Origin of the sequence: Saccharothrix sp. HUAS TT1, assembly GCF_040744945.1 — a bacterium.
Classification (GTDB): Bacteria; Actinomycetota; Actinomycetes; order Mycobacteriales; family Pseudonocardiaceae; genus Actinosynnema.
Genome location: NZ_CP160453.1, coordinates 6,832,513 through 7,063,198, shown reverse-complemented (window position 1 = coordinate 7,063,198; position 230,686 = coordinate 6,832,513). Strand labels below are relative to the sequence as shown.

126 protein-coding genes and 2 pseudogenes (2 of these 128 running past the window's edge) are annotated in these 230,686 nt (G+C 72.4%); 88 read left to right on the top strand and 40 right to left on the bottom strand.

Annotated features, from left to right (window positions below):
• The 4 genes from AB0F89_RS31205 to AB0F89_RS31190 all read left to right on the top strand — a co-directional run.
• Window positions 1-21,252, top strand: partial view of a hypothetical protein gene (locus tag AB0F89_RS31205; protein ID WP_367129238.1) — the 3' portion only. The gene continues 2,805 nt to the left of window position 1, outside the view; only the last 21,252 of its 24,057 coding nucleotides appear in the window; the start codon falls outside the window, past its left edge; it ends in the stop codon at window positions 21,250-21,252.
• Between the two features lie 1,307 nt (window positions 21,253-22,559).
• Window positions 22,560-70,721 carry a hypothetical protein gene (locus tag AB0F89_RS31200; protein ID WP_367129237.1) on the top strand — a complete coding sequence of 16,054 codons (48,162 nt, stop codon included), beginning with the start codon at window positions 22,560-22,562 and terminating at the stop codon, window positions 70,719-70,721.
• Between the two features lie 145 nt (window positions 70,722-70,866).
• Entirely contained in the window at window positions 70,867-71,604 is a 738-nt protein-coding gene (locus AB0F89_RS31195; protein ID WP_367129236.1) for a type VII secretion system-associated protein, read from the top strand.
• 169 nt (window positions 71,605-71,773) lie between these two features.
• Window positions 71,774-72,400: a LuxR C-terminal-related transcriptional regulator gene (locus AB0F89_RS31190; RefSeq protein ID WP_367129235.1), complete on the top strand. Its 627-nt coding sequence runs from the start codon at window positions 71,774-71,776 to the stop codon at window positions 72,398-72,400.
• Window positions 72,401-72,567: 167 nt separating this feature from the next.
• Here AB0F89_RS31190 and AB0F89_RS31185 read toward each other — a convergent pair whose 3' ends face one another.
• Entirely contained in the window at window positions 72,568-75,939 is a 3,372-nt protein-coding gene (locus AB0F89_RS31185) for a BTAD domain-containing putative transcriptional regulator (protein WP_367129234.1), read from the bottom strand.
• Window positions 75,940-76,471: 532 nt separating this feature from the next.
• On the opposite strand from AB0F89_RS31185, the gene AB0F89_RS31180 reads away from it, so the two are divergent.
• The 3 genes from AB0F89_RS31180 (at window position 76,472) to AB0F89_RS31170 (ending at window position 78,813) form a co-directional block, all read left to right on the top strand.
• Complete coding sequence (locus AB0F89_RS31180) at window positions 76,472-77,317, top strand: sugar phosphate isomerase/epimerase family protein (RefSeq protein WP_367129233.1); 846 nt, start codon at window positions 76,472-76,474, stop codon at window positions 77,315-77,317.
• Between the two features lie 136 nt (window positions 77,318-77,453).
• On the top strand, window positions 77,454-77,813 hold the full coding sequence (locus AB0F89_RS31175; protein ID WP_367129232.1) for a hypothetical protein: 360 nt from the start codon (window positions 77,454-77,456) through the stop codon (window positions 77,811-77,813).
• A gap of 109 nt (window positions 77,814-77,922) precedes the next feature.
• Window positions 77,923-78,813 (top strand): hypothetical protein, encoded by an 891-nt coding sequence (locus tag AB0F89_RS31170; protein ID WP_367129231.1) that lies wholly within the window; start codon window positions 77,923-77,925, stop codon window positions 78,811-78,813.
• A 14-nt stretch (window positions 78,814-78,827) separates the two neighbouring features.
• Here the strand turns inward: AB0F89_RS31170 and AB0F89_RS31165 are convergent, their stop codons facing one another.
• On the bottom strand, window positions 78,828-79,235 hold the full coding sequence (locus AB0F89_RS31165) for a CAP domain-containing protein (RefSeq protein ID WP_367129230.1): 408 nt from the start codon (window positions 79,233-79,235) through the stop codon (window positions 78,828-78,830).
• Between the two features lie 452 nt (window positions 79,236-79,687).
• Here AB0F89_RS31165 and AB0F89_RS31160 point away from each other — a divergent pair, with 452 nt between their 5' ends.
• From AB0F89_RS31160 to AB0F89_RS31140, 5 genes are all read left to right on the top strand, one after another.
• Window positions 79,688-80,917 carry a hypothetical protein gene (locus AB0F89_RS31160; RefSeq protein WP_367129229.1) on the top strand — a complete coding sequence of 410 codons (1,230 nt, stop codon included), beginning with the start codon at window positions 79,688-79,690 and terminating at the stop codon, window positions 80,915-80,917.
• A 227-nt stretch (window positions 80,918-81,144) separates the two neighbouring features.
• On the top strand, window positions 81,145-81,612 hold the full coding sequence (locus tag AB0F89_RS31155) for a hypothetical protein (protein ID WP_367129228.1): 468 nt from the start codon (window positions 81,145-81,147) through the stop codon (window positions 81,610-81,612).
• 450 nt (window positions 81,613-82,062) lie between these two features.
• On the top strand, window positions 82,063-82,446 hold the full coding sequence (locus AB0F89_RS31150) for a hypothetical protein (protein WP_367129227.1): 384 nt from the start codon (window positions 82,063-82,065) through the stop codon (window positions 82,444-82,446).
• 135 nt (window positions 82,447-82,581) lie between these two features.
• On the top strand, window positions 82,582-83,322 hold the full coding sequence (locus AB0F89_RS31145; RefSeq protein WP_367129226.1) for an SDR family NAD(P)-dependent oxidoreductase: 741 nt from the start codon (window positions 82,582-82,584) through the stop codon (window positions 83,320-83,322).
• A 288-nt stretch (window positions 83,323-83,610) separates the two neighbouring features.
• On the top strand, window positions 83,611-84,690 hold the full coding sequence (locus AB0F89_RS31140; protein WP_367129225.1) for an NAD-dependent epimerase/dehydratase family protein: 1,080 nt from the start codon (window positions 83,611-83,613) through the stop codon (window positions 84,688-84,690).
• 198 nt (window positions 84,691-84,888) lie between these two features.
• Here the strand turns inward: AB0F89_RS31140 and AB0F89_RS31135 are convergent, their stop codons facing one another.
• Window positions 84,889-86,892 (bottom strand): Hsp70 family protein, encoded by a 2,004-nt coding sequence (locus tag AB0F89_RS31135; protein WP_367129224.1) that lies wholly within the window; start codon window positions 86,890-86,892, stop codon window positions 84,889-84,891.
• A 276-nt stretch (window positions 86,893-87,168) separates the two neighbouring features.
• Between AB0F89_RS31135 and AB0F89_RS31130 the strand changes: the two genes are divergently transcribed.
• The 5 genes from AB0F89_RS31130 to AB0F89_RS31110 all read left to right on the top strand — a co-directional run bounded on the left by AB0F89_RS31130 (window position 87,169) and on the right by AB0F89_RS31110 (window position 89,976).
• Window positions 87,169-87,558 carry an HPF/RaiA family ribosome-associated protein gene (locus AB0F89_RS31130; protein WP_367129223.1) on the top strand — a complete coding sequence of 130 codons (390 nt, stop codon included), beginning with the start codon at window positions 87,169-87,171 and terminating at the stop codon, window positions 87,556-87,558.
• Window positions 87,559-87,824: 266 nt separating this feature from the next.
• On the top strand, window positions 87,825-88,103 hold the full coding sequence (locus AB0F89_RS31125) for a DUF4342 domain-containing protein (protein ID WP_367129222.1): 279 nt from the start codon (window positions 87,825-87,827) through the stop codon (window positions 88,101-88,103).
• A gap of 178 nt (window positions 88,104-88,281) precedes the next feature.
• Entirely contained in the window at window positions 88,282-88,818 is a 537-nt protein-coding gene (locus AB0F89_RS31120; RefSeq protein ID WP_367129221.1) for an EF-hand domain-containing protein, read from the top strand.
• Window positions 88,815-89,138 carry a hypothetical protein gene (locus AB0F89_RS31115; RefSeq protein WP_367129220.1) on the top strand — a complete coding sequence of 108 codons (324 nt, stop codon included), beginning with the start codon at window positions 88,815-88,817 and terminating at the stop codon, window positions 89,136-89,138. The genes AB0F89_RS31120 and AB0F89_RS31115 overlap by 4 nt, the downstream gene beginning before the upstream one ends.
• The gene (locus AB0F89_RS31110; RefSeq protein ID WP_367129219.1) at window positions 89,128-89,976 is read left to right on the top strand and encodes an SAM-dependent methyltransferase; all 849 of its coding nucleotides are present in this window, start codon (window positions 89,128-89,130) and stop codon (window positions 89,974-89,976) included. The genes AB0F89_RS31115 and AB0F89_RS31110 overlap by 11 nt, the downstream gene beginning before the upstream one ends.
• 359 nt (window positions 89,977-90,335) lie before the next feature.
• Here the strand turns inward: AB0F89_RS31110 and AB0F89_RS31105 are convergent, their stop codons facing one another.
• Window positions 90,336-90,797 carry a ricin-type beta-trefoil lectin domain protein gene (locus AB0F89_RS31105; protein ID WP_367129218.1) on the bottom strand — a complete coding sequence of 154 codons (462 nt, stop codon included), beginning with the start codon at window positions 90,795-90,797 and terminating at the stop codon, window positions 90,336-90,338.
• Window positions 90,686-91,245 (bottom strand): annotated as a pseudogene (locus tag AB0F89_RS31100) (hypothetical protein). The gene AB0F89_RS31105 and the pseudogene AB0F89_RS31100 overlap by 112 nt, the downstream one beginning before the upstream one ends.
• A 675-nt stretch (window positions 91,246-91,920) precedes the next feature.
• Here AB0F89_RS31100 and AB0F89_RS31095 point away from each other — a divergent pair.
• From AB0F89_RS31095 to AB0F89_RS31020, 16 genes are all read left to right on the top strand, one after another.
• On the top strand, window positions 91,921-93,645 hold the full coding sequence (locus AB0F89_RS31095) for an alpha-galactosidase (protein WP_367129217.1): 1,725 nt from the start codon (window positions 91,921-91,923) through the stop codon (window positions 93,643-93,645).
• Between the two features lie 198 nt (window positions 93,646-93,843).
• The gene (locus AB0F89_RS31090) at window positions 93,844-95,184 is read left to right on the top strand and encodes a PHB depolymerase family esterase (protein ID WP_367129216.1); all 1,341 of its coding nucleotides are present in this window, start codon (window positions 93,844-93,846) and stop codon (window positions 95,182-95,184) included.
• Window positions 95,185-95,939: 755 nt separating this feature from the next.
• Entirely contained in the window at window positions 95,940-109,334 is a 13,395-nt protein-coding gene (locus tag AB0F89_RS31085; RefSeq protein ID WP_367129215.1) for a hemopexin repeat-containing protein, read from the top strand.
• A 19-nt stretch (window positions 109,335-109,353) separates the two neighbouring features.
• Complete coding sequence (locus AB0F89_RS31080) at window positions 109,354-110,835, top strand: ribonuclease domain-containing protein (RefSeq protein WP_367129214.1); 1,482 nt, start codon at window positions 109,354-109,356, stop codon at window positions 110,833-110,835.
• The gene (locus AB0F89_RS31075; protein ID WP_367129213.1) at window positions 110,832-111,308 is read left to right on the top strand and encodes a barstar family protein; all 477 of its coding nucleotides are present in this window, start codon (window positions 110,832-110,834) and stop codon (window positions 111,306-111,308) included. The genes AB0F89_RS31080 and AB0F89_RS31075 overlap by 4 nt, the downstream gene beginning before the upstream one ends.
• A gap of 1,339 nt (window positions 111,309-112,647) precedes the next feature.
• Window positions 112,648-116,265 (top strand): AAA family ATPase, encoded by a 3,618-nt coding sequence (locus AB0F89_RS31070; RefSeq protein ID WP_367129212.1) that lies wholly within the window; start codon window positions 112,648-112,650, stop codon window positions 116,263-116,265.
• 1 nt (window position 116,266) lies between these two features.
• Window positions 116,267-117,748: a hypothetical protein gene (locus AB0F89_RS31065; protein ID WP_367129211.1), complete on the top strand. Its 1,482-nt coding sequence runs from the start codon at window positions 116,267-116,269 to the stop codon at window positions 117,746-117,748.
• Window positions 117,745-119,118 (top strand): hypothetical protein, encoded by a 1,374-nt coding sequence (locus AB0F89_RS31060; protein WP_367129210.1) that lies wholly within the window; start codon window positions 117,745-117,747, stop codon window positions 119,116-119,118. Before AB0F89_RS31065 ends, AB0F89_RS31060 begins: the two co-directional genes overlap by 4 nt.
• Window positions 119,119-119,180: 62 nt before the next feature.
• Complete coding sequence (locus AB0F89_RS31055) at window positions 119,181-119,312, top strand: hypothetical protein (protein WP_367129209.1); 132 nt, start codon at window positions 119,181-119,183, stop codon at window positions 119,310-119,312.
• Between the two features lie 46 nt (window positions 119,313-119,358).
• Window positions 119,359-120,165, top strand: coding sequence for an N-acetylmuramic acid 6-phosphate etherase (locus tag AB0F89_RS31050; RefSeq protein ID WP_367129208.1), 807 nt, complete (start codon window positions 119,359-119,361; stop codon window positions 120,163-120,165).
• 687 nt (window positions 120,166-120,852) lie between these two features.
• Window positions 120,853-122,277, top strand: a complete 1,425-nt coding sequence (locus AB0F89_RS31045) for a cellulose binding domain-containing protein (RefSeq protein ID WP_367129207.1) — start codon at window positions 120,853-120,855, stop codon at window positions 122,275-122,277.
• Between the two features lie 769 nt (window positions 122,278-123,046).
• Window positions 123,047-125,770 carry an AAA family ATPase gene (locus AB0F89_RS31040; protein ID WP_367129206.1) on the top strand — a complete coding sequence of 908 codons (2,724 nt, stop codon included), beginning with the start codon at window positions 123,047-123,049 and terminating at the stop codon, window positions 125,768-125,770.
• 32 nt (window positions 125,771-125,802) lie between these two features.
• On the top strand, window positions 125,803-127,029 hold the full coding sequence (locus tag AB0F89_RS31035; RefSeq protein WP_367129205.1) for a methyltransferase domain-containing protein: 1,227 nt from the start codon (window positions 125,803-125,805) through the stop codon (window positions 127,027-127,029).
• A 2-nt stretch (window positions 127,030-127,031) separates the two neighbouring features.
• Complete coding sequence (locus AB0F89_RS31030) at window positions 127,032-128,003, top strand: NAD-dependent epimerase/dehydratase family protein (RefSeq protein ID WP_367129204.1); 972 nt, start codon at window positions 127,032-127,034, stop codon at window positions 128,001-128,003.
• Window positions 128,004-128,078: 75 nt separating this feature from the next.
• Window positions 128,079-128,645 carry a dTDP-4-dehydrorhamnose 3,5-epimerase family protein gene (locus tag AB0F89_RS31025; protein ID WP_367129203.1) on the top strand — a complete coding sequence of 189 codons (567 nt, stop codon included), beginning with the start codon at window positions 128,079-128,081 and terminating at the stop codon, window positions 128,643-128,645.
• 19 nt (window positions 128,646-128,664) lie between these two features.
• Window positions 128,665-130,059, top strand: coding sequence for an NDP-hexose 2,3-dehydratase family protein (locus tag AB0F89_RS31020; RefSeq protein WP_367129202.1), 1,395 nt, complete (start codon window positions 128,665-128,667; stop codon window positions 130,057-130,059).
• 45 nt (window positions 130,060-130,104) lie between these two features.
• Here the strand turns inward: AB0F89_RS31020 and AB0F89_RS31015 are convergent, their stop codons facing one another.
• A complete protein-coding gene (locus AB0F89_RS31015; RefSeq protein WP_367129201.1) occupies window positions 130,105-131,214 on the bottom strand; it encodes a DegT/DnrJ/EryC1/StrS family aminotransferase in 1,110 nt (369 codons plus the stop codon).
• A gap of 259 nt (window positions 131,215-131,473) precedes the next feature.
• Between AB0F89_RS31015 and AB0F89_RS31010 the strand changes: the two genes are divergently transcribed.
• Together AB0F89_RS31010 and AB0F89_RS31005 are read left to right on the top strand one after the other, a co-directional pair.
• Window positions 131,474-132,694, top strand: coding sequence for a macrolide family glycosyltransferase (locus AB0F89_RS31010; protein ID WP_367129200.1), 1,221 nt, complete (start codon window positions 131,474-131,476; stop codon window positions 132,692-132,694).
• Window positions 132,691-134,169, top strand: a complete 1,479-nt coding sequence (locus AB0F89_RS31005; RefSeq protein WP_367129199.1) for a BTAD domain-containing putative transcriptional regulator — start codon at window positions 132,691-132,693, stop codon at window positions 134,167-134,169. The genes AB0F89_RS31010 and AB0F89_RS31005 overlap by 4 nt, the downstream gene beginning before the upstream one ends.
• Before the next feature lie 87 nt (window positions 134,170-134,256).
• On the opposite strand, the gene AB0F89_RS31000 is transcribed toward AB0F89_RS31005, so the two are convergent.
• Entirely contained in the window at window positions 134,257-135,867 is a 1,611-nt protein-coding gene (locus tag AB0F89_RS31000; RefSeq protein ID WP_367129198.1) for an FAD-dependent monooxygenase, read from the bottom strand.
• A 142-nt stretch (window positions 135,868-136,009) separates the two neighbouring features.
• Here AB0F89_RS31000 and AB0F89_RS30995 point away from each other — a divergent pair, with 142 nt between their 5' ends.
• Genes AB0F89_RS30995 through AB0F89_RS30915 form a run of 17 tightly spaced genes read left to right on the top strand, consistent with a single transcriptional unit; the run spans window position 136,010 to window position 151,715 of the window.
• On the top strand, window positions 136,010-136,756 hold the full coding sequence (locus AB0F89_RS30995; RefSeq protein WP_367129197.1) for a 3-oxoacyl-ACP reductase family protein: 747 nt from the start codon (window positions 136,010-136,012) through the stop codon (window positions 136,754-136,756).
• A gap of 53 nt (window positions 136,757-136,809) precedes the next feature.
• A complete protein-coding gene (locus tag AB0F89_RS30990) occupies window positions 136,810-137,115 on the top strand; it encodes an acyl carrier protein (RefSeq protein ID WP_053732927.1) in 306 nt (101 codons plus the stop codon).
• On the top strand, window positions 137,112-137,591 hold the full coding sequence (gene fabZ / locus AB0F89_RS30985; protein ID WP_367129196.1) for a 3-hydroxyacyl-ACP dehydratase FabZ: 480 nt from the start codon (window positions 137,112-137,114) through the stop codon (window positions 137,589-137,591). Before AB0F89_RS30990 ends, fabZ begins: the two co-directional genes overlap by 4 nt.
• Before the next feature lie 16 nt (window positions 137,592-137,607).
• Window positions 137,608-138,672 carry an aminomethyltransferase family protein gene (locus AB0F89_RS30980; protein ID WP_367129195.1) on the top strand — a complete coding sequence of 355 codons (1,065 nt, stop codon included), beginning with the start codon at window positions 137,608-137,610 and terminating at the stop codon, window positions 138,670-138,672.
• Window positions 138,673-138,717: 45 nt separating this feature from the next.
• Complete coding sequence (locus tag AB0F89_RS30975; RefSeq protein WP_367129194.1) at window positions 138,718-140,979, top strand: beta-ketoacyl synthase N-terminal-like domain-containing protein; 2,262 nt, start codon at window positions 138,718-138,720, stop codon at window positions 140,977-140,979.
• Window positions 140,976-141,704: a nitroreductase family protein gene (locus tag AB0F89_RS30970; protein WP_367129193.1), complete on the top strand. Its 729-nt coding sequence runs from the start codon at window positions 140,976-140,978 to the stop codon at window positions 141,702-141,704. Before AB0F89_RS30975 ends, AB0F89_RS30970 begins: the two co-directional genes overlap by 4 nt.
• Window positions 141,701-142,951: an NAD(P)/FAD-dependent oxidoreductase gene (locus AB0F89_RS30965; RefSeq protein WP_367129192.1), complete on the top strand. Its 1,251-nt coding sequence runs from the start codon at window positions 141,701-141,703 to the stop codon at window positions 142,949-142,951. Before AB0F89_RS30970 ends, AB0F89_RS30965 begins: the two co-directional genes overlap by 4 nt.
• Window positions 142,948-143,829, top strand: a complete 882-nt coding sequence (locus AB0F89_RS30960) for an alpha/beta fold hydrolase (protein WP_367129191.1) — start codon at window positions 142,948-142,950, stop codon at window positions 143,827-143,829. Before AB0F89_RS30965 ends, AB0F89_RS30960 begins: the two co-directional genes overlap by 4 nt.
• A 50-nt stretch (window positions 143,830-143,879) precedes the next feature.
• Window positions 143,880-144,794 carry an ACP S-malonyltransferase gene (locus tag AB0F89_RS30955; protein ID WP_367129190.1) on the top strand — a complete coding sequence of 305 codons (915 nt, stop codon included), beginning with the start codon at window positions 143,880-143,882 and terminating at the stop codon, window positions 144,792-144,794.
• Window positions 144,791-145,234, top strand: a complete 444-nt coding sequence (locus tag AB0F89_RS30950) for a phosphopantetheinyl transferase (protein WP_367129189.1) — start codon at window positions 144,791-144,793, stop codon at window positions 145,232-145,234. The genes AB0F89_RS30955 and AB0F89_RS30950 overlap by 4 nt, the downstream gene beginning before the upstream one ends.
• Window positions 145,225-146,073 (top strand): ester cyclase, encoded by an 849-nt coding sequence (locus AB0F89_RS30945; protein ID WP_367129187.1) that lies wholly within the window; start codon window positions 145,225-145,227, stop codon window positions 146,071-146,073. Before AB0F89_RS30950 ends, AB0F89_RS30945 begins: the two co-directional genes overlap by 10 nt.
• A gap of 19 nt (window positions 146,074-146,092) precedes the next feature.
• Window positions 146,093-146,866, top strand: coding sequence for an alpha/beta fold hydrolase (locus AB0F89_RS30940; protein ID WP_367129186.1), 774 nt, complete (start codon window positions 146,093-146,095; stop codon window positions 146,864-146,866).
• Window positions 146,863-147,378, top strand: a complete 516-nt coding sequence (locus AB0F89_RS30935) for a phosphopantetheinyl transferase (protein WP_367129185.1) — start codon at window positions 146,863-146,865, stop codon at window positions 147,376-147,378. Before AB0F89_RS30940 ends, AB0F89_RS30935 begins: the two co-directional genes overlap by 4 nt.
• Window positions 147,369-148,397 carry a nitrous oxide reductase family maturation protein NosD gene (locus AB0F89_RS30930; RefSeq protein WP_367129184.1) on the top strand — a complete coding sequence of 343 codons (1,029 nt, stop codon included), beginning with the start codon at window positions 147,369-147,371 and terminating at the stop codon, window positions 148,395-148,397. Before AB0F89_RS30935 ends, AB0F89_RS30930 begins: the two co-directional genes overlap by 10 nt.
• Window positions 148,398-148,410: 13 nt before the next feature.
• A complete protein-coding gene (locus tag AB0F89_RS30925; protein ID WP_367129183.1) occupies window positions 148,411-149,349 on the top strand; it encodes an ABC transporter ATP-binding protein in 939 nt (312 codons plus the stop codon).
• A gap of 30 nt (window positions 149,350-149,379) precedes the next feature.
• A complete protein-coding gene (locus AB0F89_RS30920) occupies window positions 149,380-150,573 on the top strand; it encodes an ABC transporter permease (RefSeq protein ID WP_367129182.1) in 1,194 nt (397 codons plus the stop codon).
• On the top strand, window positions 150,570-151,715 hold the full coding sequence (locus tag AB0F89_RS30915) for an ABC transporter permease (protein ID WP_367129181.1): 1,146 nt from the start codon (window positions 150,570-150,572) through the stop codon (window positions 151,713-151,715). The genes AB0F89_RS30920 and AB0F89_RS30915 overlap by 4 nt, the downstream gene beginning before the upstream one ends.
• Before the next feature lie 133 nt (window positions 151,716-151,848).
• On the opposite strand, the gene AB0F89_RS30910 is transcribed toward AB0F89_RS30915, so the two are convergent.
• Window positions 151,849-152,274 carry a PRC-barrel domain containing protein gene (locus AB0F89_RS30910; RefSeq protein ID WP_367129180.1) on the bottom strand — a complete coding sequence of 142 codons (426 nt, stop codon included), beginning with the start codon at window positions 152,272-152,274 and terminating at the stop codon, window positions 151,849-151,851.
• 171 nt (window positions 152,275-152,445) lie between these two features.
• Here AB0F89_RS30910 and AB0F89_RS30905 point away from each other — a divergent pair, with 171 nt between their 5' ends.
• On the top strand, window positions 152,446-153,681 hold the full coding sequence (locus AB0F89_RS30905; protein WP_367129179.1) for a sorbosone dehydrogenase family protein: 1,236 nt from the start codon (window positions 152,446-152,448) through the stop codon (window positions 153,679-153,681).
• A gap of 60 nt (window positions 153,682-153,741) precedes the next feature.
• Here the strand turns inward: AB0F89_RS30905 and AB0F89_RS30900 are convergent, their stop codons facing one another.
• Window positions 153,742-154,497 carry a cyclopropane-fatty-acyl-phospholipid synthase family protein gene (locus tag AB0F89_RS30900; RefSeq protein WP_367129178.1) on the bottom strand — a complete coding sequence of 252 codons (756 nt, stop codon included), beginning with the start codon at window positions 154,495-154,497 and terminating at the stop codon, window positions 153,742-153,744.
• Between the two features lie 335 nt (window positions 154,498-154,832).
• Between AB0F89_RS30900 and AB0F89_RS30895 the strand changes: the two genes are divergently transcribed.
• A complete protein-coding gene (locus tag AB0F89_RS30895) occupies window positions 154,833-155,729 on the top strand; it encodes a DUF6801 domain-containing protein (RefSeq protein WP_367129177.1) in 897 nt (298 codons plus the stop codon).
• Between the two features lie 7 nt (window positions 155,730-155,736).
• Here the strand turns inward: AB0F89_RS30895 and AB0F89_RS30890 are convergent, their stop codons facing one another.
• Complete coding sequence (locus AB0F89_RS30890; RefSeq protein WP_367129176.1) at window positions 155,737-156,792, bottom strand: LacI family DNA-binding transcriptional regulator; 1,056 nt, start codon at window positions 156,790-156,792, stop codon at window positions 155,737-155,739.
• Window positions 156,793-156,896: 104 nt separating this feature from the next.
• On the opposite strand from AB0F89_RS30890, the gene AB0F89_RS30885 reads away from it, so the two are divergent.
• The 4 genes from AB0F89_RS30885 (at window position 156,897) to AB0F89_RS30870 (ending at window position 160,968) form a co-directional block, all read left to right on the top strand.
• Window positions 156,897-157,511: a DUF1989 domain-containing protein gene (locus AB0F89_RS30885; RefSeq protein WP_367129175.1), complete on the top strand. Its 615-nt coding sequence runs from the start codon at window positions 156,897-156,899 to the stop codon at window positions 157,509-157,511.
• On the top strand, window positions 157,508-158,119 hold the full coding sequence (locus AB0F89_RS30880; protein WP_367129174.1) for a flavin reductase family protein: 612 nt from the start codon (window positions 157,508-157,510) through the stop codon (window positions 158,117-158,119). The genes AB0F89_RS30885 and AB0F89_RS30880 overlap by 4 nt, the downstream gene beginning before the upstream one ends.
• 75 nt (window positions 158,120-158,194) lie before the next feature.
• Complete coding sequence (locus AB0F89_RS30875) at window positions 158,195-159,538, top strand: MFS transporter (RefSeq protein WP_367129173.1); 1,344 nt, start codon at window positions 158,195-158,197, stop codon at window positions 159,536-159,538.
• Window positions 159,535-160,968: an amidase family protein gene (locus AB0F89_RS30870; protein WP_367129172.1), complete on the top strand. Its 1,434-nt coding sequence runs from the start codon at window positions 159,535-159,537 to the stop codon at window positions 160,966-160,968. Before AB0F89_RS30875 ends, AB0F89_RS30870 begins: the two co-directional genes overlap by 4 nt.
• A gap of 16 nt (window positions 160,969-160,984) precedes the next feature.
• Here AB0F89_RS30870 and AB0F89_RS30865 read toward each other — a convergent pair whose 3' ends face one another.
• The 4 genes from AB0F89_RS30865 to AB0F89_RS30850 all read right to left on the bottom strand — a co-directional run bounded on the left by AB0F89_RS30865 (window position 160,985) and on the right by AB0F89_RS30850 (window position 163,041).
• Entirely contained in the window at window positions 160,985-161,563 is a 579-nt protein-coding gene (locus tag AB0F89_RS30865; RefSeq protein WP_367129171.1) for a TetR/AcrR family transcriptional regulator, read from the bottom strand.
• A complete protein-coding gene (locus tag AB0F89_RS30860) occupies window positions 161,560-162,066 on the bottom strand; it encodes a nitroreductase/quinone reductase family protein (RefSeq protein WP_367129170.1) in 507 nt (168 codons plus the stop codon). The genes AB0F89_RS30865 and AB0F89_RS30860 overlap by 4 nt, the downstream gene beginning before the upstream one ends.
• A gap of 73 nt (window positions 162,067-162,139) precedes the next feature.
• Window positions 162,140-162,595, bottom strand: a complete 456-nt coding sequence (locus AB0F89_RS30855) for a hypothetical protein (protein ID WP_367129169.1) — start codon at window positions 162,593-162,595, stop codon at window positions 162,140-162,142.
• 14 nt (window positions 162,596-162,609) lie between these two features.
• Complete coding sequence (locus tag AB0F89_RS30850; RefSeq protein WP_367139057.1) at window positions 162,610-163,041, bottom strand: DUF6301 family protein; 432 nt, start codon at window positions 163,039-163,041, stop codon at window positions 162,610-162,612.
• A 439-nt stretch (window positions 163,042-163,480) separates the two neighbouring features.
• Between AB0F89_RS30850 and AB0F89_RS30845 the strand changes: the two are divergent.
• Window positions 163,481-163,699, top strand: a pseudogene (locus tag AB0F89_RS30845) (WHG domain-containing protein); the annotation flags it as partial.
• A 29-nt stretch (window positions 163,700-163,728) separates the two neighbouring features.
• On the opposite strand, the gene AB0F89_RS30840 reads toward AB0F89_RS30845, so the two are convergent.
• The gene (locus AB0F89_RS30840; protein WP_367129168.1) at window positions 163,729-164,160 is read right to left on the bottom strand and encodes a hypothetical protein; all 432 of its coding nucleotides are present in this window, start codon (window positions 164,158-164,160) and stop codon (window positions 163,729-163,731) included.
• Between the two features lie 282 nt (window positions 164,161-164,442).
• Between AB0F89_RS30840 and AB0F89_RS30835 the strand changes: the two genes are divergently transcribed.
• Window positions 164,443-164,865 carry a hypothetical protein gene (locus AB0F89_RS30835; RefSeq protein WP_367129167.1) on the top strand — a complete coding sequence of 141 codons (423 nt, stop codon included), beginning with the start codon at window positions 164,443-164,445 and terminating at the stop codon, window positions 164,863-164,865.
• Window positions 164,866-165,368: 503 nt separating this feature from the next.
• Here AB0F89_RS30835 and AB0F89_RS30830 read toward each other — a convergent pair.
• From AB0F89_RS30830 to AB0F89_RS30820, 3 genes are all read right to left on the bottom strand, one after another.
• Window positions 165,369-166,049 carry a hypothetical protein gene (locus tag AB0F89_RS30830; protein WP_367129166.1) on the bottom strand — a complete coding sequence of 227 codons (681 nt, stop codon included), beginning with the start codon at window positions 166,047-166,049 and terminating at the stop codon, window positions 165,369-165,371.
• 332 nt (window positions 166,050-166,381) lie between these two features.
• Complete coding sequence (locus AB0F89_RS30825; protein ID WP_367129165.1) at window positions 166,382-169,198, bottom strand: S8 family serine peptidase; 2,817 nt, start codon at window positions 169,196-169,198, stop codon at window positions 166,382-166,384.
• Window positions 169,199-169,374: 176 nt separating this feature from the next.
• Window positions 169,375-170,277 carry an XRE family transcriptional regulator gene (locus AB0F89_RS30820; protein ID WP_367129164.1) on the bottom strand — a complete coding sequence of 301 codons (903 nt, stop codon included), beginning with the start codon at window positions 170,275-170,277 and terminating at the stop codon, window positions 169,375-169,377.
• A gap of 117 nt (window positions 170,278-170,394) precedes the next feature.
• On the opposite strand from AB0F89_RS30820, the gene AB0F89_RS30815 reads away from it, so the two are divergent.
• Window positions 170,395-171,360 (top strand): helix-turn-helix domain-containing protein, encoded by a 966-nt coding sequence (locus AB0F89_RS30815; RefSeq protein ID WP_367129163.1) that lies wholly within the window; start codon window positions 170,395-170,397, stop codon window positions 171,358-171,360.
• Between the two features lie 65 nt (window positions 171,361-171,425).
• Here AB0F89_RS30815 and AB0F89_RS30810 read toward each other — a convergent pair whose 3' ends face one another.
• The 6 genes from AB0F89_RS30810 to AB0F89_RS30785 form a co-directional block, all read right to left on the bottom strand.
• Entirely contained in the window at window positions 171,426-172,652 is a 1,227-nt protein-coding gene (locus AB0F89_RS30810) for a M23 family metallopeptidase (RefSeq protein ID WP_367129162.1), read from the bottom strand.
• A 213-nt stretch (window positions 172,653-172,865) separates the two neighbouring features.
• Complete coding sequence (locus AB0F89_RS30805; RefSeq protein WP_367129161.1) at window positions 172,866-173,408, bottom strand: potassium-transporting ATPase subunit C; 543 nt, start codon at window positions 173,406-173,408, stop codon at window positions 172,866-172,868.
• Window positions 173,405-175,468 (bottom strand): potassium-transporting ATPase subunit KdpB, encoded by a 2,064-nt coding sequence (gene kdpB / locus AB0F89_RS30800; protein ID WP_367129160.1) that lies wholly within the window; start codon window positions 175,466-175,468, stop codon window positions 173,405-173,407. The genes AB0F89_RS30805 and kdpB overlap by 4 nt, the downstream gene beginning before the upstream one ends.
• A complete protein-coding gene (kdpA, locus tag AB0F89_RS30795) occupies window positions 175,465-177,087 on the bottom strand; it encodes a potassium-transporting ATPase subunit KdpA (RefSeq protein WP_367129159.1) in 1,623 nt (540 codons plus the stop codon). Before kdpA ends, kdpB begins: the two co-directional genes overlap by 4 nt.
• The gene (gene kdpF / locus AB0F89_RS30790) at window positions 177,087-177,188 is read right to left on the bottom strand and encodes a K(+)-transporting ATPase subunit F (RefSeq protein ID WP_367129158.1); all 102 of its coding nucleotides are present in this window, start codon (window positions 177,186-177,188) and stop codon (window positions 177,087-177,089) included. Before kdpF ends, kdpA begins: the two co-directional genes overlap by 1 nt.
• 306 nt (window positions 177,189-177,494) lie before the next feature.
• A complete protein-coding gene (locus tag AB0F89_RS30785; protein ID WP_367129157.1) occupies window positions 177,495-179,192 on the bottom strand; it encodes a S8 family serine peptidase in 1,698 nt (565 codons plus the stop codon).
• A 448-nt stretch (window positions 179,193-179,640) separates the two neighbouring features.
• Here AB0F89_RS30785 and AB0F89_RS30780 point away from each other — a divergent pair, with 448 nt between their 5' ends.
• The 8 genes from AB0F89_RS30780 to AB0F89_RS30745 are packed head-to-tail and all read left to right on the top strand — an operon-like array spanning window position 179,641 to window position 191,621.
• Window positions 179,641-183,186: a penicillin-binding transpeptidase domain-containing protein gene (locus tag AB0F89_RS30780; protein ID WP_367129156.1), complete on the top strand. Its 3,546-nt coding sequence runs from the start codon at window positions 179,641-179,643 to the stop codon at window positions 183,184-183,186.
• Entirely contained in the window at window positions 183,183-185,249 is a 2,067-nt protein-coding gene (locus AB0F89_RS30775; protein WP_367129155.1) for a hypothetical protein, read from the top strand. Before AB0F89_RS30780 ends, AB0F89_RS30775 begins: the two co-directional genes overlap by 4 nt.
• Window positions 185,249-185,530 (top strand): hypothetical protein, encoded by a 282-nt coding sequence (locus AB0F89_RS30770; protein ID WP_367129154.1) that lies wholly within the window; start codon window positions 185,249-185,251, stop codon window positions 185,528-185,530. The genes AB0F89_RS30775 and AB0F89_RS30770 overlap by 1 nt, the downstream gene beginning before the upstream one ends.
• A gap of 23 nt (window positions 185,531-185,553) precedes the next feature.
• Window positions 185,554-187,290: a hypothetical protein gene (locus AB0F89_RS30765; protein WP_367129153.1), complete on the top strand. Its 1,737-nt coding sequence runs from the start codon at window positions 185,554-185,556 to the stop codon at window positions 187,288-187,290.
• Window positions 187,287-189,287: a hypothetical protein gene (locus AB0F89_RS30760; RefSeq protein ID WP_367129152.1), complete on the top strand. Its 2,001-nt coding sequence runs from the start codon at window positions 187,287-187,289 to the stop codon at window positions 189,285-189,287. Before AB0F89_RS30765 ends, AB0F89_RS30760 begins: the two co-directional genes overlap by 4 nt.
• Window positions 189,284-190,450 carry a hypothetical protein gene (locus AB0F89_RS30755; RefSeq protein WP_367129151.1) on the top strand — a complete coding sequence of 389 codons (1,167 nt, stop codon included), beginning with the start codon at window positions 189,284-189,286 and terminating at the stop codon, window positions 190,448-190,450. The genes AB0F89_RS30760 and AB0F89_RS30755 overlap by 4 nt, the downstream gene beginning before the upstream one ends.
• Entirely contained in the window at window positions 190,450-190,947 is a 498-nt protein-coding gene (locus tag AB0F89_RS30750) for a hypothetical protein (RefSeq protein WP_367129150.1), read from the top strand. The genes AB0F89_RS30755 and AB0F89_RS30750 overlap by 1 nt, the downstream gene beginning before the upstream one ends.
• On the top strand, window positions 190,944-191,621 hold the full coding sequence (locus AB0F89_RS30745) for a hypothetical protein (RefSeq protein ID WP_367129149.1): 678 nt from the start codon (window positions 190,944-190,946) through the stop codon (window positions 191,619-191,621). Before AB0F89_RS30750 ends, AB0F89_RS30745 begins: the two co-directional genes overlap by 4 nt.
• 21 nt (window positions 191,622-191,642) lie before the next feature.
• Here the strand turns inward: AB0F89_RS30745 and AB0F89_RS30740 are convergent, their stop codons facing one another.
• Window positions 191,643-194,849, bottom strand: coding sequence for a CHAT domain-containing protein (locus AB0F89_RS30740; protein WP_367129148.1), 3,207 nt, complete (start codon window positions 194,847-194,849; stop codon window positions 191,643-191,645).
• A 163-nt stretch (window positions 194,850-195,012) separates the two neighbouring features.
• Between AB0F89_RS30740 and AB0F89_RS30735 the strand changes: the two genes are divergently transcribed.
• From AB0F89_RS30735 to AB0F89_RS30715, 5 genes are all read left to right on the top strand, one after another.
• A complete protein-coding gene (locus AB0F89_RS30735) occupies window positions 195,013-195,684 on the top strand; it encodes an AIM24 family protein (RefSeq protein WP_367129147.1) in 672 nt (223 codons plus the stop codon).
• Window positions 195,685-195,819: 135 nt separating this feature from the next.
• Entirely contained in the window at window positions 195,820-196,263 is a 444-nt protein-coding gene (locus AB0F89_RS30730; RefSeq protein WP_367129145.1) for a hypothetical protein, read from the top strand.
• A complete protein-coding gene (locus tag AB0F89_RS30725) occupies window positions 196,260-197,432 on the top strand; it encodes a 26S protease regulatory subunit (protein ID WP_367129144.1) in 1,173 nt (390 codons plus the stop codon). The genes AB0F89_RS30730 and AB0F89_RS30725 overlap by 4 nt, the downstream gene beginning before the upstream one ends.
• Window positions 197,429-199,210 (top strand): tetratricopeptide repeat protein, encoded by a 1,782-nt coding sequence (locus tag AB0F89_RS30720; RefSeq protein ID WP_367129143.1) that lies wholly within the window; start codon window positions 197,429-197,431, stop codon window positions 199,208-199,210. Before AB0F89_RS30725 ends, AB0F89_RS30720 begins: the two co-directional genes overlap by 4 nt.
• A gap of 47 nt (window positions 199,211-199,257) precedes the next feature.
• The gene (locus AB0F89_RS30715) at window positions 199,258-200,265 is read left to right on the top strand and encodes a DUF2399 domain-containing protein (protein WP_367129142.1); all 1,008 of its coding nucleotides are present in this window, start codon (window positions 199,258-199,260) and stop codon (window positions 200,263-200,265) included.
• On the opposite strand, the gene AB0F89_RS30710 is transcribed toward AB0F89_RS30715, so the two are convergent.
• The 9 genes from AB0F89_RS30710 to AB0F89_RS30670 all read right to left on the bottom strand — a co-directional run bounded on the left by AB0F89_RS30710 (window position 200,254) and on the right by AB0F89_RS30670 (window position 208,598).
• The gene (locus AB0F89_RS30710) at window positions 200,254-200,550 is read right to left on the bottom strand and encodes a hypothetical protein (RefSeq protein WP_367129141.1); all 297 of its coding nucleotides are present in this window, start codon (window positions 200,548-200,550) and stop codon (window positions 200,254-200,256) included. The genes AB0F89_RS30715 and AB0F89_RS30710 overlap by 12 nt on opposite strands.
• 164 nt (window positions 200,551-200,714) lie before the next feature.
• A complete protein-coding gene (locus tag AB0F89_RS30705; RefSeq protein WP_367129140.1) occupies window positions 200,715-201,437 on the bottom strand; it encodes an ABC transporter permease subunit in 723 nt (240 codons plus the stop codon).
• Window positions 201,434-202,345 (bottom strand): ABC transporter ATP-binding protein, encoded by a 912-nt coding sequence (locus AB0F89_RS30700; protein WP_367129139.1) that lies wholly within the window; start codon window positions 202,343-202,345, stop codon window positions 201,434-201,436. Before AB0F89_RS30700 ends, AB0F89_RS30705 begins: the two co-directional genes overlap by 4 nt.
• Entirely contained in the window at window positions 202,342-203,202 is an 861-nt protein-coding gene (locus AB0F89_RS30695) for a hypothetical protein (RefSeq protein WP_367129138.1), read from the bottom strand. Before AB0F89_RS30695 ends, AB0F89_RS30700 begins: the two co-directional genes overlap by 4 nt.
• Window positions 203,195-204,124 carry an ABC transporter ATP-binding protein gene (locus tag AB0F89_RS30690; protein WP_367129137.1) on the bottom strand — a complete coding sequence of 310 codons (930 nt, stop codon included), beginning with the start codon at window positions 204,122-204,124 and terminating at the stop codon, window positions 203,195-203,197. Before AB0F89_RS30690 ends, AB0F89_RS30695 begins: the two co-directional genes overlap by 8 nt.
• Window positions 204,125-204,269: 145 nt before the next feature.
• On the bottom strand, window positions 204,270-205,241 hold the full coding sequence (locus AB0F89_RS30685; protein WP_367139055.1) for an NB-ARC domain-containing protein: 972 nt from the start codon (window positions 205,239-205,241) through the stop codon (window positions 204,270-204,272).
• Between the two features lie 27 nt (window positions 205,242-205,268).
• Window positions 205,269-205,715 carry a hypothetical protein gene (locus tag AB0F89_RS30680; RefSeq protein ID WP_367129136.1) on the bottom strand — a complete coding sequence of 149 codons (447 nt, stop codon included), beginning with the start codon at window positions 205,713-205,715 and terminating at the stop codon, window positions 205,269-205,271.
• 443 nt (window positions 205,716-206,158) lie between these two features.
• Entirely contained in the window at window positions 206,159-207,655 is a 1,497-nt protein-coding gene (locus AB0F89_RS30675) for an NB-ARC domain-containing protein (protein WP_367129135.1), read from the bottom strand.
• Between the two features lie 646 nt (window positions 207,656-208,301).
• A complete protein-coding gene (locus tag AB0F89_RS30670; RefSeq protein WP_367129134.1) occupies window positions 208,302-208,598 on the bottom strand; it encodes a putative quinol monooxygenase in 297 nt (98 codons plus the stop codon).
• A 142-nt stretch (window positions 208,599-208,740) separates the two neighbouring features.
• On the opposite strand from AB0F89_RS30670, the gene AB0F89_RS30665 reads away from it, so the two are divergent.
• From AB0F89_RS30665 to AB0F89_RS30620, 10 genes are all read left to right on the top strand, one after another.
• Complete coding sequence (locus AB0F89_RS30665) at window positions 208,741-210,120, top strand: AlkA N-terminal domain-containing protein (protein ID WP_367129132.1); 1,380 nt, start codon at window positions 208,741-208,743, stop codon at window positions 210,118-210,120.
• A 141-nt stretch (window positions 210,121-210,261) separates the two neighbouring features.
• Entirely contained in the window at window positions 210,262-211,506 is a 1,245-nt protein-coding gene (locus AB0F89_RS30660; RefSeq protein WP_367129131.1) for an acyl-CoA dehydrogenase family protein, read from the top strand.
• Between the two features lie 242 nt (window positions 211,507-211,748).
• The gene (locus tag AB0F89_RS30655) at window positions 211,749-213,038 is read left to right on the top strand and encodes a lysine N(6)-hydroxylase/L-ornithine N(5)-oxygenase family protein (RefSeq protein ID WP_367129130.1); all 1,290 of its coding nucleotides are present in this window, start codon (window positions 211,749-211,751) and stop codon (window positions 213,036-213,038) included.
• Window positions 213,039-213,042: 4 nt separating this feature from the next.
• Complete coding sequence (locus tag AB0F89_RS30650) at window positions 213,043-213,414, top strand: cupin domain-containing protein (RefSeq protein ID WP_367129129.1); 372 nt, start codon at window positions 213,043-213,045, stop codon at window positions 213,412-213,414.
• The gene (locus AB0F89_RS30645; protein WP_367129128.1) at window positions 213,411-214,952 is read left to right on the top strand and encodes a class I tRNA ligase family protein; all 1,542 of its coding nucleotides are present in this window, start codon (window positions 213,411-213,413) and stop codon (window positions 214,950-214,952) included. Before AB0F89_RS30650 ends, AB0F89_RS30645 begins: the two co-directional genes overlap by 4 nt.
• A gap of 1 nt (window position 214,953) precedes the next feature.
• Complete coding sequence (locus AB0F89_RS30640; RefSeq protein ID WP_367129127.1) at window positions 214,954-216,054, top strand: FAD-dependent oxidoreductase; 1,101 nt, start codon at window positions 214,954-214,956, stop codon at window positions 216,052-216,054.
• 40 nt (window positions 216,055-216,094) lie between these two features.
• Window positions 216,095-217,393, top strand: coding sequence for an ATP-grasp domain-containing protein (locus tag AB0F89_RS30635; RefSeq protein WP_367129126.1), 1,299 nt, complete (start codon window positions 216,095-216,097; stop codon window positions 217,391-217,393).
• Window positions 217,390-219,105 carry an FAD-binding oxidoreductase gene (locus AB0F89_RS30630; protein ID WP_367129125.1) on the top strand — a complete coding sequence of 572 codons (1,716 nt, stop codon included), beginning with the start codon at window positions 217,390-217,392 and terminating at the stop codon, window positions 219,103-219,105. The genes AB0F89_RS30635 and AB0F89_RS30630 overlap by 4 nt, the downstream gene beginning before the upstream one ends.
• 45 nt (window positions 219,106-219,150) lie before the next feature.
• Window positions 219,151-219,645, top strand: a complete 495-nt coding sequence (locus AB0F89_RS30625) for a flavin reductase family protein (RefSeq protein ID WP_367129124.1) — start codon at window positions 219,151-219,153, stop codon at window positions 219,643-219,645.
• A gap of 28 nt (window positions 219,646-219,673) precedes the next feature.
• Complete coding sequence (locus AB0F89_RS30620; protein WP_367129122.1) at window positions 219,674-221,230, top strand: ABC transporter substrate-binding protein; 1,557 nt, start codon at window positions 219,674-219,676, stop codon at window positions 221,228-221,230.
• Window positions 221,231-221,309: 79 nt separating this feature from the next.
• On the opposite strand, the gene AB0F89_RS30615 is transcribed toward AB0F89_RS30620, so the two are convergent.
• Window positions 221,310-222,284, bottom strand: coding sequence for a GlxA family transcriptional regulator (locus tag AB0F89_RS30615; RefSeq protein ID WP_367129121.1), 975 nt, complete (start codon window positions 222,282-222,284; stop codon window positions 221,310-221,312).
• 72 nt (window positions 222,285-222,356) lie between these two features.
• Between AB0F89_RS30615 and AB0F89_RS30610 the strand changes: the two genes are divergently transcribed.
• Together AB0F89_RS30610 and AB0F89_RS30605 are read left to right on the top strand one after the other, a co-directional pair.
• Window positions 222,357-223,628, top strand: coding sequence for an MFS transporter (locus AB0F89_RS30610; protein WP_367129120.1), 1,272 nt, complete (start codon window positions 222,357-222,359; stop codon window positions 223,626-223,628).
• Window positions 223,629-224,017: 389 nt separating this feature from the next.
• A complete protein-coding gene (locus AB0F89_RS30605; RefSeq protein WP_367129119.1) occupies window positions 224,018-225,490 on the top strand; it encodes an RICIN domain-containing protein in 1,473 nt (490 codons plus the stop codon).
• Between the two features lie 92 nt (window positions 225,491-225,582).
• On the opposite strand, the gene AB0F89_RS30600 is transcribed toward AB0F89_RS30605, so the two are convergent.
• Window positions 225,583-226,026: a peptidase inhibitor family I36 protein gene (locus AB0F89_RS30600; RefSeq protein WP_367129118.1), complete on the bottom strand. Its 444-nt coding sequence runs from the start codon at window positions 226,024-226,026 to the stop codon at window positions 225,583-225,585.
• A gap of 254 nt (window positions 226,027-226,280) precedes the next feature.
• On the opposite strand from AB0F89_RS30600, the gene AB0F89_RS30595 reads away from it, so the two are divergent.
• Together AB0F89_RS30595 and AB0F89_RS30590 are read left to right on the top strand one after the other, a co-directional pair.
• Window positions 226,281-226,595, top strand: a complete 315-nt coding sequence (locus AB0F89_RS30595) for a hypothetical protein (protein ID WP_367129117.1) — start codon at window positions 226,281-226,283, stop codon at window positions 226,593-226,595.
• Complete coding sequence (locus AB0F89_RS30590; RefSeq protein ID WP_367129116.1) at window positions 226,588-227,193, top strand: hypothetical protein; 606 nt, start codon at window positions 226,588-226,590, stop codon at window positions 227,191-227,193. The genes AB0F89_RS30595 and AB0F89_RS30590 overlap by 8 nt, the downstream gene beginning before the upstream one ends.
• Before the next feature lie 15 nt (window positions 227,194-227,208).
• Here AB0F89_RS30590 and AB0F89_RS30585 read toward each other — a convergent pair whose 3' ends face one another.
• The 4 genes in view from AB0F89_RS30585 to AB0F89_RS30570 are tightly spaced (at most 10 nt apart) and all read right to left on the bottom strand, a layout consistent with a single transcriptional unit that may run on beyond the window.
• Entirely contained in the window at window positions 227,209-227,838 is a 630-nt protein-coding gene (locus AB0F89_RS30585; protein ID WP_367129115.1) for a response regulator, read from the bottom strand.
• The gene (locus AB0F89_RS30580) at window positions 227,835-229,112 is read right to left on the bottom strand and encodes a sensor histidine kinase (RefSeq protein ID WP_367129114.1); all 1,278 of its coding nucleotides are present in this window, start codon (window positions 229,110-229,112) and stop codon (window positions 227,835-227,837) included. Before AB0F89_RS30580 ends, AB0F89_RS30585 begins: the two co-directional genes overlap by 4 nt.
• A gap of 3 nt (window positions 229,113-229,115) precedes the next feature.
• Window positions 229,116-229,856, bottom strand: a complete 741-nt coding sequence (locus AB0F89_RS30575) for an ABC transporter permease (RefSeq protein ID WP_367129113.1) — start codon at window positions 229,854-229,856, stop codon at window positions 229,116-229,118.
• Window positions 229,857-229,866: 10 nt separating this feature from the next.
• Window positions 229,867-230,686 carry the 3' portion of an ABC transporter ATP-binding protein gene (locus AB0F89_RS30570; RefSeq protein ID WP_367129112.1) on the bottom strand. 89 nt of this gene lie beyond the right edge of the window, so the window shows 820 of its 909 coding nt (coding positions 90-909); the start codon falls outside the window, past its right edge — the gene reads right to left on this strand; the stop codon is at window positions 229,867-229,869.

Sequence of the window (230,686 nt, the reverse complement as noted above, 5' to 3'; positions counted from 1 at the left end):
CCTCGGCACAGCACCGCCCTGGCCTACGGCCTCGCCGAAGACCTCGGCATCGCGCCCGGGACGCCGCCGTCGCTCGCCGTCGCGGACCTGTGGTTCCCCCACGTGCCGGGCGCCCCCGACCTCACGGCAGGCGGGCGGGCGCTGGTGCGGGCGTCCGCGCTCGACCTGCTGGCCGCCCGGGAGAAGGCCGGACGGCCCCTCCCCGCCCCGGTGGTCGAGATCTCCGGACCCGCGGCGAGCGCCGCAGCGGTGCGCGACGCGTTCACCGCCGTCCTCGGCGAGCGGGGCGGTGTCGACCTCCGGCTGACCGGCGGCGAGCCGGGCGACGCCGTCGAGGTCCGGGTGCAGCGGGACGCGCGCCGCCAGGGCGCGAGCCCGGGCGTCGCGCCGCGAGTCGACGTCGCCGAACCGGCTCGGGGTGGCACCGACCGCGCGGTCCGCGAGACCGGCTCGGCGCTGTCGGTGGTGGACGCGCGGGACCTGCTGGGCGACTTCTTCGCCGACCGGGACCGACTGCGCGCGGCCTACCCCGAGGACCTGGGCGACGCCGAGGTGGCGGTCACGCCGCTGGGGACCGGTGTCCGGTCAGTGATCACCCGTCCGAGGTCCGGCCAGTCGCTCACCGTGGAGGTGGAACTCGGCGGCACCCCGGGCGAGCCCTCGGTCACGGTCACCCTGCGGCGCAGCGACGCACCGGGGGTCCACCGGCACACTTACGACTCCGACAACCTCGACTGGATCGCCCAAGACCTCCTGGACGGCACGCCGCAGCACAACCAGGCATTCGAGAGCCTGCCGCACCCGGACGATTGGCACGGGCCGCTGGACGACGCGGCGCCGCAGGGCGTCCCGTGGACCGAGGACACCGTCAAGGCCGAGGGCTCGGCGGCCGGGCAGTGGATGCGCGGCCGGCCCGACTGGACCCACGCCCTGGTGTACCCGAGGGCCCGGTGGGTCGTCGAGCAGACCCACGACCCCGCACTGCTCCCGCCCGACACCCGCCCCGCGCTCGTCAACGTCGTCGCGAAGGCCCTGGAGCAGTACCAGGACTTCACCGCGGTGGTGGACCTGGCTCGCGGCATCGCCCGCGACCTGGGCACCGCGCGGATCGGGGAGCACGGCGGCGCCCAGGTCCTCGAACTCGACGCCTCGGACCCCGTGGACGCCGACCTCGGTCCCGCGAGGGGGCCGGTGGCGCCGGCCTGGACGCCCGCGAGGCTGCGCGCGAAGGTCGCCGCGTCGCTGGAGGTGCTGGAGAACGCCGACCACCGGGTGCGGGCGACCGCCCTGCGGCGGGCTCGCGGCATCGTCGCGTTCACCACCGAGGTCGACCCGACCTCCGACGAGGACCTGCTGGTGGACCTCACCAGCGCGATCGCGATCGACCTGGCGTCGCACTCGGGGGTCGAGGGCTACTACCGGGGCGCGGTGGCGCTCGCCTACGAGATCGCCCGGGACCTCGGGTTCGCCGCGTCGCCCTTCGCGATGTCCCAGCCGGACCGCGAGGCGTCGAACCCGGCCCCCGAGTGGTTCTTCGACGTGGCGCCCGACGTCGCCGGGCTGACCGAGTGGCAGCGGTACGACCTGCTGGTGATGGCCGGGGACATCGCCGACGCGGCCTTCGCCCGCGAAGCGCTGGGCTACCTGCCACCGGCGGTGGTGGTCTCCGGGGTGCGGGCCGAGGACGCCGCGGAAGTGCTGCGCAGCGTGCCGCTCGTGACCGCCGAGGTGAAGGGCGGCGGTCCCGTCGACGGCACCGCCGTGTTCGTCGACTGGACCCTCAGGCGCAGGACGCCGAGGGAACTCCAGGGCGTCGCGCCCGTGCTGGAACTCGGAGGCGCGGCCCTCGAACCGGAGCTGCGGGAGCCCGCCTCCCCGGCGGAGGGCGAGGAGGACGCGCCCCTTCCCCGGTTCGAGCACCCGATCCTCGACGACCCGAGCTGGCGCCACCGGACCGACCCCAGCGCGCCCTGGTTCGCGCCGAGGGACCCGGTCTCCGCGGAACGCATCCGCGCCGCGCGCCCCAAGGTCGTCACGGGCACCGTGCGCGGCTTGGACTTCAGCGTGATGAACAGCGGCGAGGTCTCCCGCGGGCGGGCCCGCCTGACGCCCGTCACCACGACCGTCGCCTACGACGTCCGCGACTTCGTGGTGGACGGCGTGCCGGTGCGCGAGTTCACCGTGCGGCTGTTCCTGGACCCGGTCGACCCGTGGGGCGGCGCCACGACCAACGCCTCGGAGGCCGAGCTGGCGGCGCTGAAGCAGCGCGTCCGCCAGGGCGTCGACGAGGCGTTCAACCGCGGTTACCGCCTCCCCGACGGGAGCCAGTTCCACGCCCGCGTCCAGTTCACCGCCCGGCGCGAGAACGCGCACGGCCACATCCTCGTCGGGGCTCCCGGGACGCGCACCTTCCAGCACAATTGGCCCGTCACGATCACGCCCGGGCAGGCGGCCCACGAGTTCTTCCACTTCCTCGGCGCGAGGGACGAGTACCGCGACAGGGGTGAGCACCAGCGGGACCCCCGCGCGCAGGCCGGGCCCAGGACCATCTTCATGGAGCACCCGGGCCGGGGACGGGTCGTTCGCGACGGCAGCATCATGTCCCCCCGGAAGGGCGCCGGGCACGCGCCGGTCAGGCCGCGTCACCTGGTGCTGGTCGAGAACGTCAGGAGGGCGCTGGAGAGCCCGGCCCCGACATCCGAGGCGGCCCTCCGGCTGCTGGGGGAGCACGACCCGAGCTGGGTCCTGAAGAGCGCCGGGTTGTACCCCGCCGGGGACGTCGGCGCGAGGACCACCCAGGCCGCCTACCAGGCGGAGACGACCGACGCGCCGGAGTCGACCTACGCGCCGGGGCACGCCGGGGCCGCCTACCAGGCGAGGGCCGCCGGCGAGCAGGGATTCGCGGACGCGTGGGGAAGCGTGGACGCGTGGGGGGCCACCGACGAACCGGAGACCCCGCCGTGGACGCCGGCGCTCCTGCGGGAGCGGGCCGCCGAAGCGCGGTCGCGGCTGTTCGACACCTCCCGGCGCACGCAGGAAGTCCTGTACCTGCGGGCCCAAGCGCTGGTCACCGAGGTCGTCGGGAAGGAAGGGCTCGCGGGACTGCGCGCCGACCTGGTCGACATCGCCGCCGACGAGTTGGACACGCGAGCCGGCGTCACCGCGACGTGGTCGCTGGTGCGGTCGGCCCGGGACGACCTGGCCGGCGCCGTCGCCGCGTCCGACGCGCAGCCGTGGACCGAGCCGGAGTTGCGCCGCCGCGCCGACGAGGCCCGGCGGGAGGCGGAGGACTTCGGTTGGCGGACGAGGGAGGCCGCGCTCCGGCGGGCGGGTGCGGTCGTCGGGTTCCGCGGTTCCTACGGCCGGCTGGCCCCGGACGTCGCCCAGGACGCCACCGCGGTGGTCGCCGGGTCGCTGGCCCGGGACGCGGTCCGCCGGGCGGAGGAGCTGCTGGAGAACGGGTCCGGGCACGTCGACGCCGCGCCGGCGATGATGGAACGCCTGGTGGTGGCCGTCGTGGGCGACCTGGTCGAGCGGATCACCCTCGACCGGTCCGGTCTCGGCCGCGGCGACTGGCGGTCGCTGGTGCACCGGGTGGAGTTCCCCCTCGGCAGCGGCAGCGGAGCGCCGCCCTGGACGCCCGAGGAGCTGGCGGACGCGGTCGCCGCGGTGGGGAGCGCCTTGGACGACGTGGACACCAGGACGCGGAACACGGCGACGCGGCGGGCGTGGGACTTCCTCGGGTCCGCCACCGCCTACCAGGACGTGCCGGCGGCGGTCCTGGAGGACGTGGCCGCGGTGGTCGCGGCCGAACTGGTCGCGGCCGCGCGCCTGACCGCGAGGAACGTCCTGGTGTCCGGGGCCGCCAAGGTCGACCTGCCGGCCGACCTCCGGCGATCCGCGACCGACGCGGTCGCCGCGGTGCTGGTGGTCGTGGCCCCCGACCGGGGCGCCGAGTCGCTGGCGCACCGCGTGGTGCTCGACCTGGGCGCGGGCGCCGGTGTGCCGGACCGGGTGGCGCGGGGCTTGGCGGACAGCGTCACGGCGGCGCTCGCCACGCTGGCCGCCCACGCCGAGACGTGGAAGTCCGAGGTGGAAGCGGCGAACGCCTTCGCCCTGGACGTGGCGGAACTGCGCACCGTGAACTCGGACGTCCCCGAACCGGTGCTGGCGGACTTCACCGCGGTCGTCGCGGCCGACGTGCTCACCAGGGAGGTCGAGCGCCGTCGCGTGCGGAACAGGGCGCTGCTCCGCGGCAGCGGCACGGCGCACCGCTGGGGCGACCGCATCAGGACCGCCGTGCGCCCGCCCCGCGACGAACCCCGGTTCACCGCACCCCGGGGAGCCTTGGACGTGGGGCTCGGCGCCGAGATGCGACCGTGGACCCAGGAGTCGCTGGCGCGGGCCGCCGAGATCGCGCGCCGCTTCGCGGGCGCCGGTACCCGGCTGCACGGCGACGAGGCCGCGACCAATGGCTGGAGCCCTTCCTACGCGCGGCAGCAGGCGCGCGGCGCAGTGGCGTTCATGACGGCGGGCACCGACGTCGACGACGCCGTGCTGGCGCAGGTCGTGGACGTCGCCACGGCCGAGCTGGTGGTGAACCGGGCCGTCGGCGGCCACAACCGGGACGTGGAGTTCCTCGTCCACCGGATCGTGGTCGACCTCGGCCTCACCGGCGCCCCGCCCGCGCTGCCGCCCGCGCCCCTCCCGGAGCAGGCGGAGGAGCGGTTCACCCTGGAGGTGTCGTTCCGCCGGTCGGGTGCGCCGGAGTCGGACCGGTCGGGCCTGGACCACCTGGAGAACTCGATCGAGCGCATCCTGCGCTCGCAGGCCGGTCGACGGCTGCTCGGCTACGCCGAGGCCCCGGTCCGGATCTCGGGGTCGGAGGCGGACCGCGTCCGCGACCGCTTCCGCGACGCCGGGTCCACCGGGGTCGAAGTGGTCGAGGGCGGTCCGCGCGACGGCGTGGACGTGCACGTGGACTGGACCGCGGAAGCCGGGCTCCCCGCGCGCGGCGGCGAGGACCGCTCGGCCTTCCCGCCGCTGCGGCGCCCCGTGCTGGAGGACCCCTCGTGGCGGCACAGCGAGGCGACCACCGCGGACTGGTTCGACCGCCTCCCGAACGCCGTCAGCTCCGCGGACGTCCGCCAGGCGCGGCGCCGGGCGCCGATCGTCGGCACGGTGCGCGGCGAGCACCACCAGGTGCTCGACACCAGCAGCGTCGACCGCGGCTGGCCCCTCCTCTGGGGCGTGGAGACCTTCATCGCCTACGACGTGCGCGCGTTCACCGTCGGCGGCGTCCCCGTGCGGGACTACACCGTCAAGCTGCGCCTCGACCGGCCGGGCGGGGTCGGGCCGCTGTACCGGACGGGGGTCCGCCACGCGGTCGACGCGATCTTCAACCGCGGCTACCGGCTGCCCAGCGGCGAGCAGTTCCACGTCACCGTCGAGTTCGTCTCCGACCCCTTGGCAGCGCACGCCGACGTCCGGGTCGGGGGAGTCCGGAGGGCCACCCAGGACCACTGGCCGGAGCACATCAACCCGGTCACCGCGGCGCACGAGTTGCTCCACTACCTCGGCGTCGACGACGACCACGACCAGGGCCGCCCCCAGCCGTCGTCCCCGGAGGATCTCAGGCTCCCACCGGGGGACCTCGCCCGCCCCGTCCTCACGGGCCGGCCGGGCCAGGGGCAGGCGGTCGGCGACGGCGGGATCATGGGCACCCCGGCGGGTCGACTGCTCCAAGCCGTGCTGGGCTCCGCGCTCAGGCCGCGCCACCTGTGGCAGGTGCAGAACCGCGAGAACGCGCTGACCAACCTGCGCGACCGGCCCCTCCTGCCGGGGCCCCGGCAGGCCACTCGCTGGTTCGTCCGTCCGCACGAGCCCGCGGACGACACCCCGCCGCCGGTCTACGCGGTGCGCGAGCAGGCGTGGCGGTTGCTGGAGGACGTGCTGTCCGACCCCTCCACCGAGTGGACGCACGAGTTGCTGAGCCGGCAGGCGGTGCTCGCGCGGGAGTGGGTGTTCAGCGGTTCGCGGTCCCTCCAGGAGGCCGTGTACCTGAGGGCGCCCCGGATGGTGCAGTGGGCCCGTCCGCTGACCGACATCCGGGTGTGGTCGGACGTGGTGGACCTCGCCGCCGCGGCACTGGCCGGGTACGGCGACCTGAGGACGGCCGAGGCGGCGCTGCTGCGGGTCGAGCCCGCCCTGCGGACCGCCGTGCCGCCGGACCTGGTCGCGGGCCGGGAGGTGTGGACGTTCGACCTCTTCACACGGGAGGGGGACCGCATCCGGCGGGAGCTCGCTTCGATGGATGTGCCGGTACGCATCGAGGACGCCACGGCACGTCGGGCGCGGGCGGTCGTCGCGTCCCGCACCTCCTACGGCTCCCTCGGCCCCGACCGCGCGGCGGACGCGGCCGAGATGCTCACCCACATGCTGCTGCGCGACGCGATCGAGCGGGCGGCACGCGTGGTGGCCTCGGGCGAGGCCCACGAGAAGGTGCCTTCGCGGTTGGCCGCCCACCTGATCGAGGGCATCGCCCCCGCGGTGCTCAACTGGATCTTCGTCACCCACCCCGGCGAGCAGGCGGGGGTCGTCTTCCACGTCGACGACCAACCGGAGTTCTTCGCCCGCCTCGGCGACGACGAGGGGTTCTTCGACCACCCGCTGCCCTTCGACGTGCGATCCGGGACGTGGGCGCCGACACCCGGCTCCACCGCCATGCCGGAGGCCGCGAACGAGCGGATGAGGGCGACCGCGATGCGGCGCGCACGATTCATCGTGGCCTCCACCTCCAAGTGGGGTGCGCCGCCCCCCGGGCAGACCGCCGCGGGCGGGGAGCCGGCCCCCCGGGAGGTGTCCGAGGACGTCGTGCGGGCGGTGGCGGCGGAACTGGTGAAAGCCGCGTTCCACCGGGCGTGGCTCATCGTCGAGTCCGGCGTGCCCGAGCGGGACCTGTCGGAAGACGTGGCCCTGAGCTTGCAGGCGGTCATCGCCGCCAGGCTGGCGACCAAGGCTCCGATCGAACGGGGCTTCGAGGTCTGGGCCCACCGGCTGGCGCTCCAGCTCGGCCGCTTGACCTTCCCGTACCTCATGAGCGCGGACAACCTGACTTGGGCGAGGCGCGTGGTGAGCACCTTCGACGCCCAGTCGAACGGCAACCTGCGCCAGGTGACGGCGGCTCAAGCCGGGTTGATCGCCAGGTTCCGACTGTCCCTCCTCGGGTTCGCCAACAACAGCACCTGGGTCAATTCGTTGTCCGATGCCATCCAGGCGGAGTTGCTGAAGCGCCGGCACGACCCGCGCGTGCTGCGCGACATCGAGCAGTACGCCGCGCCGCTCCCCCGCGAGGTGCTCGACATCGGCTTCGGCTCGGGGGCGCCGCCGTGGACGATCGAGGCGCTGGAACGGACCGACAACCCCGCGCACAGCCTCCTGACGGCCGTGGAGCGGCGGCTGTCCGACATGGCGCGGCGACGGGGGCGCAGCACCGTGCTGTCCGTGATCGGCGGGACCAGGGTGTCGCCGGCGGTGCCCGAGCACCTCGCCGAGCGGGTGTTCGACTTGTACGTCAAGGTCGTCGCGGCCGAGACCGTCGTCCACACGCTGCTCGGCGGGAGGGGCACCGGACCGGAGTTCCTGGCCACCCTGATCGCGTTCGACCTGGGCCTCGCCGGCCCCGCCAGTCCTCGTCTCCTGGAGTCCCCGGACGCCCCGGAGCCGGAGCACTTCGTCGCCGAGAGCTTCCACCGCGCCGAGTACGCGTCGGACGAGCCGCTGGACCCGGGGGAAGAGGCGGCCTTGGTGTCGGTGGCCCGGGAGGTGAGCCGGGCGTCGGAGGCGCGCTCGCGACAGGGCTACCAGCCGCCGCGCGTGCGGATCACGGGCATGGCCGCGTCCCGGGTGACCGAGATCTTCCACGACCACGAGGTGTTCGACGTGGACGTCAGGGACGAGTTCGGGACCGCGGGGCACGTGGAGGTGCTGGTCGACTGGGCCCTCCGGCCGCGTCCGATGAGCTACGCGCTGGCCAACCCGCGGCCCGTGGAGCCGGGTAGGTCCCTGGAGCGGGAGCCGGTGGAGCGGTTGGCGGCCAGGGCGGCGCGGCGGGCGATCCTGGACGACCCGTCGTGGCGGCACAGCCCGGCCCCCGGCGCGGACTGGTTCGACCCGCTCCCGAATGCGGTGCACCCGGAGCGCATCCGGGAGGTCGGCGAGTCCGCCCCGTTGCTCGGCACGGTGCGCAGCGAGCGCTTCGAGGCGTTCCGGCAGGGCGTCTCCGTGCTGGGGCGCCCCTACCCGGTCGGGCCGCGGATACCCGTCGTCTACGACGTCCGGGACTTCGAGGTCGACGGCGTCCGCGTCCGCGACTTCCTCCTCAAGCTGCACGTGACCGCCTCCGACGCGTCCTCGGAAGACGTCCGCGAGGTGGTGGACGAGGTGTTCAACAGGGGCTACCGACTCCCGGGCGGTGAGCAGTTCAACCTCACCGTCGAATTCGTCTACGAGGCCGAAGCGCACGCCGTCACCAATTTCGCGGGGATGGGCCGGGATCGGCTCGCGATCGCGGACCGGATCGTCGTGAGCCTGGGCGTTCCCCCTCGGTCGCCGGTGCTGGGGAGACCCCTGCTGGGGCCGGTTCGCCCCCAGGACCGCCGGTTCCCGGTCGGGGACCTGGTCGGACCGCGCGACCTGTGGTGGGTCGACCGCACCACCGATCAACTGCTGCAACCCGCACCGCCGCCCGGACTCCCGCCGGAGCCCGGGGACGTCGACCTGCCGGAGGACGCGGGGGTCGGGGCGCCCGCCTCCGACGTGGACCTCCAGGGCTCGGACGCGAGGTCGGACTCGGGCTTCGGGGACTCGGTCGCGGATGATCCGGTCGCGGGTGATCCAGGCGTGGGCGATCCGGGTGTGGGCGATCCGGGCGCCGGGGGCGCGGGCGCGGAGTTCGAGCCGATGGAGGACGAGGAAGTCCGGCCGATCAGCCCGGGGTCGTCGTGGGAATCGGAACAGGACCCGGTTCACTCCTCGGTTGAGAACATCACCCGGTGGACGATCGAAGACCTGTCGGAGCGGTCGGCGACCGCACTGGCGAACCTGTTCGCGCTGCCGCTGCCCTTGCAGGACGTCCTCTTCCGGCGGGCCATCCGGGTGGTCCAGGACGCCGACGGCTCGGCCGACGTGGTGGGCCACGAGGCGTGGAGCTACCTCGTGGACATCGCCGCCGACGTGATCCTGGAGGTCGGCGACCCCAGCAGCGCGATGGTGCCGATGTGGCACGTCGTGAACAACCTGTACCCCGACCGCCAGACGTTGCGCGCCGGCAGGGAGCGGCCCCCGAACGCGGGGGTGCTGAGGAACTTCCGCCGCGATCAGGAAGGCCGCTACCGGACGTACCCCCAGTGGGAGGCGGCGCACCGGCGGGCACGGGCCATCGTGGCGTTCCGGACTTCCTACAGCCCCCTCCTCCCGGAGGTGGCCGACGACCTGGCTGTGATGATCGGAACGATGATCTGGGACGCCCTCGACGAGCAGGCGGTCGCGATCGTCTCGTCCGGCATCGACAGCACGTTCCCACCGCGGAAGCGGGAACGCCTCGTCGAGGCCGTCGCCGCGGGCGTGGTCGACCGCATGGTCCTGGACCGCGACGACTACGGCGACGACGGCGACGGTGACGGCAACGGCGACGTGCCACGGGTTCTGGCGGAATGGCTGCCACCCTTCCCCGACGACCCCGCCGAGATGAAGGCCCTGACCGACAACGCCGTCGCGTTACTGAAGAACATGTCCGTGCACCTCCAGGAGGCCGCGCGGAAGCGGGTCGCGGAGTCGCTGGAGGTGGTGGGCGCGACGCCGGAGGGCGCGGCCGCGGTGCTCGCCGCGAGCGTGGCGGGGTCCGCGATCGAGCAGGCCCGGGACATCGTGGACACCGGCACGCCCGACCAGTTCCAGGACGACCCCCTGGCCCGACCGCCGGTGGACGACGAGGAGTTCTGGGACCTGGTCAACGACGTCCGGACCGGACTGGCGGCCGGGTTGGCCACCGAGGACTTCACGAACGACACGTACCTGCCCATCGAGATGATGGCGCACAGGGTGGTGCTCCACGAGGGCTTGTCGGTGTTCGCGCTGCCGAGCTTCCCACCTGACGAGGTCGATCGGGCCGTGGACCTCTTGCGCGGCGTGCCGGCCAGGTGGCGGGAGCTGAGCAGGGCCAACGCGATCCTCGAGTTCCGGATGGGGAACGCCGAGGCGTCGTGGCCGAGTCGCTGGAACGCCGCCACGATCCTGGCGGCCCGGCGGGTGAGCGGTCTGCCGGCCGGAGAAACGTTCTCGGACCTGCTCCTGCACGGTGTCAGGGTGGGGCAGAGGCCGTGGTCGTCGAGGTCGTTGCGCGACGCGGCCGAGCGGTTCCCGGACATGTGGGCCGCCCTGGGTGGCCGGGGCCCGACCCTCGCCTCCGCCGCGGCCCGGGCGGACAGCATGGTGAGGGCGCTCACGGGTGGGGCCCGGACCTCACCGGTCGTGCCGACCTACGCGGCCGACGACGTGCTGCACGACTTCCGCCAGGTGGTCCTGACCGGGTTGCTGGTCGACGCCGCCACCGGCGGGGGCGGCGGCGGGCCGGAGTCCCTGGCGCGTCGGATCGCGCTCGACCTCGGCCTCCTCGCCGAGGTGCACCGCCACAACGGCGCCCACCGCCGGGCGGCGTCGGACTTCACGCTGGAGAGGGCGTACCACGACCTCAACCCCCGGGGTTCGTTGCCGGAGGAGCGGCAGGCGGAGATCCGGGCGTTCGTGGCGGAGCTGGAGCGGCAGCAGGCCGCCCGCCAGGCGTCGGGGTACCTGCGGGCGCCGGTCCGGGTGGTCGGGGAGGCCGCGGACCAGGTAGCCGAAATCTTCGCGGAGTTCGGCGTCGACGTCCGGTCGAGGGACGACTTGGGCGCGCCCGACCGGGTGGACGTGCTGGTGGACTGGACCCTCCGACGGGCGGTGCCACCCGCGCGGGCGGAGCGCCTGCGGGCGATGGAGTTGACGGAGGTCCCCGCGGTCGCGCCCGCCCGCCCGGCCGATCCGGGCGACGCCTGGTTCGCACCGCCGAGCCCGGTCGACCCGGCGCGCGTCCGCGAGGCCCGCGAGTCCGCGCCGGTGGTCGGCACGGTGCGCGGGGAGCACTTCCACGTGCTCGACACCAGCACGGTCGCGTACGAGGGGACCCGGCTCTCGGGAGTGCGGACCCTGATCGCCTACGACGTGCGGGAGTTCGAGGTCGACGGCGTCGAGGTGCGCGACTTCACCGTCAAGGTCTTCCTGACGGAGGAGTTCACGCCCGAGGAACGCGCCCGCATCGCCGACAGCGCCGCGCGGGGCGCCGACGAGGTCTTCAACCAGGGCTACGGCCTGCCGGACGGCAGGCAGTTCCACGTCACCGTCGAGTTCACCGACGAGCGGGACGCGCACGTCCGCGTGTCACCCACGCACGCCCGCACCGACCAGTTGAGGTGGCGGGCCGACAGCTCCCCGGTCGTCACGGCCCACGAGACCGGGCACCTGCTCGGGCTCGACGACGAGACCCGTCCCGACCAGACCGGCCCCGACGAGGACCCGCGTGCCTTCCCCCGCCACCGGGCTCCCGTGGCCGGTCTCATGGACGGCGGCTCGCAGCACCTCCAGCCCCACCACCTGACCCGGATCCACGAGCGCATGCAGGCCATGCTGCGGCGCGGCCACCAGCCCGCCGAGACCGGGCCGATGGAGCGCGAGGAGCGCTTCGCCAGCCCGCACGCCCCGCGCTTCCCGGTGTCCGTCGCGCTCGACCCCGTGGTCGAGGAGGACCCCGACGTGTCCTGGCTGGCGCCCGCCAGCCAGGCGGGTCCTGCGGCGTCGACCGACCACGACGAGCCCGGGCGATCCTGGCTGGCGCTGTTCGACGCGGCGGACCCGGACGACGGCGACGGCGGGACCGATCAGCCGGCCCGGGACGGCGAACCCGACACCGGGACGGCCGAACCGCCGGTCCCGGTCGACGGCGCCGCGCCGGAGGGCCCCACCACGTCGGTGGCCCGGTTCTGGCGGACGCTGCCCGACTACTTCCGGGAGGGCCGCGCGCTCGGCACGATCAGGCCGATCGACGCCCGCGGCCGCGAACTGGTCCTGCCCGCGGTCAGGGCGCTGCTGCCCGCCACCGGGGAGCCCGACCCGCAGCACCTCGATCGCCTGGAGCGCGCTGTGCGCACCGAGTTCGAGTCCCTCATGGGTGGCGGGCGCACGTTCCAGGTGCCCGTCGGCGGCTCCTGGTTCGAGGTGCGGGTCACGGCGACCCCGCTGCGGGTCGACGACGAGGCCGCCCTCGTCGAGCCCGCCGACCGGGCGGTCACCGATGTGCGCACCGGCGCCACCGTCACCTCGACGGCGGTGGTCGACGGCACCGGGGCGAACGACCTGACGGCGGCCGCGTTGGTCACCATGGGGACCGGTCCCTACGGCATGGCGATCGCCCGCGTGCCGCGCTCCCACCCGCACACCTACTCCACCGTCACGACGAGCCTCACGCACCAGGGCATCCTGCGCTCCGGGGACTCGACCCACCTGGTCCTGCCGGTGCGCTACACCGTCTCCCTGCTGGACGTCGACGGCCGGGCCGTCCGCACCGAGGAGGTGCGCAGCGGTCCGACCGGCGCCGTGGACGTCACCTTCCAGGTGCCGGACGACCTGCACGACTACTTCGCCCCGGGCGGGGTCCCCGCCCCGGCGAGCCCCCTCGACCGGGGCTGGGGCAGGAGGTTGGACCACCCGTTCGCGGAAGCCGTGGTCGGCTTCGACGAGGACAAGGCGTTCGAGCTGGTCGCGGGCAGGATGCACCCGTCGATCACCAGGTCGGGCGCCGACGGGCGCACCAAGCTGCGCGACTTCCTGCGCCACACGACCATCACGAACAACCTGGTGCCGATGATCAGCGGTTGGGTCACCTCGCCCGACCTGACCGGATCGGACGGCGCGCGCGCCGCCGCGGTGCGCGCGCGGGTGGTGCTGCACGACGCCGTGCTGGTGGGGGTGAACCGGAAGAAGGACCGGCTGCGCGACCGCGAGCAGCACGCCGACGCCAACGTCGCGAACGCCTCCATCACCACCGGGTTCACGCTGCGCGGGTCCGCCGGCGGCGGCCTCGGCCTGCCCCTGCTGGTGTTCGGCGGCACCGGCCTCACCGGCGGGTACTCCGCGCGCTTGGTGGACGAGTCCTACGCGGGCACCACGAGCACCACCCGGCTGGGCGTCGAGATCAAGGACGGCGTCGCCCTCCACCGGGTCGGCATGAGCGTCGAGGTGCGCACCCCCACCGGCGAGGACATCGTCCTGCCCGCCACGGCGTACCTGCGGACGGGCGTCGCGGAGGCTGCCGCGCAGGGGCTGCCGCTGCCGCTCGACACCGACGCGGCGCTCGTGGAACCCGTCGACGCGGGCACCCGCTTCGAACCGCCGTACCTCGCCGCCGGCCTGGCCCCCGGCAACGCCAGGATCAGCGGGTTCGCCGTCGCCGCGGAGGTGCAGCCGCAGGTCGAGGCGGCGCTGAACGCGCTGCCCGGGTTCGAGGACTTCCTCCCCGCCTGGAACCAGCGGGGTGTGCACCCCTACAAGAGCGGACTGTCGCCCGCCAAGGCGGCCGAGCAGCTCAACAGGGTGCGCGCGTTGACCGCGAAGCTGTCCGCGTCCGCGCTGCGCACGAACCTGGCGGAGCTGCTGGGACCGGGTGTGGCGGTCCAGCTCCACCGCCACGACCGGTTCCGCACCCACTACGTCGACATAGTGGTGAAGGCGAAGCTCGGTCCCGGTGACCACCAGGGCGGGCTGGGCGGGCGGCGCGTGCGCCACTACGCCGCCGGCGGTCCCAAGCTGGGCAGCGCGACCACCACCACGAAGACGTGGACCGGTGGGGTCGAGGGGCGCGTGGGCGTGGTCCGGCGGTCCCTCGCCAGCGTCACCACGGTGCTCCAGGCCGCGATCAGGTTCCACCGGGCGAAGACGAAGCGGACCGGCGCCGGCCCGGTGGTGGAGACCAGTTCGCTGGACATCGGCAGCCCCACCGCGCAGAAGTTCCGGCACGACGTGGAGTTCCACGTCGAGATCACGACGTTCAGCCGCCCGGCCCGCTGGCTCCGCGGCTGGACGCTCGGCTCCTACCGCCTCCAGGTCCCCGAGCCCAGGGTCCTGGCCCGGACGGTCGAACCGAATCAGCGGATGGACCCGACGAGCCCCGGAACCCCGCTCGTCCTGGAGCTGATCCGCGGTCCGGTCGACGTGTGGCTGGGCCACGGGTCCACGACGACCGAGCCGGCCGCCGCGCCGCCCGAGCACCGGGTCGCCGAGCTGCCGTCCACGACGATCGCCTCGATGCTCACGGGCGCGGCCGAGCGCCCGCCCGCGCCCCACTGGCTGCACGTGGAGGCGACGCCGCGCACGGAGGTGGTGCTGGCCGAGGCGCTGCGGCTGATCGACGACGCGGCGGACAGCGACACGTCGCTGACGGCGCGCGGCACCGAGTCCCACCACCAGGTCCGCCGACTGCTCAGCCCGACGAACATCGCGGCCAACCTGGACCGGTTGACCTCCAGGGCGCTGGTGGACAACGGCCTGCGGTACGACCGCCGGATCACCGACCGGGTCGGCGCGCTGGGCGTCTCCGTCGAGCTGGTGGCGCCCCGCCTGGTGACGCTGTCCGACGACTCCGAGGCGGAGAACTCGCTGACCGGCGGCTCCTACAGCGTGGGCCTCGACGCGACGAGCCACGCGGTGGACCTCATCGTCAACACCGGCGCCAACGCGCGACCCAGCGGCACCGAACCGCGGGGTCTCGGCGGCGCGAACGCGCTCGTCCAGTGGGCGCCGTGGCAGCGGATGTGGATCGACGCCAACCTGGTCGTCGGCCTGGTGGACCGCAACCGCATCACGCCGCCCGACAAGCGCTCCGCGCTGGTGGCGTTCGAGGCCCGCTACCGCCTCGTCGCGGAGAGCCGCAACAGCAACACCCTGCACGACGGCGCGCTGGGCCGGGCGGGCGCGGTCGTCGAGCTGCCCGACGGCGTGTTCCTCCGGGTCGAGGAGCGGGTGGCGGTGCAGCTCGGCCTGCTGGAGGCCGTGGAGGGCGGACCGGCCGCGCCGAGCGGCGCCCACGCCCTCCGACCGCCCCGGATGCTGCACCCGGGCAGCCCGGGCACACCGGCGCTGGGACTGGTCGAGCCCGGTGTGCAACCGGAGCTGTCCGGCGCGGTGTGGGACCTGGTCGAGGAGGTCGACCGGCGCACGAGGACGGTCATGGGCCACCGCCTGCTGCCCGAGTCGGTGCTGGACGACCTGATGAACAACCTCCAGCGCCTGACGCAGTTCTCCTCCCCGAACAGCGTGCTCGCCCTGCTCGACACCGCGCTGGACGGCGGTGTGCCGCTGCTCCTGCACCAGCCGGGGCGCGCCGTGGGCAAGAAGACCTACCAGGTGACGCTGCACGCCCACCTCGACGAAGAGCCGCGGTTCGTCGACGTGGTCAACGACGGGGTCAGCATCGAGCACGCGCTCGTCGACATCCGCAGGCGCGTCAAGGCCGAGGGCCGGGGCAGCAGTTGGAACGCGCTGCTGCGCGCGCCCGTCGCCCACGCCTTCGACACCGAGGAGGGCCGCCCGGCCGACCTGGTGGGTGTGATGCCCACCGCGGGGATCGGCGGCGCCACCCGGAACGTGACCGCGGACACCACGTCCGACGAGGTCATCCGCCTGCGCGGGGTGGGCGGCGTGATGGCCCTCTACGAGCTGCCCGTGCGGTTCGAGCTGGTGGTGGAGAAGGGCGACGACGTCGTCAGCCGGGTCAGCGGTCCGCCGCGCGACCTCGTGCTGCGCACCCAGGCCGACGCCGTGACGAGCACCGCCGACGACCGGGCGCCGTTCCACTCCGGGATCGACGTCCGGCCGGCCGCCGAGGCCGAGCCCGACGCCATCCTGCGGTGGCGGTCCTCCGGTGTGCCGGGCCTGCCCGCCCGGTCGTCGGTCGAAGGGGTGCGCGGCGTGGTGGACCTCCGGCGGGCCGCGATCGACGCGCTGCGCGCGGCGGGCGCGCCCGCCAGGGCGCTGCCGTGGTCGTCACCGGACCTGCCCGACATGACGGGCAAGGGCACCGGACCGCTCAACGCGCTCCTGTCCACGCTGAGCGTCCCGCTGCTGGAAGCCGTCCTGCCGTCCGTGGTCGGCGGCCGGGCGCTGGAGGTGCCGGGCCTGCACGAGTCGGTCGCGGGGATCTCCGCCGACGCGCGCCTGGAGGTCCACGCCAAGCTGCTCGCCCCCAGGCTCGGCAGCCTGACCGACAGCCGGTTCGACATCGACATGGGCAACGCGGCGGTCGAGGCGTCCGGCACGGTGACGCGCGCGAACGCGGGCGAGGCGTCGGTCGGCCTCGGCTTCGGCAGCCACAACCACGTCGAGGAGAACCCCGACGGCACCCTGAACCCGGTGGAGTCGGTCAACTTCATCACCAACGGCCTGGACCTGCGCCAGGTCGCCGAGGACGTCCGCGCCTCGTCGGGTGGTTCGAGCGCTTCCAAGCAGCCGGACCTGTTCGTGTTCGGCCGCATGGGAGTGGTCGAGTTCGACGTGGAGTACCGGGTCGTGGTGGACCTGGGCGGCGGCCGGGTCGCGGTCCGCGACGTCACCGTTCCCGGGGGCGTGGACCTGAGCGTGCCCCAGGCGGGCGTCGAGGTGTTGCTGGGCAAGCGGATCGACGGTGGGCTGGCCGCGGCGCAGGACGCCGTCCACGCCGCGGGGCAGGACTGGCGCAAGGCCGAGATCGCCGTGGACAAGGCCCGGCACGAGGTCCAGGACCTGCACCTGGAGCTGGAGCGGGCCATCCGGGAGGTGTCCCGGCACGAGGCGCCGCCGGAGGACTCGGCGACCCTCGCCGCGGCGGAGGCCGCCGCGGCCGCCGCGCTGGCCGAGGCGGTGCGTCGCCACGACCTGGCCACCTCCAGGCTGGCCGAGGAACGGGTGTTCGCGCGGTCCCACGAGGAGACCGAGCGGCACGCCTCGGAGGCGGAGCTGGCCGCCCGCCGAGGGCTGGAGGCGGCCGACGACGAGATCTCCGACCTGGCACCGCGGCTCGCCGACGCGCGCAGGCGCTCCGCCCATGCCGATCACAAGGTGGCGGAGACCGAGCACGCGCTGGTCGTCGCGGACTCGGAGCTGATCCGGCAGGTGCTGCTGGAGGAGTTGGGGCTGCACCGGGAGACGGCGGTTCGCCGGCGGGTCGAGGTCCGGTCGTTGGCCGCGGCCGCGGACGCCCGGCGACGCGAGGCCGAGGCCGCGCACGCCTTCGCGGACCGAGGGCTCGGGCTCGCGCGTCGTGCCGCGGCCTTCGCGCGGCGCGGCATCGCCGACGCGGAGCGGGCCGTGCGCGAGACCGGGGCGGCGGTGGAGGCCGCCGAGGCGGTGGCGGTCGCCGCCCGCGCCCGCGCCGCGGAGGACGAGGAGAAGCGCGCCGAGGCACGCGCGGCCGCCGAGGCGCGCGTCCGCGGACTGCGGGAGCGGATCGCCACCGGAACGAACGCGGTGTGGAAGGCCCGGGCCGACGCCGACGCCGGGAAGCAGGCGTGGTGGGCAGCGAAGGGGGCGGTGGACCGCGAGATCGCCGCGTACAACGAGCGGCCCGCGCTGACCTCGCGGGACGTCGAGTTCGTCGACCTGGTGGACGCCAATGGCGAACGCGTCGGCGTCGGGTTCCTCTCGGGGCAGGAGGCGGACGTCGCGCGGAGGGCGTTCACGAACGGCGCGGGGAAGCGGTTCGCCGCACCGGAGGACGGCTCCCGCCGGTTCCACGTCGCCGTGCACCACGACGACGCCGGGTACCACGTGCCCCTGCGGGCCGGCGGGGAGGTCGTGCTGGACGACCGCGCCTTCATGCTGCTGCTGGCCACCACCCGCCTGGCGCCCCCCGAGTCGACGCTGACGCTGCTGAGCTGCGAGGTGGCCGACGCGAAGCCGCTGCGGCGCTGGGCGAGGGGGTACGGCCACCGGGGCGGCGTCGAGGTCTTCCCGGACCGGGTCGAGCTGACCGGCGCAGGCGGGTTCCGGCAGTTGGCCGCGGGCGAGCCCGCCGTGCCGACCGCGGACGCGGTGGTGCTGGGCAGGCCCGCCCCCGTGATGTTCCCCGCGCCGGCCTGGGCCATGGCCGACGCGGCGCGGTGGACCCGGGTGGACCGGGCGATGCCCGGTGAGTCCGCGCTGCACCTGTACGCGCACCTCACCAACGGCTGGTTCTTCGTCCGCGACAGGTGGGTCCCCCCGGCCGCCCTGGCCGTTGAGCTGGTCACCCACCTGAGGACCAGGGGCACCGCGGCTCGCGACCTCGACCCGAGCACCCCCGTGGTGCTGATGGTCGAGCAGCTCGACCCGCACGGCCTGCACGTCAAGGCGGCCGAGCAGTTCGCCGAGGCGTTGCGCGGTGACGGCCCCTACCGCCGGGTCGAGATCAACACCGGACCGCTGCTGGTCAAGTCGGACCCCGAGGTGGTCGACCTCGGCGCGGCCCGGTTCGCCAAGGTGTCGGCGCTGCGGCCCTCGGACGTGCGGTGGCAGACCCTGGACAGCGGCGCGACCCGGAACTGGGGGATGGCCCTCCTCGGCGACGACAGCCGGTACCCGTCGCTGCGCGAGACCGTGCGGCAGGTCGGTCCGGGGTCCGAGCACCTGATGGGCGTCGCCCGCGCGGACCGGACCGTCAAGATCGTCGAGGTGCTCTGGGCGACGAGCACGTCCGGCGATCGCGCCCGGCCGTTCACGCTGTACCTGGAGAGCGCGCGCGGGCGGTACGTCGTCCGCCTCTCCGACGACCGGGTCCTCCGGTTGACGGCGGACGAGGCGCTGCGGCTGCTGAGGGAGCTCAGGCCCTTCGAGTCGCTGCTGGCCGGCCCGGTGCGCAGGCCGCTGGTGCTGGTCACCACCGGGGACGAGACGGGCGGCGACCTGAACCGGGAACTGCTGCGGCTGCTGTACGAGTCCGAGGGTTTCCGGCCCACCGCGCAGTACGCCGGACCACTGGTCGACGACCCCTTCCTCCCGGTCGTGCTGCCCCCGACCGGCCGCTTCCTGCTGGGTCCCGCCGCGTCGCTCGACGACGTGCTCCACGAGCGCGGTGGCGGGTTCCGCCTGCGCGGCTCGCGTCCCCTCGGCAGGGCGTTGGAACGCGTCGCCACCGAGATCCGGGAGGGTCGGTGGCGAGACCCCCGCTGGGGCGCCGGAACACCCGTCCTGGTGCTCCTGGACTCCACCGAGCAGCGCGTCGACGCGGCCCTGGTCGACGGCGGCGTCGTGCACCTCAGCGGTCGGGTGGTCGGCGCGATGCACCTGGAGGACGACGATTTCGTCGCCGAGCTGAAAGAGGGCGTGGACCGCCCCGTGGTGCTGATCGGCGAGGACGCGGGCAAGCGGGCCCGGGCCGGTGGCGTCGGGTTCGACTTCGCCTCGGCGCTGCGCGAGGAGAACCACTTCCACGAGGTCTACGCGCTGGTCGGTGAGAATGGGCGGCACTCCTTCCGGAAGGTGTCGCAACTGCGTGCCGGCGACCTGGAGCTGACCCGGCTGACCAGGGCGGACGGCCGGCCGGCAGCCGTGGTGGCACGCGCGCCGGGTGATGAGGACGACGTCGAGCGCGCCCGGGCGTGGGCGTGGCACTCCACCCCCGGGGAAGTGGCTCGGCTGCTGGAGGCCGCCGGCGTCCCCCGGGAACAGCGGGCGTGGCCACCGGGGTGGCAGCCACCGCTGCTGCTCGCCTCCCGCTCGGCGCAGGGCTACCTCGCCTCCCGCTCGGACGGCGTGGCGGTGCCCGTGACGGCATCCGGCCTCGCGGGCGTCCTCGCCGGGGAGCGCGACGTCCGCCGGATGGCCGGCACCGACCCCGACCTGCCGCTGCTGTTCGCCGCTTTCGGCCACGCGCCGGTCGAGGTGGACGAGTTCGCCGAGGGGATGGCGCGGGGCGGCTACTTCCGCGACGTGCTGTGGTTCGACGGCCCGGTGGAGTTCGGTGCGCCCGGCTCCGGGACCGTGGGCGGTGGCCCCGTCCGGGTGTTCCGGCGCCTGGCGCCCGAGCCCGACGACGTGATGAGCTTCCCGCTGGTGCACCCGGTGACCGGCCGCGTCGAGGGCCAGTTCTTCCCCCTTGAGCGGGCCCACGCCGTCGGCATGCCCGCCGCCCGGCGCAGCGAGGCGGAGTCCGGGGTGACCGGCTACGTCGGCGAGGAACCGCTCGCCGACGAGGCGGGGCACGCCGGGGGCACGGAGGTCGTCGAGGTCGTCGAGGAGACCTACGGCTGGCTCGCCGGGACCGTGCCGCCGTGGTTCCTCACCGCGCTCCACCGCGGCGACCGGATGCTGGTGCGCACGCGCGTCGACCGCGACTCCTCCTACGAGGGCGACGTGGTGCCGCTGCTGCCCCCGAGCGCGGGCCGGGTCCTGACCGGCAACCGGATCTACACCTCCGTGCCCCACCCGCCGGGTGAGCACAAGGTGTCGCTGATGGCCGTCCTCGATGGCACGGGCGGGAGGGAGGCGGCCCGTTACCTCCGCCGGGCGTTCGAGCGATCCGACCGGAGCCGGGTGACGTTGTGGGTCACCGACCGGGAAGTGACGCAGGACATGGGGACCGGGGTGCGGTCCATCCGGGACGGCGGTCGCTACCGCGAGGCGCCCGCGCCCGTCGAATCCCCGGAATCGCCCGACGCGTGGCCCGCCGTGCTCACGCCGGAGGACGTGCGGTTCTCGGTGCTGCTCGACAGCAGCGGGCCGATCGGCGCGGCGTTCCTGCCGCGCGACGCGGCCGAGATCGCGGTCCAGGCGTTCGCCAACGGCGCGGCGTGGGACTTCCCGCGCCCGGTGGCCGGGTCGCGGCGGTTCTTCGTGGTGCCGGGCAGCGACAGCCGCGGCTTCCCCGTGCCGCTGAAGTCCGGCGCGGAACCGGTGGTGGGCGAACGCGTGTTCATGCGACTGCTGGCGGCGATGACCGATCCCTCCTGGACGCTGACGGTGTTGAGCTGCGACGCGCGCCAGGCGGACGAGATGCGGAGGGTCAACGAGGAGTTGGGGCGCACCGGCTCGGTGGAGGTGTACCTGGCGAAGACCCAGTTGTCCCGGTCGGGCCGGTTCCGGGTGCTGCGCGAGGGCGAGGCGCCGGAGCGGACGGCGGACTCCATCGTGCTGGGTGACTCGGAGCGGTCCTGATGCCCCCGTCGCCGACCGGCGACGCGGGGCGGGGCCCGCGGCTCGCCCCGGGACCGGACGCGGGGGTGCCTGATGAGGCACTGCCCTTCGACACTGGGGCAGCCGCTGGGCCGGAGCGTTGTTCGCGCTCCGGCCCGCCCGCTGCACTGTTGTCGACCCCTCGTCGACAGGAAGGCGCACCGTGTCCACTCCGTACACCCGGTGGTCGGGTGCGCTGTCGCGGCGCCGGGACCGCCGCGCCGGTGGGTGTGCGGTGGTGAGCGCGTTCGAGCGCTGGGCCGGGGTGGTCCAACGTCCTTCTGCGGCACGGGATCGTGCGGTCCGCCGGCGTGACGGGATTCCTCGCGATGCCTGTTAATCTTGATCCGTCGTTGGTCGGCGATATCGGCATGATCTTGTTGGCGGGTCAGGAGATCCCGCGGATCAGTTCGGCCGAGGCGTATGAGTTGGCGCGGGGTTGGGCGGGGTTGTCGGCTGGGTTGGTGGGGGCGGCTGGTGGTTTGGCGGGGTTGTCGGGTGTGGTGGAGGGGGGTGTTGGCGAGGCGGCGGGGCGTGCGTTTCGTGGGTATGTGGCGGGTTTGGGTGAGGTGGTTCCGCGTTTGGTGGTGGTGGCGGGGGAGCAGTCGCGGAGTTTGCATGCTCTGGCGTTGCAGGTGGAGCATGCGGAGTATTCGATCGTGATCGAGTTGGCGTTTTTCGGTCAGATGGTGTTGTGGGCTTTGGCGAGTCCTTTCACGGCGGGTTTGGTGCCGCAGATCGTGACGTATGGGCGGTTGGCGGTGGGGCGGATTCTGGAGCGGTTGAACTGGTCTGTGCGGTTGTTGGTGGAGGCGGTGCAGGAGGCTGCGCAGGAGATGGCGCAGGACGCGTTGGCGCAGTGGTGGCAGTTCGAGGACGGGAATCGTGAGGAGTGGGATGTCACGAGCACGTTGTTGTCGGGTGCGGGTGGTGCGTTGGCTGGTGGGTTGATCGGTGGGGGTTATTTGTTGGGTCGGAAGTTGGCGCCGGATTCGGTGGACAGTCCGTTTTTTGCGGCTGGTGTGGAGGGTGCGGGTGAGGGTGGTGCGGGCGCGATCATGGCGGGGGCGACGGGGCAGGGTTTGGAGGATGTGTGGATGGGGGTGGTGAGTGGTGCTTTCACGGGGGGTTTCGAGGCTGGGTTGGATCGGTTGGTCGGTGGGGATGACCTGGGTGGTGCGGGGGACGAGGACGGGGAGTCGGAAGAGGACGGTGACGACACCGGGCAGGGGGTCGGGCCGGAACCCGAACCGGGAGTGGGAGAACCGGCGCCGGAACAACCCGAGCCGGTGCAACTGCTCACCGAGCCCTCCGCCGACGAGGACGCGATGGGCCCGGCGGTCGAGCCGGTGGCGGACCCGGTGGCGGAGCCCACGGTCGAGCCGGTGGTCGAGCCGGTGGTGGACCTGCCCGTGGACTCGCCGGTCGAGCCTGCGGCGGACCTGCCCGTGGATCCGGCTGCCGAGCCCGCAGCCGGCCCGGCAGTGGGCGATCGAGGACCCGGTGACGTCGCGACCGGACCCGGCGGTCAGGACGGGCTCGGCCACGCTGTCGGCATCGGCCTGGCAGCCGGGGTGGCGGCGGGCGCCGTGGCCGCCGCGGGCATCGCCGCGACCTCCGGCCCCAGGACTGGCACCGACCCCAACCCGGCCGCACCGGTCAACGCACCGGCACCCGCCGACACGCCCGCCAACGCACCGGCGTTCACCGATACGCCTGTCAACGCACCGGCGTTCACCGATACGCCTGTCAACGCACCGGCGTTCACCGATACGCCTGTCAACGCACCGGCGTTCATCGATACGCCTGTCAATGCACCGGTGCCCACCGATGCGCCCGTCAACGCACCGGTATTCGCCGACACGCCCGTCAACGCACCGACACCGGTCGGTGATCGTGAGTTCACGGGTGGTCGTCAGGACACCGTCGGTGTCCCGACCTCTACCGGCGCGGGCGAGGACCGGATCGGGATCGGGGAGTCCCCGGCCGGCGCCGAGGCTTCGTCGACGGCCCACCAGCCGGAGCGCTCCACGCCGCTGAGCGACCGCCTGCCCCTCTACCAGCCGCCGCTCGACACGGCCCTGGACGTGCCGCCCGGCCTCCCCGACCTGGAGGCGCTCCCCCCGGTCCCGCCGCAGGTCGGCACCGCCTTCCCGCCGCCGGTCGCCGAACCGGCGCCCGAGCCTGCCCGGACCGCCGGTCACGTGCCGGCGGCGGACCCGAACGGCACGACGCCGTGGTCGCCCGAGTTGTTGCGGCAGGACGCGCCTTCGGCGCGGGAGACGGTGGAGTTGCTGGCGCCGGACGTTCGCGACGAGGTGGAGGAGCGGGCACGGCAGATCGTGTCCGGGACCGGTGTGGCCGTGGACGGTCCGGTGGGTCGAGACTTCGCGGTGGTGGTCGCGGCTCACCTGGCGGACGGGTACGGCGATGCCGAGGCGCGTGACTTCGCGCAGCGGATCGCCCAGGACCTGAGCGACGCTCCGCCGGCCGCCACCACTCCGGTCACCACTTCACCGCCGGTCACCACTTCACCGTCTGCCGCCACACCGCCGCCGGTCACCACCTCGCCATCTGCTGTCACGCCGCCGCCAGTCGCCACCGCTCCGGTCGTCACCCCGTCGCTGGTCGACACCGCTCCCGTCATCACGCCGCCGTCGACCGCCACCCCGTCACCCGGTGGAACCCCGTCCACGTCGAAGGACGCCGGGCCGCAGTGGACGAGGGAAGGGCTGGTGGAGGCGGCGGTGAAGGCCGCGGAGCGGTTCGAGAGCCTGGAGGACTGGAACCCGGACGCCGTCATCCCCCAAGCCGGGTGGATCGTCACGAGCACGCACGGCCCGGAAGCCTTGGCCGACGAAGACCTGTGGTCCGCCGCCACCGCGGTGGTGGCGGACGCGCTGACCCGGGGCCAGGACGTCACGGCCGCCCTCGCCCTGTCGCGGGACATCGCGGCGGACCTGGGGACCGCCGCCCCGTCGGATAACACCGCCCAGCTCGACGACTTCCTGCCCGTGGGCGCCGGCCAACCCACGCCCACGCCGCCGGGGCTCCCGAACCAGGGCGTCGCCGCGTTGCGCGCCCGGACGGTGCCCGATCCCCGCGCGGGGTCGGTGCCGTGGACGCCGGAGCTGCTGCGGCTCGAAGCCGGCGAGCGGACGGCCGAGCCGACGTTGCCGGACCCGGTGCGCGACGCGTTGCTCCGGCAGGCCGAGGCGGTCGTCACCTCGGTGATCGCGCCCGGCGCGCAGGTCGCGCCCGAGGTGCTGACGGACTTCATCACCGTCGTCGCCGACGGCATGCGGGACGACCCCGGATTCCGGAAGAACTCGCTGCTGGCCCACCTGATCGCCCGGGACCTGGGCGTGGCGGGAGGACTCGCGCCGCTGGTCGACCCGACCGCCGCCGGCTACCGCGGTCCGGAACTGGCGCTCAACCGCCCGGCGGACGCCGACTCGCTCACGGAGGAGCAGTTGGCCTCGGCGCGCACCTGGGCGGAAGACCTCGGCTCGGCCACCCGGAAGCAGGTCGCGCGGGGCTACCTGCCGCCCCGCGTCCTGGTGGCCGGCTCCCCGACCGAGGTGGAGCAGGTCCGGGCGCTCCTGCCCGCCGACGTCCCCTTCGAGGTGGAGGTCGAGGACGAGCGCGACGGCGTCGACGTGCACGTGCGGTGGGACCTGAAGCGTGCGGGAGAACCGAAGACGGCGCCGGTGGAGCAGCCGCCGGTGCGGGAGCAGGAGACCGACGACGCGGCGGACGACTACGCCCTGCCGCTGCGGCGCTCGGTGCACGCCGACGAGAGGTGGCGCCACGAGACCGCGCCGACCGCGGAGTGGTTCGAACCGGACCACCCCGTCCCGTCGGCGGACATCCGCGCCGCCAGGGCCCGGGTGCCGGTCACCGGATGGGTGCGGGGCGAGCACAGCACCCCGTGTTGCTCTTCCAGGGTCACCCCGGAGCAGGTCTCCCTGTCCTTGGTCACGGGGGGCGTCCACTACGACGTCCGCACGTTCGAGGTCGGCGGCAAGGCGGTGCGCGACTTCACGGTGCGGTTGTTCCTCCACACCCCGCTTCCGGATACGACGCCGGAGGCGGTAGCGACCGTGCGGGAGAGGACCCTGCAGGGGGTGGAAGGGGTGTTCAACCAGGGGTACCGGCTGCCCGGCGGCGAGCAGTTCCACCTCACGGTCGAGTTCGTCGACACCCCCGCCGAGGCGCACGCCACGATCTGGATCACCGCACCGTGGGAGCAGGCGAACCAGTACTCCTGGCCGGAGGACTCCCCGTACTTCGTGTACGCCCACGAGGTGGGGCACAGCCTGGGCCTGGCGGACGAGTACGCCGAGGAAAAGGCGACAGGGCGGGTCCTCCTGCGCAACAAGGAGCAAAGCGGGGTCGCGAACGACTACGCCCTCATGCACAACCCCTGGTTCGGCCAGAGCAGGCTGTTCGTCCCCCGCTACGCGTGGCGGATCTACGACGTCATGAGGGCGATGGAGAGCCCTTATCCTCCGGCCCCGGAGATCGAGCACCGCCACTCGCACGTCGAGCCCGATGTGATCGGCGTGCCGGGGGCGCCTCAGCGGGATCCCGGGACGCTCGAAGCGTCGTCACCCGCCGAGTGGGGGGACGGCCTCCCCGGAGTCGACGACGCACCGTGGACGCCCGGAGCCGTGCGCGCCGGGGCGGTCGAGGCGCGCGACCGGCTGACGGACTACCCGGACGAGGTCGTGGCGCACATGCGCTCGCGGGCGCGTTGGCTCCTCGCGCAGGGGGCCGCGGTCCCGGTGGAGGGAGGGCTGCGCGACGACCTGGTGGACGTGATCGCCGTCGTCCTGCTCCACCGGGAGCCCGGCGCCGTCCGGTCGTTGGTGCGACAGGTCGTGGCGGACCTGGGCGTCGCACCCCGGGTGGACGACGCCGGGACACCCGTCGAGCGGGCCGGCACGCGGGCGGAGCCCGGCGGGGAGTCGACCCCCGGCGTCGAGGCGTCCCCACCGTGGACACCGGAGTCCCTGGCCGACCGGGTCCGCGAATCGCTCGGCGTCCTGGAGGACGTGCCCGGGGACGTGCGCGCGAAGGCGTTCAAGCAGGCGCGGGAGGTCGTCGCCCACACCACCGCCCGACCGGATGCCATCCCCGCCACCGCGCTGGCGGACTTCACCACGCTCGTGGCGATCGACCTGGCCCGCAACGCCGAGGTCCCCGGCTACTACCGGGGCGCGGTGTCGCTGGCCCTCGGGATCGCCCTGGACCTCGGCGTCGCCGCCGAGCCGCGCTCGCTGTCCGGAGTGGACACCCCACCCCGCCGCACCGCCCCCGAGCGGTCCTACGCCGTCCAAGCCGGCGCCACCGGCTTGACGGAGGCGCAACTGGACGACGTGGAGGTGCTGGCCGCGGACCTCGGCCACGTCGCGCACACCCGGCGGGAGCAGGGTTACCTCCCACCGGTGGTGGAGGTCTCCGGTGTGGACGCGCACCGGGTGAAGGACGTCCTGGCCGGGCTCACCGAGCTCGAAGTCCGGGTCGTGGGAGGCGGTCGCGCGGACGGCGCGGACGTGTTCGTGGACTGGGACCTCAAGCGCACCCGGCCGCACCACGACCCGGGCCCCGACCCCCTCCTGGGCGATCCGGCCACCAGGCCGACCAGCACCGCCGCCGAGCGGGAGGTGCTGGACGACCGGAGCTGGAAGTACCGCACCGACCCCAGCGCGCCGTGGTTCGCCCCGCGTGACCCGGCGCCCTCGGAGAAGATCCGCGCCGCGAGGGCCGCCGCGCCGGTCTCCGGGATCGTGCGCGGGTCGGCGTACTCCGTGCTGGCCGACGCCCAGTTGGGCCCGGACGCGGTGGTGCTGCGCCGCGGTCACATCCCCATCGCCTACGACACGCGCGTCTTCGAGGTCGACGGCGTCCGGGTGCGCGACTTCACCGTCAAGCTGTTCCTGGACGCCAGGGACGCGAACGAACCCGGGAAGGTCAACGCCACCCCGGAAGAGCTGCTGGCCATGCGGGGCAGGATCCGCGACGGGGTGGAGAAGCACCTCAACCGGGGGTACCGACTGCCCGGCGGGGAGCAGTTCCACGTCACCGTCGAGTTCGTCACCCGGCACCACGACGCGCACTCCCGCGTCTGGGTCACCCGCGGCGGCAGGCCGAGCCAGCACCGCTGGCCGGTGCGGATCAAGGGCGAGTCGGTGGCCCACGAACTCCTCCACAGCTTCGGGGAGAGGGACCAGTACCGGGAGGAGGGCGAGCACGCGCGGGTGTTCCGGGTCAAACCGGACGCGGTCGCCGTGGTCGAGGACGGCGGTCTGATGTCCGCGCGCGTGAAGGGCGGGACCAGGACCCTCAAGCCGCGGCTCCTCTGGGGCATCGAGAACACCAGGACGGCGCTGGAAGTCCCCGTCGCACCGGCGACGACCCGCGACCACCTCCCGATCGAGCCGGACGGGATGGACGAGAACGACGTCCCGTCGCTCGACAACCTCCCCGACCTCGCGCCGGACCCGGAGCCCGGTCCCGACGCCTCCGCGCCCGGCGAGCCGGGGACCCCCGCCGCGCCGCCGTCCCCACGCGCCCTGCCGGAGTACTTCCGGAGCAGCCAGGCACTGGGGCCGGTCGCCGTCACCCGGCTCGGGAGCGCGGAGCGGGTCACCGCGGCCCTGGACGGCCTGCTGCCCGTGCGCGCCGGCGTGCTGCCGGAAGGCGTTGACCAGGTGGAACGAGCCCTGAACTCGGAGTTCGAGTCGTTGCTCGGCCCGGGCCGGACCTTCCAGGTGCGGGTAGGGGAGCGGTGGTTCGACGCGCACGTCAAGGCCACCCTGGAGCAACGGCCGCTCGATGACGTCGCGGCCACCACCCCGCCGGACCTCGTCATGCCCGACGCGCGGATGACCAGCACGGTGCAGGCGGGAACGGTCACCGACGGCGGCTCGGCGGGCGACTTCACGATCGCGGCCATGGCGAGCCAGGGCGTCGGCGCGTACGGGATGCTGATCGGGCGGGTCCCGCGGGCGCACCCGCACACCTACACCGCCGCCGGCACCGCCATCACGGACCAGACCATGCTGCGCTCCGGCGACTCGGACGAGGTCCGGCTGCCCGTGCGGTACACCGTCACGCTGCTGGACGAGGTCGGCGGCGTGCTCGGGCAGGACGTGGTGGCGGGACCGGGCGTGGACGTCACCCTCCAGGTGCCGCACGACCTGAGCACCTTCGCCGGTACCACGCCCCACCCGGAAACCGGACCGGTCGCGCCGGCCGACCCGGACTGGGGCCTGAAGCTGGAGCGGGTCTTCCCCGAGGCCGTCACCGACGTCGACACCGGGCGGGCGTTCGCCGAGGTGGCGGCGAGGCTCCACCCGTCGATCACCCGACCGGGCGCCGACGGCCGCACGCGGCTGCGCGAGTTCCTGTCCCCGCCCGCCATCCGCGACCACCTCGTCCCGATGCTCGGCGGCTGGGTCACCTCCCCCGACCTGACCAGCCCGCACGGCGCGCGGGCGGGCGCGGTGCGGATGAGGGCGGTGCTCAAGGGAGCCCAGTTGATCGGCGCCGACGAGGAGGGCCGCCTGCGCTCGCGCCCCCAGGCCGTGGACAACGCGGGCACCAGCGCGTCCATCGCCACCGGGTTCGACCTGCGGGCGTCGGCGGGCGGCGGGGTCGGCATGCCCGACCCGGTGCTGGCCGGAGCGGGCGTCACGGTCGGCTACTCGTCGCGCGAAGTCGAGGGGTCGTCCGCGGGGAACGCGATCACGCGGCGCGCGGGCGTCGAGATCGACGGGGACGTCGGCCTCTTCAAGGTCGTCACCGACGTCCTGGTCAGCGCCCCCACCGGCCCCGACGTCGTGGTGCCGGTCACCTCGTACCTGCGGCTGAGCCTGCCCGAGGCGGCCCGGCTCGGGCTGCCGGTGCCACCGGGCACGCAGGCCGGCCTCACCGAGCCCGGCACCGAGAACACCCGCTTCGAGCTGCCCCACGTCACCGAGGGCACGGCCGTCGGGAGGGCCGACGTCGGCGCGTTCGCGCCGGCCGCCGAGGTGCAGCAGCAGGTGGAGGCCGCCCTGCGCGCCCTGCCCGGGTTCGAGCGCTTCCTGCCCACCTGGAACCAGGAGGGCGTGCACCCGCTCAAGACCGCGCTGAACGCCGCCGACACCGCCGAGCAGCTCGACAACCTGCGCTCGCTGACCACGAAGCTGTCGCCGTCCGCGCTGCGGCTGAACATGGAGGAGCTGCTGGGACCAGGGGTGTCCCTCAACCTCACCCGGCGCGGTTGGTTCACCAAGGACCACGTCGCCGTCGTGGTCAAGGCCAAGACGGGCCCCGGCTCCCACCTGGGCCGGGCCGGGGACGTCCACGTCCGCGACTACACCGCCGCCGGCCCCAAGCTGGGCAGCTCCACCGTCAAGACCGAGGTGTGGAGCGCGGGCGTGGAGGGGCGGCTCGGCGGCATGCGGCGGACCGCCCTGAGCTGGCTCGGCCTGGTCCAGACCGCGTTGCGCCTGCACCGCGCGGACACCAGGGGCGCCGCGGCGGGCCCCGTGGTGGAGGAGAGCTCGCTGGACATCGGCGGTCCCCACGCGCACGTGTTCGAGCACGACATCGAGTTCGACGTGCAGATCACCACCTTCAGCCGACCTCGGTCCTGGGGCAAGCTGGTCCCCGGCTCGCCGTTCCGCCGGCTCCCCGAGCCCCGGGTGGTGGCGCGCACCGGGAACCCGGACACCCCCGCCTCCCCGGGAGGCCCACGCGACCTGCCGCCGATCCGAGGTCAGGTCCACCTGTGGCTGGACGAGGGGTCGACCACGGCGGCCGACCCGGCGCGATTCCGGCCCGGCACGCCGAAGACGACCCCGCTGCCGCCGACCGCGGACATCGCCTCGCTGCTCACGCCCGACTCCCCCCGGCCGCACCACGGCTGGGAGCACGTCGAGGCCGTGGCGCACCCCGGCGAGCTGCACGCCGCCGTCCTGCGCGTGCTGGACGAGGCCGCGGACGGCGACACCTCGCTGACGGCCCTCGGCACCGACTCGCGCCGGCAGCTCGACTTCCTGGTCGGTCCGAACAACCTCAAGGCCAACCTGGGGCGGATGCTCAGCACCGGGCTGGTGCACAACGGCCTGCGCTACGACCGCCGGATCACCGACCGGGTCGGCGCGGTGGGCATCACGGCCGACCTCGCCCGCCCGCGCCTGGTCAGCGTCTCCGACACCACCACGTCGGAGAACTCCGCCACCGGCGGCTCCTACGCCGGCGGCATGCGCGCCATCACCCGCGCGTTCGACTGGATCGCCAACGTCGGCGGCACCGTCCGCCCCAACACCGCGGAACCGCGCGGCCTGGGCGGCGCCAACCTGCTCGTGCGGTGGATGCCCTGGCTGCGGTCGAAGTTCGGCGGCAGGCAGGCCATCGGGCTCATGGACCGCAACCGGGTGACGTCCGAGGGAGCCCGGACCGCGCTGGTGCAGTGGGACGCGACCTTCTCCGTCGTCGCGGAGAGCCGCGAGGCCAACACCCTCCACGCCGGAGCCGTGGAGCGGAGGGGCGTCGCGGTCGAACTGCCGGGCGGCGTGTTCACCAGGGTCTCCGAGCGGACCGCCGTCGAGCTGGGCCTGCTGCCCGACGTGGAGCCGGCGCCGGACGCCACCCCCGCACCGGAGGTCGAGGCCGAACCGGAGCCGCGCCGGCTCCAGCCGCCCCGGGCGCTGGCCCCCGGCGAGCCGAGCACCCTGGGGCTGGGGCTGCTGGAGCCCGACCGGAGCCCGGACCTCACGCTCGCCGTGTGGGACCTGGTGGAACGGGTCCGGGCCGACCGGGGCGCGGGCTCCGGGCACCCCCTGCTCCCGACCTCGGTCCTGGACGACGCCATGAGCAACCTCCAGCGGCTGGTGGACCTCTCCGCGCCGGCCACGGTGAACGCCCTCGTCGACGGTGCGCTGGACGGCGGTGTGCCGCTGCTGCTGCACAAACCCGGCAGGGGCATCGGCAAGGACGTCTACCAGGTGACGCTCAAGGCCCGCCTGGAGGGCGAGGCCCGGTTCCTCGACGTGGTGAACGACGGGGTCAAGACCGAGCACGCCGTCGTCGGCATCCGCAAGAAGGTCGGGGGGACCGCCCGGGGCAGCGGCTGGAACGCGCTGCTGCGCGTGCCCGGCGCCCACGCCTCGACCTCCGAACCCGACCGCCCGGCGGACTCGGTGGGCGTGCTTCCCACGGCGGGGGTGGGCGGCGGCAGCCGGAACCGCGACGCCAGGACCGAGATGGTGGAGGCCGTCCGGGTGCGGGGGGCCGACGGGCCGATGGCCCGCTACGACCTGCCGATCCGCTTCGAACTGGTGGTGGAGAAGGGGGAGGAGGTCATCGCGCGCGCGGTCGGCGAACCGCGCGAGCTCCTCCTGCGCAGGCAGGCGGACGCGCTGACGACCACTCCGCGACCCCGCGCCGCCTACCAGGCCGCAGTCGAGCTCCGCCCGGCCTCGGCCGCGACCGAGGCCGGGCTCGCGGACTGGCGGGCGGACGCGGTGCTCCCGTCCGCCAAGGCCACCGTGGAGGACGCGCGAGGCGCCACCGACCTGCGCGCCACGGCCCTCGCCGCCCTGCGCCGCGCCGCCGCCCCGGACCGGGGGCCGCTCGCCGCGGTGTGGTCCGCGCACCACCGGTCCGAGCCGGTGGACCTCGGCAAGGGCACCGGCGCGCTCAACGCTCTGCTGTCCGCGCTGAGCTCCGAGCAGGTGCAAGCCGCGCTGCCCGAGCTGGCCAGGGGCGAGGTCCTGGAGGTGCCGGGCCTGCCCCGGTCGCCGTTCGGCGACGTGACCCTGGCGGTGCGGGCCAAGCTGACCAACCCGAGGCTGGGCGCCCTCAGCGACCACCGGTTCGACATCGACGCGACCGTCGGCTCGGTGTCCACGGGCAACACCGTGGTGCGCTCGGACTCGGGCGAGGTGTCGGTCGGCCTCGGTCACGGCGTCCACAACCACGTCTCGGAGCAACCGGACGGCAGTCGGGACCCGCTGAACTCGGTCAACTTCACCACCAACGGCCTGGACGCCAGGCAAGTCTTCGAGACCGTCGACACCGCCACCGGCGGGCTCACCTCCTTCAAGCAGCCGAACCTCATCGAGGTCGGCCGCAACGGCACGGTCACCTTCGACGTGGCCTACCGGGTCACCGCGGACCTGGGTGGCGGTCGGGTCGGCGTCTACGACCTGACCGTCCCCGGTTCGGCGGACCTGCGGATGCCGGTGGCCCACGCCGAGGAGCTGCTGGGCGCGAAGGTCGACGGGGAACTCGCCTTGGCGCAGGACGCGGTGAAGGAGGCGGCGGACGCGTGGCGCGCCGCCGAGGTCGTGGCGGACGAGGCCCGGCACCGGCTCCAGGACCTGCTCCTGGAAGAGGAGAAGGCCAAGGGGGACGCGGACGCGGACCTGGGGGCCCGCGAAGACGCCCGGGAACGCGCGGTGGCCGAGCACGCCGCCCGGGTGGCCGAGGTGCGTTCGGCAGAGGCGGACCTCGACGCCGCCCGGCAACGCCTCGCCGCCGCGACGGCGGACCTGGAGCGGGCGCAGGCGCTGGTCGCCCACGCGCGGGCCGCGGCCGAGCGGCGGGAAGTGGACACCGCCCGCGCCCGGGACCTGGTGGACGGCCTGGTGTCGCGGCTGGCGGTCGCGGACCAGCGGCTGGCCGACGCCGAACGGGACGCGACGGCGACCGCGCAGGCGCTGGAGCAGCACCACGAGGACCTCTCCCGCGTCGTGCTGCGGCAGGAGCTGCACGACCAGGAAGTGGAGGTCGAAGCGCGCCGCGGCGAGGCCGGGAGCCTGCGGCACGACCTCGCCGCGGCCCGCGCGGAACTCGGCGCCCTCGAAGCGCGACCGGACGTCGAGGACGCCGGGCGGGCGGAGGTCGACGCCCGGATGGGCCTCATGACCGCAGAGCGGGACGCACGTGCGGCCTGGCGGGCGTTCGACGCCGCGAGGAGGGCGCTCGGGGAGGCCACCGCACGAGCCGCGGAGGCCGACCTGCTCCGCATCGCGTCGCACGACGAGCACGCGGAAGCCACCCAGGCGAACCACGCGCGGCAGGAGCGGATCGACGCTGCCCGGGACGAGTTCCTGGAGGCCCGCGACGCGGCCAAGGCCGAGGAGCGCGTGTGGTGGCGGACCAAGGTCGCCGTCGACCGGGAGATCGCTGCCTACAACGCCCGCCGCGCCCCCGAAACCGCGCAACCCACCCCCGCCACCGCCCCCTCTGGGGATGTCGAGCGTGTGGTGTTGCGGGACGGGTTGGGGGGTGTGGTGGGTGCGGGTTTCCTGTCGGGTGGTGAGGCCGGGGTGGTGGTGGAGGCGTTCGCGTCGGGTGCTGCGGATGCGGGTGGGTTCAGTGTGGTGGCGCATCGGGGTCCGGATGGTGTGCGGGTCCCGTTGAGGTCGGGCGGCTTTGAGTATTTGGGTGATCGTGCTTTTGCGCGGTTGTTGGTGGGGATGCGGTTGTTCGCGCCGGATGCTCCGGTGCGCTTCTTGATGTGTGGTGTGGCGGATTCGAGCGCGTTGCGGGACGAGTTGCGGCGTTTGGGTCATGTGGGTGGGGTGGAGACGTTCGCCGGGCGGGTGCAGGTGTCGCGCTCGGGCGAGGTGCGGGTGTTGGAGCCGGGTGAGGAGCCCGCCTCCTCCGAGGACTCGGTGGTGCTGGCCGACCCCGGGCCGGCGATCGCGTTCCCCTTCACCCCAGGCGGCCCGGACAGCGTCGAGTGGGAATTCCTCCACCTGCGCATGCCGCCGGTGTACGGGGATTTTCCGCCGGTCCACGTCTACGCTCACGCCGTCGACGGCGAGCTGTTCGTGGATGGCGAGTGGCAGGATGGCGCGTCGTTCGCCGCGGCGCTGGTCGACGCCGGCCTCTTCCAGCACGACCCCCGCACGCCGCTGCACCTCCTGGTCGATCTTTCCGTCGAGAGCCGACAGCACGTCGACGTGGCGCGAGAGGTCGCGCGGTCGTTGCGCGGCAACGGTCCTTATCGAGATGTGTTCGTCAACACCGCCCCGCTGCGGATCGACCCGGAGACCGGTCTGGTCGACCTGTCCGCCGCCGGGTTCGAGCGGGTGTCGGAGGTGCTGATCACCGACGTCGAGTGGGCGGAGTTGATCGACGGGGATGGCCGGCCGCACGGTGCGGCGCTGATGGGTGAGACCTCTTACTACCCCGCTCTGGTGGAGGGCGCGCGGTTCGCCGACGACCACAACCAACGCCTGGTCGAATTCGTGACCGACACCGACGACCTCCGGGAGAAAGGGCGTTTCGAGCTGCTGCCGTGGGCCTCCACCCTTGAGGCAGGCCGGGCTCGGCCGTTCGTGGTGCACCTGGAAAGCCGGGGGCGGTCCTACGACATCCGGCTGCACGACGGTCGGGTCTTCCGGCTTTCGGCGCGAGAGGTGGCGCGGTTGTTGGCGTCACCCGCGTTCCAGCGGGCGTTGACCGACCCGGGGGTGCGCCGGCCGCTGGCGTTGATCACCCGCACCGCCACGCCGAACGGCGCGCTCAACCGGGAGCTGCTCGACCTGCTGATGCAGGAGATCGGCATCCGGGCGTACTACGAGTACTCCGGACCGGTGCGCGCCGACAGCTTGACGGCCAACGGTGCCATCAGGACCCGCCCCGAGGTGTCCCTGTCCCGGGACGTCCGGTTCACCAATGGGTGGAAGTCGCTCCGGCACGGTGTGCCGGTCCGGTGGGACGGGGCTGTGTTCGCCCTGGCGGAGGACGCGGACCTCGGGCCGGACCTGGTCGGTATCGCGCGAGGTGTCGCGCGGGGTGAGTTCGGTGACCAGCAGTGGGGTGCTCGGCTCCCGCTGGTCGTGGCGGTTCGCTCGTCGGCGGGGTACGCCGTCGCGCCCACTGCCGACGGCGGGCGCGTCGAGGTGGAGGCGGGGCACGCCTTGCGGGTCCTGTTCCAGAACGACGACTTCCACTCGCTGCTGGAAACGGCGCCCGATCAGCCGTTGGTGCTGGTGGGTGAGGACGCCGGCACGCGGGTGGGTTTCGGTGGTTTCGGCTTCGACTTCGCCTCGGCGCTGCACGCCTCGCACGACTTCCGCGACGTCTACGCCATGACCCGGGACGAGAACGGCGATCCGGTGTTCACGCTGGTCTCGCGCTTGCGGGACGAAGACCTCGCGCTAGAGCCGCTGGAGGACCCCACGGGCCGGGTGGTCGCGGTGGTGGTGCGTTCCGTAGGTGACGAGGCCGAGGTCGAACGCGCTCGGGAGTGGGCCCGCTCCACCACGCCCCAGAAGATGAGGCGGTTCCGGAACTCGACGACCCAGCGGTTCGAGGACACGCCGTGGCCGGCCGGCGAGCAGCCGCTGCTGATCCTGGCCGCCAGGGAGGCCGGCCGGTACCTGGCGACGCGCTCGGACGGGGAGGACCTCGTCCTGTCCATGGTCAGGTTGACCGGTGTCCTGCGCGACAGCGCACTGCTGAGGGACGCCGCGGGGAGCTCGCCGAACCGGGAGTTCGTGTTCGCCACGCTCGGCGACCAGTCGATCCGGCCCTGGAACTTCGCGTCGCGGATGCTGGACGGTGGCTACGCGCGGCCGGTGCACTGGCCGGACGGTCGCCTGGTACTCCACGACGACGGGCGGATCACCGTGCACGGCAACGGCTTCCGGACGGTGGAACGGGTCGAGCCGGGTGTCGACGACTTCGTGACCTACCCGCTGGTCGAAGCCGGCACGGGGCGGACCGAGGGACAGATGTACCCCCAGAGGCGATCCGACCTCTGGATCATGCAGTCCAGTCGTCGGCGGGAGTCGGCCTCCGGGTTCAGGCACTACCTCAGGCAGGTCGTCACGCTGGCCGCCGATGGCAGCGTGGAGCGCCACGCCGAGAAGCTGCCCATGAAGTGGACGAAGCGCCTGGCGCCGCCGTGGTACGTCGACATGCACGGTGAGCCGGACAAGGTCACCGTCCGCTTGCGCACCGGCCGTCCTCTCGCGTTCGGCGACGAGGTGGAGTTGTCACCGGAAGATGCGGCGCGGGTGCTGACGCGCAACCGGATCTACCGCTCGGTGCCCCACCCGCGCGGTGAGGAGAAGGTCGCCACCGTCTGCTCGATCAACCGGGTTCCGGACGGGGGTGGTCACCCGTTGGCGTCCTACCTGGTGGGGGCGTTCGAGGAGGTGGACGGCTTCCCGGTGACGGTGTGGGCCGCCGACCAGGACGTGACCACCAACCGTCTCACAGGCAGGCGGAGCGTCGAGGACAACGGGTTCTACCGCAGAGCGGTACGTCCGGGGGAAACGGCCGTCGAATCCTCTGACGAGGACTTCTCGGACACCGGTTCCGAGTCCGGCGGTCCTGGTGGTCGCGTGTCCCCCGGTGATGTCGAGCGTGTGGTGTTGCGGGATGGGTCGGGGAGTGAGGTGGGTGCGGGCTTCCTGGCCGGTGGTGAGGCCGGAGTGGTGGTGGAGGCGTTCGCGTCGGGTGCTGCGGATGGGGGTGTTTTCAGTGTGGTGGCGCATCGGGGTCCGGGTGGTGTGCGGGTTCCGTTGAGGTCGGGTGGGTCTGTCGGTCTGGGTGATCGTGCTTTTGTGCGGTTGTTGGTGGGGATGCGGTTGTTCGCTCCGGATGCTCCGGTGCGTTTCTTGATGTGTGGTGTCACGGATTCGTCGGTGTTGCGGGACGAGTTGCGGCGTTTGGGTCATGTGGGTGGGGTGGAGACGTTCGCGGGTCGGGTGCAGGTGTCCCGCTCGGGCGAGGTCCGCGTGCTCGAACCGGACGAGCAACCAGACTCCCCGCAGGACTCGGTGGTGCTGGCTGGTCCTGTACCTGCGCTGATGTTCCCGCTCGATCAGAGCGGTCAGGAAGTCGCCAGGTGGCAGTTCATCGACAACTGCATGCCCCCCATCACCATGACTTCTCCGAAGGTGTACGCCCACGCCCGCGCGTCCGACGGGTGGTTGTTCGCGGACGGCGATTGGCGGGACGCCGCATCGTTCGCTGCGGCGCTGGTCGACGCCGGTATCTCCCAGCACGACCCCCGCGAGCAACTGATCTTCATGATCGAGGTCTACTCCGACAACCAGCGGCACGTCGACGTGGTGCGGGAGGTCGCGCGGCTGCTGCGCGGTGACGGCCCCTACCGGAACGTGATCGTCAACACCGCCGGCCTGTGGATCGATCCGCAGGCCGGGGTGGTCGACCTCGCGGCCTCCGGTTTCGAGCGGGTGTCGGAGCTGCGGATCACCGACGTCGACTGGCAGGAGTTGATCGACGGGGACGGCCGCCTGCACGGCGCCGCCGTGTTGGACAGCCCTTCGTACTACCCGGGCCTGGTCAAGGGTGTGCGGTTCGTCGACGACTACAACCTGCGCATCGCGCGGTTGGTGGCCGACACCACTCACCCCTATGGCGATGCGCGCTTCAAACTGCTGCCCTGGACGATGTCCGTCGGGGAAAACCGGGCCCGGCCGTTCGTGATGTACCTCATGAGCCGGGATTCGCACTACGTGATCCGGTCGATCGACGGTCAGCTCCACGACCTCACAGCTCGTGAGATGGTGCGGTTGTTGGTGTCGCCGGCGTTCCGGCGGGCGCTGACCGACCCCCGGGTGCGTCGGCCGCTGGTGCTGATCACCGATGCGGACGTGCCGAGCAGCGCGCTCAACCGGGAGTTGCTCGACCTTCTGATGGAGGAGATCGGCGTCCGTCCCCACTTCGAGTACTCCGGCCCCGTGGGCTTCTACGCGGTGGCGGAGAACGGTGAAGTCGTCGCGGCGCCCGCTGAGCTGATCCTGTCCCAGGACAACTGGTTCACCTCCGGGCCGGTGTTGACGCAGGACGTCGTGTCGGTTCAACGGCATGAGGGTGTGTTCGCGCTGGTGGACGCCGCGCGCCTGGGGCCCGAGCTGGTTGGTGTCGCGCGGGACGTCGCGCTGGGTGCGTTCGGCGACCGGCCGTGGGGTGATGCGTCGCCGCTGGTCGTGGCGGTGAGCTCGGCGGAGGGGCACGCCGTCGTGCCCACGGTTGATGGCGGGCACATCGAACTGGGAGGGGAGGAGGTCTTCTACGCGCTTTTCGAGGAGGACGGTTTCCAACAGTCGTTGGAGCCGGCGTCCGACCGTCCGGTGGTGCTGGTGGGCGAGGACGTCGGTTCGCGGGTGGGCGTCGGTGGTTTCGGGTTCGACTTCGCCTCGGCGTTGCACAAGGTGGGGGATTTCCGCGATGTCTACGCGATGACGCGGGATGAGCAGGGTCGTCCGGTGTTCACCTTGGTGTCGGGTCTGCGGGACGGCGATATCGAGTTGGAGCCACTGGAGAACTTCGCGGGCGACGTGGTCGCGGTGGTGGTGCGGTCCGCCGGTGACGAGGCCGAGTTCGAGGACGCGCAGCAGTGGGCGTACAACGCCGCTCCGGCAAAGGTGGAGCGGTTCTGGAACGCGACCACCAGCCGGTTCGAGAATTCACCTTGGTTCGAGGATTCGCTGTGGACGGAGCGTCCGCAGCCGTTGTTGGTCCTGTCCACGCGGCGGGGGGAGCGGTACCTGGCGACGCGTTCGGACGGGGCGGACGCGGTCCTGTCGATGGCCGGGTTGACCAGCGCCCTGAACCGCAGTGAGCTGTTCAGGAAGGCAGCGGGCTACATCCCGGATGTGGATTTCGTGTTCGCCTCGTTGGGTGGTGAGTCGGTCGAGCCGGTGGGTTTCGGCGCGGGGATGCTGGCCGGTGGTTACGCGCGGCGGGTGCACTGGCCGGATGGTCGCCTGGCGCTCCGGGACGACGGGGGCATCACCTTCGAGGGCAACGGTTTCCGGACTGTCGAAGCGGTAGAACCGGGTGTCGACGACTTCGTGACCTACCCGATCCGGGAGGCCGTCACGGGGCGCACGAAGGGACAGGTCTACCCGAGCTCGCCGGACGATCTCGTGTCCATGCCGAGTCTCGACCGACGGTCGGAGGACGCCGGTTTCCGGCGTTACATCAGGAAGGTCGTCGTCCAGGCGGCCGACGGCGGTGTGGAGTACCGCAGCGAGAAGCTGCCCATGAAGTGGACGAAGCGCCCGGCGGACACGTGGTACGTCGTGGTGCACGGCGAGCCGGACGGCGTGGACGTCCGGCTGCGCACCGGCCACCCCTTCCGGTTCGGCGACCAGATGACACTGTCGCCGCAAGCCGCGGCACGGGCGCTGACGAGGAACGAGATCTACCGCTCGGTGCCCCACCCGCAGGGTGAGCAGAAGGTCACCACCGCCTGCTCGATCAACCGGGTTCCGGACCAGGGCGGTCACCCGTTGGCCTCCTACCTGGTGGAGGCGTTCGAGGAGGTGGACGGCTTCCCGGCGACGGTCTGGGCAGCGGACCAGGAGGTGGAAGTCCAGAACCTCACCGGCAGGCGATACGTCCTGGAGAACGGGTTCTACCGGAGGGCGGTGCGTCCCGGGGAGGAGGCCGTCGACTCGTCCGACGAGGACTTCTCGGACACCGACTCCGAGTCCGGTGTCGACGCCCACCCCGGTGTCAACACCTCTTTCAACGCTCCTGCCCCTCCTGCTGTGTTGCCGGAGCAGGTGGAGCGCGTGGTGTTGCGGGACGGGCTGGGAGGTGTGGTGGGTGCGGGCTTCCTGTCGGGTGGTGAGGCTCAGGTAGTGGTAGAAGCGTTCGCTCGGGGTGCGGGCACGGCAGGTGGGTTCGACGTGGTGGCGCATCGGGGTCCGGGTGGTGTGCGAGTTCCGTTGAGGTCGGGTGGTTTCAGGCATCTGGGTGATCGTGCTTTTGTGCGGTTGTTGGTGGGGATGCGGTTGTTCGCTCCGGATGCTCCGGTGCGGTTCTTGATGTGTGGTGTGGCGGATTCGAGCGTGTTGCGGGACGAGTTGCGGCGTTTGGGTCATGTGGGTGGGGTGGAGACGTTCGCCGGGCGGGTGCAGGTGTCGCGCTCGGGCGAGGTCCGGGTGTTGGAGCCGGGTGAACAACCCGCCTCTTCGCAGGACTCGGTGGTGCTGGCCGACCCCGGACCGGTGATCGCGTTCCCTGCTGCGCCGAACGGCCAGGACGTCGCCAGGTGGAAGGACCTCTACGATCGAGTGCCCACCTCGGACCAAGGCCCTCCACCGATCCACGTCTTCGCCCACGTCCACCACCTCGACGGTCGGTTGTTCGCGAACGGCCAGTGGCGGGACGCCGCGTCGTTCGCCGATGCGCTCGTCGAGGCCGGTGTTTCCCAACACGACCCCCGCGCGCAGCTGATCTTCATGGTCGAGGTCTACTCCGCGGACCCGCGGCACGTCGACGTGGTGCAGGAGGTCGCGCGGCTGCTGCGCGGTGACGGCCCCTATCGGGACGTGTTCGTGAACACCGCTCCGTTGCAGATCGATCCGCACACCGGGTTGGTCGACTCCGCCTCGGCCGGGTTCGAGCGGGTGTCGGAGGTGCTGATCACCGACGTCGGCTGGCAGGAGCTGATCGACGGGAACGGCCGCCTGCACGGCGCCGCCGTGTTGGACAACCCTTCGTACTACCAGGGCCTGGTCAAGGGTGTGCGGTTCGTCGACGACTACAACCTGCGCGTAGCCAGGCTGGCCGCCAACGTGACCAGGCCGTACCACGATGTGCGCTACAGCCTGCTGCCCTGGACGATGTCCGTGGGGGACAACCGGGTTCGGCCGTTCATGGTGTACCTGGCGAGCCAGGGGCCGTACTACGTGGTCCAGTTGGTCGACGGTCGGCTCCACGACGTCTCGGTCTCTGAGATGGCGCGCTTGTTGGTGTCGCCGGCGTTCCGGCGGGCGTTGACCGACCCGCACGTCCGTCGACCGCTGGTGCTGATCACCGACACGGACGTGCCGAACAGCGCGCTCAACCAGGAGTTGCTCGACCTGGTGATGGAGCAGATCGGCGTCCGGCCGCACCACGAGTACTCCGGCCCCGTGGGCTTCTTCACGTTGGCGAACAACAGCGGTGAAGTCGTCGCGGCGCCCCCCGAGCTGGTCCTGTCCCAGGACTGCTGGTTCACCTCCGCGCCGGCGTTGACGCAGTACGACGTGTCGACCCGGAGGGACGGGGGTGTGTTCGCGCTGGCGGAGGACGCGGACCTCGGGCCGGACCTGGTCGGTGTCGCGCGGGACGTCGCGCGGGGTGCGTTCGGTGACCAGCCGTGGGGTGAGGCGTCGCCTCTGGTGGTGGCCGTGCTCTCCGGGCAGCGGAACGACGGCGACCCTGCCGCCGTGCCCATCGTCAACGGTGGGTACGCCGTCGTGCCCACGGTTGACGGCGGGCACCTCGAACTGGCTGGGCACGAGGTCCTCGCCGCGCTTTCCCAGGAGGAGGACTTCCGCCAGGAGTGGGTGGCGGCGCCTGGTCGTCCGGTGGTGCTGGTGGGTGAGGACGCCGGGACTCGGGTGGGTGTCGGTGGTTTCGGGTTCGACTTCGCCTCGATGTCGCACGCCTCGTACGACTTCCGGGATGTCTACGCGATGACGCGGGACGAGCAGGGTCGTCCGGTGTTCGCGTTGGTGTCGGGTCTGCGGGACGGTGATGTCGCGCTGGAGCCGTTGAGGAACTCCGCGGGCGACGTGGTCGCGGTGGTGGTGCGGTCCGCCGGCGACGACGCCGAGGTCGAGGACGCGCGGCAGTGGGCGCACAACGCCACTGCTGGGACGATCAGGCAGTTCTGGAACACGTCCACCGGTCGGTTCGAGGATGCGCCGTGGTCGACGGGTCGGCGGCCGTTGCTGGTGCTGGCCACGCGGCAGGAGGAGCAGTACCTGGCGACGCGTTCGGACGGGGTGGACGCGGTCCTGCCCGTGAACGGGTTGACCGGTGCCCTGCACGGCAGCGAGCTGCTGAGGAACGCCGCGGGCCTCTTCCCGGATGTGGATTTCGTGTTCGCCGCGCTGGGTGGTGAGTCGATCGAGCCGGTGGGCTTCGGTGCGGGAATGCTGGCCGGTGGTTACTCACGGCGGGTGCACTGGCCGGCCGGGCGCCTGGAGCTCCGGGACGACGGGCGTATCGCCGTGGAGGGTGATGGTTTCCGGACGGTCGAACGGGTCGAGCCGGGTGTCGACGACTTCGTGACCTACCCGATCCGGGAGGCCGCCACGGGACGCACGAAGGGGCAGATCTACCCGAGCAAGGCGCTCGACTTCCTGTACATGCCGAGCATCGACCAATGGTCGGAGAACTCCGGTTTCCGGCGCTACATCAGGGAGGTCACCGTCCGGGCGGCCGACGGGAGCACGGAGCGCCGCGACGAGAAGCTGCCCATGAAGTGGACGAAGCGCTCCGCGCAGACGTGGCACGTCGTCGTGCACGGCGAGCCGGACAGCGTGGACGCCCGGCTGCGCACCGGCCACCCCTTCCGGTTCGGTGACAGGGTGGTGCTGTCGTCGGAGGTCGCGGCGCGGGTGCTGACGAGGAATGAGATCTACCGCTCGGTGCCCCACCCGCAGGGTGAGCAGAAGGTCGCTTCCGCCTGCTCGATCAACCGGGTTCCGGACCAGGGTGGTCACCCGTTGGCCTCCTACTTGGTGGAGGCGTTCGAGGAGGTGGACGGCTTCCCTGCGACGGTCTGGGCAGCGGACCAGAAGGTGGAAGTCGAACCCCTCACGGGCAGGCGCTCGGTCAAGGACGGCGGGTTCTACCGGAGGGCGGTGCGTCCCGGGGAGGAGGCCGTCGACTCGTCCGACGAGGACTTCTCGGACACCGACTCCGAGTCCGGTGTCGACATCCACTCCGGAATCGGAATCTCCCTCGGCGGCGGTGATCCGGTGCCGACTGCTGTCGTCTCCCCGGAGGCGGTGGAGCGCGTGGTGTTGCGGGATGGGTTGGGGGGTGTGGTGGGTGCGGGCTTCCTGTCCGGTGGTGAGGCCGATGTGGTGGTGGAGGGGTTCACGTCAGGTGCTGCGGGTGTGGCGGGCGGGTTCAGCGTGGTGGCGCACCGGGGTCCGGAGGGCGTGCGGGTTCCGTTGAAGTCGGGCGGTTTCGAGTATTTGGGTGATCGTGCTTTTGTGCGGTTGTTGGTGGGGATGCGGTTGTTCGCTCCGGATGCTCCGGTGCGCTTCTTGATGTGTGGTGTGGCGGATTCGAGCGCGTTGCGGGATGAGCTGCGGCGGTCGGGCCACCTGGGTGAGGTGAAGACGTTCGCCGGGCGGGTGCAGGTGTCGCGCTCGGGCGAGGTCCGGGTGTTGGAGCCGGGTGAGCGACCAGGCTCCTCGCAGGACTCGGTGGTGCTGGCCGATCCCGGACCGATGATCGCGTTCCCCTTCTTCCCGGATGGTCCGGAAATGACCAGGTGGAAGTCTTTCCGCGACCGCATGCCCGACACGGATGAAGGCATCCCGGCGGTCCACGCCTACTCGCACGTCCGCGACGGCCTGTTCCTGGCGGACGGGCAGTGGCGGGACGCCGCGTCGTTCGCCACGGCGTTGGTCGACGCCGGCCTCTCCCAGTACGACCCCCGCGCGCCGCTGCGCATCATGGTCGAACTCCCTGCCGCGAGCCGGCAGCACCTGGCCACGGCACGGGAGGTCGCGCGGCTGCTGCGCGGTGACGGCCCCTACCGCGAGGTCACCGTCAACACCGGTCCGCTCCGGATCAACCCGATCACCAATTCGTTGAACTTCCCTTCGGCCGGGTTCGAGCGGGTCTCGGAGGTGCTGATCACCGACGTCCACTGGGAGGAGTTGGCCGACGGGATCGGTCGCCCGCACGGCGCGGCGCTGGTGGGCGACACCTCGCGCTACCGCGGCTTGAGGAAGGGCGCGCGGTTCGTCGACGACCACAGCATGCGCTTGGCCCGAGTGCCGTCGGACACGGGGAAGTCCTTCGTGGACTCGACCTTCAAGCCGCTGCCGTGGGCCTCGTCCATCGAAGCCGGTCGAGCCCGGCCGTTCGTCATCCACCTGGAAGGCCAGGAGCGGTCTTACGTGATCCGGCTGCACGACGGTCGGACCTACCGGCTCTCGGCTCGTGAGATGGCGCGGTTGTTGGCGTCGCCGGCGTTCCGGCGGGCGTTGGCCGACCCGGGGGTGCGCCGACCAGTGGTCCTGGTCACGCGGATGCTCCTGACGGACGACAAGCTCAACCGGGAACTGTTCGACCTCCTGGCAAGCTACCTCGGCGCCCGGCCGTACTACGGGTACTCCGGGCCGATGAGCTACTACGAGTGGACGGAAAAGGGCCGGTTCCTCGGATCGGAGTCCAACTTCGTCGTGCCCCGGGGTAGCTGGTTCATCGCCGGACCCCCGCTGATCCGGCACAACGTGTCGGTTCAGTGGCAGGCGGGTGTGTTCACGCTGACGGACGCCGCGGATCTCGAGCCGGACGTGGCCGACATCGCCCAGGGCGTCGCGCGGCGTGAGTTCGGTGATGCGCCCTGGGGTGAACAGTTCCCGCTGGTCGTGGCGGTTCACTCGAGGGATGGGTACGCCGTCGCGCCCACGGTCGACGGCGGGCACGTCGAACTCGAAGGACAGGACGCCTTCCACGTCCTCTCGGCTGACGAGGACTTCGACTTCTCGTTGAAGGCGCCCTCCGTTCGCCCGGTGGTGTTGGTGGGTGAGGACGCGGGCACTCGGGTGAATCCCGGTGGGTTCGGGTTCGACTTCGCCTCGGCGTTGCACGCGGCGAAGGACTTCCGCGACGTCTATGCCATGACGCGGGACGAGCAGGGCCGTCCGGTGTTCACGTTGGTGTCGGGTCTGCGGGACGGTGATGTCGCGCTGGAGCCGCTGGAGAACTCCCAGGGGCAGACGGTTGCGGTGGTGGTGCGGTCCGCGGGCGACGAGACCGAGGTCGAGAAGGCGCGGGAGTGGGCGCGTGACGTCACTCCCGAGAAGATGAAGCAGTTCTGGAACACGTCCACCGGTCGGTTCGAGGATTCGCCGTGGTCGGCGGGCCGGCCGCCGTTGACGGTCCTGGTCACCCGGCAGGGGGAGCGGTACCTGGCGGCGCGTTCGGATGACGAGGACGCGGCCTTGTCCATGGACGGGTTGACCGGTGTCCTGCGCGACAGCGAGCTGCTGAGGAACGCCGCGGGCACCCGCTCGGATGTGGATTTCGTGTTCGCCTCGTTGGGTGGTGAGTCGGTCGAGCCGGTGGGCTTCGGCACGGGGATGCTGGCCGGCGGTTACTCGCGGCGGGTGCACTGGCCGGCCGGGCGCCTGGAGCTCCGCGACGACGGGCACATCGCCGTCGAGGGCGACGGCTTCCGGACGGTCGAGCGGGTCAAGCCGGGTATCGACGACTTCGTCACCTATCCGATGTTCAGAGCCGGCACAGGGGAGATCGAGGGGCAGGTCTACCCGTCGAAGCCGGGTGATGTGCTCTGGATGCCGGGTGGCGGTCAGCGGGGGAAGGCGCTCAACCTCAAGCACTACATCAGGAAGGTCACCACTCAGGCCGCCGACGGCACCGCGGAGTACCGCGAAGAGAAACTCCCCATTCCGGGGTCGAAGAGCCAGGTGCCGCCGTGGTACATCGCCATGCACGGTCAACCGGACAAGGTGGCCGTCCGGTTGCGCACCGGCCGCCCCCACCAATTCGGTGACCTGCTGATGCTGTCACCGGGGGACGCAGGGCAGGTCCTGACGCTGAACGAGATCTACCGCTCGGCGCCCCACCCTCGCCGTGAGGAGAAGGTGGCCCTCGCCTGCTCGATCAACCAGACCCCCGCAGGGGGCGGGTACCCGTTGGCGTCCTACCTGGTGGAGGCGTTCGAGCAGGCGGACGGCTTCCCGGTGACGATCAGGGCCGCCGACGAAGTGCTGGAAACCAGTCGCATCACCGGGAGGTGGTCAGTCAGGGGTGGTGGCTCCTTCCGCAGGGCGGTGCCTCCCGGCGGGCAGGTGGTCGACTCGTCCGACGAGGACGTCTCGGACACCGACTCCGACTTCGACTCCGAGGCCGAGGCCCACGCCGGTGCTGACGTCCACTCCGGCATCGAGGTCTTCGGCGCTGTTGCTCCTGCTGCCGTCTCCCCGGAGGCGGTGGAGCGCGTGGTGTTGCGGGATGGGTCGGGGGGTGTGGTGGGTGCGGGCTTCCTGTCGGGTGGTGAGGCCGGTGTGGTGGTGGAGGGCTTTGCTGCGGGTGCGGGTGCGGCGAGCGGTTTCAGCGTGGTGGCGCACCGGGGTCCGGGTGGTGTGCGGGTCCCGCTGAAGTCCGGTGGTTTCGAGAACCTGGATGATCGTGCTTTTGCGCGGTTGTTGGTGGGGATGCGGTTGTTCGCTCCGGATGCTCCGGTGCGCTTCTTGATGTGCGGTGTGGCGGATTCGAGCGCGTTGCGGGATGAGCTGCGGCGGTTGGGCCACGTGGGCGGGGTGGAGACGTTCGCGGGTCGGGTGCAGGTGTCGCGCTCGGGCGAGGTCCGGGTATTGGCGCCTGACGAGGAGCCGGCCTCTCCGGAGGACTCGGTGGTGCTGGCGGCCCCGGGGCCGGCGATCGCGTTCCCCTTTGCTCCGGACAGTCCGGACATGACCAAGTGGAGGTTCCTCCACGACCGCATGCCCACCGTGGCCGGGAGCATCCCGCCGGTCCACACCTACGTGCACTTCCGCGACGGCATGTTCCTGGCGTACGGGCAGTGGCTGGACGGTGCGTCGTTCGCCGCGGCGCTCTTGGCCGGCGGCCTCGCCCAGTACGATCCCCGCGCGCCGCTGCGCATCGTGGTCGAAATCCCGGCCGCGAGCCGGCAGCACCTGGCCACGGCGCGGGAGGTCGCGCGGCTGCTGCGCGGTGACGGCCCGTACCGGGAGGTGACCGTCAACACCGGTCCGCTGCGGATCGATCCGCAGACCGGGTTGGTCGACTTCACCGCCGCCCGGTTCGAGCGGGTGTCGGAGGTGCTCATCACCGACGTCCACTGGGAGGAGTTGGCCGACGGGATCGGTCGCCCGCACGGTGCGGCGCTGCTGATCGACACCGCGCGCTATCCGGGCTTGAAGAATGGCGCGCGATTCGCCGACGACCACACCATGCGGGTGGCCCGGGTAGTGGCGGACGTGGCGGACCCCTACACGGACGCGACCTTCAGCCCGCTGCCGTGGGCCTCGTCCATCGGAGCCGGCCGGGCCCGGCCGTTCGTCGTGTACCTGGAAGCTCAAGGGCAGTCCTACGTGATCCAGTTGCTGGACGGACGGGCTTTCCGGCTCTCGGTCAAGGAGATGGCGTCGTTGTTGACGTCACCCGCCTTCCGACGGGCGCTGGCGGATCCGTCTGTGCGCCGACCACTGGTGCTGATCACGCGTGCGGCCGAGCCGAACAACGACCTCAACCGGCAACTCCTCGACGACCTGGCGAAGAACCTCGGAGTGCGGCCGTACTACGAGTACTCCGGGCGGATGGCCTACTACGAGTGGCAGGGGAAGACCCGACTTCTCGGAGCCGAGTCCGTCTTCGTCGTGCCCCGGAGCAACTGGTTCACCGCCAGACCGCTGCTGATCCGGCAGAACCTGGTGGTCCAGCACCAGGTGGGTGTGTTCGCGTTGACGGACGCCGCGCACGTCGGGCCGGACTTGGTCGACGTGACCCAGGACGTCGCGCGGGGTGAGTTCGGTGATGCGCCCTGGGGTGCGCAGCTCCCCCTGGTCGTGGCGGTCCGCTCGACGGAGGGGTACGCCGTCGCGCCCACGACCGACAGCGGGCACGTCGAACTCGAAGGGCAGGACGCCTTCCACGGCCTCTCGGCTGATGCGAATTTCCGCCTTTCGCTGAAGGTGCCGTCCGGTCGTCCGGTGGTGTTGGTGGGTGAGGATGCCGGCAAGCGGGTGAATTTCGGTGGGTTCGGGTTCGACTTCGCCTCGGCGTTGCACGGGGTGGGGGATTTCCGTGACGTCTATGCGATGACGCGGGACGAGCAGGGTCGTCCGGTGTTCACGCTGGTGTCGGGTCTGCGGGACGGGGATGTCGCGCTGGAGCCGTTGAGGAACTCCGCGGGCGACGTGGTCGCGGTGGTGGTGCGGTCCGCCGGCGACGACGCCGAGGTCGAGGACGCGCGGCGGTGGGCACATGGCGCCACTCCCCGGACGATGAAGCGGTTCTGGAACTCGACGGCCCAGCGGTTCGAGGACTCGCCGTGGCCGGCGGACCGGCAACCGTTGCTGGTCCTGTCCACGCGGCGGGGGGAGCGGTACCTGGCGACGCGTTCGGACGGGGCGAACGCGATCCTGTCCATCGACGAGTTGACCGGTGTCCTGCGCGACAGCGCACTGCTGAGAGACGCCGCGGGCACTCGCCCGGATGTGGATTTCGTGTTCGCCTCGTTGGGTGGTGAGTCGGTCGAGCCGGTGGGGTTCGGCACGGGGATGCTGGCGGGTGGTTACTCGCGGTTGGTGCACTGGCCGGTCGGAGAACTGGTGCTCCGCGATCAGGGGCAGATCGCCGTGCGGGGTAGCGGCTTCGCGACGGTCGAGCGGGTCAAGCCGGGTATCGACGACTTCGTCACCTATCCGATGTTCAGAGCCGGCACGGGAGAGATCGAGGGGCAGGTCTACCCCTCGAAGCCGGGCGATGTGCTCTGGATGCCGGACGGCGGCCGGCGCGGGAAGGCGCTCAACCTCAAGCACTACATCAGGAAGATCACCACTCAGGCCGCCGACGGCACCGCGGAGCACCGCCAAGAGAAACTCCCCATTCCGGGGTCGAAGAGCCAGGTGCCGCCGTGGTACATCGCCATGCACGGTCAACCGGACAAGGTGGCCGTCCGGTTGCGCACCGGCCGCCCCCACCAATTCGGTGACCTGCTGGCTCTGTCACCGCAGGCCGCAGGGCAGGTCCTGACGCTGAACGAGATCTACCGCTCGGCGCCCCACCCTCGCGGCGAGGAGAAGGTGGCTATCGTCTGCTTGATCAACCAGGTCCCGGCGGGAGGCGGGTACCCGTTGGCGTCCTACCTGGTGGAGGCGTTCGAGCAGGCGGACGGCTTCCCGGTGACGGTCAGGGCCGCCGATGGGGTGGTGGAAACCCAGCAGATCACCGGGAGGTGGCTCGTCAGGGATGGCGGCTCCTTCCGCAGGGCGGTGCCTCCCGGTGGGCAGGTGGTCGACTCGTCCGACGAGGACGTCTCGGACACCGACTCCGAAGTCGAGACCGACGGCCGGGGCTCTGTCCACGTCCACTCCTTCGGTGCTGCCGCTGCTCCCGCTCCTGCTGCCGTCTCTCCGAGGGCTGTTGAGCGTGTGGTGTTGCGGGATGGGTTGGGGGGTGTGGTGGGTGCGGGTTTCTTGTCGGGTGGTGAGGCCGGGGTGGTGGTGGAGGCGTTCGCGTCGGGTGCGGGTGGTTCGGACGCGGGTGTGTTCAGTGTGGTGGCGCATCGGGGTCCGGATGGTGTGCGGGTTCCGTTGAGGTCGGGTGGGTCTGTCGGTCTGGGTGATCGTGCTTTTGTGCGGTTGTTGGTGGGGATGCGGTTGTTCGCGCCGGATGCTCCGGTGCGTTTCTTGATGTGTGGTGTGGCGGATTCGAGCGTGTTGCGGGATGAGCTGCGGCGGTTGGGTCATGTGGGTGGGGTGGAGACGTTCGCGGGTCGGGTGCAGGTGTCCCGTTCGGGCGAGGTCCGGGTGTTGGAGCCGGGTGAACAACCAGGTCCCCCGCAGGACTCGGTGGTGCTGGCGACCTCAGGGCCGGCGCTCGCGTTCCCCTTCACCCCAGGCGGTCCGGACAGCGTCGGGTGGGAGTTCCTCCACAGCCATGTGCCCGCCACTCCCCAGAACCCCCAGCCGGTCCACGTCTACGCCCACACCTTCAACGGTCGGTTGTTCGCGAACGAGCAGTGGGGCGATGGTGCGTCGTTCGCCGCGGCGCTGGAAGCCGCCGGCTTCTCTCAATACGACCCGCGCATACCGCTGCACCTCATGATCGAACTCACCACCGAGAGCCGGTGGCACGTCGACGTGGCGCGAGAGGTCGCGCGGTCGTTGCGCGGTAATGGCCCTTATCGGGAGGTGTTCGTCAACACCGCTCCGCTGCGGATCGATCCGCAGACCGGGGTGGTCGACGTCGTGGCGGCCGGGTTCGAGCGGGTGTCGGAGCTGCTGATCACCGATGTCGAGTGGGCGGAGTTGATCGACGGGGACGACCGGCTGCACGGCGCAGCCATGTTGGGCGACGCCTCGAACTACCTCGGCTTGAGGAAGGGCGCGCGGTTCCTCGACGACTACAACATGCGCCTGGCCCGGATCTCGCCGAACCTGGCGGACGTCTACCGGAATCCCTTTGCCGACTTCCTGCCGTGGGCCTCGTCCATCGGAGCCGGCCGGGCCCGGCCGTTCGTCCTGCGACTGGAGAGCGCCGGTTCGCAGTACGTGGTCCAGTCGAAGGACGGTTCGACCCTCCTGCTCTCGGTCCGTGAGATGGCGCGGTTGCTGGTGTCGCCGGCGTTCCGGCGGGCGTTGACCGACCCGGAGGTGCGTCGGCCGCTGGCGTTGATCACTCTCACCGCCACGCCGAACAGCGCGCTCAACCGGGAACTGCTCGACCTGCTGGTGAAGGAGATCGGCGTCCGGGCGTACCACGAGTACTCCGGACCTCTGGTTTCCCGCCAAGCGGTGCACGGCGGTGAAGTCGTCGCACAGGACCCGGCCATCACCCTGCCCCGGGGTGGTCGGTTCACCTCCGGGCCGGCGTCGATGCGGAACGCGGTGTCGGTGCGGCGGGACGGGGCCGTGTTCGCGCTGGCGGACGACGCGCACCTGGGGGTCGAGCTGGTCGGTGTGGTCCGGGGTGTCGCGCAGGGCGCGTCCGGTGACCGGCCGTGGGGCGAGGTGTCGCCGCTGGTGGTGGCGGTGCGCTCGGCGGAGGGGTATGCCGTCGCGCCCACGGTCGACGGCGGGCAGATCGAACTGGGTGGGAAGGAGGTCTTCTCCGTGCTTGCCGAGGAGGAGGACTTCCGGCAGGTGTGGGTGGCGGAGCCGGGTCGTCCGGTGGTGCTGGTGGGTGAGGACGCCGGCACGCGGGTGGGTTTCGGTGGTTTCGGGTTCGACTTCGCTTCGGCGTTGCACGCGGCGAAGGACTTCCGGGATGTCTACGCGATGACGCGGGATGAGCAGGGTCGTCCGGTGTTCACGCTGGTGTCGGGCCTGCGGGACGGCGATGTCGTGCTGGAGCCGTTGAAGAACTCCACGGGCCACGTGGTCGCGGTGGTGGTGCGGTCCGCCGGTGGCGACGCCGAGGTGGAGAAGGCGCGGCGGTGGGCGAGCAACGTCACGGTTCCGATGATCAGGCAGTTCTGGAACACGTCCACCGGTCGGTTCGAGGATGCGCCGTGGTCGACGGGTCGACCGCCGCTGTTGGTCCTGGCCACGCGGCGGGGCGAGCACTACTTGGCGATGCGTTCGGATGGAACTGGTCTGGTCCTGTCCGTGGACGGGGTGACCGGTGCGCTGGCTGACAGCCTCCCGTTCAGGGAGCCTGCGGGCACCCGCCCGGATATGGATTTCGTGTTCGCCTCGTTGGGCGATGCGTCGGTCGAGCCGGTGGGCTTCGGCAGGGGGATGCTGGCCGGTGGTTACTCGCGGCGGGTGCACTGGCCGGCGGGGCGTCTGGTGCTGCTCAACAACGGGCGGATCGCCGTGGAGGGTGACGGTTTCCGGACCGCGGAAAAGATCAAGCTGAGTCCGGATCACATCGTGACCTACCCGATGTTCGAAGCGGGCACGGGACGTCTCAACGGACATTTCCACCCGGCGTCCTTGAAGGATGTGCTGGGGATGCAGGCCATGCGCAGGTATGAGGCATCCTTCGGCTTTAAGCGGTACATCAGGGAGGTCGTCGGGCAGAGGGATGTCGACGGCGTCGTAGTGCGCGGCTACGAGAAGCTGCCCATGAAGTGGCTGAAGGGCCAGGTGCCGCCGTGGTACATCGCCGTGCACGGTCAACCGGACAGCGTCGCCGTCCGGTTGCGCACCCGTCGCCCGCACGGACTGGGCGACGAGTTGGAGCTGTCGTCGGAGGCAGCGGCGCATGTGCTGACGCGGAACTCGGTCTACCGCTCGGTGCCCCACCCGCGCGGTGAGCAGAAGGTCGCCACCGTCTGCTTGATCAACCAGACCCCCGCGAGCGGTGGGCACCCATTGGCGTCCTACCTGGCGGGGGCGTTCGAGGAGGTGGACGGTTTCCCGGTGACGGTCTGGGCCGCCGACCAGGTGGTGGGCATCAACAACATCACCGGCAGGCGATCCGTCCTGGAGAACGGGTTCTACCGGAGGGCGGTGCGTCCTGGGGACGAAGCCGTCGACTCGGCCGACGAGGACTTCTCGGACACCGATGCCGAATTCGACTTCGAGGCCGATCCCAGCACCTTCTTCTCCGCTGCCGCTGCCGCTGCTCCTGCTGGTGTTCGTGTGGCTCCGAGGGATGTCGAGCGTGTGGTGTTGCGGGACGGGTCGGGGGGTGTGGTGGGTGCGGGTTTCTTGTCGGGTGGTGAGGCCGATGTGGTGGTGGAGGCGTTCGCGTCGGGCGCCGCGGGTGCTGATGTTTTCAGTGTGTTGGCGCATCGGGGTCCGGAGGGCGTGCGGGTCCCGTTGACGTCGGGTGCTTTCAGGCATCTGGGTGATCGTGCTTTTGCGCGGTTGTTGGTGGGGATGCGGTTGTTCGCTCCGGATGCTCCGGTGCGTTTCTTGATGTGTGGTGTGGCGGATTCGAGCGTGTTGCGGGATGAGCTGCGGCGGTTGGGTCATGTGGGTGGGGTGGAGACGTTCGCCGGGCGGGTGCAGGTGTCGCGCTCGGGCGAGGTGCGGGTGTTGGAGCCGGGTGAGGAGCCCGCCTCCTCCGAGGACTCGGTGGTGCTGGCTGATTCGAGACCACCGATGATGTTCCCGTTCGATCAGAGCGGTCTGGACGTCACCAGGTGGAGGTTCCTCCACGACCGCATGCCCGCCACGGACGGGAACATCCCTCCGGTGTACGTCTATGCCCACGCCCGCGCGTCCGACGGGTGGTTGTTCGCCGACGGGCAGTGGCGGGACGGTGCGTCATTCGCCGCGGCGCTGGTCGAAGCCGGCCTCTCCCAACGTGGTCCCACCGCGCCGCTGCACTTCGTGGTCGAGCTTCCCTTCGGGAGTCGGCAGCACGTCGACGTGCTGCGGGAGGTCGCGCGGGTCCTGCGCGGTGGCGGCCCATACCGGGACGCGGCGGTCAACACCATTCCGCTGCAGATAGATCCGGAGACCGGCCTGGTCGACCTGTCCGCCGCCGGGATCGAGCGGGTGTCGGACGTGCTGATCACCGATGTCGAGTGGGCGGAGTTGATCGACGGGGACGACGGGCTGCACGGCGCGGTGCTGCTGAGTGACGCCTCGCGCTACCTCGGCCTGAAGAAGGGCGCGCGGTTCCTCGACGACTACAACATGCGCATGGCCCTGGTCTCGCCGGACTCGTCGGACGTCTACCGGAACGCCGCTTTCGGGCTCCTGCCGTGGGCTTCGTCCATCGAAGCCGGTCGGGCCCGGCCGTTCGTCCTGCGGCTGGAGAGCATCGGTCAGCACTACGTCGTCCAGTTGAAGGACGGTTCGACCCGCCTGCTCTCGGTTCGGGAGATGGCGCGGTTGTTGGCGTCGCCCGCGTTCCAGCGGGCACTGACCGAGCCGCGGGTGCGCCGGCCGCTGGCGTTGATCGGCTACACCGTGACGCCGAACAGCGCGCTCAACCACGAGCTGCTCGGACTCCTGATGGAGGAGATCGGCGTCCGGATGTACCACGAGTACTCCGGACCGCTGAATTCCAAGCAACTGAAGCGCGGCGCTGAAGTCATCGCGGAGGAATCGGCCATCATCCTGCCCCCGGGTAGCCGGTTCACCTCCGGGCCGACGTCGATGCGGAACGTCGCGTCGGTTCAGCGGCGCGGGGGTGCGTTCGCGCTGGCGGACGACGCGCACCTGGGAGCCGAGCTGGTCGGTGTCGTGCGGGGTGTGGTTCAAGGCGCGTTCGGCGAACGGCCGTGGGGTGAGGTGCCACCGCTGGTCGTGACCGTGCGATCGGCGGAAGGGCACGCCGTCGCGCCCACGGTCGACGGCGGGCAGATCGAACTGGGAGGACACGAGGTCTTCTACGCGCTTTTCGAGGAGGAGGACTTCCGCCAGGAGTGGGTGGCGGAGCCGGGTCGTCCGGTGGTGCTGGTGGGTGAGGACGCCGGTACTCGGATGGGTTCCGGTGGTTTCGGGTTCGACTTCGCTTCGGCGTTGCACGCGGCGAAGGACTTCCGTGACGTCTACGCGATGACGCGGGACGAGCGGGGTCGTCCGGTGTTCACGCTGGTGTCGGGTCTGCGGGACGGCGATGTCGCGCTGGAGCCGTTGGAGAACTCCGTGGGTCGGACGGTCGCGGTGGTGGTGCGGTCCGCCGGCGACGAAGCCGAGGTCGAGAAGGCGCGGCGGTGGGCGTACAACGCCACGGCCGGGATGGCCGGCCAGTTCTGGAACACGTCCACCGGTCAGTTCGAGGATGCGCCGTGGTCGACGGGCCGGTTGCCGTTGACGGTCCTGGTCACCCGGCAGGGGGAGCAGTACCTGGCGACGCGTTCGGACGGAGCGGGTCTGGTTCTGTCCCTGGACGGGATGACCGGTGCTCTGGGCGACAGCGACCTGTTCAGGAGAGCTGCGGGCACTCAACCGGATGTGGATTTCGTGTTCGCCTCGTTGGGTGGTGAGTCGGTCGAGCCGGTTGGCTTCGGCACGGGGATGCTGGCCGGCGGTTACTCGCGGCGGGTGCACTGGCCGGCCGGGCGCCTGGTGCTGCTCAACAACGGGCGGATCGCGATCGAGGGCGACGGTTTCCGGACGGCCGCACCGGTCGCACCGGGGCCGGACGACATCGTGACCTACCCGATGTTCGAAGCGGGCACGGGACGTCGCAACGGACAGATCCACCCGGGGTCGTTCGTGGATCTACTGGCGTTGCAGTCCGCGCACAGGCGTGAGGCCGCCTTCGGCTTCAAGCGGTACATCAGAAGAGTCGTCGGGCAGAGGGATGTCGACGGCGTCATGGTGCACGGCTACGAGAAGCTGCCCATGAAGTGGAGGAAGCGCCCGGCACCGCCGTGGTACATCGCCGTGCACGGTCAACCGGACAGCGTCGCCGTCCGGTTGCGCACCCGTCGCCCGCACGGACTGGGCGACGAGTTGGAGCTGTCGTCGGAGGCCGCGGCGCGGGTGCTGACGCGGAACTCGGTCTACCGTTCGGTGCCCCATCCGCGCGGTGAGCACAAGGTCGCCACCGTCTGCTTGATCAACCAGGCCCCCGCGAGCGGTGGTCACCCGTTGGCGTCCTACCTGGTCGAGGCGTTCGAGGAGGTGGACGGCTTCCCGGTGACGGTCTGGGCCGCCGACCAGGTGGTGAGCATGGGGCGCACCATGGGCAGGCGGGCCGTCCGGGAGAACGGGTTCTACCGGAGGGCGGTGCGTCCGGGGGGCGAGGCCGTCGACTCGTCCGATGAGGGCGAGAACTTCTCGGACACCGACGCCGAGTTCGACTTGGAGGCAGATACCAGCACTTTCTCCACTGCCGCTGCTCCTGCCGGTGTTCGCGTGTCCCCCGGTGATGTCGAGCGTGTGGTGTTGCGGGACGGGTTGGGGAGTGAGGTGGGTGCGGGCTTCCTGACCGGTGGTGAGGCCGATGTGGTGGTGGAGGCGTTCGCGTCGGGCGCCGCGGGTGCGGGTGTTTTCAGTGTGGTGGCGCATCGGGGTCCGGAGGGCGTGCGGGCCCCGTTGAGGTCGGGTGGTTCCAAGCATCTGGGTGATCGTGCTTTTGTGCGGTTGTTGGTGGGGATGCGGTTGTTCGCTCCGGATGTCCCGGTGCGGTTCTTGATGTGTGGTGTGGCGGATTCGAGTGTGTTGCGGGATGAGCTGCGGCGGTTGGGTCACGTGGGTGGGGTGGAGACGTTCGCGGGTCGGGTCCGGGTGTCGCGCTCGGGCGAGGTCCGCGTGCTGGAGCCAGGCGAGGAGCCCGCCTCCCCTCAGGACTCGGTGGTGCTCGCCGACCTGGCGCTGGCAATGATGTTCCCGCTCGGGCAGGGCGGTCAGGACGTCACCGAGTGGAGGTCCCTCCACAACTCCATGCCCTTGGCATTCGGAAGCACCCAACCGGTGCACGTCTACGCCCATGCCCGTGAGTCCGACGGGTGGTTGTTCGCGAACGGGCAGTGGCGGGACGGCGCGTCGTTCGCCGCGGAGTTGGTCGCTGCCGGTCTCGCCCAGCACGATCCCCGCACACCGCTGCGCCTCGTGGTCGAGCCTCCTGTCCGGAGTCCGCAGCACGTCGACGTGGTGCGGGAGGTCGCGCGGGTGCTGCGCGGTGACGGCCCCTACCGGGAGGTACTCGTCAACACCGCTCCGCTGGGGGTCGATCAGGACAGCGGTCTGGTCGACCTGTCCACCGCCGGGTTCGAGCGGGTGTCGGAGGTGCTGATCACCGACGTCCAGTGGACGGAGCTGATCGACGGGAACGACCGGTTCCACGGCGCGGCGCTGCTGGGCGACGCCTCGCGCTACCTCGGCTTGAGGAAGGGGGCGCGGTTCCTCGACGACTACAACATGCGCTTGGTCCGGATGTCGCCGAACCTGGTGGACATCTACCGGAACCCCGCCTTCGAACTTCTGCCGTGGGCCTCGTCCATCGAAGCCGGCCGGGCCCGGCCGTTCGTCCTGCGACTGGAGAGCATCGGTTCGCAGTACGTGGTCCCGTTGAACGACGGACCGATCCTCCTGCTCTCGGTCCGTGAGATGGCGCGGTTGCTGGCGTCGCCGGCGTTCCGGCGGGCGTTGACCGACCCGGAGGTGCGTCGGCCGCTGGCGCTGATCACCCGCACCGCCACGCCGAACAGCGCGCTCAACCGGGAACTGCTCGACCTGCTGGTGAAGGAGATCGGCGTCCGGGCGTACCACGAGTACTCCGGACCGCTGGCTTCCTTCAATGTGATGCACGGCGGTGAGGTCTTCGCGGAGGAATCGTCCATCACCCTGCCCCAGGGTGGTCGGTTCACCTCCGGGCCGGCGTCGATGCGGAACGTCGTGTCGGTCCAGCGGCACGGGGCCGTGTTCGCGCTGGCGGACGACGCGCACCTGGGGGCCGAGCTGCTCGGTGTGGTCCGGGGTGTCGTGCAGGGCGCGTTCGGCGAACGGCCGTGGGGGGAGGCGTCGCCGCTGGTCGTGGCCGTGCGATCGGCGGAAGGGTACGCCGTCGCGCCCACGGTCGACGGCGGGCAGATCGAACTGGGAGGACAGGAGGTCTTCTCCGCGCTTGCCGAGGAGGAGGACTTCCGCCAGGAGTGGGTGGCGGAGCCTGGTCGTCCGGTGGTGCTGGTGGGCGAGGACGCCGGTTCGCGGGTCGGTGTTGGCGGGTTCGGGTTCGACTTCGCCTCGGCGTTGCACGCGGCGAAGGACTTCCGGGATGTCTACGCGATGACGCGGGATGAGCAGGGTCGCCCGGTGTTCACCTTGGTGTCGGGTCTGCGGGACGGCGATGTCGTGCTGAAGCCGTTGAGGAACTCCACGGGCCACGTGGTCGCGGTGGTGGTGCGGTCCGCCGGCGACGACGCCGAGGTCGAGCGTGCGCGGCGGTGGGCGAGCAACGTCACGGTCCCGATGATCAAGCAGTTCTGGAACACGTCCACCGGTCGGTTCGAGGATTCACCGTGGTCGGAGATCGGGCCGCCGTTGGTGGTTTTGGCCACGCGGCAGGGGGAGCAGTACCTGGCGACGCGTTCGGACGGGGCAGGTCTGGTCCTGTCCGTGGACGGGTTGACCGGTGTCCTGGGCGGCAGTCCTCTGTTGAGGAGAAGTGCGGGCACTAAGCCGAGCATGGATTTCGTGTTCGCCTCGTTGGGTGGTGAGTCGGTCGAGCCGGTGGGGTTCGGCGCGGGGATGCTGGCCGGTGGCTACACGCGGCGGGTGCACTGGCCGGCCGGGCGCCTGGTGCTGCTCAACAACGGGCGGATCGCGATCCAGGGCGACGGTTTCCGGACGGTGGAACCGGCCACGCTGAAACCGGACGACATCGTGACCTACCCGATGTTCGAAGCGGGCACGGGACGTCCCAACGGACACTTCCACCCGGGATCCTTGGCAGATGTGCTGGGCATGCAGGCCATGCACCAGCATGAGGCCGTCTTCGGTTTCAAGCGCTACCTGAGGGTGGTCGTCGGGCAGAGGGACGTCGACGGCGCCGTGGTGGTCGGCTACGAGAAGCTGCCCATGAAGTGGCTGAAGGGCCAGGTGCCGCCGTGGTACGTCGCCGTGCACGGTCAGCCGGGCAGCGTCGCCGTGCGGTTGCGCACCCGTCGCCCGCACGAACTGGGCGATAAGTTGATGGTGCCGTCGGAGGCCGCGGCGCAGGTGCTGACGCGGAACTCGGTCTACCGTTCGGCGCCCCACCCGCGTGGTGAGCAGAAGGTCGCCACCGTCTGCCTGATCAACCAGACCCCGGCAGGGGGCGGTCACCCGTTGGCGTCCTACCTGGTGGGGGCGTTCGAGGAGGTGGACGGTTCCCCGGTGACGGTCTGGTCCGCCGACCAGGTGGTGAGCATCCACAACATCACCGGCAGGCGATCCGTCCTGGCGAACGGGTCTTACCGAAGGGCGGTGCGTCCCGGGGACGAAGCTGTCGACTCGGCCGACGAGGAGTTCTCGGACACCGATGTCGAATACGACTTCGAGGCCGATGCCGACACCTCCTCCAGTGCTGTTGCTCCTGCTGCCGTCTCCCCGGAGGCGGTGGAGCGTGTGGTGTTGCGGGATGGGTCGGGGGGTGTGGTGGGTGCGGGTTTCCTGTCGGGTGGTGAGGCGCGGGTAGTGGTGGAGGGGTTTGTTGCGGGTGCGGGCGCGTCGGGTGTTTTCAGTGTGGTGGCGCATCGGGGTCCGGGTGGTGTGCGGGTTCCGTTGAGGTCGGGTGGTTTCAGGCATCTGGGTGATCGTGCTTTTGTGCGGTTGTTGGTGGGGATGCGGTTGTTCGCCCCGGATGCCCCGGTGCGGTTCCTGATGTGCGGTATCGCGGATTCGAGCGCGTTGCGGGATGAGCTGCGGCGGTTGGGTCATGTGGGCGGGGTGGAGACGTTCGCGGGTCGGGTGCAGGTGTCGCGCTCGGGCGAGGTGCGGGTGTTGGAGCCGGGTGAACAACCAGGCCCCCCGCAGGACTCGGTGGTGCTGGCCGATCCCGGACCTGCGCTGATGTTCCCGTTCGACCAGACCGGCCAGGACATCGCCATGTGGAAGTCCTTCCACGAGAGCACACCCGTCGAGGCCGGGAACCCCCCGCCGATCCACGTCTACGCCCACGCCCACCTCCGCAACGGCCGGTTGTTCGCGAACGAGCGGTGGCGGACTGGCGCGTCGTTCGCCGCGGCGCTGGTCGCCGCTGGTATCTCCCAGCACGGTCCCCGCACACCCCTGTACCTCAAGGTCGAGCTGTACTCCGAGAACCTGCAGCACGTCGCCGTGGCGCGAGAGGTCGCGCGGGCGCTGCGCGGTGACGGCCCCTACCGGGAGGTGTTCGTCAACACCGCCCCGGTGCAGACCGATTCGCGGACCGGTCTGGTCGACCTGTCCGCCGCCCGGTTCGAGCGGGTGTCGGAACTGCTGATCACCGACATCCACTGGCAGGAGTTGACCGACTCGGGCGGTCACCTGCACGGCGCGGCGCTGCTGGGCGACGCCTCGCTCTACCGCGGCCTGAGGAAGGGCGCGCGGTTCGCCGACGACCACAACATGCGCTTGGCCGTGCTGGCGGCGGACGTGACCAAGCCCTACCACGATGTGCGCTACAGCGCGCTGCCGTGGGCCTCGTCCATCGGACCCGACCGGGCCCGGCCGTTCGTGCTGCACCTGGAGAGCGAGGGGCAGCACTACCTGGTCCAGTCGAAGGAGGGCTCGACCCGCCGGCTCTCGGTCCGGGAGATGGCGGGGTTGTTGACGTCGCCCGCGTTCCGCCGGGCGTTGACCGACCCGGGGGTGCGCCGGCCGTTGGCGTTGATCACCCGCACCGCCACGCCGAACGGCGCGCTCAACCGGGAGCTGCTCGACCTGCTGGTGGAGAAGATCGGCGTCCGGGCGTACTTCGAGTACTCCGGACCCGTGGGCTCCAGGCAGCAGGTGCGCGATGGCGACATCACCGGGGCCAAGGCCGAGCTGATCCTGCCCCGGAACGCCCGGTTCACCGCCGGGCCGGCGTTGATGTGGCAGAGCGTGCCGGTCCGGTGGGAAGGGGAGGTGTTCGCGCTGGCCGAGGACGCGGACCCGGGGCCGGACCTGCTCGGTGTCGCGCGGCGTGTCGCGCGGGGTGAGTTCGGGGACCAGCCGTGGGGCGCCCAGCTCCCGCTGGTCGTGGCGGTGCGCTCGACGGAGGGGTACGCCGTCGCGCCCACGACCGACGGCGGGCGCCTCGAAGTGGAGGGACGGGACGCCTACCACGTCCTCTCCGCGAACGAGGACTTCCGGCAGTCGTCGGGGCCGGCGTCCGGTCGTCCGGTGGTGCTGGTGGGCGAGGACGCCGGCACCCATGTGGGCCCCGGAGGTTTCGGGTTCGACTTCGCTTCGGCGCTGCACAGGGCGAAGGACTTCCGCGACGTCTACGCCATGACCCGGGACGAGAACGGTGATCCGGTGTTCACGCTGGTGTCCGGTCTGCGGAGCGGGGACGTCGCGCTGGAGCCCTTGAAGAACTCCGCGGGCCAGGTGGTCGCCGTGGTGGTGCGGTCCGTCGGTGACGACACTGAGGTCGAGCACGCCCGGCGGTGGGCGCGCAACGCCACCGTCGAGACGACCGGGTGGTTCTGGAACTCGACGACCCAGCGGTACGAGTACGCGCCGTGGCCGGCCGGGGAGCTGCCGCTGCTGATCCTGGTCACCCGGCGGGGGGAGCGGTACCTGGCGGCGCGTTCGGACGGGGAGAGCCCGATCCTGTCCATGGACGGGTTGACCGCGGTCCTGCGCGACAACCTCGTGCTCAGGAAGGGCGCGGGCGTCTCCCCGGACGTCGAGTTCGTGTTCGCCGCGCTGGGTGGTGAGTCGGTCGAGCCGGTGGGCTTCGGCGCGGGGATGCTGGCCGGTGGTTACTCGCGGCGGGTGCACTGGCCTGCCGGGTACATGATGCTGCTCCGCAACGGGCGGATCGCCGTGGAGGGCGACGGTTTCCGGACGGCCGAACGGGTCGAACCGGGCCCCGACGACGTCGTGGCCTACCCGCTGCTCGAAGCCGGCACGAGGCGGACCAAGGGGGTGATGTACCCGGAGCAGGGGTCCGACCTGCTGATGATGCAGGACCTCGACCGGCGCGAGAGCGCCTCCGGCTTCAAGCACTACATCAGGGAGGTCACCACCCAGGCCGCCGATGGCAGCTCGGAGCGCCACGAGGAGAAGCTGCCCATGAAGTGGACGAAGCGCCCGGTGCGGCCGTGGTTCGTCGTCGTCCACGGTCTGCCGGGCAGCGTGGCCGTCCGGCTGCGCACCGGCTACCCCCTCGAACTCGGGGACCTGCTGGAGCTGTCGCCGCGGGCCGCGGGGCAGGTCTTCACCCGCAACCGGATCTACCGCTCGGTGCCCCACCCGCCCGGCGAGGAGAAGGTGGCCACCATCTGCTCGGCCAACCGGCCCCTCGCGGCGGGTGGGGACCCGTTGGCGTCCTACCTGGTCGAGGCGTTCACGCAGGTGGACGGCTCCCCGGTGACGGTCTGGGCCGCCGACCAGGTGGTGTCCATGGACCGCTTCGACGGCAGGCGGTCCGTCCTGGCCGGCGGGTCCTACCGCAAGGTGGCGCCGCCCGGCGAGCAGGCCGTCGACTCGTCCGACGAGGACTTCTCGGACACCGACCCCGAAGTCGACTCCCAAGCCGACTCGGACTCGGGCACGTGGTCCGACTCCGACGGCGACGTGGGCGCGGGCGTCCCCTTCGGCGAGGGCGCTCCCGATCAAGTCGGCGCCACGACCGGCGCACAGAAGTCCACCGTCGTGCCGACCGCCGTCCGGGACGTGGTGGGGGACGTGCTCCCGACCGGTGGCTCCACCGCGGGGATCGTCGCACCGCCCGCCGACGCGGCGACCGAGGCGCGGTGGCGCGAGCTGCACGCGGGCGTGCCGTCGTCGGAGGACGGCACGCGGCCGATCCTCGTGTTCGCGCACGCGTCCGACGGCTCGTTCCGCGTCGACGGCGGTTGGGGGACCGGCGGGCAGTTCGCCGCCGAGGTCGACCGGGATCCCCGGTACCGGGCCGCGGACCCGACCACGCCGGTGCTGCTGGTGACCGACGCGGCCGAGCCGACCGAGGCCCACCTCCGCGCGGCGGAGGAGTTCGCGGAAGCGCTGCGCGGTGACGGCCCCTACCGCGAGGTCAGCGTCAACACGGCCCCGGTCGGCGTCGACCCCCTCACCGGCCGCACCGACCTGGAGGGCGCGCGGTTCACCCGCGTGTCGCTGGTGCGGGACACCGACCTGCTGTGGGACCCCCTGACCGACGCGCACGGCGGCGAGATGGGCATGGCCGTCATCGCGGACGAAACGACGCGCAAGGGGCTGCGCGGCTCGGCCGGGATGGTCGACGACTACGCCCAGCGCCTGGTCGCCACCGCGACGTCGGGTGGCCGGCAGCTCTCTCCGGCGCCGTGGGCGGACGCCACCGAGGCGGCACGCGCCCGACCGTTCGTGCTCCGCGTGGAGGGCCAGGACGGCGACTACACCGTCGAGTTGCGCGACGGGCGCGTGCTCGACCTGACCGTCCGCGACATGCGGCGGATGCTGTCGAAGCACCGGTTCTACCAGCGCCTCGCGGGTGGCCCGGTGCGCAGGCCGCTCGTGCTCGTCGCGCACAGCCCGGAGTTCGGCGGCGCCCCCAACCAGGAACTGCTCGCCGCCCTCCACGCCGCCGAGGGCGCCCGCCACTCCTTCGAGTACTCAGGCCCGGTGGTGGTCGAGCGCACGTCGGGGCTGATCACCCTCGCGGAGGGCGGCGCGTTCGCCAGGGGACCCGAGTCGACCTCGGCCGACGTGGTGCTCACCAGATTCGACGACGTCTTCCACTTCCCCGCGCAGGCCGCCACGGGACTCGACCTGGCCCTGGTCGCAGACGCCGTGGTGCGCGGCACGTCGGCGGAACGGCCGTGGGGGGACCGCGACCCGCTGGTGGTGGTCGTCACCTCCAACGAGCGGTACGCCGACGTCACCCCGGTGGTCGGCGAGGGGGTGCTCCAGTTCGACGGCGTGGACGTCGGGGTCGTCGCGCTGGGGGACGACGGGTTCCGCGACCGGCTGCGCGCCGACCGGGACCGGCCGGTCGTGCTGGTCGGCGAGGGCACCGGCGCACGGGTGGACATCGGTGGTTTCGGGTTCGACTTCGCCTCGGCGCTGCACGCCTCGCACGACTTCCGCGACGTCTACGCCATGACCCGGGACGAGGACGGGACGCCGAGGTTCGCCCTGGTGTCCGACCTGCGCATGGGCGACCTGCTGCTGGAGCCGCTGACCAGGGCCGACGGCGCGGTCGTCGCGGTCGTGGTGCGCTCCGAGGGGGACGAGGAGCGGGTCGGGGAACTGCGGCGGTGGGCGCGCGACTCCTCACCGGAGAAGGTGGCGCGGGTCCGGCTCGCGGCCGACGGCGAGAGCGGCGAGAGCGACGAGAGCGACGAGACGCCGTGGTCGGAGCTGCAGCAGCCCCTGCTGTTCCTGGCCTCGCGGTCGGCGACCGGCTACCGGGCGCTGCGCTCGGACCAGCGGCCGGTCGAGGTGTCGGGGGCCCGGTTGGCCGCGGTCGTCCGCAACGCCCTCGACGTGCGGGCGTGGGCGGGCACCAGTCCCGCCGTGCCGTTCGGGTTCGCCGCGCTCGGCGGTGACACGGTCGACGCGGAGGACTTCGCCGCCGGCCTGGCGCCCGGTGGCTACTCGCGCGAGGTGCACTGGCCCCACGGGAAGCTGTCGTTCGCGGACGACGGCACGCTCACCCTGGACGGGGAGGGCTTCGAGACCGTCGAGCGGTCGATGCCCGGACCCGACGACGTGGTCGTCAACCCCCTGCTGGCGCCGGGCACCCGTGAGGTCAGGGGTCTGTTCCTGCCCCTCACCGACCAGGACAGCGTGTCCATGCCCATCGGCCTGCTGCGCAGCCTGAAGGCCGCGTTCGGGCACTACGCCAGCGAGACGAGGGTCGGCGAGGAGCAGGGCCGGCCGGTGGTCGAGCGGGTCGCGGTGCGCGCGGAGTGGGCCGACTCGACCGTCCCGCCGTGGTTCCTCGACATGCACGGCCACGTGAACGTGGTGGAGGCCCGCCTGCGCACCGGTCACCCGCACCGGCACGGGGACGTGGTCTTCCTGGGACCCCGCACGGTGAGCCGCACGCTGATCCGCAACCGGGTCTACCTGTCGGTGCCGCACCCCGAGGGGGAGTACAAGGTCGCCAACGTCTGCTACATCGGACTGCCCAACCCCGAGGGCGGGAGGTCCATCGCGTCGCACCTCCGCGCGGCGTTCCAGCACGCCGAGAGCGTCAAGGTGACGCTGCTGGCCGCGACCACCCCCGTCTCGCTCAACGACCGCACGGGGCTGCGGGTGGTGCACGACGGGGGCCGGTTCCGCAAGGCGCTGCTGCCCGGCGAGGTCGCGGACGACGCCTCCGACGAGCGGGCGAGCGGCGGCGGTGAACCACCGGTGCCGGGTGCTGTCGTCTCCCCCGAGGAGGTGGAGCGTGTGGTGTTGCGGGACGGGTCGGGGAGTGAGGTGGGTGCGGGCTTCCTGTTCGGCGGTGAGGCCAATGTGGTGGTGGAGGGGTTCGCGTCGGGTGCCGCGGGTGCGGATGCCGGTGTTTTCAGCGTGGTGGCGCACCGGGGTCCGGATGGTGTGCGGGTCCCGTTGAGGTCCGGTGTGTTCGTGCGCATGGACGATCGTGCTTTTGCGCGGCTGTTGGTGGGGATGCGGTTGTTCGCTCCGGATGCCCCGGTGCGGTTCCTGATGTGTGGTGTCACGGATTCGAGCGCGTTGCGGGATGAGCTGCGGCGTTTGGGCCATGTGGGCGAGGTGGAGACGTTCGCCGGTCGGGTGCAGGTGTCGCGCTCGGGCGAGGTCCGGGTGCTGGAGCCGGACGAGGAACCTGCCTCCTCGCAGGACGCGGTGGTCCTGGCCGATCCCGGGCCGATGATGATGTTCCCGTTCGGGACGAGCGGTCAGGACGTCGCCAGGTGGGAGTTCCTCCACGACCACATGCCCGCCACGACCACGACCTTCCCGCCGGTGCACGTCTACGCCCATACCCGCGCGTCCGACGGGTGGTTGTGGGCGAACGGGCAGTGGCGGGACGGCGCGTCGTTCGCCGCCGAGCTGCTGGACGCCGGTATCTCCCGACACGGCCCCATCGTGCCGCTGCGCCTCGTGGTCGATCTTCCTCCGGGGAACCGGCAGCACGTCGACGTGGTGCGGGAGGTCGCGCGAGTCCTGCGCGGTGGCGGTCCTTACCGGGACGTGGCCGTCAACAACGCCACGCCGCAGGTGGACCTGGGCACCGGGTTGGTCGACTCCGACTCCGCCGGGTTCGAGTGGGTGTCGGAGTTGACGATCGACGACGTCCACTGGCGGGAGCTGATCGACGGGGAGGGTCACCCGCACGGCGCGGCGTTGTTGAGCGACACCTCGCGCTACCGCGGCTTGAGGAAGGGCGCGCGGTTCGTCGACGACCACAACCAGCGCCTCGCCAAGGTGTTCGACGACATCGCGGACTCCTCCGACGACATGGACACCAAGCTGCTGCCGTGGGCCGGGCGCGTCGGCGCCGGTCGGGTTCGACCGTTCGTGGTGCACTTGGAGAGCGACGGGCAGCACTACGTGGTCCAGTCGATGAGTGGTCCGATCCGCCTGCTCTCGGCTCGTGAGATGGCGCGCCTGTTGGTGTCGCCCGCGTTCCGGCGGGCGTTGACGGACCCGGAGGTGCGCCGGCCGCTGGTGCTGATCACCGACATGGACGCGCCGGACAACACGCTCAACCGGGAACTCCTCGACCTCCTGGTGAGCGCGATCGGCATCCGGGCCTGCTTCGAGTACTCCGGATCCGTCAACTCCGACGACTACACGAGTGGCGGCAAGGTCGTCGGAGCGCCCGCCGAGCTGATCCTGTCCGGAGACACCTGGTTCACCGCCGGGCCGGCGGTGGTGGGGCACGTCGGGTCGGCCCGGTGGCACGAAGACGTGTTCGCGTTGGCGGAAGCCGTGGACCTCGGTTCGGACTTGGCCGACCTCGCCGACGACATCGCGAGCGGCACGGCCGGCGGCCCGTGGGGCGGCGACCTGCCGCTGGTCGTGGCGGTCCGCTCGACGGAGGGGTACGCCATCGCGCCCACGACCGATGGCGGGCAGGTCGAAGTGGAGGGGCGTGAGGCGTTCCAGGCCCTCCTCGAGAACGAGGACTTCCAGCAGTCGTTGGAGTCGACACCCGGTCGTCCGGTGGTGCTGGTGGGTGAGGACACCGGCGCCCGGGTGGGTTTCGGTGGTTTCGGGTTCGACTTCGCCTCCGCGTTGCGCGAGCTGGGGGAGTTCCGCGACGTCTACGCCATGACGCGGGACGAGGACGGCGATCCGGTGTTCACGGTCGTCTCGGGTCCGCGGGACGGGGATGTCGCGCTGGAGCTCCTGAAGAATTCCGAGGGTCGGGCGGTCGCGCTCATCGTGCGGTCCACCGGTGACGACGCCGAGGTCGAACGTGCGCGGCGGTGGGCGCGCAACGCCACCCCCGAGACGATGAAGTGGTTCTGGAACGCGACCACCAAGCGGTTCGAGGACTCGCCGTGGTCCGCGGACCAGCAGCCGCTGTTGGTCCTGGCCACCCGGTGGGGAGGGCAGTACCTGGCGACGCGTTCCGACGGGGAGGAAGTGGCCCTGTCCCTGGAGGGGTTGATCGACGTCCTGCGCGACAGCGCACTGCTGAGGGAAGCGGCGGGCGTCCTCCCGGACCTGGACTTCGTGTTCGCCGCGCTGGGCGGCGCGTCGGCCGAGCCGGTGGGCTTCGGCATGGGGATGCTGGCCGGTGGCTACCTGCGGCAGGCGCACTGGCCGGTCGGGCGCCTGGTGCTGCTCAACAACGGGCGGATCGCCGTGGAGGGCAGCGGTTTCGGGACGGTCGAACGGGTCGAGCCGGGGGTGGACGACTTCGTGACCTACCCGCTGCTCGAAGCCGGCACGGGGCGGATCGAGGGGCAGTTCTTCCCCTTGTACCTGAGTGACCTGCTGACGATGCAGGCCAGTCGCCGACGGGAGGTCGCCTCCGGCTTCAAGCACTACGTCAGGGAGGTCACCGTCCAGGCGGCCGACGGCAGTGTGGAACAACGTGACGAGAAGCTGCCCATGAAGTGGGTGAAGCGCTCGCCGCAGGTGTGGATCGTCGACGTGCACGGTCTGCCGGACAGCCTCGTCGTCCGCTTGCGCACCGGCCGTCCTCACGAGTTCGGCGACCAGTTGGGGCTGCCGCCGGAGGCCGCGGCCACGGTGCTCACGCGCAACCGGATCTACCGCTCGGTGGCCCACCCGCGCGGTGAGCACAAGGTGGCCACCGTCTGCTTGATCAACCAGACCCCGGCGGAGGGCGGGTACCCGTTGGCCTCCTACCTGGTGGAGGCGTTCGAGCAGGTGGAAGGCTCCCCGGTGACGGTCTGGGCCGCCGACCAGGTGGTGGCCACCGAAGTCCCGGACGGCAGGCGGACCGTCGAGAACAACGGCTTCTACCGCAGGGTGGCGCGTCCCGGCGAGCAGCTCTCCGACTCGTCCGACGGTGAAGTCTTCTCGGACACCGAAAGCCCGTCCGAATCGGACTCGGAGTTCGCCTCCGAGCCCGAGTCCGACTCGGAGTCCGGTGAGAGCACCACGAGTGACGTCCACGTGCCCACCGCCGCGCCGGCCACCACCTTCGTCCCGTTGCCGTCCGGCCCGCCCACCCAGGGCAGCCCTTCGATCGACCAGGTGGTGCACAGCTCGTTCGGCTCCGTGCTCGACTTCGCCGCGGTCGTCCTGCCCCAGCACCACCTGGCCGCGCGCGCGATGGTCATCGACGAGTTGAGGGCGGGCAGCGTCGCCGGTCCGTGGGGCGCCCGGCTCCCGCTGGTGGTGTCGGTGGCCGGCTCGGCGTCCCACGCCACGATCGCCGTCGTCGGCGCGAACCCGCTCGCGTTCGACGGCGCCGCCCTGGTCGGGCTGGTGATGAGCCGCGAGGAGTTCCGGGCGGAGCTGCTGGCCGAGCCCGATCGCCCCGTGGTCCTGCTGGGCGCGCCGGGTGCGGTCGGCACCGACGGGCTCGGCACGGACTTCGCCTGGGCACTGCGGGCGCGGGAGGACTTCCGCGACGTCTACGCGCGGACGGGCACCGACGTCGACCCGGGCTTCGAGCTGGTGTCGGCGCCCCGCCCGGGGGATTACCGCACCACCAGCCTGCTCGACGCGAACGGCGACGTGCTCGGCTTCCTGGTGCGCGCGCCCGGCGACGAGGTCTTCGCGCGGGAACTGCGGGAGTGGGCTTCCCGCACCGCGCCGGACCTGGCGGGGGAGCTGGTCCTGCCGGACGGCACCGTCACGAACTGGTCGTGGACCGCCGGCAGGCGTCCCCTGCTGGTCCTCGCCGGCCCGGTGGCGGACTGCTACCAGGCGATCCACGCAGACGGGCGGCCGGACCTGCTGCCGCCCGACGTCCTGGGCGCCTCCCTGGCCTCGAAGCCGGAGGTGCGCGCCGCCGCGGGGAACGACTCCGGCACACCGTTCCTGTTCATGGGCACCAGCGGTTGGCCGTTCGGGGCGGCGGAGTTCGGCCGCGGCCTGGCCCAGGGCGGCCTGCGGCGCGAGGTCCACTGGTTCGAGGGCTGGCTGCCGTCGCCCGACGGCGGGTGGCGGGGCGTCAACCACCACGTGGCGCCACCTCCGCCCGCTCCGCACCCCGAGGGCGGGGACCAGGCCGGGGGAGTCGACGCCGAGACCGCGGAAGCCGAGGCCGATGCCGTGCTGGCGGCGGCCCGCGCCGCCCTGGTCCAGGCCAAGGCGGAGGTCAAGGCGGCCCGCGCCGCGGCGGAGCGGCTGCCGGGTGCCGGGACGGCCGATGTCCGGGAGGCGGTCGAGTTGCGCCTGTGGGCAGCGGAGCAGGCGGCGGCGGTGGTCGAGCGGGAGTTGCGGGTCGCGTCGTCGGCCCGGCTGGCGAAGGCCAGGCCGCCGTGGCGGGCCGAGCCCCGTCCGATCCTGGAGGACGAGTCGTGGCGGCACAGCGACGCCCGGACCGCCGAGTGGTCCCGCCCGCTCCAGCGGGTCGACGAGGCGGCCCTGGTCGAGGAGCGCGCGAAGGCCCCGGTCTCGGTGGTCTCGACGCGGCACCACGACCCCATGGTCAAGAGCACCCCGGAGGGGATGCTCTCGTACAAGCAGGTGATCGCCTACGACAGGCGCCGGTTCGCGGTGCACGGCGTCCGGGTCCAGGACTACACGGTGCGGCTGCACCTCCACGTGCCGGCCGGCGTCCCGGAAGCCCGGGTGGCCGACCTGAAGGCGCGGGCGGCCCGCGGGGTGGACGACTACTACAACCGGGGCCACCGGCTCCCGTCCGGCGACCAATTGCACGTGACCCTGGAGTTCACCTCCTCCCCGGAGGACGCGCACAACTCGGTCAAGCTGGTCGACTCGCCCGGCTTCTGGTCGAACCAGTTGCAGTGGTCGACGTCGTTGTCGCCGCGCGGCTTGGCGCACGAGATCGGGCACTTCCTGGGGTTGAGGGACGAGTACGAGTCCGGCGAGGCCCTGTTCCGCGACAAGCCCCACTCCCGCGCGGTCCACTACGACGAGGCCCCCATGGGCCTGGCCTTCGAGCACCCGGACGCGGAGATCAAGCCGCGCAACCTGTGGTTGATCGAAATGCTCGCCAACACCGCGGGCTCGCTGCCGGAGCGGGAGTCGAGCAACTACCGGCTGACCCCGGGCGAGGGCTACGACGCCCTCGTCGGCGAGCCTGCCCCGCAGCACACCGGCCGAGGCGCGGCCCACGCGTTCGCCAGCCGCGTGAACGCCGCGCGGCGGTCGGTCGACCCGGACGCCGCCCCGCTGAGCAGCCAGGAGATCTGGGACGCGGTCGCCCGCGCCCTGGACCGCGATCGGAGGCTCCCGATCGACCAGCGTCGCTACCTCTTCGGCACGGACGAGGTGAACGACGCGCTGATCCGGACCGCCGGCACCGGGCTGGCGTGGATCGAGTACGGCGAGCACCTCGCCACCGCGGTCGCCACCGGGCTCTACGGCGTGAACCCCCGCACGGGGGAGGTGGTGGGTCCGGCCCTCGCCGACGCCTCCACAGCCCCGCCCGGGGTTCCCTGGTGGCGGGCGGAGGTCGACCTGACCCACGAGCCCGAGTCGGACTCGGACTCGGACTCCGACTCGGACTCGGACTTCGACCCGGACCCGGGTTCCGACTCGGAGATGGAGGTGGACCCGCCGGAGCGGACGTGGTCCGACGCCGACCCCGGGGCGTCCACCGACCTCCAGGGCCACCAGTCGTGACGGGGACCGCCCCGGTTCGGCCGTTCGGGAACGGGCCCCTGCCCCAACATGCCCGCGCCGACCGGCGGTCTTGTCCGCGGGTGCCGGGGTGTGTGGAGTGGTCCGGGTCGATCACGAACCGGTATCGCCGACACAGGAGGCAGACATGAAGACCGATGCGGACACCGAGAACTGGTTCCTGCTGATGGACCCGTCCTGGGCGCCGGAGACGCAGGACGAAGCGCCGCCGCTGCACGCGGTGGTGGGGCTGTGGCCGGTGTCGCCGGAGGGCGAGGTGGGCCGGTTCCGGACCAACCCGTCGTACGTGCCGTCGAACCCGACGTCGCCGCACGACCCGCTGGACGCGGTGATGCGGCTGCTGCTGCGGGGCGAGGCGGAGGTCGAGCACCTCCAGATGCTGTTGCGCGACACGCTGTACGACCTGGCGATGAACGGCGACGGCCGGCCGCTGGTGATGAACTCACCGGACGACGTCCCGTGCACGGTGGTCGCGACGAGCGAGGGGCACCGGGGACGGGTGAGCTCGCCGGAGTGGCGGCGGGTCGACCTGACCGACCTGGTCGAGCTGCTCGCCGACGGGGTGGACGTGCTGTTCAACCCCGGCGGTCCGGCGTCGGTCCGGTTGGCGGGGGAGTTCATCCGGCGGACCCTGGTCATGTCGGAGGAGGAGGTGCGGGCGGCCTACGACAGCCTGCACGACGACCGGCCGCTGGAGGTGCTGCCGTGGGAGGTGCCCCCGGTCGACGCCTCGCCGGCCGACGCGCCCCTCTCCGACGCCTCGCCGGCCGACGCGCCCTCGGTGGACGCCTCACCGGTGGAAGCCCCGTCGGTGGACGCCCCGCCGGTCGCCGACGCACGCCCCGCCACGACGCCCCAGGTGTGACCCACGCCGCTCGCGGCCCGAGGTGAACGATCGTTCGCGCAGGTCAAGCCTACTTCTGAAGGGGTCGACACCGATTGTGGCGGCCCTGTAGACCGAATTCAGACGCATTGTGGCGGCCCCCGGACAGACTTCGGCCCGGAACGAACCCGGAAGTCCTTCGGAGGCGGCGGTGCGCAGAGTCAAGGTGGTTCTCCAGGCGGTGGACCCGTTGAGCCTGGCCGGCTTGGTGGGTCAACTGGAGTCCCGGTCGGAGATCGTGCTGCTGCCCGCCGAGCAGCGGCACCTCGCCGACGTGGCGGTCGTGGCGGTCGACCGGCTGACCACCGACGTGATCAGCGGCATGCGCCGCGCCGCCACCGAGATCGGCACCCCGGTGGTGCTGGTGGCGACCGACCTGGACGAGTCGCACCTGCTGACCGCGGTCGAGTGCCGCGTCGTGGCGGTGCTGCTCAGGTCGACGACCACCGCCGAGCGCCTGCAGCACAGCGTCCTGGCGGCGGCGGCCGGCGAGGGCGTCATGCCGCCGAACCTGATCGGCGTGCTGCTCAAGGACGTGGAGAGGTTGCAGCGCCAACTGCTGGAGCAGCTGGGCACCACCTCGGGGACGCGCCTGACGCCGCGCGAGGAGCAGGTCCTGCGCATGATGGCCGAGGGCCTGGACACCGCGGAGATCGCGACCAAGCTCTCCTACTCCGAGCGCACCGTCAAGAACGTGATCTACGGCGTCACCACCCGCTTCAACCTGCGCAACCGCCCGCACGCCGTGGCCTACGCGGTCCGCTGCGGCCTGATCTGACCTCACGCGGCGGGGCCGGCGCTCCGCCCCCCGAGGACCCGGGCATCGCAGCAGTGGCCGCGCAGGACTCCCGAACCCACGCCGGCCGGCGCCCGCGATGGCCCGAACGTGCCCGGCGGCGACCTCCCCCTCCGACCGCCGCCGGGCACGGACCTGGAACGCGGGTCTCAGCGCACGCCGTGCGCGGCCAACCGGGCCTCGGCCCGCCGGATGTCGAGCACCGCGCCCAGGGCCGCGTACCCCGACAACGCCTCCCGCAGGACGGCCGCCGCCTCGTCCGCCGAACCCCGCCCGGCCAGCACCGCGGCCAGGTCCTCCAGGGCCTCGGCCAGCTCCACCGGCCGGCCCGCCGCCCGGTACCGCGTCACGGCGGTCCGCAGCGCGTCGGGGTCGTTGCGCAGCAGGCCCCTGGCCCGCGCCTCGGCGGCGAACGCCCTGGCGGGCACCCGTTCCCGGGCCGCCTCCTCGGCACTCACCCGGTACGCCCGCTCGGCCAGGTCGCACGCCGACGACGACACGGCCACGCGCACCGCGCCGGGCATCCACGGGTGCCGCGGCGTCATCTGCCCGGGCAGGTCGCCCAGCAGCGGTTCGAGGTGGCCGAACACCTCCGCCGGGCCCGCGCCGCCGCACTCGGCGACCAGCGCCCGCGCGGCGTACAGGAAATCGGCGTGCTCCTGGTCGGCCACCAGCGCGATCGGGTGGTCGGCGACCCGGGCCAACCGTTCCCGGGCCACGTCGAGCCGACCCCGTCGCGCCTGGATCAACGCCACGATGGCGGGCACCAGCAGCGCGGGACCGTGGTCGGGCATCCCGTGGTGGTTGACCACCTCCGACGCCTGGGCCAACTCGGCGAGCGCCTCGTCCCAGCGGCCGGTCCAGTACTGGTGGACGGCCGTGTAGGCCCGCAGGTAGGCGACGCTGGGGCCCTTGCGGACGCGGGCCCGCGCCGCGCGCAGCGCCTGCCCCGCCTCCTCCAGGCGGTCCAGGTTCTGCAACGTGGCCGACCGGTTCTCCAGCAGCACCGGCCGCAGCTCGTGCACGTCCTGCGGGTCGCCGATCATCGTCAGCGCCAGGTCCACCCGGTCCAGCGCCTCGGCGTGGTCGCGGCGCACCGTGCTGATCTGCCACAGCACGCGCAGGGCGTGGCTGATGGCGAACCCGTCGGCCGCCTGCTCCGCCCTGCTGATCGCGTTGTGCGCGGACCGCTCGGCCGCCTCCAGGTCGGTGCGCCCGGCGCGGTGGATGTCCGCCAGCAGCGCCTCCTGCCTGGTCCGGCACGGCTCCGGCGTCGCCTCGTCCTCCACCGCGACCCGCAGGGTCTCCACCGCCATGTCCACGCGGCCCTCGCCGGAGTGCAGCATGGCCAGCACGCACCGCATCTCGGCGGCCAGGTGCGGGTCGCGGGTGCGCGCCAGCACGGCCCGCGCCTCGCTCTCCGGCCGCTTGCCCTGCCAGAACTTCAACCACGCCATCCACGACGTCAACCGGTCGCGCTGCGCGTCGTTCAGCGAGGGCTGCCCGGAGACCGACCCGAGCAGCCGGGCCGCCAGGTCCTGGTCGGCGAGCATCACCTCGCGCACGTTGTCCGCGACCCACCCCGCGCTCCAGGCGTCCAGCGACGGCATCGCGACGAGCTGGCGGGCCACCCGCGCGGCCGGCGCGCCCGCCGAGGCCAGCACCTCGGCGGCCTGCCGGTGCAGCGCGGCGCGCACCGGGGGCAGCACCCCCTCGTACAGCGCGTGCCGGACCAGCGGTTGGCGGAACGCGAACTCGGCGTCCGCCTCGACCAGCACGCCGGCGGTCATCGCCTCCTGCACGGGCACGACCAGCTCGGACGGCGGGCGGCCGAGCACGACCGCCACGTCGCCGATGGCGAACTCCATGCCGAACAGGGAACCGGCGCACAGCACCTCGACGGTCGCGGCGGACAGGAAGTCCAGCCGGCGCGTCGGCGCGGCGTCCGGCGACCGGGCGCCGCCCTCGCCCGCACCGGCCAGGTCGGCGACGCCTGCCTGGACCCGCACCGCGCCGCGGCGCACCAGGTCGTCCACCGCGTCCAGCGCGTACGCCGGGTTGCCACCCGCCTGCTCCACCAGCTCGCGCAGGCCACCGGCGGGCGTCGCGGCCAGGCGTCGGGAGACCAGCTCCACCAGCACCTCGTCGGACAGCGGGTCGAGCCGGATAACGCCGCCCCCCGCGGCCTCCACCGCGTCGCGCACCCGTTCCACGTCGTCGCGGCGCGGCACCGGGCGGCACGCGGAGACCAGGAGCAGCGGCAGCCGCCGCACCAGCCGGGTCAACCGGTGCCACACCAGGAGGCTGACCTCGTCGGCCCAGTGCAGGTCGTCCACGGAGAGCACCAGCGGAGCCCGCCCGCACAGCTCGGTGACCAGCCCCACCAACCGCTCCACGGCGTCCAGCTCGGCGTCCGGCTCGGTGTCGGAGCCGCCCAGCAGCGCCTCGGCCACCTCGGCGCGGCGCCGGTCGGTCGAGGAGGTGCTGATCTCCAGGCAGTCCAGCAGGACCCGCAGCGGGAACCTCATGCTCAGCTCGTCGCCGGCGCCCCACGCGATCGCGCACCCGCGCTGCCCGGCCTCGGCCAGCGTCGCGGCCACCAGCGCGGACTTGCCCATCCCCGGCTCGGCCTCCAGCCAGAGGCAACCGCCGCGCCCCGAGGTGGACAGGTCGGCCACCGCCCGGCGCAGCGCCTCCAGCTCCCGGTCCCGGCTGAGCAGGGTCGGCGCGGCCGGCGGCTTGCGGGTGGGCAGGGTCGAGCGCAGGGGAGCGGCCGGGGCGACCAGTTCGTGCAGCAGCCGCTGGTGCAACCCGGTCAGCTCGACGCCGGGCTCGATGCCCAGCTGGTCGACCAGCATCCGGCGGGTGTCGCGGAAGACCTCCAGCGCCTCGGCGTGCCGGCCCGCCCGGTGCAGGGCGGTCATCAGCAGCGCGCGCAGCCCCTCGCGCAGCGGGTGGTGGTGGGTCAGCTCGGTCAGCTCCCCGATGGCCTCGGCGTGCCGACCCAGCTCCACCAGCACTTCCGCGCGCCGCTCCGCGGTCACCAGGCGCAGTTCCGCCAACCGGGCGCGCTGGGCCGAGGCGAACGGACCGGGCACCCCGCGCAGCGCCTCCCCGCGCCACAGCGCCAGGGCCGCGTCCAGCTCCTTGAGGGCGCCTTCGGCGTCCGGCGCGGCGGCGGCGCGGCGGCGGCGCTCCTCGAACAGCTCGACGTCGGAGGAGGAGTCGGTCAACCGCAGCGAGTAGCCGAGGCCGGTCGACACCAGCACCCCGGACGCCGAGCGGGCGGACCGCTGCGGTTCGAGCTGCCTGCGCAGGCCGGAGACGTAGGTGTAGACGCTGGCCCCGGCGTTGGCGGGCGGCTCGTCGCCCCACACCGCGTCGACCAGTTCGTCCACCGGGACCGGTTGCCCCGACCGCAGCGCCAGCACGGCGAAGACGGCGCGCCTGCGGGCGGCGCCGAGGTCCACCTCGGTCTCGCCGAGAAACGCCCGCACGGAGCCGAGGAGTTCGACGGACAACGGTTCGAGTGAGGTCAAATCAAGTCCAAAACAGCCGCGCGGAGGAGGAGGTGCTTTGTACTCGTAGGTCGGTGGCCACAGCAGATTAACACGCGTTTATTCCCCTTTCGAGGTCCTTCGTCGACGACTACGGCCCGCGCAGGACCGGTCACGGCCCGACCGGCTGCCCGGCCGCCGCCGCCACGGCAGCCGCTCCTGCCGCGCCGAACACGCACAGGCATTACCCGAATGCTCCCCGTCGTACTCGGCGGATTTCCGGGCCCTGGACCCGCACCGCCCCTCACCAGGTAATCCACCGACCCGATTGCCCGTTCGCGCAAACACGGGGGGTCTTCGGGCGCTCCTGCACCCAGTGATTGCAACCACGTGCGCCGGTACCAATCCTGGTGCCTGCGCCTCCGATCGGCCCAATCGGAGGACGCGCATCGGGCACCCACCCCCTCCACCGAGGTCCGACCGCACGCGCGAAACCACGCACGTCCGATGGTCCTCAGTGGACGCCTTCCGCGAAGGAAAGGAAAGGTCCTCAACCATGGCCAGGTACCGCGCCACGCTGAACATGGAGTACATCAAGGACGCCGCCAAGGGATTTCGCTGGGGCGTCGAGAAAGCGGCCGAACTGGGCTACCGGTACGTGGAGCCGATGGTCCACACCGGGTGGGACCTGCTCAGCGAGGTCGACTTCTTCCACTCCTTCTCGATGGAGGAGGACCCGTTGCTGATGAAGGAGATCTGCGACCGGGCCGGTGTCCGCGTGTCGGGCATCAGCGGCCACAGCCCGCTGATGAAGCCGGAAGCGGCGGTGCCCAGGCTCACCAGGGCGATCGTGTTCGCCGACGCCTGCGGGGCGAAGTTCGTCAACACCGACGACATGATCAAGCCGGAGTGGATGGACGACGCGTTCGCCCACGAGATGATGCGCTACACCCTCACCAAGGCGGGTTTCGTCGCCGAGCGGCACGAGGTGAACGTGTGCATCGAGCCGCACGGCACGTTCAGCTGCACCTCCGAGGGGCTGCTGGCCATCGCGGACCTCGCCCCCTCGCCGTGGATCAACATCAACTTCGACACGGGCAACTTCTACCTCGCCGCGCTGGAAGACCTCTACGAGGGCTTGGACCGCGTGAAGGACCGCGTGGTCCACATGCACGCCAAGGACATCAGCGAGCAGCACAGCGCTGACGAGCGCGGCCTGGTCACCGGCACCCCGGTGGGCTGCGCGCTCGGCGAGGGGATGGTCGACTGGGAGCGGATCTTCGAGGTCCTGGAGCCCTTGGACCGGGAGATCTTCCTCAGCGTGGAGTGCGGCCGGGTCGACGAGGCCGAGCGCAGCATCGAGTTCCTGCGCAAGGTGTTGGGCGACAAGCTGATCGAGTGACCCGGAGGGGCCAGGCCCGATCGGGCAGGGCGGGGCCGACCTCCGCGCACCTCCCGGCGACGGGCGTTGCCCGCCGCCGGGAGGCGGAAGCAGAGTGGTGGTCGTCCACCCCAACCCCAGCACACCGAGGAATCACATGGCACTCAAGCGCATCGCACCCCTCTTCACCGCACTCCTGCTAGCGCTCCTCGCGGTGGTGGGCACGGCCGGGACCGCGAACGCCGCGACGACCACCTTCAAGCTGTGCAACTACGGCTCGGACTACGAGGTGAGCGCGGGGTTCGCCTCGAGGTTGAACACCACCGCCGTCATGCGACCCGGCGCGTGCGTCGAGGTGCGGGCCTACACGGACGAGTGGTTCTACCTGACCGTCCGCCGGACGAACAACTCCGCCTACTTCGGCACCACGATGCACCTGACCTACAACTCCGGTCGGACCCTCGTGCAGACGTGGGGCCACTTCAACCAGTTCACCTTCGGCAAGCTCCTCTACTGACCCGGTCCACACCGGTTCGCCGGGCCGTGCCTCCCCGACCGGGGCCACCGTCCCGGTCGGGGAGGCCACCGCCCGTCCCGCACCGCTGCGCCCGAGAGGGAGTGACGCCATGACCTCCGCCGCGACGGACTCGCCGGTGCCCGAGGTCGCCGCGCAGGTGCACCGCCAGCGCGTGGCCGTGCGCCGGGTGCTCGACGGGGTGGACGACCGGCTGCTCGTGCTGGCCGGCCCCCGGTGCGTGCGGGACACCACCGCGGCGCTGGACTACGCCGGGCAGCTCGCCGAAGCGGTCACCCCCTACCGCCACCAGCTCCTGGTCGTGCTGTGCGCCTACCCCGAGGCCCAGGGCGGCGAGGGCGGTCGCCGGTTCCTGCTCGACGCGCTGCGCACCGGCCTGCCCCAGGCCGTCCGCTTCACCCACCCCGCGACCGTGCTGCACACCGCCGACCTCGTCGCCTACGGGCTGACCACCACGCGGTCCACGACCGACCCCCTCCAGTGGCGCTGGGCGTCCCGGGCGCCCGTCCCGGTCGGCTGCGAGAACGAAGCCACCGGGGACATCGGCACGGCGGTCGCGGCCGTCCTCGACGCCAACGCCCACCGGCTCCGCTTCTCCCGCGCACCCGCGGCGCACCCCGCCGCCCACCTCGTGCTGCGCGGCGGGCTCCACCGGCCGGCGCACGACCCGTCGTCCACCGCCGCCGCGCTGACCCGGTTGCGCGCCGCCGGCCTGCCGCCGCGCCTGGTGGTCGCCGTGCCCGGAGGTGGCGACCTGCGCCGCCAGCGGGACGCGGTCGCGTCCGTCGCGCGGCAGCGCGCCGACGGGCAGAAGGGCCTCGTCGGCGTCGCCTTCGGCTCCTTCCTGCACGAGGGCAGGCAGCACGCGCCGCTCGCCTACGGCGTCAGCACCGCGGAACCGTGCCTGAGCCTGCCCGACACGGTGTCCCTCCTGGACACCCTCGCCATCGCGGTGGAGCGGTGCCGCCTGCGCGGCCGGTGACCCCGGGCGGTGGTTCAGGCGCCGTCGTCGGCGTAGCCGAAGTTCTGCGTCCACCAGTGCCCGGTGGCGTCGAGCAGCAAGCCGACCCCGATCGTGGCGAACTCCGCGTGCAGGACGTTGGCGCGGTGCGGAGCGCTGCGCATCCACGCCTCCACCACCCGCACGGCCGTCTCCTGCCCGAACGCGACGTTCTCACCGGCGGGGTGGGGGAAGCCCTCGGCGAGCATCCGCTCGAACGGGTCCGGCCCGCCCGGCAGCAGGTGCGCGAGGACCCGCCGCCGCGCCATGTCGGCGCTGTGCCGCCTGGCCGAGCGGCGCAGCCGTTCGTCGACCCCCAGCGCCGCCAGGCCGCGGCGCGACCGCTCGACGTTGACCAGGGACACCACCCGGTCCTCCAACGCCCTGCGGGCCGGTTCGCGCACGCTCGATCACCCCGGTCGGCGGCGGCACCCGGTGCGCCGCCGGGTCGTCGTCCGGTCGGGTCGGGTGATCCTCCCAGGGCGGGCCCGCGTGCGCCAGGCCGCGCGCGGGAGCGGCGCGGAACCGGACGGAGGAGGGCCCGTTGGGGCAGAGCCCCGGTGATCGGACGGGCACGGTCCGCTGCGGGGCAGTGCCCCCGTCCGGGAACCGGATTACCCTCAAGCGCCCAAGCGCGCCACCGCGGCGATTCCGTTGCCGGGCAAGGAGAACACATGCCTCACGTGGTCATCACGCGCTCGCGCGCCCTTCGGTCGGCGGTTCGGGCCGTCGACGTGCCCGGGTGCGCCGGCGCGGGCGCCGCATGAGGTTTCCCGGACGCGGGCCGCGCGCCGGTCGCCGACTGGTCGGGGCGCTTCGCCGGAGGTCGCCGGGCAGCCGCTCGCGACGCCGGGTCGTGGTGGAGCGGATCGGCGCGGTGCTGGTCGTCCGCGCGGGCGGTGCGGACGACCCCGCCCTGCGCGCGCTGGCCCTCGCGCTGCCCGCCGCCCCGGTGCCGGTCGTGCTCGACGCCGAGGGCGTGCCCGCCGCCGCCCTGCTCCACCGGGTGACGCAGGTCGTGACCGCCGCCGCGAAGCGGGGCACCCGGGTCCTGCGGGTGGTGGTGCGCGGTCCCCACCCCGCCGACCCCGGCTGGTGGCAGCGCCTGGCCGACCGGACCGGCGTGGAGCTGCTGGCGCCGTCCGGGCCCGTCGAGGTGGCCGGCTCGACGCTGTTCGTCCACGGCGCCGACGAGGGTTCGGCGGGCACCTGGTGGCGGTGCGCGCCCGGCAAGCCCACCGCGTTCCTCGGCGCCCGCCACCCCGTGCCGCGCTGGCAGCCGGCCGCCCCCGAGGAACCGTCCCGGAACCACGGGCTGCTGGTCACCCAGCACCTGCCGGGCGGGGTGCTGCTGCGGCCCCTGGCCGCGGCGCTCGACACCCGCTGGCGCATCGTGCCCCCCGACCCGGAACGCCTCACCGTCATCGCCGGGGTCCCCGGAGGACCTGCCGTGCGCGCCGCGGACGTGGCCTCCTACCTGGCGAGCATCCCGGACGCGGCGCGCACGCGCGTCCGGCTGGCGTGCGGGAGCGGTCAGGACGTGGTGGCGCTGGGGTGCGAGGTGGCCGGGGTCCTGGGCAGCAGCGTCGCCGTGGTCGAGGGCACGCCGGTCGCGCGCGGCGGTGGCGTGGAGTTCGTGCTCCACGACCCCTCCGGCGTCGCCACCTGGACCCCGTACCTCCAGGAGCTGCGGTGCCTGTCCGGCGACCCGGCCGCGGTGCCGCTGCGGTGGCGCGCCCCGAGACCGGACCTCGCCCCGCACCTGCCCGGCGTCTTCCGGTTGACCGACAGGTGGCTGGTCGTCGTGATGCGCAGCGGCCTGTGGCTGCGCCGGACCACCCGGCCGTGGCACCCCGTGCCGGTGGGCCGCTCGGTGAACCCGGCGGTGAAGGTCGTCGCCGTCGGGGACCCGGGCGAGCCGTTGGAGGACGACGTCTGGCCGCTCGTGTCCGACCTGCTGGACGACTTCGGGGCCGTGCCGCGGTGCGTCCGGTTGTCCGTCCTCGGCGTGCCCAGCAGCAGCGGCTTGGCGGCCTTGGAGGAGCTGGCCGGGCGGGTCGACCTGCGCCTGTCGATGCCGACCTAGCCCGCGCGGGTCGCGGCGCCCTGCGCGAAGGGGCGTCGCGCCGTGCCCCTCGGGGTGCTCCGCCACGGGCGGGCCTTGTCGCCTCGCGCCGGGTGGCCGACCTTGGGTGGAGGGGACGCCCTCGTCCGCCGACCACCGCGACGACGGCGGTCGGGCGCGTGGACCACCACCGGAGCCCCGCCGTCGAGGTCGGCCGAGCCGACCGGACGTGCCGAAGGAGGTTTGCCGTGTTCTCTCCGCGCAGCCAGGTGACCGCCGAGTCGCCGTACCCGGTGCCGAACGGCGCGGACGGGGTCGCCGAGTGGTACCGGCGCCGTCTCGGGTGGCACGTCGAGGTCGAGGGGGGAGAGGTCCGCCTGCCCCTCACCGGCGGCCTGGTGGCCTTCGAGGTCCCCGTCCACCTGGCCGAGGCGGTCCTGACCCGCCTGGCCGACCTGGGCGCGACCCGCCCGGCCCTGCGCACCGGGGAGCGCGGTGATCGCGTGGCCTTCCTCTGCGACGCCAACGACTCGGTGTTCACCCAGGCCGACATGCCCGTGGGGGTGGCCCACCTGCGGTCCCCGAAGTCGCTGCGGCTGCCGGGAACGCCGACTGCCTGGTTCTCCGCGCCCGAGCCGGACCGCGGGTGGCTGCCCTCGGCGGGCGCGGTGCTCCACGCGGTGCGCCGGACCCTCGCGGCGGCCCGCGCGGTCTAGCGCCCGGTCGATCACCCTTGCCCGGACAGCGGACGACCACCGGCCGCGTTCGGGTGCGGACCCCGGCCGGTCACCGCCCCGACCGGGGTCCTCGACCCCGCGCGGCGAGCCGTTCCAGCGCGGCTCGCCGCCCCTGCACGGGCGGGGCGCGCGGCCCGTGCGATGTGGACCGCCCGTTCACCGTGCACCACCACCTCGTGTCGTTCGATTGCCACGGCACGTGATGTGCCCGAAGGGGAAGTGACGATGTCCTTGGCGTCGCTCCGGCCGAGCGGCGCGGCAGGTGACGTGCGGGCAGCGGGCGTGGACCGGGTGGGCAGACAACGCCCGGCGGCCTCACCGGCGCCTCCCGTCCCGTGGTCAGCTTGGAGCCGATCTTCCGAGAGGGGCAGTCGTGGCCGTACTCCCACAACAGGTTCCCGTGCCCGCACGTGCGCGACGGGTGCCGGCGTGACCGGGCCCGACGAGGTGACCGCCGACGGCGGCCCGGTGTTCGCCGGCGACCTGCTGCTGAGCCTCGCCGACACCGGCGCCCTCGTGCTGGAGCCCGCGGAGGCCGACCGGGTGATCGCCGACCTGGAGCGCACCCTGGACGCCGTCACCGACCGCATCCGGGTGGTAGACCTGCTGCGAGGGGCCTCGCTGGACGAACTCCACCGCGTCCACCACGAGGTGGAGCAGGCCGTCGTGGACGCGGTGTTCGCCGAACAGGTGTCCAGCGGCGGCCTGCGACGGGCGCTGGACGAGCTGCCCAAGTACATCCAGGCGTTCCAGCGGGCCAAGCGGCGGGGCGCCGGCGAGGACCGGACGGGGGAACCCCCGGCGGAGCGCTGACCGCGCCCCGCGAGGCCGCGTTGCCCGTACGGGAAGTGGTGGTGGACTCCGGGGAGCCGGCGGCCGTCGTCCATTGCCCCCGGTGACCGCTGTGGGAATCATCCGTCCACAGGGGTGCCGAGGAGGAGGACGTCGATGGGAAACGGGAAGTACTCCGGCAAGGTCGCGCTGGTCACCGGGGCGGCGAACGGCATCGGCGCGGCGATCGCCCGACGCCTGGCCGACGGTGGCGCGCAGGTCGTAGTGGCCGATGTCGTGGCCGAGCGGGGTGAGGCGGTCGCCGAGGACGTCGGCGGCGTCTTCGTGCCGTGCGACGTGCGAATCCCCTCGGACAGCCGGATGGCCGCGCAGACGGCGGTGGCGCGGTTCGGCGGTCTGGACATCGCGGTGCTGAACGCCGGTGTGGTGACCGGTGGGGACGGGTTCGACGCCGACCGCTACCGCCGCGTCGTGGCCACCAACCTCGACGGGGTGGTCTACGGCATCGAGGCGGTGCTGCCGGCCCTGCGGGCGCGCGGCGGCGGGAGCATCGTGGCGATGGCGAGCCTGGCGGGTCTCATGCCCGTGCCGTTCGACCCCGTCTACGGCGCGACCAAGGCCGCCGTGGTGAACTACGTGCGCTCCTACGCGCCGCTCGTCGTCGGCGAGGGCATCCAGCTCAACGCGCTGTGCCCCGGCTTCGCGGAAACCCCGATCATCGACGGCTTCCGCGGCGTGATCCACGACCTCGGCATGCCGATCCTGGAGGTGTCGGACGTGGTGGACGCCTTCGAGGTGGTCCTGCACTCGACCGGGATCGGCGAGTGCTGGCAGCTCCAGGTCGGCGTCCCGGCCGAGCCGGTGGCCTTCGGCGCGCCGCGGTCCGCCGGGGGTTGACCGGAGGTCGACGGCGGTGACCTCCGCCGCCCCGCCCGCACCACGGGCGCCGGGCGGCGCCGGTCGCCGTCGCCGTCCACGCCGACTCGACCTGATTTTCCGTCACGTGCCCGTCACGCGTCCGCCACATGTCCACCATGTGTCCGCCACCAGGCACGACATCGGATCGGTCGGATTTGCCCCAATACGTAGCCCATGCTTCTCCTTCGGGCACCGAATACCTGCCGACGGGTCGTCCCGGGCGTGCTGAAGCGCATTGTTCAACCCTCCAGGAAAGGAGTGGAAGCAATGGACATCGCGATTGTCACCGGTGCTGCCGGGCTCGTCGGCACCGAAGCGGTGCGGTTTCTCCGTGAGCGTTTCGACCTGGTGATCGGGTTGGACAACGGGATGCGTCGGAAGTTCTTCGGCGCGGACGGCGACGTGAGCGGGAACGTCGCCGAGATGTCCTTCATCCCCAACTACCGCCACCACGACGTCGACATCCGCGACTACGCCACCGTCGCGGGGGTGCTGGCCGCCTACGGCGCCGACGTGAAGCTGATCGTGCACACCGCGGGGCAGCCCAGCCACGACTGGGCCACCGAGCGGACCCTCGACGACTTCTCGATCAACGCCACCGGCACGCTCAACATGCTCGAAGCCGCGCGCCGGCACTGCCCGGCCGCCACGTTCGTCGTCACCTCCACCAACAAGGTCTACGGCGACAAGCCCAACTCGTTGCCCCTGGTGGAGCTGGAGACCCGCTGGGACATCCACCCCGACCACCCGTACCACGAGTTCGGCATCGACGAGACGATGGAGCTCGACGGCACCGACCGCACCTTCTTCGGCGTGTCCAAGCTCTCCGCGGACCTCGTCGCCCAGGAGTACGGCAGGCACCTCGGCATGAACGTCGGCATCTTCCGGTGCAGCAACATCACCGGTCCCCGGCACGCGGGCGTGCAGCTGCACGGCTTCCTGTCGCACCTGGTGCGCACGGCGGTCGCGGGCGGCGAGTACACGATCTTCGGCCACGGCGGCAAGCAGGTCCGGGACAACATCGACGCGCGCGACCTGGTGCGGATGTTCTGGCACTTCCACCTCGACCCGCGGCCCGGTGCGGTCTACCACGCCGGGGGCGGGCGCGAGCGCAGCACCTCCATCCTGGAGGCCATCGCCACGTGCGAGCGGCTGACCGGGCGTCCGATGTCGGTCCAGTACGCCCCGGAGGCCCGGTTCACCGACGCCAAGTGCTGGATCACCGACACGCGGAAGTTCAGCCGCGACCACCCCGGCTGGCAACCCCAGCACGGCCTGGACGACACGCTCGCGACCATGCACGCCCACTGGGCCTCGATGTCGACCCCGCTCGCGGAAAAGGTCTGAAGCCCCAACCCGGGCGCCACGCCCTCGAACGCGGAGCACGACGAGCAGCCGTGCTCCGCGTTCAGCCGTGGGCACGGCCGCCAGTGGCTCCTCCTCAGCGGACATGACGAAGAACCGGCGCCACCGAGGCGGTGCCGGTTCTTCGTCGTGCGCTCCTCGCCGGTCGTGACCTCGACACCGACGTTCGGAGCGGCGGGATCAGCGCAGGGCGTCGCAAGGGGTGGCGTCCGGGTCCCCGGCCGCTCCGGCCACCCACCGCACGTGGCCGACGGTGGCGTCGAACCGCCCCGCCGTCGCGAGCAGGAAGGGGGTGCTGACCGTGCTGGGGTCCAGGCCCGCGGCGGTGAAGCACCCGACCGGGATCTTCACGCTCCGCGGGGTCCCGACCGGCAGCCCCCGGAGGACCGAGGTCGCGTTCAGCTCGGCCGCGCAGGGGTAGCCGCAGTGGACGGCGAGGGCCGTGGTGGCGGTGGGGCTCTGGTGCACGACCAGGTCGATCACCAGGGCGCCCGCGGCGCCGGCGTAGGCGCTGAGGTCGCTGCCGCCGTCGGCGTGCTGGAGGTAGACCTGGCCGGGCGCCGTGCCGCTCCACCGCACGCGGAGCCCGGACTGCCCGTCGGGGGCGGCGGAGATCGCCTGGTAGGAGGCGGTGCGGTCGTCGCCGATGACCTGGCCCGCCCAGCCGTCCTCCGCGCTGCCCAGCATGCCGAGGTACCGGGTCGGGGCCGGGCCGCGGTAGACCTCCAGGTCGGGCGCGCCCCCGGCTCGTCCGGGCGCCGGCTCCGGGGGCGCGGCGGTGGGAGCGACGGCGGGGGAGGCCGCGGTGGCGGTCGTCGTGGTCGTGACGGGGGTAGCGGTGGTGGTCGTGGTGGTCGTGGCGCCGGCGGAGGAACCGGCCGTGGAGCCCTTGACCTGCGGCGCACTCGGATCGGCCGCGGCGTGCGCGTCATCCTGCGGGGCGCCCGAGAACACCAGGGCCACCGCCGCGGTGACCGCTGCCGCGACGGTCACCGCGGCGGCGGGGAGCAGCCACCCGCGCCGCCGCGCCCGGTCGCCGGGCACGGCGGGCACGGCGGGCACGGCGGGCACGACGGGTCGGAGGTCCCGGCGCGGGACCACCGCGGTGGTCCCGGCAGCGGTCCTGGAGCTGTTCCTGGCGATGGCGGCGGCGCCGAGGGCGACGGTCAGCTTGGGGTGCAGACCGATGTGGATGGGCTTGCCGAAGGCGTCGGACACCATCCGGGAGACCAGGGGGACGCGTGAGGAGCCGCCGGCGAGGAACACGCCGGTGACGTCGTCGGGTCGCAGTCCGGCGGACTGGATGGTGCGGTGCAGCGCCTCGGTGGTCAGCGCCACCGAGTGGCGGATCATGGCGTCGAACTGGGTCCGGCTGATCAGGACCTTGCGGGGGTCGCCGGGCAGCGGCACGGGCAGGGTGACGTCCGGTTCCGTCGAGAGGTCTTCCTTCGCCTTGACGCACAGCGCACGGGCCGCGGCCAGGGTGGCGGCGTCGCTCGGCGAAGTGGGGTCGAGGGCGTGCAGCGCCCCGCTGAGGGCGGCGTCCAGGTGCGCCAGCAGCGTCTCGTCGAAGTCGATGCCGCCGAGGCGTTCGACGCCCTCGGGCGTGCCGAGGATCTGCATGCCGGCGCGGTCCGCGCGCAGCACGGTGGCGTCGAAGGTGCCGCCGCCGAGGTCGTAGACGGCGATGAGCGCGCCGTCGCCGAGCCTGCGCTCGACGGAGTAGTGGGTCGCGGCCGCCTCCGGTTCGGTGACGACGCGCACGTTCGTCAACCCCGCCAGGCGGTGCACCTCCTCGAAGTGCTCCCGGCGGTACGGCCCCCACACCGCCGGGCACGTCAGCACCACCGAGTCCGGCGGAGCGCCCTCCTGCGCGGTCACCGCGTCGACCACGTCGCGCAGCTGGGCGGCCAGCAACGCGGCGGGCGCGTAGGCGGCGCCACCGATCACCAGCGGTGTCGGGTCGCCGAGCCTGCGCTTGTGCCCGCGCGACACGCGCGTCGGATCGACCGCCGCGGCGATCTCGGCCAGTTCGCCGGTCAGCAGCGTGCCGTCGGGCCTGGCGAACACGGTGGACGGGGCCACGACGTCAGGTCCCAGCGGCACGACCCTCGTGCCGGACTCCCCGGACACGGCGGCCGCGGTGAACGTCGTGCCGAGATCGATGCCCAATGAGTACCGCATCGTCGGACCACTCCCATCAGTGCCACGTCACCACGCTCGGGGCCCGTTGTGGACCTCGGGACCACCTTCGGGGCGGAGCACGACGATCGACAACGCCCCGCCGCCCCCGTTGCCCGATTCCGGCCGCATCAATGCCTGAACGGGCGGTGCCGCGACCCCTCCGACCGAACTCCTCCGCACCGCGGCCGACGAATCCGGTTGAACGCCGACGCGTTTGAGCCGCCCGCCCCGGTGGTATCGACCGGGTCCATTGCTGTCCCGCTCCGGAGGGTGCTCATGCAGATCCAGGTCAACACCGACCACAACATCCACGGTGGCGAGGGACTGGCCACCTACGTGACCACGGACCTGGAGAGCAGCCTGTCCCGGTTCAGCGGGTGGTTGACCCGGGTGGAGGTGCACCTCAGCGAGGACGGCGGCAGCAAGCCGGAGGACAAGAAGTGCGTCATCGAGGCGCGGCCGGGCGGCAAGCAGCCGGTCGCGGTCACCCACCACGCGACCACCGTGGACGAGGCGTACACCGGGGCGGCGCACAAGTTGGGAAGGGTGTTGGACTCCCGGTACTCCCGCGCCCACGACCACAAGGGCAGCGACAGCATCCGTCACATGCCCGCTCCGGAAGACCCGGACCAGGTCGGCGTCATCGAGGACGAGCCTCGGAGCTGATCAAGGCGACGTGGCGCCGCAGGTCTCCGTGGGGGAGTTCCGGCTCGGCGACGCGGTGCAGGTCGAAGCGGTTGGCCGTGGCGTTCGGCGGCACGGCCAACCGCAGCCCCAAAGCGCGTTTCCGGTGCGCCGCAGTCCGTCCTGGAACGGAACGGCGGATCTCTTCAGGGGTGAATCAGGCGGGTGTCAGGGAGAACCCTGATGGCAGGGCTCCCCACCGCGGGCAGGCTGGAGGCGTCAAGAACCACCGCCTCCGGAGGAGAGTCATGAGCGAATCCAAGCCCGAGCACCCCCGCGCCGCCGTCGACGCCGTGGCCGACGTCGTTCGCGGGCTGGTCAGCGAGAGCGTCAACCGCCGCGTGGTCGTGCGTGACAGCAAGGAAAACGTGGTGCTGGAGGTGCCGGTGGCCCTCGGGCTGGTCGCGGCGCTGGCCGCCCCGGTGGCCACGGTGATCGGCACCGGTGTCGCGCTGGTCGGCAAGTGCGGCATCACGTTCGAGGACCGCAGGCAGCCCACGACAACGGTCGACACCGAGCAGGTGTAGCGAATCCGCGGGCAATTCCAAGTGGCGACGGCTATTCACACTTTCCAGTGAACGCGCGAATCGTTCGACCCGACGGGCGCGGCCTCCGACATCATGGGAAGACCGCTACCGGGCACGGCGGCGGGGCGACGGCGCGATTCCCTTCGACATCGCACCGTCATGTCGAAGGGAGAAAAACGTGAACCACCCTCAGGCGGCGCTGAGTCGAGTAGACCTCGTCTTCACGTTGTTCGACGCCAACGGCTCCGGTGAGATCGAGGCGAACGACTTCGAGGTCATGGCCCGCCGGGTGGTCGAAGCGGCGCCGCAGTCCGACGCGGCGGCGAAGGAGGCGATGACCGCGGCGTTCCGCCACTACTGGACGACCCTCGCCGAGGAGCTGGACGACGACCGCGACGGCCGCGTCAACCGGGGCGAGTTCGAGGACGTCGTGCTGTCCCCCGAGCGGTTCGACGCCACGATCGACGAGTTCGCCCGCTCGTTGGCCCGGTTGGGCGACCCGGACGGCGACGGCCTGATCGAGCGGCACGTGTTCACCGCGCTGATGATCGCCATCGGGTTCGAGCAGCAGAACATCGACACGCTCTTCGACGCCCTGGGGCCCGACCGGGGCGACCGGATCGCCGTGTCGGACTGGGTGAGCAGCATCCGGGAGTTCTACCGGCCGGACGCGGCCGGCATCCCGGGCGACCACCTGGTGCCGAGCGCCGGATGACGGCGGCCGTCTCCGGACGAGTGGTGGACCGGCTCGGACAGCCGCACGGCGTCGTGCCGGCCACCACCCGCTCATCCCGGGTCCACCACTCCCACGCCCCGCTGCGCGCCGAAGCCGACGGGATCGCCGACGTGCGCCGGCTGACCGAGGACGCCGCCGGGCCCTACGAGCACCACCTGCCCGACGGCGCGTTCGACGCCCGGGTGCACGCCGCGGGCGCGATCGAGTCGGCGGAACGGGCGCTCGCCGCCGTGACCACCCACGACCGCCCCGACACGTGGTGCGGCCCCTCTGACGAGAGGACGAGCGGTGCTCGGTGACGGCGTCGCACTGACCGCGCTCATGGTCGCGGCAGCCCGCGCGATCGAAACCCACCGACCGGACTCGTTGGCCCGCGACGACTACGCCGAGCACTTCGTGCGAGCCGCACCGGCCTCCGCGAACTGGCCCCTGCACCCGCGCGACGTCCCGGACGGCGAGGCCAACCCCCTGTGGGGCAGGCTCGCCCGGTACTTCGGACTGCGCACCAGGATGCTGGACGACTTCGTGCTCGCCGCGGGCAACCGCCAAGCCGTGCTGCTCGGCGCGGGCCTGGACACCAGGGCGTTCCGCCTCGACTGGCCGCCGGACTCCGTCGTGTTCGAAGTCGACCAGCCCTCGGTGCTGGCCTTCAAACAACAGGTGCTGGACGGCCTCGGAGCACACCCGCGCGTCACCCGCCGCCCGGTGGCCGCGGACCTCCGCGACGACTGGGCGCGACTGCTGCCCGGCTTCCGACCGGACGAACCCACGACCTGGTTGGCCGAAGGTCTGCTGCTGTACCTGCCGGGGGACGCCGAACGCCGCCTGATCGACATCGTGGACCGGCTGTCCGCACCCGGCAGCACGCTGGCCTGTGAAGTCAAGCTGGTCCGGGAACACCCCGCGGTGCGCGCCAGCCCCGTCTACACCTCGACCAAGGCCCAGACCGGCATCGACCTGCTCGCCCTGTTCGACGACGACCCCCGACCCGACTCGGTCGCCGACCTCACCACCCGGGGCTGGACCACCCACGTGCACACCCCGTTCGACTTCACCCACCGCCACGGACGCGGACCACTCCCCGAACCCCACGACGCCCTGGCCGCCAACCGCTGGATCACCGCCACCAAACCCTGAACCACCTGCTTGCCACCGATGCCGTGCCTGCTGACAACCTCCTGCGGGAACTCCTCGAACAGCGAGACGGTGCATTCGCTGAGAGCGCGGATGCGGCCGTGGGCCCGTTGACCGCCTTCTGTCCCTGTGACAGCCGCTGGGCAAGCCCATTTCACCGCTAGCGGGCAGCTCCGAGCACTCGAACCAATTCGCGCGAGGCGACGGTTGGAGTGCTCGGGGTCTGCACACGAGCGCGTGATGTGGGTCGTGCTCAGCTCGGTGACCGGGAGGACGGCCTGCCGAGCGGTTCGGTTAGCGGAGATGGGCTGAGCCTGCGCCGTGACGCGTCCGGGTCGTGATCCCGGCTCCCGACGCCCCGGTCAGGCCCGGGTCCACTGCTGGTTCGTGCCGCCGTTGCAGTCCCGCAGCTGGACCCGCGTGCCGGCGGTGGCGTTGGTCGGCGTTTCCAGGCACTTGCCGAGCAGCTGCAGGGTGTTGCCGCTGTGCGTGAACCGCTGGTTGTCGGTGCCGTGGCAGTCCCAGATCACCGGCTGCGTGCCGTTGGCGGGAACGCTCGCCGAGATGGCGTCCGTGGTCGTGGTGGTGCCGCCCTGGTTCAGCATGGCCACCGCGACGTCCCCGTTGGCCAACCGCTTGGCGAGCACGCGCCGGGTGCCGTCGAACGACACCTGGACGCCCTGCAGGCCGAGGGAGTCCTGGTTGACCGCGATCAGGTCGCTGTTGTCGAGGATGCCCAGGGTGGCCGAGGAGGCGTTGCGCACGTCGTTGCCGTCGCCGCCGGTGTCCCACCTGTTGGTGATGTCCTCGGTGGTGCGCCACATGTTCGCGATGTCACCCCAGTTGCGCAGCGGGCCGGTCCTGGCGTGGATGCTGTTGGGGTTGATGCTGCAGACGATCGGCGACCGGTGGCGGCGAGGGCGTCCCGCATCTTCGCGAAGTCCCTCACCTGGTCGTCGATCGTGCCCTGCGGCGAGCACCAGTCGTACTTGAGGAAGTCCACGCCCCGCGCCGCGAACTGGCGCGCGTCCTGCACCTCGTGCCCCTTGCTCCCGGTGGCGCCGGGGAAGGCGTTGAAGTACTGCGCGCACGTCTCGGCCGCCGGCACCTGGTAGAGGCCGACTTCAACCCCTTGCCGTGCGGGTAGTCCCCGAGCGCCTTCATCCCGCCGGGGAAGCGGGTGGGGTGCGCGCGCAGGTTGCCCTGGGCGTCGCGGTCGGGGTCGAACCAGCAGTCGTCCACCACCACGTACAGGTAGCCCCGTGCGGCCATCCCGTTGGCGACCATGGCGTCCGCGGTCTGCCGGATCAACTGCTCGTTGATGTCGCAGCCGAACGTGTTCCACGTACCAGCGCGGCGAACCGCCCGCGGCGGGGGGACGGGAGTGGGAACGATGCCCTGCTCGGCCGCATGTCTCACGAGGGGAGACCGCGTGGTGGCCAGGTCCGTGGCGATGTCGATTGAGGACACTGCCGACCTCCGGCGCGCAGGACTCCGCGCGCCGGTGTGAACCGGTCGTCGGTGACTTCGGCACAGGAGCCGAGCTTTCGAGCTAATGTAGCTGCGCGCAGGGGGGCGGGTCAACGGTGCCGAGGCTTGTAATGTGAGCGCTCACTACGCGCTCGTGGTGCGGGCGAAGGCGGCCTGACGTCTTCAAAGGGCGGCCATTTGGGTAAAGTCGGCCACTTAACCCCCGTTCGGGCCATTGGCTTCGAATCGATTCGAACGTCATGATGTGAGCGCGAACATCGTCGGTCGGCACGCTTGGCGCAGCGAGACGCACCCCGGCGGCGGTGGTGCCGGTGGGCGTGGTGACCGCCTTCTCAACGACGAGCAGGAGGCACCGTGGGTGGAACCCGGAGATCGTCCCTGCGGCGGGTGGGCGTGCTGCTGGCCGCCGCCGCGTTATCGGTCACGGCCTTGACCCCCGGAGCGGAGGAGCCGGCTTTGGCATGGGACAACGGGGTGGCCACGACGCCGCCGCTGGGGTGGAACAGCTACGACTCGTTCAACTGGAACGTCACCGAGGCGCAGGTCAAGGCCAACGCCGACTACATGCGCGACAACCTCAAGCAGCACGGCTGGCAGTACGTCGTCATCGACTGGGCCTGGTACTACCCCGGCCGGGGGACCGGCAGCCCGAACCAGGACGCGAACTTCCAGCCCCGCCTGCGCACCGACGCCAACGGCCTCCTGCTACCCGACACCACCCGCTTCCCCTCCGCCGCGGGCACGAACGGGTTCAAGCCGCTGGCCGACTACATCCACGCGGGTGGCCTGAAGTTCGGCGTGCACCTGATGCGCGGCATCCCGCGCCAGGTGGTCGCCGACAACCTCCCCGTGCCGGGGACGAGCTGCCGCGCGAACCAGGTCAACAACAACACCACCGCGGCCTGGCTCAACCTCAACTGGGGCCTGGACATGGCCAACCCCTGCGCCCAGTCCTACCTGGACGCCCAGTTCAAGTTGCTGGCCTCGTGGGGCGTGGACTACGTCAAGGTCGACGACATCGCCGCGCCGACCTACCGGCAGGCGGAGGTCGAGGGCTACAAGCTGGCGATCCAGCGCAGCGGGCGCCCCATGGTGCTCAGCCTCTCGCCCGGCCCGACCTCCACCGGCAACGGCGCGCACGTCGCCGCCAACGCCAACATGTGGCGGGTCGTCAACGACCTGTGGGACAACTGGTCGTCGTTGGACGCGCTCTTCGAGCGCCTGCACGCCTGGACCCCGCACCGCCGCCCCGGCGCGTGGCCCGACCCGGACATGATCCCGATCGGCCGGTTGTCGCAGCAGGGGCCGGTGGGCTCGCCGCGCTACTCCAACCTCACCCCCGACGAGCAGCGCACCCTGATGACGCTGTGGTCGATCACCCGCTCACCGCTGATGTGGGGCGGTGACCTGACCCAGAACCGGGCCTCGGAGCTGGCGCTGATGACCAATGCCGCTGTGCTGGCCGTCGACCAGCACAGCCTCAACAACCGGCAGCTGTTCGCCGGCGCCCACACCGCTTGGACCGCCGACGTGCCCGGCAGCCAGGACAAGTACCTCGCGCTGTTCAACCGCGGCTCCGGCGCCTCGACCGTCTCGGCCTCGCTCGCCGAGCTGGGCATCGGCTCGGCCTCCGTGGTCGACCTGTGGTCGGGCACGAGCCTGGGCGCCGTGAGCGGCACGCTGTCGCGCTCGCTGCCCGCCCACGGCTCCGGCCTCTACCGGATCACCCCGCGCACCACCGTGCCCGTGCCCACGTCCGAGACCTTCACCGCGCGGCACAGCGGCAAGGTCGCCGACGTCCACAACGCCTCCACCGCCGACGGCGGCAACGTGGTCCAGTGGGCGCCCAACGGCCAGGCCAACCAGCGCTGGCGCGTCCGCGACACCGGCGGCGGCTACAACGAGGTGGTCAACGTCGGCAGCGGCAAGTGCCTCGACGTCTACGGAGGCGCGTCGGCCACCGCGGACGGGGTGCGGGTCGTGCAGTGGACCTGCAACGGCCAGGCCAACCAGCGCTGGCTCACCCAGGACGCCGGCAACGGCCACGTGCGGCTGGTCGCCCAGCACAGCGGCAAGTGCCTGGACGTGTCCGAGGCCGCCACCACCGACGGCGCCCAACTCGTCCAGTGGACCTGCAACAGCAACAGCACCAACCAGCAGTGGCGGCGGCAGGCCGTGTGACGGGCCGGTCGACACCGGGCCGTTCCGGCTGCTCAACGGCCCGAACGGACCGCGCACGGCCCGTCCGCGCAATCACCGCGTAGCCGATTCCCGAACCACGCGTACAACGACACGCCTGCTTCCACCACTGGTCGGCGCGGTGAGCGACGGCATGCCCTGAGGGCGGTGGTGACGGCGTGGTCCACCCAGGAGCCACACATGAAACGAATGCTCACCACCCTGTTGACGATGACGTCGCTGCTGTCGCTCGTCCTGGGCGTCGCGCTGATCTCGGCAGGGCCCGCTTCGGCCGCCACGCTGACCCGCGTCACCGACTTCGGCGCCAACCCCACCAACCTCGGCATGTACGTCTACGTGCCGGACAACGTCGCACCCCGGCCGGCCCTGCTGGTCCTGGTGCACTACTGCGGCGGGTCGGCCGGTGCGATCTTCAACGGCAACGGGCGTGACTTCGCCACCGCCGCCGATCGGCACGGGTACGTCGTCGTGGTGCCCGAGGCCACCCGTGAAGGGCGCTGCTTCGACGTGTCCACCCGCGCCGGGCTGACCCGCGACGGCGGCAGTGACTCCACGGGCATCATGTCCATGGTCGGCTGGGTCCGCCAGCGCCACGACGTCGACCCGGCCCGCATCGTCGTCAGCGGGTTCTCCTCCGGCGCCATGATGACCACCGTGCTGGCCGCCCAGTACCCGGACGTCTTCACCGCGGCCTCCGCGTTCTCCGGGGTGCCCGCCGGGTGCTTCGCCACCACCAACGGCTCGCTGTGGAACAGCCAGTGCTCCGGTGGGAACATCGTCAAGACCCCGCAGGAGTGGGGCGACCTGGCACGTTCCATGTACCCCGGCTACACCGGCTCCTACCCGCGGATGCAGCTGTGGCACGGTGACCAGGACACCACCCTGGCCTACCGCAACTTCGGCGAGGGGATCAAGCAGTGGACCAACCTCCGCGGCTTGAGCCAGACCCCCTCCTCCACCGACCGCCCGCAACCGAGCTGGACGCGGACCCGCTACGGCGACACCGGCACCAGGGCCGCGGTCGAAGGCGTCAGCATCACGGGCACCGGCCACACCCTGCCGCAGGCGGGGATGCTCGCCTACGCCATCTCCTTCCTCGGTCTCGACGGCGGCAGCGGTGGCGGTACCACCGGTCCACTGCGATCGGTGGGTGCCGGGAAGTGCCTGGACGTGCCGAACCAGTCCACCACCGCCGGGACCCGGCTGCAGGTGTGGGACTGCTGGAACGGGCCCAACCAGCAGTGGACGTCCACTACGACGCAGGAGCTGTCCGTCTACGGCGCCGACTCGCAGCGTTGCCTCGACGCCGAGAACGCCGGCACGACCGCGGGCACCCCGGTGATCATCTGGACGTGCCACGGCGGCGCCAACCAGAAGTGGCGGCTCAACGCCGACGGCTCGATCACCAGCGCGCAGTCGGGGCTGTGCCTGGAGGTCGCCGGCAGTTCAACCGCCAACGGCGCGCCCGCGCGGCTGTGGACCTGCAACGGCCAGCCCAACCAGAAGTGGAACCGCGTGTGACCACCCCGAACCGACGCTGACGCAGTGCCGCGCTCCGTCCTCACCGACGACGCGCGGCACTTGCGTTCAGGCACCACCGCGCACGGCGGTACGCGCGGGCACGCGGCGAACCGTCCTCGATTGACGGGTTGTCGAACGTCAGGGGCCAACAGGAATGCGGTTCACTTCAATCTTCCTCGACTTGGGATCCTGGGCAAGGGCTGCTGCCGGCAGAACTCGAATTCCTGATGGCGCCTGACGAGGTGATCACGTGGTTCAGCTGGTGCGATGGAGTGGTGCGCGTGTGGCCGGGGTGATTCCGGGTGCGGAAACGGAGATCGAGTCGCCGGTCTGGCGGTAGATCCGACCGCTACGACGAAGTGCACGGGGCGGACCGGCCATGATAGTCCACCATTTGGTCGTACGTGTTACCTCTGGAGCGCGACCGCCTAGGGCCATTCGGTCCAAATACGCCGTAGGGGTGTAGCGGTAGGTATGGGTGTGGCGATGTCGGCTTTCAGAGGGGCGGGCTGTTGTTTCCCGCTTGGTGCCCAGGAAGGGCGGATGGTTCGGTTGTGCGGTGCGGTGGCGGTTGTAGGGTGCTCGTTGCCGCGCCGGCGAACAGTCGGTGGAACAACCCGACCCCGCACACCCGCTCTTCTTGCACTCCACTGCGTCGCATGACCACGTCGGCCTGACGCTGATCGTCTTGTGCGCCAACGTTCTCGGTTCGCAACCGAGTCACTGTGTTCACCAATTCGCCATGAGGGGCCGTTGTGCGTCGTGACCATTCCTTGCCGACCTACGAGCAGCTCTTCGGGGCGCTCGACTTCCGCGCGGTCGACGAGGGGCGTTCGGTCTACTCGCCGGCGGCCTACCTGGCCGATCTCCTCGAACTGATCCACGACAACTTCGACGGCGACCCGCTGACCGGCCCGGACCGGCGGCCGGACCTCGTCGGGATTCCGCTGGACGGTGAGCACGCTTACGCGGAGTTACCCTATCTCGACATCGTGAACCGGGTGCTCGCCGCCGTCATCGGCCCGGACGCGCACCAGGAGCTGAAGCGGCTGCGGTTCCCGTTCGCCCTGCCGTTCGACCTGGACCGGGAGAAGGTGCGCCGGTACCTGGGCCACTTCCGGGTCGGTCCGGTCGAGCTGTACGAGTTGTTCGCGCACCGGCCGGACCGCGACGTCGTCGCACGCGAGTTCCTGGGCCTCTCCGAGGTCGACGTGTCGCTGGTGACCACGGTCGTCACCGACGCGGACGACCTGCTGACGAACTTCTACGGCGTCGACGGGTCCTTCGCCGACCTCCAGGACGCCCTCACCTTCATCCGCGCCACGCGGCTGACCGCCACCGAGCTGGACGCGCTGGTCCACCTGGGCGCCGACGCGTTCGTCCACCAGGGCGGCCCGTGCGTGACCCTCGACGCCACGGGCCGGGAACTGGTCTGGGGCGACGGCTCCGCGCCCGTTCCGCCGGAGTGGTTCGAGCGGGTCAGCAGGTTCGTCCGGCTGGCCCGCCGCAGCGGCCTGACGCTCGCCGAGGCCGACGTGGTGCTGCGCCGCTGCTGCGGCAACCGGATCGACCTGGCCGCACTGCGCGCGCTCGCCGTCGTCGTCCACCTGCACCGCGGCCTGGACCTGCCGGTCGACGTCGTCACCAGCCTGGCCGGCCCGATCGACGCCGACCTGTTCGAGCGCGTGTTCAACGAGCCGTTCGTCGCCGAACGCACGGTGATCGCCGGGCCCGCGACCCGGCTGCCGGACGGTGTGCGGGTGCTCGGCGTCTCGGGCGACGTCCTGGCGCCGCGCAACAAGGACTACCGCGTCCGCGTGAGCCGCGCCGTGGGTCTGTCGGAAGCCGACCTCGTCACCACCGTCCGGCGGGTGCGGCAGCGGTACGCGGGCACGGTGGCGCAGTCGGGCCCGTTCGACCACGACGACACCGGCCTGGACGCGCTGTCCCTGCTGCACCGGGTCGGGCGGCTCACCCGCGCGCTCGACATCACCGCCACCGAGCTGTTCGGCGTCCTGGACGCGTTGGACGACGAGCCGTCGAGCAGGCGCACCGACGCCTTCGGCGGGCTGCTCGACACCGGACCGGCGACGTCGGACCTGTACCGGATGCTCGAAGCCCCGGACGTCGGCTCGGGCCTGTGCCTGGCGCAACTGCTGCTCGGCGTCGTGCGGTGGATGCAGGCGCTCGGCATGGACAGCGCGGAACTCGGCGACGTCCTGGGTGGCACCGCACCGGGTGAGGCCGACGAGGACTGGGCCGCGGTCCACGGCCGGGTGAACGACAAGCTGGACGAGGTCGGGTTGACGCCCGACCTGTTCGTGTCCGAGCGGTTCGGGCGGCGCGCCGCCCAGGTCCTGCACGACGCGCTCACCTGGTCCGACGGTGTCGTCGCACGCGATCCCCGCGTGCTGAGGCTCGACCCCGCCCTGGTGGAGGCGGCGGCGTACGACGCCGTGACCGACCTGGCGACGGTCGTCGAGGAGGACTTCCGCGGTCTCGGCCTGGCCGAAGCGCTGGCGGGCAAGGTCTTCACCAACCTGGTGCTCACCGGCACGCTCGACCCCTCCGGCGTGCTGGTGGACGACCGGCTCCCGACGACGGCCGCCCGGTTCGAGCTGGCGAGCGACTTCCAGGACGTCAGGGAACCGCTGTTCGCCCTCATCGCCGAGCGCTGCGCGGCGGACCTGCCCGGGTTCTACCCCTCGGACCTCGCGACGCTGGGCGGACTCGCCGACGACCGCCAGGCGGAGCTGTACGACAACCTGGTCGTGCAGGGCTACCTCGCCCCGTCCGGTGAGATCCGCACGCCGGGCTTCTTCCTGGCGCCGGAGAACGTCGCCGGGTTCGCGGTCACCGTGCCCCTCGACGCCGTCGCGCCGGAGGTGTTCGACCTGCTGCACGGGCTCGCCGAGCGGGCGCGGACCGAGCCGGTGGCGGTCGACCCGGAGGTCTTCGCCGACGTGGCGCTCACCGCGGAGCAACGGGACGAGCTGCTGGAGAGCCTGCGGTTCAACGGCTACACCGACGCCGACGACAACTACGTCGACCCCGCGGCGCTCGCCCGCCTGCCCCTCGACGGGTTCGGCCTCGCCGTCACGTTCCACCCGCACCGCGCGGCCGTCCTGCACGCCATCCAGGACCAGCTCGCCTCGGCCCGCGCGGCGCTGCTCACCGTGGACGCGGAGCAGTTCGGCGAGATCGCCGACCGCGCCGCCGCCCGCGCGGTGACCGAGGCCCTGGCCGGCACGTACCTCGACGGCGACAACCTGGTGCCCCAGGAGGTCCGGGCCTTCTTCACCGACCCGGACAACGCGGTGTCCCTCGCCGGATCGCCCTGGGAGCGGTTGTTCTCCGCCGGCGACCTGGCCACGATCACCCACCGGATCGCCACCGTCCTGACCGACCAGCGGCCCTACCGGTTCGACCTCGACGCGGTCGCCGAACTGGGCTTCGACGCCGACGAGACCGCCCGGCTGGTGGAAGTCCTCGTCGCCCGGGGCGATCTGCACGACGACCTCTCGGTGCCCGCCGACCGGCTCGCCTGGTTCGCCACCCCGTCCAACGCCCTCGGCTACGCCCTGCCCGCGTTGGAGGACTACGCCACCGACATCTTCTACCTGCTGCACGTCGCCGCCCGTGAGCTGGTGGCGGGCGTCGCGGAGGTGACCACCGCCCTCACCGCCCTGGCGGACGTGCAGCGCGCCGCCCTGCTGGAGGTGCTGGCGGACGCGACCGGCCAGCCCGTGACGACGGTCGAAGCCCTCTGCGCGGGGGTCTGCGGCGGGGTGGCCGAGGCGTTCGACGTGCTGCCGGCGCCGGGATCGGCCGGCCGCCGCGCCTACCACCGGATCCGGCGGTTCGCGCTGCTGGTCACCCGGCTGGGGCTGGACGCCACCCAGGTCGGCATCGCCTTCCACGACCAGGACCTGGCGGGCAAGTTCGCCGAGCCGCTGGTGCTGCCGGCGGGCGTCGACCGCGTCGACGCCCTGCTGGAACCCGCCGACGGCAACCGCTACCTGTTCCGCGGCGCCGGGTGGTGGGTCTACCCGGAAGGCGCCGAGGTCCCGACCGGGCCGAGGCCGCTGGCCGAGCTGTCGCCCCGGTTCGCCGGGCTCGACGGCGTGGACGCCGCGTTCACCGACGCGCAGGGCGCGGACTGGGTCGTCGGGCACGACGCCGTCGGGTCGCACGCCTTCGTCCGGGCGCCCGGCGCCGCGCACTGGGACCGCACCACGCAGGTCTGGGGCGCGGTCCGCAACACCTTCGGCGACGAACCGGCCCGGATCGACAGCGCCTTCGTGGACGGGGAGGGCCGGACCTACCTGTTCCGGGGTGACCAGTACGTGCGCTACTCCGGCACGGACTACGCGTTCGTGGACGAGGGCTACCCCCGCGCGATAGGCGAGTGGTGGGAGGGGGAGGGGCGGCGCACGCCGCTGCCGGACCGGTTCCGGACCGCGGTGGACGCGTCGTTCCAGGACCGCGACGGCACGACCCACCTGTTCTCGGGCGACCACTGCCTGGCCGTCGGCGACGTGCTGGGCGAGCGGCCGAGCGCCGAGGTCTGGGGCCGGGTGCGCAACGTCCTGGCCGACACCGGGCGGGTCGACGCGGGTTTCGCCGAGGCGTCGTCGGTCGTGCTGTTCTCGGGCAACCAGGTGGTGCGCTACTCCGACTGCGTCGAGAACGACGGCGTCCTCGTGGACGAGACCTTCCCGCGCTCCATCGAGTCCCACCTGCCCGGTGTGCCGGTCGGCTTCGACGGCGCGCTGGACGCGGCCTTCGCCGACAGCGCGGGGGTGGTCCACCTGTTCAAGGACGGCCGCACGGTCGTGCTGGAGCCCGGTGGGGCGGCGCCGGTCCGACCGGGCGCGACCGCGCAGCGCTGGGGCGTGCTGGGGCCGGTCCTCGCCGAGGGCGTGGTCGACTCCGCGTTCGTGGGCCTGGACGGGATGACCTACCTGTTCAGCGGCGACAAGTACCTGCGGTACTCCGGCGCCGACTACTCGGTGGTCGACCCGGGCCACCCGCGGCGCATCGCCCCGGACTGGGGCGGGCTGCGGCGGGTCGGCGCGTCCTTCGTGCTGGACGGCGCGACCCACCTGTTCGGTGCGGGCGGGCCGCTGTTCGACCTCCCGGTCGAGCACGAGCCCGACCTGGCCGCGGGCGTCGTGTCCCGAGCGCTGCGCGACCTGCTCCAGGAGCACGGGATCACCGTCGCCGCGGACACGCGCGTCACCGGTGCCGCGCCGGAATGGCGCCTGCCGGCGGAGAAGGGGATCGGGCTCGTCCTGCGGCGGGCGACCGACAGGATCGAGGTGCTGGCCGACCCCGAGCAGGACGTCCAGTACCACGTCCGCTACTCGACGCGCGCCTACGCCGCGCCCGACCCCGGCTACCCGAGGCCGCTGGCCGAGAACTGGTGGAACCTGCCCGACGAGGGGTTCTCCACCGTCGACGCGGTGTTCACCGGCCAGGACGACCGGACCTACCTGTTCTCGGGCGACCGGTACGTCGTGTTCGACACCAAGCGGCGCTGGTGGTCCGAGCCCAGGCCGCTGGCCGACCGGTGGGACAGCCTGCCGTTCGACCGCGTAGACGCGGCCTTCGTCGGCCGGGACGGCAGGACGTACGTCTTCTCTGGCACCCGTCACGTCCGCTACTCCGGCAGCGACTACACCGGCTTCGACGACCGCTACCCGGCCTCGAACACGGCCGTCTGGGGCAACGTCGTCAACAGCATCGCCCGGCACGGCCGCGTCGACGCCACGCTGGTGCTGGGCTCCGCCACGTACCTGTTCAGCGGCAACCAGTACGTGCGCTACGACGGTGCGGACCTCTCGACCGTCGCCGACGGCTACCCCAGGTCGCTGGAGGCGCTGCGGTCCGAGCCGGGGTTCGCCGGGCTGCCCGACCCGCTGACCGGTCCGGTCGAGGCGGCGTTCGCCGACCGGCGCACCGCCTACCTGGTGGTCGACGGCCGCTGCCACGCCGTGTCCGACGCCCTGCACCGCCGCTACCAGGACTTCGGTGACGTCGGGTGCGCGTTCATCGAGGACGGTTCGGTCCTGGTCGAGGGCGCCGGGGGCTGGCGGCGCTACAGCGCCCTGGAGGGCGCGACCGTCACCAAGACCCCCGTGCGGCCACGGGTCCTGCGCACGGTGCCGGCGGGGTTCCGCACCGGCTTGGACGCCGTGCTGCGCGGCGCCGACGGCAACACCTACCTGTTCAAGGGCGGTTCGTGCTTCGACGTCCGGCTGAACCGGGAGTACCCGCTCGCCGAGGACTGGGGACGAAGCCGCAACACCATCGCGCTGGACAACCACGTCGACGCCGCGTTCGTCGGCCGCGACGGGCGCACCTACGTCTTCAGCGGCGACCAGTTCGTCGTCTACGAGGGCTCCCGGCTCGCCGACGCGCACATCGTCGGCGAACCGCGGTCGATCGCCGAGCACTGGGCCGGCCTGACCAGCGTGACCCTGGCCTACGTCCGGGACGGCCTGACCCACCTGTTCGAGAAGCCGGACGCCCGAGGCGTCCAACGCCACCTGGTGTTCTCCGGGACCGACTACGCCCGGGCGGACGAGGGCTACCCGTCGCACGCCGACGCGGCCTTCTGGGACATCCCCGCCGACCTGCGGCCCGCCGGCTTCACCGCGCCCGACGCGGTGCTGTTCGAGGGCCGGAACGTGCTGGTGCTGATCGGCGACGAGTACCTGGCGCGCGACGAGGACACCGGCGTGTGGTCGCCGCCCCGGCCGGTGAGCCGGCTGTGGCCCGGTGTCGAGCGCGACTGGCCGGGCGCGGTGACCGCCGCGTTCACCGGGCCGGACGCCGCCACCTACCTGTTCTTCCCGGACCGGTTCACCCGCGTCGCCGCGGGCGCGGTCGCGCCGCTCCGGCCGATCCGGAGCGCCTGGGGCCTGTCGCGCAACAACTTCGTGACCGGCGGCGGCCGGGTCGACGCCGCGTTCGTGGACTCGGGCCGGACGACGTTCCTGTTCTCCGGCGACCAGTACGTCCGCTACACCGGCGCCGCCTACCGCCACGCCGACCCGGGCTACCCCAAGCTCATCGCCGACAACCTGCGCGACGAGGACGCGTTCGCCAACCTGCCCGACGCGTTCGAGGACGCGGTGGCCGCGCGGGTCGAGGCGGGCGCCGGTCCGGTGGTCGACGCCGTCGTGGCCAACCGGCGCACCGCGTACCTGTTCGTCGGCGGTGACTGCCACGTCGTCTCACGCACCCTGACCGCGACCTACGACCTCGCCGAACTGGGCCTGGGCCGGGTCCGCAACACGCTCGCCGAGCAGGGCCGGGTGGACGCCGCGCTGGTCGACGCCGGCCGCACCTACCTGTTCAGCGGCGACCAGTACGTCCGCTACTCCGGCGGCGACCTGTCGTTCGTGGACGAGGGCTACCCCCGGGCGATCGAGACCTCGCTGCCGGCCGAACTCGGCGTCACGGCCCTGCCCGAGCAGCTGCGCGACGGGATCGACGCGGCCTTCCGCGGCAGTGACGGCGGTGTCCGCCTGTTCGCCGGTCCGCACTGGGTCGACGTGCGGCAGCCCGACGTCCGGCCGATCGCCGGCGCCTGGGGCCGGGTCCGCAACGCGTTCACCGACGACCCCGGCGTCGACGCGGCCTTCGTCGCCGAGGGCGGTGAGCTGTACGTGTTCCGGGGCGGGCAGTACGCCCGCTACAGCGGCGACGACCGCGAGTTCGTGGACGACGGGTTCCCCCGCGCGGTGCGCGACGACTGGGGCGACCTGCCCGCCGCGTTCGAGGAGGGCGTCGACACCGCATTCGTCCTCGGTGGGCGGACCTACCTCGGCCGGGGCGAGCAGTACGTCCGCTACTCCGGCGACGGGTACCGGCAGGTCGACCGGACCTACCCGCAGGCGTTCCGGGAGCGGTGGTCGGCCGCGGCGGACTACCGGATCGAGGACATCCGCGCGATCGCCCGGTTCGCGGGCGCGGCTCGCGCCCGCGACGGGCTGGCGGAGTTCGTCGCGGCCGGTCCGGGCACGCTCGCCGACCCCTACAGCGGGCTCGCCGGGATCATGGGCTGGGACGTGGAGGACCTGCGCTGGCTCGTCCGGCGCCGAGCCCTGCTCACCGGCACGCCCGTCGACGACCGGGTCGAGCTGGAACTGCTGCTCAAGCTGGTCGACGTGTTCACCGTGGCCGACGCGCTGGGCGCGGGGCCCGCCACCGTCTTCGACGTCTGGTCCGGGCTGCACGGCGGGCAACCCTCCTACGCCGCCACGGCCACGCTGCTGCACGACCTGCTGGCGCGCCGGCACAGCCCGCAGGACTGGGCGGTGCTCTCCCGCCAGGTCCACGACGAGCTCAACGTGGTCGAACGCGACGCGCTGGTGCCGGCCGTGCTGGCCAGGACCGGCGCGGACACCTCGCGCGAGCTGTTCCAGCGGTTGCTGATCGACGTCGACATGGGCAGCCGGGGCACGACCTCCCCGATCCGCGAGGCCATCGCGGCCACCCAGCTGTTCCTGCACCGCTACTTCCTCGACCTGGAACAGGTCGAGCACACCGGCGGGGCGGACGGGCAGGTGCGCGACCGGCTGCGGACGTGGTGGACCTGGATGCGCAACTACCGGGTCTGGGAGGCCAACCGCAAGGTCTTCCTCTACCCGGAGAACTACCTGCGCCCCGAACTGCGGGCCGGCAAGACGCCGGCGTTCGAAGCGCTGGAAGCCGACCTGCTGCAGGACGAGATCACGCCCGAGTCGGTGGAACGCGCCTACAAGCGCTACCTGGACGAGTACACCGAGGTGTCCCGCCTGGCCATCGCGGGCGGCCACGTCCACGCGGCGGGCGACCAGGGCTCCCGCGACCTGGTCCTGTTCGGCCGCACCCGGACCCAGCCCCGGCGCTACTACTACCGGCGCGCCCGGTTCCGCAGCGCCGACAAGCTCACCGGGTCGTGGGAGCCGTGGCTCCACGTCGACGTCCAGATCGACGCCGACGAGGTGCACCCGGTCCACGCGTTCAACCGGGTGTTCGTGTTCTGGACCACGGTGGAGTCCGTCGCACCGGCCACGCCCTCGACCACCACCCTGGTCACCCGTGAGCAGGACCACGGCCAGGAGGTCACCGCACCGCCCGCGACCGAGCGCGTCAAGGTCCACTACTCGTTCTGCAACCTGAACGGGGAGTGGGTGCCGGCGCAGACGTTGGCGGTGGACACCCGCAGCGACGGCGTCATCTACGACGCCCGCCTGGCCGTGGAGGTGGCCGGCGCCCGGTCCGGCGGTCCCGAGTCGATCGTGGTGACCTGCACGTACTCGGTGATCACCACGAAGCCCGGTGCGGACGGGGCCGCGCCCGTCCTGGCCAAGTCGTCGCACGTCCAGGCCGTCGCGCTGACCCCGGAACTGGTGGAGGAGGTGTTCCCGGTGCGCGCCCTCGGCGCGGGGACGCCCGGTGGCGCCCTCCCGGCCGCCGATCCGATGCGCGAAGTCCTCGCCGCCGCTGAAATCGATGCGGCCACCGGCGCGGGCGCGGCGCACCGGCCCAGGGTGGTCCGGTTCACCAGCCCGAGCGGGGCCGACTACGGACCCTGGTTCAGCATCGACCACAAGGGCGGCAGCTTCCTGTGCCGACCGGCGGTCGTGGCCCCGGCCGAACCGGTCGCCCGGCGTCCGCTGAGCGACCTCGGCCTGGTCGGGTGGACCCGGGTCGACGCCGCGGTCGAACTGCCCGGCGGCGCCCGGTTGTTCTTCGACAACCAGGCCCGGCGCTACGCCACCGTCACCGGTGGCACGCCCGGCGCCGGCGGGACCACCGCGGACCGCTGGGGGCGCGGTGCGACCCACCTGGCCCGCACCGGTGCGGTGGACGCCGTCCTGCACCGCCGCGAAGGCGACCGCGAGCACACCTACGTGTTCTCGGGTGGGCAGTACTTCCGCTACCGCGGCGTGTTCGGCGCGCTCGACCCCGGCTACCCCAAGGACATCCTCACCAACGACGAGGACTTCCCGCGCTGGGAGCGGATCAACGCCGCGTTCACCGACCTCAACGGCGTCGAGTGGTTCTACTCCGCCGCCGGCGCGGGCCGGGTGGAGCGCAGCGGCAGCATCGGCGCCCCGGTGACCGGCCTGTTCGCCGACGGGGCCGGACCCCACCGGTTCGACGCGGCTGTCGTGGACGTCGAGAACCAGCACACCTACGTGTTCGTCGGGGAGGACTACGTCCGCTACTCCGGCAGGGACTACCGCGCGCCCGACGGGAACCGCGCGCACAAGATCGCCGAGAGCGACGAGACCTTCCCGAAGTGGCCGATGATCGGCGCGGCCCTGCGGCTGGGCGACACGTCCTGGTACTTCGACGACTCGACCCGGACGTGCACCCAGGTCAAGGTCGTGCCGCCGGACCGCCGGCCGCACCCCAGGTCGAAGGGCGCCGACCAGAAGGGCTCCGACGCCAAGCACTCGGACCCGAAGCACTCGGACCCGAAGCGCGTCGAGACGACCTGGCCGAACCGGGACCTGAACCGGGGCGCGACCACCGGCGGCCTCGCCGCGGTGGACTCCGCGCACGTCGAGGCCGGGTTCCTGTACCTGACCAGCGGCAAGCAGGTCGTCCGCTACACCCTGCCCGACGACGGCTCGGTGCCGGAGTTCGTGGACGAGGGCTACCCGCGGGACCTGCCCTGGCCGATCACCGCCGTGTTCCGGCGCGGTCAGCGCCGCTACGCGTTCAGCGGCGACCACTACGCGCGCCTGTCGTCCGGCCTGGCCGACCTCACCGGGTTCGCCCCGATCGAGGGCAACTGGGGCGACCTGCCCGAGGACTTCGCCGAGTTCACCGGGCTGCTGGACAGCGGGTCCGACCAGCACCTCTACCTGTTCCTCGGCGGGAGCTATCTGGCCCACCCGACCACGATCGCCGTGCCGCGGCCGTTCGAGCGGGCCGCGCTGCCCATCGAGGTCGTCCGCCTGACCACCAGCACGGCGGCGCAGCTCAACCAGCGGCTGCTGGCCGGTGGTGTGAAGGCCCTGCTGGACCCGGCCAGCCAGGAGCTGGACGAGCGCCCGGCGTTCCGGACCGACCGGTCGGAGCGCAACACCATCCAGGTCCGCGGCGACCGGGTCGTGGTGAACCGGTTGCCCGCCGACGCGCACCTGGACTTCGAGAGCGCCAACGGGATCTACTACTGGGAGATCTTCTTCCACGCGCCCGTCCTCATCGCGCAGGCGTTCAACGACGCTCAGCGGTTCGCCGACGCGCGGCAGTGGTACGAGCACGTCTTCGACCCCACCGAACCCGACCGGCACTGGCGGTTCCTGCCGTTCCTCGCGGTGGACCTCGCCGCGCTGGCCGACCGGTCGCGGCGGGACCTGGCGGAGCTGGCCGACCGGCTCGCCGCCGCCGGGTTCGACGAACCGACCGGGCTGGCCGCCGAACTGGCCCGGGTCGTGGCGGACCTGGAGCGGCTGGCGCCCGCGTTCCGGGAGAACCGCGCGCTGGACGAAGCGGAACTGGCGGTGCTCGACCGGCTGTCGTCACCGCAGCTGCACGTGCTGCTCGCGGACGCGGCCGCCGCCGCGGCAGCCCGGATCACGCCCCGCACCCGCGAGCCGAAGCGCGGTCAGTGGCTGGGGGTCGTGCGGGCCGTCGAGCAGTTGCAGGAGCGCGCCGCGCTGGTCGCGGACCTCCGGCGGCACTACGACCTCGTGGGTGACCGCGACCGGCTCGTCGACGCCTACCGCAGCGACCCGTTCGACCCGCACGCCATCGCCGACCTGCGCCCGGTGTCCCACCGCCGGGCGGTGGTGATGGCCTACATCGACAACCTGCTCGACTGGGGCGACATGCTCTTCCGCCAGCACACCGGCGAGAGCGTGGACGAGGCGCGGATGCTCTACACCTTCGCCTGGGACCTGCTGGGCCTGCGGCCCGAGCTGCCCGGGAAGCTGCCGCTCACCGCGTCGCGGACCTACCGGCAGCTGGACGACGAGCCGGGCGACCTCGACCTGCTGACCGAGCTGACCGACGGCGGCCGGCTGCTGGAAGGGCCGGGCCGGGTCCACGCCGGGGTGGCCAACCGCTACTTCCGGGTCCCGGACAACAGCGTGTTCACCGCCTACTGGGACCGGGTGGAAGATCGGCTGCGCAAGATCAGGCAATCGCTCGACATCCTGGGCATCAGCCGGCCGCTGCCCCTGTTCGAGCCGCCGATCGACCCGATGGACCTGGTCCGCAGCGTGGCCGCCGGCGTCGGCGTGGAGCGGGCGGTCACCGCGGTCACCGCGGTCGCGGTCCCGCACTACCGGTTCGAGGCCACGTTCCGGCGCGCCCAGGAGATGGTCGACCGGCTCCGCCAGTTCGGCGGGGAGCTGCAGTCGGTGCTGGAGCGCCGGGACTCGGAAGAGCTCGTCCTGCTGCAGAACCGGCAGGAGGGCGTGATCCTGGAGCTGACCCGGGCGATCAGGGACGCGCGGGTCGAAGCCGCCGCGGCGAACCTGCGCGAGCTGCAGGCCGGCCGGGACGCGGTCAACCAGCGGATCGCCCACTACCAGCGGCTGATCACGAACGGGCTCACCTCGCTGGAGCAGGCCCAGATCGGGATCATGGGCACGGCCGCGGCCATGCACCTGACCTCGGGCGTGCTCAAGGTCGCCGCCGCCATCGCCCACGCCGTCCCGCAGACCACGATCGGGCCGTTCAGCCTCGGCACCACGTGGGGCGGGCACCACCTGGGCAACGTGCTGGACAAGGCCGCCGAGATACCCCAGGTGCTGGGGGAGGGGTTCTCGGTCACCGGCGAACTGCTCGGCGTGCGCGCCGAGCAGGAGCGCACGCACCAGGAGTGGGAGTTCCAGCTCGCCACCGCCGGGAGCGACCTCGCGCAGATCGACCACCGGGTGGCCGAGGCCGAGCACCAGCTGTCGATCGCACGCCGTGAAGCCGAGGTGCACGCCCAGGAGATCACGCACAACCAGGCCGTCGCCGCGCTGCTGAAGGACAAGTTCACCAGCGCCGAGCTCTACGGGTGGATGGCGAGCCGGTTGTCCGGGCTGTACTTCCAGGCCTACTCGATGGCCTACGACACCGCTCGGGCCGCCGAACGGGCGTTGCGGTTCGAACGGGGCCTGAACGACGCCGAGCCCGCCTTCATCCGCCCGCTGCACTGGGACAGCCGCCGCGCCGGGCTGCTCGCCGGGGACAGCCTCGCGGTGGACCTGGACCGGCTGGGCCAGGCGCACGCCGACACCGGCGCCCGCGACCTGGAGATCACCAAGCGGGTGTCGCTGCTGGAACTGGACCCGGCCGCGGCGCTGCGGCTGGCCGGGAGCGGGTCGTGCGAGTTCACCCTGCCCGAGGAGCTGTTCGACCGCGACTTCCCCGGCCACTTCCGGCGTCAGATCCGGACCGTGACCCTCACCTTCGTGGGCGTCGACGGCGAGGTGGCCCAGCCCAACGCCACCCTCACCCAGCTGGGGCACAAGACGGTGCTGGCGCCCGACCCGAAGGCGGTGCGCCACCTGCTCGACCCCAAGGAGCCGCCGCCCGACACCCTGCGCGGCGACTGGCGCGCGAGCCAGCAGATCGCCCTGTCCCAACCGGAGGGCCAGGAGAACAACGGGTTGTTCGAGCTGCGCTACGACGACTCCCGCTACCTGCCGTTCGAGGGCACCGGCGCGGTGTCCACGTGGCGCCTGGAGCTGACCGGGCGCCGGTCGGCGCGGCTGCGGGACGTCGTGCTGACCCTGCGGTACACGGCCGCGCAGGGCGGCGAGGTGTTCGCGAACGCGGTGAAGGGGATGCTCAAGCCCTACCCGGCGGCCCGCTTCCTCGACGTCGCGACCGAGTTCCCGGACCAGTGGCAGGAGTTCGTCGAGGGCGAGGCGACCGAGCTGACCCTCCCGATCACCCCGGACCTGTTGCCCGGCATCACCGGCCGCCAGGTCATCGGCGTCTACCCGCACTTCGGCGCGGCCGACGGCGCCGCGCCGCGGCTGACGGTGAACGGCGACCGGTCGATGGTGCTCGCCGAGGGCAGGTTGCTGCTCACCCCGGACCTGCGCGTCGGCGACGACTGGACCTTCGCGCTCGACGGCGACAAAGAAGACCTGACGGGTCTCGGCCTGGTGCTGGCCTACCGGGCCGCAGCGGTCTGACGACGGAGGAGGACCAGCGATGCCGCCGAAGAAGCGCAAGCCGGCCGCGGGGAAACCCGACGCGGGCAAGCCGAACAAGCCGGCCAACACCGCGCCGAAGACCCCGGCCCAGCCGGGTCTGGCCAAGACCAAGGGGGCGAACCCGCAGCAGCAGAAGCCGAAGGTGCTGACCCCCCAGCAGCGGGTGGCCAAGCTGAGGACCGATGCCGACGTGCTGATGAAGTCGGTGTTCGGCGCGAGCGTCGAACGCGACGACGACGGCGACGGCCTGATCACCAACAGCGTGATCGACGAGATCGCGTTCGACCGCGACGAGGTGCGCCGGTTGGCGGTGGCGCTCGCCGAGGAGGTCGAAGACATCAGGGACAGCCTCCAGAACAACCCGGTCAAGCTGGCGGCCGAGGAAGTCCGCATCCAAGGCCTGATGGCGAACCTCCGAGACCAGCTGGCCACCTCGCGTCGGCCGGTCGCCCGGTTGGCGGGGATCAAGCAGTACGCCGCGGGTTTCCGCGGCGGGATCGTCGTGGAGACCGACCCCCTCACCGCCGACCTCTGGGGGTTGGCGAGCGGCGAGATCGTCAAACCGAGACCGGTGGCGCTGCTCGACAACCACATGCCCGACAGCCGGCTCGTCAACGTCGACCTGTTCGTCGACGCGATCAAGGGCCGGCTGCTGGACGTCGACAGCATCATCACCACCCTCAACGGGCGTCCCGGCGTCCCGCAGGTGAACAAGATCCCGAACGACCTGTTCGCCGCCATGGGCCGGGAGAACCCGGGCACCACCGCGCTGCTGAGGGCACTGCGGAGCGGCCTCGCGCTGGAACCCGATCCGACCGCGCTGAAGACCCTGCTGGCCGCCGCCGACGTGCCCACCGAAGTGCCGAAGCTGTTGTCGGCGGCCACGGCCGTGGGCGCCGTGCTGCTCGACGTGCTCACCGCGTGCCGCGCGACCGCGCCGCCGGGCCAACCCGCCCCGCACGGTCCGGCCGCTCTGAAGGGCAACACGGAACTGGCGGGCAAGCTGCTCAAGACGATCGCCGACTCGGGGCAGGACGCCGACTTCTTCCTCACCGGAGCCGGTGGTCAGTCCTTGGCCAACCTCAGGTACGCGACCGTGTCCGGAGATCCGGTGTGGGGCGGGGCGACCGTGGCGACGAGCGCCGTGCGCTTCGGCCCGGTGGGCCACCCGGTGCTCTTCGCGCAGATCACCGCCATCGCCGAACCGCTGCCGCCGCTGGACCAGCACACGCTCCCGCCGCTGCCCCCCGGTGTCGTCCGTGATCGCTACGTCGGCGGGATGCAGTTCAACAACAGCGGCGGCGCCATGATCCTCCCGGTGGTCGACAACACCACCAACGCGCAGATCCACTACCGGGAGTACGACATCCGGCCGTTCACCTTCACGTACGAGCGGGGTGGCGAGCGGGTGGTGGTCGGCTCCGACGGCAACCAGTACTACACCGATGACCACTACAAGACCTTCAGGAGAATCGCATGAGCGGGCTCGCCGACCTCCTCCGCGCCGGACCGCCGTCGTTCCACCTGACCGACGCGAGCCACGCCGTCCTCGGCAGGTCCACCGTCGAGCTGTCCCTGGAGCGGCGGACCGCGGCGGTCCGCCGGATCAGGGGAACCCGGTGCCGGACCGCGAGGGGGCTGTTCGACGAGCTGGCGGCAGCGCTGCAGTTCCCCGCGCACTTCGGCGGCAACTGGAACGCGCTGCGCGACGTGCTGTCGGACCTGAGCTGGCTGCCGGCCGAGGCGTACCTGCTGGTGGTCGAGGACGCCGACGACCTGCTCGCGGACGAAGCGGACGAGGTCCTGGCCGCGGGCCTCGGTGTGCTGGCGTCGTCGGCGGAGTCGGCGGCGCCCGTGCCGTTCCGGTTCGTCCTGCAGGCCCCGCCCACCGGCCGCGTCGCCCGGACCCTGACCGCCAACGGCGCCGCCTTCACCACCGCCGCCCTCCCCTGACGAGCCGGCTCCGGCCGATCTCGACGTCTCGTTCGGCTGTTCCAGGCGTCGGTGTGGTGAAGGCTTCGATGACCACCCACGCCCGCCGGGCGGTGCCGACGTCGGCCGGGTCCAACCGCCCCGCTCACAGGCGACAGGTCGAGGGAGTGGACGAGGAAGAGCGGAGTGCGGCGTTGGTGATCCGGCCGCCTCGTGGGCCGGGAGTCCCTGGTGCCGTTCAGTTCGGCGGTCCACCAGTCATCAACTCGTGACCTGCGCACCTCCCATGTGCGCATTCCGTTCTCTGAAGTGTCAGAAGCTGGCGCAGCGGCTTGAACTGGAGCACTCAGCCGTTGCGACCTCATGCCCGCCGATCAAGTCGGGGCGCCGGTACGGCTATCGCGGCTACGACCATGTCGCTTTCGGTGTTTTGCAGTTCAGGGCATGATCTAGCCGTCCTGGGCACCAAGGGGCCGCAGGTTCAATCCTGTCGTCCCGGCGGCCTGGAGAAGCACGCTCGATCCGGAGGTTCGGCCAATTCGGAGGGTTTCGCATCGATAGCGTATGACTGCAGGTCCTGGCCAATGCCGAAGAGGTCGCTCCGAACGGGTGAATGCGCTTAACGGCACCAAATATGTCACCCGATGGTGTGAACTGTCGGTACGGTCCACCAAGTGGTTCGAACTGTCTCCAAACTACCGACGTGGTCATGAAGTGGTCTGAAACTACGCGACTGGTCGCGGACTGCCGCGCCGCCACCCTGGTGATCGCTAGGGGTCGAAGCCATGTGCTGGAACAGGCAGCGACTGTGGCATGTGAACCGGATCGACTACTGCGTCAACCAGGTCTTGAGCACCGTTGACGACGTCCGCGCCGTCAGGGGGGAGCCGGTGTGCGGCGATGGCTGGCTGGCGCGCAAGTTCGAACCCCCGGCAGCGTTCGAACCTGTGACGCGGGTATCTGCCGTCCCGACCTGCTGTTCGTGCGAACTGGGCTTTGTCGGTTGTTGCCGATGCGGACGGTGTGCTCTGGCGACCCGGATGCCGGCACGGGGAGACTGCGTCCAAGCCGCCTTGAAGCCGGCCGAGCTGTTCTTGATCAAATTTGCCGAGAATCACCGTAAGGCATGCGTTGTGCGCAGGCCATCATGCAGCGGACTACGAGGCGTCACCCGTCTGGCTCAACCCGTAACGCTGCGTACAGGGTCGACGAAGTTCCTGCACAGGCAAGAGGAGCTGTTGGGAATGGAGACAGGGGTATGACTCAGAGCGTCGACGATGGCCGGTGGCGTCCGTGGGTTCCCGATCGGGACGGGTTCGCCGGGCTGGCCGGTTACGCGACCCGAGCGACACTGCCGGGCTTGGGCCTGCAGCTCGACCGTGCCTTTGACATCCGTAACAGGGCGGTAAGTCCGGTCGTGGGTGCCGGGAGGGTGGTGGAGTCGCTGTACGAGCGGCTGCGGGCCCGGGGTTTCCGCTACAACCTGGAGGAATGGCACGCCGAGGCCGGTCAGCGGATCCGCGAGGCGCGGGTCATGCACCGGCACTCTGGCACGTGCTTGGATGTCACCCTGGTCTTCGCCGCGATGTGCAAGGACGCCGGTCTCCGACCGTACCTGGTGATCCTGGGTGCGGGCACGAAGGGGCAGGCGGATCACGCCATGGTCATGGTGGACCTGGCGAGCGATGCCAATGAGTTGGCTGCGCGCGTGCCCGGGGTGCGCACCCGCAGGTCTGCCGAGCCCCACGTCTACGAGCGCCGCGGTCTCACGCCAACATGGCTCGAGGGCTCGGCCTGCGTGGTCGTCGATGTCGCGCAGGCACTCGTCGCGCCGGATCGCCCGCAGGGTGCCCACTACATCGACGCGTGTGCCGCCGGTGAGCGCCAGCTCATGGGAGACCTGTACGGCTTCGCCGTGCTCGTGGACGTGATCCCGCTGCACGCGACCACGCACCCGGAGTTCAACGCGCCCGATGAGAACTCGCGTCCGACGATCTACCCGAAGCTGCGGTCCTCACCCTCGGCTCACGTCTACGGCAACCAGCTGGCCGCGCTGGCCGAGTTGAGTGGCCAGCGCGGCGTGGTTGCCGTATCCGGTGAATCCGGTGTCGGCAAGAGCGTGCTCGCCAACGAGCTGGCCCGCGTGGCGGACGACGGGTGCGGATGGTTCCTCGACGCCACCGATCGGTCCGCGCTCATCACGTCTCTCGCGGAAGCGGAGCTGGCGCAACTCGGTGGTCCGGCAGTCGGACAGCTCGACACCGTCGACCTCGTGCCGTTCGCCGAGGCGGCCCGACACCGGTTGGAGACCGCTCCGGGCCCCTGGGTGGTGGTGCTCGACAACGCCGACGGCCCTCCGCACGATCTCGGCCGCTTGCCGGTGCCGAACGCCGCGCTGGGGCAACTGCTGTTGATCACGACCACCAATTCAGCCTGGGAGACGCACGTCGAACGCTTCTTCTCCCTGCGCCCGATAGCCGATGACGAGGTCAGCGCGGCGTTCGACGGCGAGGTGGACGACCGGGTCCGTGCCGCGCTGGGCGGCCGGGCGCTGTTGATCGATGCCAGCAGCCGCTTCCGCGACACCACCGGGAGGAACTGGTGGGACGAGGAGCCCTTGGGTGATGTGACCACCGCGCCAGACCAGTTCTGGCGCGCCGTCCGTGCGGTACAGCCGAATTGGACGGTCACGCGGGTCGCCCGCGCTATCGCGTGGTTGCCGCCGGTGCCCATTGGGATGCGCGCGCTGGGTGAGGCGCTCGGCGTCGACGTGGAGGAGGTCGTCCTCCAACTCGACGCCTTGGGGCTCGTCACGCTCGATCGGCGGATGGACACGGTCCTGATGCACCGACTGTTCCGCACTGCGGTCCGCCGGCACACCGCAGTGGATCGAGCCGAGCACGGTGCGGTCATCGTCGCGCTGCTGGGCGCGGAACCGGTGCGGGCCCTGCTCAACCGATTACCCGACCGAGCCTCGTTGAAGGAGATGTACGACGCGGTCGATTCCGTGCCGGACAACGTGCCGATCGTGCACTCCCTGGCCATGCTGATGGAGCGACACGACGCCGCGATAGCAGCCAGCTGGTATTCAACCCTGATCGAGCTGACCGATGGCGAGCCGGACGACGACATGCGGAGGAGGCTCTCCGATGCCTGGCGCGGCAAGGCCCGCTACGAATTTCGTCGCAGCGGCACGCTCGAGGGCCAGGCGAAGCGGGACGCTCTCGATGACGGTCTCGCCGCCGCGGAGGCTGCCCTCGAACTGGTCGAGGGTCGTGGCTCCTGGGCGGATCGGCTGGCTGCCTCGAGGGGCGAGGCGATGGTCGGGGTGCTCCAACGCGGTCGCGCGGGGACGGAGACCGACCGGGCGGCGGCGCTGGGACTGCTGCGCGAGGCTGAGCGCATGCTGCGACACAGCGCCGAGGAGCGTCGGCGGCTCTACGTCGAGGACCACAAGAACCCGGAGGAGGCCCCGGACGTTGACCGCGCCGAGTTCAACCTCGGTGGTCTGGAGGTGGTACTCGCCCAGCACGACCCGGCGAACGCGAGGACACACCTGGATGCCGCGGAACAGGTCTACCGAAAGGTCGGACAACTGAGGGTCTCCCGGTATGGGACCGAGGAGCTGGAGGAGTGCGTCTCGTGCGTGCACGGCGAGGCGCTGGTCTTCTACTACCGGGCGGTCCTGCTACCCGACTCTCGGGAGAAGAAGACGGCGCACCTCCGTCGCGCCGCAGAACTCGCCTTCCGGGCTACCAGCACCCGGGGCGCCGTGGCGGGAGCCATCGACTCGTCGGACACCGCGAAGTCGCTGCTGCTGTCCACGAAAATCGCGCTGGCCCGACACGCCCTCCTCACCGCGCAGGCCCCTGGGGGCTACGTCGTCCCCGACGACGTATCGCAGTTCGCGGATCGGGAAGTGCACCTCATGTTCGCCCATCCGGAGCAACCGGACGGCTCCGAGATCACCAGGAAGGTCGTTATGCACACCGAGTTCGACACCGTGCCCCAGGTCGGTTCTTCCGGCGACGTCATCGCGGGCATCGCGACCTGGCTGGCCTCACCTCCGATCACCGAGCTGGTGCGGGCCTTCGGCGGCGACCCCACGCGCCTCACCGACGGCGACGTGGCCCTGGTTGACCGGCTGGCCTGGCTTCACGGCTTCACCGACCGCTGGGACACCCGGATCGACCCGCTGACCGGTCGGCCGCGCGAGCGCAACGAAGCCACTGAACTCGTGCTCACCCAGGAGCAGGAGGGCCTGGTGCTGGTATGCGCCGACGCCCTCGGGATGCAGCGGGTCCAAAAACCCCGGCACGCGGAGTACGACCACGTCGTCATCCTGGGCGGATTGATCCGGGCCTGCATCAACCGCCCGCACTACGCCGCGAAGCTGATCGACGACGGCACGGTGGCCACCCGGTCGTTGGTGGCCCTTGGCGGACATCGCGGATTTAAGGGCGACGAGTTCGACCTTGCCCGACAGGCCGGCCACCCCGACTTGAGCGAGGAGTACGAGGCGCTCGACCGCGGCTCGAGGGTCGCGTTCGGGCTCGGCGAGCCGGAGTCGATCGAGGGCGAGGAGTCCGAACTGCTGGGTGGCACCTGGGGCGTGCGGCGCTATCGAACTGCCAGCGGCGTCCGAGTGGCCGTGGCCGCCGCGCCGTCCAGCGACCCGGAGCACCGGCGGGCCAACACCCCCGACTCCTACGCCTGGTTCGCCACGCAGTTCGCCAAGCTGGTTCCCGGTCAGCGCATCCTGGCTGTCACCACCCCGATCTACGTGCCCGCACAGCACGCCGCCGCGCTGCGGATGCTTGCGCTGCCCTACGGGGTCGAGGTGGACACCGTCGGCTACGACCCGACGCTCGTGCCGCCTGCTCTGGACCAGCCGTTCAGCCCGACCAAGTACCTGTTGGAGATTCGTTCCACCGTTCACGCGCTGCGCGGCCTGCTCGACAGCGCACGAGGGAGATGACATGCCTTCCATCGGCGGGGTGGTGCAGGAGTTCTGGGACGAGGATCTGCCCAGGGAGACGCGCGAGAAGATCAGCCCGCCGCGAGGGGCGTTGAAGAGAAGGGTGTGGGTCTGTCTTTTACGACCCAAGTTGGCCGAGACCGCACCACAGTTCTCCCTCGGCAGGGACCGGAACCCCGCCCAGGCCGAGGACCCCGCAGGGCTGCGTGCGGCTCTGCGCGACTTGATCCCGTGGCTGGTCGAGTTGGGCGACCTGCTCGGTCGGACCTGGCCGATTGCCCGACGGGAGAAGTTCGGGACGCCGGCGAGCCTGGACGAGCGCCTCTACCGGCGTTGCCGGGAGGAACCGAGCCTGGACCTGACCGACGACTCCCTCATCGCCCTGCTGCGATCCGAGTTCGGGGAGCCGGAGGCCGACGCCGAGGCGCCGCCGCCGTCCATCGAGGGACTGCGCTCGCTCCTGGCTCGGGCCGCCGCTGTGCGGGACCTGGAGCAGGTTGTCGAGTCGGGCGAACCGTGGCCCGAGCCCGATGGCGCTCCGATGGTCGCCGAGTTGAAGCTGCTCACCCATGACGACTGGGACGACCAGTGGACGGAGTACGTCGCCGGTGAACCATGGCGTTGGGTGCTCGGCGACCTGCCCGGTCACTTCCTGTCCGAACACCGGTCGCCGCGCCTGCGGATCACCGGCCCGTCGGGTGCGTTTCCGCTGGACCGCACCGTTGAGTCATTGGTACGCCCCCTGCTCAAGCGTCGCGGTTCGCGGGGTGTCTGGTCCGTGCACACGGACCCGGTCGTGCGAGACATGACCACGGAGGACTTCGTTCGGTCGGTGATCAACCATCGGTTGGCTGTGCTGGGGCTGAGCGACGGCGAGCGTCGGTCGTTGTTGCCCCTGGTCCTCACGATCTCCACGGAAATCGGACAGCGGAACGACGTGTCGGACTACCCATTTGTCGAGAGTGTCTTGTTCAAGGCACAACGCCTGGTGTGGAACGCCCACAATAATCGAATTCCTGCCTCGCTCGACGATCTGCTGATGAGCGTGGAACCCGCATGGCTCTCCAAGCTGTGGGTGAGGCTGTTCGGCAACCAGTTGCGCGGTGTATCCGAAGACCCGAAGCTGAGTTTGTCCATCACGTTCGTCTCTGCCTTCTCCACACTGCTGGTGGAGGACGCGCGAGTCGCAACGGTCGTGCACTCCCCAACCGTTCAGGCACCACTTGAGCCGAACGGCGAACTGGAGAATGCGGCCTGCCTCATCCACGATGCGAGGGAGGCCGACGCTCAGCGACCGCCCCCGGTGGACATCGATCCGTTCCTGACGAGGTTGATCAGCCCCGCCTCGCCGACCACGTTGAGCCGGGACTGGACCGAGTTGGTCGAGTGGCACCGGCGCACCTGTCCACGACAGCCGTCGCGGCACCCGGACTTCGAAGCGCTCCGGCGATTCGTGCAGGACAACTCCCAGGAGGAGTCATGACCGAGACGCACCAGCAGCCCAGCGTCCCGGTGTCGGTCGACCGCATCGGCACCGTCCACATCGGCACTCCGCACGGGTCCGCGCCTTGGGCTGCATCCCTGGTAGTGGCGGGTGGACTGCTCAGCGTGGACCCCTTCGCCCCCGACCAGCCACCGCACGCAGAGATCGAAGCGGTCGTCGACGAGGACGACCTGGGTTGGGTGGCACCGGTGTACGGCTGGGACATCGCCGAGGCGGTGTTGACCGCCAGGTCTGCCGCGTCCTCGATTGAGGACCCGAGACCGCGCCTGGTCGCCACTCCGGATTGGGAGCCGGGCCACCTGCACGTCCCGGCCTCCCGACTGGCGATCACCCGGTGGCTGGCGGCTTGGGCGCCGACCCCCTATGACGAAGTGCTGCTCGACGCGGAGATCGGTCACCTCTCGCTGATCTGCGCGGACCTGCTGGCCGAGGGCGAGGACGCGGCCCGGCGAACGTTCGACGGCATCCTCGAACCTCTCACCGGACTGGTGGAGCGGATGCTGCGGGACGACGCACCGGTGGTTCACACCACTGCCGCCTCGGAGGTCCGGGAGATTTTCCGGTCCGCGTCGGCTGTACTCGACCCGGTCGAGCCGGAGGCCGCACGACTGCGCCAGGCTCTGTCCCGCGTCAACGAAAGACTCATCGGGGAAGGCGACCGCGCACATTTGAACAAGCTGGAAATTCGGGGCTCGAATCCTCATCAGGCGGACGCGCACGAGGGCGGAGAGTGGAGGAAGGCCACCGTGGACCTGCTCCAGGTCCCCGCGCAGTCGGTGCGCGAGGTTGAGCACAACGTGTTCTGGCGCGTGGTGGGCACCACCATCGAGGCAGAGGTGCTGACCGGTCCGCGAGCGGCTCGAACGAGCGAACTGTGGGCGCGGGTTTACGAGCCCGACACGCCTTTCCCCGTGGCGATCGGTCCTCTGCGCCTGTTGGCGTCGGGAGTGTGGGCCGGACGCCTGCCTCTGCACGGGAACGGCGCGCGGGATCGCCTGACGATCGACGTCTTCCACCCCGAGTTCCGCCGACGGCCTAGGCTCGGCCCCGCCGCCGACCTGGCCCGGTTGGAGCGGAAGGCGGTGCGGACGCTCACGGAACTTCGGCTCGACCTCTTCCGCGGTCAGCGCAGTCACGTGCAACTCGCTGCGGGCCGGCTCCAGGACCTGGTGGACGAACTGGTCGCCCCAGAGCACGACGAACCCCTGGCCCTGCGGTTGACGGCGTTGGCGGAGGGCATCCGCAGCCGCAGCGCGCCCCAACCAGACCTGCCGGACGTCGAGCATCCCGCATGGGCGCCGACGCTGGCCGAGCAGGTGCACCTCATGCCCGGGCTGCTGGGCGGCTGAGCCCTTCCATCCGGGAACGGTTGTTCGAGTGCAAGCAGCGAACGCCGAGTGCTGGAGGAGCCGTGGCAAAGCAGCGGAAGAAGGAGAACCGGAAGCCCCAGCGGCTGCGAGACGTGCTGCTCATCGTCCTGCCGACAACCATCAACGCCGCGAACCTGGTACTGCGGGTGATCGAAATGCTCGGAGGTGGATGAGGGTCCGGGCGGGGTTACGCCACCGGTGGAGTGGTAAGCAGGTGGCGTGACCCCGCCCAACACCGAACACCGCCACCCCCGCTCCGTCGGACTGGGAGCCCTCGACGCGAACGCGGTGCTGGCGCTGATGGACGACGAGGAACCGGTGGTGACCCAGGCGGTCGCACGAGCTCGACCCGCCCTCGCCGCAGTGGCAGAGGAGATGGCGCGGACCTGCGCGACGGGCGGCACCGTCGCCTTTGTCGGCGGCGGTACCAGCGGCCACCTGGTACTTCAAGAGGTCGCCGAGCTAGGCCCCACCTTCGGAGCCCCGCCGGGGCGCTTCCGCGCCCACATCGCCAGTTCGTTGCTCCAAGACCCCGCAGTGGTCACCGCCCGTGAGGACGACAGGCAAGCAGGTCCGGCTGCCGTGGCTGACCTCGGTCCGGGCGACCTGGTGATCGCGGTGGCGGCCAGCGGCTCGACCCCGTTCGTCCTGGCGACCGTACGGGCTGCCCGCGGTATCCGTACCTGCGGCATCGCCAACAATTCAGACGCGCCCCTGCTCGCAGAAGTCGATCTACCCGTACTCCTGGATACCGGTCCTGAACTGCTGACCGGCTCCACACGTCTCAAGGCGGGCACGGCGCAGAAGCTCGCACTGAACCGCATCACCACGGCGGCCCACGTCCTGCTCGGCGCGGTTCGCGAGAATTACATGATCGAACTCCGTGCCACCAACGACAAGCTCCGCCGCAGGGCCATGACGATCGTCACCGACCTCGCGGGTGTGGATGAGGATCGAGCCCGTGAAGCGCTTGACGCAGCCGGGTGGCACGTTCGCTCCGCCGTCGAGTATCTGTTGATGCCTTGAGTCTCGAGTGGCCACTACGTCCCCGCGCCATGGCCAGTAGTCGACCGGAGGATGGCCATATCTCGTAGGCGTCTTCTGATTCCAGTTGGCTGGCCGCCGGTGTTGCCCGTATTTGCATGCTTCCGGCTTGCGGGGATTATGCTTCGTAAAAAGTACGTAAATCGCCGATTACTGTGAGGTGGATTTTCATTGTTGCGTTCACTATGATGCGAAAATGTCACTACCTGATGGTGATGTGGTGTTCGATGGGTGCAACGTTGAACAGCGACCGCCGGTGTTCGGAGGCTTCCGTTCGCGCAGCGTACCCGTGGGGGGCGGTGGTTCATGAACATGAACGACTCCGTCGCGAAGACGTCGGTCGTGGACAGGGCGGTGGCCGCGTGCCAGGCGGTTGGGGATGTTCATCAATGTGAATTTTGTTGCTCGGTGCGCAAAGTTGCGCAATGCTCCTGGGAGCGTTCCCAGACGTGATGATCACGCCGATCCCGCCGTTCGGTCGTTGTTCGGTGTCCTTGGGGATCGCTGTCCACGAGTGCCGGCGCAAGGAGGCGACGCATGAGCATGCGCATTGGTGAGCGCGCGAGAAATCGGACCGCGAGTGTTGCCGCGGCCGTGTCCGTGGCGGCATTGGCCGGGGGCTTGGTGATCGCGGCGGGGTCCAGTGCCAATGCGGCGGTCGGGTGTCGGGTGGACTACGGCGTCACCAACCAGTGGGACGGTGGTTTCGGCGCCAACGTCACGGTGACCAACCTGGGCGACGCGGTGTCGGGCTGGACGTTGAAGTGGTCGTTCGCGGCCGGTCAGAAGGTGACGCAGCTGTGGGGCGGGGAGTTCTCCCAGTCCGGCGGCGAGGTGACGGTGCGCAACGCGTCCTGGAACGGCTCGCTGGCCACCGGCGCGTCGGTCGCGGCGGGCTTCAACGGCTCCTGGACGGGCTCCAACCCCGTGCCCACCTCCTTCACGCTCAACGGCGTGGCCTGCACCGGGCAGCCCACCGGCACCTCGACCACGACCTCCACGTCGACTTCCACGTCGACCTCGACCTCCACCACCACGTCGACATCGACCACCACCAGCACCACCACCACGACCACCACGTCGAATCCGCCTGCCGGTGTCGCGACCGGCTACGCGTCCCAGAACGGCGGGACCACGGGTGGTCAGGGCGGGGCCACGGTCCGCGCCACCACGGGAACGCAGATCCACCAGGCCCTGTGCGGCCGGGCCAGCAGCAGCACGCCGATCGTCATCGAGGTCGAGGGCACCATCAACCACGGCAACACGGCCAAGGTCTCCGGTGACAGCTGCTCGACCGCCTCCGGCGTGATCGAGCTCAAGCAGATCAGCAACGTCACGATCATCGGCGTCGGCAGCGGCGCCGTCTTCGACCAGCTCGGCATCCACATCCGCGAGTCGCGCAACATCATCATCCGGAACGTGACCGTCCGGAACGTCAAGAAGTCCGGCTCGCCCACGTCCAACGGCGGCGACGCCATCGGCATGGAGAGCAACGTCCGCAACGTCTGGGTCGACCACACCACGCTGCTCGCGTCGGGCGGCGAGTCGGAGGGCTACGACGGCCTGTTCGACATGAAGGACGACACCCAGTACGTGACGCTGTCCTACAGCACCCTGCGCAACTCAGGCCGGGGCGGGCTGGTCGGGTCGAGCGAGAGCGACCGCTCGAACGGCTTCGTCACCTACCACCACAACCTGTACGAGAACATCGACTCCCGGACGCCCCTGCTGCGTGGCGGCATCGGCCACATGTACAACAACCACTACGTGAGCCTCAACGAGTCCGGCATCAACTCCCGGGCCGGAGCCAGGGCCAAGGTGGACAACAACTACTTCAAGAACTCCAAGGACGTCCTCGGCACCTTCTACACCAGCGAGGCCGGCTACTGGCACGTCAGCGGGAACATCTTCGACAACGTGACGTGGTCCAGCCCCGGCAGCGACACCAACCCCGCCGGTCCCGACGTCAAGTCCACCACCACCGTGAACGTCCCCTACAGCTTCCGGCTCGACCAGGCCAACTGCGTGCCGAGCGTCGTCGGCCGCACCGCGGGCGCCAACACGGGCCTGAAGGTGTCCGACGGCGCCTGCTAGTCGCGGGGGCCTCTACCCGGGTGCGGTCGGACCGGGCCGCGGCTACCGGGCGACACCCGCCCGGTAGCCGCGGTTTCGGCGTTGTCCGGGCAGTGGCGGTGGAACGCCCCGTCAAGCCCGGTGGCCCGGTGGCTTGGTGGCCCGGAAAGAGTTGCTTGCGGAGAAGGCTCGGCGGGTGTGCGGGAAATGGTCGGTTCGAGCGTCCACGTCGGAGTCGCGCACCCCGGAGTTATGTCCGTTTTGAGCGTGCGGAGGCGATTCCCCGATCAAGTGGCGCACCGGTCGCCCGTGTCATTTGCCTCACCGGCTCGGAGAACCGCCGTCGGTCGTGGGGGAGACCGGTTGTGGATCTTGGCTGCGGCCCTGGACCCCGGGCGTCGCCGGGCGGGGTCCGACGTGCGGCGTCTCGGTGTCCCGTAGCCGCCCCGGGGGGCGCGGCTACGGTTGCGACACGGATACGACAAATGCGGTGATGCGCTGCCCGAACCGTGCTATGGGACGCGTTCCGCGCCGCGCGCCCCGGCCCGGCAGGCCGCGATTCGGCCGTACCGGTTGACCCGTTCGCCGCTGTCGAGACGCGGTGGATCGGATCCGGGATTGCGTGATTACGAAGGGTTCGCGACACACCGGGAACCTGTTCGTCCACCGTTCTCAAGAAGTGGCGTTGAAGGCGCTGGACAAGTCGAGAAGCCGTGCTATAAAGCGTCCCACGGGACGTGCTGTAGCGAAAAGACGGCCGATCGCTGCGCTGGAGGGAACTGGACGCTTGGTGCCGACGGACCATGGTGATGCGCTCGCCGAACTGGCCGGCCTGCTCGCCGAGTGCTCGGCAGGGACAGGCGGGCTCGCCCTGGTCAGCGGCGGTTTGGCCAGCGGGAAGACCGAATTGCTGCAGCGGTTCCAGCGGCACGCCGCCGCCTCCGGGGCGCTGTTGCTGACCGCGACCGGCGCGCCTGCCGAACGTCCCCTGCAGGCCGGGGTCATCGACCAGCTGTTCGACGGCGCCGGACTGCCGCCGGAAATAGCGGACCGCGTTTCCCACCTCATCACGCCGATCGCCGCGACCGTGGACGACTCCGGCGCGGACGTGCAGCGCACCCACAATTCTCATGTGCGCCCCGTGCATGAATTGTGTCAAATCCTTCTCGAACTGTCGCGGGAACGCCCGGTCGTGTTGTGCGTGGACGACGTGCAATTCGCCGACAACTCCTCGCTGCAATTCATCCTCTACCTGCGGCGGCGGATGAGGACCGGCCGGGTGGTCGTCGTGCTCGCCGAGTGGCAGCAGCCGCAGCCGACGCTGCCGCTGTTCCACGCCGAGCTGACCCGCGGGCCGCACCACCACATCCGGCTCGCACCGCTGTCGACGGGCGGGATCGCCGACCTGCTGCGCGGCCGGGTGCCCGACCCCGACGCGCTCGCGCCCGCCTGGCACGGCCTCAGCGGCGGCAACCCGATGCTGGTCCGCGCCCTGATCGAGGACCTGGAGGCCGGCCACGAGACCGGCCCCGACCAGGTCGGCCCCGCGCTCAAGCGCGCGGTGCTGGAGTGCCTGCACCGCTGGGAAGCCGGGCTGCTGGAGGTCGCGCGCGCCATCGCCGTGCTCGGCGAGGAACGCACGCCGGTCCTGCTCGGCCGGCTGGCCGGCACCACGCCCGAGGCCGTGGAGCAGGCGGTCGACGTGCTCACCGCCGCCGGCCTGCTGCTCGACGGCGACTTCCGCCACCCCGGCGCGGCGTCGGCGGTCCTGGACAGCACGCCGGGCGCCGAACGGGTGCGGCTGCACTCCCGCGCCGCCGAACTGCTCTACCAGCGCGGCGCGGCGGCGGCCGTGGTGGCCGACCACCTCGTGGCCGCCGACCGGGTCGCACCGGGCTGGCCGGTCGCCGTGCTGCGCATCGCCGCCGAGCAGGCGCTCATGGGCGACGACGTGGCGGCGGCCGTGCGCTACCTGGAACCGGCGCTGCCCGTGGTCGAGCGGGACGAGCGGCTGGGCCTCACCAGCGTCCTGGTCCGAGCGCTGTGGCGGGTCAACCCGGCCGCCGCCGTCGTGCACATGGCACCCCTGCACGAGGCGATGTGGGCGGGCGGGCTGCGCGGCCGGGACGCCATGATCGTCGTGCAGCACGCGCTGTGGATCGGGGACGAGGCCACGGCCGTGCGGGCGCTCGCCGTGCTGGAGGAGAACCCCGGCGTGCTGGACGCGCAGAGCGCGGCCGAGCTGCGGATCGTCTGCCAGTGGTTCCACGGCCTCGGCCCGGCCGCCGCCGTGGCCACCGACGTGGTGGCCGACGCGGACCCGTGGGTGGCCGCGGCGCAGGCCGTCGGCACCTTCTGGACCGACGAGTTCCACCCCGACGCCATCGCCAGCGCCGAGCACATCCTGCGGAGCTGCCGGCTCGGCGACATGTCGCTGGAGGTCGTGCTCACCGCCCTGCTGATCCTGGTGCACAGCGGCCACCCCGACCGGGCCGAGCAGTGGTGCGACCGGCTCGCCGCCGAGGCCACCCGCGGCGGCGCGGTGACCTGGCAGTCGGTCCTGGAGGTCGTCCGGGCCGACATCGCCCTGCGCCGCGGGGAGGTGGTGGTGGCCGCCGCGCGCGCCGAGACCGCGCTCGCCCTGCTGCCGCACCAGGGCTGGGGCCTGTCCATCGGCTACCCGCTGGCCGTGCTGCTGGAGGCCAACATCGCGCTCGGTCGGCACCGCGTGGTCGCCGACGTGATGCGGCTGCGCGTGCCCGACGCCATGTTCGCCACCGCCGCCGGCCTGCGCTACCTGCACGCCCGCGGCAACGGCAACCTCGCCGCCGGGCGGGTGCTCGCCGCCATCAGCGACTTCCAGAACTGCGGCACCCGGATGCGCGAGTGGGGCATCGACCTGCCGGTGCTCGCGCCGTGGCGCTGCGGCCTCGCCCAGGCCAACCTCACCCTCGGCCGCCCGGAGGCGGCCCGCGAGCTGATCCACGAGCAGATGCAGCTGCCGGCGGGCGACCGCCGCACCCGCGGCGCGGCGCTGCGGGTCCTCGCCGCGGCGGGCGAGCCCGCCGAGCGGCCCGGGCTGCTGCGCGAGGCCGTGCGGCACCTGCGGCGGGCGGGCGACCGGGTCGAGCTGGCCCGCGCCCTGTCCGACCTCAGCGAAGCCCTCGACACCCTGGGGGAGCACGGCGAGGCGCGCGAGCTGTCCCGGGTCGCGGCGGCCGAGACCAAGGCGTCCTACTCCGGCGCCCTGCCCATCCCGGTCGACTGGGAGGACGGCGACACCGGCGACGGGCGACCGGTCCTCAGCGACTCCGAGCTGCGCGTGGCCGAACTCGCCGCGAAGGGCCACACGAACCGCGAGATCAGCGGCATCCTCTACATCACCGTCAGCACCGTCGAGCAGCACCTCACCAGGGTCTACCGCAAGCTGGGCATGCGCAGTCGGGCGGACCTGCCGCACCGCCTGTCCCAGCGGGCGGGCGCCGGCCCGCGGGCCGTCGAAGCCCGGGGCTGACCCGCGTGCCACCCGAGCAGAAAGGGCCCGCCATGCCCAACCGATCCACCTGCCGCGTCTGCGCCGGGACGGTCACCGAGTTCGTCGACCTCGGCGAGCAGCCGCTGTCCGACGCGTTCCGGCTGCCCGAGGACACCTCCGTCGAGTTCACCTACCGCCTCGCCGTGGGCGCGTGCGCGGACTGCGCGATGGTGCAGCTGATGGAGGAGGTGCCCCGGGAGAAGATGTTCCACCAGGACTACCCCTACCTGTCCCAGGGGTCCGCGGTGATGCGCGAGCACTTCCGCGCCCTGGCCGAGCGGTTCCTGAGCACCGAGCTGGCGGGCGAGGACCCGCTCGTGGTCGAGCTGGGCTGCAACGACGGCACCATGTTGCGCACCGTCGCGGAGGCGGGTGTGCGGCACCTGGGCGTCGAACCGTCCGGCGCGGTCGCCGACCTGGCCGCTGAGGCGGGCGTGCGGGTCCGCAAGGACTTCTTCGAGGAGTCCACCGCGCTGTCCATCCGCGAGCAGGACGGCCCGGCCGACCTCGTGTACGCCGCGAACACGTTCTGCCACATCCCCTACGTGGAATCGATCCTGCGCGGCGTCGTGGCGCTGCTCAAGCCCGGCGGGGCGTTCGTGTTCGAGGACCCCTACCTCGGCGACATCATTGAGCAGACCTCGTTCGACCAGATCTACGACGAGCACTTCTTCCTGTTCAGCGCCACCTCCGTGGACGCCATGGCCCGCCGGCACGGCCTGGAGCTGGTCGACGTCGAACGCCTGCCGGTGCACGGCGGCGAGGTCCGCTACACCCTGGCGCTGCCCGGCGCGCGCACCCGCTCCGCGGCCGTCGCCGCCCTGCTCGCCGAGGAGGAGGCGCGCGGCCTGCACGACCGCGCCGTCCTCGACGGGTTCGGCGACCGGATCCGCGTGATCCGCACCGACCTCCGGGCGCTGCTGGAGGACCTGAAGGCCAAGGGGGAGCGGGTCGTCGGCTACGGCGCGACGGCCAAGAGCGCCACCGTCACCAACCTCTGCGGCATCGGACCGGACCTGGTCGAGTTCATCAGCGACACCACGCCCGTCAAGCAGCACAGGCTGGCGCCGGGCTCGGGCATCCCGGTGCGCCCGCCGGCCGCGTTCGCCGACCCCTACCCCGGCTACGCGCTGCTGTTCGCCTGGAACCACGCCGCGGAGATCATGGCCAAGGAGGAGGCGTTCCGCGAGGCGGGCGGCAAGTGGATCCTGTACGTGCCCGACGTCCACGTGGTGTGAGCGTGCCGCGGGAACTGGCCGGCACGCGCGTCGTGGTGCTCGGCGGCTCGGGGTTCGTGGGTTCCGCGGTGTCCGCGCGGCTGGCGGCGCGGGGCGCGCGGGTGCGGGTGGTGGCACGCGACCCCGGCGTGCCGCCGTTCCCGGCCGAGGTCGTCGCCGCCGACCTGGCCGAGCCCGGCGCGGTGGCCGCCGCGGTCGCGGGCGCGGACGTGGTGCTGCCGCTGGTGCTGTTCACCGGCGGCGGCACCTGGCGGGTCGCCGACGGCGGCGCGGCCGACGCCGCCCGGGTCAACGTCGGCGTCGTCGCCGACGCGGTGGCCGCGGCCCGGGGGACCGTCGTGTTCGCCGGCTCCACCTCGCAGGTGGGGCCGGGCGCGCCGGAGCGGATCGACGGCGCCGAGACCGACCGCCCCGAGTCGGAGTACGACCGGCAGAAGTGCGCCGCCGAACGGCTGGTGCTCGACGCGGGCGGCTGCTCCTTGAGGCTGCCCACCGTGTTCGGCCCCTCCACCGGCTCCCCGGACCGGGGCGTGGTGACCGCGATGGCGCGGCGCGCGCTGGCCGGCGAGCCGCTGACCGTGTGGGGTGCGGGGGACATGGAACGCGACCTGGTGTTCGTCGAGGACGTCGCCGAGGCGTTCGCGGCGGCCGTGGCGCACCCCGACCGGCTGGCCGGGCGGGCGTGGCTCGTCGGCTCGGGCGCCGGGGTCGCGGTGCGCGCGTTGTTCGAGCTCGTCGCCGCCACCGTCGCGGAGCACACCGGCCGCCCGGCCGTGCCGGTGCGGTCGGTGCCGCCACCGCCGCACGCCACCGCGTCGGACTTCCGCAGCCTCGTCGCCGACCCGGCCGCCCTCACCCTGGCCACCGGGTGGCGGGCCCGCGTTCCGCTGGCCGACGCGGTGTCGAGGACCGTCGCCCACCTGGTCCAGTCCTCAGTGGACGGATCTCGGGCGGACACCCCTAACCTCCGGTAGGGGTTCCCCTAAGCTGGTTGACCGCGTGGTCCGGGCCGCTGCACGCTGATCACCGCCCTGAGACGGAGGTCGTCGATGAAAGCCCGCGCACTCTCGGTCGGTGGGGCTTGGGAGTTCGAGCCCGAGGTGTTCCCGGACGACCGCGGCCTGTTCGTCTCCCCGTTCCAGCACGAGGTGTTCGCCGAGGCGGTCGGCGCGCCGCTGTTCGCCGTGGCCCAGGCCAGCGCCAGCGTGTCCCGCCGAGGGGTCGCCCGCGGCGTGCACTACGCCCGCACGGCGCCGGGTTGCGCGAAGTACGTGACCTGCTCGCGCGGGCGCGTGCTGGACATCGTGGTGGACCTGCGGGTCGGCTCGCCGACCTTCGGCGAGTGGGACTCCGTCGAGCTGTCGGGCGACGGCTTCCGCGCCGTCTACCTCCCACCGGGCCTCGGCCACGCGTTCCTCGCGCTGGACGACCACTCCACCGTGCACTACCTGCTGTCGCGTGCCTACGAGCCCGCCGACGAGCTGGCGGTGTCCCTCCTGGACCCGGACCTGGCGCTGCCGGTGCCGGCCGACGCCGTGCTGTCCGAACGCGACCGCGCCGCGCCGGGCCTGGCCCTCGCGCGGAGCACCGGACTGCTGCCGGCACACACCGCCTGAGCCGAGGGGAGCACACCAGGTGACCGCGCCCACCCGTCGTCCCACCCAGGTGCGCCTGGCCGAGTCGATGCTCGCCGCCCGCGACGCCGACGCCGTGCACGCCTGGCTCGCCCGCACCGCCGAGCGCAGCTGGATGCACGTCGAGCGCGCGCCGCTGGACGGCCTCGCGGGCTGGCTCACCGAACCGGGCACCGGCAACCTGCGCCACCACACCGGCCGGTTCTTCAGCGTCGAGTCGCTGGCCGTCGAACTGCCCGGCGCGCCCGTGCCGCGGTGGTCCCAACCGATCATCAACCAGCCGGAGATCGGCATCCTGGGGATCCTGGTCCGCGAGGTCGACGGCGTGCTGCACTGCCTCATGCAGGCCAAGCACGAGCCGGGCAACCCCAACGGCCTGCAGCTGTCGCCGACCGTGCAGGCCACCCGCAGCAACTACACCCGCGTGCACCAGGGCAAGCCCATCCCGTACCTGGAGCACTTCCGCGACACCTCCGGCCACCACGTCCTGGTGGACATCCGGCAGTCCGAGCAGGGCGCGTGGTTCTACCGCAAGCGCAACCGCAACATGGTGGTCGAGGTCGACGGCGAGGTCGAGGTGCGCGAGGGGTTCCGCTGGTTCACCCTCGGCGAGATCGCCGACCTGATGACCGTGCCGGACCTGGTGAACATGGACGCCCGCACGGTGCTGGCCTGCCTGCCCGGCGGCGGCGCGGCCCTGGCCCGCGCGGCGGCCGACCCGTTCAGCGAGGCCCTGGTCCGGTCCGCCGACCCGGCCACGCCCGGCGTGCACACCATCGGGGACGTGCTGAGCTGGATCACCGAGGTGCGCACGCGCACCGACCTCCGGGTCGCCCTCGGCCCGCTGGCCGGGCTGTCGGACTGGACCCGCGAGGACGGCGTCATCGCGCACCGCGGCGGCGGGTTCTTCACCGTCGTGGGCGTGGACGTGCGGGCGGGCGGGCGCGAGGTCGGCAGCTGGTCCCAGCCGATGATCGAACCGGTCGGCACGGGCGTGATCGCGTTCCTGGTCAAGGAGATCGGGGGAGTGCTGCACGTGCTCACCCACGCGCGCACCGAGGCGGGCTACGCCGACGTGACCGAGCTGGCGCCCACCGTGCAGTGCGTGCCGGAGGCGCACGACCACCTGCCGGTGCGACCCCGGTTCCTGGACGACGTGCTCGGCTCGACCAGGATCCGCTTCGACGCCGTGCTGTCCGAGGAGGGCGGCCGGTTCCTCGGCGCGCGCAACCGCTACCTGGTCGTGGAGACCGACGCCGAGGTCGCGCCGGACGACCCCGAGTACCGGTGGCTGACCCTGCACCAGTACGAGGAGCTGCTCAGGCACAGCTTCTACGTCAACATCCAGGCCCGCAGCCTGCTGCTGTGCCTGCGCAGCCTCGTCCCGCGCGGGTGAGGCGGGCCCGGTGGGGACGGGCGTCACCGCCCGCTCCCGGCCCGGTCAGAGCGTCGCCAGCACCTGCTTGAGCGCGTCCACCACCTGCTCCTGCGTGTCCTGGGGCAGCGACGGGTACATCGGCAGCGAGAAGATCTCGTCGGCCACCCGCTCGGTCACCGGCAGGCTGCCCCGGGCGTAGCCCAGGTGCGCGAAACCGGTCATGGTGTGCACCGGCCACGGGTAGCTGATGTTCAGGTGGATGTCGTGCGCCTTCAAGCGTTCCAGGATGTCGTCGCGCCGGGGGTGGCGCACCACGTGGACGTAGTGCACGTGCGTGTTGCCCGGCGCGGTCGTGGGCAGCACCAGGTCGGTGTCCGCCAGCGCCTCCGCGTACCGCGCGGCCACCGCCTGCCTCGCCGCGACGTAGTCGTCCAGGCGGACGAGCTTGCGGCGCAGGATCTCCGCCTGGACCTCGTCCAGCCGGCAGTTGTGGCCGGGTGTCTCCACGACGTAGTAGGTCTTCTCCATGCCGTAGTAGCGGTGGCGGCGCAGGTTCGCGTCCACCGCCGGGTCGTTGGTGATCGTCGCGCCGCCGTCGCCGTAGGCGCCGAGCACCTTGGTGGGGTAGAAGGAGAACGCGGCGGCGTCGCCCATCGACCCGGCCACTCGGCCGTGGTGGCGCGCGCCGTGCGCCTGGGCGCAGTCCTCCACGACCAGCAAGCCGTGCCGCTGCGCCAGCTCCCGCAGCGGTTCCATGTCCACGCACTGGCCGTACAGGTGCACGGGCAGCAGGGCCTTCGTGCGCGGTGTGATCACCGAAGCCACCTGCGCGACGTCCATCAGGTAGGTGTCCGGGTCCACGTCGACGAACACCGGCGTGGCGCCGACGGCGTCGATCGCCAGCACGGTCGGCGCGGCGGTGTTGGACACCGTGACCACCTCGTCGCCGCGGCCGACGCCGAGCGCCTGGAGGGCCAGGCGGATCGCGTTCGTGCCGTTGTCCACGCCGACGCAGTGGGCGACGCCGTGGTAGGCGGCGAACTCCGCCTCGAAGGACGACACGCTCGGCCCGAGGACGAGCCTGCCGGAGGAGAACACCGTCTCGACCGCGTCGAGTATGTCCTTGCGCTCCGATTCGTATTCGCGCGAGTAGTCCCAGACGAGCGTGGCCATCGGCAGCCCTTTCGCGGTGGTCGGCTTCCCGACCAGCCTAGGTCCGGCCCCCGGTTAGGGGGTAACCCCTAACCTGCAGGTCAGGGCGGTCGGCGCGGGCCGCGGGGAGGAACGGCCACTGGTCCGTTCGCGTGAGCGCCGAGGGGCGGCGGGGATAGGGGGCTTAGGGGTGTCCAGGCCGCTTCCGAGCGCTCTACGGTGGCCACGCTCCCGGCGTGGTCGCCGGATATCAGCACATCCATCGGGGCGAGGACGACAAATGTCGCGGCATTTCCTGTTCATGTGCCACCCGGATCACGGGCACATCATCCCGAACCTCGCGGTGGTCACCGAACTGGCCGCGCGCGGGCACCGGGTCACCTACCTGACCGCGCCGAGCATGGCGGAGATCGTCACCGAGGCCGGCGCCACCGCCGTGACCTACCCGTCCCGGTACCGCGACGCCGACTTCGCCCTCGTGGCCAACGATCCCGGCTACCTGATGGGCGTGCTGCTCGACGAGAGCGAGGCCATGCTCGCCACCGCGACGGCCGAGCTCGACGGCGACCGGCCGGACTGCCTGGTCTACGACACCTCGGTGCTCTACGCGGCCCGGGTGCTGGCCCGGCTCTGGGAACTCCCCGCCGCGCAGGTGATCCCGGTGTTCGCGTCCAACGAGCACTTCTCGTTCCTCAACGCCATGTACAACCCCGAGTCCGACGCCGCCGAGCGGCCCGCGGCGGAGCGGCCGAAGGAGATGCCCGAGTGGGTCGGCGCCACGATGGCGCGCATCGGCGCGCTCTGCGCCCGCTACGGGGTCGCCGCCGCGCCGCACGAGGTGTGGTTCGAGGTGCCGCCGCTGAGCCTGGTCACCGTGCCGCGCGAGTTCCAGTACGCGGGTGAGACCTTCGACGAGCGGTTCGCGTTCGTCGGGCCGTGCGTCGGCGACCGCGGCTTCCTCGGCACGTGGACGCCGCCCGCCGACGACCTGCCCGTGGTGCTGGTGTCGCTCGGCGCGGTGTTCAACGAGGACGAGGGCTTCTTCCGCACGTGCGTCGAGGCGTTCCGCGGCCGGCCGTGGCACGCGGTGATGACCACCGGCGGCGGGGTGGACCGCGCCTCGCTCGGCGACCTGCCGCCCAACGTCGAGGTGCACGACTTCGTGCCGCACGTGGCGGTGCTGGAGCACGCGGCGCTCTGCGTCACCCACGCCGGCATGGGCACCGTGATGGAGGCGCTGCGATCGGGCACGCCGATGGTGTGCGTGCCGGGTTCCGCGCTCGACCGGCCCACCGGGTGGCGGGTCCGCGACCTGGGCCTGGGCGCCGTGCTCGACCCGGCCGACCTCACGCCCGAGGCGCTGGTCGAGGCGATCAAGTCGGTGCTGGGCGACGAGGAGACCGCGGTCCGGTCGGAGCTGATGCGCAAGGCCGTCGCGGAGGCGGGCGGCACGGCGCGCGCCGCCGACGAGGTCGAGAAGCACCTGGCGCGGTCGCGTTGACCGCCGCTCCGACCGAGTTCGGCGTGCTGGGCCCGATCCGGGTCCTGCGCGCCGGCGCGGAGAAGCGGGTGGGCGGCCCCCGCGAGCGCGCGGTGCTGGCGCGGCTGGTGTTCGACGCCAACCGCGTGGTCAGCGTGGACCGGCTCATCGAGGCGGTGTGGCACGGCGACCCGCCGGCCAGCGCGCGCGGCCAGATCGCGATCTGCGTGTCGCGGCTGCGGCGGGCCCTCGGCGAGTCGGGTCGCGCCATCGACACCGCGAGCCCCGGCTACGTGGCGCGGCTGGACGAGGGCGCGGTGGACTGGTTGCGGTTCAACGCGCTGGTCGGCCGGGCTCGACCGCGCGCGGCGAGTGGTGACGTGGCGGGCGCGGCGGCGCTGTACCGCGAGGCGCTGGGGTTGTGGCGGGGCGTGCCGTTCGAGGACCTGCCCGGTCTGCGCGCGGAAGCGGTGTCGCTGCAGTCCGCGCGGTTGGACGCGGTGGAGGCGTGCGCCGAGCTGGAGCTGCGGCTCGGGCTGCACCACCGGGTCGGCAAGGACCTGGCCGCCGTGGTGGCGGAGCACCCGCTGCGCGAGCGGGCGCGGGCGCAGCTGATGCTGGCCCAGTACCGGTCGGGTCGGCGGGCCGACGCGCTGCGCACCTACCAGGACGCGCGGCGGGTGCTGGTCGAGCAGATCGGCCTGGAGCCCGGTCCGGAGCTGCGGGAGCTGCACGAGCAGGTCCTGCGCGACGCGCCGGCGCTGCTCGCGCCGGCCCGTGCCGAGGCGCAGGTGGTGGTGGCGCCGTCCCAGCTGCCGCGCCAGGTGCTGCCGTTCGCCGGTCGGTCGACCGAGCTGGCCGAGCTGGACGCCGCCCTCGCGGCCGATCCGGACGTGCCCGGCGTGGTCGTGCTGTCGAGCCCCGGCGAGGTGGGCAAGACGGCGCTGGCGCTGCGCTGGGCGCACCGCCGCCTGGACCGGTTCCCGGACGGGCAGCTGCACGCCGACCTGGTGGACGACTTCGACCGCCCGGTGCCGCCGGCCGTGCTGCTGGACCGGTTCCTGCGGGCGCTCGGCGTGCCCGCGGCGTCCATCCCGGACGACCCGGGTGAGAAGGTCGCGCTGTACCGCGGCGCGGTGTCGCACAAGCGCGTTCTGGTGGTGCTGGACGGCGCGGTGGACTACGCGCAGGTCCGGCCGCTGCTGCCCAGCGGTGCGCACACCAGGGTCATCGTCACCAGCCGGCACCCGATGGACGAGCTGGTGGCCCGTCAGGGCGCGCACCGGGCGTTCGTGGAACCGCTGAGGCCCGAGGAGTCGTGGGAGCTGCTGACCATGCTGCTCGGGCACGACTGGGTGGCCGAGGAGCGCGGCGAGGCGAGCAGGATCGTCGGCTCGGCGGACGGCTTCCCGCTGCCGCTGCGCCGCGCGGCGGCGGGCGTCCGGGCCGCACCGCACCGCCCCGACCGCCGGTGGCTGACCGGCGTGCCCGCTTGACCGGTGCGCCCCGCTCGACCGGTGCGCGACGCGGCTGTCCGCGTGACCCCGTTGCCCACCCGACCGGCGCACGTCGCGGTGGGCCGGTCAACCACGTGCGAGAACGGTGTCGACCGCCGCCGACAGCGCCTCCGCCGACGCGGCAGCCGTGCTGCGCCAGGCCACGTGGCCGTCCGGGCGCACCAGCACCGCGCCCGCCGTCCCCACGCCGTAGACCGAGGCCCACGTGGGCGACACCACCGCGGTCGAGCCGTCGGCCGAGACCTCGACCGCCGTGATCGGCGCGCCGGTCCGGGCGCCGACCTCCTTCGCCACCTGCGCCCAACCGCTGCCCGCCGGGGTGAGCAGGACGAGCCCCGTGCCGAAGAAGTCCAAAGTGGACAACGTCTCCACGCCCCGGGTCAGCGGCAGGTGCGGCGCGCGGTGACCCGGTCGCGCGGTGGGGACGTACGTCCGGTAGGGGTCCTCGACCGCCGGGGCGTCGGTGCCGTCCGGCACGACGGCGGTCGAGTCGTAGTGGAAGCCGAGGACCAGGCCCTCGCAGCTGCGCCGACCCGCCTGCTGCGCGATGGCCTCCTTCATGGACAGCTCGCCCTCCATCATCCGGAACGTGATGAAGGCGTTGGCCAGGCTCTCGCCGACGGTGCGCTCACCGATCGGGTGGCGCTCGGCGTCGTAGGTGTCGAGCAGGGCCTCGCCGGCCGTGCCCGCCAGCACCGCCGCCAGCTTCCACACCAGGTTGTGCGCGTCCTGGATGCCGCAGTTCATCCCGAACCCGCCCTGCGGCGTCGACACGTGCGCCGAGTCGCCCGCCAGGAACACCCGGCCCGAGCGGAAGCTCGTCGCGGTCACCGCCTGCTGCAGCCACGGCATCACGCCGACCAGCTCGACGTCCAGGTCCGGCACGCCGACGGCCTCGCGCACCACCCGCACGCAGAACTCGGGCGTGAAGTCGGCTTCGCTGCCGCCCTCGTCCGGGTCGTAGCCGGTCTGGATGATCCAGCGCCGCTGGTTGTCCACCGCCTCCACCGCGCAGGGGATCGCGCTGCGGATGAAGTACAGCGCGCACATCCGGTCGGTCAGCAGCGGCACCAGGTCGGCGTCGAACATGATGCTGATCATGTGCCCGAGCGGCGGCGGGCCCTCGACGCCGATGCCGAGCCGGTCGCGCACGGTGCTGCGCCCGCCGTCGGCCGCGATGGCGTAGCGGGCGCGGACGGTCGCACGGCCGGACGCCGATTCGACGACCGCGTCCACACCGGACCCGTCCTGCTCCAGGGACGTGAGCGTGGTGGAGAACCTGACGTCGGCGCCGGGCAGGCCCTCGGCCAGGTCCCGCAGGACCACCTCGAACTTGTCCTGCGCGCAGATGTAGGTGTACGTGGGGCTGTGCGGCGCGTCCTCGGCGACGGGGGCGACCTCGCGGTGGAAGTCCTCCGCGGTCAGCGAGGAGCCGACGCCGACGGCCAGGCTGTCCTCGCGCGGCAGGCCGACGCGCTCCACCTCCCGCGCCAGCCCCCACGCCCGGACCAGCTCCATCGTGCGGGTGGACACCAGGCGCGCCTTGGGGAAGATCGACGTCCCGGCGTGCCGCTCCACCAGCAACGACGTCAGCCCGTGCCGGGAGCACTCGATCGACGCGGCGAGGCCGACCGGACCACCACCGACGATCAGGACGTCGACCTCGAAGTCAGCCATGCGCATGAGCCTGCGACACCGCCGCGGGGACGTCAAGGAGGCGGATATCGAAGTGATAGAGCACTGAAGTCGCAGGTCAGTAGCGTTGCGGCGAACGACGGCGTGCGCAGCGGGCAAGCCTTGGACAACGTGGGGAGGCGCCATGTTCGCCGAAGGATCGGTCGCCGTGGTCACCGGCGGGTCGCGCGGGATCGGGCGGGCCGTCGTGGTCGACCTGGCGGCCCACGGCGTGCACGTCGTGGTCAACTACTCGCGCTCGGAGGAGCAGGCCAAGGAACTGGTCGCGCAGGTCGAGCAGGACGGCGGCAGCGCGAGCGCGGTGCGGGCCGACGTGACCGACGAGGACTCGGTGCGCGAGCTGTTCCGCTCCGTGCGCTCCGAGCACGGCAGGCTCGACGTGCTGGTCACCAGCGCGGGTGTGACCCGGGACCGGCACCTGGTCGCGATGAGCAGCGCCACGTTCCGCGAGACGATGGACATCAACGTGCACGGCACGTTCCTGGCCTGCCGCGAGGCGATGCGCATCATGCAGCACCAGAGGCGCGGCGCGATCGTCACCCTCAGCTCCGCGAGCGGCCTGGACGGCGGCTTCCCCGGCCAGACGAACTACGTCGCGTCCAAGGGCGCGATCATCGCGTTCACCAAGGCGCTGTCCTACGAGGCCGCGCCGCACGGCATCCGCGTCAACGTGGTGGCGCCGGGGTTCGTCGAGACCGACATGACCAAGGTCATCCCCGCGAAGCTGCGCGACGGCTACGCCTCGCGCATCCGGCTCGGCCGCATGGGCCGACCCGAGGAGATCGCGAACCTGGTCACGTTCCTGGCCTCCGACAAGGCGTCCTACATCACCAGCGAGACGTTCGTCGCCAACGGCGGCGGGCTCGGCTGACCCCCGCGCCGGAACACCCGGGGCCGGAGCACCCAGCGGACGGAAGGACAAGCGTGACCCTCGACGAACTGCGCGCCACGGCGGCCGCCCGGCACGACACGTGCGCCCAGATCAAGAAGATGATCGTCTCCCGGCTCGACCTGCCGATCGAGCCCGCGTGGATCACCGACGACCAGCCGCTGTTCGGCCGCGGGCTCGAACTGGACAGCCTCGACGTGCTGGAGCTGTACGTGGCGATCGAGGCCGAGTTCGGCGTCGCCCTCTACGACAGCGACATGTCGGTGTTCGGCTCGGTGTCGCGCCTGGCCGACCACGTGAACCCGGCCCTGGCCGAGCAGGCGCCGACCGGTTCGGCATGACGACGACCCAGGAGCCCGTGCGGGCGGGGACGTCGCTGACCAACGACCAGCTCCGGGAAGTCCTGCCGCACCGCTGGCCCTTCCTGCTGATCGACCGGGTCGAGAAGGTCGAGCCGGGCGTCGGCGCGGTCGGGATCAAGAACGTCGCGGCCACGGAGATGTGGTTCCAGGGGCACTTCCCGACCGCGGCCGTGCTGCCGGGCGTCATCGTCGTCGAGGCGATGGCCCAGCTGGCCGGCGTGGTGTTCGCCCTCGCCGGCGCGGGGCCGATCGGCTACCTCGCGGGCGTGCGGTCGATGAGGTTCCGCCGCCCCGTCGTGCCGGGGGACCGGCTCGTCCTCACCGCCGACCGCACGGCGGGAGGCCGGGGCTTCAGCGAGTTCAAGGTGAGCGCCAGGGTCGACGGCCAGGTCGCCGCCGAGGGCACCATCACCATCGCCGACCCGGCAGCCACCAGCCCTACCGGAAAGGTTTGACACGACAATGGAACCCTTGACGTCGCCGGTCAAGACCGCGCACCCCGACGGCGCCGAGTACGGCACCGTCCTGGACGCCGAGGTCGCGCTGCGGTTCAGCACGCTCGACGCCGAGTACGAGGCGATCCGGGAGCGGGCCGCCCTGCTGGACCTGTCCGGCGAGCGGATCATCGAGCTCTCCGGCAGCGGCGCGACCGACTTCGCGCAGAAGGTGCTGGCGCGCGACGTGGAGTACCTGACCGCCGAGCGCTGCATGACGAGCCTGGTGCTCGCCGAGGACGGCGCCGTCGTGGACCAGGTCGTGGTCTGGGGCCGCGAGGACGGCCTGCTGCTGGAGTCCTCCACCGGCGCCGGCACCCGGCTGCTGGAGCACCTGCGCGCGCACGCCGAGCCCGGCGTGGAGATCACCGACCGCACCGCCGAGCACGCCCTCTTCGGCCTGGAGGGCCCGTACGCGTGGGGCGTGGTCGGCCGGCTGATCGACGGTGAGCTGGCCGCGCTGCCGTTCGAGTCCGTCGTGGACAGCCAGTGGGACGGCGTGGACATCCTGTTCGCCCGCACCGGTGTGACGGGCGAGTACGGCTACAAGGTGCTGGTGCCGCGCGAGTCGGCCGAGCGGCTGTGGACCAAGGCCCTGGAGCACGCCGTGCCCGCTGGCCAGGAGGCCGTGGAGCTGGCGATGCTGGAGGTGCGGCAGCCGGTCGTGCGCCACGAGGCGGGCGAGGGGGTCGACGTGCTGGAGATGGGCGCGGGCTGGCTCGTGGACATCACCAAGGACGAGTTCATCGGGCGTGACGCCGTGGTCGCCGCCTTCGAGGGAACGGCCGAGCGCCGCACGGTCGGCTTCTCCGGCGGCGCCGAGGTGCCCGCTCCGGGCACGCCGGTCACCGTGGGCGGGGAGCGGATCGGCGAGGTCGTGCACGCCGTCCACAGCGTCGGGCTGAAGTCCTCCCTCGGCCTGCTGCGGCTGCCGCCGGACCTGGCCGCCGCCGGGCTCACGGTCACCGTCGGCGACACCGAGGTCGTCACGCTGACCAGCCCGTACGTCACGCCCAAGAGCTGGAGCACCCCGATCATCTGATCTGGTCACCCGGGCGCTCGCCCGGGGTCGCGAGGAGGAGCAAGCATGGCGCTGCGGCCAGTGGTCATCACCGGGGTCGGGGTGATCTGCGCGGTCGGCCGGGACCCGGAGGAGTTCTGGGGCCGGCTCACCGCGGGCGGGGGCGGCATCACCGCCGTGGAGGACGAGCGGTTCGGCGCGTTCGAGGCCAGGTTCGCGGGCCAGGTGCCCGACGAGTGGATCGACGCGCAGCTGCCGGCCGAGGACACCGGGCTGGACCGCACTGCCCGGCTCGCCCTCGTCGCGGCCCGGCAGGCGGTCGCCCAGGCGGGGCTGGGCGCGGCCACGCCCGGCGAGCGGTTCGGGTTGGTCCTCGGCAAGTGCCAGGCCACCCCGACCGCGGCGGGCGGCTACCAGCCCATGCACGCCACCGGCGACGTCGTCGCCCGCAAGCTGGGCATGACCGGCCCGCGCATCCTGGTCTCGACCGCGTGCGCGGCGGGCGGCAACGCGGTCGGCCTGGCCAAGGACAAGATCCTCACCGGGGACGCGGACGTGGTGCTCGCCGGCGGTGTCGACCCCCTGCTGTTCGGCACCTACGCGGGGTTCGCGGGCCTGCAGGCCCTCAGCGCCCGCCCGTGCGGCCCCTACAGCCGCTCGGACGGCCTGAACCTGGGCGAGGGCGCCGCGTTCCTGGTCGTGGAGGCGCTGGACCACGCGCTGGCCCGGGGCGCGGAGCCGCTGGCCGAGGTCGCGGGCTACGGCCTGTCCGCCGACGCCTACCACGCCACCGCGCCGGACCCGACCGGCCGCGGCGGCGCCACGGCCATGCGCCGGGCGCTGGCCGACGCCGGCCTGGACACCGACGCCGTGGACTACGTCAACGGGCACGGCACCGGCACGCCCGCCAACGACGCCATGGAGAAGAAGGTCATGCGCGCCGTGTTCGGCGAGCGGGCGCCGCAGGTGCCGACCAGCAGCATCAAGAGCTTCATCGGGCACACGCTGGGCGCGGCGGGCGCGGTCGAGGCGGTGGCCAGCGTGCTGGCCCTGCGCACCGCGACCGCGCCGCCCACCATCGGGTTCACCGAAGAGGCGATCGCGGAGTCCACCCTGGACTTCGTGCCGAACACCGCGCGTGCGCTGCCCATGGACGTCGTGGTGTCCAACAACTACGCGTTCGGCGGCAACAACGCCTCGCTCGTGCTGCGCCGCCCCGGCGGCCCGCGCGAGTACGACGAGCTGCCCGCCACCGAGGTCGTCCTCACCGGCCTCGGACCGGTCACCGGCCTGGGCACCGGCATCGCCGAGGTCGCCGAGGCGGTCGCCAACGGCCGCACCGCGGTCGGCGCGGAGCCTTCCCTGGAGGGCCGCACGTTCGCGCCGCGCTCGCTGTGGCGGCACATGAACAACCTGTCCCGCATGGCGATCGCCGCCTCGCGGCTGGCCTGGGAGGACGCCGGGCTGAAGCTGCCCCGCGCCGCCCTGGACAACGTGGGCGTCATCTTCGCCACCGCGGCGGGCTCGGTGGAGAGCACCGACGGGTTCGACGAGAGCGTGCTGGCGAACCCGAACAAGCCCGCCGTGCTCAGCTTCTCCAACGTGGTGCTCAACGCCACCGGCGGTGCGGTCTGCCAGACCCTGGGCCTGCGCGGCCCGACCACCACCATCTGCAACGGCAACGCGTCGGCGTCCATCGCGCTGGACTGCGCGGTGGAGACCATCCGCGCGGGCAAGGCCGACGTGGTGGTCCTGGTCGCGGCCGACGAGGCGCCGAGGTCCGGCGACGGCGCGCAGGTGAACCCCTACGACCGGAACTCGGGCGAGGCGCCCGCGTCCGCTTCGGTGGCCATGGTCGTCGAGTCCGCCGCGCACGCCGCCGCCCGGGGCGCGATCCCGTACGCGCGGGTGCTGGGCAGCGCCCACGCGGGCGCGGGAGCGGGCGACGAGCGGTCCCTGGTGGAGCGCGCCCTCGCCGCGCTGCCCACCGAGGGCGTCGACCTGGTGATCGGCGCGGCCACCGGCGGCGCGACCGACGAGGCGGAGGCGGGCGCGGTGCTCGACGCCGTCCCGTCCGCCCGGCTCACCGCCACCGCGGGCCTGACCGGCGACGCGGGCGCGGCCACCGGCGCGCTGAACCTGGCGCTGGCCGCCCTCGCCCTGCGCGACGGCGTCGCACCGGCCATCCCGGGGCTCACCAGCCCCCGCGCCGGCGCGGTCGAGTCCTACGTCACCAAGCCCGAGCTGCCGGCCGCGCTGGCCAAGGCCCTGGTGCTCAGCGCCGCGCCCGGCTCGGTGCGCGGCGGAACCCTGCTGGGTGCGGTATGACCGGCGAGCCCTTCGACGTGCTGGAGACCGACCGGCTGCTCACCACCACCCGGTCGGTGCGCCGCCGGCTCGACCTCGACCGGCCCGTGCCGCGCGCGGTGATCGAGGAGGCGCTGGAGGTCGCCGTCCAGGCGCCGACCGCGAACGACCAGCAGAACTGGCGCTGGGTGGTGATCACCGAGCAGGCGGTGAAGGACCAGCTGGCGGAGCTGTTCGACATCTCCTGGCAGTTCCACCAGAAAGAGGTGTGGACGCGGTCCGGGCGTCGCCGCAACAGCCCGCAGGCCAGGAAGAACAACGCCTCCGCCGCCACCCTGGCCGAGACCATCGCCCGGGTGCCCGCGCTGGTGATCCCGTGCGTGCTCGGCCGGCCGCCGGACATCGGCGCGATCGACGCCGAGTGGCTCGGCTCGACCGGCACCCGCAACCTCGGCACCTGGCAGGAGGGCGTGCGGATCGGGGCCATGCGGGCCAGCAACTTCTACGGCTCGATCTTCCCCGCGGTGTGGTCGTTCCAGTTGGCCCTGCGCAGCCGCGGCCTCGGCAGCACGATCACGTGCATGCACCTGCCGTTCGAGCGGCAGGTGGGCGAACTGCTCGGCATCCCCGCCGGGGTCACCCAGGTCTGCCTGGTGCCGGTCGCCTACACGATCGGCACCGATTTCCGCCCCGCCAAGCGGGTTCCGGCGAAGGAACGCACGTCCTGGGAGAGGTGGCAGGCATGACCGTCGAGCACACCGGGATCGACGTCGTCGTGGTGGGCGGCGGTATCGCGGGCGCGTCCGCCGCGGCCAACCTCGCGCTGAACGGCCTGTCCGTGGTGCTGCTGGAGAAGCAGGAGACCTACCAGGACATCGTGCGCGGCGAGTGGATCGCGCCGTGGGGCCTGCGGGAGGCGCAGACGCTGGGCGTGGAGGACGCGTTCGGCCTCGGCGGCGCGTGGGAGATCCGCGAGTGGACGCAGTGGGACGAGACGGTCGACCCGGCCGAGGCGGAGACCGTGGACATGACGCGGTTCGTGCCCGGTGTCGGCGGCCCCATGTCGTTCCCGCACCACGAGGTCTGCGCGTTGATGGCCGAGCAGGCCGAGGACAACGGCGCGACCGTGGTGATGGGCGCGCAGCGGGTCCAGGTCACCGCCGGGACCAGTCCGGAGGTCCGCTGGACGCGTGCCGGGCAGGAGCACCTGGCCAAGCCGCGCATGGTCATCGGCGCCACCGGCCGCGGCTGCACGGTCGGCCGCCAGGTCGGCGTGTCCATGGCGACCTCGGTGCACCACTGGGGCGGCGGGCTGCGGGTCACCGGCCTGGACGACTGGCCGATGGACGTGCAGGCGATGGGCACCGAGGACGAGAAGATGTTCATGGTGTTCCCGCAGGGCGACGGCAACGCCCGGCTCTACATCAACTTCCCGACCGCCAACCGGAAGCTCTACCAGGGACCGGGTGGCGAGCGGCGGTTCATCGCGGACTTCGAGCTGGCGTCCCTGCCCGACCGCGGCAAGGCCGTGTACGCCGCCGCGAAGTCGATCGGGCCGCTCAAGCTGTGGCCGTCGGTGGCGATGTTCCCCGAGCAGCCGGTCGTCCTGGACGGCGTGGTGCTCGTCGGGGACGAGGCGGGCAACGCCGACACCGTGCTCGGCACCGGCCTGTCGTGCAGCCTGCGCGACACCCGCGCCGTGTGCGAGGTGCTGACCGGCGGCGACGACTGGTCGCCCGCCGCCTTCGCGGGGTACCTGGCCGAGCGCAAGTTCCGGATGGACCGGCTGCACTTCGGCGCGGGCATCATCGCCAAGCTGCACTGCGAGTTCGGGCCCGTCGCCGCCGAGCGCCGCCGCCGGGCGCGCGAGCTGATGGCCGAGAACTTCGCCGCGTCGGTGACCGGCCTGCTCAACATGGTGCCTCCGGAGGACGTGCCGGAGTTCGGGTTCAGCGAGTTCTTCGCCGAGAGGCTGTTCAGGGAGAGGGCATGAGCGTCAAGGACACCCTGCTGACCGGGTCGGCGCACGTCAACGGCGTCGACATCGCGTACGTGGACAAGGGCGAGGGCGACCCGGTCGTGCTGCTGCACGGCTTCCCCGACTCCCACTACCTGTGGCGGCACCAGATCGACCCCCTGGTGGAGGCGGGCTTCCGCGTCATCGCGCCCGACCTGCGCGGTTTCGGCGAGTCGGGCAAGCCGCAGGAGGTCGAGGCGTACGACATGCGCACGATCGTCAACGACGTCGTCGCCCTGACGCAGCACCTCGGCATCCCCAAGGCGCACATCGTCGGGCACGACTGGGGCGCCGCTATCGCGTGGATGTACGCCTTCCTGATGCCGCGCCGCGTCGACCACCTCGCCGTGCTGTCGGTCGGCCACCCCGGCGTGTTCGGCACGCCGTCGATCGAGCAGCGCAAGGCCAGCTGGTACATGCTCTTCTACCAGTTCCCCGGCGTGAGCGAACAGCTGCTGCGGCGCAACGGGTGGCGGCTGTTCAAGGAGATCATGGGCGGCGAGGGCGACCACCAGCGCTACCCGCGCGAGCTGGCCAAGCCGGGCGCGCTCACCGCGGCGCTGAACTGGTACCGCGCCAACCGCTCGCCCGAGGCCGAGCTGCGCGTGGAGAGCAACTTCCCGCCCGTGCTCGCGCCCACCCTCGGCATCTGGTCCACCGGGGACAAGGCGCTGCTCGAAGAGGGCATGAAGGGCTCGGTGAAGTTCGTCAAGGGCTCGTGGCGCTACGAGCGCGTCGAGGACGCCAGCCACTGGATCCCGCTGGACCAGCCGGAGATCGTCACCAAGCTGCTGCTGGGCTTCCTGGGCACCGAGAAGGCCGCGGCGGTGCCCACCCGGCGGCGCAGGCTCTGATCGGCGCCGGCTCGTCGGCAGGGGCAGCGCAGGAGACTGGAGGTTCGCAGGTGATCGGCTTCGTGTTCCCCGGTCAGGGCACGGTCCGGGTCGGCATGGGCGGCTGGCTGCGCCGCGACCCGGTGGGCGCGGCGGTGGTCGCGCGCGCCGACGAGCTGCTGCCCGAGCCGGTGTCCGAGCTGTGCTCCCGCGGGCCGCTGGACAAGCTCGTCGACACCCTGCACGCGCAGCCCGCCGTGACCGCGTGCAACCTCGCCGCGCTCGCGGTCCTGCGGGAGAGCGGCGTGGAGCCGGACGTCGTCGCCGGGCACAGCGTCGGCGAGATCAGCGCGCTGTGCGCGGCGGGCGTGCTGGACGCCGACGCCGCGCTGCGCCTGGTCGCCACCCGGGCCCGGCTGATGGCCGACCTGCCCGACACCGGCGGCATGACCGCCGTGCTGGGCCTGCCGCCGGAGCGGGTGGAGGAGCTGGCCGCCGAGGCGGCCCGGCCGGGTGAGCCGCTGGTCGTCGGCCTGGAGAACGCGCCGGACCACACCGTGGTCTCCGGGGCGACCGCCGCCGTCGAGCGGCTCGCCGCGCTGGCCGGGGCCGCCGGCGCCCGCAAGCTGGTGGCGCTCAAGGTGAGCAACGCGTTCCACTCGCCGCTGATGGCGGGCGCGCTGGACGGCTGGGCCGAGGCGGTGCGCGCGACACCGATGCGCCCGCCCCGCGTCCCGGTGGTCCCGAACGCGACCGCGGAGCCGACCACCGACCTGCCGACCGTCGTGGACGCGCTGATCGCGCAGCTCACCGCGCGGGTGCGCTGGACCGCCACGATGCGCGTGCTCGCCGACGCGGAGACCCTGGTCGAGGTCGGCGACAGCAAGGTGCTCGCCGGGTTGCTGCGCGGCGTCGGCGCGCGCTGCGTCAGCATGGCCGACCCGGCCGCCGTGCGCCGGCTGCGCCGCCCGGAGCCCGCGGCATGACCGGGTGGGGTAGCGCCGCCATCGCCTTCGGCGAGCTGACCGCGCCGTGGCAGCTGGTCGACCCGATGCCGCTGGAGGCCGTGTTCACCCGCCCGGAACGGCTGCGGTCCGGCGCCGGGCGCACCCTCCAGCACTGGGCGGGCAGGCTGGCGGCCAAGTACGCCGTGCTGCGCCTGCTGGGTGAGCCCGTGACCGCGGAGCACCTGGGCGCGGTGGAGGTGCTGCCCCTGCCCGCGCCCCTGTGCAGCCGCACGGCGGCCTGCCTGCACGGCCACCCGCCGGGCGTGCGCCTGATCGGCGTGCTGGACGGCAGGGAGGCGGCGGGCACCCGCATCCGGGTCTCCGTGAGCCACACCGCCGACCTGGCGTTCGCGGTGGCGCTGACCTCGGCCCGGCTGCCCGAGGACCACGACCTGGAAGCGGTGACCGCATGGACCTGATCGAGACCGCCGCGCGGTGGGCCGCGGCCTGGCGCGAGCGCGACGCCGCCGCCATCGCGGACGCGGTGGCGGGGTTCGCCGACCCGGACACCCCGGAGCCGGTGGCGGGCGCGGACCTCGTCGCGCACGTCGAGGCCGTGCTGACCCGGTTCCCGGACCTGGCGCTCGACTTCGCGCCGGCCGCCGACGCGGGCGACACCGTCGTGCTGACCTGGACCCTGACCGCCACGCACCGCGCCCCCTACCTGGGGATGCCGGGCACGGGCGGCGCGGCGGCGGTGGCCGGCGCGGACGTGCTGACCCTCGTGGACGGCGCGGTGCGCGTGCGCCGCCACTTCGACCGGGTCGCGCTGGCCTCGTCGCTCGGCCACACGCCGCGCTTCCTCCCCGCCCGCGACGAGGTGCAGGAGTACGGCATCAGCGCGCGCACGACGACGGGCAGGACCGACTACCCGCGGGTGCTCACGTTCACCTACCTGGACGTCCGCGACGACGTCGAGGGCGCGGACGTCGACCTGCTCAGCACCGAGGTGGTCAAGTCGCTGCGCGCCTCGAAGGGCTTCCTCGGCGTGGGCACGTTCGAGATCGGCACCCGCAAGTACACGATCAGCGCCTTCGACCGCCCCGAGTCGGTCCGCGCCGTGCACGCCCGGCCGCACCAGCGGTCCCTGCGGAAGTTCTTCCGCAGCGGCCTGTGCACCGGGGCTTACACCAGCGTGTGGGTGCTGGAGCGGGAGAGCTTCCACCTGCGCTGCCCCGACTGCGAGGAGGTGGTCGACGCGGGCGCGGGCCGGACCTGCGCGTGCGGCGCCACCCCGACCCCCGACCCCCTGTTCTGATGACGCCAGGAGTTGCCCGATGACGGTCTTCACCGCCGACCACCGGCCCGCACCGGGCGGGCGACCGCTGGTGGCCTTCATGTCCGCCCTGTTCGCGGGCGGCTGGATCTGGGACCACCCGTTCGCCGCCCTCGCCGACGCCGGGTGGCCGGTGCTGCGCACCGAGGAGCCGATCTGCGGGGTGGACGCGAAGATCGCGGGTTCCATCGAACGCCTCGGCGACGCCCTGATGGAGGCCGTGGACGCGGCCGGCGCGGAGGAGGTCGTGATCTGCGCCAACTCGCTGGGCGGCCTGGTCGCCATCGACCTCGCGGGCCGCTTCCCGGACCGGGTGAGGGCCATCGCGGTCAGCGGCGCGCCCGGCCTGAGCGCCGACCCCGACGTGGGCCTGAACATGGACCGGCGGGGCGACGTGCGGTTGCAGGGCGAGCAGTTCCGCGACCGCATGCTGGCCGCCCTCTTCCACGGCGAACCGCTGTTCACCGACGAGCAGGTGGAGTCGACCGCGCAGCTGCTGCGCCAGGGCTCGGCGATGGTCGCGATGGCCCGCAGCATCCGCGCCACCAGGACCTACCAGGTCGACCCGGCGATGGACAAGGTCACCTGCCCGTCGCTGTACATCTGGGGCCGCCACGACCGCATGACGCCGATCGAACCGTGGCTCGACCTGGTGCCGAGGCACGCGAACACCGAGTTCGTCACCGTCGAGGACTGCGGGCACATCCCGATGATCGAGCGCGGCGAGGTCTACACCGCCGAGCTGCTGCGGTTCCTCGACGGGGTCACCGGGTGACGGCGCCGCTGATGCTGTTCGGGGTGGACGTGGTGGACGTCGCCCGGGTCACCCGCGCCATGTCCTACAGCGGACCCGCCTACACCCGGCACGTCGCCTCGCCCACCGAGCACGACCTGCACGCCGACCCCGGCCTCGCCACCGCGGCCACGGTCGCGGTCAAGGAATGCCTGGTGAAGGCCATCGGCGGCCGTCCGCCCGGGTTCTCCTGGCACGACTTCGAAGCGCGCGGCGAGGCGCCGCCGCCCGGTGCGGAGTGGACCGACCCGCTGCTGGCCGCCGCCGTGCCCGAGGTCGAGGCGGCCACCCGGGTGTCGATGACCGAGCGCTGCGCCTACACCGTGTTCGGGGCCAGCGGCTCGGCCGCCCTGGCGCGGCTCACCGAGCGGTCCGCTGAGCCCGGTGACGACGCGGCCGTCGTCGGCATGGCCCGCTGGGGCTTCCGCGGCGACCTGATCGTCGCCCTTGCCATACTGACCACCACGTCGAGAGGAGCGCTGCGATGCCCGTGACCGAGGCCCCGGCCGAAGTCCGCATTCAACCGGGGGATTCCGTCCAGGAAGCGCTCGACGCCTGCGCTCCGGGCGCGGTGCTGCGCCTGGCCGAGGGCTCCTACGAGGGCAACCTGGTGATCGCCCGCCCGGACGTCACGCTCGTCGGCGCGGGCGCGGGCCGCACGGTGATCGTGCCCGGCGCCGTCACGCCCAGCGCCGTGCCGGCGCTGCACGACGCGCCCGCCGACGTGGTCAGCGGCATCACCGCGCACGACGTCTCCGGTGTGACCGTCGAGGGCCTGACCGTGCGCGGCTTCTCCGGCGCGGGCGTCTACGCGCACACCGCGACCAACCTGCGGCTCGTCGACGTCGAGTCGGTCGACAACGCGGTGTGGGGCCTGTACGTGCGCGAGTCGGCCGAGGTGGAGGTGTTGCGCTGCCGTGCCGAGGGCAGCCAGTACGGCGGCATCGCGCTGGCGTTCTGCCCGGCCGCCGACGCGCTGATCGCCGACAGCGAGAGCACCGCCAACGCCTTCGGCGTGTTCATCGACAACTCCAGCCGCGCGCGGGTGCTGCGCAACCGCAGCCACGGCAACGCGGCGGGCGTGCTGCTGCTGCACCAGACGTACGAGGGCGAGCTCCCCGGCGGCGTCGCCGACGTGCTCGTCGCGGACAACGACATCACCGGCAACACCCTGGCCTCCGGTGGCGACGAGCCCGGCGTGCTGGGGTTCGCCGGTCCGCCGATCTCCGGCGTCGGCATCGCCGCCATCGGCGTCCAGCGCGTCTCGGTCGTCGGCAACCGGGTGCACGGCAACGAACCCGGTGGCCCGTCGGTCATGGGCGCCGCGCTGGTCCTGGCCTCGTCGGCGGACTGGGGCGGCTCCGACTCGGTGGACAACTGCTTCGAGTGGAACACCATCACCGGCAACAGCCCGTTCGACGTGCAGATCGGCACCGACCCCGGCAACCAGCGCTTCCGCAACAACGTGGTGGGCTCCTCCCAGCCGGAGCGGATCGACGGGTGCGGACCTTGATCGAGAGGACGACATGACGCCTGCGCTGGTGTGCGAGGGCCTGGTCAAGCGCTACGGCGACAAGACCGTGGTCGACCAGGTCGGCTTCCACATCGACGAGGGGGAGGCGTACGGGTTGCTCGGCCCCAACGGGGCCGGCAAGACCACGACCATCTCCATGCTCGTCGGGCTGCTGCGCCCGGACCAGGGCTCGGTGCGGGTCGGCGGCATCGACGTCGACGCGGACCCGGTGGCCGCCAAGCGGCTCATCGGGTACGTGCCGCAGGAGATCGCGCTGTACCCGGAGCTGACCGCCCGGGAGAACCTGCGCTACTTCGGCAGGCTCCACGGCCTGCCGCGCCGCGAGCTGGCCTCGCGCATCGGCGAGGTGCTGGACCTGGTCGGCCTGACCGGTCGCGGCGACGACAAGGTGGACACCTACTCCGGCGGCATGAAGCGGCGCACCAACATCGCCGTGGCCCTGCTGCACCGGCCGAGCCTGCTCATCCTCGACGAACCGACGGTCGGCGTGGACCCGCAGAGCCGCGTCGCCATCCTGGACCGGGTCGAGGCGCTGGTCGGCGAGGGCATGAGCCTGCTCTACACCTCCCACTACATGGAGGAGGTGGAGCGGGTGTGCACGCGGGTCGGGATCATCGACCGGGGCCGCGTGGTCGCCGACGGGACCAAGCGCGAGCTGGTCGCCGAACTGGGCGGCACGGACCGCGTGGAGCTGACGGTGGACGGCGACGTCACCGCGGCGGCCGAGAAGCTGCGGGCCGTGGAGGGCGTGTCCGAGGCGGTGGTCACCGGGTCGGCGTCGATCCGGCTGCTCGTCGCCGGCGGGCGGCACCTGCTGCCCGCGCTGCTGACCGCCGTCGGCGACGCGGGCGCGGTGACCGGTGTCGAGGTGGTCGAGCCCGACCTGGAGGCGGCGTTCCTGCACCTCACCGGCAGCACCCTGCGCGACTGACGCGGACCGAGCTAGGGATGGGCGAGAACCTTGGGGAAGAGCACCTTGCGTGCCCTGCTGGTCGTGGGCGGGCACGAGTTGCGGTCGCGGCTGCGGGACGGCACCGCGCCGCTGATCGCGCTCGTCGCGCCGATCCTGCTCGCGACCCTGTTCGGGCTGGCGCTGGGCGGTGACGACGACCCGCCGCTCAAGGCGACCATCGGCGTGGTCGACCTCGACGGCGGCGAGTTCCCGGCCAGCGTGCAGCGCGAGGCGCTGAACACCGACGAGCTGAAGGGCGTGCTGACCTTCCGCCAGTACCCGGACGAGGGCGCGGCGCGCACCGCGGTCGACGGCGGCGAGGCGGGTGCGGCCCTGGTGTTCCCCGCCGGGTTCAGCGAGGGCGTCGGCGCGGGCCGCGGCGGGCAGGTGTCCGTCCTGGAGTCGCCCGAGTCGCCGCTGGCGGGTGTGGTGGCGCGCAGCATGGTCGACCGGATCTCGGCGCTGGTCGAGGCCAGGACGCTGGCCGTGCGCGCCTCGCTGGAGGCGGGCGTGCCCGCCGACCGGGTGCAGCTCTTCGTGGAGGAGAACGGCGCGGCCGGGCCGCCGCTGTCGCTGGTCGGCGACCCGGTCGCGGGCGGTCGGGTGGACCTGGCCGTGCACTACGGCTCGGGCATGGCGGTGATGTTCGCGTTCTTCGTCGTCGGCACCACGGCCCGCAGCCTGCTCACCGAGCGGCAGAACGGCACGCTCGACCGGATGCGCGCCGCGCCGGTGCCGCTGTGGACGGCGCTGGTGGGCAAGAGCGCGGTCGGGTTCGGGCTGGCGCTGGTCAGCATGTGCGCGACCTGGCTGTCCTCGGTGCTGATCTTCGGCGCGAGCTGGGGCGACCCGGCCGGGGTGTTCCCGCTGCTGCTGGCGCACGTGTTCGCGGCGACCGCGATCGTGATGCTGGTGGCCAGCCGCGCGAAGACCGACGCGCAGGCCGACGGCTACACGCTCGGCGTGGCGTTCGTGTTCGCGTTCCTGGGCGGCAGCATCGTGCCCGTCTACAACCTGCCCGAGTGGCTGCGCGGCGTCTCGCTGATCACGCCCAACGGGTGGGTGTCGGCAGGGCTGTCGGAGCTGGCGGGCACCGGCGCCGGGCCGTCCGCCGTGCTCGTGCCGATCGCCGTGGTCACCGGCATCGGCGTCGTCGCCGGCGCGCTGGCGCTGCTCGGCTTCCGCAAGGGGAGGTTCGCGTGAGGCCCCGCCCCGTCACCGCGCTGGTGCTGGCCAACCTGAAGCGCCAGCTGCGCGACAAGGTCGGCATGTTCTTCATCGTCGTCATGCCGTTCGTGACGATCGTGTTCGTCGGCATGGCCATGGGGGGCTCGTCGGACGCGAAGCTGCCGGTGGCCGTGGTCGCCGACACCTCCGACCCGGTGTCGGCGGCCGTGGTCGCCGAGCTGGAGTCCGACGAGGCGCTGGAGGTGCGGCGCGCGGAGGACGAGGAGGAGGTCCGCGACGGCGTCCGCCAGGGTGAGCTGGCCGCGGGACTGGTCGTGGCGCCGGGCGACACCGAACTCGAACTGGTCATGACCCAGACCAGCGGCAGCGGCATGGCCGCGCGCAGCAAGATCGACGTGGCGGTCGGCAAGGTGGCTGCGGTCCTGGAGGCGACCCGCGCGGCGCGGGCGGCGGGCGCGTCGCCGGAGCAGGCCGAGGCGTACGTGCGCACGGCGCGGGAGGAGTCGGTGGCGGTCACCGTCGCCTCGACGGGTGGCGAGGACTCCGCCAAGCCGACCGGCTTCGCCTACACCGCGCCCGCGAACCTGCTGCTGTTCACGTTCATCAACTCGATGGCCGTCGCCGCCGCGCTGGTCGAGAGCCGCCGCATCGGCATGGTCCGCCGCTCCCTGGCCGCACCGGTGCGGCGGAGCCGGGTGCTGCTGGGCGAGGCGGTGAGCCGGTTCGGGGTGGCGGTCGCGCAGTCCCTGCTGATCATCGTGGCGAGCCGGTTCCTGTTCGACGTGCGGTGGGGCGACCCGCTGGGCGTGGCGGTGGTCGTGGCGCTGTTCTGCCTGATCGCCACGGGCGCCGCGATGCTGGTCGGCGCCCTGGTGCGCTCGCCGCAGCAGGCCCCGGCCATCGGCCCCCCGGTGGGCATCGTGCTGGGCATGCTGGGCGGCTGCCTGTGGCCGCGCGAGGTGGCCGGCGAAGCGCTGACCACGATCGGCTACCTGTTCCCGCACTCGTGGGCGATGGACGCGCTGCTCACCCTGTCCCGCCCGTCGGCGGGGCTGGGGTCGGTGCTGGTCGAGGTCGCGGTGCTGGCGGGCATGGCGGTGGTGGCGCTCGGCGTCGCGCTGGTGGTGTTCCAACGGCGGGCGCTGACGACGATCTAGCGCCCCGTGCCGCCGGAGCGGTCGGCGGTGCTCCGGTGCCGCTGAACGGAGCGACCGGAGTCGCGGTGCGTTGCCGCGACCCCGGTCGGGATCGGTCCGTCCGCTTCGCGGTGGACCGTGGCACGTGCTCCGGCTACATCATCGGCGGGATGCGGTAGGTCTCGGTGTAGTAGTCGCCGGTCCGACGCCGGTAGTCGTCGCGGTCGGGGGCGCCCGGGTCGTACTCGGGCGCGTTCTTGATCTGCTCCTTGGTGCGGTCGACGTAGACCTTGCGCTCCTCGTGGTCGACGCGGTGCACGGTGCCCACGGGCAGGACGACCTTGCGGCCGAAGATCCACGGACCGGTGTCGACCATGAGGCAGTCCGCGGGCACCTCGGCGTCGTCCTCGTCGACCTTGCCGATGCCGCCGTCGGTGGCTTCGACGTGGTAGCCGATCACACCGGTGTCCGGCCGGGCGCCCGCCGCGCCCTCCCGCTCGACGTCCTCCGCCGCTCGGTCCCGGTCGGTCAGCCACGACGGGTCGCGCCAGGCCCACGGGGTGAACGGGAACGGTTGCATCCGAGCCTCCAATGTCCAGGGCAGTGCAGGCACGGACTACCCGCTCGGCCGCGAGTTGATGCGGGCCTCGGGGAAGGGGTCAGGACGGAGGCTGGCTGCGGGCGGGGAGTCACGGTACGTTCGGGAGCGCTCCCAGAACGTGACCACCTCCCTGCTTCGAGGAGCCGAACCATGTTGCGACGGCGTAGTCGCTCGATCCCCTTGCTCGCCGGCCTGCTCGTCCTGGCCCTGTCCGCGTTCCTGTCACCCCCGGTGAGCGGCAGCACCGCGACCGGCACGCCCCGCACCCGCTCGGTGCCGCTCACGGAGCTGACCGTGGCGTCCGAACAGGTGGCGAACGGTTTGCGGCGCCCGATCGCGATCACCGGGCTGCCGGACGGTCGGATGCTGATCGCGGAGAAGGAGGGCACGGTCCGCGCCTACCACCCCCGCACGGGCCTGGCCGCCGAACCGGTGCTCGACCTGACCGAGCGGATCGACGCGTCGGACAACGAGCGCGGCCTCCTCGGCATCACGCCCGCGCCGGACTTCGCCCGGACCGGCGTCCTCTACGTGGCGTACACGAGCCTGCCGGCCGGTGAGCTGACCCTGGCGCGGGTGCCCATCAACGCCCCGGCGCGGGTTCAGGTGCTGCTCACCCAGGAGCACGCCGAGTACGGCAACCACAACGGCGGACAGGTGGCGTTCGGCCGCGACGGCTACCTCTACTGGTCCCTCGGCGACGGTGGCGGCGCGTACGACCCGTTCAAGTCCGGCCAGGACCTCGGCACCCTGCTCGGGAAGATCGTGCGGATCGACGTCAACCGCACCTGCGGGGCGAAGCCCTACTGCGTGCCCTCCTCCAACCCGTTCGTCCGCGCGGCGGGCGCGCGGCCGGAGATCTGGCTCTACGGGCTGCGCAACCCGTGGCGGTTCTCCGTCGACCCGGTCGACGGCTCGCTGTGGATCGGCGACGTCGGCCAGGGCCTGGTCGAGGAGATCAACCACATCCGCCCGTGGCAGGGCGGGGCCAACCTGGGCTGGTCCTGCCGCGAGGGCACCCCGGTGTTCGACCCGCAGCAGTGCCGGGCGGGCGGTCGGTACACCGACCCGGTCTTCGAGTACGACCACTACAACGACAACTGCTCGGTGACCGGCGGCGTGGTGTACCGGGGTTCCCGGACCCCGGAGGCGTGGGGCACCTACATCGCGAGCGACTACTGCTCGACCCGCGTGTTCGCCGTGCGCCCCAAGTTCGACGGCGGCTACGAGACCGCCACGATCGGCAACCTCCCCACCCAGCCGAGCGCGATCGCCACCGACGTGCACGGCGAGCTGTACTCGCTCAGCGACCTCCCGGGGTACCTGAACCGGGTGCGGTTCGAGCGGGTCCAGCCGGCCTCCGGCGACGGGGTGTCGAACCGCTGAGCGTGCGACGACCGCCGGGTGCGCTCCGGCCGGAACGGTGTTCCGGCCGGAGCCCCCGGCTCAGGACGTCCGGCGCGCGGTGAGCAGGAGTCGGCCGCTCCCGATCCCGTACGGTTCGCCGTCCGGGCCGGCGAACAGCCCGATGTCGGTGAACCCGTTGCCGGACAACAGGTCGACGATCTGAGCCACCGTGTACACGTGGTGGATCGCGGTCGTGTCGAGCTCTTCCTCGCCGCGGGTGAACCGGTAGTGGCTCAGCATCCGGCTCCCGGCGACGTCGTACTCGCTGGTGGCGAGGACGGTGATGTCGCCGGTCCGCATGGTCCGAGGTTCGGCCCGGTAGCCGGGCAGGACCGACTCGGCCGCCGAGGCGAAGTCGACCACCAGGCCGCCGCCGGGGCGGACGGCGCCGCCCAGCGCGGCGGCGAACTCCCGCAGGCCGTCGAGTTCGAGGTAGCCGAAGCTGTTGCCCAGGCACACCACGGCGTCGAACCCGTTGCCCTGCGGGATGTCCCGCATGTCGGCGTGGACGAACTCGACGTCGAGACCGGCGGCGGCGCGGCGGGCGTGCCCGATCGCCTCGGCGGACAGGTCGACCCCGGTCGCCCGGTGCCCGCGCCGGGCGAGTTCCAGGCTGTGCCGCCCGCTGCCGCACGGCACGTCCAGGACCCGTGAGCCCGGCGCGAGACCCAGGCGTTCCTCGACGAAGTCGATCTCCGCGACGGTGACCTCCGGCGGCACGGCGCGCCGCCAGAACTCGTTGGGCAGTTCGGTGAAGAAGTCCACGTACCAGGTGGACGGGGGAATTCCGGACATGCGAAAGACTCCTTGCGGTGCATCGGCTCTTGAAGGCGATGTCACCGGGCGGCCCCGGGCCGTCGAACGGCCTCGGTGCGGTGGCCCGGTGTGGTGTTCCGGGCAACCATGGCTTCCTCCACAGTCAGCGGTCGCCCCGACGGTAGCAGCGCCCGGCAGGGGTCGGCGAACGACTTTCGCGCACCGGGCCGGGGAGACCCCTACCCGCCGTGCGCTTCGGTGGCGTCGGCGTGCCGGTTCGGTGAAGGGCTGGTGGGCCGGGTGGGGGACGAGGACGATCGACCCGGGACCGTCGGCGGTGCGGTGGGAGCGCCACCACGGCACGAGGGGGCATCATGCGACGAGTGGCGAAGTCCCGGCGCGCCGTGGTCGGCGCGGCGGTCGTGGCGTTGTTCTGCACCGGGGCGTTGGCGGGGAGCGCGCACACCGCGTCGGCGACACCGGTGAGGTCGGAGCTGGACTACACGTGCGCGGTCGAGTCCGGGCCGGAGCTGGTGGTGCGGGCCGGCGTCACCCTCGTGCTGCCGGAAGAGGGGATGGCGAACGGCGACGTCCCGTACTCCGAGCCCGCGTTCATCGACGTGGACCTGTCGCTCGGCGCCGAGCGGACCGGGTTGGCGGCGCGCGGCGGGGTGCGGTTGGACGGCGACAGCACGGCGACGCTCGCGGTGGGCTTCGTCGGGCCCGTCACGCTGGAGAGCGCGGCGGTGCTGACGTTCGCCCCGACGTGGGTCACGCCGTCCGGTGACGGGCTGCCCCTGACCGCGGCGGGAGGTCTACCGGGACTGTCCTTCGCGCGGCCCGGCGACTACGCCATCCACCTCGGCGAACTCAACCTGTCGCTGCGCCCCGAGCGGGCCGACGGCACGCCGCTGGGAACGGTGACCGCCACCTGCGCGCCCGACCCGGCGCAGGGCTCGCTGGGCACGCTGACCTCCGAGTCGAGCATCATCGAGCACCCGGTGCGGCCGTCCCAGCTGCGGGTGACGGGGGTGACGCCCACCAGCGCGTCGCTGGCCTGGCACGCGGTCCCGTGGTGGTTCGACACGTGGGGTTACGAGGTCTACCTCGACGGGGTGAAGGTCGCGTTCGCCACCGGGAAGCAGGCGACGATCACCGGCCTGGCTCCCGACAGCCAGCACCGGGTCAAGGTCGTGACCCGGGACGTGCGCGGCTTCTCGTCGCCCCCGAGCCAGGGCCTGGTGTTCGCCACTCCTCCCGCCGGCCGCTGACCCCGGTCTACCGGCCACGCCCCGCGGCCGAGTCCGATGTGGAGGAACGAATCCTCAGGCGCGGTGGGAGCAGCACGGGGGAGACGTCCTCGCCGCGCAGGAGCGCCAGCAGCGTCCGGGCGGCGTGGCGGCCCATGTCGAGGGGGGAGCTGTCCACGGTGGTGAGCGGGATGAGCAGTTCGGAAGCGACGTCGATGTCGTTGTAGCCGGCGACCGCGACGTCGCGCCCGGGTGTGAGCCCGGCGTCCCGCAGGGCGCCCATGACGCCGACGGCGGCGTAGTCGTTGACCGCGAAGATGGCGGTCGGGCGCGGCGTGGCGCGCAGGAGGCGTTCGGTGGCCTCCCGGCCGCCGCGGGTGTCGAAGCCGGTGTGCAGCAGGTGGCTGTCGGGCACCTCGACGCCGCGTCGGGCCAGTGCGGCGCGACAGCCGTGCGCGCGGTCGACGGCGGTGCCTGCCCAGGGGTGACCGCCGACGATGCCGACGTGGCGGTGGCCGAGGTCGGCGAAGTGGTCGCCGACCAGCTCCCCGCCCGCCTCGTCGTCGCAGGTGACCGACAGCTGACCGGGGCGGCGGCGGTTGACCAGCACGAACGGCAGTCCGGGGTCGACGGGCGGGTCGGTCAGGCGGGTGTCGGCGAGGATGAGGCCGTCCACCCTGCGGGTGCGCATCAGGTCCAGCCGGCGCGCGTGCTCGGCGGGGTCGTCGCCGGTGTTGGCGACCACGGCCTGGTAGCCGTGCTCGGTGCAGTGGGCGTCGACGCCCTCGAAGATGGTGGCCAGCACGACGTCGGACAGGCGCGGCACCAGGACGCCGACGACGTTGGTGCGCCGTGACCGCAGGCTGGCCGCGTGCGGGTCGGGGCGGTAGCCGAGTTCGTCGGCGATCCGGTGGATGCGGGCCACGACGTCCGCGCCGACCCCCACCGCCTCCTGTCCGGGCGCGGCGCGCAGCGCGCGGCTCACCGTCGAGACGTTGACGCCGGCCTGGTGCGCGATCGACCTCATCGTGGGTCGTCGGGGCTCCGCGGCGCGTCCGTCGGGCTTGTCCACGCTGTCGATCATCCCAGTCCCTTGACCCCTGCGCAACCGGTTGCGTACGGTCGTTGCGCAACCGGTTGCGCAGCCGTGACCGGCCCGGACAGGACCACAGGCCCTTCGGAGGACTCGTGAACCGGATTGTCGAAGCGGGGACGGCGGCGGCGTTCGAGGTGCCGCGCGGCGGTGCGGTGGAGGTCGTCAACACCCACGGCAGCCAGGTGGTGGACACCTGGGCGTTGACGGCGGACGAGCCCCGGCGCCCGCTGTCGTTGGCGCACTCGCGCGGCGTGCTGGGCCGGTTCGCGGTGCGGGTCGGGGACGCGTTCTGCGACGACCTGCGGCGGCCGGTGCTGACCGTCGAGGCCGACACCTCGCCCGGGGTGCACGACACCCTGATCCCGGCGTGCGACCCGCGCCGCTACGAGCTGCTGGGGCATCCCGGGCACGCGAACTGCGCGGACAACTACGCCAAGGCCCTCGCCGCGGCGGGCGTGCCGGCCCCCGACCACGTGCCCCACCCGCTCAACCTGTTCATGAACGTGCCGTGGGACGCCGACGGCGAGTTGCGGTTCGCCGCGCCGGTGAGCCGTCCCGGCGACGCGGTCGTGCTGCGCGCCCTGGTCGACCTCGTCGTGGTGCTGTCGGCGTGCCCGCAGGACCTCGTGCCGGTGAACGGGGACCTGCTGCGACCACGCGACGTCGAGGTGCGGCTGCACGCCCCGCGCGGGGCGGGGGCGCCGTGAACGCCGAGGCGGTGGCGTTCGACCCCGCGACGATGCCGGCAGCGGAGGTCTTCGGGCTGCTCACCGCGACGGTGACCCCGCGCCCGATCGCCTGGACCTCCACCGTCGGCCGGGACGGGGTGCTCAACCTGGCGCCGTTCAGCTTCTACACCGTGGTGTCGAACACGCCGCCGATGCTGTCGCTGACGATCGAGGACGGTCCGAACGGCCGGGTGAAGGACACGCTGGTCAACATCCGCGACAGCGGCGAGTTCGTGGTCAACTCCGTGTCGGTCGACGTGGCCGACCGGATGCACCGCACCAGCCTGGAACACGCGGCCGACACCGACGAGTTCGAGATCGCCGGCCTCACCCCCGTGCCGTCCACGCGGGTGCGGCCACCGCGCGTGGCCGAGTCCGCGATCGGCATGGAGTGCCGCCTGCGGCAACTGCTGCGCCCCGGCAGCGACACCGTCGTCATCGGCGAGGTCGTCGCCGTCCACGTGGCCCCCGACCTGCTCCGCGCGCCGGGGCGCATCGACCTGGGCGGCCTGCGCCCGCTGGGCCGCGTCGCGTCGCGGTTCACCGACGTGCGCGCCACGTTCGCCCTGCCCCTCACCGCGCCCTGACCCGCGCACCTGCACGCCGGTTCCTGTGGCCGGTCTCCGCGCATCCCGAACCCGAAGCCCGAGAGGCGATCCGCCATGCCCGCGACCCGGACCTCCCTCATAGACGACACACCCCTCAACGGCTTCCACAAGAAGTTGACCCTCTACTCCGCGGGCGGGCCGTTCCTGGACGGGTTCGCGCTGACCATCGTCGGCATCGCGCTGGTCACCATGAAACCCGCGCTGGGCCTGGACGGCGCCGAGGTCGGCCTGGTGGGCGCCGCCGCGCTGGTGGGCATCTTCGTCGGCGGCGCGGTGTTCGGCTACCTCACCGACCGGGTCGGGCGGCAGGTCATGTACGTGGTCGACCTGCTGGTCCTGTCGCTGGTGTCGGTGCTGTCGGCGTTCGCGGACGAGGTGTGGCAGATGGTGCTGCTGCGGTTCGTGCTCGGCATCGCCATCGGGGCCGACTACCCGATCGCCAGTTCGCTGCTGGCCGAGTTCGTGCCCGCCAAGCACCGAGGCCGCCTGCTGGGGGCGCTGTTCGTGGTGTGGGCCGCGGGCGCCGCAGCCGCTGCCGCCGCGGGCTGGGCGCTGTCCGGTCTCGGCGACGACGCCTGGCGCTGGATGCTCGCCTCACCCGCGGTGTTCGGCCTGGCGACGCTGATGATGCGGCTGGGCGCCCCGGAGTCCCCGCGCTGGCTGCTCAGCAAGGGCAGGGTCGAGGAGGCCACCGCGATCTGCCGCGAGGTCTGGGGGCCGGGCGCGAGCGCCGCCGACATCCCCGAACCGCCCGCCCGGACCCGCTACTCCGACGTCTTCCGCGGCGTCTACCTGCGCCGGGTCGTGTTCATCGGCGTGTTCTACACCGCGCACGTCATCCCGCTGTTCGCCATCTACACCTTCGGCCCCGACATCCTCGCCGAGCTGGGCCTGGGCGCCTCCACCGGCTACGCCGCCGAACTGATCATCAGCGCGATGTTCCTGCTCGGCGGGGTCCCCGGCCTGCTCCTGGTCGACCGCGTCGGACGCAAGCCCCTGCTGAACTGGACCTTCGTCGTGATGGCCGCCGCCTTCGCGTTCCTGGCCCTGGCCCCGACCGCCCCGGCGGAGATCCTGTTCCTGGCCCTGGCGGTGTACGCGGTCACCTCCGGCGCCTGCAACTTCATCGAGATCATCTACCCCAGCGAGCTGTTCCCGACCAGCGTGCGCGCCACCGCGACCGGCGCGGTCGTGGCCATCAGCCGGATCGGCGCGGCGACCACCACGTTCCTGCTGCCCGTGCTGCTGGCCGACTCCGGCGTCGGCGCGGTGATGTGGTTGCTGTGCGCGGTCAACGTCGCCGGCCTGCTGGTCACCGTCGCCCTCGGCGAGGAGACCCGCGGCCGTCCCCTCAGCGAGACCTCCGCCGCATCGCCCACCCGTCAGGCCCGGTCGTGAACGCCCGCCCGGACATCCCTGCCCACGCCGCCGCGACCACCGGCCCGGTCGGCTCCCGCGCGGTGCGCGACCAGGCGGCCGGCGTCGACGGGATCGGCCTCGGCGCCTCGATCGCCGAGGGCGGGCTGGACGCCTCCGACGTGGCCGCGCGCGCCGTCGCGCGAGCCCGTGACCCGCGCGCCCGCGGCGTGTTCACCACCGTCACCGACGCCCGCGCCGCCGCCCAGGCGCGGGCGAGCCGGGAACGGCACCGCGCCGCCGCGCCACGCGGACCGCTGGACGGCGTCCCCGTCGCCTACAAGGACCTGTTCGACGTCGAGGGCGCCGTCACCACCGCCGGGTCCCGCACCCGGTCCGCGAACCCCGCCGCGACGGCCGACGCGGCCGTGGTCGGGCTGCTCACGGCGGCGGGCGCGGTGTGCGTGGGCAAGACCAACCTGTCGGAGTTCGCCTTCGGCGGCCTCGGGACCAACCCCGCCTTCGGCACCCCCGCCAACCCGCACGACCGCGCCGAACCGCTCGTGCCGGGCGGTTCCTCCTCCGGCTCCGCGGTGGCGGTGGCCACCGGCGTCGTGCCGATCGCGATCGGCACCGACACCTCCGGCTCGATCCGCGTGCCCGCCGCGTTCTGCGGCGTCATCGGCTTCAAAGCCTCCGACAGGCGCTACCCGACCGCCGGGATGCTCCCGCTGGCGCCAACCCTGGACAGCGTCGGGATCCTCGCCACCTCGATGCGCGACGTCCTGGCCACCGATCGCATCCTCACCGGCCCCCGCGCCCCGCACCCCGCACCACCCCGACAACCCCTGCTGCTCGTCCCCACCGGCGAACTGCTGCAGGACTGCGCCCCCGAGGTCCGGGACCGCTTCCACCAAGCCCTCGCGAGACTGGCCGATCGTGGAGCGCGGATCGAGCAGCACCACGTGCCGGTCCTCGACCGGGCGCAGGAGCTGATGGACCGGCACGGCACGATCGTGGAGGCCGAAGCCCTGGCGCTGCACGGCCACCTCCTGCGCCGCCCACCGCACGACGACAGCGGGGTCGACCCGGCCGTGCTGCGCAGGCTGGCCGGGTTCGCCGACGCCGCGCGCGACGTCGGGCCGGTCTACCGGGAGATGGCCGGACTGCGCCGACAGCTGCGTCGGCAGCTCGGCGACGCGCTGCTGGCTTGCCCCGCAGTGCGCCACACCCCTCCCGCACTGGCGCCGTTGCTGGCCGACGACGCCCTCTACGACGCCACCAACCGACGCACGCTGCGCACCACCATGTTGCTGAGCTACCTCGGGATGCCCGGCGTGTCCCTGCCCCTGCCACCCCCGTCGCCCGTGGACGTCCCCGGTGTCGGTCTGCTCCTGTCGGCGCCGCGGAACCAGGACGACCGGCTGCTGGCCGCCGCCCTGGACGTCGAACGCCTGCTGATGCGGCCCTGAACGACATCGGCGATGGTCACGGGTGCGGCGTGGTGTGGGCGCGGAGCACGAGGTCGACGACGCGGCGCGCGAAGTCGGCGGTGAGGTCCGCGGTGGAGATCAGGCGGCGGTGGAACAGGGGACCGGCGAGGAGGTCGAGCACGTCGGCGGGGTCGGTGTCGGCCGGTAGCTCACCGCGGTCGATGCCGCGGGCGATGGCGTCGAGGACGACGCGGTGGCGCCGGTCCGCTTCACGGCGGTGCAGGGCGGCGAAGGCGGCGTCGCGTCCGGCGGCGTCGATGAGCGCGGGCATGAGGCTCGCGGCGGGGCCGGTGGTCAGGGCGTGGGCCAGGCCGGTGAGCAGGTGCACGAGGTCGTCGCGGAGGTTGCCGGTGTCGGGGTCGGCGGGTGGGGTGAGGGTGGTGTCGAACGCGGCGACCACCAGGGCGGCGCGGTCCGGCCACTGGCGGTAGATGGTGGTCTTGGCCACGCCGGAGCGCTCGGCGACCGCTTCCACGGTGGTGGCGGAGATGCCGCGTTCGGCGACCAGCGCCAGGGTGGCGCGCAGGACGGCGGCGCGGCTGCGCACCACCCTCGGGTCGGTGCGCGGTGTCACGACCGGGCGTCCGGCCCCGGGTCGAGGTAGACCAGCGACAGCCCGTCGCGCCGCGCGGCGTGCGCCAGTTCCTCCTGAGTGGGGACGCGGTCGACGTTGATGCGGATGCCCATGCGCCGCCCCGCCCGCCGGTGCCCCACCTGCTCGATCAACCGCCGGTACACCTCGGCCACGGCGTCGGGGTCCTCCACCAACTCCGCACCGGCCCGGCGGCGGTGCCCCAGCAGCGTCACCTCCGCCTCGCCACGATCGCGCAGGTTCGCCCGCCACGGTGAACTGGTCAACACCAGCAGGCGGCCGTCCTCCAGCTCGCGGTAGGCCACCGGGAACTCCAACAACCGCCCCGACCTGCGTCCGACCAGGTGCAGCAGCAGAAGGTGCCGCCCCACTCGCGCCGATCGGCGCGGCGAGGACAACAGCGCCCGCACCATGCGGTTGATGACCAGGTAGGGGGCTTTGGGCGGACGCATCCGCTCGACCGCGGGACGGCTGCTGCGCAACATGCGCCAAGAATACGCTACGGCTGCGTAGCGAATCCGTCCGACGAGCCTGACGGAGACCAGGCGCAGCCGGCTGTCACCCCTGTGCGGACGGGAGATTTAGCCACGGCACCACCAGCGGGTCCTCACCCCGGTCCCGTTCAGCGGGCGGGACCGGGCTGGACGGCCATTCCGCCTCGCGCCACGCCTTGTGCACCAGCTCATCGGGACTGCGGAGCCCGTGGACATCGCGCAACGCCACCACGCAGCGTGCCGCCATCGCGGCGTACTCCACCGTCAACGCGGGCAGCGGCGAGGAACAGGTCCAGTTCGGCGGGTCGATTCCGGTCGGCGGTGTCCACCCGGCCGAGGCCATGCGGCTGGAATCCGCGCCCGGCGACCCCGCCGCCTCCGCGTGCAGCTCGTGCTCGCCGCCGGCGAACTGCACGAACACCCGTGGGTCGGCCCGCGAGAAGACGACCAGGAAGACCCGGTCGGACACTTCCCGCAACGCCTCGGTGAGACCGTCGCCGAACGCCTCCCAGTCGGACACCCCGGTCACCTCGATCACCGGCCTTCCGGGGTGCGGAACCGGACCGCCACCGCTCGCGACGACAGCGTGATGGTGACCTGGGCAGGCCCCATCTCCCAGGTCGCGTCGGTGTGCCCGCGGTCGCGCCTGATGGACGGAGGTCCCAGTCGGGCCGCCCCTTCGCGCACCGCCAGCGTGAAGAGGTCGCCGAGGAGGGCCCTCGTCGCCGGCGTCTCCTTCGCGACCACGTCCGTGACCAGGAAGCGCACGAACGACACGGTGTCGATGCCGGACATGGACACCTCCGGTGGTGTGAAGGCCGGGTTGACCAGGTACCCCAGCCCGTCCTCGACCTCGATCGCCCAGCCGAGGTGGTCGACCGCCATCCGCTGGGCGTCGGCGCGGGACGCCGGCCAGGGGACACCGGCCCAGAAGTCGATGGTCTGCCAGACCTCGACGGGGGACATCTCTGTCAACGGGACCTCCAGCGGGACACCTTAGGGCGCTCACGTGGTGGACGGGGTCCAGACCCCCGCGGGCAGGCCGACCTGGCGAAGGAGGTCTGCGACGTTGCAGTAGTCCTCGCAGCGCTGGACCTTGTCGCCCTTCATCTCGAAGTGGGACAGGACCGGGACGGTGAACGACTTGCCGGCGGGAGGTGCTCGGCGAAGGAGCCGATGTCGGTGCCGGAGAACTCCCGCCGCACCGGCGACGCGGTCGCCGGTGCGGAACGGCCCGTGTCGGTGAACAGGGCTGCCATGCGCTCGGGCGAGTTGGTGTTCCAGGCGGCGGCCCACTCGCCAACGACCCGGGTCCCGTGGTTGCCGCGATGCTCGCGCCCGTCGAAAGCCGAGGTGGCGAACTGGACGGGGGCGGGGCTGAGGTGGCGACGGTGCCGCTGAGGACGCGGCGGCCATCGGTCTCGACGTGTTCGACGTGCTCGTGCGCGCGGTGCAGAGCTGCGCGGACGCCGGACGGTCGGCCGGCACCAACCCGTTCGCCGACGCCACGTCGCTCTGGATCGGACTGCACAGCCTGGCCGACCTCTCCCCGGTCTCGCCGATGTTCCCGTGGCCGGAGGACGTGCTGGACCGGCTCGTCGACCGCCTGGCACTGCTGACCTGACGCCCCGAACTCAGGCTCCCCGCATCACTTCATCCGACTGCGATCCCTCGGGCCTTGAGGATGTCCTCGGCACCGGGAGCGGCCATCATGGCCTCGTCGCCGCCGTGGATCACGCGGAGGTTCGGCAGCAGGGCGAGGTCGTCCAGTGAGGTGACGTCGAAGAGGTCGTCCTCCCCGTCCCAGAACGGGGCGCACTGGTGGTAGACCTCCAAGCCGCCGTCGGTGGTCAGTTCATCCACAGTGGCCAGTTGCTCGGTGGTGATCTCCAAGTCGGTGAAGTACTGGCGGGCTTCTTCGAGGACGGTGTACAGCAGGTCCTGCTCGTACAGGTACTTCCACAGGTCGCCGGTGGCGCCCTTGGCGTGCAGGACGTCGGCGATCCGGAAGCTGGGCTGGATCACCTTGTCCTGGTACATGAGCTTGTCGATGACCAGCAGCTTGAAGTTGAAGTCGCGGAACATGCCCCCTATCTACCAGACCACCCCGACAACCGCCGACGGCGCACAGGGCAGCACGCTTCGTCGCTGGAGTCGCGTTCGTCAAGTGGAACGCTCGTGAGAGCACCCATCGGCGTGGCGGTTCCTGCATGGCGGAACCGCCAATGGTGTGACGCCGAACCGTGGAGCCACACTGGTCGTGAGCCGAAGTTCCCGGCTCGATCCCGCCATTTTTCACATATCCATGAACGGAGGGCAATGAGGGCACGTGTCGTATTCGCCGCTGCTCTGGGTGTGCTCCTGAGCTTGGCGAGCACGTCCGTCGCGGTCGCCGCGCCGGTCTCGGAGGAGCAGCAGGTCTTGGTGGTCGGCGGAGACGTGATCCGGCACGACAGCATCCAGAACCTGGTCATCGCGAAGGACATCCGCAACTACAACGCCGGGTACGGGGGCAACTGCGCGATCTGGAACTGGGGCGGTGGGAACACCTGGAACCACGTGAGCCCGGGTGGCAACTGCCGTACGGCCAGCATGAACGGCAGGACCTACAGCTGGACGGTGTGGAACGACACCGACGCGTTCACGCTCCAGCACGAGGCGTACTGGCTGAACATGCACGGATCGTGGCGGCGGCTCGGTGCGAACGTCTACACGAAGATCCAGGATCACGAGAACGCGCACTGCTACAGGGAGTCGGACGGCGTGAACTGCTACGTCAGCTACGGCTGATCGGCGCCCGACGGATCGCCAGGCCGGTTTGACGTGGCCCTCGGCTCCGATCCAGCGTGACCGAGAACGGCAAGTCACCGGCTCGTGGACGGACCATCGTCTGCGGGCCGGTGATCAGTGCGCCACAGAGCCGCGCCGATCAGCACCGCGTGGCCGGCGAGGCGGAGAACTGGTCGCTCCAGCCGTGGCCAGCGCCTTCGTCGTTCTGACAACACCTCATCCGCACGGCTCGCACCCGCTTCGGCGCCCGGCTCAGCCAGTCGGCTGGGCACCGGAACGGGACGTCGGAGGCTGGGTCGTCGGCGGTGCCAACAGCGACACCGGACCACTACGGATGACACGAGCGCAGGCAACCACCGACGCGCCCTCACCCACCAACCTCCCACCGTGTGACTCCAACGTGCCACGCCCACCACGCTCCGCCGGCGGAGTCCTGCGGTCGAGGCGGTGCCCGGGAAGCTCCTTTCGACGTATCCGACCGAGGCCGCGGCCAAGCCGAGGACCTAGCGGCTCGCACCCTCCTTCGTGGCGGGGGAACTCGGCAGGGTCTGCGGCGCGGTGGTGAGCGGGTGGACGTGGTAGACGGCCAGGCGCAAGGTGTCGTCGATGGGGATGACTGAGAGGCGGGTCGCCGTGACGTGGTGGCGGGCCAGGTCGGGGCCGATGATCCCGAGGGCTGTGGCGGGTAGTCCGGCGGTGGAGGCAGGGGTGAGTGCGACCGTGTCGGTGTCCAGGTCGACTCCGTAGCGCTGCGCGGCACCGGCCATGTACCTGCGCAGGCGGGTTCCCTCGACGTAGACGAAGATCCGGTCGATCCCGCCGGGGTAGGCGGCCAGCCGGTAGAAGTCCTTCAGGACTTCGCCCAAGGCCATGGTCCACGCCGCGTTCACCTCGTTCGGCTCCCGAGGGAACTTCAACTCGATCAGCGCCACGGGCGAGGGCCGTCCGACCACCAGGTCGATCCGCGAGCCCTTCAGCGCCGGGTGCGGCGCCTCAACCCGCAACATCGCCGCGTCCACACCTGCTGCTACCAGAGCCCGTGCGGTGGCGAACCGCACCACGTCCTCGGTGAGCAGACCGCCGAGCCCACGTTCCAGATGACCCCGCAGTTCGGTGGCCACCGACGTCCACACCGCGTCGGACCGCCACGGACGCACCTCCGGGTCACCGCTCTCTCCTGCCACCACGACCTTCTACCTGCCCTCATCCGAAACAGCACCTGCTCCACGCCCTACATCGGCACGGGCAGTTCTACAACATCCACGGAATTTCGGCAGGCACATCGCCGTCGAGCCGTTCACCGTGCTGGTGGTTGCCCGAACCGGCCTGCTCCGGCGTTGTCCGTGCCCACCGAGTCGACAAGGCAGGCCGGGCGCATCGGGTTCACCTGTCCCGAAAGCACGGACCTGATCGCCCGCCCCGTGGCCCTGTGCCCACGGGGCGGGCGACCGCCGATCAGCGCGACGTGGCCGAACGCTGCCTCAACCAGCCCGACCACCCGCTACGCCGAGCGACCCTAGTTGGGGAACACGAACCAGTAGAACGACACCTGCGCCCGACCCCCGGAGCTGTCGGTCACGGTCACCGTCGGGCGGTAGTTCGCCCACGTGGTAGGGGTGCCGCTGATCAGCCCGGTGGCCGCGTTGACGGTCAGGCCGGCGGGCAGGCCGGTTGCGGTGAAGCGATAACCTCCGCTGCCGCCCGTGGCCCTCACCTGCAGGGTGACCGGCTTGCCCCGGACGCTGGTCTGAGTGCCGGGGTCGGCGATGGACAGGGTGGCGCTGCCGCCGGTGACGGTCAGGGTGTACGTGGTCTGCCGGGTGACGGTGCCGCGCGTTCCGCTGACCGTGATGCGGTGTTCACCGATCGGGGTGGACGCCGAGGTGCTGATGGTGAGGGTGGCGCTGCCCCCGACACCGATCGAAGACGGGCTGAAGGCCGCCGTGGCACCGGTGGGCAAACCGGTGGCGGACAGTGCGATGTCACCGGTCGGCGGGGTGCCCCCGAGCTGTTCGTGGACCCAGTCGCCCATGACGCCCCACAGCTTGCCGTGGGCGTTGTAGGAGGCGCAGTCGGTGCGCAGCCACGAGAAAACGCCCCAGACCTTGCCGTTGTGGTAGTACGGTCCCCCCGAATCCCCTTGGCACAGCCCGGTTTCCCCGGTCCCGTAACCGTCGCAGAACATGTAGCGGGCGTCGAACTGACCGTTGATGTTGCGGCAGTTCTGGTCGTCCACGGTGGGCAGGACGGTCTCCCACAGCCTGCTGTTGCGCTGGGCGTCCTGGGAGTCGGTCTTGCCGTAGCCGATCGCGACGCCCCGGGTGCCCAGCGGCAGGGAGTCGCCGGAGCGGGCGACGGCCGGGTAGGCCATGCCCGCGGGGGTGGGGATGTCGGTCTTGGTGAAGATCACCGCGACGTCGAAACCGGTGCGCCAGCCGTCGTTGGGGTTGTAGCTCGGGTGGACGCGGTACTCCTCGATCTCGACGCGGGCGCCGGCGCCGGTGTCCGCGAGGTCGTCGCGACCGTACACCAGGTACTTCGGGTCACCCTGGGAGAACTTGCAGTGCGCGGCGATCAGCACCGCGCGCTTGGCCACCACCGAGCCGGTGCACGACTGCTCGGCCGGACGGGCGCCGCCGGTCCGGTGCTGGGAGATGATGAACGGGTACTTCGCGACCGTGGCGGGCGTGCCGCCGATGACGGCGGCGCCGGTCTCACCGGTGACCGCGGACGCGCCCACCGTGGTCGACACCGAGGAGCCCACCGCCACGGTCCCGCTCGACGGGGTGGTGGTGAGGGCGAAGTCGTCGGGAACCTCCCCGTTGACGGTCAGCGCCACCTCGGTGCTCCGCGTGGCGTCGGCGCCCTTGCCGGTCACGGTGACGCGGTAACTGCCCGGGCTCGCGTTCGCCGCCGCGGTGAGCGTCAGCTCCGCCGAGCCGCCTGCCGTGACCGACGACGGCTCGAACGCGGCCGTGACGCCCGCCGGCAGGCCGGTGGCCGACAGCGCCACGTTCTGCGCCGATCCGCGGGTGACCGCCGTGGAGATCGTGGTGACCGCCGAGGCGCCCGGGTCCACGCTCACCGACGACGGGGTGGACGCGATCGAGAAGTCGTTGACGGGCTGCGCCGCGACCGGCACGTGCAGGAGGCGGTTCGGCGTGCCGGAGCGGATGTTGGTCATCTTGCCCGTGGTGGCGTTGTCGACCACCCACTTCTTCAGGGCCTCCGGCGTGGCGGACGGCTGCTCGCCCAGCCGCAGCGCCATCGCGCCCGCCACGTGCGGCGCCGCCATGGACGTGCCCGACTTCTGGCCGTAGGAGGTGTCGGAGGTGTTGACCGAGGAGTCGATGGAGGACCCCGGCGCGAACAGGTCCGTGCACGGTCCGTCGTTCGAGTCGCCCGCGCGCTGGTCGGAGCTGGTCGAGTTCGCCACCCGCACCCCGGTCTCGACCCGGCTGCCCGGCCCGTAGTCGCACGAGTTGCCGCCGTTGTTGCCCGTGATCAGGGACCACTGCACGCCGGAGGCGATCGCGCCCCGGATCGCCTCGACGCCCACCGACGGGTCGTCGGCGTACACGCTCATGTTCACCACGGCCGGCTTGACCGCGTTCTTGGCGATCCACTCGGCGGCCACGACGATGTCGCTGTCCTTGCCGGTGGACTGGCAGCCCAGGATGCGCACCGACCACAGCGCCGCCTTCTTGGCCACGCCGCGGGTCTTGCCCGCGGCGATGCCCGCCACGTGGGTGCCGTGGCCCTGCTTGGCGGAGTCGCAGTCGTTGCCGTTGGTCGGGGGGACGACGAAGTCGGCGGCGAACTTCGCGCGGCCCTCGAACTCCTGGTGCGTGTACCGGATGCCGGTGTCGACGACGTAGATGTTCGCCCCGGCGCCCGCGCCGGCCGGGTAGTCGTACTTCCGGTTCAGCGGCAGGTCGCGCTGGTCGACGCGGTCCAGGCCCCAGTTGGGCGGGTTGTCCTGGACGTCGGCGGCGCGGGCGGTGCCCGACTGGACCACCGAGTCGACCTCGGGGGCGGCCGCCAGGCGGCGGGCCTGCCGCTCGGTCAGGTCCTCCACCACGAAGCCGCGCATGACCTTTTCCAGCACGTGCGTCGTGGTGCCGCCGTAGCGGCTGTTCAGGGACCTCGCGGTGGCGCCGACGTCCGGGCGGTCCTTCAGCTTGACGACGTACACACCGGGAACGGGGTTCTTCGCCGCGACGCGGACCTCGCCCTCCGGCTCGGCCGCCCACGCGGGCGGTGCGAGCGCCGCGAGGGCCAACACCACCAGCGCGGCGACCGCGGCAGGCAGCGATCGGGATGTGCAGGGCATTGATCACTCCTTCTCCGGCTCCGGACCGGTGTCGGCCCGGAGCGTGGAAACCGGAAACTAGTCGGCGGCGACCACTGCCCGAAGTGCTGCGTTACCGGTCCGTCCGGCGATCTCCTCCACGAGGAAAGCGCAGGTCGGAGGGGGTTTCGCGGAACAGTTTTACGACCGGTTCCCCCTCACCACTCCCACCGGACGCCGACGGTGCCCGGTCGCACCGCCGGGACCACCAGCGCCGTGGTGCCCGCCGCGCCCAGCCAGAGGTCTTCGACGTGGCGCTCCGGGCCGCGCAGGCCGGCCTTGTCGTAGCGGCGCACCAGTCCCGGCGGCCGGCCCGCGAACCGCAGCTGCACCGTGTACAGGCCGACCGGGCGGCTGAACCGCCGGTAGAAGTGGTCCAGCGGCAGCCCGTCCGGCAGGCTCAGCTCGTACTCCAGCACGGTGTGCTCGCCGCGGTCGAGCGGTCGGTCGAACAGGAACTCCGCGACCAGCGACCGGCCCGCCTCGTCCCGGCGCACCCGGCCCCGCCGCGCGTGCGCCACCCCGGTCAACCTCGGCGCCGGGAACGCGGGGTCGTCGATCTCGTGGCACACCAGGTGGCGGTCCACGCGGTCGGCCGCGGCGCGCACCACCAGCCGGCAGCGCTGCCGGCGCTCACCGGTGCGCTCGTCCACGACCACCGCGTCGTTGACGCTCAGCAGGTCCAGCCGCCGGTCGGACGACACGTCCAGGCCGTTCAGCAGCGGCCCGCACGACGGCCACAGCTCGCGCCGCGAGAGCGTCCCGGGCGCGCGACGCGGTGTGCGGCCCCGCGGCCGGCGGGCGCCCAGCAGCACGACCAGCGACGCCGCGGGCAGCCCGAGGATTTCCTCCAGCCGGCTCAGGGCGGTCAGCGACGCGGCGCGCTCGGGTCGGCTGCGGCCGTGCCGCCAGTACGAGAGGGAGGTGCGGCTCACGATCACACCTCGGTCGGCCAGCCTGCTGCACAGCCGGTCCAGGGTGAGCCCGGAAGCCTCGATGGCCGCGTCGAGCGCCACCTCGAACGGGCCGGTGCGCAGGAGTTGCCGAACTTCTCTGTTCATCGTCGTCCGTCCGCCGTTCTTCCGCCTGACGCCTGACGGCCGAAGCTAGTCCGCCTCCCACCTGCGGAAAAGGGCAGAACTGGCCGGTGGCCACACCTGGCCGCCTAGACTGCGCGGGTGGACGCCGTCGACCCAGGGTTCCTCGAACCGGTCGGGCTGGGACCGACCGAGGGCGCGGTCTACCTGCGGCTGCTGCGCCGACCGCGGGTCGACGCGGGCGCGCTCGCCGCGGCGCTCGACCTGCCCGCCGGGCGGGTCTCCCGGGCGCTGGCCACCCTGAGCGCGGCGGGCCTGGTCACCAAGCTCGCCGGCCGCCCGGCCCGCTACGTGTCCGCGCCGCCGCAGGTGGCCCTCGACGCCCTGGCGCTGCGCCGGACCCAGGATCTCGACCGGCTGCGCGCGGTGGCCCACGGGCTCGCGGCGGAGTACGAGGACGCGCCGCGCGGCGAACCCGGCGACCTGGTCGAGCTGATCGAGGGCGGGCCCGCCGTGCGCCACCACATCGCCCAGCTCCAGTCCACCGCGCGGGAGGAGGTGCTGCTCATCGACTGCCCGCCGTACCTGGGCGGCGCCCCGGAGCACAACGCCGCCGAGATGCAGGCGCTGCGGCGCGGGGTGGCCTACCGCACGCTCTACCACCTGCCCGTCCTGGACGACGCGAACCGCCTGGCCGAGATCACCGCCTACGTCGAGGCGGGCGAGGACGCCCGGGCCCTGCCGGACGTGCGGATGAAGATGATGATCGCGGACCGGCGCACGGCGTTGATCCCGCTCAGCTTCGAGGCGTCGGAGACCGGCGTGCGCATCCTCGTGCACCGCTCCCCGCTGCTGGACGCGCTGGTCGCCTGCTTCGACCTGCTGTGGGAACGGGCGACCCCGATCGGCACGGCGCTGCGCGGCGCCCACCGGGACCGGGAGCTGCTGACGCTGCTCGCCGTGGGCATGAAGGACGCCGCGATCATGCGCTCGCTCGGCCTGACCCAGCGGACGATGACCCGGCGGATGGCCGCGCTGCTGGACGAACTCGGCGCCACGACGCGCTTCCAGGCCGGTGTCCAGGCGTCCCGGCGCGGCCTGGTCTGACCCCCGTCCGCGACGGCCGAGGCGCCCGGCTCGACCAGCCGGGCGCCTCGACCGGGACCGACCGGTCAGCAGGTGGGCACGGTGGCGCTGGTGGTGACCAGTGCCGCGGCGACGTAGTCGGCGTCGGTGAGGCGGTACCACGCGGTGCTGCCGTTGACGGCGCTGCCGGTGGTCCGGCAGCTGATGGCCAGGGCGCGGCCGCTGGGCGCGGTGTACATGACCGAGCTGGTCGAGGTGTTGGTGTTGTAGCGGACGTTGGCGCCGTTGGAGACGTTCACCGTGCCGCTGTAGGGACCGGAGCCGCTGTAGCGGCCGTAGTTGTAGACGCTGCCGCCGTCCTGCGACTTCCGGTCGCCGTGCGTGGCGTAGCCGTCGTAGTTGGAACCGTTGGTGTGGAACGTCCAACCGCCGATGGTCTTGCCCACCACCGACTCGAACGCCAGGTTGTCGCGGTCGCCGGAGCGCAGGGTGAAGTGGACGTGGGCGCCGTTGGCGCTGCCGCCGCACGCGGTGTTGGTGCCCGCGGTGCCCAGGTAGTAGCCCAGGTCGACCGAGGTGCCGTCGGCCGGGAAGCCGCTGCGCTGGTTGAGGTGGTAGTAGCCGGTCGTGTAGCCGTTGGCGTGCACGACGAGGATCAGCGCCGTCGCGGAGGAGCCCGCGTCGACGCAGGCCCGGTAGACCCGGCCCGCGGCGGCGGTGCGGATCTCCGTGCCGGAGCCGCCGAAGTCCAGGGAGCTGTACAGCGAACCCTGTCCGTCGTTGGCGTGCGGGCCGCCGCCCCAGCCGACGCTGCTGGAGGCGTTGACCGGCAGCGCGAGGCCGGTCTCGGCGGACGGGGCGGCGGCGCCGGCCGTCGGGCGGGCGGCGGCGTGGTTGTCCGCGAAGAGGGTCTTCTCCTCGGCGCCGACGACCGAGGCGGGCGCCCGGCGGGCGAGCGCGACGAACCGCTCGCTGCCCAGGACGCCGACCTCCCACCGGCCGGCGACCCGGTGGGCGACGTACAGGCTGGCGTCCGGGGCGTGGTCGTCGGCGTCACCGGGGATGGTGGCCGCGCCGAAGGACCAGTCGGCCGTCGAGCGGCGGGGTTCGACGACCGCGTGGTGGTCCAGCTCGGTCGTGCCGCGCCGCTGGGCGACGACCGGGCCGCGTTCGGCGAGCAGCGTGTCGGTGACGCTCTCGACGAGCCCGTCGAGCGGGTCGGCGTGGCCGGTCGCGGGGCTGAGGACCGCGATGGCCGCCGCGGTGGCGACGGCGATCGCGGCGTGCCGAAGGCAGGGGGCGGGACGTGTCATGGATCGGTCTCCGGGGGTGTGCAGGGGAGGGCGGAGTTGCGAGGAGCCGAACCTAGCCGGCGCCCCCCGGTACCCGAAGGGTTTTGTTACCCGTCGACGCGGTTCTGTCGCTTCGACGGGAACCCCAGGTCAGAGGGCATCGGCGTCAACACTTTTCCGGTCCGGGGGACCGGTGGCCGTCGGTGTCCCGCAGCAACTCCGGCGCAGCGCCTCCTACCCGGCGTCCTCGATCGCGCGGTTGAGCGCGGTGACGTTGACACCCGGCTCGCCCAGGACACCGGCGGCGCGTCCGTCGGTGTGCTCGGCGACCAACCGCCGGACCCGGTCCTCCGGCAGCCCGTTCTCCCGGGCCACGCGGGGCACTTGGAGCTCGGCGTACGCGGCGCTGATGTGCGGGTCCAAGCCGGAGGCGGAGGCGGTCACGGCGTCCTGGGGCACTCGGTGCTCGGCCACGCCCTCGCGCCGGGCGACATCCGCCCGCCTCCCGGCGACCACGGCGTCGTAGTCGGCGTTGCGCTCCCCCTTGTTGGACGCGCCCGACGCGGGCAGGTCGGCGACCGAGGGCCGGGTGCGGAACCACTGGTCGCCCTCGCGCTGCACGCCCACCAGCGTCGTGCCCACGGCCTCGGCGTTGGCCCGCAGGCCGGGCAGCCGGGACACGCCCCACACCGCCGCCGGGTACAGCACGCCGGTGATGACCGTCAGGACGAGCAGGACGCGCAGTCCCGTGGTGGCTTGCTTGAGCACGGCGGTCACCCGATCCCGGGAACGAGGCGGACGAGCAGGTCGATCAGCCAGATCCCGGCGAACGGCGTCACGACGCCGCCGAGGCCGTAGACCAGCAGGTTGCGCCGCAGCAGCGCGGCGGCGCCGGAGGGCTTGCAGCGCACCCCGCGCAGGGCCAGCGGGATCAGCACGACGATGATCAGCGCGTTGAAGATCACCGCGGACAGGACCGCCGACTGCGGCGAGGCCAGGCGCATGACGTTCAGCCCGGCCAGCTGCGGGTGGACCGAGGCGAACATGGCGGGCAGGATCGCGAAGTACTTCGCCAGGTCGTTGGCGACGCTGAAGGTCGTCAAGGCGCCCCGCGTGATGAGCAGCTGCTTGCCGATCCGCACGACCTCGATCAGCTTGGTCGGGTCCGAGTCCAGGTCGACCATGTTCCCGGCCTCCTTCGCGGCCGAGGCGCCGGTGTTCATCGCCACGCCCACGTCGGCCTGCGCCAGCGCCGGGGCGTCGTTGGCGCCGTCGCCGGTCATCGCGACCAGCTTGCCGCCTTCCTGCTCCGCGCGGATCAGGGCCACCTTGTCCTCGGGCCTGGCCTCGGCGAAGTAGTCGTCCACCCCGGCCTCGGCCGCGATCGCCCCGGCGGTCAACGGGTTGTCGCCGGTGACCATGACCGTGCGGATGCCCATCGCGCGCAGCTCGGCGAACCGCTCCCGCACACCGGGCTTCACCACGTCCGACAGCCGGATCACGCCGAGCACGACACCGTTGTCCGCCACGACCAGGGGCGTGCCGCCCCGCACGCTGATCCCGTCGACCACCCGCCGGGTCTGCTCATCGAGGTCGAAACCGCTCGCGGCGCCCTTGCGGACGCGCCGACCGCCCAGGTCGACGCCGCTCATCCGGGTCTGCGCGCTGAACGGGAAGAACTCGCCGGCCCGCTCCGCGTCGGAGGGTTCGGCCGAGCGGCCGTTCCCGGTCACGCACAGCTCGATGATGCTGCGGCCCTCGGGCGTGTCGTCGGCCAGGCTCGACAGCCGGGCGGCGTCCACGAGGGCGTCCAGGCCGACGCCGTCGACCGGGATGAACTCCGTGGCCCGCCGGTTGCCCCACGTGATGGTGCCGGTCTTGTCCAGCAGCAGCGTGTCGACGTCCCCGGCGGCCTCGACCGCCTTGCCCGAGGTGGCCAGGACGTTGTGCCGCACCAGCCGGTCCACGCCCGCGATCCCGATCGCGCTGAGGAGCGCCCCGATCGTGGTCGGGATCAGGCACACCAACAGCGCGGTCAGCACGACCACCGACTGCTCGCCGCCGGAGTGCGCCGCGAACGGCTGCAACGCCACCACGGCCAGCAGGAAGATGATCGTCAAGGTGGACAGCAGGATCGTCAGCGCGACCTCGTTCGGCGTCTTCTGCCGCCGCGCGCCCTCCACCAGCGCGATCATCCGGTCGACGAAGGACGCGCCCGGCTCGGTCGTGATCCGCACGACGACCCGGTCGGACAGCACCGTCGTGCCGCCCGTGACGGCCGCCCGGTCGCCGCCGGACTCCCGGATGACCGGCGCGGACTCGCCGGTGACGGCCGACTCGTCCACGCTGGCGATGCCCTCGACCACGTCACCGTCGCCCGGGACGACCTCGCCCGCCTCGACCACGACGAGGTCGCCGACGGCGAGTTCCGTACCCGGGACGCGCTCCTCGTCGCCGTCCCCGGTCAGCCGGCGGGCGACGGCGTCCTGCTTGGTCCTGCGCAGCGAGTCGGCCTGCGCCCGGCCCCGGCCCTCGGCCACGGCCTCGGCCAGGTTGGCGAACAGCACGGTCGCCCACAGCCACACCGCCACCGCGACGGTGAACACGTCCGGGTCGGCGATCGCGAACGCGGTGACCAGCACCGACCCGACCCAGACCACGAACACGACCGGGTTGCGGACCTGGTGGCGCGGGTCCAGCTTGCGCAGCGCCTCCGGCAGGGACCTGATCAGCTGCCGGGGGGTGAACGCGCCGCCGCCGACCCGGTGGCCGGGGTCCCGCGCGGGGCGTTCGCGAATCCGCTCGGTAGTTCGCGGGTGTTCGGTCGTGGTGGTCACAGCAGGGCCTCCGCGATGGGACCGAGAGCGAGGGCGGGGACGAAGGTCAGCGCGGCGACCAGCACGACCGCGCCCGCCAGCAGGGTCGCGAACAGCGGGCCGGTCGTGGGCAGCGTGCCCGCGGTGACCGGCGCCGCCTTCTGCGCGGCCAGCGAGCCTGCCAGGCACAGCACCGCGATGATGGGGACGAACCGGCCCAGCGCCATGCACACGCCCAGGGACGCCTGGAACCAGTCGTCGGTCACCGTGAGCCCGGCGAAGGCGCTGCCGTTGTTGTTCGACGCCGAGGCGTAGGCGTAGAGGACTTCCGACAGGCCGTGCTCGCCGGGGTCGTCCAAGGCGTCCCGGGTGACGGGGAGGATCGCGGCGGTTCCCGCGCCGAGCAGCATCACCGCCGGCATGGCCAGGACCGACACCGCCGCCGCGGTCACCTCACGCCTGCCGAGCTTCTTGCCCAGGTACTCCGGCGTGCGGCCGACCATCAGCCCGGCCAGGAACATCGCGATCACCGCCATCACCAGGATGCTGTACAGGCCGCTGCCGACCCCGCCCGGCGTCATCTCCCCGAACAGCATGTTCAGCATCAGCCCACCACCGCCGAGCCCGGTGAAGCTGTCGTGCGCGGCGTTCACCGCACCGGTCGACGTCCCGGTGGTGGAGTTGGCGAACAGCGCCGAGGACGGGACGCCGAACCGGAGTTCCTTGCCCTCCAACGGTCGCAGCCCGTTCGCCTCGGCCGCCCAGACGACGGCCAGCACCGCGCCCCACAGCGCGCCCATCACGCCCAGCAGCACGTGACCCTGCCTGCGGTCGCCCACCAGCGTGCCGAACGTGCGCGTCAGCGACACCGGGATGACCAGGATCAGGAAGACCTCGACCAGGTTGGACCAGCCGTTGGGGTTCTCGAACGGGTGCGCGGAGTTGGCGTTGAGCACACCGCCACCGTTGGTGCCCAGCTCCTTGATGGCCTCCTGCGAGGCCACCGGGGCGGTCGCCACCGTCTGCCCATCGACGTCCACACCGGACTCCAGGCTCATCACCACGCCCGTGGCGACCAGGACGATCGCGAACACGAACGCCACCGGCAGCAGGACGCGGACCACCCCGCGCACCAGGTCGACCCAGAAGTTGCCGACGAGGTCGGTCCGCTGCCGCACGAACCCGCGCACCAGCGCCACCGCGACCGCCATGCCCACGGCCGCCGAGACGAAGTTCTGCGCGGTCAGCCCGACCGCCTGGACCGCGTGCCCCATCACCACCTCGGGGACGTAGGACTGCCAGTTCGTGTTCGTCACGAAGCTGACCGCGGTGTTGAAGGCCGTGCCCGGCGGCACGTTCCCGCGGCCGAAGTCGAACGGCAGCACCGATTGCACGCGTTGGAGCGCGTACAGCAGGACCACACCCGCGAAGGAGAACGCGATCACACCGCGCGCGTAGGCGCCCCACCGCTGCTCGGAGTCGGGGTCGACCCGGACGAGCCGGTAGACGGCCCGCTCGACCCGGAGGTGCCTGTCGCCGGTGTAGACCCGCGCCAGGTGGTCGCCGAAGGGCCGGTGCACCGCGGCCAGCGCGACGACCAGCACGCCGACCTGGAGCAGGCCGGCCACCGTGGTCGACATCAGAACTTCTCCGGCCTGATCAGAACGACGAACAGGTAGGCGATGAGCGCGAGGGCCAGGACGCCGCCGACGGCGTTGGCGACCACCCCGGTGCCGCTCACAACCGCTCCAGTCCGCGAACCCCGAGTGCCAGCAGCACGAACACACCGATCAGCAGCAACGCGTAGGCCAGGTCGGCCATGTGCGCGCTCCCTTCCCGACTCACGAACCCCGCAGGGTGATGACGTCGAGAAGGCTGCACCCCCGGGACGGGTGATCCGTGCTGCCTGATGCGTTCCTGACACCTCCGGTCGGGTCCTTTACACGACGTTGACTCCCGTGAGAGCTGCGTCTCACGCCGCACGCGTCGGTGACACCGCGAGCGGAGGGTGGGGCGCCCCCGCCGTCGAGGCCGCCCCACCGTCCGGTCAGAGGAAGTCGCCGCCGCGCGTCACGGCGCCGTAGGCGTCCACGATGCCGTGGCCGTAGAAGCCGTTGAACGTCGCGTCACCCGCGCAGGTGGCGGTGAACTCGGCCGGTCGGCCCACGTCCTCGTAGGAGACCGTGCGCGGTTCCGGGCAGGCCCTGGGGTTGGCGGTCCCGAGCAGCACCGCCTCGACCTTGTCGGGCGACATGGTCAGCGTGCCGGGGTGCGCCCGGTCCCGCTTGCCGAACTGGCTGACCACCAGCGCGGCCACGCCCGTGGCGTGCGGTGCGGCCATCGACGTGCCCTGCGCGTAGCGGTAGAAGCCGCAGGTGGTGGCGTCGCAGTACTTGGCGACACCGGCCGCCAGTCCGGTCGGCGTGATGGCGCCGTCCGCGTCGATGTCGCCCGCCGCCAACGCCACGTTGCGCGGGTAGGCCGAGCGGATCAGGTTCTCGTTCGTGCGGTACCAGTCCGTGCCGAGGCCGTCGCGGAAGTAGCCGCCGGGCGCGGACAGCAAGGTCTGCTCGGTGCCGTAGTTGGAGTAGTCGGCCTTGGCCGTCGACGGGCCGAGCGCGGAGACCGAGATGACGTGGTCGCCCTCGGTCGGCAGGTTGAGGCACGACGCGTTGTCGACGGGCCGGGGGTAGGTGCTGCCCGGCGGGTAGTTCGGGCTGGTCGTGTCGGTCCGGGGGTTGCCCAGGTCCTCGTGGTTGTTGCCGCCGGCGCCGATCAGCGTCACGCCCTTGCCGTGCGCGTAGTTCAGCGCGCGCTGGATCGCGGCGATCGTGGTCCGCTGGGCGATCTGCGCCTCGGGGCTGTCGGCGGGGCTCGCCGCGCAGTTCATGTACCAGGGGTCGACGAAGAACGACATGTTGATCACGTCGAGGCCGACGTCGGCGCCGTAGGTCAGCGCGTCCACCACGGACCGCAGGAAGAAGTAACCGGAGTCCTGGCCGGCGCGGATGTTGACCAGCGACACGTTCGGGGCGACGCCGGACACGCCGAAGCCGTTGGCGGCGGCGCCGATGGTGCCCGCGACGTGCGTGCCGTGGCCCTCGCCGTCGTGGTCGGCGGGGTCGACGCAACCGCGGAACTCGCACGGCCCGTCCAGTTCGCCGCCGTTGGAGTCGTTCGGGATGTCGGTGGTGAAGTTGCGGGACAGCTCGCGGTTGAAGTTCGGCGCGATGTCCGGGTGCGTGCCGTCGACCCCGGTGTCCAGGATGCCGACGAAGACGCGGCGGTCACCGGCCTGCCGCACGCGCGCGATGTCCGAGCGCACCAGGCGCAGGCCCCACAGGGCGTCGTCGAGCGGGTCGAGCCCGGCCGCCTGCGCCTGCGCCCGGGGCTGGGGTGCGGTCCGCGTGGCCGCGCCGACGTGCTCGTTCTCGACCTCGTGCCACTCACGGGCCCGCGCGCTGCGGGGGGCTTGGCCGATCGGTCGCACGGGCGCCGCGCCGAAGACCGCGTCGGCGGCGGTGACGCGCTGGACGAACCCCGTCGCCGGCGCCTGCACGGCCAACGTGCCGACCGCCGCGTTCTCGGCCGTGACCCGGCCGCCGGCGGCCCTGACGGCGGCGCGGGCGGCGTGGAGCGAGGCGCCCGCCTCCACGAGCACGGTGTAGTCGGTGTCGCGAGGCTGGGCCGACACGGGCTGCACGACGGCGACCACCAGCGCCGCCGCGCTCGTCACCGCGAGCACAGGTCGGGTTAATCGTCTGAGTCTCAACGCTTTCTCCTCCTGCAGAACGGGCTGCGTCGCGACACCCTGTCACAGCCCGCCTCGGATGGTCAGGAGTCATTCGTCGGAATCACCGGACGAGAGGGGTGAATGCGCAATTGGCGCGCTGCTCGAAAAACGTGCCATCGGTCGAACGCCACCACTCCGACGGCGAGCCTGATCCCCTCAGGCCCTGATCCCGGGCTTCGGCGCAGTCCGGGACCGGGGTCCGCGGTCCGCTCCTCCGGAACCCGCCCCATTTCCGAATGGGCCTCATATTCAGTCGGTGGCCGGGTCCACCCCGCTGCGGAAAACGATTCGATCACCGCGGTAACGCTGCTCCGGACTACGACGATCAGCGGACTAGTCGAATGCCGGATGGCGGCGCGAACGTCCGCGCCGGATCACCCACGAGGAGGAACGGGCGCGGATGGGGCAGGATGTCGTGGCGGTCTTGGCGCTGTTCCTCGGCGGACCGGCGGCGTGGGGCCGGTCGCTCGTGCTCTCGGGTCTGCTGCTGGCGGTGGTGAACTGCCTCCGGTTCCTGGTGAGCAGGCCCGCGGTGGCGCTGGCCGCCGACGGCGCCGCGCCCACCGTGCGCCACGAGGGGTGGCGCAAGGCGCTGCGCGGCCCGCACGCGGCGCTCGCCCTGCCGCCGCTGCTGGTGCTGGCCGGCGCGAGCTCCGGCACGTTCCTGACCGTGGCCTGGTACGTGCCGTGCTCCGCGCCGCTGTACGCGGTGGGCGTCGTGGCGGTGCGCCGGCTCCGGGCCGAGCACGGCCGGCGGGGTGAGGACATCGTCGCCGGTCCGGTGCTCGCGGTCCTGCTCGCCACCGCCACGCTGGTGCAGGTCGGCGTCATCATGGCCCTGCGCCTGGGCGTCTCGCCCGACCCGGGGGCGGGCTTCGCCCGGACCTTCGACCTCGACGCGCTGGCCGAGGTGGGGTTCTCCATCCTCGTGCCGCTCGGCGTCGCGTTCGCCCTGCTGTGGTTCGAGCGGCGCCGGGTCGAGCGGTGGGCGGCGAAGCGGCCCTTCACCCGGTTCACGCCCACGTGGCGCTACCTGACGGGCATCGGCGCCGTGTTCGTGCTGATCATCGCGCCGAAGTTCGACCCGCTCGGCGACGACGGCCTGACCTTCTTGAAGGTCGCCACCGCCGAGTACGCCAAGGTGCTGTGCGTCTGGGTGCTCGCGGTCGTCCTCGCCCGGTACGCCATCGGGTTCCAGGTCGCTCCGCCGCCCCTGCCCCGCTCACCGCAGGAGCTGTGGGAGAGCCGGACCCGGCTGCCGCGGTGGTTCCGCCGCAACAAGCACCTGGGCTACACCTTCCTGATCCTCGGCGTGGTGGGCGCGGCGGTGATCTGGAAGGGGGACATCGGCCCGATCATCCCGCTGCTGGCCGCTGCCGGGACCGTCGTGCTGCACCTGCTGCGCGGCCAGGTCGGCTCGGGCGTCGGTCGGTGGGACACGCTCAAGGCCGGCCGCACGCTGGTGGCGTCGCTGCTGGTGGTGGTGGCGGTGGCCCTGGTCGTGTTCCGGGTGGTCGACCACGTGCAGACCCGCCAGGAAGCCTGGGCCGAACCGTGGACGTTCAACTGGTCCGTCGCCTGCCAGGCGCCGCCCGCCGGGGTCGTCGTGCCCGAGGCGCCGAACGGCTACGAGGTCTGCCTCGACTCGCTGGACAACGACGCCGCGGCCAAGCGGTCCCAGATCGCGCAGTCCATGTCGGCCGTGGCGGACGGCGGCGTGTGGGGCCGCGGGCTCGCCGACACCGTGCTGGGTCCGCTGCCCGCCGGTGACACCGACTTCGTCCTCGCGGTGATCTGGAACAAGCTCGGCGGCCTGGCGGTCCTGCTGCTCGCGCTGCTGCTCGCGCTGCTCGCCGCCGCCCTCACCCGCGCCCACCGGCACCTGGACCGGTTCGCCGAGGACCGGGCCGAGGTCCCCGGCGGGCAGCGCGCCGGGCGGGCGGCGCGGTTGTTCGCGGTCGGCGTCGCGGGCGTGCTGCTCGGCCAGTTCGGGTTCGTGCTCGCCGCGACCACCAACCAGGTGCCGCACTCCGGCATCACCGCCCCGTTCCTGTCCCGGGGCGGGCACTCGACGCTCGCCCTGCTCGTCGCGGTGATGGCGGCGGTGTGGCTGCTCTACCGGGCCGACCGGCCGCTCAGCCCCCGACCGCCGACCGCACCGCGCACCGCCACCGTCCGCACGCCGGAGCTGCCCGGGCTGCCGCTGGCGAAGCTGCGCAGGGTCGTGCCGCTGGCGGTGGTCGTGGTGTTCGCCCTCGTCGGAGGGCTCGCGACGGTGGTCACCGCGCGTCCGTACGGCCACCACGCCCAGGACCGCCCGACCTGCACGGCGGAGTCCGCGCGGATCGACCCCGAGCGGTGCTCGACCGACCGGGTCGCCAACCGCCGCACGTCGGTCGAGCTGCACGTCGACGGCGTCCCCGCCTACTTCCGCGACCGGGCCGAGCAGCAGTGGGCGCCGATCGACCCCACTCCGCTCGCGCTGTCCGACTTCGCCGGCCTGATCCGCCTGCACGGCAGGGGCGGTGTGCTCAACAACGCGCTGGACCCCCTGATCGAGCGGAGTTCCGGCACGTCGCTGGGCGAACGCCTCCTGCCGACGCCGGGCGGACCGGAGCGGGGGGTGATCGACCTGACCCTGCGGCCCGCCCTCCAGCGGTCGCTGACCGGTGCGCTGCGCGCCGACGCCGCGGAGGCCGAGCCGCTGGCGGGCGGCATCGTCGTCCTGGACGCGCGCACCGGGCAGGTGCTCGCCGCCTCCAGCGCGCCCAGCCCGTTCGACTGGCCGGCCAAGGCCGAGCCCGACCTCGACCGGGCCGGCGCGACCGCCTTCGTCGATCGCAACGAGGACTACGGCCCGGTCGAGGACGGCCGGCTGGCCGCCTCCGAGACCGGTTGCGAGACGACGGAGTGGGACAACCGCTGCCGCCGCTGGTCGCTCCAGCGGCAGTCCGCCGGGTACGCGGAGGAGGAGCGCGCCGAGGAGCGCCGGTACGCGCCGGGCGCACCCGACAGCGCGCTGCCCTCCATCGACGAGAACCGCGCGCTCGGCCGCCGCTACGGCCTCGGCTCCACGTTCAAGGTCGTGGTCGCGGCGGCGTTCCTCGCCCAGCCGGGCAACACCGCGCAGACCACCATCCCGTCCCCGGCGACCTACCGGCCGCGCAACGGCGAGCCGATCGAGAACTACACCAAGGCGCGGTGCGAGGGCACCGGCGCGGACGGCCGCATCACCCTCCAGCAGGCGCTCACCGTGTCGTGCAACACCGCTTTCGTGCAGCTGGTCGACCGCGAGCTGGGGTGGGCGGCCGTGCGGGACATGGCCGTGCGCATGGGTTTCGCCGACCTCTCGGCGGGCGGCGCGGACACCGCGTGGCTCGCCGGCCTGGACACCGGCAAGGCGTCGTTCGTCCCGAACGAGGTCGACGTGCCGGGCTCGGACAGCCTGGGCAACAACGTGCTCGGCGGCGGTCGGGTCGAGGGCACCCCGCTCCAGCTCGCCACGATGATGACCGCCGTCGCCAACGGGGGAGTGGTGGTGCAGCCCAGCCTGGTGTCGGCCACCGCCGGGCCGTTCGGCCGCGACCGGACCGAGCACCGGGGCGTGGAGCGCCGGGTGCTCACCGCGGAGCAGGCCCGCGAGCTGAGCCAGGCGCTCAGCGGTGTGACGCAGGACGACAGCGGGACCGCGCACCAGCTCCGGGTGGACCGCGAGCGCTCCCTGCGCGTCAAGACGGGCACTCACGAGATCCGGCGGCAGGGGGAGTCGCCGGGGTCCGCCGGCTTCGCGACGCAGAACGCCTGGGTGGTCGGCGCGCTGGACACGGCCGCCGGGCCGGTGACGTTCGCCGTCACCGTCGAGACCGGGACGGAGGAGGCGGGCGCGCGGCGGGTGCGGCTGCTCGCCCAGCAGGTGATCGACAAGGTGGTGGAGGTCCGGGGATGACCGAACAGGACGAGGGACAGCTGGTCCGCGCGGTGCGCGGCCGGGTGCTGGCCGAGGTGCGGGACCGGCTCGCGGAGTCGGCGCCGCTGGCCGACGAGCAAGTGCCCGAAGTGCTGGTGCGGACCAGGGTCGGGCTGCCGGCCGAGGCGTGGTCGGACATCCGGGCCGCCGTGCGGGAGATCCGGGCCACCTTCGGCGACGGCGACGGCCGCATCCGGGTCGAGTTCGACGTGGTCGCCGACGCGGTCGAGCCGTGCGACGTCACCTGCGCGGTGCTGAAGCCGCAGGCGCCCGAGCCGGAGGAGGAACCCGTTTCGGGGGCGCCCGCCGAGGAGGCGTGGCTGCTCGTGCTCGGCGCGGACGGCCTGGAGTTCCACTTCCTGCTCGAACCCGGTCACGACCGCATCCCGCTGCTGCGCCCCGCCACCGGCTACGACGGCACGGGGCTGCTGCTGCCGCAGTCGCTGTCCGACGTGCCGCACGGCCACCTGGTCGACCTGTCGTTCGCGGCCGGCCGGGTGCGGGCGCACCGCGTGCCCGACCGCGCCGACTACGCCGTGGAGGTGGACGGGGTCGAGCTCGACGCGGGTGGCGTCGAGCTGGCCGAGTCCGGCGAGCTGCGGTTCGCCGCCCGCAACGGCTCCGCCGCGCGCACCCTGACCTACGAGCTGGCGGGCTGGAACGACGCCGTGCCGAGCCCCGGCACCGGCGCCGAGGTGCTGGACGGCGGGCAGTACCGCACCGAGTCCGCCGACCCGGGCAACCCGGGCGCGCTGTGGATCGAGCCGCCCGCACCGGGCACGAAGGCGACCACCCGCCGGTTCCCGCTGCCCACCGGCCGGTCCGACGTCCCGGCGCACGACGTGCACGTGCAGGTCCTCTACACCACGGCGCAGCACCCGGTGTCCGGGGAGCGCTCGCACATCAAGATCTACCGCTGCGCCACCCCGCAGCACGCGGGCTACCTGCGCCGGCACCTGGCGACGCAGGCGGACCTGGTGCGCCAGGCGAACGCGGTCGCGGGCAAGCCCGGTGAGAAGTCCTGGGCGGTCGCGCCGATCCACCTGGTCGCGGCGACGCCGCCGCCGGAGGTGCTGACCGCGCGGGCCGACTCGGCGGCGGTGCGCGGCAGCGCGGAGAACCGGCTGTCCGCCTGGTTCGGCGTGCCCGGCCGGCCGCAGCCGGACTGCTTCGTGATCGTGGCGAGCCCGCTGCTCCACCCGGTCGGCTGGGCCGGCCACGAGGAGCTGGGCACCGCGCCGAGCGGCGTGCCGCTGTCCGCGCTGTCCGCGCTCGCGGCGGGGGTGGACCAGCTGCACGCCCTCGGGGTCGCGCACTGCGACGTGAAGCCGCAGAACGTGTGCCACCACCTCGACGCGGACGGCCAGAACCGCTACGTGCTGGTCGACGGCGACGCGGTCACCCGGATCGGCGGACCGGTCGCCGCCCTGCGGTTCACGCCCGGGTACGCCTCGGCCGAGGTGATCCGCGCGGCGCAGCGGGTCCGCGCACCCGGCCACGGCGTGATCGACGTGCGCGAGCACGACCGGTTCGGCTTCGTGCTCGTCGTGCTGTCCGCGCTGATCGGCATCGACAAGGTCGACGCGCTGCTGCGCGGACCGGTCGGCAAGCGGCCGGTCGACTCGGCGCCCACCGTGCTGGACACGCTGAACGCGTGGCCTGCCGAGTGGTCGAACTTCAAGCAGGCCCTGGTCGCGCCGCTGCGGCCGAACGCGCTGCTCGACCCGGACTGGTCGGCCAAGGCGTGGTTGGACAAGCTCGTCGCGCTGCGCAACCCGGCCCCCGACGTGGACGGGGCTGGCGGCGGCGGCGACCGGGTCGCGAACGGCAGCTACGGCAACGAGGTCACCGCGATCCGCACCGCGCTGCGCGACGACCGCGCGCCGGCCTGGGCGGAGTGGCGGGAGGAGCTGGTGACGCGGATCCGGGCGCAGCAGCAGGTCGTCGCCCGCCGCGCGTACCGGTCGTGGCTGTGGGTCGGCCGGGTGGTGCTCGCGGCGTGCCTGATCACCTTCATCTCGGTAGTGGTGGGAGAGCTGTGATGCTCAAGGACTTCCTGGAGAGCGGCCCGGGGCACCTCCGGGCCCGGGTCGACGCCCTCCACCTGGGCGGCCGGGCCGACGAGGGCGTCGACCACGAGGTCGTGGACTGGGCGATGGGCGGGCTGCCCGACGAGTCCGCCCGCCAGGTGGAGGTCCGGGTGCACACCTGGCTGGAGGAGGCCGCCGGGATCGGCCGCGCCCTGGCGTGGCGGCGGGGTGCGCTGCTGCTGTCCGGCGGCTTCGCGCTGCTCGTGCTCTCCCTGATCATCGCGCTCCGCTGACCGCCGTGACGAACGGACACACCATGACGAAGAACCGCAGCAACCTCGGCCGGCTCCGCAAGTGCCCCGCGTGCTACGCCGACCTGGGCGTGCCGCCGTCCCGCGACGAGGAGGGCTACCCGCGCCCACCGAGCCTGTGGCTGGAGGTGCACGGCACCCAGCCCGGTGACATGCAGTGGCGGATCGGCCTCTACGGCGACCCGCAGAGCTGGGCGTCGTCGGACTTCCAGGAGCGGCGCATCCGCTGGTACTACCGGATCTGCGGCGACGGGCACGTCTTCCTGGACCGCATCCGGTCCACCGGCGCCCGCTACGACCCGGAGTGGACCGTCGAGTCGTTCGACGTGGCCGCCGCGATCGGCGGCACCGCCGCGGGGAAGAGCTACCTGGTGCTGCGCACGCTCAGCCAGCAGCTCACCACGACCAGCCTGGAGTCGGTCGACTGGCGCCCCGACCTCACCGCGATCAACCCCCAGACCTCGGACATGCTGGAGGAGCACCCGCTCAACGTCCTCGTCGGGCACTACGCCCGCACCGAGGAGGAAGGGCGGCCGATGAACGCGACCCAGCTCGGCGAGATGATGCCGGTGGCGTTCCTCAACGACACGGTGTCCGCCGACCTGGTCAACCGGATCGACGAGATCCACGAGGTGCACGCGGCGGGCAACGAGTGGGGCAAGCGGATCCGCCAGCCGATCGTGCGCCGCTACCAGATCGGCGGCCGCCGGGTGCTGACCGCGATCGCCGACCTCCCCGGCGAGCTGTTCGACCAGCGGACCGTGCTCGCCGACGACCGGCAGCGGCTGCTGCGCAACTACAGCACCTTGATGTGGGTGGTGGACCCGGTGATCACCAAGGGGTTCACCGGCCTGCTGCCCGATGACAAGGCCGAGCGGGTGATGCGCGGCAGCATGCGCCCGGCCAAGGACGTCAACACCGGCGCGGACCGGGTGCGCGGCGCGCGGAACCTGGTGCAGAACCGGGTGGCCGGGCAGCTCGCCGAGCTGTCCGGGTCGCTCGCCGTCGACCTCGGCGGCACGCAGCAGGTGCTGGTGTGCGTGACGAAGGCCGACCTGTTCCGGTTGGCGCTGGAAGCCGGCCGGACGCTGCGCGACCTCGGGCGCGGCCCGGACGCGGACGGCCCCGGCGACGTGGTGACCGGGGTCGCCCGCTACCTGCTGGAGGTCGCCCGCCGGTCCGACAGCGGCCGGACGGCGCTGGACCGGGCCGCGCACAACGTGGTCGTGCCGATCCTGCACAACCAGTACGACGTGCGGGTGCGCAACCAGGCCGCGCTCCAGGTCGCCGGGTCGCTGGTGACCCACTACGCCGACCCGCACGCGCTGTGGAACCTGGTGCACCTCGGCGGCCGGGACCTGATCAAGGTGGAGGCGGGGGACCCGTCCGCGCTGCTCCCGCCCAGCGAGATCCCGCTCCCCTCGCTCGACCGGCACCTCACCGAGTCCCTCGTGGTGGGCCAGGCCCGGGTCCTGCGCGTGCGCGACCTGGTGATGTCCGCGCTGACCTGCGGCATCACCTACGGCCTCGGGTTCGGCCAGCAGATCGCCTCGATGCTCGGCCAGGACTGGCGCGAGCTGAGGTTCTTCCTGTGCTCACCGCTCGGCGAGGTGCCGGTGCCCAGCGGCGAGGGCGCGGAGTCGTTCCAGCCGCTGGGCAAGGGGCACTTCACCGACTTGACCGCGCGGTCGGGCGCGCTGTCCCAACTCCTGCTGAACCTGCTTGGGAGGCTGCGGCCATGACCGACTACGTCCTCGTCGAGTACGGCGACCTGACCGGCGGCGGTTTCGTGCCGAACGTCGGGGAGGGCCGCGCCGCGCCGCCCGCCGCGTACACGGCGCTCGCGACGAAGCTGCTGACGAACGTGCCGCAGCGGGACGAGCCCGCCGAAGACGGCCACCTGCTGCCGATGTGGAGCCTGCGGCACGTCGAGGTCGACTCGGCCCCGCACTGGTGCTTCGCGGTGCAGGGCCGGGGCGGCGCGTTCGGCCAGGCGGGCATGTGCCAGTTCCTGTTCGCGCCCGCTTGGCACGACCCCGCCGGGTTCTGGCACTGGGCGGTGTGCCGGATCGGCGCGGACGGCCTGCTGGGGCACCCGGACTCGGCCGAGCCGTCCCACCGGTGGCTGCGCCCGGTGGCGCGGTCCGCGCTGTCGGGCGCGTTGACCGCGTTGTTCGCCGACGCCCAGGCGGTGGTGGTGGACGGCGAGCCGGTGGACGTCGCGGCGACCCTGCACGCGGTGATCGCGCTGCTGCCGCTGGCCGAGGTCCGCCGGCACGTGTTCTCCACCTACCTGGTCCGACGGGCGGTGCGGGACACGAACCCGCCGGTCACCGGTCGCTGGCCGCAGCGGTTGCCCGGTGGCAACGCGGGTCTGGGCTCGTGGCTGGAACGCGCCGCGGAGCAGCGCGGCGAGCAGGCGGTGACGCACCCGAAGACCGCCGAGGTCGTGGCGTGGCTGACCGGCCTGGCGGCGCACGAGCAGGCACTGCCGCAGCGGTACCTGGAGGCGCCGACCCTGGCCGGGCTGGTGGAGCTGGTCGCCGCCCGGGAGCTGGACTTCGAGGAGTCGGACGTGCCGGCCCTGCTGGCCGCGGGCGACGCCCGGCTGACCACCGGGCACGGGCGCGGCGTGGTGAGCCGGTGGGCGGTTGACGCGCCCGCCGCGGCGATCGCCCGGCTGACCGGTGCGGACCCGCTGCCGCCGGAGCTGGCCGAGGTCCTGTTCGACAGCGTCCTCGACGTCCACGTCGGCGCGGCGCCGCACACCAACCCGGCGCTGTTCCCGCCGGCGGCGGACGACGTGCCGGGCTGGTCCGCGACGCTCGCGCGGCTGTTGCGGGCCCGGTTCGACAGCCGGGCCCGGATGGCGGAGTTCGTCCGCGATTACGTGATCGCCGACGGGCGTCCGCTGCACGGCGCCGAGCTGCACCAAGCGCACGAGTCGTGGCTCGCCGACCTGGGCGTGTCGCCGGCGGACCCGACGGTCGGCATCTACGGCGTGCCGACGGCGCGGATCGTGGCGGAGATCCGGAAGCACAAGGTGGTCGGTCCTGTCGCGAGCGCGTTCCTGGACGCCGCGCCGGACACCCTGCGCGAGGTCGTCGCCGTCCTGGACGGGCTCGGCAAGGTCACGCCCACCGTGGCGGTCGAGCTGATGCGGTTGTGCGCGGGGCAGGAGCGGGAGGTGCTGGAGCACGTGCTGCGCCTGGGCCAGGCGCAGGGCCCGGCGTGGGCGGAGAAGTGGCTGCTCGCCACGTACGAGCTGGTCCCGCCGTCGACGGGCGCCGCCGTGCTGGCGGCCGGCGTCGCGCACTTCGACCGGCTCGACCGGCGGCTGCCCGCGGGCCTGCTGGTGGCGGCGCTGCGCTCCGACCTGAGCCGGCTCACGCCGTCGGCGCAGCGGAAGGTGCTGCGGGACGCGGCGCTGCGGCTGGAGTCGGACGTCCACCGGGCCGCCGCGGACCGGGCTGCCCAACCGGTGCCCGCGGTGGCTCGTGAGCCGGAACCCGGGTCGCGGGAAGAGGGCGCCGACTCGCTGCCGAGCTGGCACGAGGAGGAGAAGCCCCCCGACGTGCCGGCCCGGCGCGGACGGCTGCCCGGACTGCCGTCCTGGCTCAGGTGGCCCGACGTCCGGTGGTTGTTGATCGTCCTCCTCGTGGTGGGCGGCGTCGCCATGCTGTACATGACCATCGACGGCCTGTTCGACCGGCCGTCGCCCCCCGGGAGGACACCGTGAGCGCGCCCGCGCAGACCGCCGCCGCCGAGTTCGAGAGCCGGGTCACCGCGGCGATCGACGAGCTGGATCGGGTGGCGGGCACGTCACCGGGACGCCGGCCCGCGCACCTCGCACAGCTAGACGTGGTGCTGCGGGCCGCCGTCCAGCAGGCCAGGCAGGCCGAGGCCGGCTCGTCCGCCGTCGACCGCGAGGCCGACCTGTGGCGGCTGCGGGAACCCGGCTACCTGCGCGGCATCGCCGAGCACCCGGTCGACCGGCCGAGCAGCACGCTGCCGCTGCTGCCGGTCGTGGTGACGTGGGCGTTCCTCGGCTACGCGGAGTGGTCCTACGTCACCGAGTTCGCCGCCTCGCCGTCCGCCGAGCCGTCGTCGTTCTTCGCGGACTGGCTGGCGCAACCGATGTGGCGCAGCCCGGTCGGCCTGTCGGTCATCATCGTGGTGACCGTGGTGGTGCTCATGGGCGTGTACCGCAAGCCCGCCAAGGCGCAGCGCCGGGCCGACAGGATCGACCGGATCGTGCACCGGCTCGAAGTCGACCTGCTGCCGCCGTTGACCGTGCTGCGCGCCGGCCTCGCGCCGGTGCGGGTGGAGGAGCACACCCGGCAGGCGGCGGTCGAGCTGGGCGCCGCCGCGAAGCTGTTCACCTCGGCGACGGTGAGGCTGGCCGAGTCGACCACCGTGGTGGACCGCCTGGTGGGTGGCGTGGAACGGCTGGTGGCCGCGTTGCCGGAGCTGGGCGCGCAGGCGGAGAAGCTGGACGAGGTGCGGCGGGACCTGGACCGGACCTCGCGACTGATCGGCGCCCAGCTCGAACCGCTGGCGAGCGTGGTGTCGGACGTGTCCGGCGCGGCGGAGGCGGCGCGCGAGGCGGTCGTCCGCTCCGGGGTCGTGCTGGAGCGAGCGGACGCGCAACTGGCGGACGCCCGGTCGGTCGCCGAGCGGCACGAGCGGCACCAGGAGGCGCTGACCGCCGCTCAGCAGCCGTTCACGGCGGTCGCCGACGTGGTCGCCGAGGCGGCGGGCGCGCTGGGCCGGACGTCCGCGCTGCTGCAGAAGACGACCGACGAGCTGCGGGCCACCGTGGGCGAGGTCAACTGGCTCGCCATGGTCTCCGACGGGCTGAGGCACGCCGACGAGCAGCACGACCGAGGGACGGCCGCCTGATGCGGCGCCGGAGCCGGCAGTCCGACGGCGGGACGCTGGGTCCCGCCGGGTGGCTGTTCGCGGAACTCGCGCTGCTGCTGGTGGTGGTCGTGATCGGCTCGGAGGTGCCGAAGGTCCGGCCGGTGTCGGACGTGGCGAGCTCGTCGGCCCCGCCGCCCACGAGCGAGCCACCCCGGCCGCAGGGCTTGCGCCTGACGCCGCAGACGTTCGTCATGCCGGTGGTGCCGGACGAAGCCGTGGTCGACGTGTTCCGCGAACGGCTGACCGCGGCGGTCGGCCCGGACGCCCAGGTGGGGCTGGTGCTGTTGTTCGGCCGCCCGCGCAACGGCCGGTTGGAGGACGGCGTGGTGGTGTCCGAGCACCTGAAGTCGATCATCGACCCGGTGGACATCCCCCAGCTGAGGTCGCGCGCGGACATGCGCGCCTACGCCGGCGGGCAGTCCGGCGAGGAGGGTCAGGTGCTGGTGGAGCTGTTCCTGATGACCGGCCCGTCGTGATCGGGTTCCTGCGCCGTCGCCGCGCGCTCACCGAGCCGGAAACCGTGACGCACACCGGTGTCGTCGTGGTCGACGGCACCGGGTACGGCGTCGGCGGGCCGCTGTGCGCGGCGCTGGCGGGGCACGCGGCGCCCGCGCTGGAGATCGACCCCTTCGAGATCGACGCGGGCGCCGACGTCGTGGTGCTGCTGCTGCCGCTGCCCGCGAAGCGGCTACCGCCGGCGAGCGTCACCGCACTGTCCAAACTGGACCGCATCAGCGGCGACCCGCGAGCGGCGCGGGAGTTCCGCAGTCGACTCGTCGTGGCGTGGTACCTGCGCCGGTCGGCGCGGTCCGCGCTGTCCGCGCCCACCGTGGGCGAGACGCGACAGCGGTGGAACAGCGCCGAACTGCTGCTGGCGACGTCGTGGCGACGGGAGCTGGTCCACCACGCCGGCGACGAGCGGGCGGCCGTGCGCTGCCGGAGCGACCGCGTGGAGCGGATGCTGGGCGCGCCCAGCCACCACAGCCTGGGCATCAACCGGGTACCGAACCTGTCCCGCACCCTGCGCGAGCTGGACCCGTGGCTGCTGCACGGCCTGTGCGCGGAGGTGGTCGAGCACGACAGCACGACCACCTCCCGGCGCTGGACGGGCGCCGCCGCCATCGCCGCCGCCATCCGGTACGCGCCCTGAGCCCACACGTCGTGCGGTCCCTCACGGGCCGTCGTGGACGAAGGGCGCCCAGACGATCGGGTTGGTGGGGTACCGGTCGCGCAGGACCGCGACGGCCCGGTGCAGCGCCGTCGCGGCGTCGGTCGGGTCCAGGCCGTCCGCCTCGCGCACCAGTTCGTAGAAGCCCCTGGTGACCCGCTGGGCGGCTCGGTCGTGGACCGACCACAGGGTGGCGATCGTGTGGCGGAAACCGGCCATGCGGAGGGCCGCGGCCGTGTGGATCGCCTCGTCCGGCAGGCCACCGCCGCCGAGGCGGGTGTGGCAGGCGGACAGGAACGCGAGGTCCGCCCGGTCCAGGCGCAGGTCGGCCAGGTGCAGCACGTTCAGGTCGTCGTCCCACAGGCACAGGCCCGACGTGGAGGGGTCGACCATGTCGAGCCGGCCGTGGCAGGCGAAGTGGGCCCAGGCGTGCCGCGGCAGTTCCCGCCGGACGGCTTCCAGGGTGGCCTCCCCGTCGACCAGGAACGTCGAACGCCCGTCGGTGAACAGGCCCCGCAGCACGTCGAGTTCCGCGACCACCGAGGGCAGTGCCCCGTGACCGCGTTCGGTCTCGGCCAGTCCCACGGCCAGCGGCGCGGCGGTCGCGGACGCCCGGCGACGGCGTGCCTCGACGAGCGAGGCGAGCGTGGTCGTGTAGGACGACACCACCGCGTACGGCAAGCCCACCGGTTCCACCGGGTCGCCGGTGGTGCGCGGGTACCGGCCCGCCGCGTGCAGGGGCAGCGGCACCAGCGACGCGGTGGGGCACCACCACACGCGGGGCGGTTCCGCCGACGCGGTCGGCAGGTCCAGGTGGCGGAGCACCGGGTGGGCGATGCGCTCCCACAGCCATTCCAGGGTGTCGTGCACGGTGTGCCGCGCTCGGTCACGCACGTGGGTGGAGGCGTCGGGGCTCGCCGCCTCGCCCAGGTGCTCCAGGTAGGTGTTGGACACCAGGTCCATCCCCGGGACGTCCACACCGGGCAGGGGCACGACCTCGACCCCCCGGTTCGGCCGCAGCACCAAGGCGTCGCAGCGGATCTTGCTGATGTTGACGATGACCACGGGCCCCTCGTCGGCGGCGCGGGCGAGTTCGGCGAACGGGGCGGGGGTCAGGAAGTCCTCCAGGCCGGGCCGCTCCCGGACCTCGTCCACCAGCCTGGTCCACTGCCGGGCCAGTCGCGCCCGCGTCTCCGAGTCCTCCCGCGGCGTGGCGTGCATGGTCGAGCGGACCTCCTCCAGCCGCTCGGCCAGGGCGGGTGCGCGTTCGGCGACCGAGGTGAAGTCGTCCCGCAAGTGCAACGTCGAGCGCCACATCAGCGCGCGGCCCTGTTCCAGCAGTTCGACGGCCAGTTCGGGTTCGCCGAGGGCGATGGCCAGCGCCGCCGCCTCCCTCGGCATCGCCGCGCCGTTCTTGAGGCCCCGTTCCCGGTCGCCCTGGTCGACGTGGGACCAGCCGATGTCCCGGAGCAGGGACACCGCCTCGCGCGCACCTTCCAGCGCGCTTCGGATGTCGCCGGCCTCCCGGGCCGCGCCGCTCCACACCTGGGTGGCGAACAAGCGGTCGCTCAGCGAGGAGCCGACCGCGCCGGCGGCTTCGCGCAGGGCTGCCATCGCCGCGGACCGGTCGGCGTCGGACGGGGAGCGCTCGTCACGCTTGAACAAGGCGCCCGCCAAACCCACCTGGACCTCCGCGAAGCCCACGTCGGTCCTGTCGCAGACCTCGGCCGCCGAGGCGAAGACGTCCGCAGCGGTGTCGTCGTCCATCGCGTAGAGGATCCGGGCGAGTATCCGTCGGGTGTCGAGCTTGGCGTGCCTGCTGACCGCGGTGGCCGCCGCCTCCCGCGCCACCACCAGGGCCTCCTCGGTCCGATCCGCCTTGTGCAGGGCGCCGGCCAGGTGCGCCAGCAGCGACGGGCGCGCGCTGTGGGTCGGCGCCAGCGCCACCACCGCCCGCCACGCGGCGTCGATCGCGTCGGCGTCCTCGGCGGCGAGCGCCATGCGGAGCAGGGTCGTGGGATTGTGCTCCGGTATGGCTCGCAACGCGGTCCTGGCGTGCTCCTCGGCGGAACGGGCGGCGTCCTCGTCGCCGGACCGGCCGGTGACCGCGGCCCGTGCGTTCAGAGCCGCCCCGAGGTTCATGGCCAGATTGGCTTGGTGGACGGCCTCGGTCACGCTCAAGTGCTCGACCGAGCGCAACACCTCGACCGCGGCGTCGAGGTCGTCCGGCGACCCTCGCAACCTGCCGCGCAGCTGCAGCGCCCCACCCAGGTTCGTGGCCGCGACGACCTTCTCGCCGCCGGTGAGCCGGTCGACCGCCGCCCGGCCCAGCTCGACCGCCTCGTCCAGGTCGGCGCCCGAGTCCGAGTGGAGCGCCAAGGACGTCAGCGCGGCGCACAGGCTGGTTTCGAGCTTCCCCCGTTGCCGCTCGTCCTCCTGCGCCCCGGCCAACGCCCGCTTGCCCAGGTCGAGCGCGGAGAGCAGCTGCTCCACCTCCCCGGTGACCTCGAACCGGTCGCGCATCAGGGAGACGACCGACCGGGCGGCGTCGAGCCGGGTGGCGCCGTCCGGTGGCGTGGCCTCGAAAGCCGTGAGCGCGACGGCCGCGGCCTCGTCCAGGTCCGAGCTGCGCCCCCTCAGGTCGTACCGGAACCGCAGCAGGTCGCGCAGGTCGTCCAGCAGCAGGCCGCGGGCGGGGTGGTCGTCCCCCGCGGCCTGCGCCGCCTTCCGCGCCAGGGTGACCGAGCGCACCAGGGCCGCGTCGTTGTCGGTCTCGGTGAACTGCCGGTAGGCGGCCTCGGCGCGCGAGCGCAGGTACAGCGGCCACACCAGCGGATCCACGTCGGAGGGCGGCGACGAGCGGGCGAGCAGCCGCAGGTTGGCCTCGGCCTGCGGGTGGCCCATCGCGACCGCGGCCCGCAGCCAGACCGCCGCCATCGGGTCGTCGGCGTTGTACAGCAGCACGCCCAGGTTGTTGGCGGCCCAGGGGTGCCCGGCCCGGTGCGCGCGGACGTACCAGAGCCTGGCGGCGGCGTGCTGCCCCGACCGCTCGGCCAGCAGCCCCAGGTTGTACATCCCGTTGAAGTCCCCGTGCGCGGCGGCGCCCAGGAACGCCTGCTCGGCCTCCTCGGTCCGCCCGTACTGGTCCAACTCGCAGCCTCGGACGGTTAATCGATGCCCGACGTGCCACTGGCGGCGCTTGACCGGCATGTGCTCACCCCTGGTCCACTGAGCTTCTTGCGCGTTCACCACGATGTCGCCGCGATCGACGCGGCGTTACCGATCACCGCCCCGCCGCCCGACCGCACCGAGTCGGTGACCTCCGTTCCGCTCCGAGGTGCGGGCCCGGTCGACCACCTGACACCATCGGACCATGCGCAGCTCACTCTTCGACCACTCGGAGCGGTCCGTCGAACCCGGCAGCTTCCAGCTCCAGAACGACCGCATGCTCAAGGTGGACCTCACCGGCACCGGTGGGTTCTTCTTCGCCCAGCAGGGGTCGATGGTGGCCTACCAGGGCGACGTCGACTTCGCCTACGAGGGCAGCGGCGGTATCGGGAAGCTGTTCAAAAAGGCCCTCACCGGCGAGGGCATGTCCCTGATGAAGGTGTCGGGCAGCGGCGACGTCTTCCTCGCCCGGGACGCCGACGAGGTGTTCATCATCCACCTGGAGGACGAGGGGGTGACCGTCAACGGCAACAACGTGCTGGCCTTCGAGAGCACGCTCAAGTGGGACATCAACCGCGTCGAGGGCGCGTCGATGCTCAGCGGCGGCCTGTTCAACACCACGTTCACCGGCACCGGGGCGCTCGCCGTCACGGCGTACGGGACGCCGGTCGTGCTCGACGTGGACGTGCCGACGCACGTCGACATGCAGTCCGCGGTCCTGTGGTCCACGTCGCTGCAGTCCTCGATCCGCCGGACGGCGAAGCTGGCCGCGGCCATCGGCCGGGGTTCGGGCGAGGCGTACCAGCTCGGGCTGACCGGGCGGGGGATCGTCGTCGTGCAGGCGTCGGAGGGTCACCCGAAGATCTCGCAGCAGTAGCCGCGCGACCCCCGCGCACCCGGCCGCCTGTTCGCCACGACGGACGGCGTGCTTGTCTCTTGTCCGGGAACCGGCCAGGTCCGCGCCTCCAGGATCGCGGGCTCGGCCGGCTGGGCTCGAACGGGAGAGAACCGGATGACGGCAGACAACAGCCCCGAGGCGGTGGCCGAGCTGGACCGCCTCGACGCGGCGGTCCGAGCGGCGCCCGCCGGCGACACGACGGCGCAGGTCGCGCTGTGGCGGCAGGTGGCCGCGCTGGACCGGTGGTTCTTCATCGCGCGGGGCTCCGCCGACCAACCCCGTCCCTACGGGGTGGCCTTCGAGCAGCGCCCGATGATCTGCCTCTACAGCAGCGCCGAGCGGGCGCGGGAAGCCGCCCGCGGTCTCGGGCTGGTCGACCCGGAAGGCGGCGAGGCGCCGCTGCTCGGTGTGCCGGTGCCCGCCGCGATCGACTACGTCGCCTCGTTCGGCCAGGTGGGCGTCTTCGGCGTGACGCTCGACCACCCGCGGATCGGCCACTACATCCCGCTGGCGAACCTGGGCCTGCTGAAGCGCTGGGTCGACGGGGACGCGCGGTGAGCGGCGTCGACCCGGACGACGGCTTCGTCGAGGTGATCGCGCACGAGGTGGCGGCCGACCCCGGCAACCTCGCCCTGCGTGAGGACTTCGTCACGCTGCTGCTGGAGCGGGACCCGGACCGCGCCGCCGCCGAACTGGCGGCGTTCGAGACCTCCGGCGGTGACCCGGCGCGGGTCCGACTGCTGCGCGCCCGGCTGGTGGCGGCGCGGATGCGCCACTCGAACCCGGTCCCGGCCCCGGCCGACGAGGACCGCCGTGACAGCGGCGCTGCCGGGTCGGCGTCGCTGTGGGACGCCGAGCGCCCGGCGGTGACGCTGGCCGACGTCGCGGGTCTCGCCGAGGTCAAGCGGCACCTGGACAGCGCGTTCCTGGCCCCGCTGCGCAACCCCGAGCTGGCGGCGGCGTTCGGGCAGAAGCCGGGCGGGTCGCTGCTGATGTACGGCCCACCCGGCTGCGGCAAGACGTTCATCGCCAGGGCGATCGCCGGCGACCTCGGCGCGTCGTTCATCCACGTGACCCTCGCCGACCTGCTCAGCAAGTGGATCGGGGAGAGCGAGAAGGCGATCCGGAGCGTGTTCCGCAACGCGCGCGCCGCGGCGCCGTGCGTGATCTTCTTCGACGAGTTCGACGCGCTCGGCGGGCGGCGCACCTCCGGCGGCGGCGGGTCGCAGTCGATGCGGATGCTCGTCAGCCAGCTGCTGGAGGAGCTCGACGGCGTGGCCGGCGCGAACGACGGGGTCTACTTCCTGGCCGCGACGAACCGGCCGTGGGACATCGACCCCGCGCTGCGCCGACCGGGCCGGATCGACAAGACGGTGCTGGTGCTGCCACCGGACGCGGCCGCCAGGGCGGCCATCGTCCGGGGCGCGCTGGCGGGCAAGCCGGCCGACGGTGTCGACGTCGTCGCCGTCTCGGCGGCGACCGAGGGGTTCTCCGGCGCCGACCTCGGCCACCTGACGACCACCGTGCTGCAGCAGGCGATGGTCGAGTCGATGAACAGCGGTGCGCTGGTGCCGGTCACCACCGAGGCGGTGCTGGCCGCGGTCGGCGGCATCACCCCGTCCACGACGTCCTGGTTCGACCAGGTGGCGCCGGTGCTGGAGTACGGAGTGGACGACGGCACCTTCGACCAGCTCCGGGCGTACCGGATCAAGCGAGGCATGCGATGAGCGACTTCGGGCGCGACGCCCCCGCCCCCGCCGACGCCGACGTCGACGCCGTGGAACGGACCCTGGACCTGGCCTGGGAGCTGTTCGCGGCACAGCCGTCGCACCCCGAGGTCGCCGAGCTGGCGCTGCGGGTGCTCGCGGTCCAGCCGGAGCGGAGCAGCGTGTCGCTGCTGCTCGGCAACCACCGCGAGGTCTGCGGTGAGACCGTCGAGGCGCGACGGCTCTACCTCCGGGTCGCCGGGCGCCGTGACGGCCAGTTCGTCAACGCGGCTCGCGCCCTGCGGCACCTGGCGTTCGCCGAGCACGACCACCCCGAGGCGCTGCGGTGGGCGCGCACCGTGCTGGCCGAGGAGCACGAGGACTGGTCCGACTGGATGGAGCTGGGGTCCGCCCAAGCGCTCTGCGGGGAGCACGAGGACGGGTGGCGCCGGCTCGACCAGGCGGTGGCGCTGTGCTCCCGGACGGCGCCGGACGACCTGCCCAGGGCGCTCGGGACGCGCGCGGTGCACCTGCTGAGGAGCTTCGCGCCACCCGACCGGTTCGCCCCCGCGGCCGAGGAGGCCATCCGGGCCGACGCGGCGAACTCCTGGGTCGCCCTGCTGCTCGGCTGGGCCTACCTGGTGCAGTACCGGTTCGCCGACGCGGAACGGCTCGGCCTGCGGCTGCTGCGCGAGGACCCGACCGAGGAGCTGCTGCAGAACCTGGTGGGGACGGCCCGGACGATGCTGCGGATCGTCGAGAACGCCCACGCCCAGGACATCACGCTGGAGGACATCCGCCGCACCGGGGTGATCGAGCTGGGGTGGCGGCAACTCCGCGACCAGGTGCTCGGCACCGACCTGGCCTCCGCGTTGGCGGCGCTGGACGAGGTGATGCCGGCCGACCTGCGGGCCACCCTGCGGCCGGGGATCTCGCTCTCGGCCGAGGACGCGGCTGCCGCCGACGTCGACAAGATCGGCTCCATGGTCGCGGAGGACCTGGTGGCCTGGCACGACGGCCAGCAGCCCGGCTCCGGCGCCGCCTGGGGACCGGCCGAGCCGTTCCGCCTGATGTCGGCGGCCGAGATCATCGCCGAGGCCACCGCGATCGAGGCCGACCCGGCGGCGCACCCGGACTGGCCCGAGAACGAGGTCTGGGAGCAGGTGATGACCGACGACGCCGGGGCGTACCTGGTCGCCGTCGCCTTCGGGGCGCTGGTCCGACGTCGGCCCGGACAGCCCGACGAGCCCGTCGCCGAGTCGATGGCCGACTGGATCTGGGACCGGGTGGCCGACTTCGGTGGCCGGGACCCGCGACCGGTGTCCCGGAAGACCGGGGAGCCCCCGGCCGACGACCTGCCCGCCGTCCCCGGGACGTCGCTGACCGGCGTCATCGCGACGATGTACGCCGCTCTCGGCGCGTCCGAGCGTTCTGCGCCGTACGCGGAACTGCGCGGGACCTTCCCCGGTTCGAGCGTCCGGCAGGGTGCGCTGGACCCCGTCGCCCCGGGGCACGACGGCGTCGACGTCGTGCTGCTCGACGGGCTGGTGCGGAAGGTCACCGTCGACGTCGGCCTCTGCCCGGGCGCCGACCGCGTGATCTCCGGGCTCGACCTCGACGGGCAGCGCGGACCGGTCGACGCCTACCTGCGGGCGAACGGCGCCCTCGCGCACAACAGCTGGGAGAACCGCGCCACCGGCGAGGTCACCGTCAACTACGACCTCGCCGAGCACCGGCTCGGCCTGCAGTGGGAGACCGGGAGGCTCGCCCGGATCTTCGTGTCCGCCGCCGGCCGGTGACCGGGTCGGCGTGGGCGCGGTCCGGGTCGCGGAACTAGGCTCGGCCGGTGCACCTGGACCAACCTGAGCTCGCCGAGCTGTGGCGGCTGGCCCGCGAGACCCTGGAGGGTGGCGGCCGGTCCGCGTTCAGCCTCCGCGTCGAGGACGGGAAGACCGCCGCGGCGCTCGCCGAACTGCTGCGCAAGCCGGTCGCGCACCCGGCTCGCCGGCAGATCTCCCTGGCACGCCTGGACGAGCACGTCCGCGCGCACGGCAGCACGCTGGTCGAGGTGCTGGAAGCGCTGCACGGCAAGCCGATCGGCATGGCCACGGCGGAGGGGGAGGCGTCGACGGCCGACGCCGTGCTGAAGTTCGCGCTGCGCGAGCACGACCTGCTGCACGAACCGTGGGCCGCACCGTGGATCGCGCACGTGCGCCGGTACGGCCGGATCCCGCGGCCCGCGTTGCCGATGCTCGCCAACCAGGCCGCCGCGGTGCTCGGCAGGCTCGGTCCGACGACGACCCGGTTCGCCCTGGCCGGCAACGACCTCGACGACGGGCAGCCGCTCGCCCGGATCGTGGGCAAGGCGCTCGAACTCATGGGCACCACCTGGGAGCGGGCGGGGATCTTCAAGGACGCCTACAGCAACCCCGTGCTGACCTCCCAGGGCTACCTGACGTTGAACGACACCCTCGAAGCGCCGGAGGTCACCGTCGTCCGCAGCCCGCGCCTGCTCGAATCCGGCGTGCCCGGCCCGCTGGTGGTGCTCCCGAACGGCCTCACCGCGCAGGCCAGGCACCACCTCGCCGGCAAGGTGGTCCGCTGCCACAACGACTTCACGCCGGACGGCATCCGCGCGACCAACGACGTCCTCGCCTGGACCGGCGGCACGGCGTGGCGCATGTCGGCGAACGACTACCGCGAGGCCGTCGCGACGCTGATCGCCCGGGGCGTCGACCTGCCGACGTTGACCAGCCGCCCCGCGGAGGCCGCCTGGGACCCCGACCTGGCCGAGGTCATGACCACCACGGGCCTGGTGGTCACCGAGGAGCACGTGCTGTCGTCACTGCTCTGACGGCGCGAACCGCTGTTCGGGGTTCGGATCCAGGTCGAGCCAGGTGGTGTGCTGGTGGGGCTGGTAGAACACGGGTGTGGCGCGTTTTGATCTGACCGATGCCGAGTGGGCGTTGATCGAGCCGCACCTGCTGGTGGCGGCCACCGGGCCGTTGCCGCGGCGGGTGCGGGAGCAGTTCAACGCCTGGGCCAGGGCGGGGGTGTTCCAGGCGTTGATGGACGCGTTGATCGCCGAGGCCGCCTCTCGCGGGCAGGTCGGGTCGGAGTTGGTGAGCGTGGACTCCACGATCGTGCGAGCGCATCACGAATCTGCCGGGTTGGCGGTCGCCGGGGAGACTCTCGCGGGCACGTCTGCCGGTCGTGACCGTGCCACCTGCAGGCGGCGTCGGAAGGCGCGGGCTGAGGCGGCCGGGCTCGGCCGGTCCCCAGGCGGGCTGAGCCGAACAGCTCCTAGTTCGCCTCGCCCGTCAGCGCGAACGTCCGCAGCCTCCGCGTGGCGCCGACCGCGCCCACCACGGCGAACACCGACGCCATGATCAACGCCGTGGGCAGCGACAGCGTCGAGGAGATCAGCGGGGTGTCGCCGATGGCGTCCGCGATGGCCGCCGCGTGCTGGCGGATGCTGAACACGCGGGCGCCGTCCACGAACGACACCAGCAGGTTCTCCCACAGCACGATGTAGACGAGGCCGACCGCGACCGGGCGCTTGGTCATCACGCTCAGGGCCAGGAACAGGGCGCTGTAGGCCAGCGCGCCGAGGGCCGTGCCGGCGACCAGGCCGACCGCCAGCGCGCCGGAACCCGCGATCACGGCCGCGGCGGCCAGCGGCAGGGCGGTGGCCGCGGTGGTCACCAGCCAGGCCACCAGGAGCTTGGACAGGATGATCTCCGAGCGCGGCAGCGGCTTGGTGATCAGGTGGGTGATGGTGCCGTCGTCGATCTCCAGACCGAGCACGCTGCTGCCGACGATCAACGCGGTCAGCGGCAGCACGACCGCGAGCCCGAGGTTGGAGAAGACCAGCGGGCCCCAGTCGGACGGGGTCGCGGCCTCGTCCTCTTCGGTGACGGCCAGCAGGGTCAGCCCCAGCAGGATGATCGGCATGGGGAGCAGCAGCAGCACGCGCCTGCGGCCGAGGAGCGCCCTCGCCGTGAGGCTCATGATCGTCGGGTTCATGTGGTCACCAGGTAGGAGAAGACCTTCTCGAGGGACTCGTCCGAAGGCAGGATGGTGGTCAGCCGGATGTCGCGCGCCTTGGCGAGCTTGGCCAGGGCGCGGGTGAAGGCGCCGTAGTCGCTGGTGTGCACCTGGAGCCCCGCCTCGGTGATGCTGATACCGGAGACCGACGGCTCGGCCATCAGCGCCGTCGCGAGGAGGCGGTCGTCGGAGGAGGCGATGGTGAACACGTGCGGGCGGGTGGTCATCAACCGCCGGATGTGCCGGTAGTCGCCGGAGGCGGCGAGCCTGCCCGCCACGATCACCTGCACGGTGCCGGAGAGCTGTTCGACCTCCTCCAGGATGTGGGAGCTGAACACGATGGTCCGCCCCTTCCCGGCCATGCCGTCGAGCAGTTCCATCATGTGCATCCGCTGCCGGGGGTCCATGCCGTTGAACGGCTCGTCCAGCAGCAGCACGTCCGGGTCGTGCACCAGCGCCGCGGCGACCCGGCTCCGCTGGCGCATCCCCTTGGAGTAGGTGGAGATCCGGCGGTCCTGCGCGTCGACCAGGTCCACGGTCTCCAGGGCGGCGCGGGCCGCGGCCCTCGGGTCGGGGAGCTTGTGCAGCTTGGCGCCGGCCAGGACGAACTCCCACGCGGTGAGGAATCCCGGCACGCTCTCGCGCTCGGTCACCAGGCCGAGCCTGCGGTACACGGCCGGGTTGGTCCACGCGGGCTCCCCGCCGATCGTGACCTTGCCCTGCGACGGCTCCAACAGGCCCGCCATCAGGTGCAGCACGGTCGTCTTGCCCGCGCCGTTGGGCCCGAGCAGGCCGGTCAGCCCCGGGCCGATCGACAGCGTCACGTCGTTGACCGCGACCACGTTGCCGTACCAGCGGGAGACCCCTGCGAGTTCCACGGCGTTCACGACCTCACCCCCTTGTACCGCCACACCGCGGCCATCGTGCCGAGCGCGGCCAGCGCGACCGTGACCAGGCCGTACACCGGTCCGAACGAGCCGATCGGGGCGAGGTCGACGTCCGCCCCGAACAACCACTGGTCCACGCCGTTGAGCAGGCTCGTCGGGTCGAGCAGCCCGGCGAGCTGTCCGATCGCGCCGGAGTCCAGCTCGCGCAGGACGGCCGAGATCGGGGCGGTGAGCAGGAAGACCGCCATGATCATGCCGGTGGTGAACACCCGGCGTCCCGACAGCGACGCGATCGGCAGGCCCAGCGCCGCCAGGAGCACCGCGTGGACGGCCGCGGCGAGGAGGCCGACGAGCAGTCCGCCGAACTCCTCCAGCACACCCGGGACGCCGTCGTCGGTGCTGAAGGCCATGCCGATGAACATGATCAGCATGGGCACGGCGAGCATCAGGAACGTCGCGGTGGCCAGCGCGGCGACCTTGGCCAGCGCGTAGCTCGCCCGGCCCAGCGGGCGGGACAGGTACAGGTGCAGCAGGTTCGTGCGCAGGTCCACCGACACCAGCTCGGGCGCGACCACGGCGACGAACACCGTCGCGGCGAAGGTGAAGGTGGAGGCGATGCCGACGTAGTCGAGCACCGGCTGGGGCAGCTGGCTGTTGATGATCACGATGACCAGCGAGGCGATGCCGGCCAGGCCGACGAGCCCGATCGGCAGCACCTTCGCCCACGGGCTGCGGCCGAGGCCGTAGGCGCTGCGGACGCTGTGGGTGTACAGCGCGCGGGCCGAGTAGCCGGGGCCGAGCCTCGGGCCGGTGTAGCGCTGGTAGCCGATGTCGTGGATGACGCCGGACTCAGACATGGGACACCTCCTCGGCCGGGCGGTCGCGGAACAGGTCGGCGACCTGGTGCCGCTGGCGTTCGAGCCGGTGCAGGCTGAGGTCGAGGTCCGCGACGGCGTCCCGGATGAGGTCGTACACCGCGCCGTCGTCCTCGCCGAGGCGGACGGTCAGCACGCGGTTGCGGCGGCGCACGTCCACGCCCCCGGCGGCGAGCGCGTCGGCCAGCCGCTCGGCGCCCTCGTCGATCTCGACCACGAGCAGGTCGTTGTGCTCGGTCATCGAGGACAGCGTCGCCGAGCGCAGGAGGGTGCCCGCGTCGATGGCCACCAGCGACGTGCAGATCCGCTCGATCTCGCCGAGCAGGTGGGAGCAGACCACCACCGAGATGCCGAACTCGGTGCCGATGCGGTGCACCAGGTCGAGCATCGCCCGCCTGCCCTCCGGGTCGAGCCCGTTGGTGGGTTCGTCCAGCAGCAGCAGTTCGGGGTCGTGGACCAGGGCCTGGGCGAGCTTGACCCGCTGCTTCATGCCGGTGGAGTACCCGCCGATCCGGCGGTAGCGCTCCTCGTAGAGCCCCACGTGCCGCAACGTCTCCGACGCCCGCTCCCGCGCCGCCGCGGCGGGCAGGCCGCTGATCCGCGCCATGTGCGTGACGAACTCCGCGGCGACCACGTCCGGCGGCAGGCAGTCGTGCTCGGGCATGTAACCGACCTTCGCCCGCACCTGCTCCCCGTCCGCGATCGGGTCGAGGCCGAGCACGCGAATCCGCCCGCTGGTGGGGGTGAGCAGCCCGAGCGCGAGCTTGATCAGCGTGGTCTTCCCGGCGCCGTTGACCCCGACCAGACCGACGACGCCCGCCTCGATGTCCAACGTCAGGTCCGTCAGAGCGGTCACCTTGCCGTCGTAGCGCATTCCCAGCGCCGTGGTCTCGATGAGTGGCACACGAGGACCCTAGGGCCGTCCGTCCACCCGTCACATCCGGCCCACCCCTGAGGTTGATGATCTCCGACCCTTAGGGGATGCCTTGTGCGGCCAGAGCGCTGTCGGCGTGCCGCGCAACCTGAGCGTACGTCGACTTGTGCTGGAGTCAGTAGATCTGCACGTGTGTTGTGGTGATGACACCGTGCTCAGGGCGGTAGTCGGTGAACTTGTAGTCCAAGTGGACCCGCGCGGAACGGCCCGCGATGTCGAACTGGACGTATCCGGTGTTGTTCCCACTGCTGATCTTGTGGATGCCGTGTGCGCGAACGGCGGCCCGGCCGGGGCTGGCCAGGGAGATCTTGGTGAGGCGGCTCCACAGCGTGAGGAAGTCGTTCCGGTTCTCGCTTCCCGGGCCGTCCACCCGGTGGATGCTGCCGTCGCGGTCGTGGGTGCTGATGGTGCTCGGCGGGTGATCGTGCGCGGGCGGCACGCGCCGGTCCCATTCCTCGTCAATGCTGATCTTCTCTGCGCTCGTCCCCGTCCAGATCCTGCTCGCCGCACCCGTCTCCGGGTCGAACCAGACGATCCGGATGTCGGAGGAAGTGCCTTTCGACCTGGCCGGGTGGGCCAAGTCGGCCTGCTCGACCGACAGCGCCAGTGCTGCGGCTTCGGTTTCGAGGGATTCGTCCAGCTGTGCGTCCTGGGCGGTGACCGGCCGGGTTCTGGCGCGGCGCCGGCTGTAGAGCCGTTCCAGGTATTCCGCGCAGGAGAGGTGTCGCTGCAGCAGGTGGTCGGCGGCGCGTGCCAGTGCTGTCGGCACGTGTTCGAGCGCGTGCGTCAGCTCGGTCAGTCCATTCGTCAGGTGGGGGTGGTCGACCAGGCGGGCGCGCACGTAGGCGGCGGATTCCTCCGAGGTGAACAGCCCGATCTCGATCGGGTGCCGCCCGTCACCCTGTAGTGCGACATCACGCCGTCTGGTGGTCACCAAGGCGCGGCCGGTCGGAGAGGGCGGGGGCCACAACCCTTCGAGGTCGGAAGGCTTCCACAGGTCGTCCAGCACGACCAACCAGCGGGCCTTCGTCGTGGCGAGCCAGGAGAGCAGTCGTGACGCGCCACGAGACGGTTGTGAGTCCTCGATGCCGGTCAGCTCGGTGGCCAGTTGTGCTTACTCCGCGACGACGAGATCGCGCGAACCGGCGGTTGCCCAGACCAGCAGGTCGATCTCGCCTGAACTCCAGGCGTGCTCGGCGTAGGCGGCCGCCAACTGCGTCTTGCCCATTCCGCTTAAACCGAACAGCACTGCCATTCGCGTGTTTCTGCCGTGAGGTTCGACATCCTCGTTCGGTGTTTTTCCGATTAATTCGGCAACGGCACGTGCCTGGAAGCCTGCTGCGCGCGGAGGCACCTCTCCGAACCGGTGGGGCAGCGTCACGGGCGTGCGGCCGTAGTGCACGTGCACCCCGCCGTTTATCACGTTGGCCTGTATCGTCGGGCCAATCGTCGTGCCGCTCATCACGTTGGCCGTTGCATGGGTGATGTTGACGTGCGGCCGATCCGGCGGGTCGTTCGGGTCGCTGTCGCCGCGCGGTCCCGGTTCACCAGGGCTTCCCACGCTTCGGATCTTCGCGTACGGGACGGGGTGCGGGCTGTTGGTTGACCGCACTTCACCCGTTTGGCGTCGAGCGGTTGACCGCTTTGTCGAGCAATCGTCTACTTCCTGCTCGGCTGGAGCGACGTGTGGTCTCTTTGTGGTCCAAATCGGTAGTCACTGTTATGGATCACACTTGGTTCGCACGACCAGTGGTTTGCCTCTTCAAGAATCGAACGGCCGACGGCCAGGCGTCGACCCCTCAGGGCGGTGCTCGCGCGTCGATGCGGCGAGCACCGCGTGATCGGCCCGGTTCGGTGCGAGCGAGGGGCGCGGCACGGGGCTCGGGGTCGGAGTGCCGGCGGGTTCGACATCGGGACCGGGTGGGGGCGGGTACAGCGGTCGTGAGGGCGTGTCCGCGAGCACGCCCCCGAGGTCCGGGTGCACGACCGCCGCGGCTCGGTGCGTCAGTGCACGGTTCTAGCGCCCCACAGGATGGTCGGTTCCACCCGGCCCGCGGTGCGGGTGGGCAGTTCGATGCGGAGAGGTGACAGCGCGCCTCCCGCCATGACCTCCGGGCGGCAGTCCGCCAGGTCCGGGCGTCCCCGCAGGGCGTTCCAGTCGATCGGCTCGTGCCGGCGCGCCTGTCTCGGCGGTGAGTCGAGCCACTGCGGTGGCGGGGGTAAGTGGGAGTGGTCGGTCGGGGTCGCGCCCGCCTCGATCGCGAACGCCCGCACCAGTCGCTCCACCCGGTAGCTACCCGGGTGGTCGCCGCGGCGCAGCAGACCGGCTTCCACCAGTTCCTCCGCCAGCTCCCCGCCCTCGTGCACGACCGAGTCCGGGTCGCAGCGGAACGGCAGGCGGGCGATGCGGGTCAGCAGCGTCCGGGCGGCCCCGCCCAGCTCCTGGTAGGCGGAGTTCAGCGACTCGCGCAGGGACAGGTCGCCGATGCGGAGCCAGTTCAGCGCGCCGTCGCGCTCCACCAGCTTGGCGTTCGCCCGGTGCAGCGGCAGGTCCGGCCGGGCGACGAGCTTGCGCAGGGCGATGTTCAGCGCCAGGGGCAGGTCGTCGCACAGCTCGGCGAGCCGGTCGCACTCGCGCGGCTCGGCCTCGGCCCGTTCGGGCACGGCCGCGGTGATCATCGCGAGCGAGTCGGACCGCGACGGCACGTCCAGCCGGACGCGGCGGACGCCGTCCAGGCCCAGCAGCGGCTTGCGGCTGACCACCAGGGTCTGGCTGTGCCGGGACTCGGTCAGCAGCGGGCGCACCTGGCGCTCGTCGCGGACGTTCTCCAGCAGGACCAGGAGCCTGCGCTCCACCAGCAGGGACCGGTACAGCCCCGCGCGCTGGTCGACCGTGCCGGACAGGTGGTCTGCGGGCACTCCCAGAGCCCGCAGAAAACCGTCCAGCACGAACCCGGCGTCCGAAGCGGTGCCGCTCAGCGGTCCGAGGTCCGCGTACAGCTGGCCGTCGACCATGTCGGCGGCGACGCGGTGCGCGTGGTGCAGGGCCAGGTCGCTCTTGCCCACCCCGACCGGACCGGTGACGACCGCCGGGCTGGACGCGGGCACCTGGAGCAGGTCCAACTCGCGCTGCCTGCCGACGAACCCCCAGGATCGCAGCGGCAGCTGGGCCGGCCGGGGCATCCCCCGGTCTTGGGGCGAGCTCCTATATCGGCCCCAGGACGGCGCGTCCGTGTTGGCGACGTTCGCGGCTTCCATCCAGCGCCGCCGCCACTCCTCCCGGTCACCGCCGCACGCGGCGACGAAACCGAGCGTCACCTGCAACGTCGGCAGCCGGGTGCCGCTGGCCGCGTTCGACAGCACGGACGGTGCGAACAACGCCGAGCGCGCCATCTCCCGGTACGTCGGGTTGCCGGCGCACGCTCTTAATCGGCGCAGCTCCGTGGCGAACGTGGCGGCCACCCCGCTGCCGACGTCCACGGGCTTCTCCGGTCTCGCCATGGCTGATCCCCCTCCTTGAGCCGACGACTCCGTCGGACGTCGGAACACCACTACCGCCGATAGTGCCCGCGTCGATCCGGCCGGCGGATCGGCGGGCCACGACGGACTGATGGGCACATGCGGTCTTCGGATAGCCGCTGGGCACGGCCGCACTCCCCAGGCGGCAGGCACGTGCGGCATCACGAAGTGATCGGCCGACCCCGGTTCACCGGGTGGCGGCGTCCAGCTCCGAGCGCGGGGTGGTCACGCGATCGGCTGGACGGGTGTGGGGGAAGGCCGCCGCCGCCGTCTCAGCGCGGGCGGTTCCCGGCGGGGTGATCCGGTGTTCCCCCCGGTCAACGCGCAGGCGTCGGGCAGGGGTGGTGTCGTGCGCGAGAGGATCGCCGCGCCGGACAGGTCTTCTGCCGTGCCAGTCACAGGTCTGTCTCCGTCATCGCCGCCTTCGGTGGCCCTGCCGGGCCGGGCGCCACGGGTGGTGCGCCGCGGCCATTCCAGCCGATGACGAGGTTGAACGGCAGAGTTGATCGGTCCGAACAATCAACCTCCGACCATCCGGGGAGGATCACCCGGATGGCGGTTGCGGGGGTGGGAAGCCGTCACGTCGGGCCTGTGGTCACCCGACGTGACGGCGGGTACACGGGGCGTCTCAGATGCTGACGATCATCTCGTGGTCCGACTCCACGACCTCCACGGCCAACGCGGCGAGCCCGCACGCCATGAGCTCCCGGTACGCCGGCGAGCCGGTGTGGGCGTCGTAGGCGTCCTGGTCGGCGAAGTTGCCGACGAGCAGCAGGTAGTCCGGGCGCGTCACGTTCCGGTACACGCGGAAGGACAGCGTCGCGGGCTCCTGCTCGGGGCCCAGGAGGGCGAACCGCCGGACCAGCTGCTCGGCTTCGGACTGCTTGCCGGGCTTGAGCGGGATCGACAGGACCTTGGTGAGCACAGGACCTCCTGCGGTGGGACGACCAACGCGGTGTGAGCGCGTTTATGAGGATCGCCGAGCCGCCCCGGAGGTGTCTGGTCAGATGCGGACATCCCGGCGTTCGCGGTAGCGGGCCGGGCGGCGATCCCTGTATGCCTGCGGCATGACGACGTTCACGGCGGTGGTGACCACCGGCATCTACTGCCGGCCGGGGTGCCCGGCCAGGCCGCTCGCCGAGAACGTGCGCACGTTCGAGCTGGCCGCGACGGCCGAGGCCGCCGGGTTCCGCGCCTGCCTGCGCTGCCGCCCGTACCGGGTCGCCGGTCCGGTCGGCCCCGACGCGCCCGAGCTGGTGTGCCGCGCGGTGCAGCTTATCCTGGAGGGGGTGCTCGACGGCGGCACCGAGGTCACCCTCGGCGCGCGGCTGGGCGTGTCGCCGCGCCACCTGCGCAGGCTGTTCAACGACCACCTGGGGGTGACCCCCGACCAGCTCGCCCGGTCGCGCCGGGCGCACTTCGCGCGCAGGCTGCTCGACGATTCCGACCTGGCCGTGGCCGATGTGGCCTTCGCGTCCGGTTTCGGCAGTCTGCGGCAGTTCAACCGCGAGATGCGCCAGGTGTTCCGGGCGGTGCCGAGCGAGCTGCGGCTGCGCCGGCGCCGGGCCGACCGGTTGGCCGCCGACGGCGGGCTGGCGATGCGGCTGCCGTTCCGCCCGCCGTTCGACTGGGACGGCGTCCTCGACCACCTGGCCGCCAGGGCGGTGCCGGGCGTCGAGTCGGTCGAGGGCCGGGTGTACCGCCGCACGATCAGCCTGGACGGCGAGGCCGGCCTGCTGGAGGTGCACCCCGGCGAGCAGGACAACCTCGTGCTGTGGGCGCACCTGCCCTACTGGGAGGGCCTGATCCACGTCGTGGAGCGGGCGAGCCGCATGGTCGCGGTGGACGTGGAGACCGGCCCGGCGGTGGAGGCGCTGTCGGCCGATCCGGTCGTCGGGCCGCTGCTGTCGGCCCGGCCCGGCCTGCGGGCGCCCGGAGCGTGGGGCGCCTTCGAGGTGGCCGTGCACGCGGTCGTGGCGCAGCACGGCGACCTGCCGACGACCAGGGCCCGGACGGGGGCGCTGGTCCGGCGGCTCGGGCTGCCGGTGCCCGGCCTGACGCACGGGCTGACGCACCTGTTCCCCTCGGCCGAGGTGCTGGCGGAGGAGGGCCTGACCGGGATCGGCCTGCCGACCGACGCCGCCGACACCGTGCGCAGGCTGGCGCGGCGGGTGGCCGACGGCGACGTCGTGCTGGACGGCGGCGCGTCCTCGGCGGACCTGGTCGCCGGCCTGACGGCGGTCGAGGGGATCGGCCGGGGCGCGGCCGAGCAGATCGCGCTGCGCCTGGGGCACCGGGACGCCTTCCCGGCGGACGCCCCCGCCGTCCGCCGGGCATCCCGCGACCTCGGCGTCGGCGATCCGGAGCGGGCGGCCGAGGGGTGGTGGCCGTGGCGGGCGGTCGTCGCGGCGCACCTGATCGCACGCGGTGAGGAGGCGATCCGGTGACGGCGCCGGCGGATGTCCAGACCACTGCCGCCGACCGCGGCGTCCTGTCCGGTTGATTGTCTGATCCGGTCAACGGTTCCAGTCAACGAATCCGCTGGTTTGAATCGGATGACATCAGCGCAGCCGAGGGGAAGCGAGCGGATGACAGCCACAGATGTTCAGACCGGCACGACCGGGGTGGGCACCGACCCGGTGTCCGCGGAGACGCCCGCGGCGGAGATCCTGGCCCGTGCCAAGGCCGTCGCGCCGCTGCTGCGCCAGCGCTCGGCCGAGATCGAGAGCGCGCGCCGCCTGCCCGCCGACCTGGTCGAGCTGCTGCGCGGGACCGGTGTGTTCCGGATGGGCTTCGGCCGCAACTGGGGCGGTCCCGAGCTGAACTCGGTGGAGCAGACCGAGGTGATCGAGGCGCTGTCCTACGGCGACGCCGCGGCCGGCTGGTGCGCGATGATCGGCTCGGACTCCGGGCTGTACGCGCAGTTCCTGGACGAGGCCGTGGCCAAGGAGATGTTCACCAGCCTGGACATGGTCACCGCGGGCCTGCTGTTCCCGACCGGGCGGGCCGAGCTGGTCCCCGGCGGGTACCGGCTCACCGGCCGCTGGCAGTTCGGCAGCGGCGTCACGCACGCCGACTGGGTGATCTCCGGCGCGTTCATCTACCGCGACGGCGAGCCGGAGCCGGGCGCGGACGGCGACCCGCACGACTCCAAGCTGTTCATCGTGCCGCGCGCCGACGTCGAGGTGATCGACACCTGGCACACCACCGGCCTGGCCGGCAGCGGCAGCTGCGACTACTCGATCACCGAGGTCTTCGTGCCCGAGGACCGCACCGTCACCTTCGACACCGTGCGCAACGGCGAGGGCCCGCTGGCCCAGCCCGAGGTGCACATGCGCAACATGCCCGGCGTGCCGCTCGGCGTGGCGCGCGCCGCGCTCGACCACGTGCGGGAGATCGCCTCGACCAAGGTGGGCCCGGGCGGCGCGATGGCGGACGACTACCGCACCCAGGTCACCATCGCCGAGTGCGAGGCCGACTTCGCGGCCACCAGGCACGCGGTGTACGGCGCCCTGCGGCGGCAGCACGAGGTGCTGTCGGCGGGCGGCGCCCTGGACGACCTGACGGCGGACGAGCGGGCCGCGCTCCCGTTGTCCCGCAGGCACGCCTTCCGCACCGCGCGCTCGATCGTGTCGCGGTTGTACGACCTGCTCCAGACCTCGTCGATCTACCAGCGGTCGCCCATGGACCGGTGGTTGCGCGACACGAACACGATGTGCCAGCACGTCGTGGCCCAGGACCGCATCCTGCAGTCCGCGGGTGCGTACCTGTTGGGCAGCAAGCCCTCCTTCGCGCTGTCGCTCGGCGTCATCGGCGGCGGCAAGAAGAGCTGATCGTCCCTCCCCGGTCCGGTCGACGTCGGTCTCCTGTGGACCCGGAGCCGACGGCGCCCGAACCGGGAGAGGTCCCTCCGGCGTGAGGCGCCCGGCGGTCCGAGCGGACCGCGACGTGGGCCACGCCGTGCCGGTGCCAGACCGGAAGCCGTGCCGGGCCCTGCGACGCCCGGCGCGCGGGAACATCCGACCCGCGGGCCTCGGCCCGGCGGGTGAGCCGACCTAGTAGTCAGGTGGGGAATGTGACTGGGCAAGATGTCGAAGTTCTCATGATCGGTGCGGGGCCGTCGAACCTGGCGCTCGCCGTCGCGGTCGAGGAGTCCGGGGTGCGCCAGCTGGCGGAGAACACCCTGGTGCTGGAGCAGTACCCGGACGTCAAGTGGCAGCGCAACCTGCTGCTGCCGTGGGCGCGCAGCCAGGTGTCGTTCCTCAAGGACCTGGTGACCCTGCGCAACCCGCAGAGCCGGTTCTCGTTCCTGAACTACCTGCACCAGCAGGGGCAGCTGGACGACTTCGTGAACCTGTCGACCTTCAACCCCTACCGCTGGCAGCTCTCGGCCTACCAGCAGTGGGTCGCCGACGGCCTGGAGCAGGTCCGCATCCGCTACAACGCCCGCACCGAGCGGATCGACCCGCGGTACGCCGAGGACGGCTCGGTCGTCGGGTGGACCGTCACGCTGGCCGACGGCGACACCATCACGTGCCGCGACCTGGTGGTCGGCACCGGCCGGGACGCGCACGTCCCCGAGGTGTTCCGCGACCTGCCCAAGGAGCGGGTGGTGCACAGCACCCAGTACTCCGGCCGGATCGCCCAGCTGACGCCGCCGGCCGACCGGCCGATGCGCCCGGTGGTCATCGGTGGCGCGCAGAGCGCCGCGGAGATGTTCATGGCGCTGCACCAGGACTTCCCGGACAGCGAGCCGACGCTGGTGCTGCGCGCCATCGGCCTGCAGAACTACCAGACGAGCAAGTTCGTCAACGAGCTGTTCTACCCGTCGTTCGTCGACGAGTTCTACACCATGCTCCCGGAGGCCCGGTCGCAGGTGCTCGACGAGATGCGCCTGACCAACTACGCGGGCCTCGCGCCGCCCTTCCTGGAGGAGATCTACTCCATGCTGTACCAGCAGAAGATGCTGGGGCGGCAGCGGTCCTCGGTGCGGAGCCTGACCGAGGTCGTCGGGGCGCGGGCGGACGGCGACGAGATCGTGCTGGACCTGCGCGACCGCAAGAGCGGCAAGGTCGAGCCGCTGCGCTGCGACGCGGTGTTCCTCGGCACCGGGTACGACCCGCGGATGCCCGCGATGGTCGGCGACCTGGCGGACCGGATGGGCCTCACCGACGTCAACGTCAGCCGGCGCTACCGGGTCGACCTCGGCGACTCCGCCTGGGGCGCCATCTACCTCCAGGGCGTCAACGAGCAGACGCACGGCATCGCCGACTCGCTGATCAGCGTGCTGGCGCACCGCTCGCGGGACATCACCGAGGACCTGCTGGACCGCCGCACGGTCGCCGAAGTCACCGCGGAGGTGTGACGACATGGTCGAGATCCGCAAGCTGGACCGGGACAACCTCGAACCGGCGTACGGCCTGGACGGCCAGCGCCTGCTGCCCTGGCCCGCGCTCAACGCCCCGTTCGAGGGCGCCTGGTGCGTCCTGCGCGCGGGTACCGAGTCCACGCCGCACTCCCACCACGAGTACGAGATCTTCATCGCCATGAAGGGCGCCGCCGAGCTGGACGTGGACGGCGTGCGGCACGACTTCGTCGCGGGCGACATCGTGCACCTGCCCCCGGGCTGCACGCACAAGGTCGTCAACGGCGGCGCGGAGGACTTCGAGTACTACGGCGTCTGGTGGGACACCGACATGTCGGAGAAGTTCCTCGCCCGGCACGAGGAGCAGTCGCGGTGAGCCGGCCGACGCTGATCATCTCGCCGGCCCCGACGGCGAACGGCGACCTGCACCTCGGGCACGTCGCCGGCCCGTTCCTGGCCGCCGACGTGCACGCCCGGTACCTGCGGGCCACCGGCCGCGAGGTGCTGCTGGCCACCGGTTTCCAGGACACCTCCACCTACGTGGTCACCACGGCCCACCGGCTGGGCGTGCCGCCGGAGGAGCTGGTGGCGCGCTCGGCGGAGCAGATCGAGTCGACGCTGGCGGCCGTCGGGATCGACGTCGACGGGTACACCGGCGACGAGGACCGGTTCGTCAAGGCGGTGCTCGGGTTCGTCGAGCGGCTGCACGCCGCGGGCAAGTTCGAGCTGCGCACGATGACCTTCCCGTACTCCCCGGCGACCGGCGAGTACCTGGTGGACGGCTTCGTGAAGGGCGGCTGCCCGCTGTGCCTCGCGGAGGGCTGCGCCGGGCTCTGCGAGAGCTGCGGCCACCCGGTCGCCGCGGGCGACCTGATCGACCCCAGGTCGACGATCAACCCGGACGACCCGCTGGAGCTGCGCGAGGCGCAGGTGCTCGTGCTGCCCATGGAGCAGTACCGCGAGCGCATCCGCGAGCACTTCGCCGTGCACGGCCGGGCGATGCGGCCGCACATGGCGCAGGCGATCCGGGAGATGCTGTCCCGGCCGCTGCCGGACTACCCGGTGACGTACCCGACGTCGTGGGGCATCCCGGCGCCGTTCCCGGAGGTCGCCGGCCAGACGATCAACCCGAACGCCGAGCCCGCCGCCTGGAGCATCTACTGCGGCACGCTGTCGGCCGAGCGGCGCGGGGTGCCGCTCGCCGCCGACGACGAGATGTGGCTCGCCGACGCCGGCACGAAGGTCGTCTACTTCCTCGGCTTCGACAACACCTACCCGTTCGCGGTGGCGGCGGTGGCGATGCTGCTGGCCGCCGACGGGCGGTACCTGCTCCCCGAGGAGTTCGTCACCAACGAGTTCTACGAGCTGGACAACTCGAAGTTCTCCACCAGCCGGGGCCACGTGGTGTGGGGCCGGGAGCTGGTCGCCGAGGTGCCGCGCGACCTGGTGAGGTTCCACCTGGCCGCGACCAGCCCGGAGAACCAGCGCACCGACTTCAGCCGGGCCGCGCTGGAGCGGGTGACGTCCACGCGCCTGGTCGCGCCGTGGAACCGGGTGGCGGACGAGGTGGACCGGTTCACCGGCCGCGGTCCGCTGCCGGTGTCCGAGCGGTCGCGCGCCGCGGCCGCCCGGATCGTCGAGCGGTTCGCCGCCTGCTACGAGCTGGACTGCTTCAGCATCACCCGCGCGGCCGAGGTGCTGGCCGAGCAGCTGGGCCGGCTGGCCCGGTGGTCGGTCCAGCCCGGCCAGGAGGGCGACTTCTGCCACGAGGTGGAGGTGGTGCTGCGGTGCGCCGCGCCGATCCTGATCGACCTGGCGGAGAAGGCGCTGCCGGACACGGACATCCCCACGGGGGCGGGCGCGACGACCGTCACGCCGGCGAGCCTGCCGCGGCTGCCCGAGTGGACGGCATGACATGACCGAGGACGCCCGGCCGAGACCGGTGCGGGAGGGCTCGCGCCGACGGGTGGTCGTGGTCGGCGCGGGCGTCACCGGGCTGCTCACCGCCATCCGGTGCGTGCGGGACGGGCACCTGGTGACGGTGCTGGACCGAGGCCCGATCCCGCACCCGGGCGCCAGCTCGTTCGACCAGCACCGGGCCATCCGGGCGCTCGACCCGAGCGACCCGGAGGGCACCCGGCTGGCCGCGTCGGCCCACGAGCGGTGGCTGGAGCTGGAGGCCCTGCTGTGCGGGCCGCGGCCGGACGCCGGCTTCTACCGCCGGGTCGGCGTGGTGACCGCGTGGCCGGACGGGCGGGCCGCGTCGGTCGCCGGGTTCGGCGCCGAGGCGGGGCTTGCGGTCAAGCTCGTCGAACCGGACGAGCTGCCGCACGTGCGGTTCCCGGCGGGCTCCCTCGGCGTGCTGGAGCTCGACGCGGGCGTGCTGCTGGCCGACCGTGTGCTGTGGACCGCGGCGCGGTGGCTGGACGAGCACCCGGCGGCCCGGCTGCGCCCGTGGTGCGAGGTGTCCTCGGTCGACCCGGCGACGGGACGCGTGGCGCTGGCCGACGGCACGGTCGAGCAGGGTGACCTGACCCTGGTCGCCGGCGGCCCGTGGTCGAGGTCCCTGGTGGACCTGCCGACCGTGCTGCACCGGCAGACCATGGTGTACCTGCGCCCGCCCGACGAGCTGGCCGGGTGGTGGGACACCGCGCCCAGCGCGGGCCGCATCGGCGCCGACGGCCGCGCGTGGCTGATGCCGTCCGGCGGCGGGACGATGCTGAAGGTCAGCACCGACGCGGTCTGCCGCGAGGTGTCCGGTGTGGACGACGAAGACGACGATGACGAGGCCCGGTGGGCCGAGCGGGTCATGGCGGCGGGAATCCTGGCCGACGTGGAGCGGTACGCCGTCGCCGCCGTGAAGCGCTGCCACTACGCGGTGGACGCGCGCACGGGCGACGCGCACCTGGTCCGGGTGGGACCGGCCGTCTGGGCCCGCGCGGCCAGCGGCGGCGCGGGGTTCCGCACCGCGCCCCTGGTCGCCGACCGGATCGCGGACGCGCTGCGCGCGGGTTGAGTCGCCCCAGTTCTTTTTTCGAATCAGGAGGAACCACGACATGAGCAGCCCCAAGACCGTGCTGCTGGTGATCGGCAGCGGGCTCAAGCTCTACCGGGAGTACCTGGTCCGCTCGGCCGCGGCCAGGGCCCGCCAGGCGGGCCACCAGCTGGTGCTGATCAACAACCTGCAGCCGACCTGGCAGCACGAGTACTTCGACGAGATCACCGTGGTCAACGTGTTCGACCACGAGCTGCTGGCCCGGACCGCCCGCGAGATCGCCGCCCGGCACACCGTCGTCGGCGTGCTGTGCTGGGACGAGCCGCTGGTCATGCCCGCCGCGGAACTGGCCGCCGAGTTCGGCGTGCCCGGCCTGAGCATCCCCGGCGTGCACGGCTGCCGGGACAAGTACAGCGCCCGGACCCGGCTGACCGAGGGCGGGCTGCTCCAGCCCGGCTTCGCGATGACCGCCGACCTGGACGAGGCGCGCGCCGCCGCCGAGCGGATCGGCTACCCCGTCGTGGTCAAGCCCCGCGCCCTCGGCGCCAGCATGGGCGTGGTGCTGGCCCGCGACGAGCAGGAGCTGGTCGACGCCTTCCAGGTCGCCTCCGACGCCAGCCTGGTGGGCGACGAGCCCTACCGCGGCGGCGCGATCGTGGAGGAGTACGCGGTCGGCCCGGAGATCAGCATCGACGGCGCCCTGCACAAGGGCGAGTACCTGCCGATGTTCGTGGCCCGCAAGCGCACCGGCGAGCACCCGTACTTCGAGGAGGTCGGGCACGTCGTGGACGCGGCCGACCCGCTGCTGGAGGACCCGGCGCTGCTCGACACGCTGGCGCGCGCCCACCGGGTGCTCGGCATCGAGGACGGCATCACCCACGCCGAGGTGCGGCTGACCGACCGCGGCCCGCTGATCATCGAGATCAACGGCCGGGTGGGCGGCGACCTGATCCCGTTCCTGGGCAAGACCGCCACCGGCATCGACCCCGGCGTGGTCCTGGTGGACGTGGCCCTGGGCCAGCGGCCCGACATCGTCCGCGACCGCGGCGGCGTGGCTGGCATCCGGTTCGGCTACCCCGAGCGCGACTGCCTGGTCCGCTCGGTGACCGTGCCGACGGAGGCCCCCGGCCTGGTCACGGCGTCCCCGATGGTCGAGCCCGGCACCACGCTGCGGCTGCCCCCCGGCGGCTACATCGCCCGGCACTCCTTCGTGGTGTGCCAGGCCGACGACCCGCAGACCTGCGAGGAGCGGCTGGTCGGGGCGAGCGCGCTGGTCCGCGTGGACGCCGAGGAGGTGGCCCCGAAGCCGCGGGGCGCCGTGCTGGAGATGCCCGCCGGGCTGCTGGACGTGGACGAATGATCAACTACGACGGAAAGCTGTTCCGGAAGGCGGGTGGGGGCGACGGCACCGTCGCCCGCTACCACCAGGACGGCGACCTGGTGTGGGCCAACTTCACCGGCGGGAAGGTGCGGCGGGGCACGGTCACCGGGGTGTGCTCGCCGGACGGCACGCTGCGGCTGGCGTACACCATGGTGCTGGGCACCGGCGAGGTGATCTCCGGGCAGACCGTGAACGTGCCGCAGGAGCGCCCCGACGGGCAGCTGGTCCTGCGCGAGGAGTGGGAGCGCTTCGGCGACCACGCCGCGAGCGGGGTGTCGTACCTCGAGGAAGTGCCGGCGCGGCCGGTGACCTCGGAGCGGATGGGGAGTGTGGGCATGACCGGGTGGGACGGGTTGCGCGGCGTGGTCGACGGGCGGCTGAGGCTGCCCGGCGACGACGGGTTCGAGGAGCGCAGCAAGCCGTTCAACGACCGCTTCCGCGACGTGCGGCCGGCCGCGGTGCTGTCCGTGGCCGGACCGGACGACGTCAGCCGGGCGATCGGCTGGGCCAAGGACGCCGGGGTGCCTGTCGTCGCCCGCGGTGGCGGGCACAGCTACGCCGGCAACTCCGTCAACCGCGGCCTGGTGCTCGACCTCCAGGACCTCGACCACGTGCACGTGGACCCGGTGACCGCGCTGGTCACCGTCGGCGGCGGCGCGCGGACGCGGGCGATCTACGACGCGCTGCGCGAGCACGACCTGGTCTTCCCGCTGGGCAACTCCGACGACGTCGGCATCGGCGGCCTGGTGCTGGGCGGCGGCGTCTCGGTGGTGTCCCGCGCGATGGGGCTCACCTGCGACTCGCTCGTGTCCACCGACCTCGTCCTGGCCGACGGCAGCACGGTGACGTGCAGCGAGACCGAGAACCCGGACCTGTTCTGGGCCTGCCGGGGCGGTGGCGGCGGCAACTTCGGGGTGAACACCTCGTTCACGTTCCAGGCGCGCCCGGTGCCGGCCGCGTCCACGTGCCTGGTGCTGTGGGACTGGCCGCACGCGATGGACGTGCTGACCGTGATGCAGGAGGTCATGCGCCTCGCGCCCAACGCCTTCTCCGCCCGCATCGGCGTGAGCCGCGCGGCGGGGCAGCCCGGCGTGGTCTCGGTGATCGGGCAGCACCTCGGCCCGGCCGAGGAGCTGCGGGAACTGCTCGCCCCCGCGCTGGCCGCGGCGCCCCCGTCCCGGGTCGACATCGCGGACCGGACCTACTGGGAGGCGGCGGACTACCTGCACCACGAGACCGCGGGCGGCGCGTTCGCGGTGCGCACCCGGTGCACGCCGGCGCCGCTGTCCGAGGACGGCCTGCGGACCCTGGTGACCGCGGTGGACAAGTGGCCCGGCAGCGCGAACCCCGACGGCGCCGGCGCGGCCCTGTTCACCTGGGGCGGCGCGATCAACGACGTGCCGGTGACCGAGACCGCCTTCCCGCACCGGGACGCGCTGTTCCTCGTGTCGATGGACACCGCGTGGCTGCCGGACGAGTCGCCGGAGGTGGTGCGGGGCAACCTCGACTGGTTGCACGACCTGCACCGGGACATGGGCGAGCACGCCACCGACGCGTCCTACGTCAACTTCACCGACCCGGACCTCGAAGACTGGCGCGGCGCGTACCACGGCCCGAACGCGGAGCGGCTGGCCGAGGTCAAGCGCCGCTACGACCCCGACCGGGTCTTCTCCTTCTCCCAGGCGATCTGACCCGTGCCCCGGCCCACGGCGTCCGCACCGGAAGGTGAGAGCACAATGCCACTCGACCTGCGTGGTGTCATGCGGAACTTCGCCACCGGCGTGTGCGTGGCGACGACCTACAGCGATCGGGCGGAGGGCAGGCGCCACGACGCGGTGACGGTGAACTCGTTGACCTCGGTCTCGCTCGACCCGCCGCTGGTGTCGCTGGCGCTGAGGCTCGACTCGGTCTTCCTGGCCGACCTGCTGGAGACCAAGAAGTGGGCGGTGTCCATCCTGGACAGCCGGGCCCGCGAGGTCGCCAGGCAGCTGGCCAGGGACCGGGCCGTCCGGGCGCCCGTGGTCGGCGCGCTGCGCGCCAAGCCCGGGAGCGAGACCGGCGCGCTGGTGCTCAACTCGGCGAGCTGGCTGGAGTGCGTGCTCTGGGACAGCTTCGACGTGGGCGACCACACCCTCGTCATCGGCGAGGTCGTCGCGGTCAACGAGAACCAGCACGCGCCCGCCCTGGTCTTCCTGCACGGTCAGTACCACGCGCTGAACGACCAGCGCTGAGCAAACCCACGGCGTTAACGGAGGAAGTGTGCGACCTACCCCTGCGGACCCGACCACGAAGGCCGCCGAGGCCCCGGTCATCAGCTACCACGGCACCGAGCCGGAGAACGCGCTGATCCCGGGCCACACCACCGAGTCCGGCGGGGTCAAGGTGATCGCGGCCCTGTTCCGGGGCCTGGTCTCCTACGACGCGGTGGACGCCCACCCGAGGAACGCGGTCGCCGAGTCGATCGAGACCGCGGACTCGGCGGAGTACACCATCCGGCTCAAGCCGGGCTGGACGTTCCACGACGGCACGCCGGTCACCGCGAGCAGCTTCGTCGACGCGTGGAACTTCACCGCGCACGGGCCGAACAGGATGCAGGCGGCCAGCTTCCTCGCGCACATCGAGGGCTTCGAGGAGGTCAACGCGCCCGAGTCGCGGGTCGCCGAGCTGTCCGGCCTGAAGGTGATCGACGACCTGACCTTCGTGGTGCGGCTGTCCGCGCCGTTCTCCGAGTTCCCGGTCACGCTCGGGTGCAGCGCGTTCTTCCCGCTGCCCCGCGCGTTCTTCGACGACCGGGAGGCGTACGAGGCGCACCCGATCGGCAACGGCGCGTTCAGCTTCGTCTCCCGCGAGCGGGAGAAGCACATCCTGCTCAAGCGCTACGAGGGCTACGCCGGGGACGACAAGCCCCACGTCGGCGGGGTCGAGTTCCGGATCTACCGCGACCTGGGCGACGCCTACCACGACGTGATGGCCGACAAGCTCGACTACCTCGACGTCACCCCGTACTGGGCGCTGGAGGGCAACCGGTACCAGCGGGACCTGCCCGGCCGCACCCACGACCGGACCTACCTCGGCATCCAGACGGTGTCGTTCCCGCTGTACGACTCGCGCTACGCCGACCGGCGGGTGCGGCAGGCGATCTCCATGTCGATCGACCGGGTCAAGCTGATCGACCGGATCTTCCAGGGCCACCAGGCGCCCGCCGACGGCCTGGTCCCGCCCGCCGTCTCCGGCCGCGCCGACAACCAGGGCGGCGAGCTGTGCGGCTACCACCCGACGCGGGCCAGGGAGCTGTTCGAGGAGTCCGGGTTCGAGGGCGAGATCGAGCTGACGTCGAACGTCGACTCGCCGAACCAGCCCTGGATGGAGGAGATCTGCGCGTCGGTCACCGAAGCGCTCGGCGTGCCGTGCCGCTTCGTGCCGATCCCGACGATGGGCGAGTTCCGCCGCAAGCTCAACGCCCAGCAGATCACCGCGCTGTTCCGCTCCGGCTGGATCGCCGACTACCCGTCGATCGAGAACTTCCTCACCCCGATGTACCGGACCGGCGCCTCCGACAACGTCGGCAAGTACAGCAACCCCGAGGTCGACGCCCTGCTGTCCGCCGCGGACCGCAGCCCCGACCGCGAGCAGGCGTGGGCCCTGTACCAGCAGGCGGAGCGGACGATCCTGGAGGACATGCCCACCATCCCGGTCTGGTACCAGAGCACGCTCTCGGCCTGGTCGACGCGCCTGCGCGACGTCCAGCCCAACCCGTTCCGCGAACTCGACCTCTACAGCGTCACCGTCGCGGAACCGGGCGAAGCCCCGGCCTGATGCCCCTCAGGTCGACCCGGGTGGTCCGGCGCCGGTCCTCAGCGGACCGGCGCCGGACCGCCGCGGTGCTCGCCCGCGCTCAGCCCGCCGACCGGAACGTGGTCCGGTAGGCGCTGGGCGCCACGCCGAGGGTCGCGCCCATCTGCTGCCGCAGCGTCGCGCCGGTGCCGAAGCCCGAGTGGCGGGCCACCTGGTCGATGGGCAGGTCGGTGGTCTCCAGCAGGTGCCGCGCGCGTTCGACGCGCTGCTGCGTGACCCACTTGGCCGGGCTCAGCCCGGTCTCCTCGCGGAACCGCCGGGTGAACGTGCGCACGCTCATCCGGGCGTGCGCGGCCATCGCGCGCAGGTCCAGCGGCTCGTGCAGGTGCTCCAGCGCCCACGCCCGGACCCCGGCGATGAAGGTGTCGGACACCTCCGGGACCGGCTGCACGATGAACTGCGACTGGCCGCCCGGCCGCCACGGCGGCACGACGCACCGGCGCGCGGCCATGTTGGCCACCTCGCTGCCGTGGTCCTCCCGCACGATGTGCAGGCACAGGTCCACGCCCGCGCCGACGCCGGCCGAGGTGAGCACGCGGCCCTCGTCCACGAACAGCACCTCCGGGTCGAGGTCGACCTGGGGGAACAGCCGGCGGAAGGTCTCGGCGTGCGCCCAGTGGGTGGTGGCCCGGCGGCCGTCCAGCAGACCGGCGGCGGCCAGCACGAACGCGCCCGTGCAGATCGACACGACCCGCGCGCCCCAGTGGGCCGCCGTGCGCAGGGCGTCCCGCACCTGCTTGTCGAGCGTGCCGTCGGTCAGCGGCTGCGCACCGTAGTACACCCCGGCCACGATCACCGTGTCGGCCTCGGCCAGCAGCTCCAGGCCGTGCTCGGGGATGATGGTGAACCCCGCCGCGCTGCGCACCGGCCGGGCGCCGGGCGTGCAGATCCGGACCTGGTAGAGCCGCTGGTCGTCGTGGTCGCGGGCGGCGTTGAAGACCTGGGTGGGGGCGCCGAGGTCGAACGCGACGACCTCGTCCAGCGCGAGCACGGCCACCTGGTGGGGTCGGGTCATGGCCCGATTCTTGCACAGGATGGCCTTCAAGCCACTTTCCGAAACGGTCGCGGATCGAGCACTCTTGCCCCCGTGATTCGCAACAAGCAACTGTGGCCCTGGATGATCGCGGGCATCGGGTTCGTCGCGCTCGTCGGCGCGGCTGGGTTCCGGGCTACCCCGGGTGCGCTGGTGGAGCCGCTCCAGAGGGAGTTCGGCTGGTCCACCGGGACGATCGGCTTCGCCATGTCGGTCAACCTCGCCCTGTACGGCGTCACCGCGCCGTTCGCCGCCGCCCTGATGGAGCGCTTCGGCGTGCGCCGGGTGACCGCCGGCGCGATGGCGCTGATCGCGCTGGGCAGCGGGTTGACCATCTTCATGACGTCGGCGTGGCAGCTCGTGCTCCTCTGGGGCGTGATGGTGGGCCTGGGCGCCGGTTCGATCTCGCTCGGGTTCGTGGCCACCATCGGCACGCGCTGGTTCGTCAAGCGCCAGGGCCTGGTCACCGGCATCCTCTCGGCCGGTGGCGCCACGGGTTCGCTGATCTTCCTGCCGCTGGTCGCGTCGCTGAGCGAGTCCGACGGCGGCTGGCGCACCGCCGCGATCGTGGTGGCCGTGGTCGCGTTCGCGACCGTGCCGATGGTGCTGCTGTTCTTCCGCGAGCACCCCGCTGACGTGAACATCCCGCCGTACGGCGCGGACGAGGTCGTGCCCGCCCCCCCGAGGGCCGGCAACGCCGCGCGGCTGGCCATCGACGGCCTGAAGAACGCCGCCCGCACCAAGCCGTTCTGGTTCCTCGCGCTCGGCTTCGCCATCTGCGGCGCCACCACCAACGGCCTGGTCGCCACCCACTTCATCCCGGCCGCGCACGACCACGGCATGCCGAGCGTCACCGCGGCCGGCCTGCTGGCCCTGATCGGCGTGTTCGACCTGATCGGCACGATCCTGTCCGGCTGGCTCACCGACCGCGTCGACTCCCGCCTCCTGCTGGCCATCTACTACGTGCTGCGCGGGGCGTCGCTGCTGGTGCTGCCCTCGCTGTTCGGCGAGTCGGTCACCGGCCCGATGATCATCTTCGTGATCTTCTACGGCATGGACTTCATCGCCACCGTGCCGCCGACCGTCGCCCTGTGCCGCGAGCACTTCGGCATGTCGGCGCCCATCGTCTTCGGCTGGGTCTTCGCCTCGCACCAGATCGGCGCCGCCATCGCGTCCACCGCGGCCGGCATGACCCGCGACAGCTTCGGCGACTACGCCCCCGCCTGGTACGTCGCCGGCTTCCTCAGCATCGGCGCCGCCGTGCTGTCGATCACCATCAGCCGCGCGAAGGCCAAACCGCGCACCGAGGCCCCCACGGCCGCCTGACCACCTCTCCACCCCTCACCGAAGTGGCGTCCCCGGACCTTCCGGGGGCGCCACTTCGACATTTCCGCCCCGGTGGGGTGCCAAGCCGGCCTCGTGTCCTCCTCGCGAGTGATACCGGAAGAATCCTGCGGGCGTGATCTGCCGGACGTGACGTTGCCTCGGACGAAGGTCGTCGCGCTCCGTGACGCCGGGATCGGAGCCGATCTCCGCGCCTGCCGTGGGGGAGGACGGGTGGACGCGGCGCTCCCGTGCCGTTCCTCCGGCGCTTCTCAGCCGTCGGGGTGTCCCACCATCAGGTGTTGCGGCCGTTTTGGGCGGTGGGACATCGTGGGACGCGGTTCAGCGGGGCCGGTCGCGGCCGGGCTGACGGTCTGCACGAGGGAGCGCCGATGGCCGGGGACGATGCCCAGCCCGTGATCACCGACCCGCCCGATCCGCGCACGGCGTCGGACATCGTCGTGTTCGTGGCCCTGTTGCGGCGGTTGCGGCAGCAGGCGGGCAACCCCGGCTACAAGAAGACGCTCGAACGGGCGACCCGGGACGAGTACGGGGTGCCGCGGATCAGCGGGTCGACGATGCACCGGGTGCTGGAGGGCCGCCAGGACCTGACCCGGATGCGGGACCCGGACCTGTTCGTGCGCGAGGTGGTCACCGCGCTCGGGGCGGACCCGGCGCCGTGGCTGGAGGTGTTGGACCGCCTGCTGCGGTCCGCTCCGGAGTGCCCGGCCGAGCCGTCGGCCCGGACCGGCGGCGGCGATCCCGCGATCAGGACCGGGCGGGTCCGGGGCCGGGTGCTGGTCGCGGTCGTGGCCGTGCTCCTGGTGGCGACCGGCGTGGTGGCGTGGTCGGCGACCGGCCCGGACGAGCCGCCGGCCGTGCCGGTGACCGCCCCGGCCCGGCTGTCGATCACCCTGGCCGCCGACCCGGGACTGCGCCTGGCGGTCGACCGCGCGGCCGAGTCCGCCGTCGCCCACGTGCTGCTCGCCGGCGGCGGCACGGCGGACGCCGGCTGGGAGGTGGTCGCCCCGCACCGGGGCAGCCCCGGGTTCTGGCAGTTGCGGCCGACCGGACGGCTGCTGGTGTGCCTGGAGGTGTTCGAAGGCCGCCGCGACGCCGGCACGATGGTGCAGCAGTACGGGTGCAACGGCGAACGCCACCAGTACTGGAAGCCCGAGCCGCAGCCCGACGGCGCGGTGCGGTGGGTGAGCCTGCACTCGCAGCAGTGCCTCACCGTCGCCCACGCCCGGCCGCACGTGGGCGCGGAGCTGGCGCAACAGGAGTGCGACCCCGCCCGGGCGGCGCTCCAGCACTGGCGGACGGCCGTCGCCGACGTCCCGGCGGCGGCGAGCCCGTCCACCGCGCCGGGCGGTGTGGTCGGCCCGGACCCGGCCGAGTACCCCGGCGGCGGCGAGGACCGGCCCTGCCCGGGTCTCGCCCCGGCGCACGTCCCGGACGTCTCCGGGTGGACCGAACTCCCCTCGCAGACCCGGCACGGGTCCTTCGCCACCACCGAGGACGCGGTGTCGCTCGGCCCGGCCACCTTCGGCGAGGCCGAACTGCGCAGCGCGTCCAGGACCACCGACACCGGCGCCGAGGAGGTCTACTTCTGGGCCGAGGGCCTGGTGCGGTTCAGCCCCGGCCTGTTCTCGATGTCGTTGCAGTGGACCACCTCGCGGGACGACGGCGACTGGCACACCTGCACCGAGTCCTTCACCGCCGAGTACGACAGCCTCACCACCGCGGCGCTGCCCCGCGACGTCGACCACGACGGCGCCCCCGACGTCGCCTTCCGCGTCTGCCTCGGCTACGCGCCCGAACTCGCCCCGCGGACCCCGGTCGTCAACTGCTCCGGCCGCCACTGATCCGGGCGTTCAGCGTGCCGGTCGGCGGATCGCGGGGGATCCGCCGACCGGTCCGAGTGGCGCCCTCGTGCCGCGAGCGGGGCGCGAACGCGTTACTGGGGCTTGAAGGACAGGATCTGGTAGTTGCCCTGGAGGTTGCCGCCGGCGAGTGATCCCGTCGAGCCCACCCTGTCGTTGTGGTTGGTGCTCTTGTAGTACTGCACGCGGTGGCTGTTGTTGTTCCACACCGAGCGGACGTGGTGGCCGTTCCTGATGAACGAGCAGTCGTCGTTGGTGTTCTTCACCTCGTCGTCGGGCCAGTAGCAGCGGGTGCCGGCGCCGTCCCAACCGCTGTACAAGCAGAAGCCCCCGCTCGGGCAGTCGTAGCCGCTCGGCGAGGCGTCGTGGGACGCGGCGGCGAGCGGCGGGGTCGCACAGGCCGCCAGGACGGCGGCGACGACGAGCGGCTTGGCCGCCAAGGCCGTGAGCGCCTTCCCGCCGGTGCGGAACGCGGCCGACAGCGGTCGCCTCGGACGAGGGGAGGAGGTCGTGTTCATGGTGTTCGCCTTTCGGTTCGTCCGCCGGGGTCGAGGCGCCCGGCGTGGTGGACGAACCTTTCGTAAGCGGTCGGCGTGTCCCACCGTCAGGCGTTGCGGCTGGTCGGGACGGTGGGACGGGCTCGGGATGCGGTTCGGCGCGGCAAGTGGGACAGCCCGACCGGTGTCGGGCGCCCGAGTTGGTCGCGCGGCCTGAGCTGCGCTTAGGCTGCTGCGGGGTGGCGCGGTCCGCTTGTGGTGACCGCCCGGAACTCGTGGGGGAAGCACGGTGGACGACCTCGAACTGCTGGCGGCGCTCTGCCCACCGCCGGACGCACCGGCTCGACCGGGGCGGCGTGGTGCGGTGGGGTGGCACCGACAACGGCGACTTCCTGCTCTGGCTGCCGGTGGGCGACCCCGAGGAGTGGCCGACCCTGGCCGTCGAGCGCGGGCAGTCGAGCTGCGAGCCGATGACCGGCTCGTCCACCAGGATCGTGCTCGACCTGCTGACCGGGGCGGCGCGCACCGCCGTGTTCCCGGAGGACTTCCCGGGTGACGCACCGTCGTTCTCGATCAACCCCCATGCCTGACGAGCCGGCGGTGATCTGCGCGGCGGTCGCGGAGCGGGCGGCTCCGCTGTGCCGGGTCCTCGGGTCGCCGGAACAGGTGCAGTGGTTGGACGCGGCGTTGGACCTCGTGTGGGCGGCTGCCGCGGGGGAGCCGGTGGCGGAGGGGTGCGCGGAGGCGTTGGACGAGCTGGAGCCGGGCGTGGACGACTTCGAGGAGGCCGACATGGGCAGTCCCGAGCACTTCGTCAGCCAGTCCGTCACCCTCGTCGGCATCGCGCTCGCCTGCTCTCTGCGGCGGTCGGCGCCCGGGACGGAGGTGGCGCTCGGCACGTTGCGCTCGCTGGCGGGGGTGCTGGACGTCGAGGTGATGGGTAAGCGGCCGGTTGTCGTGAAGCACGGGGACCCGCCACCGCCCCCCGGGCCGCTCCTGAGGAAGGAACTGGAAGCGCAGCGGGAGGTGCAAGCTCTCGTTGCCGCCGTGATGGACGAAGGTGACGGGGTCGTCCCGCCCGCCGTGGTGGCCCGTGCGCGAACGGCTGCTCAGGCGTATGCCGCGGCGTTCACCCCAGTGGTCGAACGGCTGGCCGAGCTGAACGACTGGGAACTCGACGGGCGCTGAAACCCCAGCCCGCTGTCAGTCCCGCGGTGTCAGGTAGCCGCGGGAGAAGGCGGTGGCGACGGCGGCGGCGCGGTCGTTGACGCCCAGTTTCGCGTACACGTGCAGCAGGTGCGTCTTGACCGTCGTCTCGCTGATGAACAGCCGCTTCGCCGCCTCGCGGTTCGTGGAACCCCCGGCGATCAGCTCCAGCACCTCCAGCTCGCGCTGCGACAGCGGCGCCGGGGCGGGGTTGCGGACCTGGCCCAGGAGGCGGGTCGCGACGGTGGGGGAGAGCACCGCCTGGCCGAGGGCGGCGGCTTCCACGGCGCGGACCAGCTCCTCCCTCGGAGCGTCCTTGAGCAGGTAGCCGGTGGCGCCGGCCTCGATGGCCGACAGCACGTGGCTGTCCGTGTCGTACGTGGTGAGCACCAGCACCCGTGACGGCACGCCGCGCTCCGCCAGCGCCCTGATGGCGGCGACGCCGTCGGTCCCGGGCATCCGCAGGTCCATGAGGATCACGTCGGGGCGGAGCCGTTCCGCGGTCGAGACCGCCTCCGCGCCGTCGCCCGCTTCGCCCAGCACCTCGAAGCGCGGGTCGGCGCCGAACATGCCCCGCAGCCCGTCCCGCACCACCGGGTGGTCGTCGACGATCAGCAACGAGATCACCTCCCACCCCCGGCGGGGATGGCCGGCACCGTCGCCGTGATCGCCGTGCCACCGCCCGGCTCCGACTCGACGTCCAACCGCCCCGCGAGGCGCTGCACCCGCTGGCGCATGCCGGCGAGCCCGAAGCCCCCGTCCGCGGAACCGCCGGCGCGCCTGGCGCCGGGCGCGAAGCCCACTCCGTCGTCCAGCACGTCGAGGGTCACCAGGTCCTCCATGTACGACAGGGTGAGGGCGACCCGACCGGCTCGCGCGTGCTTGGCGACGTTGGCGAGCGCTTCCTGCGCGGTCCGCAGCAGCGCCACCTCGACGTCGGTGTGCATCGGCCGGGCGTCACCGGTCGTGGTCAGCACCGCCTCGACCTGGTTCACCTCCGACCAGCGCCTGGCCACGTCGCCGATCGCGTCCGGCAGGCGGGCCTCCGCCAGCGCGGACGGCCCCACCGCGTGCACCGTCCGGCGGGCCTCGGCAAGGCTCTCGCGGGCCAGCTCCACCGCGTTCGCCACGTGCCGGTGCGACGTCGCCGGCTCGGTCGCCTGCCCGGCGGCCTGGAGCTGGGTGAGGATGCCGGCCAGGCCCTGGGCGAGGGTGTCGTGGATCTCCCGCGCCATCCGCTGCCGCTCGTCGAGCACCCCGGCCTCACGGGCCTGCACCAGCAGCTGGGCGTGCAGCCCCGCGTTCTCCGCCAGCGCGGCCTCCAGCTCGGCGTTGGCCCTGCCCAGCTCGACCAGCGCCCGCTTCTGCCGGTGGTTGCGCCGGTCGGACATCACGTCGGCGTAGAAGGCCGCCGTGGCCAGCACCGTGGTGATCACGCTGATGGCGGGCCACTTCCACCACTCCTCGGCGGTGATGTTGGCCGACCCGCCCACGTACGAGACCGCCGTGATCGCGGACGTGACGGCCACGCCGACGTACCGCCACCGGCCCTTCAGGTACTGGAACGCGTGCACGTAGCCGATGAAGGCGAAGAAGCCGAACCAGGGCGTGAGCAGCACCAGGCAGGCGGTCACCGCCACGAGCACCGCGTAGTACAGGCCCATCAGCGGGGCGTTGCGCTGCCACTGCGGGTGGAGCGCGTGGAACCAGAGCACCCACGCGGTGAGCGCGGCGGAGAGGCCGAGCACCGCGAGGACGTGCACCCGCGCGTCCCACAGCGGCTGCAGCAGGCTGAACAGGACGCTGATCGCCAACAGCGGGTACGGGAGCACCTTGAGGACCGCGGTCTCCTTGCGCTCCCAGCGGTCGAACTCCTCGCGCAGCTCGGCCTCGATGCCCACGACCTACTCCCAGCGGAAGTACCGCGCGGCCGGGATCCCGGCCAGGACCGCCCACCCCAGCACCACGGCCAGGTGCAGCGGCTGCGGCCAGTGGCCGGCCGTGGCGTCCTGCAATGATTGCACGCCCGCGCCCAGCGGGGTGAAGTCGCTGATCGCGCGCAGGACGTCGGGCATGCTGTCGCGCGGTACCCAGAGGCCGGCGAAGAACACGACCGGGAAGAACACCAGCGTCCCGATCGCACCGGCGCTCTTGCCGGTCGACGCCAGGGAGGCGATGAGCAGGCCGATCGTGAACATCGCCAGCGCCGCCGGCAGGTAGCCCACCAGGTAGGCCGGCAGGTTCCGGGGCAGGTCCACGCCGAACGCCAGCCGGCCGACGACGAGCACGACGAGCGCCGTCGCCACGGACATGACCAGGGCCATCAGCAGCTGCGCGCCGAGCATGGCCCTCGGCTCGACCGGTGTGGTCCGCATGCGCCGCAGCACGCCCTTCTCCCGGTAGGTGGCGAACAGCTGGGGCAGGCAGTTGAGCGCGAACATGGCCAGGCCCAGCACGACGATGATCGGCACGTACAGGTCGATCGCCCTCAGGCCGGCCGCGTCGTCGGAGGGCTCGCGCATCGCGGGGACGGCGCCGAGGACGGCCAGCAGGAGCGGCGGGAAGGCGAGCGTGAAGAACGCGAGCACCGGCTCGCGGAAGAACAGCGTGGTCTCGGTGGCGGTGAGGCGGTACAGGGCGGGCACGGTGGTCTCCTCAGGAGTTGGCGGGGCGGCCGGTCAGCGCGACGAACGCGTCGTCCAGCGAGGTCTGCTCGACCCGCAGCTCGGCCGCGGTGACCCGGTGGCGGGCGAGCACGGTGGTCACCGCGACCAGCAGGTCGCCCTTGCCGGTGACGACCAGCCGGTCGCCGGTCTGCTGGACGGAGGTGACCTCGGGCAGCGCCGTCAGCACGGCGTGGTCCAGCGGTGCGGACGGGCGGAAGCGGAGGCGCTGCCGGTCGCCGATCCGCGAGACCAGCCCGGTCGGGGAGTCGAGCGCGACGACCCGGCCGGAGTCGATCACGGCCAGCCGGTCGCAGAGCCGTTCCGCCTCCTCCATGAAGTGCGTGACCAGCAGGATCGTCACACCGCGGTCGCGGACGCCCGCGATGAGGTCCCACGCGTCGCGGCGGGCCTGCGGGTCCAGCCCGGTGGTCAGCTCGTCGAGCACCGCCACCCGCGGGCCGCCGATCAGCGCGAGCGCGATCGACAGCCGCTGCTTCTGCCCGCCGGACAGCCGGCGGAACTGCGCGTCGAGCTTGTCGGTCAGGCGCAGGACCTCGACCAGCTCCCGCCAGTCGGCGGGCCGGCGGTAGAAGGAGCTGTAGAGCTCCAGGGCTTCGCGGACCTTGAGCTTGTCGGGCAGCTCGCTCTCCTGGAGCTGGGCGCCGAGCAGCTGCCTCAGCTCGCCGGAGTCGCGTTGCGGGTCGAGGCCGCAGACGCGGACGGTCCCGCCGTCGGGGGTGCGCAACCCCTCGACGCACTCGACGGTCGTGGTCTTGCCGGCCCCGTTGGGGCCCAGGATGCCGAAGATC

Coding starts and splice junctions, on each gene's coding strand:
- AB0F89_RS30905 (WP_367129179.1), top strand. CDS start 152,446: ATGTTGCGACGGCGTAGTCGCTCGATCCCCTTGCTCGCCGGCCTGCTC.
- AB0F89_RS30730 (WP_367129145.1), top strand. CDS start 195,820: ATGACGGCAGACAACAGCCCCGAGGCGGTGGCCGAGCTGGACCGCCTC.
- AB0F89_RS31140 (WP_367129225.1), top strand. CDS start 83,611: ATGGACATCGCGATTGTCACCGGTGCTGCCGGGCTCGTCGGCACCGAA.
- AB0F89_RS30860 (WP_367129170.1), bottom strand. CDS start 162,066: ATGTTGCGCAGCAGCCGTCCCGCGGTCGAGCGGATGCGTCCGCCCAAA.
- AB0F89_RS31105 (WP_367129218.1), bottom strand. CDS start 90,797: ATGTGGCGCACCACCGAGGACATCACCAACAGGTGGGACACCGGCGGC.
- AB0F89_RS30975 (WP_367129194.1), top strand. CDS start 138,718: ATGGCGCTGCGGCCAGTGGTCATCACCGGGGTCGGGGTGATCTGCGCG.
- AB0F89_RS30720 (WP_367129143.1), top strand. CDS start 197,429: ATGAGCGACTTCGGGCGCGACGCCCCCGCCCCCGCCGACGCCGACGTC.
- AB0F89_RS30770 (WP_367129154.1), top strand. CDS start 185,249: ATGCTCAAGGACTTCCTGGAGAGCGGCCCGGGGCACCTCCGGGCCCGG.
- AB0F89_RS30750 (WP_367129150.1), top strand. CDS start 190,450: ATGCGGCGCCGGAGCCGGCAGTCCGACGGCGGGACGCTGGGTCCCGCC.
- AB0F89_RS31000 (WP_367129198.1), bottom strand. CDS start 135,867: ATGGCTGACTTCGAGGTCGACGTCCTGATCGTCGGTGGTGGTCCGGTC.
- AB0F89_RS31170 (WP_367129231.1), top strand. CDS start 77,923: ATGACCTCCGCCGCGACGGACTCGCCGGTGCCCGAGGTCGCCGCGCAG.
- AB0F89_RS30760 (WP_367129152.1), top strand. CDS start 187,287: ATGACCGACTACGTCCTCGTCGAGTACGGCGACCTGACCGGCGGCGGT.
- AB0F89_RS30840 (WP_367129168.1), bottom strand. CDS start 164,160: ATGTTCCGCGACTTCAACTTCAAGCTGCTGGTCATCGACAAGCTCATG.
- kdpA (WP_367129159.1), bottom strand. CDS start 177,087: ATGTCGACCACGGTGGCCGGCCTGCTCCAGGTCGGCGTGCTGGTCGTC.
- AB0F89_RS30765 (WP_367129153.1), top strand. CDS start 185,554: ATGACGAAGAACCGCAGCAACCTCGGCCGGCTCCGCAAGTGCCCCGCG.
- AB0F89_RS31080 (WP_367129214.1), top strand. CDS start 109,354: ATGCCGCCGAAGAAGCGCAAGCCGGCCGCGGGGAAACCCGACGCGGGC.
- AB0F89_RS30895 (WP_367129177.1), top strand. CDS start 154,833: ATGCGACGAGTGGCGAAGTCCCGGCGCGCCGTGGTCGGCGCGGCGGTC.
- AB0F89_RS31175 (WP_367129232.1), top strand. CDS start 77,454: ATGGCACTCAAGCGCATCGCACCCCTCTTCACCGCACTCCTGCTAGCG.
- AB0F89_RS30850 (WP_367139057.1), bottom strand. CDS start 163,041: ATGTCCCCCGTCGAGGTCTGGCAGACCATCGACTTCTGGGCCGGTGTC.
- AB0F89_RS31090 (WP_367129216.1), top strand. CDS start 93,844: ATGAAACGAATGCTCACCACCCTGTTGACGATGACGTCGCTGCTGTCG.
- AB0F89_RS30600 (WP_367129118.1), bottom strand. CDS start 226,026: ATGAACACGACCTCCTCCCCTCGTCCGAGGCGACCGCTGTCGGCCGCG.
- AB0F89_RS30950 (WP_367129189.1), top strand. CDS start 144,791: ATGACCGGGTGGGGTAGCGCCGCCATCGCCTTCGGCGAGCTGACCGCG.
- AB0F89_RS30650 (WP_367129129.1), top strand. CDS start 213,043: ATGGTCGAGATCCGCAAGCTGGACCGGGACAACCTCGAACCGGCGTAC.
- AB0F89_RS30735 (WP_367129147.1), top strand. CDS start 195,013: ATGCGCAGCTCACTCTTCGACCACTCGGAGCGGTCCGTCGAACCCGGC.
- AB0F89_RS31180 (WP_367129233.1), top strand. CDS start 76,472: ATGGCCAGGTACCGCGCCACGCTGAACATGGAGTACATCAAGGACGCC.
- AB0F89_RS30615 (WP_367129121.1), bottom strand. CDS start 222,284: ATGACCCGACCCCACCAGGTGGCCGTGCTCGCGCTGGACGAGGTCGTC.
- AB0F89_RS31025 (WP_367129203.1), top strand. CDS start 128,079: ATGAAAGCCCGCGCACTCTCGGTCGGTGGGGCTTGGGAGTTCGAGCCC.
- AB0F89_RS30930 (WP_367129184.1), top strand. CDS start 147,369: ATGCCCGTGACCGAGGCCCCGGCCGAAGTCCGCATTCAACCGGGGGAT.
- AB0F89_RS30635 (WP_367129126.1), top strand. CDS start 216,095: ATGAGCAGCCCCAAGACCGTGCTGCTGGTGATCGGCAGCGGGCTCAAG.
- AB0F89_RS31075 (WP_367129213.1), top strand. CDS start 110,832: ATGAGCGGGCTCGCCGACCTCCTCCGCGCCGGACCGCCGTCGTTCCAC.
- AB0F89_RS31065 (WP_367129211.1), top strand. CDS start 116,267: ATGCCTTCCATCGGCGGGGTGGTGCAGGAGTTCTGGGACGAGGATCTG.
- AB0F89_RS31130 (WP_367129223.1), top strand. CDS start 87,169: ATGCAGATCCAGGTCAACACCGACCACAACATCCACGGTGGCGAGGGA.
- AB0F89_RS30875 (WP_367129173.1), top strand. CDS start 158,195: ATGCCCGCGACCCGGACCTCCCTCATAGACGACACACCCCTCAACGGC.
- AB0F89_RS31135 (WP_367129224.1), bottom strand. CDS start 86,892: ATGCGGTACTCATTGGGCATCGATCTCGGCACGACGTTCACCGCGGCC.
- AB0F89_RS31015 (WP_367129201.1), bottom strand. CDS start 131,214: ATGGCCACGCTCGTCTGGGACTACTCGCGCGAATACGAATCGGAGCGC.
- AB0F89_RS30825 (WP_367129165.1), bottom strand. CDS start 169,198: ATGCCCTGCACATCCCGATCGCTGCCTGCCGCGGTCGCCGCGCTGGTG.
- AB0F89_RS30890 (WP_367129176.1), bottom strand. CDS start 156,792: ATGATCGACAGCGTGGACAAGCCCGACGGACGCGCCGCGGAGCCCCGA.
- AB0F89_RS31115 (WP_367129220.1), top strand. CDS start 88,815: ATGACGGCGGCCGTCTCCGGACGAGTGGTGGACCGGCTCGGACAGCCG.
- AB0F89_RS31060 (WP_367129210.1), top strand. CDS start 117,745: ATGACCGAGACGCACCAGCAGCCCAGCGTCCCGGTGTCGGTCGACCGC.
- AB0F89_RS30625 (WP_367129124.1), top strand. CDS start 219,151: ATGCCACTCGACCTGCGTGGTGTCATGCGGAACTTCGCCACCGGCGTG.
- AB0F89_RS30660 (WP_367129131.1), top strand. CDS start 210,262: ATGACAGCCACAGATGTTCAGACCGGCACGACCGGGGTGGGCACCGAC.
- AB0F89_RS31010 (WP_367129200.1), top strand. CDS start 131,474: ATGTCGCGGCATTTCCTGTTCATGTGCCACCCGGATCACGGGCACATC.
- AB0F89_RS30970 (WP_367129193.1), top strand. CDS start 140,976: ATGACCGGCGAGCCCTTCGACGTGCTGGAGACCGACCGGCTGCTCACC.
- AB0F89_RS30590 (WP_367129116.1), top strand. CDS start 226,588: ATGCCTGACGAGCCGGCGGTGATCTGCGCGGCGGTCGCGGAGCGGGCG.
- AB0F89_RS31195 (WP_367129236.1), top strand. CDS start 70,867: ATGAAGACCGATGCGGACACCGAGAACTGGTTCCTGCTGATGGACCCG.
- AB0F89_RS30675 (WP_367129135.1), bottom strand. CDS start 207,655: ATGGCGAGACCGGAGAAGCCCGTGGACGTCGGCAGCGGGGTGGCCGCC.
- AB0F89_RS30665 (WP_367129132.1), top strand. CDS start 208,741: ATGACGACGTTCACGGCGGTGGTGACCACCGGCATCTACTGCCGGCCG.
- AB0F89_RS30740 (WP_367129148.1), bottom strand. CDS start 194,849: ATGCCGGTCAAGCGCCGCCAGTGGCACGTCGGGCATCGATTAACCGTC.
- AB0F89_RS30960 (WP_367129191.1), top strand. CDS start 142,948: ATGAGCGTCAAGGACACCCTGCTGACCGGGTCGGCGCACGTCAACGGC.
- AB0F89_RS30705 (WP_367129140.1), bottom strand. CDS start 201,437: ATGAACCCGACGATCATGAGCCTCACGGCGAGGGCGCTCCTCGGCCGC.
- AB0F89_RS30910 (WP_367129180.1), bottom strand. CDS start 152,274: ATGCAACCGTTCCCGTTCACCCCGTGGGCCTGGCGCGACCCGTCGTGG.
- AB0F89_RS30630 (WP_367129125.1), top strand. CDS start 217,390: ATGATCAACTACGACGGAAAGCTGTTCCGGAAGGCGGGTGGGGGCGAC.
- AB0F89_RS30925 (WP_367129183.1), top strand. CDS start 148,411: ATGACGCCTGCGCTGGTGTGCGAGGGCCTGGTCAAGCGCTACGGCGAC.
- AB0F89_RS30810 (WP_367129162.1), bottom strand. CDS start 172,652: ATGACACGTCCCGCCCCCTGCCTTCGGCACGCCGCGATCGCCGTCGCC.
- AB0F89_RS31035 (WP_367129205.1), top strand. CDS start 125,803: ATGCCCAACCGATCCACCTGCCGCGTCTGCGCCGGGACGGTCACCGAG.
- AB0F89_RS30945 (WP_367129187.1), top strand. CDS start 145,225: ATGGACCTGATCGAGACCGCCGCGCGGTGGGCCGCGGCCTGGCGCGAG.
- AB0F89_RS30775 (WP_367129155.1), top strand. CDS start 183,183: ATGACCGAACAGGACGAGGGACAGCTGGTCCGCGCGGTGCGCGGCCGG.
- AB0F89_RS30605 (WP_367129119.1), top strand. CDS start 224,018: ATGGCCGGGGACGATGCCCAGCCCGTGATCACCGACCCGCCCGATCCG.
- AB0F89_RS30820 (WP_367129164.1), bottom strand. CDS start 170,277: ATGAACAGAGAAGTTCGGCAACTCCTGCGCACCGGCCCGTTCGAGGTG.
- AB0F89_RS30900 (WP_367129178.1), bottom strand. CDS start 154,497: ATGTCCGGAATTCCCCCGTCCACCTGGTACGTGGACTTCTTCACCGAA.
- fabZ (WP_367129196.1), top strand. CDS start 137,112: ATGACGACGACCCAGGAGCCCGTGCGGGCGGGGACGTCGCTGACCAAC.
- AB0F89_RS31145 (WP_367129226.1), top strand. CDS start 82,582: ATGGGAAACGGGAAGTACTCCGGCAAGGTCGCGCTGGTCACCGGGGCG.
- AB0F89_RS30940 (WP_367129186.1), top strand. CDS start 146,093: ATGACGGTCTTCACCGCCGACCACCGGCCCGCACCGGGCGGGCGACCG.
- AB0F89_RS30965 (WP_367129192.1), top strand. CDS start 141,701: ATGACCGTCGAGCACACCGGGATCGACGTCGTCGTGGTGGGCGGCGGT.
- AB0F89_RS31125 (WP_367129222.1), top strand. CDS start 87,825: ATGAGCGAATCCAAGCCCGAGCACCCCCGCGCCGCCGTCGACGCCGTG.
- AB0F89_RS30780 (WP_367129156.1), top strand. CDS start 179,641: ATGGGGCAGGATGTCGTGGCGGTCTTGGCGCTGTTCCTCGGCGGACCG.
- AB0F89_RS30995 (WP_367129197.1), top strand. CDS start 136,010: ATGTTCGCCGAAGGATCGGTCGCCGTGGTCACCGGCGGGTCGCGCGGG.
- AB0F89_RS30640 (WP_367129127.1), top strand. CDS start 214,954: ATGACCGAGGACGCCCGGCCGAGACCGGTGCGGGAGGGCTCGCGCCGA.
- AB0F89_RS30695 (WP_367129138.1), bottom strand. CDS start 203,202: ATGTCTGAGTCCGGCGTCATCCACGACATCGGCTACCAGCGCTACACC.